Origin of the sequence: Halomonas salipaludis (assembly GCF_002286975.1) — a bacterium.
GTDB classification, from domain to species: domain Bacteria; phylum Pseudomonadota; class Gammaproteobacteria; order Pseudomonadales; family Halomonadaceae; genus Franzmannia; species Franzmannia salipaludis.
Genome location: NZ_NSKB01000002.1, coordinates 511,733 through 738,355, shown reverse-complemented (window position 1 = coordinate 738,355; position 226,623 = coordinate 511,733). Strand labels below are relative to the sequence as shown.

At 62.3% G+C, this 226,623-nt stretch carries 215 protein-coding genes, 3 pseudogenes and 1 riboswitch (1 of these 219 running past the window's edge); of the genes and pseudogenes, 109 read left to right on the top strand and 109 right to left on the bottom strand.

What is annotated here, in order from left to right:
- Positions 1–110: 110 nt before the first annotated feature.
- From CK498_RS07340 to CK498_RS26960, 11 genes and pseudogenes are all read right to left on the bottom strand, one after another.
- Positions 111–1,175, bottom strand: a complete 1,065-nt coding sequence (locus CK498_RS07340) for an ABC transporter permease (RefSeq protein WP_095620178.1) — start codon at positions 1,173–1,175, stop codon at positions 111–113.
- 11 nt (positions 1,176–1,186) lie between these two features.
- Entirely contained in the window at positions 1,187–2,749 is a 1,563-nt protein-coding gene (locus tag CK498_RS07335; RefSeq protein ID WP_095620177.1) for a sugar ABC transporter ATP-binding protein, read from the bottom strand.
- A 1-nt stretch (position 2,750) separates the two neighbouring features.
- Positions 2,751–3,401 carry a DUF2291 family protein gene (locus CK498_RS07330; RefSeq protein ID WP_176475742.1) on the bottom strand — a complete coding sequence of 217 codons (651 nt, stop codon included), beginning with the start codon at positions 3,399–3,401 and terminating at the stop codon, positions 2,751–2,753.
- Positions 3,402–3,468: 67 nt separating this feature from the next.
- On the bottom strand, positions 3,469–4,449 hold the full coding sequence (locus CK498_RS07325; protein WP_217987714.1) for a substrate-binding domain-containing protein: 981 nt from the start codon (positions 4,447–4,449) through the stop codon (positions 3,469–3,471).
- A gap of 67 nt (positions 4,450–4,516) precedes the next feature.
- Positions 4,517–5,314 (bottom strand): GolD/DthD family dehydrogenase, encoded by a 798-nt coding sequence (locus tag CK498_RS07320; RefSeq protein ID WP_095620175.1) that lies wholly within the window; start codon positions 5,312–5,314, stop codon positions 4,517–4,519.
- 56 nt (positions 5,315–5,370) lie between these two features.
- Positions 5,371–6,168 carry an SDR family NAD(P)-dependent oxidoreductase gene (locus tag CK498_RS07315; RefSeq protein ID WP_095620174.1) on the bottom strand — a complete coding sequence of 266 codons (798 nt, stop codon included), beginning with the start codon at positions 6,166–6,168 and terminating at the stop codon, positions 5,371–5,373.
- Between the two features lie 80 nt (positions 6,169–6,248).
- Positions 6,249–7,241 (bottom strand): sugar-binding transcriptional regulator, encoded by a 993-nt coding sequence (locus tag CK498_RS07310; RefSeq protein ID WP_141246926.1) that lies wholly within the window; start codon positions 7,239–7,241, stop codon positions 6,249–6,251.
- Positions 7,242–8,735, bottom strand: coding sequence for an FGGY family carbohydrate kinase (locus CK498_RS07305; RefSeq protein WP_095620172.1), 1,494 nt, complete (start codon positions 8,733–8,735; stop codon positions 7,242–7,244).
- A gap of 7 nt (positions 8,736–8,742) precedes the next feature.
- Positions 8,743–9,678 (bottom strand): transketolase family protein, encoded by a 936-nt coding sequence (locus CK498_RS07300; RefSeq protein WP_229358991.1) that lies wholly within the window; start codon positions 9,676–9,678, stop codon positions 8,743–8,745.
- A gap of 11 nt (positions 9,679–9,689) precedes the next feature.
- Positions 9,690–10,517, bottom strand: a complete 828-nt coding sequence (locus CK498_RS07295) for a transketolase (RefSeq protein WP_095620170.1) — start codon at positions 10,515–10,517, stop codon at positions 9,690–9,692.
- Between the two features lie 729 nt (positions 10,518–11,246).
- Positions 11,247–11,378: pseudogene (locus CK498_RS26960) on the bottom strand (hypothetical protein); the annotation flags it as partial.
- Between CK498_RS26960 and CK498_RS07285 the strand changes: the two are divergent.
- A complete protein-coding gene (locus tag CK498_RS07285) occupies positions 11,366–12,631 on the top strand; it encodes a DUF3541 domain-containing protein (protein WP_095620169.1) in 1,266 nt (421 codons plus the stop codon). The pseudogene CK498_RS26960 and the gene CK498_RS07285 overlap by 13 nt on opposite strands.
- Positions 12,632–16,039: 3,408 nt before the next feature.
- Positions 16,040–16,756 (top strand): DUF3581 family protein, encoded by a 717-nt coding sequence (locus CK498_RS07280; RefSeq protein WP_095620168.1) that lies wholly within the window; start codon positions 16,040–16,042, stop codon positions 16,754–16,756.
- Positions 16,757–16,759: 3 nt separating this feature from the next.
- On the opposite strand, the gene CK498_RS07275 is transcribed toward CK498_RS07280, so the two are convergent.
- Together CK498_RS07275 and CK498_RS07270 are read right to left on the bottom strand one after the other, a co-directional pair.
- Complete coding sequence (locus CK498_RS07275; protein ID WP_095620167.1) at positions 16,760–17,671, bottom strand: universal stress protein; 912 nt, start codon at positions 17,669–17,671, stop codon at positions 16,760–16,762.
- 74 nt (positions 17,672–17,745) lie between these two features.
- Positions 17,746–18,759 carry an acyltransferase family protein gene (locus CK498_RS07270; RefSeq protein ID WP_095620166.1) on the bottom strand — a complete coding sequence of 338 codons (1,014 nt, stop codon included), beginning with the start codon at positions 18,757–18,759 and terminating at the stop codon, positions 17,746–17,748.
- 169 nt (positions 18,760–18,928) lie between these two features.
- On the opposite strand from CK498_RS07270, the gene CK498_RS07265 reads away from it, so the two are divergent.
- From CK498_RS07265 to CK498_RS07245, 5 genes are all read left to right on the top strand, one after another.
- Positions 18,929–19,801 (top strand): alpha/beta hydrolase, encoded by an 873-nt coding sequence (locus tag CK498_RS07265; protein ID WP_095620165.1) that lies wholly within the window; start codon positions 18,929–18,931, stop codon positions 19,799–19,801.
- A gap of 168 nt (positions 19,802–19,969) precedes the next feature.
- Positions 19,970–21,127 carry an ABC transporter substrate-binding protein gene (locus CK498_RS07260; RefSeq protein WP_095620164.1) on the top strand — a complete coding sequence of 386 codons (1,158 nt, stop codon included), beginning with the start codon at positions 19,970–19,972 and terminating at the stop codon, positions 21,125–21,127.
- Between the two features lie 48 nt (positions 21,128–21,175).
- On the top strand, positions 21,176–23,293 hold the full coding sequence (locus tag CK498_RS07255; protein WP_095620163.1) for a methyl-accepting chemotaxis protein: 2,118 nt from the start codon (positions 21,176–21,178) through the stop codon (positions 23,291–23,293).
- A gap of 148 nt (positions 23,294–23,441) precedes the next feature.
- A complete protein-coding gene (locus CK498_RS07250; protein ID WP_095620162.1) occupies positions 23,442–24,413 on the top strand; it encodes a magnesium transporter CorA family protein in 972 nt (323 codons plus the stop codon).
- A gap of 69 nt (positions 24,414–24,482) precedes the next feature.
- Positions 24,483–25,439 carry a sensor domain-containing diguanylate cyclase gene (locus tag CK498_RS07245; protein ID WP_095620161.1) on the top strand — a complete coding sequence of 319 codons (957 nt, stop codon included), beginning with the start codon at positions 24,483–24,485 and terminating at the stop codon, positions 25,437–25,439.
- Here CK498_RS07245 and CK498_RS07240 read toward each other — a convergent pair.
- Positions 25,436–26,611 carry an MFS transporter gene (locus CK498_RS07240; RefSeq protein WP_095620160.1) on the bottom strand — a complete coding sequence of 392 codons (1,176 nt, stop codon included), beginning with the start codon at positions 26,609–26,611 and terminating at the stop codon, positions 25,436–25,438. The genes CK498_RS07245 and CK498_RS07240 overlap by 4 nt on opposite strands.
- Positions 26,612–26,780: 169 nt before the next feature.
- Between CK498_RS07240 and CK498_RS07235 the strand changes: the two genes are divergently transcribed.
- Both CK498_RS07235 and CK498_RS07230 read left to right on the top strand, forming a co-directional pair.
- On the top strand, positions 26,781–27,359 hold the full coding sequence (locus tag CK498_RS07235; protein WP_095620159.1) for an NnrU family protein: 579 nt from the start codon (positions 26,781–26,783) through the stop codon (positions 27,357–27,359).
- A 10-nt stretch (positions 27,360–27,369) separates the two neighbouring features.
- Positions 27,370–28,116, top strand: coding sequence for an SDR family oxidoreductase (locus CK498_RS07230; protein ID WP_095620158.1), 747 nt, complete (start codon positions 27,370–27,372; stop codon positions 28,114–28,116).
- Between the two features lie 75 nt (positions 28,117–28,191).
- Here CK498_RS07230 and CK498_RS07225 read toward each other — a convergent pair whose 3' ends face one another.
- The 8 genes from CK498_RS07225 to CK498_RS07190 all read right to left on the bottom strand — a co-directional run bounded on the left by CK498_RS07225 (position 28,192) and on the right by CK498_RS07190 (position 38,246).
- Positions 28,192–29,613: an AMP-binding protein gene (locus CK498_RS07225; RefSeq protein WP_095620157.1), complete on the bottom strand. Its 1,422-nt coding sequence runs from the start codon at positions 29,611–29,613 to the stop codon at positions 28,192–28,194.
- Positions 29,610–30,458 carry a GNAT family N-acetyltransferase gene (locus CK498_RS07220; RefSeq protein WP_095620156.1) on the bottom strand — a complete coding sequence of 283 codons (849 nt, stop codon included), beginning with the start codon at positions 30,456–30,458 and terminating at the stop codon, positions 29,610–29,612. The genes CK498_RS07225 and CK498_RS07220 overlap by 4 nt, the downstream gene beginning before the upstream one ends.
- Complete coding sequence (locus CK498_RS07215) at positions 30,455–31,756, bottom strand: diacylglycerol/polyprenol kinase family protein (protein ID WP_095620155.1); 1,302 nt, start codon at positions 31,754–31,756, stop codon at positions 30,455–30,457. Before CK498_RS07215 ends, CK498_RS07220 begins: the two co-directional genes overlap by 4 nt.
- A complete protein-coding gene (locus CK498_RS07210; protein ID WP_095620154.1) occupies positions 31,753–32,862 on the bottom strand; it encodes a DUF3419 family protein in 1,110 nt (369 codons plus the stop codon). The genes CK498_RS07215 and CK498_RS07210 overlap by 4 nt, the downstream gene beginning before the upstream one ends.
- Positions 32,855–35,311 (bottom strand): PEP/pyruvate-binding domain-containing protein, encoded by a 2,457-nt coding sequence (locus tag CK498_RS07205; protein WP_141246925.1) that lies wholly within the window; start codon positions 35,309–35,311, stop codon positions 32,855–32,857. The genes CK498_RS07210 and CK498_RS07205 overlap by 8 nt, the downstream gene beginning before the upstream one ends.
- Positions 35,308–36,243 (bottom strand): UbiA family prenyltransferase, encoded by a 936-nt coding sequence (locus CK498_RS07200; RefSeq protein WP_095620152.1) that lies wholly within the window; start codon positions 36,241–36,243, stop codon positions 35,308–35,310. The genes CK498_RS07205 and CK498_RS07200 overlap by 4 nt, the downstream gene beginning before the upstream one ends.
- A 1-nt stretch (position 36,244) precedes the next feature.
- On the bottom strand, positions 36,245–37,525 hold the full coding sequence (locus CK498_RS07195; protein ID WP_095620151.1) for a hydroxymethylglutaryl-CoA reductase: 1,281 nt from the start codon (positions 37,523–37,525) through the stop codon (positions 36,245–36,247).
- A 217-nt stretch (positions 37,526–37,742) separates the two neighbouring features.
- A complete protein-coding gene (locus CK498_RS07190) occupies positions 37,743–38,246 on the bottom strand; it encodes a YbaK/EbsC family protein (RefSeq protein ID WP_095620150.1) in 504 nt (167 codons plus the stop codon).
- A gap of 212 nt (positions 38,247–38,458) precedes the next feature.
- On the opposite strand from CK498_RS07190, the gene CK498_RS07185 reads away from it, so the two are divergent.
- Together CK498_RS07185 and CK498_RS07180 are read left to right on the top strand one after the other, a co-directional pair.
- Complete coding sequence (locus CK498_RS07185; RefSeq protein ID WP_095620149.1) at positions 38,459–39,634, top strand: alcohol dehydrogenase catalytic domain-containing protein; 1,176 nt, start codon at positions 38,459–38,461, stop codon at positions 39,632–39,634.
- Positions 39,631–40,677, top strand: a complete 1,047-nt coding sequence (locus CK498_RS07180) for a proline racemase family protein (RefSeq protein WP_095620148.1) — start codon at positions 39,631–39,633, stop codon at positions 40,675–40,677. Before CK498_RS07185 ends, CK498_RS07180 begins: the two co-directional genes overlap by 4 nt.
- 27 nt (positions 40,678–40,704) lie before the next feature.
- Here the strand turns inward: CK498_RS07180 and arfB are convergent, their stop codons facing one another.
- Positions 40,705–41,118, bottom strand: coding sequence for an alternative ribosome rescue aminoacyl-tRNA hydrolase ArfB (arfB, locus tag CK498_RS07175; protein ID WP_076749105.1), 414 nt, complete (start codon positions 41,116–41,118; stop codon positions 40,705–40,707).
- A 209-nt stretch (positions 41,119–41,327) separates the two neighbouring features.
- Between arfB and CK498_RS07170 the strand changes: the two genes are divergently transcribed.
- From CK498_RS07170 to CK498_RS07150, 5 genes are all read left to right on the top strand, one after another.
- On the top strand, positions 41,328–42,875 hold the full coding sequence (locus CK498_RS07170; RefSeq protein ID WP_095620147.1) for a BCCT family transporter: 1,548 nt from the start codon (positions 41,328–41,330) through the stop codon (positions 42,873–42,875).
- 3 nt (positions 42,876–42,878) lie between these two features.
- On the top strand, positions 42,879–44,903 hold the full coding sequence (locus CK498_RS07165; RefSeq protein ID WP_095620146.1) for a CocE/NonD family hydrolase: 2,025 nt from the start codon (positions 42,879–42,881) through the stop codon (positions 44,901–44,903).
- A gap of 47 nt (positions 44,904–44,950) precedes the next feature.
- The gene (locus tag CK498_RS07160; RefSeq protein WP_095620145.1) at positions 44,951–45,865 is read left to right on the top strand and encodes a LysR substrate-binding domain-containing protein; all 915 of its coding nucleotides are present in this window, start codon (positions 44,951–44,953) and stop codon (positions 45,863–45,865) included.
- Positions 45,866–45,947: 82 nt separating this feature from the next.
- Positions 45,948–47,216 carry a M20/M25/M40 family metallo-hydrolase gene (locus tag CK498_RS07155; RefSeq protein ID WP_095620144.1) on the top strand — a complete coding sequence of 423 codons (1,269 nt, stop codon included), beginning with the start codon at positions 45,948–45,950 and terminating at the stop codon, positions 47,214–47,216.
- Complete coding sequence (locus CK498_RS07150; RefSeq protein WP_141246924.1) at positions 47,213–47,848, top strand: hypothetical protein; 636 nt, start codon at positions 47,213–47,215, stop codon at positions 47,846–47,848. Before CK498_RS07155 ends, CK498_RS07150 begins: the two co-directional genes overlap by 4 nt.
- Here the strand turns inward: CK498_RS07150 and CK498_RS07145 are convergent.
- The 11 genes from CK498_RS07145 to CK498_RS07095 form a co-directional block, all read right to left on the bottom strand.
- Entirely contained in the window at positions 47,845–48,450 is a 606-nt protein-coding gene (locus CK498_RS07145) for a C39 family peptidase (RefSeq protein ID WP_095620142.1), read from the bottom strand. The two genes, CK498_RS07150 and CK498_RS07145, sit on opposite strands and share 4 nt — an antisense overlap.
- Positions 48,451–48,486: 36 nt before the next feature.
- Positions 48,487–49,254 (bottom strand): DUF1499 domain-containing protein, encoded by a 768-nt coding sequence (locus CK498_RS07140; RefSeq protein ID WP_095620141.1) that lies wholly within the window; start codon positions 49,252–49,254, stop codon positions 48,487–48,489.
- 91 nt (positions 49,255–49,345) lie between these two features.
- Positions 49,346–50,512: an NADH:flavin oxidoreductase/NADH oxidase gene (locus CK498_RS07135; RefSeq protein ID WP_095620140.1), complete on the bottom strand. Its 1,167-nt coding sequence runs from the start codon at positions 50,510–50,512 to the stop codon at positions 49,346–49,348.
- A 17-nt stretch (positions 50,513–50,529) separates the two neighbouring features.
- Positions 50,530–51,333 carry a hypothetical protein gene (locus tag CK498_RS07130; RefSeq protein ID WP_076749101.1) on the bottom strand — a complete coding sequence of 268 codons (804 nt, stop codon included), beginning with the start codon at positions 51,331–51,333 and terminating at the stop codon, positions 50,530–50,532.
- On the bottom strand, positions 51,327–52,700 hold the full coding sequence (locus tag CK498_RS07125) for an amidase (RefSeq protein ID WP_095620139.1): 1,374 nt from the start codon (positions 52,698–52,700) through the stop codon (positions 51,327–51,329). Before CK498_RS07125 ends, CK498_RS07130 begins: the two co-directional genes overlap by 7 nt.
- On the bottom strand, positions 52,697–53,374 hold the full coding sequence (locus tag CK498_RS07120) for a DUF2848 domain-containing protein (protein WP_095620138.1): 678 nt from the start codon (positions 53,372–53,374) through the stop codon (positions 52,697–52,699). The genes CK498_RS07125 and CK498_RS07120 overlap by 4 nt, the downstream gene beginning before the upstream one ends.
- A 33-nt stretch (positions 53,375–53,407) precedes the next feature.
- Entirely contained in the window at positions 53,408–54,694 is a 1,287-nt protein-coding gene (locus tag CK498_RS07115) for a TRAP transporter large permease (RefSeq protein ID WP_095620137.1), read from the bottom strand.
- Complete coding sequence (locus CK498_RS07110) at positions 54,691–55,287, bottom strand: TRAP transporter small permease subunit (protein WP_095620136.1); 597 nt, start codon at positions 55,285–55,287, stop codon at positions 54,691–54,693. Before CK498_RS07110 ends, CK498_RS07115 begins: the two co-directional genes overlap by 4 nt.
- Before the next feature lie 63 nt (positions 55,288–55,350).
- Positions 55,351–56,415: a TRAP transporter substrate-binding protein gene (locus CK498_RS07105; protein WP_095620135.1), complete on the bottom strand. Its 1,065-nt coding sequence runs from the start codon at positions 56,413–56,415 to the stop codon at positions 55,351–55,353.
- A 34-nt stretch (positions 56,416–56,449) separates the two neighbouring features.
- Positions 56,450–57,253, bottom strand: a complete 804-nt coding sequence (locus CK498_RS07100; protein WP_095620134.1) for a putative hydro-lyase — start codon at positions 57,251–57,253, stop codon at positions 56,450–56,452.
- Positions 57,254–57,384: 131 nt separating this feature from the next.
- Positions 57,385–58,275 carry a LysR family transcriptional regulator gene (locus CK498_RS07095; protein WP_095620133.1) on the bottom strand — a complete coding sequence of 297 codons (891 nt, stop codon included), beginning with the start codon at positions 58,273–58,275 and terminating at the stop codon, positions 57,385–57,387.
- Positions 58,276–58,442: 167 nt separating this feature from the next.
- Between CK498_RS07095 and nfsA the strand changes: the two genes are divergently transcribed.
- Together nfsA and CK498_RS07085 are read left to right on the top strand one after the other, a co-directional pair.
- Positions 58,443–59,174, top strand: coding sequence for an oxygen-insensitive NADPH nitroreductase (gene nfsA / locus CK498_RS07090; RefSeq protein WP_095620132.1), 732 nt, complete (start codon positions 58,443–58,445; stop codon positions 59,172–59,174).
- A 217-nt stretch (positions 59,175–59,391) separates the two neighbouring features.
- Positions 59,392–60,237, top strand: coding sequence for an AraC family transcriptional regulator (locus tag CK498_RS07085; protein WP_229358989.1), 846 nt, complete (start codon positions 59,392–59,394; stop codon positions 60,235–60,237).
- Between the two features lie 22 nt (positions 60,238–60,259).
- Here CK498_RS07085 and CK498_RS07080 read toward each other — a convergent pair whose 3' ends face one another.
- Positions 60,260–61,123: a sirohydrochlorin chelatase gene (locus CK498_RS07080; RefSeq protein ID WP_095620130.1), complete on the bottom strand. Its 864-nt coding sequence runs from the start codon at positions 61,121–61,123 to the stop codon at positions 60,260–60,262.
- A gap of 233 nt (positions 61,124–61,356) precedes the next feature.
- Between CK498_RS07080 and CK498_RS07075 the strand changes: the two genes are divergently transcribed.
- A complete protein-coding gene (locus CK498_RS07075) occupies positions 61,357–61,926 on the top strand; it encodes a nucleoside deaminase (protein WP_095620129.1) in 570 nt (189 codons plus the stop codon).
- Between the two features lie 72 nt (positions 61,927–61,998).
- Here CK498_RS07075 and CK498_RS07070 read toward each other — a convergent pair whose 3' ends face one another.
- The gene (locus CK498_RS07070) at positions 61,999–62,223 is read right to left on the bottom strand and encodes a hypothetical protein (RefSeq protein WP_095620128.1); all 225 of its coding nucleotides are present in this window, start codon (positions 62,221–62,223) and stop codon (positions 61,999–62,001) included.
- Between the two features lie 384 nt (positions 62,224–62,607).
- On the opposite strand from CK498_RS07070, the gene CK498_RS07065 reads away from it, so the two are divergent.
- Positions 62,608–63,090: a metallophosphoesterase family protein gene (locus CK498_RS07065; protein WP_095620127.1), complete on the top strand. Its 483-nt coding sequence runs from the start codon at positions 62,608–62,610 to the stop codon at positions 63,088–63,090.
- A gap of 47 nt (positions 63,091–63,137) precedes the next feature.
- The gene (locus CK498_RS07060; protein WP_095620126.1) at positions 63,138–63,476 is read left to right on the top strand and encodes a hypothetical protein; all 339 of its coding nucleotides are present in this window, start codon (positions 63,138–63,140) and stop codon (positions 63,474–63,476) included.
- 27 nt (positions 63,477–63,503) lie between these two features.
- Here the strand turns inward: CK498_RS07060 and CK498_RS07055 are convergent, their stop codons facing one another.
- Entirely contained in the window at positions 63,504–64,397 is an 894-nt protein-coding gene (locus tag CK498_RS07055) for a LysR family transcriptional regulator (protein ID WP_095620125.1), read from the bottom strand.
- Between the two features lie 188 nt (positions 64,398–64,585).
- Here CK498_RS07055 and blaOXA point away from each other — a divergent pair, with 188 nt between their 5' ends.
- A complete protein-coding gene (gene blaOXA, locus CK498_RS07050) occupies positions 64,586–65,323 on the top strand; it encodes a class D beta-lactamase (RefSeq protein WP_267873744.1) in 738 nt (245 codons plus the stop codon).
- A 13-nt stretch (positions 65,324–65,336) separates the two neighbouring features.
- Here the strand turns inward: blaOXA and CK498_RS07045 are convergent, their stop codons facing one another.
- Positions 65,337–65,939, bottom strand: a complete 603-nt coding sequence (locus CK498_RS07045; RefSeq protein ID WP_095620123.1) for a glutathione S-transferase N-terminal domain-containing protein — start codon at positions 65,937–65,939, stop codon at positions 65,337–65,339.
- Complete coding sequence (locus CK498_RS07040; RefSeq protein WP_095620122.1) at positions 65,939–67,144, bottom strand: YbfB/YjiJ family MFS transporter; 1,206 nt, start codon at positions 67,142–67,144, stop codon at positions 65,939–65,941. The genes CK498_RS07045 and CK498_RS07040 overlap by 1 nt, the downstream gene beginning before the upstream one ends.
- Before the next feature lie 126 nt (positions 67,145–67,270).
- Between CK498_RS07040 and CK498_RS07035 the strand changes: the two genes are divergently transcribed.
- Positions 67,271–68,170, top strand: a complete 900-nt coding sequence (locus tag CK498_RS07035) for a LysR substrate-binding domain-containing protein (RefSeq protein WP_095620121.1) — start codon at positions 67,271–67,273, stop codon at positions 68,168–68,170.
- 26 nt (positions 68,171–68,196) lie between these two features.
- Here the strand turns inward: CK498_RS07035 and CK498_RS07030 are convergent, their stop codons facing one another.
- The 5 genes from CK498_RS07030 to CK498_RS07010 all read right to left on the bottom strand — a co-directional run bounded on the left by CK498_RS07030 (position 68,197) and on the right by CK498_RS07010 (position 73,492).
- Positions 68,197–69,504: a TRAP transporter large permease gene (locus tag CK498_RS07030; protein WP_095620120.1), complete on the bottom strand. Its 1,308-nt coding sequence runs from the start codon at positions 69,502–69,504 to the stop codon at positions 68,197–68,199.
- Positions 69,504–70,043, bottom strand: a complete 540-nt coding sequence (locus tag CK498_RS07025) for a TRAP transporter small permease subunit (RefSeq protein ID WP_095620119.1) — start codon at positions 70,041–70,043, stop codon at positions 69,504–69,506. Before CK498_RS07025 ends, CK498_RS07030 begins: the two co-directional genes overlap by 1 nt.
- A gap of 69 nt (positions 70,044–70,112) precedes the next feature.
- Positions 70,113–71,162, bottom strand: a complete 1,050-nt coding sequence (locus tag CK498_RS07020; RefSeq protein ID WP_095620118.1) for a TRAP transporter substrate-binding protein — start codon at positions 71,160–71,162, stop codon at positions 70,113–70,115.
- A gap of 12 nt (positions 71,163–71,174) precedes the next feature.
- Positions 71,175–72,713 carry a class I adenylate-forming enzyme family protein gene (locus tag CK498_RS07015; RefSeq protein WP_095620117.1) on the bottom strand — a complete coding sequence of 513 codons (1,539 nt, stop codon included), beginning with the start codon at positions 72,711–72,713 and terminating at the stop codon, positions 71,175–71,177.
- 17 nt (positions 72,714–72,730) lie between these two features.
- Positions 72,731–73,492 carry an enoyl-CoA hydratase/isomerase family protein gene (locus CK498_RS07010; RefSeq protein WP_095620116.1) on the bottom strand — a complete coding sequence of 254 codons (762 nt, stop codon included), beginning with the start codon at positions 73,490–73,492 and terminating at the stop codon, positions 72,731–72,733.
- Between the two features lie 156 nt (positions 73,493–73,648).
- Between CK498_RS07010 and CK498_RS07005 the strand changes: the two genes are divergently transcribed.
- Positions 73,649–74,419: an IclR family transcriptional regulator gene (locus CK498_RS07005; RefSeq protein ID WP_095620115.1), complete on the top strand. Its 771-nt coding sequence runs from the start codon at positions 73,649–73,651 to the stop codon at positions 74,417–74,419.
- A 997-nt stretch (positions 74,420–75,416) separates the two neighbouring features.
- Here CK498_RS07005 and bfr read toward each other — a convergent pair.
- Together bfr and CK498_RS06990 are read right to left on the bottom strand one after the other, a co-directional pair.
- A complete protein-coding gene (gene bfr, locus CK498_RS06995) occupies positions 75,417–75,884 on the bottom strand; it encodes a bacterioferritin (protein ID WP_095620113.1) in 468 nt (155 codons plus the stop codon).
- Positions 75,885–76,041: 157 nt separating this feature from the next.
- Positions 76,042–76,947, bottom strand: a complete 906-nt coding sequence (locus CK498_RS06990) for a LysR substrate-binding domain-containing protein (RefSeq protein WP_095620112.1) — start codon at positions 76,945–76,947, stop codon at positions 76,042–76,044.
- Positions 76,948–77,049: 102 nt separating this feature from the next.
- On the opposite strand from CK498_RS06990, the gene CK498_RS06985 reads away from it, so the two are divergent.
- A complete protein-coding gene (locus CK498_RS06985; RefSeq protein WP_095620111.1) occupies positions 77,050–78,216 on the top strand; it encodes a mandelate racemase/muconate lactonizing enzyme family protein in 1,167 nt (388 codons plus the stop codon).
- A 54-nt stretch (positions 78,217–78,270) separates the two neighbouring features.
- Here CK498_RS06985 and CK498_RS06980 read toward each other — a convergent pair whose 3' ends face one another.
- Complete coding sequence (locus tag CK498_RS06980; protein WP_095620110.1) at positions 78,271–78,684, bottom strand: VOC family protein; 414 nt, start codon at positions 78,682–78,684, stop codon at positions 78,271–78,273.
- Positions 78,685–79,115: 431 nt separating this feature from the next.
- Here CK498_RS06980 and CK498_RS06975 point away from each other — a divergent pair, with 431 nt between their 5' ends.
- The 6 genes from CK498_RS06975 (at position 79,116) to CK498_RS06955 (ending at position 82,993) form a co-directional block, all read left to right on the top strand.
- The gene (locus tag CK498_RS06975) at positions 79,116–79,418 is read left to right on the top strand and encodes a TM2 domain-containing protein (RefSeq protein WP_095620109.1); all 303 of its coding nucleotides are present in this window, start codon (positions 79,116–79,118) and stop codon (positions 79,416–79,418) included.
- Positions 79,396–79,746 carry a hypothetical protein gene (locus CK498_RS06970; RefSeq protein ID WP_229358988.1) on the top strand — a complete coding sequence of 117 codons (351 nt, stop codon included), beginning with the start codon at positions 79,396–79,398 and terminating at the stop codon, positions 79,744–79,746. The genes CK498_RS06975 and CK498_RS06970 overlap by 23 nt, the downstream gene beginning before the upstream one ends.
- A gap of 136 nt (positions 79,747–79,882) precedes the next feature.
- Positions 79,883–80,722 carry an AraC family transcriptional regulator gene (locus CK498_RS06965; RefSeq protein ID WP_095620107.1) on the top strand — a complete coding sequence of 280 codons (840 nt, stop codon included), beginning with the start codon at positions 79,883–79,885 and terminating at the stop codon, positions 80,720–80,722.
- 52 nt (positions 80,723–80,774) lie between these two features.
- The gene (locus CK498_RS06960) at positions 80,775–81,389 is read left to right on the top strand and encodes a LysE family translocator (protein ID WP_095620106.1); all 615 of its coding nucleotides are present in this window, start codon (positions 80,775–80,777) and stop codon (positions 81,387–81,389) included.
- 127 nt (positions 81,390–81,516) lie between these two features.
- Positions 81,517–81,657 (top strand): hypothetical protein, encoded by a 141-nt coding sequence (locus CK498_RS25700; protein ID WP_217987713.1) that lies wholly within the window; start codon positions 81,517–81,519, stop codon positions 81,655–81,657.
- Between the two features lie 169 nt (positions 81,658–81,826).
- A complete protein-coding gene (locus CK498_RS06955) occupies positions 81,827–82,993 on the top strand; it encodes a DUF1835 domain-containing protein (RefSeq protein WP_095620105.1) in 1,167 nt (388 codons plus the stop codon).
- Between the two features lie 65 nt (positions 82,994–83,058).
- On the opposite strand, the gene CK498_RS06950 is transcribed toward CK498_RS06955, so the two are convergent.
- Positions 83,059–83,886 carry an SDR family oxidoreductase gene (locus CK498_RS06950; protein WP_095620104.1) on the bottom strand — a complete coding sequence of 276 codons (828 nt, stop codon included), beginning with the start codon at positions 83,884–83,886 and terminating at the stop codon, positions 83,059–83,061.
- Positions 83,887–83,992: 106 nt separating this feature from the next.
- Here CK498_RS06950 and CK498_RS06945 point away from each other — a divergent pair, with 106 nt between their 5' ends.
- On the top strand, positions 83,993–84,925 hold the full coding sequence (locus CK498_RS06945) for a LysR family transcriptional regulator (protein ID WP_095620103.1): 933 nt from the start codon (positions 83,993–83,995) through the stop codon (positions 84,923–84,925).
- Positions 84,926–84,982: 57 nt separating this feature from the next.
- On the opposite strand, the gene CK498_RS06940 is transcribed toward CK498_RS06945, so the two are convergent.
- The 6 genes from CK498_RS06940 to CK498_RS06915 all read right to left on the bottom strand — a co-directional run bounded on the left by CK498_RS06940 (position 84,983) and on the right by CK498_RS06915 (position 91,728).
- Positions 84,983–86,629, bottom strand: coding sequence for a dipeptide ABC transporter ATP-binding protein (locus CK498_RS06940; protein ID WP_095620102.1), 1,647 nt, complete (start codon positions 86,627–86,629; stop codon positions 84,983–84,985).
- Positions 86,626–87,480, bottom strand: coding sequence for a metallophosphoesterase family protein (locus CK498_RS06935; RefSeq protein WP_095620101.1), 855 nt, complete (start codon positions 87,478–87,480; stop codon positions 86,626–86,628). Before CK498_RS06935 ends, CK498_RS06940 begins: the two co-directional genes overlap by 4 nt.
- 58 nt (positions 87,481–87,538) lie before the next feature.
- Positions 87,539–89,092, bottom strand: coding sequence for an ABC transporter substrate-binding protein (locus tag CK498_RS06930; RefSeq protein ID WP_095620100.1), 1,554 nt, complete (start codon positions 89,090–89,092; stop codon positions 87,539–87,541).
- A gap of 55 nt (positions 89,093–89,147) precedes the next feature.
- Positions 89,148–89,825, bottom strand: coding sequence for an ABC transporter permease (locus tag CK498_RS06925; RefSeq protein ID WP_217987712.1), 678 nt, complete (start codon positions 89,823–89,825; stop codon positions 89,148–89,150).
- 194 nt (positions 89,826–90,019) lie between these two features.
- Positions 90,020–90,952 (bottom strand): ABC transporter permease, encoded by a 933-nt coding sequence (locus tag CK498_RS06920; protein WP_217987711.1) that lies wholly within the window; start codon positions 90,950–90,952, stop codon positions 90,020–90,022.
- A complete protein-coding gene (locus CK498_RS06915; protein ID WP_095620098.1) occupies positions 90,946–91,728 on the bottom strand; it encodes an HAD-IIA family hydrolase in 783 nt (260 codons plus the stop codon). The genes CK498_RS06920 and CK498_RS06915 overlap by 7 nt, the downstream gene beginning before the upstream one ends.
- Positions 91,729–91,843: 115 nt before the next feature.
- Between CK498_RS06915 and CK498_RS06910 the strand changes: the two genes are divergently transcribed.
- Entirely contained in the window at positions 91,844–92,737 is an 894-nt protein-coding gene (locus CK498_RS06910; RefSeq protein WP_095620097.1) for a LysR family transcriptional regulator, read from the top strand.
- Positions 92,738–92,790: 53 nt separating this feature from the next.
- Here CK498_RS06910 and CK498_RS06905 read toward each other — a convergent pair whose 3' ends face one another.
- From CK498_RS06905 to CK498_RS06895, 3 genes are read right to left on the bottom strand one after another with little or no spacing between them, the layout of a single operon-like run.
- Positions 92,791–93,933, bottom strand: a complete 1,143-nt coding sequence (locus CK498_RS06905; protein WP_095620096.1) for a mandelate racemase/muconate lactonizing enzyme family protein — start codon at positions 93,931–93,933, stop codon at positions 92,791–92,793.
- The gene (locus CK498_RS06900; RefSeq protein ID WP_095620095.1) at positions 93,930–95,120 is read right to left on the bottom strand and encodes an iron-containing alcohol dehydrogenase; all 1,191 of its coding nucleotides are present in this window, start codon (positions 95,118–95,120) and stop codon (positions 93,930–93,932) included. The genes CK498_RS06905 and CK498_RS06900 overlap by 4 nt, the downstream gene beginning before the upstream one ends.
- A gap of 1 nt (position 95,121) precedes the next feature.
- Positions 95,122–96,648, bottom strand: a complete 1,527-nt coding sequence (locus tag CK498_RS06895; protein ID WP_095620094.1) for an aldehyde dehydrogenase — start codon at positions 96,646–96,648, stop codon at positions 95,122–95,124.
- 176 nt (positions 96,649–96,824) lie between these two features.
- Here CK498_RS06895 and CK498_RS06890 point away from each other — a divergent pair, with 176 nt between their 5' ends.
- Entirely contained in the window at positions 96,825–97,736 is a 912-nt protein-coding gene (locus CK498_RS06890) for a LysR substrate-binding domain-containing protein (protein WP_095620093.1), read from the top strand.
- Here CK498_RS06890 and CK498_RS06885 read toward each other — a convergent pair.
- On the bottom strand, positions 97,731–98,633 hold the full coding sequence (locus CK498_RS06885) for a LysR substrate-binding domain-containing protein (RefSeq protein WP_229358987.1): 903 nt from the start codon (positions 98,631–98,633) through the stop codon (positions 97,731–97,733). The two genes, CK498_RS06890 and CK498_RS06885, sit on opposite strands and share 6 nt — an antisense overlap.
- Before the next feature lie 82 nt (positions 98,634–98,715).
- Here CK498_RS06885 and CK498_RS06880 point away from each other — a divergent pair, with 82 nt between their 5' ends.
- The 3 genes from CK498_RS06880 to CK498_RS06870 all read left to right on the top strand — a co-directional run bounded on the left by CK498_RS06880 (position 98,716) and on the right by CK498_RS06870 (position 101,895).
- Entirely contained in the window at positions 98,716–99,609 is an 894-nt protein-coding gene (locus CK498_RS06880) for a HalD/BesD family halogenase (protein ID WP_095620091.1), read from the top strand.
- 44 nt (positions 99,610–99,653) lie between these two features.
- Positions 99,654–100,901, top strand: a complete 1,248-nt coding sequence (locus CK498_RS06875) for a M24 family metallopeptidase (protein ID WP_217987710.1) — start codon at positions 99,654–99,656, stop codon at positions 100,899–100,901.
- 124 nt (positions 100,902–101,025) lie between these two features.
- Positions 101,026–101,895, top strand: coding sequence for a glycine betaine ABC transporter substrate-binding protein (locus CK498_RS06870; protein ID WP_095620090.1), 870 nt, complete (start codon positions 101,026–101,028; stop codon positions 101,893–101,895).
- Positions 101,896–101,915: 20 nt separating this feature from the next.
- On the opposite strand, the gene CK498_RS06865 is transcribed toward CK498_RS06870, so the two are convergent.
- Positions 101,916–102,851 carry a DMT family transporter gene (locus CK498_RS06865; protein WP_095620089.1) on the bottom strand — a complete coding sequence of 312 codons (936 nt, stop codon included), beginning with the start codon at positions 102,849–102,851 and terminating at the stop codon, positions 101,916–101,918.
- Between the two features lie 223 nt (positions 102,852–103,074).
- Here CK498_RS06865 and CK498_RS06860 point away from each other — a divergent pair, with 223 nt between their 5' ends.
- The 5 genes from CK498_RS06860 (at position 103,075) to CK498_RS06840 (ending at position 107,753) form a co-directional block, all read left to right on the top strand.
- The gene (locus CK498_RS06860) at positions 103,075–104,010 is read left to right on the top strand and encodes a LysR family transcriptional regulator (protein ID WP_095620088.1); all 936 of its coding nucleotides are present in this window, start codon (positions 103,075–103,077) and stop codon (positions 104,008–104,010) included.
- Positions 104,011–104,103: 93 nt separating this feature from the next.
- Positions 104,104–105,141, top strand: coding sequence for a TRAP transporter substrate-binding protein DctP (dctP, locus tag CK498_RS06855; RefSeq protein WP_095620087.1), 1,038 nt, complete (start codon positions 104,104–104,106; stop codon positions 105,139–105,141).
- A 59-nt stretch (positions 105,142–105,200) separates the two neighbouring features.
- On the top strand, positions 105,201–105,695 hold the full coding sequence (locus CK498_RS06850) for a TRAP transporter small permease (RefSeq protein WP_095620086.1): 495 nt from the start codon (positions 105,201–105,203) through the stop codon (positions 105,693–105,695).
- Entirely contained in the window at positions 105,692–106,969 is a 1,278-nt protein-coding gene (locus CK498_RS06845) for a TRAP transporter large permease (protein ID WP_095620085.1), read from the top strand. The genes CK498_RS06850 and CK498_RS06845 overlap by 4 nt, the downstream gene beginning before the upstream one ends.
- A 4-nt stretch (positions 106,970–106,973) precedes the next feature.
- On the top strand, positions 106,974–107,753 hold the full coding sequence (locus CK498_RS06840) for a M15 family metallopeptidase (RefSeq protein WP_176475741.1): 780 nt from the start codon (positions 106,974–106,976) through the stop codon (positions 107,751–107,753).
- A 113-nt stretch (positions 107,754–107,866) separates the two neighbouring features.
- On the opposite strand, the gene CK498_RS06835 is transcribed toward CK498_RS06840, so the two are convergent.
- On the bottom strand, positions 107,867–108,421 hold the full coding sequence (locus CK498_RS06835) for a TetR/AcrR family transcriptional regulator (protein WP_217987709.1): 555 nt from the start codon (positions 108,419–108,421) through the stop codon (positions 107,867–107,869).
- A 167-nt stretch (positions 108,422–108,588) separates the two neighbouring features.
- Here CK498_RS06835 and CK498_RS06830 point away from each other — a divergent pair, with 167 nt between their 5' ends.
- Positions 108,589–109,422: a class I SAM-dependent methyltransferase gene (locus tag CK498_RS06830; protein WP_217987708.1), complete on the top strand. Its 834-nt coding sequence runs from the start codon at positions 108,589–108,591 to the stop codon at positions 109,420–109,422.
- Positions 109,423–109,460: 38 nt separating this feature from the next.
- Here CK498_RS06830 and CK498_RS06825 read toward each other — a convergent pair whose 3' ends face one another.
- The gene (locus CK498_RS06825) at positions 109,461–110,285 is read right to left on the bottom strand and encodes an alpha/beta fold hydrolase (RefSeq protein WP_095620083.1); all 825 of its coding nucleotides are present in this window, start codon (positions 110,283–110,285) and stop codon (positions 109,461–109,463) included.
- 137 nt (positions 110,286–110,422) lie between these two features.
- On the opposite strand from CK498_RS06825, the gene CK498_RS06820 reads away from it, so the two are divergent.
- From CK498_RS06820 to CK498_RS06810, 3 genes are all read left to right on the top strand, one after another.
- Positions 110,423–111,055 (top strand): TetR/AcrR family transcriptional regulator, encoded by a 633-nt coding sequence (locus CK498_RS06820; protein WP_176475740.1) that lies wholly within the window; start codon positions 110,423–110,425, stop codon positions 111,053–111,055.
- Positions 111,056–111,134: 79 nt separating this feature from the next.
- Entirely contained in the window at positions 111,135–111,449 is a 315-nt protein-coding gene (locus CK498_RS06815) for a HigA family addiction module antitoxin (RefSeq protein ID WP_095620081.1), read from the top strand.
- Positions 111,450–111,521: 72 nt separating this feature from the next.
- Entirely contained in the window at positions 111,522–112,118 is a 597-nt protein-coding gene (locus CK498_RS06810) for a hypothetical protein (protein ID WP_176475739.1), read from the top strand.
- A gap of 19 nt (positions 112,119–112,137) precedes the next feature.
- Here the strand turns inward: CK498_RS06810 and CK498_RS06805 are convergent, their stop codons facing one another.
- The 8 genes from CK498_RS06805 to CK498_RS06770 all read right to left on the bottom strand — a co-directional run bounded on the left by CK498_RS06805 (position 112,138) and on the right by CK498_RS06770 (position 121,031).
- Positions 112,138–113,037 carry a PhzF family phenazine biosynthesis protein gene (locus tag CK498_RS06805; RefSeq protein WP_095620080.1) on the bottom strand — a complete coding sequence of 300 codons (900 nt, stop codon included), beginning with the start codon at positions 113,035–113,037 and terminating at the stop codon, positions 112,138–112,140.
- 71 nt (positions 113,038–113,108) lie between these two features.
- Positions 113,109–113,441, bottom strand: coding sequence for an antibiotic biosynthesis monooxygenase family protein (locus tag CK498_RS06800; RefSeq protein WP_095620079.1), 333 nt, complete (start codon positions 113,439–113,441; stop codon positions 113,109–113,111).
- A gap of 431 nt (positions 113,442–113,872) precedes the next feature.
- On the bottom strand, positions 113,873–115,993 hold the full coding sequence (locus tag CK498_RS06795) for a TonB-dependent siderophore receptor (protein ID WP_095620078.1): 2,121 nt from the start codon (positions 115,991–115,993) through the stop codon (positions 113,873–113,875).
- 25 nt (positions 115,994–116,018) lie between these two features.
- Entirely contained in the window at positions 116,019–117,155 is a 1,137-nt protein-coding gene (locus CK498_RS06790; protein ID WP_095620077.1) for an ABC transporter substrate-binding protein, read from the bottom strand.
- A 15-nt stretch (positions 117,156–117,170) separates the two neighbouring features.
- The gene (locus CK498_RS06785) at positions 117,171–117,962 is read right to left on the bottom strand and encodes an ABC transporter ATP-binding protein (RefSeq protein WP_095620076.1); all 792 of its coding nucleotides are present in this window, start codon (positions 117,960–117,962) and stop codon (positions 117,171–117,173) included.
- On the bottom strand, positions 117,959–119,017 hold the full coding sequence (locus CK498_RS06780) for a FecCD family ABC transporter permease (protein ID WP_095620075.1): 1,059 nt from the start codon (positions 119,015–119,017) through the stop codon (positions 117,959–117,961). The genes CK498_RS06785 and CK498_RS06780 overlap by 4 nt, the downstream gene beginning before the upstream one ends.
- A gap of 143 nt (positions 119,018–119,160) precedes the next feature.
- Positions 119,161–120,468 (bottom strand): MFS transporter, encoded by a 1,308-nt coding sequence (locus CK498_RS06775; RefSeq protein ID WP_095620074.1) that lies wholly within the window; start codon positions 120,466–120,468, stop codon positions 119,161–119,163.
- Positions 120,465–121,031 carry a TetR/AcrR family transcriptional regulator gene (locus tag CK498_RS06770; RefSeq protein WP_095620073.1) on the bottom strand — a complete coding sequence of 189 codons (567 nt, stop codon included), beginning with the start codon at positions 121,029–121,031 and terminating at the stop codon, positions 120,465–120,467. Before CK498_RS06770 ends, CK498_RS06775 begins: the two co-directional genes overlap by 4 nt.
- Positions 121,032–121,229: 198 nt before the next feature.
- On the opposite strand from CK498_RS06770, the gene CK498_RS06765 reads away from it, so the two are divergent.
- Positions 121,230–122,474 (top strand): hypothetical protein, encoded by a 1,245-nt coding sequence (locus CK498_RS06765; protein WP_095620072.1) that lies wholly within the window; start codon positions 121,230–121,232, stop codon positions 122,472–122,474.
- Positions 122,475–122,548: 74 nt separating this feature from the next.
- Here CK498_RS06765 and CK498_RS06760 read toward each other — a convergent pair whose 3' ends face one another.
- From CK498_RS06760 to CK498_RS06750, 3 genes are all read right to left on the bottom strand, one after another.
- Positions 122,549–123,970, bottom strand: coding sequence for a coniferyl aldehyde dehydrogenase (locus CK498_RS06760; RefSeq protein WP_095620071.1), 1,422 nt, complete (start codon positions 123,968–123,970; stop codon positions 122,549–122,551).
- A 113-nt stretch (positions 123,971–124,083) separates the two neighbouring features.
- Positions 124,084–124,824: a dienelactone hydrolase family protein gene (locus tag CK498_RS06755; RefSeq protein WP_095620070.1), complete on the bottom strand. Its 741-nt coding sequence runs from the start codon at positions 124,822–124,824 to the stop codon at positions 124,084–124,086.
- Positions 124,825–124,941: 117 nt separating this feature from the next.
- Entirely contained in the window at positions 124,942–125,583 is a 642-nt protein-coding gene (locus CK498_RS06750; RefSeq protein WP_095620069.1) for a DsbA family oxidoreductase, read from the bottom strand.
- Between the two features lie 118 nt (positions 125,584–125,701).
- Between CK498_RS06750 and CK498_RS06745 the strand changes: the two genes are divergently transcribed.
- From CK498_RS06745 to CK498_RS06735, 3 genes are all read left to right on the top strand, one after another.
- Positions 125,702–126,241 carry a superoxide dismutase family protein gene (locus tag CK498_RS06745; RefSeq protein WP_176475738.1) on the top strand — a complete coding sequence of 180 codons (540 nt, stop codon included), beginning with the start codon at positions 125,702–125,704 and terminating at the stop codon, positions 126,239–126,241.
- Between the two features lie 135 nt (positions 126,242–126,376).
- Complete coding sequence (locus tag CK498_RS06740; RefSeq protein WP_095620068.1) at positions 126,377–126,937, top strand: flavin reductase family protein; 561 nt, start codon at positions 126,377–126,379, stop codon at positions 126,935–126,937.
- A gap of 234 nt (positions 126,938–127,171) precedes the next feature.
- Complete coding sequence (locus tag CK498_RS06735; RefSeq protein WP_095620067.1) at positions 127,172–128,014, top strand: AraC family transcriptional regulator; 843 nt, start codon at positions 127,172–127,174, stop codon at positions 128,012–128,014.
- Here CK498_RS06735 and CK498_RS06730 read toward each other — a convergent pair.
- From CK498_RS06730 to CK498_RS06720, 3 genes are all read right to left on the bottom strand, one after another.
- Complete coding sequence (locus CK498_RS06730) at positions 127,987–128,835, bottom strand: DMT family transporter (RefSeq protein WP_095620066.1); 849 nt, start codon at positions 128,833–128,835, stop codon at positions 127,987–127,989. The genes CK498_RS06735 and CK498_RS06730 overlap by 28 nt on opposite strands.
- A gap of 425 nt (positions 128,836–129,260) precedes the next feature.
- A complete protein-coding gene (locus tag CK498_RS06725) occupies positions 129,261–129,941 on the bottom strand; it encodes a 5'-methylthioadenosine/S-adenosylhomocysteine nucleosidase (RefSeq protein WP_095620065.1) in 681 nt (226 codons plus the stop codon).
- Between the two features lie 26 nt (positions 129,942–129,967).
- Positions 129,968–131,593: an ABC-F family ATP-binding cassette domain-containing protein gene (locus CK498_RS06720; RefSeq protein ID WP_095620064.1), complete on the bottom strand. Its 1,626-nt coding sequence runs from the start codon at positions 131,591–131,593 to the stop codon at positions 129,968–129,970.
- Between the two features lie 344 nt (positions 131,594–131,937).
- Between CK498_RS06720 and CK498_RS06715 the strand changes: the two genes are divergently transcribed.
- Both CK498_RS06715 and CK498_RS06710 read left to right on the top strand, forming a co-directional pair.
- On the top strand, positions 131,938–133,941 hold the full coding sequence (locus tag CK498_RS06715; protein WP_141246922.1) for a cache domain-containing protein: 2,004 nt from the start codon (positions 131,938–131,940) through the stop codon (positions 133,939–133,941).
- A gap of 213 nt (positions 133,942–134,154) precedes the next feature.
- The gene (locus tag CK498_RS06710) at positions 134,155–134,496 is read left to right on the top strand and encodes a cupin domain-containing protein (protein ID WP_217987707.1); all 342 of its coding nucleotides are present in this window, start codon (positions 134,155–134,157) and stop codon (positions 134,494–134,496) included.
- Positions 134,497–134,579: 83 nt separating this feature from the next.
- On the opposite strand, the gene CK498_RS06705 is transcribed toward CK498_RS06710, so the two are convergent.
- Complete coding sequence (locus tag CK498_RS06705) at positions 134,580–135,572, bottom strand: LysR family transcriptional regulator (protein WP_217987706.1); 993 nt, start codon at positions 135,570–135,572, stop codon at positions 134,580–134,582.
- 91 nt (positions 135,573–135,663) lie between these two features.
- Here CK498_RS06705 and CK498_RS06700 point away from each other — a divergent pair, with 91 nt between their 5' ends.
- On the top strand, positions 135,664–136,071 hold the full coding sequence (locus tag CK498_RS06700) for a hypothetical protein (protein WP_095620061.1): 408 nt from the start codon (positions 135,664–135,666) through the stop codon (positions 136,069–136,071).
- A 10-nt stretch (positions 136,072–136,081) separates the two neighbouring features.
- Here CK498_RS06700 and CK498_RS06695 read toward each other — a convergent pair whose 3' ends face one another.
- Both CK498_RS06695 and CK498_RS06690 read right to left on the bottom strand, forming a co-directional pair.
- The gene (locus CK498_RS06695; protein ID WP_095620060.1) at positions 136,082–137,335 is read right to left on the bottom strand and encodes a type II toxin-antitoxin system HipA family toxin; all 1,254 of its coding nucleotides are present in this window, start codon (positions 137,333–137,335) and stop codon (positions 136,082–136,084) included.
- Positions 137,325–137,663 carry a helix-turn-helix domain-containing protein gene (locus tag CK498_RS06690; RefSeq protein ID WP_095620059.1) on the bottom strand — a complete coding sequence of 113 codons (339 nt, stop codon included), beginning with the start codon at positions 137,661–137,663 and terminating at the stop codon, positions 137,325–137,327. Before CK498_RS06690 ends, CK498_RS06695 begins: the two co-directional genes overlap by 11 nt.
- A 236-nt stretch (positions 137,664–137,899) precedes the next feature.
- Between CK498_RS06690 and CK498_RS06685 the strand changes: the two genes are divergently transcribed.
- From CK498_RS06685 to CK498_RS25690, 6 genes are all read left to right on the top strand, one after another.
- Complete coding sequence (locus CK498_RS06685; RefSeq protein WP_217987705.1) at positions 137,900–139,138, top strand: Vgb family protein; 1,239 nt, start codon at positions 137,900–137,902, stop codon at positions 139,136–139,138.
- Positions 139,139–139,220: 82 nt separating this feature from the next.
- Positions 139,221–139,517, top strand: a complete 297-nt coding sequence (locus tag CK498_RS06680; protein ID WP_095620058.1) for a YciI family protein — start codon at positions 139,221–139,223, stop codon at positions 139,515–139,517.
- A 190-nt stretch (positions 139,518–139,707) separates the two neighbouring features.
- The gene (locus CK498_RS06675) at positions 139,708–140,040 is read left to right on the top strand and encodes a DUF427 domain-containing protein (protein WP_217987704.1); all 333 of its coding nucleotides are present in this window, start codon (positions 139,708–139,710) and stop codon (positions 140,038–140,040) included.
- Positions 140,041–140,312: 272 nt separating this feature from the next.
- The gene (locus CK498_RS06670) at positions 140,313–141,428 is read left to right on the top strand and encodes an SH3 domain-containing protein (protein ID WP_095620057.1); all 1,116 of its coding nucleotides are present in this window, start codon (positions 140,313–140,315) and stop codon (positions 141,426–141,428) included.
- A 750-nt stretch (positions 141,429–142,178) separates the two neighbouring features.
- Positions 142,179–143,210: a ParA family protein gene (locus tag CK498_RS06660; protein WP_095620055.1), complete on the top strand. Its 1,032-nt coding sequence runs from the start codon at positions 142,179–142,181 to the stop codon at positions 143,208–143,210.
- 120 nt (positions 143,211–143,330) lie between these two features.
- Positions 143,331–143,795 (top strand): hypothetical protein, encoded by a 465-nt coding sequence (locus CK498_RS25690; protein WP_141246920.1) that lies wholly within the window; start codon positions 143,331–143,333, stop codon positions 143,793–143,795.
- A gap of 114 nt (positions 143,796–143,909) precedes the next feature.
- Here the strand turns inward: CK498_RS25690 and CK498_RS06655 are convergent, their stop codons facing one another.
- The gene (locus CK498_RS06655) at positions 143,910–144,530 is read right to left on the bottom strand and encodes a tyrosine-type recombinase/integrase (protein ID WP_095620054.1); all 621 of its coding nucleotides are present in this window, start codon (positions 144,528–144,530) and stop codon (positions 143,910–143,912) included.
- Between the two features lie 184 nt (positions 144,531–144,714).
- On the opposite strand from CK498_RS06655, the gene CK498_RS06650 reads away from it, so the two are divergent.
- The 3 genes from CK498_RS06650 to CK498_RS06640 all read left to right on the top strand — a co-directional run bounded on the left by CK498_RS06650 (position 144,715) and on the right by CK498_RS06640 (position 148,074).
- Positions 144,715–145,545: an abortive infection family protein gene (locus CK498_RS06650; RefSeq protein WP_095620266.1), complete on the top strand. Its 831-nt coding sequence runs from the start codon at positions 144,715–144,717 to the stop codon at positions 145,543–145,545.
- A 330-nt stretch (positions 145,546–145,875) separates the two neighbouring features.
- Positions 145,876–146,595, top strand: a complete 720-nt coding sequence (locus CK498_RS06645) for a hypothetical protein (protein WP_141246919.1) — start codon at positions 145,876–145,878, stop codon at positions 146,593–146,595.
- A gap of 390 nt (positions 146,596–146,985) precedes the next feature.
- Positions 146,986–148,074, top strand: coding sequence for a DUF4062 domain-containing protein (locus tag CK498_RS06640; protein ID WP_095620052.1), 1,089 nt, complete (start codon positions 146,986–146,988; stop codon positions 148,072–148,074).
- Positions 148,075–148,692: 618 nt separating this feature from the next.
- Here the strand turns inward: CK498_RS06640 and CK498_RS06635 are convergent.
- The gene (locus CK498_RS06635) at positions 148,693–149,385 is read right to left on the bottom strand and encodes a GntR family transcriptional regulator (RefSeq protein WP_095620051.1); all 693 of its coding nucleotides are present in this window, start codon (positions 149,383–149,385) and stop codon (positions 148,693–148,695) included.
- A gap of 173 nt (positions 149,386–149,558) precedes the next feature.
- Between CK498_RS06635 and CK498_RS06630 the strand changes: the two genes are divergently transcribed.
- From CK498_RS06630 to CK498_RS06605, 6 genes are all read left to right on the top strand, one after another.
- Entirely contained in the window at positions 149,559–150,356 is a 798-nt protein-coding gene (locus CK498_RS06630) for a citryl-CoA lyase (protein ID WP_095620050.1), read from the top strand.
- A complete protein-coding gene (locus CK498_RS06625) occupies positions 150,356–151,666 on the top strand; it encodes a phenylacetate--CoA ligase family protein (protein WP_095620049.1) in 1,311 nt (436 codons plus the stop codon). The genes CK498_RS06630 and CK498_RS06625 overlap by 1 nt, the downstream gene beginning before the upstream one ends.
- Positions 151,667–151,725: 59 nt before the next feature.
- Positions 151,726–152,793, top strand: a complete 1,068-nt coding sequence (locus CK498_RS06620) for a C4-dicarboxylate TRAP transporter substrate-binding protein (protein ID WP_095620048.1) — start codon at positions 151,726–151,728, stop codon at positions 152,791–152,793.
- A 26-nt stretch (positions 152,794–152,819) separates the two neighbouring features.
- Complete coding sequence (locus CK498_RS06615) at positions 152,820–153,371, top strand: TRAP transporter small permease (RefSeq protein ID WP_095620047.1); 552 nt, start codon at positions 152,820–152,822, stop codon at positions 153,369–153,371.
- A 94-nt stretch (positions 153,372–153,465) separates the two neighbouring features.
- A complete protein-coding gene (locus tag CK498_RS06610; protein ID WP_095620046.1) occupies positions 153,466–154,779 on the top strand; it encodes a TRAP transporter large permease in 1,314 nt (437 codons plus the stop codon).
- 560 nt (positions 154,780–155,339) lie between these two features.
- On the top strand, positions 155,340–156,221 hold the full coding sequence (locus CK498_RS06605; RefSeq protein ID WP_095620045.1) for an alpha/beta hydrolase family protein: 882 nt from the start codon (positions 155,340–155,342) through the stop codon (positions 156,219–156,221).
- 1 nt (position 156,222) lies between these two features.
- Here CK498_RS06605 and CK498_RS06600 read toward each other — a convergent pair whose 3' ends face one another.
- The gene (locus CK498_RS06600) at positions 156,223–156,447 is read right to left on the bottom strand and encodes a hypothetical protein (RefSeq protein WP_095620044.1); all 225 of its coding nucleotides are present in this window, start codon (positions 156,445–156,447) and stop codon (positions 156,223–156,225) included.
- Positions 156,448–156,569: 122 nt separating this feature from the next.
- Positions 156,570–157,379, bottom strand: a complete 810-nt coding sequence (locus CK498_RS06595; protein WP_229358985.1) for an ion transporter — start codon at positions 157,377–157,379, stop codon at positions 156,570–156,572.
- 142 nt (positions 157,380–157,521) lie between these two features.
- On the opposite strand from CK498_RS06595, the gene CK498_RS06590 reads away from it, so the two are divergent.
- Both CK498_RS06590 and CK498_RS25685 read left to right on the top strand, forming a co-directional pair.
- Positions 157,522–157,854, top strand: coding sequence for a DUF427 domain-containing protein (locus CK498_RS06590; protein WP_095620043.1), 333 nt, complete (start codon positions 157,522–157,524; stop codon positions 157,852–157,854).
- Between the two features lie 86 nt (positions 157,855–157,940).
- Positions 157,941–158,696: a hypothetical protein gene (locus CK498_RS25685; RefSeq protein WP_217987702.1), complete on the top strand. Its 756-nt coding sequence runs from the start codon at positions 157,941–157,943 to the stop codon at positions 158,694–158,696.
- Between the two features lie 300 nt (positions 158,697–158,996).
- On the opposite strand, the pseudogene CK498_RS26850 reads toward CK498_RS25685, so the two are convergent.
- From CK498_RS26850 to recC, 6 genes and pseudogenes are all read right to left on the bottom strand, one after another.
- Positions 158,997–159,183: pseudogene (locus tag CK498_RS26850) on the bottom strand (ATP-binding domain-containing protein); the annotation flags it as partial.
- 9 nt (positions 159,184–159,192) lie between these two features.
- Positions 159,193–159,528 (bottom strand): type II toxin-antitoxin system HicB family antitoxin, encoded by a 336-nt coding sequence (locus tag CK498_RS06585; RefSeq protein WP_095620042.1) that lies wholly within the window; start codon positions 159,526–159,528, stop codon positions 159,193–159,195.
- The gene (locus CK498_RS06580; protein ID WP_066444310.1) at positions 159,525–159,779 is read right to left on the bottom strand and encodes a type II toxin-antitoxin system HicA family toxin; all 255 of its coding nucleotides are present in this window, start codon (positions 159,777–159,779) and stop codon (positions 159,525–159,527) included. The genes CK498_RS06585 and CK498_RS06580 overlap by 4 nt, the downstream gene beginning before the upstream one ends.
- Before the next feature lie 105 nt (positions 159,780–159,884).
- Positions 159,885–162,347, bottom strand: a complete 2,463-nt coding sequence (gene recD / locus CK498_RS06575) for an exodeoxyribonuclease V subunit alpha (RefSeq protein WP_229358984.1) — start codon at positions 162,345–162,347, stop codon at positions 159,885–159,887.
- Positions 162,344–166,132, bottom strand: coding sequence for an exodeoxyribonuclease V subunit beta (gene recB, locus CK498_RS06570; RefSeq protein ID WP_095620041.1), 3,789 nt, complete (start codon positions 166,130–166,132; stop codon positions 162,344–162,346). The genes recD and recB overlap by 4 nt, the downstream gene beginning before the upstream one ends.
- The gene (gene recC / locus CK498_RS06565; RefSeq protein WP_095620040.1) at positions 166,129–169,761 is read right to left on the bottom strand and encodes an exodeoxyribonuclease V subunit gamma; all 3,633 of its coding nucleotides are present in this window, start codon (positions 169,759–169,761) and stop codon (positions 166,129–166,131) included. The genes recB and recC overlap by 4 nt, the downstream gene beginning before the upstream one ends.
- Before the next feature lie 149 nt (positions 169,762–169,910).
- On the opposite strand from recC, the gene CK498_RS06560 reads away from it, so the two are divergent.
- Complete coding sequence (locus CK498_RS06560; RefSeq protein ID WP_095620039.1) at positions 169,911–170,312, top strand: MbcA/ParS/Xre antitoxin family protein; 402 nt, start codon at positions 169,911–169,913, stop codon at positions 170,310–170,312.
- The gene (locus CK498_RS06555; RefSeq protein ID WP_095620038.1) at positions 170,309–171,010 is read left to right on the top strand and encodes an RES family NAD+ phosphorylase; all 702 of its coding nucleotides are present in this window, start codon (positions 170,309–170,311) and stop codon (positions 171,008–171,010) included. The genes CK498_RS06560 and CK498_RS06555 overlap by 4 nt, the downstream gene beginning before the upstream one ends.
- Positions 171,011–171,030: 20 nt before the next feature.
- Here the strand turns inward: CK498_RS06555 and CK498_RS06550 are convergent, their stop codons facing one another.
- Positions 171,031–171,984: a LysR substrate-binding domain-containing protein gene (locus CK498_RS06550; protein ID WP_095620037.1), complete on the bottom strand. Its 954-nt coding sequence runs from the start codon at positions 171,982–171,984 to the stop codon at positions 171,031–171,033.
- Between the two features lie 97 nt (positions 171,985–172,081).
- Here CK498_RS06550 and CK498_RS06545 point away from each other — a divergent pair, with 97 nt between their 5' ends.
- Complete coding sequence (locus tag CK498_RS06545; protein ID WP_095620036.1) at positions 172,082–173,014, top strand: DMT family transporter; 933 nt, start codon at positions 172,082–172,084, stop codon at positions 173,012–173,014.
- 359 nt (positions 173,015–173,373) lie between these two features.
- Here CK498_RS06545 and CK498_RS06540 read toward each other — a convergent pair whose 3' ends face one another.
- Positions 173,374–173,886: a methylated-DNA--[protein]-cysteine S-methyltransferase gene (locus tag CK498_RS06540; protein WP_267873739.1), complete on the bottom strand. Its 513-nt coding sequence runs from the start codon at positions 173,884–173,886 to the stop codon at positions 173,374–173,376.
- A 212-nt stretch (positions 173,887–174,098) separates the two neighbouring features.
- Here CK498_RS06540 and CK498_RS06535 point away from each other — a divergent pair, with 212 nt between their 5' ends.
- The 3 genes from CK498_RS06535 to CK498_RS06525 all read left to right on the top strand — a co-directional run bounded on the left by CK498_RS06535 (position 174,099) and on the right by CK498_RS06525 (position 176,266).
- Complete coding sequence (locus CK498_RS06535; RefSeq protein WP_176475737.1) at positions 174,099–174,551, top strand: sigma-70 family RNA polymerase sigma factor; 453 nt, start codon at positions 174,099–174,101, stop codon at positions 174,549–174,551.
- 85 nt (positions 174,552–174,636) lie between these two features.
- A complete protein-coding gene (locus tag CK498_RS06530; protein WP_176475736.1) occupies positions 174,637–175,647 on the top strand; it encodes a FecR family protein in 1,011 nt (336 codons plus the stop codon).
- A 10-nt stretch (positions 175,648–175,657) separates the two neighbouring features.
- Positions 175,658–176,266, top strand: coding sequence for a biliverdin-producing heme oxygenase (locus CK498_RS06525; RefSeq protein WP_095620033.1), 609 nt, complete (start codon positions 175,658–175,660; stop codon positions 176,264–176,266).
- A 39-nt stretch (positions 176,267–176,305) separates the two neighbouring features.
- Here CK498_RS06525 and CK498_RS06520 read toward each other — a convergent pair whose 3' ends face one another.
- Positions 176,306–176,710, bottom strand: coding sequence for an NUDIX hydrolase (locus CK498_RS06520; protein WP_217987701.1), 405 nt, complete (start codon positions 176,708–176,710; stop codon positions 176,306–176,308).
- A 192-nt stretch (positions 176,711–176,902) separates the two neighbouring features.
- Here CK498_RS06520 and CK498_RS06515 point away from each other — a divergent pair, with 192 nt between their 5' ends.
- From CK498_RS06515 to CK498_RS06495, 5 genes are all read left to right on the top strand, one after another.
- Complete coding sequence (locus CK498_RS06515) at positions 176,903–179,596, top strand: TonB-dependent receptor (RefSeq protein WP_095620032.1); 2,694 nt, start codon at positions 176,903–176,905, stop codon at positions 179,594–179,596.
- A 100-nt stretch (positions 179,597–179,696) separates the two neighbouring features.
- Positions 179,697–180,317 carry a heme acquisition protein HasA gene (locus tag CK498_RS06510; protein ID WP_095620031.1) on the top strand — a complete coding sequence of 207 codons (621 nt, stop codon included), beginning with the start codon at positions 179,697–179,699 and terminating at the stop codon, positions 180,315–180,317.
- 222 nt (positions 180,318–180,539) lie between these two features.
- On the top strand, positions 180,540–182,288 hold the full coding sequence (locus CK498_RS06505) for a type I secretion system permease/ATPase (RefSeq protein WP_095620030.1): 1,749 nt from the start codon (positions 180,540–180,542) through the stop codon (positions 182,286–182,288).
- Entirely contained in the window at positions 182,285–183,646 is a 1,362-nt protein-coding gene (locus CK498_RS06500; RefSeq protein WP_095620029.1) for an HlyD family type I secretion periplasmic adaptor subunit, read from the top strand. Before CK498_RS06505 ends, CK498_RS06500 begins: the two co-directional genes overlap by 4 nt.
- Positions 183,646–184,995, top strand: coding sequence for a TolC family outer membrane protein (locus tag CK498_RS06495; protein WP_095620028.1), 1,350 nt, complete (start codon positions 183,646–183,648; stop codon positions 184,993–184,995). Before CK498_RS06500 ends, CK498_RS06495 begins: the two co-directional genes overlap by 1 nt.
- Positions 184,996–185,007: 12 nt before the next feature.
- Here CK498_RS06495 and CK498_RS06490 read toward each other — a convergent pair whose 3' ends face one another.
- Positions 185,008–185,589 (bottom strand): cytochrome b, encoded by a 582-nt coding sequence (locus tag CK498_RS06490; RefSeq protein WP_095620027.1) that lies wholly within the window; start codon positions 185,587–185,589, stop codon positions 185,008–185,010.
- A gap of 22 nt (positions 185,590–185,611) precedes the next feature.
- Positions 185,612–186,542: pseudogene (locus CK498_RS06485) on the bottom strand (siderophore-interacting protein).
- 142 nt (positions 186,543–186,684) lie between these two features.
- On the opposite strand from CK498_RS06485, the gene CK498_RS06480 reads away from it, so the two are divergent.
- Both CK498_RS06480 and CK498_RS06475 read left to right on the top strand, forming a co-directional pair.
- Positions 186,685–187,056, top strand: coding sequence for a YbaN family protein (locus CK498_RS06480; protein ID WP_229358983.1), 372 nt, complete (start codon positions 186,685–186,687; stop codon positions 187,054–187,056).
- Positions 187,057–187,175: 119 nt separating this feature from the next.
- A complete protein-coding gene (locus CK498_RS06475; RefSeq protein ID WP_095620025.1) occupies positions 187,176–188,123 on the top strand; it encodes a 5'-nucleotidase in 948 nt (315 codons plus the stop codon).
- A gap of 3 nt (positions 188,124–188,126) precedes the next feature.
- Here CK498_RS06475 and CK498_RS06470 read toward each other — a convergent pair whose 3' ends face one another.
- From CK498_RS06470 to CK498_RS06460, 3 genes are all read right to left on the bottom strand, one after another.
- A complete protein-coding gene (locus tag CK498_RS06470) occupies positions 188,127–188,366 on the bottom strand; it encodes an Atu4866 domain-containing protein (protein WP_095620024.1) in 240 nt (79 codons plus the stop codon).
- Between the two features lie 110 nt (positions 188,367–188,476).
- Positions 188,477–188,965: a carboxymuconolactone decarboxylase family protein gene (locus tag CK498_RS06465; RefSeq protein ID WP_095620023.1), complete on the bottom strand. Its 489-nt coding sequence runs from the start codon at positions 188,963–188,965 to the stop codon at positions 188,477–188,479.
- Positions 188,966–188,989: 24 nt separating this feature from the next.
- Positions 188,990–189,712, bottom strand: a complete 723-nt coding sequence (locus CK498_RS06460; protein ID WP_095620022.1) for an SDR family oxidoreductase — start codon at positions 189,710–189,712, stop codon at positions 188,990–188,992.
- 264 nt (positions 189,713–189,976) lie between these two features.
- Between CK498_RS06460 and CK498_RS26130 the strand changes: the two genes are divergently transcribed.
- The gene (locus CK498_RS26130; protein ID WP_176475735.1) at positions 189,977–190,150 is read left to right on the top strand and encodes a hypothetical protein; all 174 of its coding nucleotides are present in this window, start codon (positions 189,977–189,979) and stop codon (positions 190,148–190,150) included.
- A 61-nt stretch (positions 190,151–190,211) separates the two neighbouring features.
- On the opposite strand, the gene CK498_RS06455 is transcribed toward CK498_RS26130, so the two are convergent.
- The gene (locus CK498_RS06455; RefSeq protein ID WP_095620021.1) at positions 190,212–190,778 is read right to left on the bottom strand and encodes a TetR/AcrR family transcriptional regulator; all 567 of its coding nucleotides are present in this window, start codon (positions 190,776–190,778) and stop codon (positions 190,212–190,214) included.
- 123 nt (positions 190,779–190,901) lie between these two features.
- On the opposite strand from CK498_RS06455, the gene CK498_RS06450 reads away from it, so the two are divergent.
- The 3 genes from CK498_RS06450 to CK498_RS06440 all read left to right on the top strand — a co-directional run bounded on the left by CK498_RS06450 (position 190,902) and on the right by CK498_RS06440 (position 194,239).
- Positions 190,902–191,906, top strand: coding sequence for an NADP-dependent oxidoreductase (locus tag CK498_RS06450; protein ID WP_095620020.1), 1,005 nt, complete (start codon positions 190,902–190,904; stop codon positions 191,904–191,906).
- A 106-nt stretch (positions 191,907–192,012) separates the two neighbouring features.
- Positions 192,013–193,131, top strand: a complete 1,119-nt coding sequence (locus CK498_RS06445) for an alpha/beta fold hydrolase (RefSeq protein ID WP_217987699.1) — start codon at positions 192,013–192,015, stop codon at positions 193,129–193,131.
- Between the two features lie 100 nt (positions 193,132–193,231).
- Positions 193,232–194,239 (top strand): saccharopine dehydrogenase family protein, encoded by a 1,008-nt coding sequence (locus CK498_RS06440; RefSeq protein ID WP_217987698.1) that lies wholly within the window; start codon positions 193,232–193,234, stop codon positions 194,237–194,239.
- A 200-nt stretch (positions 194,240–194,439) separates the two neighbouring features.
- Here CK498_RS06440 and CK498_RS06435 read toward each other — a convergent pair whose 3' ends face one another.
- Positions 194,440–195,384, bottom strand: coding sequence for an alpha/beta hydrolase family protein (locus tag CK498_RS06435; protein ID WP_095620019.1), 945 nt, complete (start codon positions 195,382–195,384; stop codon positions 194,440–194,442).
- A gap of 53 nt (positions 195,385–195,437) precedes the next feature.
- Complete coding sequence (locus tag CK498_RS06430; protein WP_095620018.1) at positions 195,438–195,653, bottom strand: SDR family NAD(P)-dependent oxidoreductase; 216 nt, start codon at positions 195,651–195,653, stop codon at positions 195,438–195,440.
- 98 nt (positions 195,654–195,751) lie between these two features.
- Between CK498_RS06430 and CK498_RS06425 the strand changes: the two genes are divergently transcribed.
- Positions 195,752–196,663: an AraC family transcriptional regulator gene (locus CK498_RS06425; protein WP_095620017.1), complete on the top strand. Its 912-nt coding sequence runs from the start codon at positions 195,752–195,754 to the stop codon at positions 196,661–196,663.
- 368 nt (positions 196,664–197,031) lie between these two features.
- Here the strand turns inward: CK498_RS06425 and CK498_RS06420 are convergent, their stop codons facing one another.
- Positions 197,032–197,643: a TetR/AcrR family transcriptional regulator gene (locus tag CK498_RS06420; RefSeq protein ID WP_095620016.1), complete on the bottom strand. Its 612-nt coding sequence runs from the start codon at positions 197,641–197,643 to the stop codon at positions 197,032–197,034.
- Between the two features lie 144 nt (positions 197,644–197,787).
- Between CK498_RS06420 and CK498_RS06415 the strand changes: the two genes are divergently transcribed.
- The 3 genes from CK498_RS06415 (at position 197,788) to CK498_RS06405 (ending at position 200,695) form a co-directional block, all read left to right on the top strand.
- Positions 197,788–198,543, top strand: a complete 756-nt coding sequence (locus tag CK498_RS06415) for an SDR family NAD(P)-dependent oxidoreductase (RefSeq protein WP_095620015.1) — start codon at positions 197,788–197,790, stop codon at positions 198,541–198,543.
- 53 nt (positions 198,544–198,596) lie between these two features.
- Positions 198,597–199,562, top strand: a complete 966-nt coding sequence (locus CK498_RS06410) for an SDR family NAD(P)-dependent oxidoreductase (RefSeq protein ID WP_095620014.1) — start codon at positions 198,597–198,599, stop codon at positions 199,560–199,562.
- Between the two features lie 224 nt (positions 199,563–199,786).
- Positions 199,787–200,695 carry an AraC family transcriptional regulator gene (locus tag CK498_RS06405; RefSeq protein ID WP_095620013.1) on the top strand — a complete coding sequence of 303 codons (909 nt, stop codon included), beginning with the start codon at positions 199,787–199,789 and terminating at the stop codon, positions 200,693–200,695.
- A gap of 24 nt (positions 200,696–200,719) precedes the next feature.
- On the opposite strand, the gene CK498_RS06400 is transcribed toward CK498_RS06405, so the two are convergent.
- The 3 genes from CK498_RS06400 to CK498_RS06390 all read right to left on the bottom strand — a co-directional run bounded on the left by CK498_RS06400 (position 200,720) and on the right by CK498_RS06390 (position 202,940).
- Positions 200,720–201,316: a 2-hydroxychromene-2-carboxylate isomerase gene (locus CK498_RS06400; RefSeq protein WP_229358982.1), complete on the bottom strand. Its 597-nt coding sequence runs from the start codon at positions 201,314–201,316 to the stop codon at positions 200,720–200,722.
- 138 nt (positions 201,317–201,454) lie between these two features.
- Positions 201,455–201,826, bottom strand: a complete 372-nt coding sequence (locus CK498_RS06395) for a hypothetical protein (protein ID WP_095620012.1) — start codon at positions 201,824–201,826, stop codon at positions 201,455–201,457.
- 274 nt (positions 201,827–202,100) lie between these two features.
- Complete coding sequence (locus tag CK498_RS06390; protein WP_095620011.1) at positions 202,101–202,940, bottom strand: AlkA N-terminal domain-containing protein; 840 nt, start codon at positions 202,938–202,940, stop codon at positions 202,101–202,103.
- Positions 202,941–203,096: 156 nt separating this feature from the next.
- On the opposite strand from CK498_RS06390, the gene CK498_RS06385 reads away from it, so the two are divergent.
- The 13 genes from CK498_RS06385 to CK498_RS06325 all read left to right on the top strand — a co-directional run bounded on the left by CK498_RS06385 (position 203,097) and on the right by CK498_RS06325 (position 215,999).
- On the top strand, positions 203,097–204,083 hold the full coding sequence (locus tag CK498_RS06385; RefSeq protein ID WP_095620010.1) for a TRAP transporter substrate-binding protein: 987 nt from the start codon (positions 203,097–203,099) through the stop codon (positions 204,081–204,083).
- A gap of 11 nt (positions 204,084–204,094) precedes the next feature.
- Positions 204,095–204,646, top strand: coding sequence for a TRAP transporter small permease (locus CK498_RS06380; RefSeq protein ID WP_095620009.1), 552 nt, complete (start codon positions 204,095–204,097; stop codon positions 204,644–204,646).
- Positions 204,643–205,908: a TRAP transporter large permease gene (locus CK498_RS06375; RefSeq protein WP_095620008.1), complete on the top strand. Its 1,266-nt coding sequence runs from the start codon at positions 204,643–204,645 to the stop codon at positions 205,906–205,908. Before CK498_RS06380 ends, CK498_RS06375 begins: the two co-directional genes overlap by 4 nt.
- Positions 205,909–205,941: 33 nt before the next feature.
- The gene (gene mntA / locus CK498_RS06370; RefSeq protein ID WP_095620007.1) at positions 205,942–206,358 is read left to right on the top strand and encodes a type VII toxin-antitoxin system MntA family adenylyltransferase antitoxin; all 417 of its coding nucleotides are present in this window, start codon (positions 205,942–205,944) and stop codon (positions 206,356–206,358) included.
- The gene (gene hepT / locus CK498_RS06365; RefSeq protein ID WP_229358981.1) at positions 206,343–206,579 is read left to right on the top strand and encodes a type VII toxin-antitoxin system HepT family RNase toxin; all 237 of its coding nucleotides are present in this window, start codon (positions 206,343–206,345) and stop codon (positions 206,577–206,579) included. The genes mntA and hepT overlap by 16 nt, the downstream gene beginning before the upstream one ends.
- A gap of 529 nt (positions 206,580–207,108) precedes the next feature.
- Positions 207,109–208,260, top strand: coding sequence for a mandelate racemase/muconate lactonizing enzyme family protein (locus tag CK498_RS06360; RefSeq protein ID WP_229358980.1), 1,152 nt, complete (start codon positions 207,109–207,111; stop codon positions 208,258–208,260).
- Positions 208,261–208,271: 11 nt separating this feature from the next.
- A complete protein-coding gene (locus CK498_RS06355) occupies positions 208,272–209,039 on the top strand; it encodes an SDR family oxidoreductase (RefSeq protein ID WP_095620005.1) in 768 nt (255 codons plus the stop codon).
- 17 nt (positions 209,040–209,056) lie between these two features.
- On the top strand, positions 209,057–210,100 hold the full coding sequence (locus tag CK498_RS06350; protein ID WP_095620004.1) for an L-idonate 5-dehydrogenase: 1,044 nt from the start codon (positions 209,057–209,059) through the stop codon (positions 210,098–210,100).
- 129 nt (positions 210,101–210,229) lie between these two features.
- Positions 210,230–211,216 carry a DctP family TRAP transporter solute-binding subunit gene (locus CK498_RS06345; protein WP_095620003.1) on the top strand — a complete coding sequence of 329 codons (987 nt, stop codon included), beginning with the start codon at positions 210,230–210,232 and terminating at the stop codon, positions 211,214–211,216.
- Positions 211,217–211,441: 225 nt separating this feature from the next.
- A complete protein-coding gene (locus CK498_RS06340) occupies positions 211,442–211,936 on the top strand; it encodes a TRAP transporter small permease (RefSeq protein ID WP_095620002.1) in 495 nt (164 codons plus the stop codon).
- Position 211,937: 1 nt separating this feature from the next.
- On the top strand, positions 211,938–213,218 hold the full coding sequence (locus tag CK498_RS06335; protein ID WP_095620001.1) for a TRAP transporter large permease: 1,281 nt from the start codon (positions 211,938–211,940) through the stop codon (positions 213,216–213,218).
- A 280-nt stretch (positions 213,219–213,498) separates the two neighbouring features.
- The gene (locus CK498_RS06330) at positions 213,499–214,260 is read left to right on the top strand and encodes a GntR family transcriptional regulator (protein ID WP_095620258.1); all 762 of its coding nucleotides are present in this window, start codon (positions 213,499–213,501) and stop codon (positions 214,258–214,260) included.
- A gap of 245 nt (positions 214,261–214,505) precedes the next feature.
- The gene (locus CK498_RS06325) at positions 214,506–215,999 is read left to right on the top strand and encodes a protein adenylyltransferase SelO (protein WP_095620000.1); all 1,494 of its coding nucleotides are present in this window, start codon (positions 214,506–214,508) and stop codon (positions 215,997–215,999) included.
- Here the strand turns inward: CK498_RS06325 and CK498_RS06320 are convergent.
- Entirely contained in the window at positions 215,996–216,697 is a 702-nt protein-coding gene (locus CK498_RS06320) for a hypothetical protein (protein ID WP_095620257.1), read from the bottom strand. The genes CK498_RS06325 and CK498_RS06320 overlap by 4 nt on opposite strands.
- Before the next feature lie 191 nt (positions 216,698–216,888).
- Positions 216,889–216,999, top strand: a riboswitch (TPP riboswitch).
- Between CK498_RS06320 and CK498_RS06315 the strand changes: the two genes are divergently transcribed.
- The 3 genes from CK498_RS06315 (at position 216,989) to ilvD (ending at position 220,861) form a co-directional block, all read left to right on the top strand.
- Positions 216,989–218,389, top strand: a complete 1,401-nt coding sequence (locus CK498_RS06315; RefSeq protein WP_095619999.1) for an SLC5/6 family protein — start codon at positions 216,989–216,991, stop codon at positions 218,387–218,389. It overlaps the preceding riboswitch by 11 nt.
- Positions 218,386–219,078 (top strand): TenA family protein, encoded by a 693-nt coding sequence (locus CK498_RS06310; RefSeq protein ID WP_095619998.1) that lies wholly within the window; start codon positions 218,386–218,388, stop codon positions 219,076–219,078. Before CK498_RS06315 ends, CK498_RS06310 begins: the two co-directional genes overlap by 4 nt.
- An 85-nt stretch (positions 219,079–219,163) precedes the next feature.
- Positions 219,164–220,861 carry a dihydroxy-acid dehydratase gene (gene ilvD / locus CK498_RS06305; protein WP_095619997.1) on the top strand — a complete coding sequence of 566 codons (1,698 nt, stop codon included), beginning with the start codon at positions 219,164–219,166 and terminating at the stop codon, positions 220,859–220,861.
- Here ilvD and CK498_RS06300 read toward each other — a convergent pair.
- The 5 genes from CK498_RS06300 to CK498_RS06280 form a co-directional block, all read right to left on the bottom strand.
- The gene (locus CK498_RS06300) at positions 220,858–222,339 is read right to left on the bottom strand and encodes a PhnE/PtxC family ABC transporter permease (RefSeq protein ID WP_229358979.1); all 1,482 of its coding nucleotides are present in this window, start codon (positions 222,337–222,339) and stop codon (positions 220,858–220,860) included. The genes ilvD and CK498_RS06300 overlap by 4 nt on opposite strands.
- Positions 222,340–222,348: 9 nt before the next feature.
- Positions 222,349–223,002 carry a phosphonate ABC transporter ATP-binding protein gene (locus tag CK498_RS06295; RefSeq protein WP_095619996.1) on the bottom strand — a complete coding sequence of 218 codons (654 nt, stop codon included), beginning with the start codon at positions 223,000–223,002 and terminating at the stop codon, positions 222,349–222,351.
- Positions 223,002–223,871, bottom strand: coding sequence for a putative selenate ABC transporter substrate-binding protein (locus tag CK498_RS06290; RefSeq protein ID WP_095619995.1), 870 nt, complete (start codon positions 223,869–223,871; stop codon positions 223,002–223,004). Before CK498_RS06290 ends, CK498_RS06295 begins: the two co-directional genes overlap by 1 nt.
- A 95-nt stretch (positions 223,872–223,966) precedes the next feature.
- Complete coding sequence (locus tag CK498_RS06285; RefSeq protein ID WP_095619994.1) at positions 223,967–225,115, bottom strand: FAD-dependent oxidoreductase; 1,149 nt, start codon at positions 225,113–225,115, stop codon at positions 223,967–223,969.
- Complete coding sequence (locus CK498_RS06280; RefSeq protein ID WP_095619993.1) at positions 225,116–225,385, bottom strand: XRE family transcriptional regulator; 270 nt, start codon at positions 225,383–225,385, stop codon at positions 225,116–225,118. It lies immediately after the preceding gene.
- Between the two features lie 164 nt (positions 225,386–225,549).
- On the opposite strand from CK498_RS06280, the gene CK498_RS06275 reads away from it, so the two are divergent.
- Complete coding sequence (locus CK498_RS06275; protein WP_095619992.1) at positions 225,550–226,089, top strand: YaeQ family protein; 540 nt, start codon at positions 225,550–225,552, stop codon at positions 226,087–226,089.
- 157 nt (positions 226,090–226,246) lie between these two features.
- A protein-coding gene (locus CK498_RS06270) for a TAXI family TRAP transporter solute-binding subunit (protein ID WP_095619991.1) crosses the window boundary here: on the top strand, positions 226,247–226,623 show its start. It continues 583 nt past the right edge of the window; only the first 377 of its 960 coding nucleotides appear in the window; it begins with the start codon at positions 226,247–226,249; its stop codon lies beyond the right edge, outside the window.

Genomic DNA, 226,623 nt, shown 5'->3' with positions numbered 1-226,623 from the left:
CGTCGCGGCCCGATACCTCTGATAGTGTGACGGTGGCAGGGTGAAAGTGGGGACCTTCACCCTGATTGAGCGTATCGGGCAAGGAATGAGTCTCGACGCAGCCTAAGATGTCAGGTGGTCACCATCACCTTCTTCTGCAGGCGCTGCTGGAGTTGGTCGATGACGACGGCGACGATGATCACCAGGCCCATGATCACCATTTGCCAGAAGTTGCTGACACCGGACATGACCATGCCATCGTTGAGGATGCTGATGACACAGGCACCGATAACCGAGCCGATGACCGAGCCACGCCCGCCAGCGAGTGCGGTGCCTCCCAACACCACGGCGGCGATGGCACGCAGCTCGTAAGTATCACCGGTCATGGGGTGGCCCGTCTGGAGCTGGGAGGTGACCACCAGCCCCACCAACGCGGCACAGAAGCCCGAGAATACATACACCCATAGCTTGATCTTGCGAACCCTGAGACCTGAGAACACTGCCGCATGCTCATTGCCGCCAATGGCATAGACGTAGCGCCCAAAAGGTGTCCTGAGACTGACCAGCCATGTGATGAGGGCCAGGATGGCCAGTATCCAGACGGGGATACCGATTCCCAGAAAGGAACCGTTGCCCAAGAGGGAAAAGCCAGTATTACCGAGTGCTTCATGACCCCGGAGCTGAGAGTAAGTTCCACCATCGTTCATCAATAAGGCGGCACCACGAACGACATAGAGCATACCGAGTGTGGCGATAAAGGGTGCCACGTTGAGGTAGGTGATCAGCGAACCGTTGATGTAACCGATCAAAGCGCCGATCAAACAGGTCAATAAAATGACCTCAGGGACGTTGAAAAATATAGTGTAATCTCCAATGGAGATTCCCTGCATCAGGAGGAAGCCCGCAACCATGCCGCTGAGCCCTACAGTCGATCCTACCGAGAGGTCGATGCCTCCCGTCAAGATAACGAGTGTCATCCCGACCGCCAGAATGCCGATAACGGTGATATGCTGGGCCATTATCAACATGTTGGAGGTGGTTAGGAAGTTGTTCACTGTCAATGAGAAGTAAGCAATTACAACGAATAAGGCGACAAATATTCTAAGCTTGAGAACCAGAAGGAGCGCTTTTGATAGCCGAAGGCTGGCTTTATGTTCGACATTATCTGGTACGCCAACATCGCTAACTGAGGACATTTTATAACTCCTTAATGAATGGTCGCAGGCGTAGTGGGAGAAGCCATTCTCGTAATCAGATCACGCTCTGCGTCATCTCGAGTCAGTGAAGCAGTGATTTTTCCTCCGGCCATTACGAGAACACGGTCAGAAACCGCCAACACTTCATCCAGTTCGGACGAAGTGTAAATGACAGAGACACCTTGAGCCGCGATATCACTCATCGCGCGATAGATATCAGCCTTGGCGCCAACATCGACCCCCCGAGTCGGCTCATCGAAAAGCAGCACCTTGGGTTGAGTTAGCAATGCCTTGCCGATGATGACCTTTTGCATGTTCCCGCCACTCAGGGTAGTGATTGCGTGGTCCGCATGCGGTGCTTTGATGCCTAGCCTTTGGATGATTTCATCACAGTTCTCCGTCTCTAAACGCCGCCTGATAAGGCGCAGGCCTAATAGTTTTGAACAATAACGGCCGATGCTCGACAGGGTCATGTTGTCCTTGACGGACATAGGCTGAATCATACCAAAGCTCTGTCGGTCCTCTGGCACAAGTGCAATACCTGCCTTAATGCGGTTGGCGGGCTTCCCTTTCTTCAGCACCTGGCCATCGAATACGATTTCGCCGCTGGCATTGCGATGAAGCCCCAGCAAGACTTCCATCAACTCGGTACGCCCAGCGCCCATGAGTCCATAGATACCTATAACCTCACCACGTTTTACGTCGAAGTTGACGTGATCAAGAGCCATGGTGCCGTTGATGCGTTTAAGCACAAGATCGCGCACTGATAGGATGGATTCACCAAGATCACGCGGTTGGTAATCAAACTGTTTCTTTTCGCTCCCCACCATTTTCTGAACGATCCAGGGAATATCGATATTATTCACCTCATCGATACCCACAATACGTCCATTGCGTAGCACTGTGATATGATCACCAATCCTCATGATCTCCTCGAGACGATGAGAGATATAGATAATCGCCACTCCCTGGCTGCGCAGGGTGTCGATGATACCGAACAGGACCTGTACCTCCTTTTGGCTCAGTGCAGAGGTCGGCTCATCCATGATCAGTACGCTTACATCACGGCTGAGCACACGCGCTATCTCGACCAGCTGCTGCTGCCCTACATAGAGATCACCTATACGGGTCGTGGGATCAATATCAAGCCCAACCCGCTCGAGAAGTTTCTTGGCTACATGGTGCTGGGCGTCGGTATCTATAAGGCCTGACTTCAACATTTCTTTGCCAATGAATAGATTCTCGGCAATGGACATGTCTTGAAAGAGGTTGAGCTCCTGAAAGATGATGCCAATACCAGCTCGCTCCGCAGCTCGAATACTATGAAAGTTTACCGGCTTGTCCCCGACCAAGAGCTTGCCACTGGAAGGTCGCTCCACGCCCGCAAGAATTTTCATCAGCGTCGATTTTCCAGCGCCATTCTCCCCAATAAGCACATTAACACTGGCGGGAAAAACCTCATAATTGACGTTATCTAATGCCAAGGTTCCTGGGTAGAGTTTGCTCACCTCTCTCACCTTGACCAAAGGAGTCTTCTCGGCGTGGTGCTTATCAATGACTGGGGGAACTGTCATGTCATTCGCCTCCCACTCTTTCAAGGGATACTGGGACAACCTGGATTGTTGAGTCCATTCCAGTCCAGGTGGCATAGGCTCCCACGACGCTAATCCGATCACCCGGTGTGACCTCACCAAAGTTTTCAATGATCGAGATCACTTCATTGTTTAGGTCATCCGAAAAAGAGGCAAAAGCATCTTGGTTGCTGAAGTCGTTGTAGACAATGTCGGGATAGCCATCACGCAGGGCTGTTCCGGGAATGACGGGACCTGACAGGATCACCACTTCACTTCCACTACCAGTGTCAGAGAGAGTAATCTTTCCGACACGGGAAGAAGTGTCGATGTTGTCTATCACGCCAGAAGTCTGGATCCAGAAAGTACAGGGGAAGGCTTGCCCCTTCTGAATACCATATTCTTCACAGGTCGTTTCGAAACCTTGATTCTCGATGGCCGATAATACTTCGCCAACATTTCTAGTGGAGGATGAGGCCCAAGGAATGATGTCGTCATAGAGCAACGACGATGCATCTATGGAGGGGGGAGTGCCTCCGGTTTTTATCTCGATGAGCTCTTCGGATGAGACAATCGTGAAACCACTCAGGATCAGAGTGGTGGACGTCAATATTGCCAAGCCGAAGGTGCGTGCTATACAGGATGTATTGTTCATATCGGCACCGCGTATCACTCCGATGATGTAGTGGAAGTGGTGGAATCCACCACTCCCACCGCTCAGCTTAGTTACTCTGATATTCGAAGTCGTTGACGTAATCGGCATTGTCTTCCGTGATCAGAACTCCGCGAAAGAGCTGACGCTCTTCCGACTCTCCGGTCTCTCCGGTCTCGAGGTACTGGTGCAGCTGATTGACACCCTGACGGGCAAGCTCCTGAGCCTGGAGCATGGCAGTTGCATAGAGTCTTCCATCCAGCACCGCATCTCGCTCATCATTACTGCCGTCGATGCCGACTACAGTGACATCTGTTATGCCAGCAGCTTCCAGTGACGCGATGGCTCCAAGCGCAACCGGGCCGTTACCTGCAATGACACCAGTGATGTCTGAGTGCTCTTGAAGAATGGAATCCATTGCTTGCTTAGCCCTCAGTAGCTCACCTCCGGCATCCTGGCGCGCGACCATTTCCAGATCAGGGTACTGATCGAGTACGCGATGGTAAGCGGTGGAGCGTGTGACGCAGTTGTTATCTGCCAAGTTACAGGTCAGCTCGACATACTTCCCTGATTCACCAACCTTCTCGATAAAAGCCTCTGCGACCTGAGAGGCTGCTTGCACGTTATTGTGGGTTAGCTGTGCGATGGCAATACCATCCTCAGGAATCTCACGGTTGATCAACACAACAGGCACATTGTGCTCCGTGGCGTAACGCACTGCTGCGACGCTGGCTGATGAGTCAGCATTGTCCAGTACAATACCATTTGCTCCTTGGGCTACTATGGAGTTGATAAGTTCACGCTGGCGATTCACATCTTCGCTATGGGAAAAGACCCTCGCTTCATAACCCAACTCTTCGGCTTGGGCCTTGGCGGCATTGGCTTCCGCAGCATAGTAAGGGTTATCCAGTGAATTGACGAGAATGGCGATGTTGCCTTGTACACTGTTGTCCTGAGCATGCAACGTGCTGACGCCAGTGAGGAAAACCATGGCCGACATTGAGGCCAGCGCTGTGGACTGTTTGATAAGCTGGAGTGTTTTTCTCTTCATTGTTGTGATCCTTTTTCTGTACAAAGATTTGTTTATTTTGCCGTTCTTCTACATAAAAATTTTTCTATTACCAAATTGTGTACCCTCCATCGATCATCAAGTCGGCGCCATTTATCATATCGCTACCGTTAGACGCCAGGAAAAGAATGCTGGCAGCGATCTCATCGGTATAAGCAAACCTTCCCATGGGAATCATCGACTTCATCCGTTCTCCCTTTTCCCCTTCCCAGGCGGCAGCACCCATGGGTGTAAGCACCACGGTAGGCGAAATACTGTTCACATTGATGCCACGCGGCCCCCACTCCTTGGCTAGGCTCTTGGTCATACCGAGAAGCCCCGCTTTGGCAGATGTATAGGCACAATGCTGGTCAATAGCGACGGTAGCTGCCTGGGAGGCAATATTGATAATCTTGCCACCCTTGCCACGGGTCAGCATATGGCGGCCGACTGCCTTTGAGCATAGGAAGGGGGCGGTGAAATTAACATCCACCTGGCGTTGCCATTCGATAAGGGAGATCTCTTCTGCAGGAGTTAAAGTGATGGTGCCTGCGGCGTTGACGAGTACATCGATGGTACCGAAGTGCTGTATTACCTCATCGATGCAGGCATCTACCTGATCTTCTTTGGTGACATCACAGCACCAGGCACGGACGCGATCGCTGGGATATCTTCCCATCGCTTCGTCGACACGGTCTTTTTCGAAGTCTGGATAGAAGATGGCGATCTTGGCGCCTTTGCTTAGCAAGGCCTCATTGGCGGCTGTGGCAATACCACCGAGCCCCCCAGTAACCACGACGACTTTCCCTTCAATGGTAAAGTTAAAGTCGACGCCGTATTTAAGGGACATATCGTAAGATGTGCTCATAGTAAATGCCTCGGTTTATATATTTTCTATTGCAAGCTGGGTCTAGAGTTTAAAAGTCAAGACATGATCAGGCCACCATCGACATTGATGGCTTGTCCCGTGATATAGCGGGCATCTTCGGAGGCAAGAAAGGCTGCCGTTCCAGCAACTTCTTCTGGCTGTGCTGTTCGTCTCATTGGAATGTTTTGCACCCATTCCTTCATCAGTTCACCGGGTTGGTACTTGCCTAGAAGATTACCCCATTCCCGGTCATTGTAGACCCACATGTCTGTCTCGATGATGCCGGGACAAATGGCGTTTATTGTTATGCCCGCGGATGCGAATTCACGGGCGAGACTCTGCGTTATACCAAGCACTCCAAATTTGCTGGCTGCATAGTGCGGCGTGTAGATAAAACCTTGGCGAGCCTGGCCAGACGCCATGTTGATCAAGGTGCCGTGACCGGCTTTTTCCATATGCTTGAGCGCCGCCTTGCAGCACAGAAAGACGCCCTTGGTATTGACATCCATGACCTTGTCCCAGTCTTCTTCAGGAAGCTCCTGCAAACGGGCGATAGTGATGATACCGGCATTCTGTACGGAGATGTCGAGGCGTGAAAACTGATCGACAACACTGGCGTAACAGGCTTCAACCTGCGCGCTATTGGTCACGTCCATTTGCCTGCCGATGACCTTACCGGTAAGTCCTGCAGCTTCGACCTGATGCTGCAGCTCTTTGGCGACGTCGGTGACCTCGGCACGATTCGATGCCAGAACAACATTCGCCCCTTCCATGGCGAAGCGCTTTGCAATGGCAAGACCAATGCCCCTATCAGCTCCGACAGCGACCGCTACCTGACCTTCAAAGCGTTTCATTATCTCGATCCTCCTTTACGACATGTGCCACGTCTGTAGTGCCTAGTGAATCGCCTGTCGCTGCACCATTCACTGTGGTGTTATAAGCTGGCCTTCTCGGCCAGTGCCTCGGCGGTGAAACAGTCGGTAATCAGTACCTGGATCCAGCCTCCGAGGGCGGCGGCTCGGATCGACGCCACCTTTTGATGGCCACCCGCTACACCAACGACACGGGGCACCTTCTTCAGGCTTGGGGCGCTGATCGCCACCACCCTCTCATCGAGGGCATGGCTCACTGCCTGGCCATTAGCGTCGAAGAACCTCAGACAGACATCACCCACGGCGCCACAGCCGGCCAATTCAGCGAGCTCCTCGTCAGAGAAAGCGTTGCCACTTCGGGCGAGAAACTGAGAGGGGGCGAGCGTACCGATACCGACCAGCGCTACGGTGAGGTCATCGAAGAGCGCCATGGTCTCTCGTACATAAGGTTCCTCGCAGAACACCTTGCGAGCATCAGAGGTGCTAGCGATTCCGGCGACGTGCATGAAGGCAGGGCGTGCAGCGAGCCGATTGGCAAGCTGAAGGGTCAGGTTTTCCGCCAAGTGCTCGGCACGATCGTGAGACATCCCACCCATCAGCTGCACTACGCGTTCGGCCTTTATCTGTCCTTTGGCCGGCAAGTGCTCGGACAGGGCCACCAGAGCCGAACTCCAGCTCGAGATGCCAACTCTGTCGCTTTCGCGCAGTGTGGATGCCAGATACTGCGCTGCCGCTTCGCCAATGCTCGACACGATGGCGTTGTCGCTGTTGTCTGGGCAGGAGGTCACCACCACTTCGTCCAGACCGAGCTTGCTGGCCAGTTCCTCCTCGAGCAGGTGGTAGGTGCCCTCCGGTGGCTTGATGCTGATCGAAACGATGCCCTCTTTTTGTGCCCGTCTCAGCAGGCGCGATACGCCTGCCTGGGACAGGCTTAACCTGGCGGCAATATCGACTTGCCGCACCTGCTCTACCCAGTAGAGGTGGGCTGCCTTGGTCACTAGTCGGAGCTCATATTCCGGTTTCATCGCGCCACCTTTTGTATGCGTAACGTCCACTTAACGTTTGAGGTGAGAAAGGGTTCGCTCGACGGAGGACAGCCAGTTTGCATGGCGTGCCTCCAGCTCGGTGGCAGCAACGTACTCGAAGGTGTCGAAATCGGATGCCACCGATGCCAGGGCTTCGGGTGTCGGCCACGTGCCGAGCGCTTTCCCGGCCAGCAAGGCTGCACCCAAGGCGGACAGCTCCGCTTGCTTGGCGCGCTGGACGGGGACCCTTAACGTATCGGCTTGGAGTTGCATCAGCCAGCCGTTGGCGCTTGCCCCTCCGTCGGCCTTGAGCGCCGACAGCGGCGTGAGGCCGTGACGCTCGAAAGCCGCTCGCACGACATCGACCACATCTTTGATCTGGAAAGTGATCGACTCGAAGGCTGCCCGTGCAACGTCTTCGCGCGCTGTATTGAAGGTCAGGCCGTCCAGTAGTCCGCGGACATCGCCGACCCAGCGTGGCGCGCCCAGCCCCACCATGGCGGGTACCAGCACTTCGCTCCCCTCGGTGCCGGCGGATTCGGCCAACTCGGCAAGGCGCTCGACCGAACCGTCCAGCCCCAGCAGCTTGGCTACCCAGGGCAGTACGGCGGCACTCACCGTAATGTTGCCTTCCAGGGCGTAAGTCCTGCCTTCGGCCGTTTCCCAGGCCACCGTCGTGGCCAGGCCTTCGGCCCGAATCAGACGGTTCTCGGTGGCGGTCATGACCGAGGAGCCCGTGCCGTAGGTCGCTTTGACGATGCCCGGACGGAATCCACCCTGGGCGAATAGGGCTGCGTGAGAATCACCAATCATTGACAGAATGGGGATGCCAGCCTTGAGCGAGCCGAACTGACTCGTAGTGCCGAAGGCGTAGCTCGATGGGCGAATCGTCGGCAGCATGTCGTGTGGGATGCCGAAGATATCAAGCAGTTCCGGAGACCACTGTCCCGTACTGATATCACACAGTTGCGTTCTGGAAGCGTTCGACGTATCCGTCAGATGCGCCACTCCGCCGGTGAGATTCCACAGCAGCCAGCTGTCGATGTTGCCTAAGCGCACATTGCCCCGGCTCTGCCCGGTTTCCAGGGAATCGAGTAGCCAGCGAAACTTCGATCCGGAGAAGAGGGGATCGATGGGGAGTCCGGACAGTTCCTGCACCCGGGCATTCAGTCCCAGGCGCTTGAGTTCGTCGCAGAAGGGCTGGCTGCGGCGGCACTGCCAACTGGCACAGGGTGCCAGGGGCTTGCCTGTGTCAGAGTCCCAGGCGATAGCGGATTCGCGCTGCGAGGAAATGCCAATGGCAGCGACGACGACGTCCGGTTGAGAGGCGAGACACTTGTCGATCGCGCCCATGACGCTTCGCACGATCTCTTCGCCCGACTGCTCGACCCATCCCGGCTGCGGGTAGTAGCAGGGCACGGGCATGTGAGCTCTGGCGATGATATTGCCGCTTAGATCCACCAACACCGCCTTGGAGTTGGTCGTACCTTGATCGATGGCCAGAATGGCAGACGTCGTCATCATGGGGTCCTCATCCAAGCAGTGTTTTGGCTGAAGCCACGATGCCGTCTACCGACATGCCGGTGTTATCAAGCAGCCACTCGGCAGAGCCGGTGGGGGCAAATTCAGGGAAGCCCAGCAGCGACATTTTGCAAGGCGCCTCGCTGACCACGACCTCCGCAATGGCGCTACCCATGCCGCCACGTACGCTGTGCTCTTCGACAGTCAATAGATGGCCGGTTTCTCGAGCACACTTGACGATGGTGTCTCTGTCGAGGGGTGAGATGCTCGAGAAGTTGATGACACGTGCCTGGATCCCGTCACTTGCCAGGCGCTCGGCCGCGTCGAGCACACGGCAGACGGTCACGCCGCAACCGATCAGGGTGATGTCGTTGCCTTCCCGTAGGGGCACGGCCCTACCGGGAACGAATTCGTAATCCTTGGGCAGCACGGTGGGAACGCCCATGCGGCTCAGACGCACGAAGCACGGATGGTCGCTCTGTGCCACATAGCGAATCACGGCCGCGGTCTCGATGTCGTCTGCCGGTACGAAAATGTCCAGGCCCGCCAGGGGGCGCGTCCATGCCAGGTCCTCGATGGAGTGGTGGGTTGGTCCCAGCTCGCCATAGGCAACGCCGCTGCTCATGCCACACATCTTGACGTTGGCATTGGAGTAGGCGATGTCGGCCTTGATCTGTTCCAGCGCACGTCCCGTTAGGAAACACGATGCTGCGCAGACGAACGGCACCAGGCCGGCGTTCGCCAGGCCAGCACCCGACCCCACCAAGGTCTGCTCGGCAATGCCGACATTGATCAAGCGCTCTGGCCACTTCTTCCGGAAGCCGTTGAGCTTGCTAGAGCCAATAGAATCGTTGACGACAGTAACGATGTTCTCGTTCTGCTCGGCAAGCGCTTCCAGTGTTGCTGCAAAAGCGTCACGGCAGTCGTGTAGCTGTGATTTATCCATGGTTGCCATCGTTATGCGCCTCGCTCCAGCTCGTTCAGTGCTTCTTTGACTTGTTCCGGGCTCGGTACCTTGTGGTGCCACTCGACACGATCCTCGATGAAGGACACGCCCTTGCCCTTGAGGGTATTGGCCACGATGCAGCGTGGCTTACCGGCACGAGGACCCTTCAGTGCCTCGATGAGGGCACCGTAGTCATGGCCGTCGACTTCGAGTGCTTCCCAGCCGAAAGCGGTGAAGCGTTCGGCCAGGGGATCTAGAGAGGTCACGTCATGAGTGCGATCCCCCTGCTGGAGGCGATTGCGGTCGACGATCAGTGTCAGGTTGTCCAGTTCCTTGTGGGCCGCAGTCATGGCCGCTTCCCAGTTACTACCTTCCTGGATCTCACCGTCACCGACGACGACGAAGACCTGCCAGGCTTTCTTTTGAATCTTGGCGCCGATGGCAGCGCCGACACCGACAGGCAGCCCGTGCCCCAGGGGACCGGTACTGGTTTCCACGCCGGGTAGCTTCTCGTTGCAGGGGTGGCCATTGAGCCGCGACTTGGGCTGGATGAAGGTGGCGAGCTCCGCCACTGGGAAGTAGCCGGCGTGGGCCATGGTTGTGTAAAGAGCGACCGCACAGTGTCCCTTACTCAAGATGAAGCGGTCACGGTTTGGGGCGGTCGGTTCCGCCGGGTTCACGTTCAGTACGTTGAAGTACAGCGTGCCAAGAATGTCGATGACAGATAGATCACCGCCAATGTGGCCCATGTTGGCGTCGCCGATGGTCTTGATGATCGTCGTTCTCATATCACGGCACTTCCGTGCCAGTTCGTCTGGAGCTAATACCGTTATAGACATGAAGCATTGCCTCGCTATGAATATTTATTCATTAACTGAATATAAATTTATAGAGGGAATACTTGGCCATATGTTTAGCTTCGTCAAGGATATTCAAGATGAGGAGGGCTATCCATTGGTATAATGAAGAGCAACGATATCTGGCATGTCGGATTAAGTTATTCTTTTTAAAACAGCATATTAACTATTTTCCTGACGGTTTCTTCTTCTTGAGTCTTTTTGGTTGAAGGTTAATTCGCTTGCTGAATAATTATTCATATGTCGTAAGGAGAAAATATATTCGGCGCGGTGTCGTGGAGATATGCTAAGGAGAGGAAGAGGTCTCTGACTTTTCGATTATCACCTTCCCTTGCCGCGGATCAGCCTCTTCTCTTAATGCTCGCGCAGCAGTATGAAAGTACGGAGTAATTGTCTGTGCGGGTGAATCGAGAAGGCTTGGCGAGCAAGACCATCATCCCATTAATACGACACTGCCCGGCCAGAGACCGGGCAGTGTCGTTGAGATAAACGGGGGAATGCGTCAGTCGGCCAGCCAGTGGGTCTGGTGGAGATTCCTCAATGTCACGACGCAAGCCTCAGCGGCCTCGCGCCCCTTGGTCACGAAGTGATCGTGGAAGAACGACGTGTGGGTGGCGTGCTCGTGGAAGTGGTGCGGGGTGAGCACCACGACAGCACCGGTACTTCGGTATCGAGTTGGACCCGCATCATGCCATCGATCACCGACTGAGCGACGAAGTCGTGGCGATAGATGCCACCATCGATCACCAAACCGTGTGCTATCAGCCCAGTATCAGAGCCGGCGTTAGCAGTGGCTATACTGGTTAGGTGCCAACAAGGAGGTGCCCGAGATGCGTCATGCATTCCCACGTGGATGGCTGGTGGCCTGGCTGGCGCTGCTGTGGCTGGCGGGCTGTGCCGCTCAGAGCCCCGCGCCGGCGACCGAGGCGAGCGTCGCCGAGGCGATCCAGGCTCGCTACGAAGCCGAGCTGTTCACGCTGCCGCTGGACAAGCAGCGCCACTACGCCCAGCGGCTCTATCGCATCAGCGGCGACGCGCGCTATGTACCGTTGACCGAGGGCCACGCCAAGCGGCTGATGCTGCGTATCAATGAGGAGCTCGATGGCTTGGCTGCGCCTGACTACGCCGCGCGGCGCAGCCAGGCGCTGCTCGACGCCTATCCCACGCGTACCGCCAAGCAGCGTGCCCGGCACCAGATGTTCGCCGACTGGGGCGAGGTGATCTACGCCCGTCGCCTGCTGTTCTCGCTGGTGCAGCTCGACTACTACGGGCTGCTCGGCACGCCGCGCCTGGCCGGCCACGAGCGTGCCCTCGACTATCTGGCCGAGGTCGATTTCGCCGCCTTCTTGAGCGACCCGCAGGTGCTGTCGGTGTACGCTGCCCAGGTGGCCAATATCGTTCACTACCTGCATCAGCTGGGGATCGTCGACCTGCGCGACGAGGTGGTCGGCGCCTTCCGCGAGCACTATTCGCCGGCGCGGGTCGCGACGCTGGATGTCGACGAATACCGCAACCGCATCTACGGCATGACCCATTTCGTGATCGCCGACAGCCGCTACTACCAGCGCGACGTCAGCGCTAGCGAACATGCCTGGATTCTCGACGCCTTCGCCGCCGAGCTGCCGCGTATCCTGCGCGATACCACCGAGGACATCATGGCCGAGGTGGGGATCAGTTTCCTGCTCGCCGGCCAGGGCGACCATCCGGCGGTGACGCGGCTGCGCGAGGCGATCGTCGCCGCCTTCGACCCGCAGGCGAGGATGATCCCCGCCACCGATGGCAGTACCGATCTCGAACGCGGCGAGCATCGCAACGTGCTGGCGATCATGCTGCTGCGCTGGCCGGTGCAGCTGCATCCTGGCCCCGACCTGAGCGATGCGCTGGGCGAGGCGCCGCTGGCCGGCCGTTGGCCGTCACGGTGGGTCGATCTCCAGCGATTCCAGCCAGTGGCTGTCGGAGGCGAACGCATCGCTGAACACCGGCTGGCGCTCGAACCAGCTGCGCGCCCCGGGCCACTGCCAGCGGCGCCGGCCGTCGCCCAGCGCCACGCCCAGCGCGACGGGGCCGTAGCGGGCGTAGAACACGCCGCGCGGTGAAGCCTCGCCGAGACGCAGGTTGGCGCGCAACTCGCGGCCCTGGCCGTTGAGCTCGAGATCACGGATATCCAGGCGTTGCTGGCGCATGTCGAGCCGCGCCGAGCCGCGGATGTCGCGCACGGTAAGCAGGTTGCGCAGCCAGCGCCGCTGATTGGCGGCGCTGACGAACAGATCCACCAGCGGGCCACTGTCGCGCATTGCTAGGCGCAGCTCGCTGTCGAGTATCAGCGGCTGCTGCCAGGTCAGGCGCCCTTTGGCAAGCTCCAGGTCGGCCCACCAGCCCGCGGAGCGGGCGTCGTCGTCGGCCAGCTGAAGGTTGCTTAGCGAAACCCGCGAGCCGCTGCTGTCGAAGGTCATATCACGCAGGTCGCCATCATTGAGTCGTGCATCGATCATCAGGCTGCCGCTGAGCTGACGCTCGCGGAAGGCCAGCTGTGCGTCGGGGGCGTCGAGGCGCAGCATGCCGTGGGCCTGGTAGCCGTCGAGGCGCAGGTCGCTGGCCAGGGTGGCGCGCCCACCCAGCAGCGTCAGCGGCGAGTCGTCCGGCAGGTAGGCGTTGAACACGGTGAGGTCCGGCGCCTTGATATGCGGCAGGGCGATATGCGTATCCAGGGCCTGCAATCCGGCGTCGAGGTCGAGCCGGCGGGCTTCGGCGGTGAGCTGCATATGACGGCCCTCGATCAGCGCTGCGTCGGCGTCGCCGCGGCGCAGGGCGAGCTGCGGCATGCGCAGGGTCAGCGCCGCGCTGAGCGCTTCACGGCTGCCGGTGGCGGTGGCCACCAGCTGGCCGTCGCCGCGGGCGCTGAGGTCGAGAAAGCCCAGTGAGAACGGCGTGGCGTCGAGGCGCAGCTCGCTGCCCGGCACCAGCCGGCCGGCGTCGAGTTCGATATCGGCGCGCAGCTGTGCGGCGCCATCCACCGTCAGACCGTGCTCGCTGGCCAGCAGCGCGTTGAACAGCGCCATATTGGCGAGCAGGCCATCGAGGCGTAGCCGGCCGCTGGGAGTGCGCGCGCCGCCCTGCTGCCAGCCGCTGCCGCCGGTGAGCACTGCGTCGCGGGCCACCACCACGCTGCGTGTTTCGGCGTCCGCGGCGCTGGCCTGCAGCGCCAGCCGCGAGCCGCTGACATCGAGTCGCCCGCTATCGAAGTGCGCCTGGTTGATGATCAGCTCGAGGTCGGCGGCGCCGCTCAGCGCCTGGCCCAGCAGTTGGCCACGAATGGCTGAGCCGTCGAGCGTGATTCGCCCGCGGGCGCTGTCGCGGTCGACCACCAGCACGCCGCTGGTGGTGGCGGTGCCGCCGTCCAGCTGCCAGGCCGGCGACTCGGGCAGATAGAGGTTTAGCGCGGCGACATCGGGCACCTCGGCGGCCTGCCACGCCAGTTGCGCCTCGGGGTTGCCCAGCTGGCGACCGCTGTCAGGCAGTTCGCCAGTGGCGCTGAGCGAGAGGTGCGGTGCGTCGAACAGCTGGCGGCCGTCGCTCAGGCGGCTTACGCCGACTTCGCGCAGGTCCAGGGTCAGCAGGCCGCGCTGCGGTGTGTCGTCGACCACGCTGGCGGTGAGGGTGCCCTGGCCGAAGGTGTCGAGGCCCAGGAAGCGTCCGCCGATCGCCTGCGAGTCGATCTGCAGCCGGCTGCCGGGCAGCGGCCGGCCCTGGTGGATATCGAGCTCGGCACTCAGGCGGCCGCCGCCGCGCAGGCCCAGCGACTGGTCGACGAACAGCTCGCCGAGCAGACCGTCGAGCACACTGAGATTGTCGATCTCGCCCGAGACGCTCAGGGCGGCGTCGAACGGCGTGGTGGCGAGCAGTGGGGCGGCGACCACCGGGGCGTCGCGGTGAGTGTCGCCGGCGGCGACAAACGGCTCCAGCGGCAGCAGTGGCCAGGCGCTGGCCAGCTCGGCGCGGGGGAACACCAGCGAGGTGGTCAGTGGTTCGTCGGTGTCGTCGCCGGTGGCTGCCAGCCTGAGATGAGTGCCGGAGAGGTCGAGCTGGCCGCTGCGCGGATCGAGCAGCGGCAAGGCCAGGGTCAGGCCCAGGCGCCCGCGCATGGGGGTGTCGCCGAGGCGCAGGCCGACCTCGTCGCCGTCGAGGCGGAAGGTGCCGGAGAGGGTATCGTCGCGATAGTCGAGAAACCCGCGCAGGCGCGCACGGCCGCCTTCCAATTGGAGCGGAATGGCGGCAGGCAGGTAGGGCGCCAGCGCGGCGATATCGCTCAGCTCGGTGTCCTCCCAGCGCAGCCCGGCGCGGTGCAGGCGCTCGGGGGGCTGGTCGAGGCGCAGCCGGTCGCCGGCCAGGGCGATGCGAAAGCCGTCGCCGCGCATCACCTCGCTGCCGCCCTGCTGCCACATGCGCATGTCGTCCAACGCCAGGTCCAGTCGCGTTTCCGGCTCACCGCGGTCGTCGCTGATGGTGGCGCGGATGCGGCCGTCACCGAGCAGTTGGTAGCGCTGGCCGCCGGGGGTCAGGCGGGTGCTGTCGAGGGATACGCCGAGGTCGGGGGAGTCGAGCTGCAGCTCGCTGCCGGGCAGCAGCTCGCCGCCCTCGAGCAGCAGGCGCCCGGTGAGGTCGCCATGGCCGCTGACCTCGAGCCACTCGAGCCCCAGCAGGTAGTCGCTGAACACCGCATAGGCGTCGCTGGCACCGGCCAGCTCGATCTCGCCGTCGACGGCAGTGACGATATCGCCGCCGCGCTGGTCGGCAAAGTCGAAGGGCGCAAGCGCCAGGCGTGTGTCGAGCTGGATGTCCTCGACCAGGGTCACCGCATCGCGGGTGACCCGGCCGTCGTCGAGGTGCAGCGCCAGGCCCTGGATGGAGAGTTCGCGCTGCTGCCAGGCCAGTTCGCTGAGACTCAGCCTGCCGCTACCGGCGATGCGCAGCCGGCCCACGGCGACCTCATGGATGCGCCGGGCGTCGAGCCGCTCGATCTCAATGCGCCCGTCGAGCAGCGGGCGCAGCGCCACCTGGAGGCTGACCTGCTCGACGTCGAGGCCTAGCCAGCGCGGCGCCTGCTGAACCAGTTCCAGGCGGGCGGCACTGAGCTGGCCGGGGTACCAGCTCCAGGCGCGCTCCCAGCGCAGGTCGAGTTCGGCACGCGCCAGCGGTTCCTCGAGCAGGGCGGCGCGCAGCCGCTCGCTGTTGAGCAGGGTGTTGGCCAGCGCCAGATACACCAGCCACAGGCAGAGCAGTGCCAGCAGCAGGGCCTTGGCGACGCGCCGCACCGGCGTAGACGAACGCCATACCATCAGCGCTGCCGCAGCGCTTGGAGAGTGGCAGAAAAGGCGTCAGCGACGTGCCGAAACGCGCTCGCCGCTAGACAACGTATGACACTATGGGTCAACCTGCCGCCTCCTTTGCCGTATGGAATATGGCATCATCCCTTGATACACCACTTATGCGCAGGCACATAACGCATGTTTCTCGATGATTTTCATTCGGTCAGGGATGGCCGCATCGGTATCTCCGCGGATCAGGCCAGTCACTTCGCCAAACGCGTGGCGGGGGATTACAACCCGATCCATAATCCCGATGCGCGGCGCTTCTGCGTGCCCGGCGACCTGCTGTTCTCGCTGGTGCTGATGCGTTTCGGTCTGTCGCAGCACATGAACTTCCGCTTCCTGAGCATGGTCGGGGCCGACGTGGCGCTGGATTTCCTGGAGCACGACGATGGCCGTATTCGCGTCACCGACGATGCCGGCAAGGTCTATCTCGAGGTCGAACGGCGCGGTGAGTCGACCCGCGACGAGTCGGTGGTCGAGGCCTTTGCGCGGCGCTATGTGGCGTTTTCCGGCAAGAACTTCCCGCACTACCTGAAGCCGCTGATGGAGGCCCAGGGGGTGATGTTCAATCCCCAGCGTCCGCTGGTGATCTACGACAGCATGGGCTTCTCGCTGACTCGCCTGGATGCCGTGGAACCTGGCCTGGAGCTGGCCGGCTCGTCGTTCGAGGTGACCGGCAAGCGCGGCGATGTGCTGCTCGAATTCGACATGACCAGCGCCAGGGAGACCATCGGCCACGGCTCCAAGAAGCTGGTGGTCAGCGGCCTGCGCGACTACGACGCCAGCGCCATGGATGCCATCGTCGACGAGTTCTACCGCCTCAAGCACGCCTACGAAGCCTCGACCGCCTAGTACTCAGCGGGTGACCACGATGATTGGGCACGGCGAGCGGTCGATCACCTTGTGACTGACCCCGCCGAGCAGCTGCTCGCGCCACTGGCTCATGCCGCGTCGGCCCATGATCAGCAGCGGCTTGCCGTCGGCCTGGCGAGCGTGGTCGAGAATCGCTTCCGCCGGCGCGCGGCCGATCAGGCACTGCTCGATGATCGGCGACTCGACCCCGGCCAGATGCTTCTTGGCATGTGAGAAGATCCAGTCGCACTCGCGGCGCTCGGTGTCGCGCTGGCGCGTCGGCGTGGCCGGGTCATCGGGGTCGCGCGGCACGCAGTACATCAGCTCCACCGGCAGCTTGCCGGAGATCGCCAGGCCGGCGGCCAGCTCGGCGGCGGCGGCGCTGTGCGATGAGCCGTCCACCGGCAGCAGGATACGGTCGATATGCTCGGCGTCGTCGATCGACATCTGGTCGTGCACCACGCACACCGGGCAGCGCGCCTTGTGAATCACCGCATTGCTGAGGTTGCCGCGCAGCAGCTTGCCGAGCCGATCGAGCCCCTGGGCGCCCATCACCAGCATGCTGTCGGGAATCTCGCTGGTGTGGTCGATGATCTCCCGGGCCAGGTGGCGTACGAAGTCGTGTTCGCGCAGGGTCACTTCTTCCACTTCCACGCCCAGGTCACTGCCCAGCGCCTGGCGCGCCTGGGCGAAGGCGCGGGTCACCGAGCCCTGAATTACCTCATGGTCGTAGTCGACCTCGTCGAGCCGGTTGGCGGGAATATCGCTGAGCTCGGCGGGGTACAGCGGCTGCACGTGCAGCAGCTGCAGCGGCGCCTGCCACAGCCGTGCCAGCTGGGCGGCGTGGCGTACCGCCGCCAGGGTGGCCCGTGAACCGTCCACCGGCACCACGATCTGTGAGATTGGCCTGCTCATCTATCTAGGGCTCCTGTTATTATCGAAACTGCTTAACTGCCAATAGCCTAGCGCAGAGTGGCGGGTCTTGTCGGCTAGCGGATCGCCAGGCGCTTGCCAAACATCATACCGCCCCAGCTGAGGCGATTGACCAGCGCGTTGAGCCAGATCGACCCGGCCATGCCGATGACCAGCAGCAGTGCCGCATAGAGTGGCAGCGAGAAGTGCACGTAGCGGTCGACGAAGTCGACCACGGCGAAAAACAGCGGGTGGGCCAGATAGATGCCGAATGAGTACTCATTGACCTTCTTGACCAGCACCGGCGCCGGGCGGTCCTTGAGATAGCGCATCAGCCACAGCGTGAACAGGATGAAGAAGGGGATCACCCAGCTCTCCTTGGAGGAGTACTCGAGCTGGCCGGCGAAGGTCAACGCCACGATCACCGCCACCCAGCCGGCCAGCCACCACGGATTGGCCAGTTGGCGCAGTGCGCTGACGCGTTCCAGATAGGGATAGTGGCGGACCAGCACCAGTGCCAGGAAGAACAGGTAGACCCAGCCCACCGGGACGATCCAGTGCAAGTAGCCCGGGGGGGATACCTCGAACCAGCGGGTCACGCCCCAGTAGCCGGCGCTGATCAGGCTGCCCAGCACCAGCCAGGGGGCGGCGGGCAGGTAGCGGCCCAGGTCGTAGCGGGTATAGACCCAGTAGAAGACGTAGAACTGCATGGCGATGATCAGGAAGTAGCCGTGCCAGCCGGCGTAGACCATGTACTCGACGAAGTTGTCGACGAAGCCCAGCTCGCCGCCGTCGGCGGTCACGCTCAGGTAGTTGGTGGTGGAGTAGATCAGCCCGTAGACCACATAGGGCACCATCACGTACTTGATGCGGTTGGCCAGGAAACCTTCGGGAACACGACTGCCGTAGCGCGCCGAGAACAGGAAGATGGAGATGAAGATGAACACCGGCGTGCCGAGTACGGTGGGGATGCGCGCCAGGTCGATGTAGAGGTTGTCGTAGCGCTGGTTGAGGCGATCGAGGAAATGAAAGCAGAAAACGGCCAGGCACCCATAGAAGCGTAGCCAGTAGATTTCCTCGATGCGTTTCATGGCGCCCCAACCCCTTCGATGATAATCGTTAGCCGTTGAACGACCTCGCGTGGCGTGATGTCCGACCGCAGCGAGGCCAAGTAATTCCTTGGCAGACAATTATCCTTTTCATTTCATGGCTCTTTTGTTTCAAGGCTGGTTGCTTGTGTGGATAGGGAGACGTCTGGATATGGAGCTAACGCTGCGTGGGATGCTGCTTGGAATGATGGCGCTGTTGATCGCTACCCCGGCACTGGCGGGACAGGTGAGCCACCAGCGCTTTGCTTCGGAGACCCTGGGGCGCGACTATCCCTACACCATCTACCTGCCCGACGGCTATGCGGTGTCCAACCAGCGCTATCCGGTGATCTATCTGCTGCACGGCTCGTTCGGCAGCGACCGCGACTGGACCGCCAGCGGCAACCTGCGCGCGGTGGCCGACTACCTGATCCAACAGGGCCGCATTCCGCCGGCGGTGATCGTCATGCCCGGCAGCCTCAGCTGGTGGGTGGATGGCCATAACGAGGCGGCTCGCACGGCCTTCTTCGAGGACCTGATGCCGCATATCGAGGCCACCTGGCACGTGCACGAGCATCGCCAGGGGCGCGCCATCGGTGGTCTGTCGGCGGGAGGCTACGGCACGCTGAACTTCATCATGGAGCGCCCCGATCTGTTTGCCGCCGCCGCTGCACTGAGCCCGGCCAGCTACAGCCCGATGCCGCCGGGCAACTCCTCGGCGCGTCGCCATCCGGCCTTCCTCGACGACGAGGGGCGCTTCGATCCGGTGCTGTGGTCTCAGCTCAACTATACCGCCCACCTCGACGACTACCTGGCGCAGCCGCAGGTCGTGCCGCTCTACCTCAGTGCGGGTAATCGAGACCCCCTGGACGCCGAGCAACATGCACGGCGTATCTACCGCGAGCTGGTCGATCACCAGCCCGAGCAGCTGCTGCTCGAGATCCTGCGCGGCGGCCACACCTGGCGGGTATGGCGCACCAGCTTGCCCAGCGCCTTGATGTTCATTGGCGACTACCTCGACCCGCCGCGGGCGCTGGAGGAGTAAGCGTCGCGTACGGCCATTATGTCCTCCAGCACTAAGCTTGGGTGAAAACGCTCCCGATGCATTGCAGCATTCGCTAAACTTTGTCGCATGGCGGCCGATATTCGTTGTAGATGGCCACCGCCAAGTCCGGTGGCTGCACCCTGTCGAACGATATCCGGGAGTCGGTCCATGCGACGTCGAATTGCATTGCTGCTGGGAGCCCTGTGGCTGCTGGCTCCACACGCCCAGGCTGAGCTCAAGTTCGGTCTGGTGGCGCCGCTCAGCGGCCCCGCCGCCTCGCTCGGCAACGGCATGCGCCAGGGCATCGAGGCGCACTTTGCCGAGGTCAACGCCGCGGGTGGCGTGCACGGCGCCGAACTCACCCTGTTGGCCCGCGACGACCGCTACGAGCCACTGCGTGCCGCACCCGAGACCCGCCGGCTGATCGAGGAGGACGAGGTACTAGCGGCGATCGGCAACGTCGGCACGCCCACCGCCATCGTCACCATTCCGTTGCATAACGAGTACCAGACGCTGCTCTATGGCGCCTTCACTGGCGCTGGTGTGCTACGCCGCGATCCGCCCGACCGCCACGTCATCAACTACCGCGCCAGCTATGTGCAGGAGACCGCGGCAATGGTTGACGGCTTGCTCGAGGCGGGCATCGCCCCGCAAGAGATCGCCTTCTTCACCCAGAACGACGGCTTCGGCGACGCTGGCTATATCGGTGGCGTGCGCGCCCTGGAGTCCCATGGCTTCGAGGCCGCGCGAGAGCTCGCGCACGGCCGTTTCACGCGCAATACTCGTAACGTTCACCAGGCGCTGGCGACCATTCTGCAGGCGCCGGTGACGCCCCGCGCGATCATCATGGTGGGCACCTACGGGCCGGTCGCCGACTTCATTCGCGAAGCGCGCCAGGACCTCCCCGAGGCACTGTTCCTCAACGTCTCCTTCGTCGGCAGCCAGGCGCTGGTCGATGAGCTCGGCGAGCTGGCCGAAGACGTGATCATCACCCAGGTGGTGCCGCCGCTGGATGCCGACCTGCCCGGCGTGGCGGCCTACCGCGAGGCGCTCGAGACCCATGCCAACGGTGCCAGCCCCGACTTCATCTCGCTGGAGGGGTATCTGGCCGCGGCCCTGTTCGTCAAAGGATTGGAGGCGGCCGGCCCCGAGCCGGACCGCGAGGCGCTGGTCGATGCGCTGCTGGGGCTCGGCGAGGTCGACCTCGGCCTCGGCGAGCCGCTGCGCCTGGGGCGCGGCGACCACCAGGCCAGCGATGCGGTATGGCCGACCATCATCCGCAATGGCGGCTTCGAGGCGGTGGACTGGTCCACCCTCGCACGCTGACCCCCTGCCGCACGGGCGGGGCCGTTACCAATTTCCAAGGGGCACGACATGAAACGTACTCTCAGTCTGCGCGCGATGCTGATCGGACTGTTCCTGGCCGCGGTCCTCGGTGCGGTGGTGCTGGCCGCTACCGGCTTGATGTCGAACCAGCGGCTGGTCGACTCGCAGCGCTTCATTCTCGGCGAGGTGCTGCCCCAGCAGGAGGCGAGCCGTGGCATGGTCGACAGCATGGCAGCCTTCGGTGCGCGCCATGCCGACCTGCTGGCCGCCGCCGACGAGGCGACGCTGGCCGAGGTCATCCCCCAGGCGACGCTCGACGAGCGCTTCCTGGCGGCGCGTGAGGGGCTGAGCGAGCGTGACGATGCCGCCCAGCGCGAGCGCTTGGCCAGGCTCGATGCCGGCTATGCGGCGCTACTCGAGGCGGACAACGCCCTCGACGAGGTGCGCCGCGAGGACCTGGCCCTGGCGGCCACCATGGACGAGCGCATCGCCGCGATGCAGCAGCGTATCGTCGAGGTCATGATCAGCGCCGAGGACATGGCCGGCCGCGCCACCCTGGCCGACGTTCGCGCGCGGCGTGACCAGCGCGCGCGGGTCGAGGCCTGGCTCGAGGAGGGCATGACCACGCTGCCCACCTCCCTGGTCGAGGGCCTGCTCGACGATGGCGGCAATATCGCCGAAACCAGCAGTACCGTACGCACCGCGGTGGCGCTGCTGGCTGACCTCGGCCGCCAGCTGATGCAGGTCGAGAGCAGCGACCGGCTGGTCAACCTGCGCTACAACGAGATCGCCCAGCAGCTCAACCTGGCGCGCCAGTCGTTGGGCGCCATCGCCGGGTCGACGCGTGCCAGCACCGAGCAGAGCGAGCGCGCCGCGGCGCTGACCGAGATCATCGACGAGCTGGATGGCCTGATGGTGAGTGGCAACCAGTCGGTCTATGCGCTGCGCCATGAGCAGCTCGATCTGCGCCAGGGCCAGGCACAGGCCCTGGAGGACGTGGCCACGGCCATGGGCGACATGCGCGCCACGCTCGGCGAGCTCGAGGCCGACGGCGTGGCCCAGGCCGACCTGGCCGCCGGCCAGGCCGAAGAGCTGGCCAACGCCGGGCGCGTGCTGCAGATCGGCGTGACCCTGGCAGTCATCCTGGTGCTGGCGATCTTCGGCTGGCGCACCCTGGTACGCGTGCTGGGCCCGCTCGGGCAGATGCGCCGCCAGATGGAGAGCATCAGTGGCGCCGCCGGCGAGAACGCCGACCTGTCGCTGCGCCTGGCGCTGCAGCGCGACGACGAGATCGGCCGCACCGCCCAGGCCTTCAACCGCATGATGGATACCTTCGAGGGCATCGTGGCGCAGATCCGCGACGGTGCCGGAGCGATCGCCGCCAGCAGCCGTGAGATCGCCTCGGGCAACGACGACCTGTCGCAGCGCACCGAGGAGCAGTCCTCGTCGCTGGCCGAGACCGCCTCGAGCCTCGAGCAGATCACCGCCACCGTCAAGCAGACCGCCGACTACGCCAACCAGGCGCGGGACGCCAGCCAGGAGGTCGACCGGCGTGCCCACTCCGCCGGCGACGTGGCCGGCCGCACCAACGACGCGATGCAGGCGATCCGCCACTCCAGCGAGAAGATCACCAGCATCATCACCGCCATTGACGACATCGCCTTCCAGACCAACCTGCTGGCGCTCAACGCCTCGGTGGAGGCGGCGCGGGCCGGCGAGCAGGGCCGCGGCTTCGCGGTGGTGGCCCAGGAGGTGCGCAAGCTGGCCAGCCGCAGCGCCGAGGAGGCGTCACAGATCCGTCGCCTGGTCGACGACAGCGTCAACAAGGTTGGCGAGGGCGCCAGCCTGGTGCGCGCCACCAGTGAGCACCTGCAGGAGATCATCGACAGCCTCAAGCATGTCAGCGGCTATGTGACCGAGATCGCCAGTGCCACCCACGAGCAGTCGGCGGGCATCGAGCAGATCAACCAGGCCATCGCCCAGCTCGATCAGGTCACCCATCAGAACGCCCAACTGGTTCAGGAGGCCTCGAGCGCCAGCCACGTGCTCGACCAGCAGGCTGCCGACATGCACGCCCTGGTGGGGCGCTTCCGGGTCGCCGCCGCTGGCGACAGCCGAGCGGCCCTTCCTGAGCCGTCGGTCGACGAGGCCGAAACCTGGCGCTGAGCGATGCAGACAAGCAGTGCCTGCCGCTAACCGTTATGCTGTAGTAAGTCATGGCATAGCAGTAGACGGCAGCCAACTGCCAGTTCGTAGTGCTGCTCGAGCGCGCCGGCAAGGCGCAGGTACACCTGGCAGAGGATGCCGACGACTCATGATCCGTACGCTGATGGTCGATGACACGGGCCGCTGGCAGCAGGGCGGTGAGGAGCTGATTGCCGCCTGGCGGGCCAGTGGCGAGGCGCATATCTGGATCGATATGCAGGGCGAATCTCAGGACTGTGAGCGCGAGATGCTCGAGGCCTTCGATTGCCATCCGCTGGCGATCAACGATGCCCACCGCGACCGGCATCCGCCCAAGATCGAGGAGTTCGAGCACCACACGCTGATCATCTACCGTGGTATCGCCGCCTTCGACGCCGAGCTCAACTACCGGCCCCAGCCGCTGTGTTTCTTCATCGGCGAGCGCTTCCTGATCAGCCTGCATCCCAGCGAGGCGCGCAGCATCGAGCGGCTGTTCGACGAGCACGGCACGCCACTGCTGCAGGCCTCACCGCAGCAGGTTGCGCTCAAGGTGATGTACATCTCGGCGGGTTACTACCTCGACAGCCTGCTGGAGTTCGAGGGCGTGCTCAGCGACCTCGAGGACGAACTCCTCGAGGCCGGCAACGACCAGCTGATGCGGCGCATCACCGCCTACCGCTCGCGGCTGGTGAAGATGCGCCGCATCTTCAACTACCACAAGGGCATTACCCAGGAACTGATCGCCTACGACTACCGCCACCTGCCGCGTGACGACAGCGACACCCTGCACGCCATCAACGACGTCTACGAGCGCTTCGAGCGGCTGCACAGCCTGACCCAGATGTACTACGACATCTGCGGCGACCTGGTGAACGGTTATATCTCGATCTCCTCCCACCAGCTCAACATCACCATGCGCGTGCTGACGGTGATCTCGGCGATCTTCATCCCACTGACCTTCATCGCCGGTGTCTACGGCATGAACTTCGAGCATATGCCGGAGCTCGGCTGGCGCTATGCTTACTTCGTGGTGCTGGGCGTCATGCTCGGCATCGGGGTAACGCTGGTATGGTTTTTTCAACGCAGGGGCTGGTTTCGTTAACGACGACGGCTGCTATCTTAGCGAGACCGTCTGGGCCAAAAAATATCATAGCGTCACGGAGTAACCACCATGAATCAGCTGCCCCCCGAGGGCGAGCTGTCGTCGGTCGATAAGCTCGATCACAGCGTCTACAAGACCCTGCTGGAGTCGACCAAGGCGATCCCCTGGAAGATCGACTGGAAGACCCTGCAGTTTGCCTATATCGGCCCGCAGATCGAGGCGCTGCTTGGCTGGACGCCGGAGAGCTGGGTCAGCGTCGATGACTGGGCGACGCGCATGCATCCCGAGGACCGCGACTGGGTGGTCAATTTCTGCGTTTCGCAATCCCGCCAGGGTAGCGACCACGAGGCCGACTACCGCGCCCTGACCCGCGACGGCGACTATGTGTGGATTCGCGATGTGGTTCATGTAGTGCGCGACGCTGAAGGCGACGTGGAGGCGCTGGTCGGGTTCATGTTCGACATCAGCGAGCGCAAGGCCAATGAAGAGCAATTGGTGCGGCTGCAGCGCGAGCTCGAGGCCTACTCCTATCAGGACGGCCTGACCGGTGTCGCCAACCGCCGTCGTCTCGACGACTACCTCACCCAGGCCTGGGAGGAAACGCGCCGCAACACTCAGCCGCTATCGCTGATCATGATCGATATCGATCATTTCAAGGAGTACAACGATCACTACGGCCATCTGGCCGGCGACGAGGCACTCAAGCGTATCGCCTATGCACTGAGCTGCGTGGCCACCCGGCCCCGCGATGGCTTTGCGCGCTTCGGTGGCGAGGAGTTCATGTGGGTGCTGCCGGAAACCCCGGGCCCCGCCGCCCTACAGTTGGCCGAACGCTGCCGACGCGAGATATTCAAGTTGCAGCTGCCGCATGCCGCCTCACCCCTGGGCTGCCTCACCATCAGCCAGGGCGTGGCGACGCGGATTCCCGCCCACGACGATTCGCTGGCAAGCCTGCTCGATCAGGTCGACGTCCAGCTCTACCTCGCCAAGCGGGCCGGGCGCAACCGGTGCAGTGCCTCGGATTAGGCAGAGGTCCGGTGGCTCAGGCGCGTTAGCCGCAGGTGCAGCGCTGCCAGCCCCAGCCCGAGCAGTATCAGCATGCCGCCGAGCAGTGGCGGGAAGGCCTCGGCGCCGGCCAGGTCTAGCAGCGGGCCGGTCAGCGATGGCACCAGCAGCGCGCCGCTGCCGGCGGCGGTGAAGATCAGCCCAGTGGTGCGCCCGCTCATCTCCATCACCTGGTTGCCGAGACTGAACAGTGTGGGGAAGATCGCCGAGGCTGCCAGACCGAACAGCAGTGAGCCCAGCCACAGCGGCAGCCACACCGCATGCAGCGCCAGCGCCGTGCCCCCGCCGAGCAGCAGGCAGCCGATCAGGATCGCCCACGGCGAGCGCCAGCGCAGCAGCGGGATCGCCAGCAGGCGCCCGGCGGAGAGTGCCAGCCAGAACAGCGTGACCAGCAGCGCGGCGCGCTCGGCGGTGAGGCCAGTGAGCACACCGTAGGCGGTGATCCAGCCGGCGAAGGTGATTTCGGCCCCAACGTAGAGCGCGAACAGCAGCATAAACAGCGCCAGCAGCAGCGGGTCGTGATGCTTGGGGGTACGCGGCGTGGTGTCCTCATCGCCGGCCAGCTTGCTGGGACTCTTCAGTCGCGACAGCGGCCACAGCATCGCCAGCAGATAGGCGGCCACCACCCAGAAGGCCCACTGGAACAGTCCCGTCATGGCCAGCGCCGCGACCATGACCAGCGGCACCAGCATATTGCCCAGCCCGAAGCAGAAATGCAGGGCGCTGACGTGGGGCCCGGCGGCGTCGCGGTGGCGCCACAGCAGCAGGGTGTTGCCGCCGGCGTTGAGCGACACCTCGGAGAAGCCCAGCAGCAGGAACAGCGCGGTCAGCAGCCACAGCGACGGGCTCAGCGGCGCCACGGCGAGGCCGGCCACGGTCAGCAGCAGCATGCCGACCAGCAGCCGATGGCCGTTGAGCCGATCCATCAGCAGGCCGGTGATGAAGGCACCGCTCATATTGCCCAACGCACGGGCGGTGAACAGCATCGCGATCTGGCTCATGCTCGAGTCGGTCATCGCTGCCAGGTGCGGCAGCGCCGGGCCGAGCAGGCCGCCGGTCATGCCGATGCCGATGAACAGCAGGAAATAGCTGAGGGTCACTTGGCGGTGGTGACGGCTGGGGAAGTACAGCATGACCGGTCCTTGGCGAGCGCATGGGGCACAGGCTGCCCGGCGCTGAAGGCGGCTATGTTGAACGATTCAGATGGCGATCTTCAAGCCCGCGATCACGCTTGTCATGCCCCGGCCGGCGGGTTGTGGCATGCTTGGCGCACCTGACATTCTCTGCTGGAGCATTTCCTACATGTTTATCATGATTCTCGGCCTGCTGATCTTTTTGGGCAGCCACTCCGTGCGTATCTTCGCCGACGACTGGCGTCAGGCGCAGTGTGAGCGCCTCGGCGAGACGACCTGGAAGCTCGCCTACTCGGCGGTCTCGGTGCTCGGCCTGGCCATCGCCATCTGGGGCTATGGCCAGATGCGCCTCGATCCGATCTTCGTGTGGTTCCCGCCCACCGGGCTGCGCCATCTGGTGCTGCTGCTGATGGTCCCGGCGTTCATCATGCTGGTGGCCGCCTACGTGCCGCACAACGCCATCAAGGCCAAGCTCGGTCACCCGATGATGCTGGCGGTGAAGATCTGGGCGCTGGCGCACCTGCTGGCCAACGGTCGGCTTGGCGATATCGTGTTCTTCGGCGCCTTCCTGGTGTGGGCGATCCTCGCCTTCCGCGCCGCCAAGCAGCGCGACCGCGCCAATCCGCCGGCTGCACGTGAGAGCCGCACCGTTGCCACCGTGTTGACGGTGGTGATCGGCCTGGTGGCCTACTACCTGTTTGCCTTCCACCTTCACGTGCTGGTCACCGGCATGCCGGTGATGGGCTGAGGAACGCACCATGGGCAAGGTAATGATCGTCACCGGTGGCAGCCGCGGGATCGGCGCGGCCACCGCGCGTCTGGCCGCGGCGGCCGGCTATCGGGTGTGCCTGAGCTACCGCGACAATCGCGAGGCGGCGGATGAAGTGGCCGCCGCGATTGCCCGGGATGGCGGCGAAGCGATAGCGGTGGCTGCGGACGTCAGCGTCGAGCGCGACGTGATGCGGCTGTTCGACACCGTCGACCACGCCCTGGGCCGCGTCGAGGTGCTGGTCAACAACGCCGGCATCCTGGCACCGCAGTGCCGGGTCGAGGCGATGGACGCCGAACGCCTGGCGCGGGTGCTGGCGGTCAACGTCACCGGTAGTTTCCTGTGTGCCCGCGAGGCGATTCGGCGCATGTCGACCCGGCACGGCGGCCCGGGCGGGGGCATCGTCAACCTCTCGTCGATGGCCGCGCGGTTGGGGGCGCCCGACGAGTACGTCGACTACGCCGCTGCCAAGGGCGCCATCGACAGCTTCACCGTCGGCCTGGCCAAGGAGGTGGCGACCCAGGGAATCCGCGTCAACGCCGTGCGCCCGGGGCTGATCGCCACCGATATCCACGCCAGCGGCGGTGAGCCGGGGCGCGTCGCGCGCCTAGCGCCGGGGGTGCCGATGCAGCGCGGCGGCGAGGCCGAGGAGGTCGCCCGGGCGATCCTGTGGCTGGCCTCCGACGCGGCCTCCTATACCACCGGCAGCTTCATCGACGTCTCCGGCGGGCGCTGAGCCTCATGCCGCAGACGGCATGGGGGCGACGCCAGGCACGCTGCAAGACCGCACCGGCCCAGGGAGCGGAGCCGATCAGATGCGGCGGAGCGCCGCCTTGAGTGCGGGATAATCGACCTTGGAGCCGTGCCGCCGATCCAGTGGTACTCGCGGCAGCACGATGACCCGGATGTCCCCGATCCGATCGGCTTGCGCCTGCCACTCCGCCTGCCGCGCGCCATCCCCGGCGATGGCGAGCACCGGCCGGTCATCGACGGAGACCAGCGCCGCCTGCTCCACTCCCTTCCAGAAGCGCGCCGCTGACTCCACGCCGAAGGGGGGCAGGTCGCCGACGGTGCCGTCGCAGCGACCCAGCAACCAGAGGCGCTGGCGTTCGTCCAGCCGGCCGGCATCACCGGTGCGGTGCCAGATGGCGCCATCCAGGGAAAGCTTGCTGGTCTGGTCGTGACGCGTGTCCAGGTAGCCCTTGTTGACGTGGGCACCGGTGACGACGATCTCGCGGTCGAGGATCTTTACCGCAATCTCCGGGATCGGTCTGCCGGCGAGTAGCCCTGCGCCCTCGCGCATGGCCCGCCAGTCGTCTTGCGTCACTTCCGCGAGGCGCTGATGGGCGATGGGTTCGGCCTCGCTGGAGCCGTAGACCGAGACGATATCGGCGTCCGGCAGGCGTGTGGCCAGGCGGGCCAGAAGATCGGGGAAGACTGGCCCGCCGCCAGTGAAAATGGCGTCGAGCGGCGATATGGGATGGTCGGCAAGCCCGGCACAGATCGAAGGCGGTATCAGGGCCCGGCTGACGCCGTGGGCTGCGATATGCCGAGCAATGCGCCCCGTATCGGTGTTTTCCTGGCGTTGCAGACGCCAGTTCGGGAGTACTGAGGTGACGCCGAGGCCGAGATTGGCCAGCACGAAAACCGGGAAGCCGACCAGATCGACACAGTCATCGCGCTGCGGCGCCAGCAGTTCGGCGACGCGGGCGTTCTGCGTGGCCAGGAAGCCGTGGCTGCGTACGATGGCCTTGGGTTGCCCGGTGGAGCCGCTGGTGAACGAGATCAGCGCCGGGTGATCGATGTCGACCGTTTCCAGGGCATCCGCTGCTGTTGCCGCTGAGGTATTCGCGCCGAGCACCAGCCGCACGCGCCAGAGTTCGGGAAGCCAGTAACGCAACAGGCGAAACCAGCCGGCGGCGAGAAAGGCCCTGGGCCGGGTGACCCTGAGCGCATGGCGCAGGCCCGCCAGGCCCAGGGCGGGCTCCGGGAAGACCACGACCGCACCCAATCGCCACAGCGCCACGAGGCTCGCATAGAGTGGAATGCCCACCGGCATGGCCACCAACACGCGGTCGCCGGCCCGCAACCCCTGGCGCTGCCATGCGGCGGCCAGCCGCTCCGAGCGCCCGAGGAGATCGGCATAGCTGGCGTGCTCTCCGTCTGCGGCGATGATCGCGGTACGGCTGCCGTGCGCCGTCAGTTTTGCGAGGATGGGTGCGAGCAGGTTCATTCTGCCAACCGTCTGCCCATCAGGGCATAGCGCCGGAAGACCTCCGCGCCATAGCGGCGGCTGCTGTTCAGGGACTGATTGTTCTCGTGCATCAGCGCGTGGATTACGTCGGTGAAGCCCAGGTCGCCGGCGCTATGGTGGAACGTGTCCAGCAACTGCCGTCCCACCCCACGTCGCCGACTGGCGTAGGTCTTCACGATCGCCGTGCGCGGTTTGTCGCCTTCGGCGAGATCGGGTATGCCGAACAGGAATCCGGCAAGACCGTCCGCATCGTGGGCAAACAGCAATAGGCGGGGATCGATGGCGGGCAGGATCGGCCGGTATAGTGCCAGGAACGCCTGCCGCGAGATCGGCTTGTAGAACGGATTGGCAGCGAAGCTGGAGAGCGACATGTCGAACAGAGCTTCCAGCAGTCGCTCTGCGTCGTCGCCATCCCAGGCCCTGACGGTGATGCCGTCGAGCCGCCCGGGCTTGATGGACACGGTCTCGTCGAGTCTTGCCCGCGTGGAGACATAGGTGGAGATGGGCGCAAAGCCGCTGGCCACGAAGGCCTGCTGGTCATGCGGCGCGCTCACCGGCTCGAGCAGGAAGGGTGGCGAGCCGTCGCTGTCGGTGACTAGCCGATAACGGTGCCAGGTGTCGCCGTCCATCGGGCCGATGAGCGCCTCGAACCCTTCCCGACTAAGCACCTCACCGGCACGCGAGAGCAGCGCCGCGCCTGCCGCAGGATCGGCGCAACGGAACTCCCCAATCGCCGCCGTGCGTTGGCCGCCCCAGGACGGCGCCTCACGGTACAGGCGACAGCAGGCGTCGCCGATCTCCAGGTAGTCGGGGGTATCGCTCATGATAAGAACACCTTTGTCAGGAACGCGGCCAGCGGCACCGAGAGCGCCAGCGTCACTACCCGCGGTCCGCGGTAACGATCCAGAAAATCCGGCTTCAGCAGCGGGACCGCCAGACACAGCATGAAACTCATGGCAATCCACGGCCAGAGCGGACCGTGCCAGTGCGCGGCTTCTGGATTGCGGTAGGTGGTGGTGGCAACCGCGGCTGCCAGCGCGCAGGCCGCGGCGACCGCGATCCAGCGCCTGGGGCCAGCGGCAAGCGTGATGAACACCAGTGCACTGCCGGCGAAGCTCAGGTCGTACATGTTGAGTGCGTTGTGGCCGGCATAGCGGCCCAGGAACAGCCAGAATACGGAGATCAACACGACCATGGCCAGCACGTCCAGGTCGGGATAGCGGCTTCTACAGGGGCGCATGTGGCGAGCAGCCAGGTGAGCCAGAATGGCTGCGACCGGCAGCACCGCGTTATGGACGTCAGTCACCACATAGATGCCGAACACGGCAATGGTATAGACACGCGCGGTGTGGCCGGAAAGCCCCAGGCGTGGCGCAAGCACCAGCACGCCAGCGAGCACGGCGAGGAATAGCAGCGTCAGTTCCAGCAGCAGTACTAGGGCGGTTTCCAGGTGGCTGGCGAGGAAAAGATGCAGCGCCACGGGCAGGAACAGGTTGTCGAAGCCGTGCCAGGAATCGGCCTCGACCAGGGTGCCGAACGCGGCCACCACCAGCGACAGCAGCACGACATTCTGGCGTTCGACCTCCGTCATCATCAGCAGCAGGATCATGGCGACGATCCAGGTCACCATGAAGAACATCGCTGAGCCCTCGAAGCTCTTTCTGCCCGTCTCGGTATTGAAGAAGCTGCGCCCGTAGCGCACGCCGGTCAGCGCCGCCGCCGCATCGGATAGGGTGACTACGGCGATGGGCAGTACGTAGAGCACCGGGTTGCCGTAGGAAAAGAAAAACACCACACCCACTGAAACGGCCAGCAGCAGGTCGCCATAGGAGTGGCGCTCGACGCTGTGCAGCGTGGCACCGAGGCCGCTTTTCGCCAGGGCGGGCGTGCGCATGAGCAGCAGCACCAGCACTGCCATGCCGGTGATCACCAGCACCGGCCAGCGCTCGGAGAAGATCCAGGGCAGCATCAGCGCATAGGCCCCTGTCGCCAGATGCACGCCCTTACGCTGAAGCTCCGCTGACCAACCGTAACGCTGCCCGACACGGCGCACCACTACCATGACGGCGGCCAGCAGTGCCACCGACAGCAGGATCATGGCGATCTGCGGCGCGCTGCTCACAGCAGCTCCTCTACCACGAAGTCCGAGTAGAAAAAGGCCTTGTCCATGGCGCGGCCACGCGCCTCCAGACCCTCCATGGTGCGCAGACGACTGCTGAAGGCCTGCGGCATGCGCCGTGGCACCATCATGTTCCAGTAAACCAGGCGGGCTCCGGGGTTGGCGGCGTCAACCAGGCGGCCATAGACGCTGCTGAAGGTTTCCGGCCCCATGTATTCGAAGATATCGGACAGGTTGAAGCCGTCAGCCTTCTCGCCGGTGGCGACGAAGGCTTCGAGCGAGCCGTGGCGAATGTCGATCCGGTCAAGCCGCTCGCGAATGGTGTCGAAATGCTCGGGCCGCAGCGCCAGTGGTAGGGCTTCGCCGTGGGTGCCGCGCAATACCCAGTGCAGATAAGGATTTTCGGTGGGATCGGTATCGACGATGGCATGCACCACGCGCCGGGCCACATGGTCGGCCACGCTGCCCTCCACGTGATCGAAAAAGGCCGGGTCGCGGCCAAGCCGCCCCATGCTAAAACGCGAGAAGAAACACTTGAGCAGGACACGCCAGCGCCAGGTGTTCCAGCGCTGGTCCAGAAACCGTTGGCGCTGCTCTTGGCTGCGCGGCTCGAACAGCGCCTGCACCGTGGCGTGGCCGTGCACCAGCGGGAGCACGCGGCGGTGGAAAAGACGGAAGTAGCGCTCGAAGCGACCGATGCCGCCAAGGCCATAGATCTCCACGTCGCGCTTCAACGGCGCCCAGAACGCCTGTGAACTTTCCGGCAGGCTTGCCGCAACCTGATCGAGCAGTGCGGCGCGACGCGTGGAAGGACGTGAGCCCATCAGCTCCAGCAGCGCCTTATGGTCGAGTACACGCCAGGCAGCGATGCGGATCTTCAGGCATTCGAGCTGTGCCGCGGAGAGGTCGACAGCCACCACGCGGTCTGGATCGAGCGTGAGCATGGCCAGCGCGTTGTCACCGGCCGCGCAGATGGAAACGAGCGTGGCGCCGGACAGGGGCTTGCGTTCCCCGGCCAGCCCCAGCAGCAGGCAGTCCGCATCCTCCCAGAGCTGGGCGTAACGGATCGTCTCGAAGCTGGCCTTGGCGGCGATCTCCGTGTCAGTCATCGGTTTTCCTTACCGTTCCAGCGGCACCGTCCACCTCGATGGTTGCGCCGTTGGCGATCCACTGCGTGGCGCCCTTGATGCCCACTACGCAGGGCAGGCCCAGTTCACGGGCGACGATGGCGGAGTGTGACAGCAGGCTGCCGCGTTCCACGACGATGGCCGAGGCGTTGGTGAACAGCGCGATCCAGCCGGGGTCGGTAAATCGAGCCACCAGCACCTCGCCGGGCTTCAGCGATTCGGTACGCGGGTCGCGCACGACACGTGCCGGCGCCCGTACCTTCCCGGCACAGCAGGCGGTACCGCTGCGCACTCGCTCATTACCGCCGGTGCTTGGCGCGGACGGCGCCAGCGCGAGATTGACCACCGCACCGTTCACCTCGATGCGCTCGGGCGGGTCGGGCCGCGCTTCCGCTGCTGCCATCTCCGCCTTCCTGCTGACGGCAAGCGCCGCCAGGTCGTCGCCGATGCTGAAACCCTCGATTGCCCCCAGCACCTCCGGCACGCTCAGGAAAAAGATGTCGCGCGGATCGTCGAGTACGCCATGGGCGTGGAACCGCTGGCCCATGGCCAGGAAGATGCGCCGCGCATGACCGAACACCCGGGTACGCTGGAAACGCAGGTTCTCCCGGTCGCGCACCCTTGCCTTGGCAATGGCGAGCACGCGGCGGGCAATGAAACGCCTGAACGGCCGGCCGGAAAACAGCGTGGCAAGCGCATCGCCGCTGTCCGCATATGTCGCGACGCTGCGCCGCATGCGCGCCGCCGCGGCAATCGCTGCCAGCAGTGGTCGCGGGTCCTGGTCGAGGGTAATGCTTTCCAGCTTGAGCTCCTGCGTACAGCGGTCGCCGAAGCGGGCGATGTACGCTTCCACCTCGCGGCGTAGTGCCTCGTGGTCGGACAGCGCGCTGCCTTCCCCCTGCTCGAGCGCCGTGATCAGTGCCTCGTCCCCGGCGGCCAGCGCCCCCATGCGGGTGATCCGCTGTGCCGGCTCAGCGGAAATGATATCGCCCTGGCCGATCATCACCTCGTTGTGGAGCGCGAGCCCGGCGTCTCCGCCCCAGCGCTGTAGCAGCTTGCGCGAGGCACCGAAGGCCATCATGCACAGGAAATCGTTGACCAGCGGCGCATCCCAGCGGTCGAGCAGTTCCGCCTCGACGCGACGATACTCCGCCGCCAGCGCCGTCAGCGGCATGGCGGCAATCTCCACGGCGCCGGTGTCCAGCGCCTTGTCGAGCCGGCCGTAGAAGGCCCGGATGGTGCGCGGCAGGCGGATTGCCTCGCGGAGCAGGCCGGCAGCGGCCCGACCCATGCGCAGGTACTCGCGACACGCTGCCCAGCCGCGGGCCCTTTGTGGAGCGAGCGCATTGGCGATTTCGGCTGGTAGCGGCTCGCTGACGCCCATCATGGTTTCCATATGGCTGCGATTCATGGAGAAACCCGGCAGCAGCGCGATCAGCCGATACCAGTTGATCAGGTTGTAATAGACGCGGCCGTCGATGCGGCCGAGCAGATTGTCGAAGGTGGCCCGGTGGGTGCGGATCGCCTTCTCGCCGACACCGAGCAGCGCCAGGAAGATTGGGTAGACCCGCGCGTAGACGTATTGCGCAAAGCTGTAGGTGAGCGGCGAGACCAAGCCTGGATAGCTCTCGATGATATTGGAGTTGTCGAAGAGAGTGAGCGTGGTGTCCTCGACGGGCACCTCGCGCAGCGGAGTGGTGATCGGCCGCGCCTGCAGCAGAAACAGGTGTTCGCCTTCGAAGGCCCACTCGAGGTCCTGCGGACCGCCGCGCGCCTCCTCGACACGCATCACCAAGTCGGCCAGTGCGGCCAGATCGTCCTCCGACAGCACGCCATCGTCCGGCGCGCTTAGCACCCTGCCGGTGCGGTGGTCGAGCACATAGTCGTCGCCGCTTTCCTCGCCACCGACGAGACGGTCGCCGAGCCCGGCAATGGCGGAGATCACAATGCGGTCGCGGCGCCCGCTGACTGGATCGGCGGAGAAGACCACGCCTGCTGCCCGCGCCCTGACCAGCCGCTGGACCAGCACGGCCGGTCGGTGGTCACCGGCGCTGAGGCCGTGGGAGGCGCGATAGGCGTGCAGCGTCTCGGCGGCGCCGGACTGCCAGACCTGTAAAGCGGCCGCCGGTACTGCCGCCGCCTCGATCTCCAGCAGCGACAGAAACTGGCCGGCATGAGAATGGTCCGCGCCGTCTTCCTCGCGGCCTGAGGAGCGCACGGCGAACGGGCCGGGGCCGATCTCCTCCAGGTGAGCACTAAGCGTTGCGCTCACCTCGGCTCGGAGTCCCCGGTCGGTAAAGGCTTCCGGCGTAATGCAGAAAAACGGCGGCACGTCGAAGCCGAGCCGGACGAGCGTGGCCAGGGTGGCGGCCTTGCCACCGATGCGTGCAGCATCGGCGTCGGCGGATCCGTTGACGATCAGTTCGCTCATGGGCTGCCCCAGGCGGCCAGCGGTGCGAAGCCCGCCGCGCCATAGCAGGTGAGCACCCACAGCCCCGCCATGCTGTCGATGCGGCGCTGGGCGCCCTCGGTGGGCGCGCGCAGGTAGCGCGCGGCGCAAGCGAGGCAGGCCGCTAGCCCGGCGAGGCCCACCAGCCCGATGAGGTAAAAGGCACCCACCGCGCTGCCCACCGCCAGCAAAAAGCCGAAGGCGACGATAGTCAGGGCGCACCACAGCAGGGTTGCCCGGCCAGGACCCAGCAGCGCGGAGTAGGTATCGACGCCCTCGCGTTCCTGCTCCGGGGCCCGGATCTTGCGCCCCACTTCGAGCACGCAGCCGTTGACAAAACTCAGGACCAGGAAAAGCCACAGCCATTGCGGCGGTCCACCACCGGCCACAAGCCATTCACAGCCGGTCACGAACAGATCGAGCAGCGGCATGATCATCATGTGCGAGACGACGTAGAAGAAGGGGCGCGCCTTCAGCCAGTGCGGCACGAAGAACTCCATCGTCATCAGGCCCAGCCACAGCCAGACCAGCGCCAGCAGCCAGAGCAGACGGGGGTCGAGCACCGCCGCCGCCACGGCCGCCAGTGGCACGCCAGCAAGGCCGAAGCCCACGATCACTGCGAGGGATACCAGGCCGCGAGGTACCGGCAGGGCGGGCCGGAAGCGGCGATCGATGTCCCTGTCCTTAACTTCGTCACACACGCGCAGCTGCATGAACACGAGGAAGGCCACGACAAAGGCGACGAGGTAGGCCGCGAAGGCGGGCAACGGGCGGTCGGCCAGGAAGGCGGAGACATTGACGCTCGCCGCGGAGAACGCCGCCACCAGCACCGCCGTGCGCACCACGGGGAAGCGCTCGCGCTGATAGATCCACAGTCGCTGCGCCAGCGGCAGGGTCATTTCCTGTGCAGACATCTCAGCGCTCCCGGGCCAGCTTGCGGTGAGCCTGGGTGAACTCGCCTGCCGCCAGCGCACCGATGATGGAGATCTCGCCGCACAAGCACAGGGCAGCCACCACCTCGGCCAGCGCCGCTGCCTTGCCGGGGCCCTGAAGGCCAAGCAGATGCAGTGCCGCCGCCTGGCTGGGCAATCCCGTGCCGCCACCGACCGAGCCCACCAGGATGTTGGGCAGGGTCACCGAGATGAAGAGGTCGCCGTCCCGGTCTTCCACCCGCGTGAAGCCGATAGCGGACTCCGACACGCAGGCCGCATCCTGGCCGGTGGCGATGTAGAAGGCGGCAAGCCCGTTCGCGAAGTGCCCCTGTGCGCCGATCTGGCCGCTCAGCATGGCACCGAGACTGGCCATGCGCGAGTAGTCGAGGAAGCGCTCGACGCTGACATGCAGGTACTTTTCCACCAGCGCCCGCGGCAGGGTCACCGAGGCTGTCACCTTGCGCCCGCGGCCGGAGGTCAGTGCCAGATAGGTGCTTTTCTTGTCCCCAGAATAATTGGCCTCGATGAACCAGTGGCGAGGCCGGACCGGACAGTGGGTCTCGATGTGTCGGCACAGCGCCTCGGTGGCGATGGTCACCATGTTCTGGCCCGAAGCATCACCGGTGGTATAGCGGCAGAGCAGGAACACCACCTCGTTGTCCATCATCGGCTCGATGGCGCAGAGCTTGCCGTGCCGGGTGGTGGCCTCGGCGGCGACTTTCAGCTCGGCGCTGGCGTCGATCACCCATTCCAGGAACAGCCCCGCCTCCATCACATTGGCGAACTTGAAACCCGGGCTGCGCAGCACACCCTCGGTCAACAGCACCGCGGCAATGCCGCCGGCACGGGAGGCGATGTCGGCGCCCCGCGCATAGGACGCCACCAGGGCAGCCTCGCTAGTCGCCAGCGGAATGACGAAGTCCCCGGCCGCATTGAGGCCGTTGATACGTACGGGCCCCGCCACGCCTACTGGCACCTTCACGGTACCGATCATGTTCTCGATATTGGCGCCGTAGCACTCGGCACTCGCCAGGGTGTCAGGATCGGCCAGCAGGCGCTGCTGCTCGTCGCCTGCCGGTGCCACGGCGCGAATCTTCTGCCACAGGGCCTCGATGGAGGCGGCGGTAACTCGTCGCGGGCTGCGCAAGGCCGGGCGATTCGGCTCGCCCGAGCCTTCGGTGAGACGCTGCCGGACCCGCGGCTCGTCGAGCGTCGCCCTCAGCTCTTTCAACCGCTCGACGATGCGCTGTGGGATGATCGACATGTCCCCCTCCTTTTTCGTTTTATCTTCAGTCCATTGGGGCTCAGGAAACGCGCCACCGCCGTGCATTCTGATACCACGCTTTCCCACCTGGGCGGCGGAACGCGTGGTGGTGAAGAGGATAGCGCAGAAAGCGCTCATCTAATGTAAGCCTGAGTGGACATGTGGAGTCAGCTAGAAAATCTAGGCAAAGTCGTGCCTGTGCGAGGTCAGCCTCTACTCACGGTGACACTGATGAGCATGGATTTTCATGCCGTGGTTCAGGCAGCTTGCAGACATCGACCCAGGTGGCGCCGACCAGCGTGGCGAGTCGCTCGGGAGCGATGCGTACGGCGCTATTGGGCGAGCCGGCGGCGGGCAAGACCTCATCGTAGGCCTTTAGCGAGGCGTCGCAGTAGACCGGCAACGGGGTGCTCAGGCCAAACGGACTGACGCCGCCGACCGGGTGACCGGTCAGCGCCAGCACCGTCTCGGCATCGAGCATCTTGGCCTTGCCACCGAAGGCATCGCGCAGCTTGCGGTTGTCGAAGCGAGCATCGCCGCCGGCTACCACCAGCAGTTGCCGCTCGCCGACCCGGAACGCCAGGGTCTTGGCGATCTGCCCGGGCTCGACCCCATGCGCCTCGGCGGCCAGCGCTACGGTCGCGGTGCTGGCGTCGAGTTCGAGGATCTCGATATCCGCTGCCTGTTCGGCAAGAAAGGTGCGTACGCTCTCCTGGCTCATGGGGTTCTCCTGATGTGGTGGCAGTGGAATAGCTTACCCGCTGGCGGTGAAGGATGCAGCGGTGGTGCTGGGGCCCATAGCGTAGGTGCCTGGATGCAGACAAAAATTTCTCGTGTGCCAGGGGCGCAATTCGAAAATTTCTGCACTAGGCAGGACGCCTGAGTTTGATATCGTCGCGGCCTGAATGCTCCGCCACAGCGAGGAGGCAGCCTATGGCATCCGTAGCATCGTCAGATTCGATTCCCGCCACCATGTCGGCCATGCTGCTGACCGGCCATGGCGACGTCGACAAGCTCGAGTATCGCCAGGACGTGGCGACCCCGCGTCCTGGCCCCGGCGAGGTGCTGGTGCGGGTCACCGCCACCGCCAAGAACAACACCGACCGCAAGGCGCGTGAGGGGCTCTACCCGACCAAGGACAAGGGCGAGGTGACCTCGTTCGCCATGGGCGGCGAGGCGACCCTGACCTTTCCGCGCATCCAGGGCGCCGATATCGCCGGGCGCGTGGCGGCGGTGGGCGACGGCGTCGATCCGGCGCGCATCGGCGAGCGCGGCCTGCTCGACTTCAACCTCTACGCCGACGGTCGGCGCAATATCAATCTGACGCCGGACTACTACGGCCACGGCGCCGACGGTGGCTACGCCGAGTACGTCGCAGTGCCGGCGGATCAGTTCCACCACGTGCCCAACCCCGAGCTGGCCGATGCCGAGCTCGCCGCCATGGGCATGTGCTCCTACCAGACCGCCTACCACATGATGACCTCGGCGCGGGTCAAGGCCGGCGAGCACGTATTGGTCACCGGCGCCAGCGGCGGCGTGGGCACGGCGCTGATCCAGCTGTGCCGCATTGTCGGTGCCATCCCCTATGCGCTGAGCCAGGCCGACAAGGCCGAAGCGCTCGAGGCGCTGGGCGCCGAGGCGGTATTCGACCGTACCCGGATGGATGACTTCACCGGTCAGGTGCTGGCCGCCACCGGCGGGGCGCCCATCGATGCGGTGATGGACCTGGTTGGCGGCGAGTTCACCGACCGCTTCATCGACACCATGATCGTCGACATGAAGCGCCGCGCCGACTATCCGCGGTTGTCGATCGCTGGCGCCAGCGGCGGCAACCTCAGCGAGATCATGTGGACGCGCATCTACCTCTACCAGGTGCAGATCTTCGGCGTTTCCCACGGCACGCGGGAAGAGGCCGAGCAGCTGGTGGAGTGGATTCGCGCCGGCCAGCTCAAGCCGGTGCTGCACGCTGCCTTCAAACTCTCCGAGCTGCACGCCGCGGAGCGCTACTTCGTCAATCGTGGCAGCAACTACCTGGGCAAGATCGTGATCGTGCCCGACGCCGAGTGGGACGAGCACGGCGCCCCCTTTGCCCTGGAGCAACGCCCATGAGTGAACTGACCCTGCAGCTGATGGACACCCACGCCGGCGGCGACGTCAGCCGCATCGTCACCGGCGGCATCGACCCGCTGCCCGGCGCCACGGTGCGCGAGCAGATGCACTACCTGCGCGATGACGCCGACGGCCTGCGCCGATTGCTGCTGGAAGAGCCCTACGGCATACCCGAGATGTCGGTGGACCTGATCGTGCCGGCCACCGACCCGGCGGCCGCCGCCGGCTATATCATCATGGAGGTGATGGGCTACCCGATCTACTCCGGCTCCAACACCATCTGCACCGCCACCGCGGTACTCGAGGCGGGCATCGTGCCCAAGCAGGAGGGCACCCAGCACTTCGTGCTCGAGTCGCCGGCCGGGCTGGTCAATATCGAGGCGCGGGTCGAGAACGGTGTGGTCGAGGCGATCACCTGCGGTGGACTGCCCAGCTACATCGATACCTACCGCGCCAAGATCCATGTCCCGGACCTCGGCGACGTGACCTATAGCGTGGCCTACAGCGGCGGTTTCTATGCGCTGGTCGATGCCGCCGAGCTGGGCTTCTCGCTCAACCGTGCCGAAGAGCGCCAGCTGGCCGAGTGCGCCCACAAGATCGTCGAAGCGATCCAGGCCGAGCGTGGCTTCTCCCACTACACCCTGGGCGACGTCGGTCCGCTACCGTTCCTGCACTTCATGGGGCCGGTGGAGCAGGTCGCCGACGACTTCTACCGCTCGCGCTCGACCACCTATGTGCATCCCGGGGTGATCTGCCGCAGCACCACCGGCACCGGTACCTCGGCACGGCTGGCGCTGATGCACTACGAGGGCACTATCAAGCCGGGCGACAAGCTGGAGACCGTGTCGCTGCGCGAGACCGGTTTCATCGGCCAGTTCACCGCGGTGCGCGAGGAGGGCAAGGGCCATGTGGTGGAGAACACCATCACCGGCAAGAGCTACGTACTGGCGCGCTCGGAGATCGTCGTCAACTGCGACGATGCCATGGTCGAGTGCGGCGGCTTGCACCATATCCTGACCAGCGCTCACCCCGAACGGTCGTGAGTCTCCAGGCCGCGCCGCGCGGCGTGCTCATACGTCGACCTTGCCGCGCAGCGACTTGGTCTTGCCCTTGCGGGTCTTGCTGTCGACCCGGCGGCGCTGCGAGCCCTTGGTCGGCTTGGTGGGCTTGCGCACCTTTTGCTGCTTGACCGCTTCGCGGATCAGCGTGCGCAGGCGTGCCAGGGCATCTTCCTTGTTGAGTTCCAGGGTGCGGTGGCTCTGGGCCTTGATGACCACCACCCCCTCCTTGCTGATGCGCTGGTCGGAGAGCGCCATCAGCCGCTCCTTGTAGAAGGGCGGCAGGCTGGAGTTGGGGATATCGAAGCGCAGATGCACCGCCGAGGCGACCTTGTTGACGTTCTGTCCACCGGCGCCCTGGGCGCGGATCTGGCTGATCTCGATTTCCCAGTCGCCCAGCTCCACGCTGTTGGAGATGCGTAACATGCCTAGCCTCTTGCCAGTTCTAATGTCGTTAGCCTAACCCATCTCGCCATCGCCTACGCCACCGGACTTGTCCTCTCCGGATTGGCCATGCGTTGGACGCATACCCCCATGCCCATTTAACGCTTGTCCAGGCGGGCTGCCATGCCGCTAAGGTAGAGGGCCTCGACACCGGCCAGATGCCGGACATAACGATAAAGGGAGCTAAGGGTATGCGAACGTCGATCCGGCCAGGGGTTTTCTGGCCGACCTTTCTGGTATTGATGGCGGCGGTAGTCGCCAGTTATGTCGATCTCGACGCCTTCCTGGCGGGCACTAGTGCCCTCAACAGTGCGATTCTCGACCACTTTTCCTGGCTATTCAGCCTCGCTAGCCTCTATTTGCTGCTGCTGGCGGTGGTGGTCTATGTCTCGCCGCTGGGGCGTATACGTATCGGTGGTGAACAGGCCACGCGGCTGCTGTCGCCGTTGCGATGGTTCTCGATCACACTGTGCACCACCCTCGCCGTGGGCGTGCTGTTCTGGACCACCGCCGAGCCGCTCTACCACCTGATGGGGCCCCCGGCTTCCAGCGGACTCGAGGCTGGCTCAGCCGATGCCGCGCTGTTCTCCATGTCGACCATGTTTCTGCACTGGGCGTTCACGCCCTATGCGATCTATGCGGTACCGGCGTTGATCTTTGCCCTGGCGTTCTATAATCGTCGCCAGCGTTTCTCGATCTCGAGCATGCTCGAGCCGCTACTCGGCGAGGGGGTCAAGCGCTATGCCGGGGCAATCGATGCGCTGGCACTCTATGCGCTAGTGGCGGGTATGGCCTCGACCCTGGGCACCGGTGCGCTGACCATCGCCGGAGGCGTCGGGCAGTATGTCGAGGGTGATACCAACCCGCTGCGCCTCGGGGTGATCATCGCCATCATCGTGGTGACCTTCGTGATTTCCGCTGCCAGCGGTCTGCAGCGCGGTATCGCGCGGCTGTCGTCGCTCAATGCCTGGTTGTTGCTGGCGCTCGGGCTCTTCGTGTTCGTGTTTGGGCCAACGCTGTTCATGCTGCAGCTCGGGGTGGAGTCGTTTGGCGTCTACCTGGACAACTTCTTTACCCGCAGCCTGTTCACCGGTGCTGCCGGCGATGACCAGTGGCCCTACTGGTGGTCGATCTTCTACTGGGCGGTGTGGTTCGCCTGGGCACCGGTGGCGGCGTTATTCCTGGGCAAGATCTCTCGGGGCTATACCGTACGCGAGTTCCTGCGCGTCAACCTGCTCTACCCTGCGCTGTTCGCGGTCGTGTGGATCACCATCTTTTCCAGCGCAGCGATCTACTATCAGCTGCATGCCGGGGTGGATCTCAATGCCGTGCTCGAGGATCGCGGCATCGAGCACCTGCTCTACACCCTATTCCGCGAGTTGCCCCTCGCCGGGCTGTGGATTCCGCTGCTGCTGTTCATCGCCTTCATCTCCTACGTCACCGTGGCCGACTCCAATACCGATGCCATCGGCAACCTCTGCACCCGTGGCCTGACTGCCGACTCCGACCTCAATACCGGCCTGCCGATGAAGGTGCTGTGGGGCGTGATCGTCGGGGTGGTCTCGTGGGTGATGGTCAGCTTCGTTGGCATCGATGGCGTCAAGATGCTCTCCAACCTGGGCGGGCTACCGGCGATGCTGATCATCCTCGCCGCCAGCAGTGCGCTGTGGATATGGCTCAAGCATCCCGAGCGCCTGACACCTACCGACATCCACCATTCGGATCAGGATTCCCGCTGAACCATGCGAATCAAGCACGACTTTCCCCATGCCGTCCGTGAGATCGAACATCTCGAGATTCCACTGGCCGACGGCACGCGACTGGCGGCCCGACTCTGGTTGCCGGAGGGGGCCGAGCAGGCGCCGGTGCCGGCAATCCTCGAGTACCTGCCGTATCGTAAGCGCGACGGTACGGCCGTCCGCGATGAGTTGACCCACCCTTACTTCGCCGGCCACGGCTACGCCTGCGTGCGGGTCGATATGCGCGGCAACGGCGAGTCCGACGGGCTGATGGCCGATGAGTATCTGCCCCAGGAGCAGGCCGATGCCCTGGAAGTGATCGAGTGGATCGCCAGCCAACCCTGGTGCAGCGGCGAATTGGGCATGATGGGCATCTCCTGGGGTGGCTTCAACTCGCTGCAGCTTGCCGCACGGCGTCCTGCGCCGCTGAAGGCGGTGATCACGCTGTGTTCCACTGACGATCGCTTTGCCGACGACATCCACTACAAGGGTGGCAACCTGCTGCTCGAGAATCTCGGCTGGGCGGCGACCATGCTCAGCTTCTCGGCGGCGGCGCCGGATCCGCTGCTGGTCGGCGAGCGTTGGCGCGAACTGTGGCAGCAGCGCCTCGATAACATGCCGCTGCTGGCCGAGACCTGGCTCTCCCACCAGACACGCGATGGCTACTGGCAGCACGGCTCGGTGGCGCAGAACTATGCGGATATCGAGGCCGCGGTCTACTGCGTCGGCGGCTGGGGGGACGCCTACAAGAACAGCATCCCGCGTTTGATGGAACACCTCGAGTGTCCCAAGAAGGCGCTGATCGGGCCGTGGATCCACAAGTATCCGCACTTCGCGATACCCGATCCGGCGATCGGGTTTCTGCAGGAGGCGCTGCGCTGGTGGGACTACTGGCTCAAGGGCATCGAGACAGGGGTGATGGATGAGCCGGCGGGTACCTTCTATCTGCAGGATGCGGTAGCACCGCAGCCGATGTATCAGCAGCGTCCCGGCCAGTGGGTGCGCACCGAGGGCTGGCCGAGCCGCGAGGTGAGTCCACGCCGTTATTCGTTGGCCGACACCGGGCTGGTCGAGGGCGACACCGCTCTCGAGATGCCGCAGCGGATCGACTCGCCGCTCACCGCTGGGCGCTATCAGGGCGAATACTGCGCGATCTGGTTCGGTCCCGACCTGCCCGCCGACCAGCGTCGTGACGATGCCGATGCGCTGTGTTTCGACAGCCAGCCGTTCGGAGAGGGCCTGGCGATTCTTGGCCAGCCGCGGGTGCGGCTGCGTCTGGCCAGCGCCACCGACAGCGGCCAGTTGACGGTGCGCCTGCAGGATGTACGCCCCGATGGCCGGGTGGCGCAGATCAGCTACGGCGTGCTCAATCTCAACCTGCATCGCGACCTGGGGGAATATACGCCGCCACGTCCCGATGAGCCCCTCGATATCGATCTGCAGCTCGACATGACGGGTTATCGGCTGCCTGCCGGTCATCGTCTGCGGGTCTCCATCGCTTCGGCCAACTTCCCGCTGCTGTGGCCGAGTCGTGTGCGCAGTGCGCTGACCCTGGTACCCGGCGTGCAGGCTATCGAGTTGCCACTGTTCCATGGCGAGGCGCTCACGGAGAGCCCCTTCGAGCCTCCCGAGGCGGCGCCGCCGGCACGCCTCGAGTCGCTGCGCGACGCTCAGCCGCGGCGTACCGTCCAGGAGGATATCGCCAGCGGTGAGGTGACCACCATCGTCGAGGACGATCTCGGCCATGTGCGCTTTCTCGACCACGGCCTGTGGGTCGACCAGCACTGCCGGGAGGTCTACACCGCGCACCCCGACGACCCGGATGCTACCTGCGCCGAGATCGCCTGGGTCTATCGCGCAGGTCGTGACGAGGGAGCGGGACGCTTCTCGGTGGAGGTCGACAGCCGCTACTGGATGACCTGCGACGCCGAACACTTCTACCTAGAGGCGCAGCAGGTGGCCCGCGACGACGGCCGGGAGGTGCATCGTCGCCACTGGAAGAGGCAAGTGCCACGCACCGCGTCGTGAGCGCGACACATGCTATCCTCGAGGCGCCCACTGCCTCGAGGAGTGTTATGTCGCGACGCGATGCCTTGCCGCCACTGGCTTGCCTGCGGGCCTTCGAGGCTGCCGCGCGACACGCCAGCTTCACCCAGGCCGGCAGCGAGCTGAATCTGACCCAGAGCGCGGTCAGCCGGCAGGTCAAACGCCTGGAAACCGATCTCGGTCGTCCGCTGTTCGAGCGTAGCCATGACGGCCTGCGCCTGACCCCCGCCGGTGAGCAGTATTACCGCGTGGTATGCCGCGTGCTGCGTGAACTCGCCGACGAAAGCGCGCGGCTCAGGCGCCATGGTAACGATCACCAGCTGACCCTGGCCTCGAGCCCGACCATCGCCTCGCTGTGGTTGGCGCGGCAGCTACCCGATTTCCAGCACGCTCATCCGCAGATCGAAATCCGGATTCTTACCGTGGAGGATCCCTATCGGCTCGATCTTGCCGAGTTCGACCTGGGGCTCTACTACTACCTCGAGAATGCCGTCGACCCGCCAGGCGTACTCGCCGAGCCGATCTTCGACAGTGAGGATGTGATCGCCGTATGCAGTCCCGCCTACCTGTCGCGCCACGCTGACGTTCGCGATGCCGACGACCTGCTCGATCACCACACGCTGCTGGTGGTGGAGGATCACTTCAACGATTGGCTCACTTGGCAGGCCTGGTACCAGGGCCTGGGGCTCGAATGGCGGCCTCCGGCACATTGCCTGCGGGTCAACAGCTACCAGCTGCTGATGCATGCCACCCTGGCAGGGCAGGGGGTGACCCTCGGCTGGTCGCGTCTGCTGGAGGCGGACCTGCGCCAGGGCAATCTGGTGCGGGCCTTGCCCCATGCCTTGCCCAGCCGGGGCAGGTTGTCACTGCTGACCCCGCAGCATCGCCACCTGACGCCGGCGGCACGCACTTTCAGGCGTTGGTTGCTGAACGAGGAGGCATGAGCGTAGCCGTTACAGTGGCAAGCCGTCGGGCGCGGATTCTGGCAGACTGGGGAGATACTTCCTCAATCAGCGAGAGACCTAGATGAGCGACGCGACCAAGCCCTGGACTCAACCCATGCCGGACGAGCAGTTCACCCTGATGCGCCGCATCCTCGATGCGCCGAGTCCGATAGGCCTGGAGGGCGCCATGACCTACGGCGTGCTCAAGCCCTACTTTGATGGCTTTGCGCCCAACAGCTGGCATCTGCACCAGTACAAGGGGCATGCCGGGGTGGTGCTGGATACCCATCCCGGCCGCGACGACATGTTCAAGGTGATGATCATCGGCCATGCCGACAAGATCCGCATGCAGGTGCGCAGCATCGGCGACGACGGCAAGATCTGGATCAACACCGACTCCTTCCTGCCCGGGGTGCTGATCGGCCACGAGGTCAAGCTGTTCAGCGAGGATCCGGAGCAGCCCGGCAGTTACCGGGTGATTCGTGGCGGCACTGTCGAGGCACTGGGGGCGATCCACTTCTCCGACCCGGCCCAGCGCGACGGTAGCAAGGGCATCAAGAAGGAGCAGATCTACCTCGACCTGCAGATTCACGGCGAGAACAAGAAGCAGCAGGTGCTCAACCTCGGCGTGCGCCCCGGCGACTCGATCCTGTTCGACCGCCCGATCCGTCCCGGCTTCAGCCCCAACACCTTCTATGGCGCCTACCTGGATAACGGCCTGGGCTGCTTCGTCACCGCCGAGGTGGCGCGGCTGATCGCCGAGGCCGGGGGTACCCAGCAGGTGCGGGTGATGTTCGCCATCGCCAGCTACGAGGAGATCGGTCGCTTCGGCAGCCGCGTGCTGGCTGGCGAGCTCGAGCCTGATGCGCTGATCGGCGTCGACGTCAATCACGACTACGTGGCCGCACCGGGCATCGGCGACCGGCGCATGCAACCGCTGGAGATGGGCAAGGGCTTCACCATGTCGGTGGGCGCCATTGCCAGCGAACAGCTCAACCGCCTTATCGAAACCACTGCCAAGGAGCAGGGCATCCCGCTGCAGCGCGATATCGTCGGCGCCGACACCGGCACCGACGGCATGGCCGGCGTACTTGCCGCGGTGGACTGTGCGGCGACCTCGATCGGCTTCCCGATCCGCAACATGCACACCATCTCCGAGACCGGCAATACCCAGGACGTGCTGGCCGCCATCCATGCCCTGACCCACACCTTGAAGGCGCTGGATGCGCTGCCCGATATCCACCGCGAGTTTCTCGACAACCACCCGCGTCTGGACGAGGCCGGTGCGTTGACCCACCAGGGGCATGCCAAGCCCGAGGAAGACAAGAAGGAGCAGAAGGAGGACGCGTGAGAATAGTGTCTCGTGGCGCCGCACCGGGGCTGGTGCTGGCGTTCGCTGCCGGATGCACCGAGTCGCCGCCAGATGAGTCTGCCACTGCCAGCCTGACACCGCTGGCAGTGACGGATGATGCGATTCGAGGAGCGGATGACCAACGCCTGCTGGATATCGGTGAGGTGCCCAGCAATATTCCCATTGATGACGACGCGGAGTTCGGCGCCGCACAGCGCTTTGTTGCCGCCGAACTGTCTCCCTACGAGTCCCGGCTGGCGGTGACCACTCAGGGTGCCGCCCACGCCGCCGGATGGTTGCTGGCCGTCGAGGATGGCGCGCTGCATCCGGCCGCCTTTCAGTACGGCGGGGAGGTCGAACCGGGTCCGTGGCGCGACGACGGAGACTATGTCGTGTTCGCCATGCAGGGGCCAGCGCCGAGCCGCAGCCTGGTTGTCGTCGCGGGTGATGCCTCCGGCGAGGCGGTGGAGGCCAATGCCCGTCCGGTGCGCATCCCGGCGCACGCCGATGGCGTCCCTCCCGGAAGCGACTATCGCGCTCTCGAGTGGCAGGACGACAGCCTGCTGTTCGAGGTGGACGGCGAGGGCTACCGGCTCGACCCGACGAGTGGCGAGGTGGCGCAGCGCCGCTAGTCCGGTGTCAGCCGTATCCCGCGGCCGGCAAAGAAGCGTGCGAACACCGCGGGGGGCAAGATTGCGTCCTGCTGTGTGGCAGGCTCCACGCCGGAGGGGTTATGGAAGCGCAGGGCGTTTTGGCTGGCCTGGGTGATCAGTACCAGGTGGCCACCGCGCGCTGGCGGCTCGGCCTCGGGCCTGCGAATGCCGGGGTGTACCGAGGCCACGAACAGCGAATCGCCATCGAGATGCTTTGCCAGCTCATGCACCTCGACGCCGGTATGTACCGTGGCCTGCAGGCCGAACTCCTCGCGCAGCAGCTGCGTGGCCGGGGCATAGATCATCCCTTGGATCTCGCCGTCTCGCTCGAGATAGGCGCCATGTTGGATGGCTCTCTCGAGAAGGCGAAAGATCGGGTAGGCGGTGCCGGTGAAGTGGGCAATGGCCATCTTGAGGCAGGCCATGCCGCAAACATGCCTGGCCCATCTCTCATACTCCTCGGCAGATCGCGCGCCGGAGTCCTGCCAGCGCGGGTCGTCCCGAGGCCGACGCCGGCCTGACAGGAAGTCGTCGATCAGCTCTGGGCTCTCCCACTGAGCGTAATAGGGCACGTTGGTCACGCGGCTCTCCTCCCTGTGTAGTGAGCGGCGTTGCGCCTACTCAACCCGGGCACGCAGTGCATCAAGGTAGTCGCGAATGCGCTGGGCGTTGGTACCCATATCGCTACGTCCGAGCCGCGACGCCGAGCGCACGTCCACTCGGGTGCCGCCCTCGACCTCGCTGAGGCGAATCACCACGTCGTCCTTGAAGCCGAACCAGCGGGTGGTGGCGGTGGCTTCGATACGCTCGCTACCGACCTCCGCCAGTTCCCAGCCTTGGTCCAGGGCCGCCGCCTCGGCGGCGCTAAGGGCGTCGTCGAGGGTGAGTGAGAGGACGATCGGCTGGATATCCGGGTAGGCGTCGCGCTGCTGGCGAGCGGTGCGTTCGCCGGGGTGCTCAACGGCATTGGGCGCGGCTTCCCGGGCATCGGCCAACGCCAGGAAGGTCGGTGGGTCGTCCAGGTCGGTGCTGATATCATGGATCGGGGGCACATGCTGGGCGCGCTGCTGTAGGTGGTAGGGTGTCCACATCATGCCCGCCACCGCGATGATTACCAGCCCGCCTACCAGCGCCGGCTGGGCCCGCTTGCACAGGCTTGCCACTATTAGCGTCAACAGCCCCATGGCCGCGGCGGCCAAGGCCACGTAGGCTCCCTGGCGCAGCCAGCCGAAGGCGCTCCCCAGATCCACTAGCCCCATACGATGGGCCGGCCCTGCACTGCCCATCATCAGTGCTGCGCCAGCCAGCAGCAGCAGGCTCAACCAGGCCAGGGCGACCGGCCAGCGTCCACCGCGTGGGCGAGGTCGTAGCGTTAGCTTAGACATGATGACTCCTGGTCATTTCGAGTTGTTTTGTCTAAGCATACTCGTGTCACCCTGCAAATGCCGAGTCCCTAATGCAGGTTTAGGGCAGCGTTCAGAAGATATTCGAGCGTTCGTACTGCTTGGGCCACTCGACGTTTTCCGCCTTGAGGGTGGCCGCTGCCCTCAGCGGCCAGGCGGGGTCGGCCAGCAGCGCGCGGCCCAGAATCACCAGGTCGGCCTGGCCGTTAGCGATCACCGATTCGGCCAGGTCGGGGCTGTGAATCAGGCCCACTGCCCCGGTGGCGATCTTCGCCTGGGTGCGGACTTCCTGGGCCAGGGGGATCTGGTAGCCGGGATGAATGGGAATCTGCTGGCGCGGGTCGTTACCGCCGGACGAGCAGTCGATCAGGTCGACTTGGCCACCATCCTTGAGCAGCCTGGCCAGGCGCACGGTCTCCTCGAGCGTCCAGCCGCCCTCGACCCAGTCGGTACAGGAGAGGCGCAGGAACAGCGGCAGCGTATCGGGCCACTCCGCTCTGACCGCGCTGATCGATTGCAGCAGGAAGCGAATCCGATTGTCGAACGAGCCGCCGTAGTCGTCATTACGCCGGTTGCTCAATGGCGACAGGAACTGATGGATGAGATAACCGTGGGCGCCGTGCAACTCGAGTGCCTTGAAGCCGGCTTCCCGGGCGCGGCGGGTGCTCTCCCTGAGGCTGGCCATGGAGTCGTTGATCTGGCTGGGTGTCATGGCGGCGGGGACGCCCCACTGCTGGGCGTAGGGCAGTGCGGAGGCCGATACCAGATCGTCCCAACCACCTTGTGCTGCGCTCAGGGGGTGCGAGCCTTCCCAAGGGCGGCCCACCGAGGCCTTGCGGCCTGCGTGTCCCAGCTGTATTCCCGGCACGGCGCCCTGGGCATCGACGAAGGCGGCAATGCGGGCGAGCCGATCGCGCTGCTCATCGTTCCACAGCCCCAGGCAGTTGGGAGTGATGCGGCCCCGCGGCTCGATATGCACCGCCTCGGTGAACACCCAGCCGGCGCCGCCGGTGGCCCGGGCACCCAGGTGCACGAAGTGCCAATCGTTGGAGAGTCCGTCGTGGCCGGAGTACTGGCACATGGGCGACATCATGATGCGGTTGCGGCCCTCCACCGAGCGGAACCTGGCCGGGCGAAACAGCTGTGGATTGGGGTCGCGCTTGAGGATGCGGCGGGCGTTCTCGCCGCCGGAACGGGAGTCGATCACCGCGCTGGCGTTGTCGGGAGCAGGCGTCGTCATATCATCGGCTTCCTCTGCTATAGGGCGGGGGGATTGGCACACGCTCGTCTGGTGCGCCACTGACTGAGCATGAACAGGCCGGCGCTCACCCCCATCGAAGCAAGCAGTGCCGACAGGAAGGTGATCAGCGGGGGCAGCGTGCCCGCCAGGACGGCCGTCACCAGGCCGAAGGCCACCAGGCTCAGCATGCCCTGCTGCGCCATGCTCACGGTGGCGCGGGCCACCTCGACGCCATAGCGCTGGTGAAGGGTCCAGCCGATGGTGAGCAGGCCGATGGGAAAACCCACCAAGAGGCCGGAGAGCAGCGGGCCGGCATTGGCCGCCAGGGTGGTGGCGACGCTCACCAGCACACCGGCCAGCACGCCGCGCAAGATCAGGTCGAACCAGCCCGAGACGGCGACCACCCGCGGCGGACTCAGCCTGAGGTAGCGCTTCACGCCCTCGGCCAGCAGCAGCACCACGGCGTACATCAGCACGGCCATGGCCGCTCCGCCCGGTAGCTGCGAGAAGAGTAGTGCCGCAGGGACCCAGCACAGGGTCGCCAGCGCCAGGCTGGCCCTGGCGCCCAGCCGCCTGGCCGAGACCACGAAGCAGATACTGAATACCAGCGTGGCGACCAGGGCATGCAGCGTCGAGAGTGCCGCCTCGCGAATGAACGCCGGCGACTGCTCCTGGAGCATGAAAAAGTAGCCGGGTCCCAGCACGATCGGCATGCCGGCAATGATGCCGCCGAGCCGGGGCCCCAGTTTGCCTACCGCAATGGACACGCCGATGACCACCACGGCGGTGGCCACCAGCTTGATTGCCAGAACGATCAGCATCGCTGTTCCATGGCCGCTTCGATCGCCAGCGCCTGGCGCAACAGGGTGGCATCCTCGCCGTTGCGCCCGATCAGCATCAGCCCGCTGGGCAGTTCTCCCGGCGCGTGATTGGGCAGTGTGATCGCGCACAGGTCGAGCAGGTTGGCCACCGTCGGGTTGCGCAGCACTAGCAGGTTGAGGCGGGCATAGTCATCGTCACTGGCGACCTCTGCATGGCGCGGCGGGACCACCGGCACGGTGGGGGCCAACAGGCCATCGAAGTCGGCGAGCCAGGCATCGGCCTGACGCTGGCGTTCGCGCCTGCGCTGCAGCAGCTCGAGGTAGTCCGCCGCGCTCAGGTTGGCGCCCTTCTCGATCCGCGTGCGAACCCGCGGGTCGTAGCGCTCGCCATGCTCTTGCAGCCACTGACGGTGCAGGTGGTAGCTCTCGGCGGCGGTAAAGCCGCCGCCTTCGAGCAGCTCAGGCAGGCTGGCCAGGACCGGCGCCGGGGCCTCGATGAGCGTGGCACCGGCGTCGCGCAGCAGCGTCAGGCTGCGGGTAAAGGCCGCTTCCACCGCTGCATCCATGCCGTCGAGCATGTAGTCACTCGGTACCACGAAACGCCGGCCCGTCAGGGACAGTGCAGTAGGCGGACGCCACGGCTGGCCGGCGAGCACTGCATCGAGTCGAGCGCAGCAGGCCACGCTGCGGGCGATCGGACCGATCGAGTCGAGGCTGTCCGAGAGCGGGAAGGTACCCTGCCGGGGAATGCGGGACTGAGAGGGCTTGAAACCCACCAGCCCGCAGAACGCGGCGGGGATGCGCACCGAGCCGCCGGTGTCGGTACCGATGCCCGCCGCGGCCATGCCCTGGGCCACCGCCACGGCAGACCCCGACGAGGAGCCGCCGGGGATGCGCCCCGGGGCGAGTGGGTTGTCGGGGGTACCGTAGTGGGGGTTGAGCCCCAGCCCGGAGTAGGCGAACTCGGTCATGTTGGTATGCCCGGTCAATACCGCCCCTTCACGGCGCAGGCGGTCGACGATAACGGCATCCCGCTGCGCCGCCGGCTGCCACCCCTGGGAGCCGGCATGGGTCACTTCCCCGGCTACGTCAAACAGCGCCTTGAGGGCAATCGGTAGCCCGGCCAGCCGGCCCGTCGGCACGCCGTCGGCACGCAGTCGGTCGGCCGATGCCGCCTCGGCGCGGGCCGTGCGCTCGAAGCGGCGGGTGTAGACCCGCGCCCGGGGATCGTCCCGAGCGTCGGCGTTCTTGAAGCTGGCGTCGAGCAGGTCACTGGCCTGCCATCGCCCCTGTTGCATGCCGTCGAGCAGGGCGTCGAGGGTGGCAGAGCGTCCATCCGGCTGACTCAAGGGTGTGGTGTTGCTCATGCCACCACCTCAAGCGACTCAACCGCATAGCGGTGCTCCAGCTTATGCCCGGTGACGGGATCTTCGAGCACCATGCGAAACGCCTCTGCGGCGCGCACCCCACCGATCACTGGCAGGGTGCCGCACAGCATCGCTTGGCCGGGGGCCAGTTGCGGCTGCTCGAGGCCGAAACGCTGCAGCAGCTCGGCGGGATGCAGCAGCCCCGTCACCGCCCCTTGCTGGTACAGCACTTCCTTGCCGTCGAAGGTGGCGTAGGCGCTCATCTGCAGCTCATCCCAATGCTCGATCACGCTGTCCAGGCGCCACAGCTGCTGACTGACGGGCTTGGCGCAGACCTGCTTGGAGTGCGCCACCGACCAGGCTTCGGCCTCGCGGTCGGTATGATCTGAACCGATGCCCATCAGGGTGCCCTGGGACGTGCCGATCAGCACGATTTCCACTTCTCCGCTCGAGGCCTCGCCGAGTACCTGAATGGCAGCATCGGTGGTCAGCTGGTTGGCCGCTACGCGGTAGAACAGTGGCGTGGTGGAGGGCGGTGTGACGCCAATCTCCTTGAGTTCCTCGATATGTTCGTCGATGGCGGCCTGCTCACGGCCGGCCCAGCCGGCAATGATCAGTTCCTTGATCTCAACGTCGATGGGCTGCGCTGTCTCGGATAGATAAAACCTTGTCATTGGAGTCTCCTTGGTTGTCGGTGGTGTGCGGTGCTATCCGCGCAGCAGGTTGGGCAGGTACATGGCGACCGACGGGAACAGAATCAGTACGATGGCCATCAGGAACATGAAGCCGACGTAGGGCAGGGCGCCCAGCATTACGTCGTTGAAGGGACCGCCTTGGCGAACCCCCTGCACCACGTAGAGGTTGAGGCCTACCGGCGGGGTGATCAGCGCCATCTCGATCAGTAGGATCAGCAGGATGCCGAACCACACCGGATCGAAGCCCAGAGCGATCACGATCGGTGCGACGATGGGGATGGTGATCACCATCAGCGACAGCGTCTCGATGAAGAAGCCCAGCACGATATAGAGCACGATCACCAGCATCAGCGTCGAGTAGGGGCCCAGGCCTGCCGACTCCAGAAAGCCGGCCAACTCCCGGGTCACGCCGGTGGAGGCCAGCACGAAATTGAGGAAATACGAGGCGATGATGATCAGCATGATCATGCCGGTGGTGCGCATGGTGCCGTCCAGCGCCTCGACGATGATGCCAAGCGACAGCTTGCGCATGAACAGCGCGATCAGCAGCGCGCCGATCACCCCCAGGGAGGCCGCCTCGGTGGGCGTTGCCCAGCCGGCATAGATCGAGCCCACCACGATGCCGAACAGGGTCAGCACCGGCACCAGATGCTTGAGCCCCGAGAAGCGCTCGCTCCAGCTGTGGTGCGTGCTGGGGCCGCCGAGGCTGGGGCGCCACAGGCAGAGCAGCGCGGTACCGGCCATGAACAGCACCGCCAGTAGCAGCCCGGGCAGCAGTCCCGCGGCGAACAGTTGCGGAATGGAAGTCTCGGTCAGGAAACCGTAGACGATCAGGTTGATGGAGGGCGGAATCATGATCCCCAACGTGCCCCCGGCGGCAATCGAGCCGGTGAACAGCTTGGGATCGTATTTCATCTCCTTGCCTTGGGGGATCGCCACGGTGCCGATGGTGGCGGCGGTGGCCACGCTGGAGCCCGAGGTGGCGGAAAACAGCGTGGCGGTGCCGATATTGGCATGCAGCAAGCCGCCCGGCAGCCACGACAGCCAGCTCTCGAGGGCGCGATAGGTGCCCTTGGCGATGCCGGTACGCACCAGGATCTCGCCGAGCAGAATGAACAGCGGAATGGCGATCAGCAGGAAGCTGTCCGAGGCCGACCACAGCACGTCGCCCATGGCTCTGACCAGCGGAAAGGGGGAAAAGAACTCATCCAGGAACAGCCCCAGTGCAATGAGCGTTGCCGCGACCGGTACGCTGATCAGCAAGAGGACAAGGAGAACCAGCAGTGCGAGCAGGATCATGACAGGGGTTCCTTGTTTTCTTCACTCAACTGCTCATCGAGCGTCGGGCTACCGGCGATCCGTTGAACACCGTCGATGTCTCCTCCCAGCAGGCCAAACAGCACGCGCAGGGTGACCAGGCCCACCGCAACGCTGAACCAGGTCAGGCCGAGCAGCCATAGCGCTTGAGGCATCCAGATGGGGGTGCCGAGGGGCGTGTTGGCGGTGGCGCCGCCGGTATAGGAGTCGCTGGTGATCTCGAAGGCCGCACCCACCACCAGGATGCAGAACAGTGCCATGGCCAGCAGCGCGACCAGGTCCAGCAGGCCGCGTACCTTGGCGGGGAAATTCAGGTACAAGGCATCGATGCGGATATGTGCCTTGCGCATCAGGGTGTAGGCGAAGGACCAGCTGGCGCTGATCGCCATGATATAGCCCGTGAGCTCGGTGGCATGCACGGCAGAGCGTCCCATGAAGCGCCGCGACAGGACTTCTATGGTCACCATGGCGACGGTCACGAGGATCAGCACGCCACCGGCGCGCGCCAACCACAGCGAGCCGATCTGTACCACATCCAGCAGCTTGTCGAGGGTAGTGTTGACCCGTGCGAACATGTCTCTCTCCAGAACGAAACCGGGCTGGCTGGCAGCCCGGTCGTCGACAATGATCCAGTGCGATTACTTGGCCGCTGTCAGGCCGGTCACTGAACCAATAGTCTCGTTCCAGCGATCGACCCACTCCTGGTCAACGCGGTTCGCCCAGTTCGGCAGCAGGGTTTCCTCGAGGTGACGAGTGGCCTCGGCGTAGTCCTCATCCGTTGCCTCGACCAGGACCATGCTGCCGGCATCGCCTCGCGTGCACTCGCCTTCGCCGGTCAGGCAGGCAATCCCCTCGCGGGTCTCCTCGATGGCAGACTCCCACACCGGGTTCTCGTAGTTGTCGCGGATCTCGCTCATCAGCCACTCCTGGGTCGCGCTGGAGAGCGACGCCCACTTGTTGCCGTTCATGGCCGTGACGACGTGATCCCAGCCGCCCACCGGCAGTGGATAGAGGTGCGTAGAAACCTCGTGCCAGCCAGAGCTGAAGCCCGACAGTGAGCCGGTCACGGCGCAGTCGACGACGCCGCGCTGAAGGGCGCCAGGCACTTCGCTGAAGTTGAGCGTGATGCCTTCGGCACCCAGCGCTTCGAGGAACTCGGCGGTGGTGCGCCCGCTGGCGCGTACCTTCTTGCCCGCCAGGTCAGAGAGGCCATCGATCTCGACGTTGCAGAACACCATCTGCGAGGGGTAGGGCACCACCGCCAGCAGTTGCGCATCCTCATAACGCTTGGCGAAAGCATCGGCCAGTACTGGGCGGAAAGCGTCCGCGACTTCCCTGGCGGTTGCCACATCCGGCGCCAGCATCGGCATGTCCAGGCCTTCCAGCTCCGGGGCATCCTGCACGGCGTAGTTGATCACGGTAGAGGCGATCTCCACCACGTCGCGCCCCATCAGGCGATAGACCTCGCCACCACTAAGGCCCATCTGGTCGAAGGTGGTAACGTCCGTCGAGATACGCTCACCGGAGGCTTCCGGTATATGGTTCTCCCAGAAGGGGCGCTCGAAGTTCTGATACAGCGACAGGCTGCTCCAGCTGCCGACATAGGAAAGGCTGGTTTCGTCGATCTCCTGGGCCACGGCATGGGAGCCTGCGACTGCCAGGGTGACGGCAGCAGCGGAGACGAGGGAGTTTCTTGTAATCATCGAATTTTCCTCACTTTCTTGGGTTTGTGTAACGCTACAACAGGGACAGGTGGCTATCAGGAATATCGGTGAGCAGCATATGCCCTGGGCTATGGGTGATAGCGAACGCGATACCCGCATCGATTAACACCTGCTGCGGGGTCACGCCGCAGGCCCAGAAGAGCGGCAGCTCGTCATCAGCCACTGACACGCTATCCCCGTAGTCGGGGGAATCGATGTCGGTGATGCCTATCAGGGTGGGATCGCCAAGGTGTACCGGTGCACCGTGGGCCTGGGGGTAGCGGGTGGTGATCTGGATGGCACGAATGGCCTCTGCCGCCGAATAGGGGCGCATCGACACCACCAGGTTGCCGCCGAATCCTCCCGCGGTGGTCAGGGGTAGCGTGGTGTTGAACATCGGCACGTTGCGGCCTTGCTCGATATGCCGCACCCCGAGCCCGTCGAGCTGCAAGGCATGCTCGAAGGTAAACGAGCAGCCCAGTGCAATGGTCACCAGGTCATCGCGCCACACGTCGGCCACCTCAGCGACACTGTCGCTGGCCTGGCCGTTGCGATAAATCCGATAGGCCGGCACATCTCGGGCAATATCGATGTCATCGCCGAGCGCCTCACAGCCTCTCGCTCCTGGCTCACTGACTGCGAGTACCGGACACGGCTTGGGATTGGCCTGGCAAAAGCGCAGAAAGCCGTTGGCCTGGGCCTCGGGGAGGATCACCAGATTGACCTGCACGAAGCCATTGGCCAGGCCTGCGGTAGGCCCTGTCAGTGCCCCCTCTCTGGCGGAGAGGCGAACGGCCAGTGGGGTCGAATAAGCATCTAGTGAGCTAGCGGACGACATGGAGATCTGCCTCTGAATGCACGTCATTACAGTTAAGGCAGAAACAATGATTTATACAATTCGAAAATTAATATCAGTATTGATCAATAATTTGGATCAGTAGCTTGGATCAGTGGGCACGCCTGGCGGCGTCAGGTATCGACGTTGCATTCGGATACGGTGTGAAAAGAGAGCTCGGCCACGGCGTGCACGACATTGCCGCCTGGTGCCGCGCCGTAGGCCGCATTGAAGACCAGGTCTGGAATCGACACCTCCACGTCGAACTGCTTGAGTCGCCCCGACGCCAGTTCCTGCTGAATGATCTCGCGGGGCAGGGCGCTGATGCCGATGCCGTCGACCGTCATGCGGATGATGGTGGAGAGTGACGAGCTCGAATGGATCTGGGTCGAGTGATTCATGGGATCCACCAATGAGCGAATGTTGGTATAGGGTTCGCTCTTGCGCGGATAGGTGATGATCGGCCACTTGGCCAGATCGGCCGGTGACAAGGGCGTGTCGGGGATCGCCAGGCGCGGGCTCGCCACCCATACCAGCGAGTAGCGGCACAGGCGTCGGTTGATCATGCCGGGCTGATTGACCTTGCCCATCAGGAAGGCGATATCGATATCGTGATTCGCCACCTTGTCGGCCAGATTGACGGAGATGTCGACATCAAGCTCCAGGTTGATCGCCGGGTAGGCCTCGCTGACGCGCTCTATCATCTGCGGTAGCCAGGTATGCGCGATGGTTTCCGAGACACCCAGGCGAATGGTGCCGTGGATGGCCGTTGGCGTGGCCACCACCTGGAGCATTTCGCTGTGCAGGTTCAGCATCTTCTCGGCATATACCAGCAGCTCGCGGCCCTTGGCTGTCAATCTCACATGCCTGCCTATGCGGTCGAACAGCGCTACGCCCAACTGATCCTCGAGCCCCGCAATGCGTGCCGATACCGACGGCTGGGAAGCATACAAGCGCTTGGCTGCCGCCCGGAAACTGCCCAGCCGGGCAATCCAGACAAAGGTTTCCAGCGTGCGAATATTCATCGGCATCCAGCTCCTGAAACGGGTTGCATTGCCAGCACATGACGACACCGCAGCGAGGCGTGCCTGGCGCCGAGGCCGGCACTGGGAGCATGCCAGAGTGTGGGTGTGGGTGGTATCTTGGTGGCTATCGGCTTGATCCTTAGCAATGCAACATTTAGCGAGGCCCCATGAACCCGACCATCGAACTGTTGAAATCCCACCGCTCGATTCGCAAGTTCACTGACCAGAAGATTCCCCGCGAGCTGCTGCTGGAGCTGGTCCGTGCCGGTCAGGCAGCGGCGACGTCGAGCCATATCCAGGCCTACAGCGTCATCCATGTCACCGATCCGGCCAAGCGCGAGATGATCGCCGAGCTGGCCGGTGGCCAGGGCTATATCGCCAGCTGCTCCGATTTCCTGGTGTTCTGCGCTGACATGAAGCGTCCCACCGAGGCTTCCGAGCGCACCGGCGCCAAGGTCGTGCGCGGCATGACCGAGCAGCTGCTGGTGGCCAGCGTGGATGCCGCCCTCATGGCCCAGAACGTGGTGGTGGCTGCCGAGTCCGAGGGGCTGGGTATCTGCTATATCGGCGGTATTCGCAACAACCCCCAGCAGATCAGCGACCTGCTCGCGCTGCCGGATCACGTCTATCCGGTGTTCGGGCTGTGCCTCGGCTACCCGGCCCACGACCCGGACGTCAAGCCGCGCCTGCCGGTGGAGGCGGTGCTGATGGAGAACACCTACCGCGAGGATCTTGCCCCAGTCGCCGATTTCGATGCCACCATGCACCGCTATTACAGCGAGCGCAGCGGGGGCAACAAGGACACCGACTGGTCGCGCAACCTGCAGCCGCTGTTCGATACCAAGCTGCGCCCGCATATGCGCGACTTCCTGGTCAAGCGCGGCTTCGAGATGAAGTGACGCCTCGGCTGTGAAGATTCTCCGCGATCCTTGCACGATCCTCTCAATATGCAGGGCGGGAGATTGTGCGAGGCACTGCCTGGGGGTAGCTTGATACCCCTATGGATACAGGAGCACGGCGATGGCAATGGACACACCACCCTTTGCAGAAGTCAGTCGTCTGATAGAACGGTTCTGCCCGCATAGTGATGGGTGCGATACGACGCCGATACCCGGGATGATGCTGTATCGTACGGATGCGCCGACCGCGGCCATGCCGGCGATCTTCGAGCCGATGCTGTGCTTTATCGTGCAGGGCCGCAAACGCACCATGCTCGGTGATCGCTGCTTCGAGTATGGCGCAGGGGACTATCTGATTGCCTCGGTGGATCTGACCATCAGTGGCGAAGTCATCGAGGCGAGTCCCGAGCAGCCCTACCTGGCCTGTGCCCTGCGGCTCGATACGACGAAACTGGCCGAACTGTTGCTCGCCATGCCGGAGCAGCCCGTCTCGAATCGCCCCTGCTCGGGCATGGCGATGTGCCAACTATCGCCGCAACTGCTGGATGCCCTGACCCGGCTGCTACGCCTGCTCGAGCGTCCGCAGGATATTGCCATCCTGGCGCCGCTGATCGAGCGCGAAATTCTCTATCTGCTGCTGCGCAGCGAGCAGGGCGAGGCACTGCGTCAGATCGCCCTGGGTGAGAGTCATCTGACCCAGGTCAGCAAGGCGATCACCTGGATTCGTGGCCACTACACCGACCCGTTGCGTATCGATGCCGTGGCCAAGGTGGCCAATATGAGCCCGTCATCGCTTCACCGTCATTTCAAGTCGGTCACGGCGATGAGTCCGCTGCAGTACCAGAAGCAGATTCGTCTACAGGAAGCGCGGCGCTTACTGCTGACCCAGCAGGCTGATGCGGCAAGCGTCGGCTTCACGGTGGGCTACCAGAGCCCATCGCAGTTCAGCCGCGAGTACTCGCGGATGTTCGGGGCGCCGCCGCGCAAGGATATTGCCTCTATCCGGCGCAGCGTGCCGGCAGCAGCTGGCGTCGCCAATGCCGGCTCGCTCGGCGCCGCCTGACACGGCGCTCGTCAGTTAGGGCTCAGGTAGGAGCGCCTGATGCTGGCATTTCCAACAGCAGCGGCTCGCCTGCCAGGCCCTGCTGCAGACGGGTAGCGAGGATCTCCATGATGCCGTCGTGCTCACCCACCAAGCGCGTGGTGGTGACATTGAGGCCGGAGGTTTTGGCCATCGCCCGCTCGCAGATCTCGGCAATATCCCCGCCCTCGCCGGCGTGTCGCCCTGGTGAGAGAAACAGCATGGCCAGGATCACATCGCCCTGGGTCATGGTGGGAGCGGCCAGCAGGTCTTCCAGGAGCGGCTCGTTGAAGCGGTAGGCGTCGCCGTCGCGGCGCTCCATGGAGGCAAAGGTGACGCAGTCGACCTCCCCGGCGAGCAGCACGCTGAGCTGACCGGCGAGGTAGTTGCGCACCGCCGTGACCTCGGGGATCGGGCTGCCGTGATCGACCAGTACCACCTTGGGTCGCGCCAGGCCCGGCATGCGCTCGCGCACGTTGTCGGCCAGCAGCTGGGCCAGCCGTAGGTCCAGCGGCGCCAGGGTGTCGACCAGCGGCAGCGCCACCTTGATGCTCAGTTGGGGGTGGCTGGCCTGTACCTCGGCCAGGCGCTCTGGCAGGTAGCGGGTCAATGCCTGGCTGGGGCCGAAGAAGAACGGCACGATCACCAGTTCGGTGATGCCCTGGGCGGCGGCCTGCTCGGCCAGCGGGCCCAGCGATACCGCCTTGCGGCCGTCAAGCTGCTCGGGGGGGATCTTGTAGGAGTGCAGCAGCGAGGCGGCCTCGACGGCCTCGCCGCGGGCCTGACTGAGTGCATCGGCCAGGCGACGCAGGTTGAGTGTGGCCTGGGGACGCAGTGAGCCGTTGTCGACGAGCAGAATCTTGCGCATGGAGGTCTCTTGGCTGGGGCAGGCGGAGTGGCGCTGCGTTGGGCGGTTCGTGCAATCACACGATCAACGATGATTTTCCCAATAGGGACATATTGCAAGGAAAGCGCGATGGGACGACATGTTTTTCCCTTCAGGGAGAAATGGCTGCCGCATGCCGCGTCTCCGCGCATGTAGTAGCCTGATAGGCACCCAGGCCCGCGGGCGGGGTGGCTATTCGATTATTGGGAGATGTGATGGAAACGCTACTCAACGCAAACGCGGAGGTCTCGGAAGCCGCACTCAGCGCCATGGCGCATATGCCAACGGCCAGCCTGCCGGCGTTGATGGATGACTCTTTCGCCAAGCGGCTGAGCGATGCCGACATGATGCGTATCGCGGTGCTGCTGGCGCAGAAGAGCTACGACGAGGGCGGCTGCCCCATCGGTGCCGTGATCATCGACAACGCCACGCGGCGGATTCTCGGCAAGGGCCATAACACCCTGGTGCAGGAGAACCACCCCTACCACCACGGCGAGACCTCGGCGATCCGCGATGCCGGCCGCATCGACTTCAGCTGCACCACGCTATTCACGTCGCTTAGCCCCTGCGAGATCTGCGCAACCCTGGTGCATATGCGAGGCTTTGCCCGGGTGGTGGTGGGCGATGTCACCAATGCCTCGGGCACCGAAGCCTTGCTGCGCAGCAAGGGCGTAGAGGTGGAGGTGCTGGAAGACGCTCGTGGTATCGAGCTGTATGCGCGCTTCCGCGCCGAGAAACCCGAGTTGGATTTTGAAGACTGGCAGGGGCTGGGCGGCAGGAAGTGACGGTGGAGATAGCAAAAAGCCCCCTCCCAGGAGGGGGCAGACTGATGCTAAGAGAGACTCGGTAAGGGAGTGTCAGTCGTCGCTGGCTGCCAGTAGTGGGGCCTCGCCGGTGCGGACTTCATCCCAGGCCTGGTCGAGGGTGTAGCCCTGGCAGGCGTCGATGGTGTCGAGCACCTCGACGGCATGCTGCAGGGACTCGCCGTTGCCCTTCAGGGCAACCACCAGCTTGGCAAGGTCCAGCTTGCTGAAGGTGTTGGCAATGGCGTCGGCTTGCTGGGTCAGTTGGGTGCAGTTCATGGTTAAATCCTCGTGTAAGGTCATCATCCCCCGGGAGCATCCCGTCTTGGGGTTGCCATCGACGATGGCGTTCTGGTGCCTTAGCTACTCATGCCGGGCCGGGTAAGCGCCCAATGCTGCAACTGCGACAGGGTCACAAGCGTTCCAAGACCTTCGCTCTGGCGCCTGGATCAAATAAGGCATGGCGCTCAGTTGGTAGCTGGGGTCAGGTCAGTGGATCGAGGTAGCGATACCCTGTCCTGAACCGTGATTTCACTATGGGCCAGGATCATGCACTGCACAAAGCGCCATTAGACGCACGCCTCGTTGTAGTAAAACGACATATTGTGCATTGCACCACTGGACAGGTAGCGGGGCTACCGGAAGGGTATGAAGGAGGCGGCCATGCAGGCCATCAGCAGCGCACGGCCCATCGGGGTGATCAGCGACACCCACGGCTTGTTACGCCCCGAGGCACTTGCGATGCTCGATGACTGCGGCGTGATTCTGCACCTCGGCGACGTGGGAAACCGGGAGCAAGATGCCACCATCCTCGAACGACTGCGGGAGCTCGCCCCGCTGGCCACGGTGCGCGGCAATATCGACACCGCACCCTGGGCCGAGGCCTTGCCGATGACCTGCGACCTCAGCGTCAACGGCTGGCGCCTGCATCTGGTGCATATCCTCGAGGCGTTCGACCCCGCCACGCCCTGCGACGCCGTGCTCCATGGCCACTCCCATAAACCGCGCAACCAGTGGCAGGATGGCCGGCTGCTGTTCAACCCCGGTGCCGCCGGCAAGCGCCGCTTCCGCCTGCCCATCACCCTGGGCAAACTATGGGCCGATGAGCGCGGCCTGCGCGGCGCTATCCTGCATCTGCCGCTGTGAGACAAGCGGCGGTGACCACTCTGTCGTGACCTGGAGCCGAGACAATCATGTCTACCGAGGAAGCCACGCTGGCGCCGCGCCTGCGCGAGCTGCTTACCCAGCTGCCGAGCGAGGCCGTGCCGATCACCTACCAGCAGGCCGCCGAGGCCCTGGGATTGACGCCGCCGGGTACCATCCAGCGTGTTGCTCTGGCGCTGGAGGCCCTGATGCGCGAGGACGTGGCAGCCGGTCGCCCGCTGATCGCGGCACTGGTGGTCAGCCGCCGAGGCGATTTGCCGCGGCAGGGGTTCTTCGAGCTGGCGGTAGCGCTTGGCCGTTTTCCCACCGACCCGGCCCAGCACGCAGCCGCCTATCGGCACGAGCTGGCGCAGGTGTTGGCGGGCTAGGTATTACGAAAAGTCGGCGAGCGAAGATCAGGCCGCCTCACCATAAGCCTGATGCACGACATCCTGAAGCCAGTCTCGGAAGGTCGCCATTGCCGCGCTGGGGGCGCGGGATATCTGACGTGTCAGCCAGTAGCGGCCCAGTGAAGTGGTGGTCGCAAATGGCTGAACGATGTTGCCCGTTGCCAGTTGGCGCTCGAACATCCGCGGCGGTGCCAGTGCCACACCCGCGCCTTGGGTGGCCGCCTCCATCATCGCCAGGGAGGAGTCGAAGGTGATGCCTCTCACCAGCGGTGGTGGGTGGGGGATGCCCGCGGCGGCAAACCAGCTGGGCCACTCGTTCTCGCGGTAGGAGCGCAGCAGCGTATGCTGCATCAGGTCCGCAGGGGTGCTCAGCGTTGCCGCGACTCTCGGTGTGCAGAGGGGCGATAGCGGCGCCTCGAATAGCGGCTCGGCCTCGCAGCCATACCAGGCGCCGTCGCCGAAACGAATGGCGAAATCCAACCCCTCGGCGGCCATGTCGACCCGATTGTTGTGGGTCGAGAGGCGGATGTCGATAAGCGGGTGGCGCGCCTGGAACTCGGCCAGCCGCGGCAGCAGCCAGCCCACCGCAAAGGTACCCACTGCGCCAACCATCATGATCTCCCTGACCTGGCCGCCCTCCAGGCGCCCCAGCATCTCGGCCATGCGGTCGAAGGCATCGCCCAGTACCGGCAGCAGCGCCTCGCCTTCGGCGGTGATCATCAGGCCTCGCGGTAGGCGTTTGAACAGCACCACGCCTAGCCGCTGTTCCAGTAGCTTGACCTGATGGCTGACGGCAGCCTGGGTCACGTTCAGCTCGTCACCCGCGCGGGTGAAGCTTCGCAGGCGGGCGGAAGCCTCGAAGGCGCGCAGGGCATTGAGCGGCAGGTAAGGTCTCGTCATAGCCCAAATCCAGTTTATGGCTGATGCAAGTTAACATAGTTTGTGGGCGCGTTTCGTGATCGACTAATCTGCTTTTCGGCAGCGCACTGCCTGCTCTTGGATCGAAACCACGACAACGAGAGGGAACCATGACCCTAAAATTTTTACTGGCCGGTGCCCTGGCGCTGGGCCTGGCCCCACTAGGCGCGATGGCCGACACCTGGCAGGAACGGGACGACTGGGCGGTGCTGTTTCAGGAACATGATGCCGAAGGCACCCTGCTGGTGGTGGATCAGCGCCGGGATGCCCAAGTCACCTGGGTACATGACGCCGAGCGTGCCCGCCAGCGCTTCGTGCCCGCCTCCACCTTCAAGGTGCCCCACACCCTGTTTGCGCTGGATGCCGGCGTGGTGGACGACGAGTTCCAGGTGTTTGACTGGGATGGTATTGAGCGCGGATTCCCCGCATGGAATGCCGATCAGGACCTGCGCTCGGGGATGCGTAACTCGACGGTGTGGCTCTTCCAATATTTCGCCCGGGAGCTGGGCGAGGAGAGTGAGCGCCGCTACCTGGAGGCGATCGACTATGGCAACGCCGAGATAGGCGACGACCTCGAGAACTTCTGGCTGGCCCCTGGCCACCTGGAGATCTCCGCCGAGGAGCAGGTCGGCTTCCTGCAGCAGCTCTATCGCAATGAGCTGCCGTTCGACGAGGCCGACCAGCGGCTGGTCAAGGACCTGATGATCGGTGAAGCCGGTCGCGACTGGATCCTGCGCGCCAAGACCGGCTGGTCCGGCGAGTACGGCTGGTGGACGGGCTGGGTCGAGTGGCCCAGCGGGCCGGTGTTCTTCGCCCTCAACATCGATACCCCCAACCGGATGGAGGATATTCCCAAGCGCGAAGCCATCGTGCGCGAGGCCCTGCGTGGCCTGGAGGCGCTACCTTAAAGGCTATCCGGTGTCACCCAAACGCCGTCTGGCTGAAGCTCTCGCGACGCACGATCTGGCGGTGCCAGGCCGCGAGCCTGGGACGGCCCTCGGCCCAGGCCACTTCGGGCAGCCGGAACGTCAGGTAGTCCAGCGCGACGCCGACGGCGATATCGGCCAAGGTCATGGGCGACGCCACCTGGGCCTCGTCGAGCTCCTGCTCCAACTGGTCCAGGATGCGCTGAAAGGCCCGCTGGCGGCGCTGCCCCAGCACGCTGTCGTCGGCCTCGCTGCCCTGATGCTTGCGCGCGATCACCGTCGCGAAAGCGGCATCCATCAGCCCTTGGCCGAGGCCGACAAGATGCAGCACCTCGCTCGAGCGTGCTGGCGGAATCAGCCGCTCTCCGGGGCCTTGTGCCTCGAGGTAGAAGGCGATCAGTAGCGACTCGCTCAGCGCGGTGCCGTCCGCCGTTATCAGCGCCGGAATGCGCCCGGTGGGGTTGGCCTCCAGCAGCGCGGCATCGTCGGCCCAGGGATCGCACCAGCGCAGCGTCACCGCTTCGGCCAGGCCTTTCTCCATCACTGTGATACGCACCATGCGGGCATAGGGTGAGGTCGCGTTGAGAAAGAGTTCCATCAGTGTCTCCTGGGTGGGGTGGAAAGAGCGCCATGGCGTGCCTGCAGGCCACGGCTGAGGAGTACCAGAGCGAAGCCGCCGGCCAGCATTACGCTGCCGATGGCGAAGAGTGGCGTATAGCTGCCCCACCCATCGTAGAGGGCGGACATGCCGTAACCCGAAGCCGCCTGTGCCGCGGCGAACGCCGCGGTGGCGCGCCCCCAGAGTCGCTTGTGAGCCGCCGGGCCGGCCAGCTCGGCGAGCCGGCCGGAAGTCAGCGCCACGATGCCGGGGATCATGGCACCGACCACGAAGGAGGAGGCCGAGCGGCTGAGCAGATCCAGCGACAGCAGCGGCAGGGCAATCGCGGCGGCCTTTGCCAGGAACGCCAGGGCCAGCCCAAGGTGCCAGCCTAGCCGCCGGGCAACGGCGCCGGCCAGCAGCGGGCCGCACACCGCCCCGACCCCGAATAGGCCCCACTGTAGGGCGGCGGGGGAGTGGCCGAGGGCGTTTTCCCTGGCCAGGTAGTCGACCCAGAACACCGTGTGCGGCACGAAACCCGCGCCATCCAGGGCATAGGCGCCTATCACCAGCAGCACGGCGATGGCCACCCCGGGGTGTGCCCGGCGCATGCCTGCTTGCTCGGGCGAAGCGGGCGCGGGTATAGCCAGGCGCGCCAGGCCGCGGTCACCGAGTAACCCCGCGACAAGGGTTAGCACACCGAGGGCCATCCAGGTCGCCATCAGGCTGGTCTCGAGCAGCAGCGGCACTACCCAGGCCGAGAGCAGCACCCCCAGGCCGATGCCGGTAAACACCAGGCCACCGACATGGGCGCGCCGGTCTGTCGGTGTGGCCGTCAGTGCCAGGGACGGGCCGACCACCATCAGGATCGCCCCGGCGATGCCTGAGACCAGCCGCCAGACGAAGAACCAGGCGAAGCTGGCAGGCCATGCACACAGCACAAAACTCAGGGCGATGGCCGCAAAACAGACGCCGAGCAGCGCCCGCGGTGGGTAGCGTTCGGACAGGACGTGACCGGAGAGTGCGCCGATCAGGTAGCCGAGCAGGTTGGCTGCCCCGAGATAGGCCGCAGCGCTGGCGCTGAACCACTGCGCCTCGACCAGCGCCGGCAGGAGCGGCGTGTAGGCAAAGCGAGCGAGGCCGATCCCGACGAGGGTGGCCATGATGCCCGTGAGCAGGGCGGAAATATCTCGCTTATCGACCATGCAGGGCGGTCCTGAATCAGCGGCAGTACCCCAAGAGTACGTGGCGGCGAATGTTCATGGATAATGATTTGTCGTGATGTAAGCTATCTTGTTATGTGATCAAGGGGTGTCGGCAGGAGGTGCCGCATGCAGCTCAAGTCTCTGCGCCTGTTAATGGGCGTGGCGGAAACCGGTAGTTTCGTTGCGACCGCTCAGCGGCTGCATACGGTGCAGTCCAACGTCACGGCGCATATCAAGAAGCTCGAAGATGAACTGGGCGTGCAGCTGGTGAACCGTAGCGGGCACGTCCGGCTGACCACGGCCGGGATGGCACTGGCTGAGTATGCCGAGCGCATGCTGAGCGCCCACGATGAAGCGGTATCGCTGTTCAAGGGCGACAAGGTGGCCGGCAGCCGGCTACGCATCGGCGCCATGGAAACCACCACGGCGCTGCGTCTGCCGCCCATCCTGGCCGCCTTCCATGGCGCCTATCCGGAGGTCGATCTGCAGCTGCAGACCGGCCCAACGGCGTCGCTGGTCGAGCGGCTCACGGAAGGCTTGGTCGACTGCGTATTCGTGGCGGGGCGTCTCGATCACCCTCACTACCACCTCGAGAAGGTATTCAGCGAAGAGCTGGTGCTGGTGAGCTCCACCCCCATGCTGGCCATGCCCAGCACCGAAGAGTTGTTGACCGCGACCTTTCTCGCTTTCCGTCAGGGCTGCAGCTATCGCCAGCGTATCGAGCTGCTGCTGGCTTACTGCGGCGTCAGCGCGGCGAGGATCTTCGACCTTGGCTCGCTGGACGCCATGCTCGGGTGCGTCGCTGCCGGCATGGGCTACACCGTGCTGCCAAGGACCACGGTGGAGGCCCATCAACACCGCTTCGGGATTCACTGCCTGGTACTGCCAGCTCCCATTGCGCAGGTCGACACCTACTTCGCCGCCGCTCAGCCGGCCACCTGGACTCCGGCGCTGGCGCGCTTCGTCGACACCCTGCGCCAAGTGGCGGCTAGTGATACCTGCCGTTCAGAGTCGGGTGGCGGGTAGCGTGACGCTAACAGCCATGAGTGAGGTCACATCCTGGCCTCATTCATATAGCTTGGCAGGAAGGTGACCAAGCCTGGGAAGGCAATCAGCAATAGCGCCATGAAAGCCATGATCAGGAAGAGTGGCGCCGCCGCTTTGGCAATAAAGCCAAGGCTATGATTGGTCAGCCCTTTCATGACGAAGAGGTTAAAGCCTACGGGGGGCGTTATCTGCGCCATCTCCACCATGACAAGCACGAAAATGCCGAACCAGATAAGATCGATACCCGCTTGATTGAGCATTGGTGTGACGACAGCCATGGTGAGTACCACCGCCGAGATGCCATCCAGAAAACAGCCTAGCACGATATAGACGAACATCAGCGCTATCAGCAGCATGATGGGGGACAGGTCGAAGGAGCCTACCCATTCAGCAAGGCCGCGTGGCAGCCCGGTGAACCCCATCGCCAGCGTCAGAAACGAGGCGCCTGCGAGTATCAGGGCGATCATGCAGGATGTCTTTGCTGCTCCCAACAGGCTTTCCACCAACGAAGGGAAGGTCAGGCTACGCTGAATTGCGGCGAGCAGTAGGGCACCAACGACGCCGAGGGCGGCGGCTTCGGTCGCGGTTGCGAGGCCGGAGTACATCGAGCCAATTACGGTGAGTATCAACAACGCAACAGGAATCAGTAGGCGCGATTCATACAGGCGTTGCTTCATTGTCATGGCCGGCTCTTTGTCGATTTTAGGCTTTTTCAGTATGCCCCAGGCAACGACATAACCCATGAAAAGTGCGGCTAATATCAGCCCAGGGAGTATCCCTGCGATAAAAAGTTGGGGTATGGACTGATTGGTGATCACGCCATAGACGATCATGGTCAGCGAGGGAGGAATCATCAGGCCAAGTGTCGAGGCGCCGGCCAAGGTGCCCACGCTCATGAAATCGGAATAGCCGCGCTTCTTGAGTTCAGGCATGGACATCTTGCCCACGGTGGTCAGCGTGGCAGCCGAAGAGCCGGAGACTGCGGCGAACAAGGTGCAGCCGATGACGTTGGTGTGCATCAGCCGCCCCGGCAGCCAGCTGAGCCAAGGGCTCAACCCCCGGAAGAGACTTTCGGAGAGCCGCGTGCGATAGAGGATTTCCCCCATCCAGATGAACAGAGGAAGTGCCGTGAGCGTCCAGCTCGTCGACGATGTCCACAGCGTGCTGTACATCGACGCGCCGATGGGCCGTCCAGTGAAGAGGGCGATGCACACCATTGCTACCCCGACCAGGGACAGTGCCACCCAGACACCGGAGCCCAGCAGCAGAAAGAGGATGAGCAGCAGCGCAATGGCCAGTTCGGTGAAATCCATCAGAGACTCCTCACGGGATGGCTTTCGTGGTGATTGGCACGAGCAGAACGAAACAGTGCTGCCAGGGTGCGCACGAAATGGTCTACGATCGAAAGCGTGAAGGTTGTAGAGCCGAGCGCGAGAAGCGACTGTGGTATCCAGAGCGCCGTGGCATCCTGCCCGGATGAAACGTCGCCAAACCGATAGGACCAATAGGCTGCATCATAAGCGTGCCACGTGATGAAACCGGCAATTCCGCTGGCGATGAGTAGGCACCATAGCTCACCGATGGGGCGAAAGCGTCCGAGCCGTTCCACCAGGAGGCCAACCCGTATATGTCCGCCTTCATGAAAGGTGTAGGCTGCAGCAAGGAAGGTGCTGGCGCCCATCAGGTAGCCGGCGTAGTTGGTGGCACCAGGCAGGGTTGTGCCGCTCCAGCGCAGCACCACCTGGGCGACGATCACTACCAGCATAATGAAAATGCATAGCGCGGCTAGATATCCGAAGATGCGATAGAGCGTTTCCAGGCATCTGGCTGCACGAGAAGAGAAGGTGTTCATTGAGTGACCCCGAGTTCAACCAGTTAAGCAGTGTCCCCATTCCGAGGAATGGGGACGTGAATCTTGCCGTCACTGCATGGTGCGATATTCTTCGACCAGCTGCTGGCCTTGTGGGCCGGCCTTCTCTAGCCACTCCGCTTGCATTGCTTCACCGATACGCTTGAACTCTGCTTGGAGTTCCTCGTTGGGCTGGTTGATTGCAACGCCTTTTTCGCTCAGGCGGTTCTTGAGTTCATCGGTAAGCTCCCTGGCCTGTTCCTCGCCGCGCTGCTCGGCTTCTGCGGCAATGGCCATGACCTCCTGCCGCGTTTCTTCGTCGAGTGCTTCCCAGCGCTCCTTGTTGACGAAGACGTGACTGAGGACCAGCCATGCCTTGGCATCGTAGAAGTAGGGGAGGTAATCCCATAGCTGGTGATTGTAGACGGGGTCGCCGGAGGAGATCAGCGACTGCACCATGCCGGTGGCTGCCGCCTGGGAAAGCTCTGCCTCCTCGATCAGGGTTGGCGTCATGCCCATCAGTTCGGCAAAGCGAGCCGTTGCCGTATTATAGGCCCGGAACTTGAGTCCCTCGGCATCCTCGGCTGATGTGATCTCGCGATCGAAGAAGACGCCTTGCGGAGGCCAGGGAATGTGGTAGAGCAGTTGCAGGTTCTGCTCGGCCATCAGTTCATCCAGTGCTGGTTTGGTTACTTCCCAGAGCTGTGCAGACTCTTCGAAGGAGTCCGCCAGAAAAGGCACTGAGTCGATCCCATAGAGGACGCTCTCGTTCTGATGGGCGGAAAGGACATGAACTCCAATCTGTGCCTGGTCACGCTGTACGGCACGTTTGATCTGATCGCCAGGGAACAGCGATCCGCTTGGGTGAACGCGTATGTCCAACTCACCATTGGTGGCATCTCGAACCTGCTCGGCGAACCAGCTCACATTCTCGGTGATGTAGTTGTCTGATGGTTGGGGGGAGGGGAAGTCCCATACATCAGCATAGGCAATGCTGTTTGTTGCCAGGATAGCCGCCGTAATGGCGACACTTTGTTTCAGTAGATTGACCATTGTATGGGTCTCCTTTTTTCTAATTGTTGCAGCGATGGTTGAGTTGTTGGTCTTGTCGTTATTATTCATGTTGCCTCTGTCTTACGTTATGTTGAGTTGTTGGCTATCCCATGCTTCGTCTAGGGTCTTGGGAAGGCAGTGCTTGACGATGCGGTGGCTGGGTGTTCGCTCGAACTCCTTCACCACGGCGATATAGCGTGGGCACTGGTAGGAGGCGAGGCGTTCCTTAAGCCAATGGTAAAGCTCACGAGGCTCGATGCTGCGACCAGCCTTCGGTTTCAGGAAAAGCTTGATCTCTTGCTCGCCTATGTCGGCGGCGACACCGATCATGGCGCACTCCTCGACATCGGGGTGCTGCTGGGTGACCGACTCCACCTCCCAGGCTGAGACGTTCTCACCCCGGCAGCGCACGCTGTCGGTGATGCGCCCGAGGAAGTAGAGAAAGCCATCCGCATCTAGCCAGCCGCGGTCTCCGGTATGCAGTACGCCGTTCGTCAGTGTCTTCTGCGTGGCCTCGGCGTTGCGGAAATACCCATCGAACAGCACGCCGGGCTGTGCTTCGCGGACTACCACCTGCCCCGGTTCGCCTGCGGCGACGGGGCAACCTTGGTCGTCCTCAATGGCAACATCCAGCCAGGGTACGGGACGGCCCACCGATCCAGGTTTTCCTTGGGCATTGAAGGTGGTCAAGCTCGAGGCTTCCGTCATTCCGTAGCACTCGCGGATCTCGAAGCCGAAGCGATCCTGCAGGGTCGTCCAGATGTCGCTCGGACAGCCCCCACCCCAGGCAATGCGTACGTTGTGCGCGGTTTCCAGTTTGCTGGGTTGCTGCTTAAGGAGGATCTGCAGGACGCCGCCCAGGTAGTGGATGTGAGTTGCACCGCTAGCATGGACTTGCTCCCAGAAACGACTGGCGCTGAAGCGCTCGGTCAGGCTGAGACGCACATCGAAGAACAGCGGCAACAGCAGCATCTGGGCGCCACCAATGTGATAGAAGGGCTCCCACTGGAAGAATATGTCGCCTGGCTTGATCGAGCAGAGTAGTTCGACGCTCTTCAGGGCATACGCCATCATTGCATGCGTGACGCGCACCCCCTTTGGCTTGCCCGTTGTACCGGAGGTGTACATCAAGGCATACAGCTCCGACATGGACGGCGCCGGTGCGTCCAGCCTTTCCCGGCCCTCCAGATGTTCGGAGATCGTATCTTCTGAGCCTCCCAGCACCAGCGTCTTGCCCGTGAAGACCGCTCCACTGGCGGCGATGACCGTCAACAGGTCGTCATCGGTGAACAGAACCGTGGGGTCGCAATGCTTCAGAATGTACTTCAAACCATTGCCACGCTGGCGAGCATTGACCGGGACCCAGACGATACCCGCCTTGGCCAGGGCGAATAGGATGGCGATAGCCTCGGGGCCATTCTTCATCATGACCGCGGCACGCTCACCCGGTCGCATGCCCAATTCACGGCATAGATAAGTGGCCAGTGCCTCAGCCTGACGGTCGAGCTCGCCGAACGTCAGGGGGCGTTGATCGAAATTCCCAAATAAGCGTTCCGGCTCGCGCGTGGCGATATCGCGCAGCCCGAGAATGAAACTGGGATCGTTGAGGTTGAAAGTCATAGTCGTCAGATCTCGATTCAACCGTTTCGGCGCTCGAGGAAGAGCTCCATCATGCGTGCCGGTTCACCCGAGGCGTAGGCCTCACCCTGGATGCGAACCCCCGCCTCGAGGCAGTCACGGAAGCCGGGTTCGGTGATTTCTTTGAAGCGCTGACGATCCAGGCGCATTGCCACGGGCGGTTTGTCGGCGAGCGCTTCGCCCAGTGCCAAGGCTTCCGGCATAACCTGGTCGGCTGCAACCAGGCGGTTGATCAAGCCAAGGGCGTGTGACTCTTCGGCATTCATCAGACGGCCACTCAGGGTCAGGTCGATGGTACGAGCGAGTCCCAGATGTTCGCGCATGATCCAAGGGCCTGTCGTGCTGGCGATCCCCGAGTTGATTTCGGGCTGGCCCATGCGGACGTCGGCATGGGCGATGCGAAAATCACACAGTAGTGCTACCTGGAAGGCCGACCCAGCCGCGACGCCGTTCAGGGCGGCAATGATGGGCCTGGGGCTGCTGCGCAGCTTGTCGTAGAGCGTCTCCCACTCGCCCACCCAGCGTTTGGCTCGCTCGGCGTCGAAGGACCGGGTCTCGTTGAGATCCTGACCGGCACTGAAGGCTCGTTCGCCGGCACCGGTTAGCACGATGGCGCCGAGCGAATCGTCGTTGGAGAACTCCTCGAGCGCGGCGATGAGCTGCTGACGCATCTCGCTGTGCCAAGCGTTGAGCACTTCGGGGCGGTTCAGGGTGATGACGCCTACACGGCCTTGCTTGTTGGTGAGGATGTGTTCGGACATGATGGCTTCTCGGTTGTTTGTGTCTTTGTGATTGCAATGCGATCACTGATGATCTACATTTAATCAATGTAGTTGAATAGCGCGCATTGTGAAACCCAAAATCGACACAAGAAGGGTTTTTACTTCGAAAAGATCAGGCTAGGGAGGGGTAAGGTTTTGAGCGAAAAAGAAAAAGTGGACCGCTTGATGGTCAAGAGCGTGGTGAAGGCGTTTCGGATCCTCGAGGTCTTCGATGCCGAGCACCCGGCGATGAGCGTCAAGCAGCTGGCGGAACGCTGTGACATGGACCGGAGCGCGGCGCAGCGCTTCGTACACACCCTGACGCAGCTAGGCTACCTGCAGCGCAACGAGGAGACGCAGTTGATCGAGCCCAGCGTGCGCACGCTGGATATCGCCGCGCACTACCTCCATGCGCACCCACTGGTCGACAAGGTACGCCCCTACCTGCTGAACCTGAGCAAGGAAACGGAAGGGTCGGTCAGCCTGACGATTCTGGACGGGCAAGACGTGGTGTATCTCTCACGCTTGCTCAGCCGCAATATGCTCGATACCGACATCACCATCGGATCGCGCCTTCCGGCATTCTGTACGGCGCCTGGGCTGGCGATGTTGTCTCAGCTGCCAGAGCAAGAGGCAGTGGAGATTCTGGAACGCACACAACGCAAGGCCTACACACCGAATACCGTGTATGAAGTGCCTTCGATTATGGAGCGCTTGGCTCGATTCCGGCGCCAGGGATACGCACTGTCGGTCGAGGAATATTTTCTCTCCGACATCTCCATTGCGGTACCGGTACTTGATAGGCATAACCGACCGCGAGCGGCTGTCAGCATCTCGATGTCCCGGGTGCGGAGCATGCCCGAGGAAGTGGAGCAGAACCTCTCGGATTTGCTGATCGCTACGTCAAGACAACTGTCGAGGTTATAGTATCCAATAAGCTCCAAGCTTTCCTCTGTCACCAGGTTTACGCCATAGGCTTGGGCAAGGTGCATAACGTGTCGTATGTGCTAGGCTTTTGCAGTGGTCTTGTCATGTGACTATGCAACCTAAAAGCGTTGATCATCGGCTACGAGCACTGGTAGTTGCGGCTGACATCGGCCGGAGCTATCCCAAGAGGGTTAATAAATGAGCCTGGAAATCACCCTGGTCGTCTTACTGGCTGCGCTGTTCAATGCAAGTTGGAGTGTGATCGTCAGAGTGGGTGGCGACAGGGTTGCCGTCTGGCGGTGGTCACGCTATTCGGCAGTCTCATCTCGGTGTTCGCGCTGCCCTTCGTACCGCTCCCGGATCCCGCTAGTTGGCCACTTCTCACTTTGGCCATCTTGATACACATGGCCTATCACTTTACCCATGGCCTATCAGCATGGTGATTTTGGCCAGGTCTATCCCATCGCCCGCGGATCGGCACCCTTGCTCGTGACTCTCGGTGCCGCGGTGTTTGCGGGAGAGCTCCTGGGCTTTCTGCCAATGCTTGGGGTGCTCTTCCTGACGGTCGGTGTGATGTCCTTGTCACTTGATACTCGAACGGGCCTCACCAAGAATCCCCGAGCGATTCTGTTAGTCCTTGGCACGGGCGCATTAATCGCGTCCTACACACTGGTAGGCGGCCTTGGCGCACGGCAGGCGGGCGCGCGTACGAGCCATTGCCCTATCTGGGCGACTTGATGTTCTGGTGGTTGCTGCAGCCGTTGATTGCCGAGCCGCGGCCGCTACTCGAGGTTGGCGATACCCATGAAAAGTGGCGGCACCGCCAGCTTGCGCTCACGGGATTGGGGCAGGCCGTGCTCTAGGGGTAGCGCCACTGGTTGGACCATGCAAGCGGCGAGCGGTGGGTAGGCGGGATGCGTATTCGCCCACAAGGGGGTGATGGCTGAGCCCTGGGGCTCGCCAATATGTTGCGAGGGCGCCCGCCGGGCGCCCTGGCTTACATCTGTGCCTGGAGATAATTCTCTCTGCCCAGCATCTTGATCAGCCTAAGCTGCTGCTCCAGCCAGTAGGCGTGGTCCTCTTCGGTGTCGGCCAGCAGCCCTAGCAGCACGCTGCGGGTCTGGAAGTCACTCTCTTTCTCGCACAGCGCGATGGCGTCCTTGAGGGCGTCGCCCACCTCGTACTCGAGCTGCAGGTCGTTGCCGAGCATCTCCTCCACATCCTGACCCACACGCACCGGGGTGCGGGTGTGCATGTCGGGCTTGCCCTCGAGGAACAGGATTCGCTCGATCAACTGCTTGGCGTGGCCTTTTTCATCGTCGAACTCATGGGCGATGCGCTCGTAGAGCTTGGTGAAGCCCCAGTCGGCATACATTTCGGAATGGATGAAATACTGGTCCATGGCGGCGAGCTCTGCCGCCAGCAGGCCGTTCAAGGCGTCGATAATGTTCTGCTTGCCTTTCATGGGGTTACCTTTATTAGTGCGATGTATAGGTAAGGTATCCTAGAAGGAAACACGGTAGTGGTCAATTTTTCCTTTAAATTCAGTGTCTTGATATTAATTTCGCGTGCGATTTGCATTCGGTTTCCAGCGTGCCAGCGCTCTTCTTGAGCGAATGGAGTCAATCTATCGCCCTGGCTTCCTGCATCGTCACGGCTTGCCAGAGCGCCTCCGCAGCCCTGCCGCTGAGCTCCCGCTCGCGGTAGAGCTTGATGGCAACGGGCAGGCTCCACTCCTCGCCGCCGGCCGCAACCAAGCTGCCGGCGTCGAGGTCCTCCACCACCAGGGTGTGCGGCAGCCAGGCGACGCCGCGGCCATCGAGGGCCATGGTACGCAGCACCGAGGCGGCATGGGCGGTGAAGACGGTATTCGCAGCCGCCAGGCGTCGGTCGAATACCGAGCGAATGATGCGTCCCAGGCCCGACTCCTCGCTGTAGTGCAACAGCGGCACGCCCGCTCCGGTGCCCAGTAGGTGGCGGGCTTCGCCTTGCTCGTTGGGTGAACAGACGGGGATCAGCTCGTCGTCGCCGACCTGAATGGCGAGGTAGGCATCCGCATCCAGCGCCCCCGGCGCCTGCGCGTGGGCATGGCTCAGCACGAACTGGGCCTTGCCCTCCCGCATCAGCGCCTCGCAGCGCTGCAGCACATCCGACATCAGCTGTACCGACTCGAGCGCGGCCGTGGCTTCCAGGCCGCGCAGCCAGCGTGGCAGAAAGGTGAAGGAGAGTGCGTGGGTAGAGGCCAGGCGCAGTGTCACCGAGCTGGCCTCGGCCACTCGCTGGGCATCCCCCGGTACCCGTGAGACCCGTGCCAGTAGATCCTGTGCCACGCCGAGAAACCACTTACCAACGTCCGTCAGCCTGGCGGGCTGGGTGCTGCGGTCGAACAGTTCGGCACCGACCCACGCCTCCAGCGCACGAATGCGACGGCTGAACGCGGGCTGGGAGCTGTGCCGTTCCTCGGCCGCGCGGGAAAAGTTGCCGGTTGGCGCCAGGGCCAGAAAATCTTCGAGCCAAATGAGGTTCACTACCGATTCGTCCCGTGCATGACATCAGTGAAATTGAGCATTGGCCGCCAGCCCCTGGATGAGTCGATCATGGCCTGACATCGTTACCCATGGAGACCCAGTATGAAGATCGTCGAGATTCGCGAGAAGACCCTGCCCATCAGCTCCTCCATCCGTAATGCCTACATCGACTTCAGCAAGATGACGTTGAGCCTAGTGGCCGTTATCACCGATGTAGTGCGCGACGGCAAGCCGGTGGTGGGCTACGGCTTCAACTCCAACGGGCGCTACGGCCAGGGTACCCTGATGCGCGAGCGCTTCATCCCCCGGGTGATGGACGCGAACCCGGATGACCTGCTCGACGCCAGCGGGCGCAATCTCGATCCGCACAAGATCTGGGACGCCATGTTCATCAACGAGAAGCCCGGCGGGCACGGCGAGCGCTCGGTTGCCATGGGCACCATCGACATGGCGGTGTGGGACGCCGTGGCCAAGATCGAGGAGAAACCGCTGTTCCAGCTGCTGGCCGAGCGCTATGGCGACGGCCAGCCCAACCGCGATGTCTTCGTCTACGCGGCCGGCGGCTATTACTACCCCGGCCAGGATTATCGCAAGCTGCAGGATGAGATGCGCAGCTATCTCGATCGCGGCTATAACGTGGTCAAGAAGAAGATCGGTGGCGCCTCCCTGGAGGAGGACCTGCGCCGCATCGACGCCATCATGGAGGTGCTGCAGGATGGCCAGAAGCTGTGCGTGGATGCCAACGGCCGCTTCGACCTGGAGACCGCAATCGCCTACGCCAAGGCGCTCTCGCAGTACGACCTGTTCTGGTACGAAGAGCCCGGCGACCCGCTCGACTTCGAGCTGCAGGCGACCCTGCGCAGCTTCTACACCAACCCCATGGCCACCGGCGAGAACCTTTTCTCGATGCAGGACGCACGCAACCTGATCCGCTACGGCGGCATGCGCCCCGATCGCGACTGGCTGCAGTTCGACTGCGCGCTGAGCTACGGCCTGGTCGAGTACCTGCGCACCCTCGACATGCTCAAGGAGCACGGCTGGTCGGCGAGCCGCTGCATTCCCCACGGCGGCCACCAGATGTCGCTCAACATCGCCGCCGGCCTGGGCCTCGGCGGCAACGAGTCCTACCCTGACCTGTTCCAGCCCTTCGGCGGCTTCCCCGATGGCGTACGCGTGGAGAACGGCTTCGTGACCATGCCCGACCTTCCGGGTATCGGCTTCGAGGGCAAGGCTGACCTCTATCGCGTCATGCAGGATCTATCGGCCTGACCGCAGCTCTAGCCTCACCGCCAGCTCGCCCTGAGGGCGAGCTGCACTGCCACATCAGTCCGCGTCCGACGGTATGGCTGCCGGGTCCATCCAGAATGGCTCCCATACATGGCCGTCGGGGTCTGCCAATGCGCGGCTATACATGAAACCATGCTCCTGCGCGGCGTTAATATCCGCGATGCCGCCGTTGGCGGCGGCAGCCTCGCATATGGCATCGACTGCTGTACGGCTCTCGCACGAGACGGCCAGCATGACCTCGCTGGCATCGCTCGTCGGGATCGGCCGGTCGGTGAAGACGCGCCACTTGGCATGAGTGAGCAGCATGATCTTTATCGACTCGCTCAATTCCATGCAGGCCGCCGTCTGGTCGGTGAAGTGCGGGTTGTTGGTAAAGCCGAGTGCTTGATAGAACGCCATGGACGTCTCCAGATCGGCAACAGGCAGGTTGATGAATATCTTGTGCGACATGATGGGGCTCCTTCCGGGTGATGTAACAGGATCCGTCGCTTACCCCTACTAGTCGGTTGGCCCTCCGCGATTTCGACAGGGCCCGCCATGCCGAACACACCTGTGACTATCGATAAGAGGCGTAGACTCAATGGCAGGCGCCAGCGTGCCTGAGGGCCCAGCACATGGGCTGCGATTGACGCCTATGTCGCTTTATCTCCATCGGCTAACAGCATATGCGGTTACCACGCTTGGTAAGTAGTCCTTAAGAGTTCGTCTTTCCTGGAAAGTGGACTCATGACACCTGTGATGTAGGCTGATATACTAATGTCCTTGCATGGATGCAATAGGGCTGTCCACTCTCCCCTTAGCACTCAGTTAGCAACCCTGAGAACGCCCTTGGCGCGTGAAAGCAGCCGGACGTTCTCGTTTTTATTAGACAAGGATGTTGGATGAACAAGCCAAAACGAAAGAACCGACTCATCGCCCTGACGCTCGCCATGTTTCTCGGCTTTTTTGGCATTGATCGGTTCTACCTGGGTAAGTGGAAAACGGGAATTCTAAAAGGGGTAACGTTTGGAGGACTGCTGTTCTGGTGGTTCATCGACGGCGCGCTTCTGCTCTTGGATGCTTTTTTTCATTCTCTGGGGAAAGAGAAGGGCATTATCAAAGATGCATCAGGAAATGAGCTGAAGTATGGGCTCTCAATGTATAAATTCAAGAACGGTCGCTTTGAGCGCGACTGGTTCAAGTGAAGTAACCCGGCGGACGCACGCCGAAGTGGCTGACAAGGTGATGAGCCAGGAGATGATGCAGATATCCTTCGGCATGCTTTTCCTGGCCTTTCTTCTGGTCGTAACATTGCGTAGTCATGGGTTGCTCTGGCCTTATGTTGCCTTTCTTTTGTTCGAGATTGTTGGAGTGTTCGATTTTGTTGTTCTCGACGATGAAAAATTTGGCTTGGCGATAAATGAAGTTGGGTCTTCTTATAAATATTCTACCTACGATTATCTTGCGTCACTGATGTTTTTCCTGTCATCTACATTTTATTTTGTTGCAAGGCATAGAACTCCTCGGCAGTAAAGATCTAGCCATGGCTTCCTTGCGCCTTACACGCGGAGCCTCTCGAAGGCAGAGCCACCACTTTCCGCAATAATGTCCAAGCCACGCGACCGAGCCGGGCCTATGCTGTGCCGTAGTGGTGTCAGGGAGGTGTGACATGGCGAAACAATCCAGCCAGTTCGACTACTACAAGAGTCAGCATATTCCCGAGCTTACGGTGCTACGGGCGGCGCTAAGCGATTTCAGCTACGACCGCCATGCCCACGAGGAGTACGCTTTAGGTGTGACCCTCGCCGGGCAGCAGGATTTCTTCAGCAACGGGGAGTTCCACCGCAGTACGCCTGGCAATGTCGTTCTACTCAATCCCGAGGAAGTCCATGATGGACACCCGGGCGACGACAGTATGCTGGGCTATGTCATGGCTTATGTGGCTCCTCGTCAGATGGAATCAATGTTTGCCGAGGCAGTGGGGCGAGAAGACGCCGGGCGATTCATGAGCAGGGAAACGCTGATCTCGGATCCCGTACTGCGCCGTTCCATCCTGGACCTCTCCCACCTGGTCACGCAGCAAGCGGGCACGTGCATCGAGCAGGAGCACGCCCTTTATCGGATCGCCACTCGCCTGGTGCAGCGTAGCGGCACGTTCCAGGTAGACGGCAAGGTGAGTCGGCCCGATGCGCTGCTTATCCGCGCCAAAGAGTACATCCTGGCGCATCTCGAAGACGACGTCTCGCTGGACGACATCAGCCAGGCTGCCCATCTTTCGAAGTACCACTTCCTGCGCCTGTTCCGGCAGCAGTTCGGCATTACGCCGCACCAGTACGTGCTCAGCTGCCGGGTCAATGCCGCGCGCAATGACTTGTCGGCAGGCGCACCACCCAACGATGTGGCCTTCCGCTACGGCTTTACCGACCTAAGCCACTTCAACCGGCGCTTCAAGCGCATCTATGGCAAGACACCCCATCAGTACCAGCGCAGTGTCACTGCGCCCCACTGAGCGCAAGCCACTCGGCGAGTCGTAACGCGCTACCCCAACGGGAGTTAACCCAATGATCGAGATCGTCGCCTATGCCCTGGGCGTCATGTACACGCCTGGGCCCGTGAATCTGCTCGGCCTCAATGCGGGCCTCAACGGCCAGGTCAGAACATCCCTCGGTTTCTTCGTCGGGGTGGGGCTGGCCATGCTGATTCTCTTGCTGGTGTTCGGCTGGGCCGGCGCGGCCTGGCTACGCGGCGATATGCTTGCCTTGGTGGGGGCGCTGGGCTGTGGCTATATCCTCTATCTGGCCATCAAGGTGGCTCGCTCCAGCATCAACCTGAGTGCCGTGCGTCAGGCCTCTCGCGTGCTGAGCTTTCGCGATGGCCTGATCATGCAGCTGTGTAATCCCAAGGCCATGATCGTGACCTTGCCGATTGCCACCATCCAGTTCCCCGCGGCCGGCATCCATGACATGAGTCTGGTGCTCTGGTCGCTTGGCCTGGCGGCGATGGCCTTCGGTGCCCCCAGTAGTTACGCGCTGGTGGGCGCCGTGGTCGGGCAGCGCATCGAGAACCCCACTATCTTCAAGGGCTTCAGCCTCGCCATGGCGGCCCTACTGGTGTGGGTCGCGATCACCATCGGCTACGAGCACGTGTGGTTGCCGCTGGTGTCGGGTGGACTTTGATGCTCTTTTATCTGCAGAAGCTGGAAAATGTATATTGCGCTACGCTTAATCGCGATGAATGGCGTCGCCGAAGAGAGGTTGGGCCAATAGACGCGAAGCCTCTCTCCAATTCCTAGAGAGTTAACGAATGAGCCTGGAAATCACCCTGGTCGTCTTACTGGCTGCGCTGATCTCCACCTTTATCTTGAAGGAGGGCTTTGGCGTTTGGCGGTTCATTTCCTCCGGGCTGATCGCCTGCGGTATCGCGCTGACACGCTATAAGCCATAGCGGCCTTTCAAACCAGGCTGGATTGACGCTCCTGTGTTTTTCGGAGAGGCTAAGGGCAGCGCCGCAAGGCGTCCCCGTCCGCGGAAAGGGCTGCGCCCATCGCTTCACATCACGGATTCCATACGACTCCCGGCCTGTCCGGCGGACACAGGCGCATGGAGGGAATCGTATGTCCACGCTCCCCCGGCGTGATGCCACGTCACACGGTCGTTTCAATCTCGAACAGCAGCGCAAGCGTGCCAAGGAGCTGCTCAAGGCGGCACGTGCCGACGAGCCTGCCGCCCTGGCACGCTTGCTTCAGCATATCCCCCCGCGCGAAACGCCGCTGAAGCTTGCGGATGCTCAGTTTGTCATTGCCCGTGAATGCGGCTTCCCTAGCTGGCCGATGCTCAAGGCGCATATCGAATCGCTCGACGTCTCGCGGCGGTTATTGAATGAATGCGGCGACCGCGACATGGCCACGCTACACATTCGCTGCGGCTCGGATATCGAGCACACCCTGCGCACCGCCGGCTTCGAGGGTGACTTCCTCGAGTTTTCCGATCCGTTCTGCATCGGCCCGCTGCAGGATCTTTCGCCCGAGGCGCTGATGCGCTTGCGTGCCAGCTTTTTGGCGGAGGTTTCCGGCATGGCTGAGCGTGATGCACTGGCCCGGCTGCGCAAAGGCTACGAGGCATTGGACCAACTCAGGCGCTATGAGCGGTTGGTGCTGTGGTTCGAGCACGATAGCTACGACCAGTTGATCCTCGCCTACCTGCTGCACCGGCTGCATGCGGACCCACCGAAGGCCAGAATCGAGCTGGTGGCGGTGGAGTCAGTGCCCGGCGTGGAACGCTTTATCGGCATCGGCCAGCTCGCCCCGGATCTGCTCGCCTGGCTGTGGCGGCAGCGCCGCCCCGTTGAGACGCCATTGCTCGAGTTGGGCACTCGGGCGTGGCAGGCACTCACTGCCGAAAGCCCCGAAGCGCTACAGGCACTGGTCGCCACCGGCACGCCGGCCCTACCGATGATGGGCCGCGCGCTGGCCCGGCACCTGCAGGAGCGGCCCGCCGCAGACACTGGCCTAGGCCTGACGGAACGACTGACGCTCGAGATCGTACGCGACCACGGCCCGCTGCCGGTGGGCAGGGCGTTCTCCTATCTGATGCGCGAGTACGAGCCGCTGCCCTACCTAGGCGACCTGATGTTCTGGTGGCTGCTGCAACCGCTGATCGATGCACCAGAGCCGCTGCTTGCCATCAGCGCCACCCATCAGGAGTGGCCCCACCGCCAGCTCGCGCTGACGGCGCGGGGCTGGGCCGTACTCGGGGGGCTCCAGGATGGCTCTCAAACATGACTCTGCTAGTGCCAGCATCGCTGTTGAGCCTGGCAGCCGGTCCGTTGGCTCCAGCGACGCCGGATTCAATCGGTGTCAGCCGAAAACGCCACTGCACGTTGGGCCTCAAGCGCCTGGAGCCGTTCTTCCAGCGCCTGCTTGATGCCGGTATACGCCGAGCTGCCTAGCGCCAGCCGCAAGGGTGGATTCGGCTCGTCGGCGGCGGCGATCATGGCGTCTACCGTCCTGGCGGCATCACCCTTTATCTCGAAGCTGCCATCCGCCACGGCACGCCTGACGTCGCCCGCCGGCGTTGCCTCATAGGCCTCCATCGGCGTTCCGTGCACAAGCCCGGTGGCGAAGTCGGTCGCGGTGGGGCCAGGTTCGACAATCAGGAAATCGATCCCGAGCGGCGCCACGTCTTGGGCCGTCGATTCGACGAAACCCTCGATGCCCCACTTGGTGGCGTGGTAGAGCGAGAAGTTGGGATAGGCTTTCTGGCCGCCTTCCGAGGAGACCTGTACGATGCGCCCGCCGCCCTGGGCGCGCAGGTGGGGTAGTACCGCCCGGATCAATTGGATCGAGCCGGTGAGATTGGTGGTGATCTGGTGGTCTATCTGCTCGTCGCTGAGCTCTTCGGCGGCGCCGAAGAGGCCATAGCCGGCGTTGGATACCACCACATCGATCCTGCCCATACGCTCGAAGGCTTGGTGGGTAACCTCGCGGATCCGTGGTACATCGGTCAGGTCGAGTGTCAGCACCAACAGGCGTTCGCCATGTGCCTGCTGCAGCGCGTCGAGCACGCCCTCCCGGCGCAGCGTGGCGACCACGCGATCGCCGCGTGCCAGTAGCCGTTCGGTCATCAGTCGGCCGAGACCTGATGAGGCTCCGGTAATCAACCATGTTTTGCTCATCGTTCTGTTCCTTCCTAACGGGTGGGTTGGCCAGTTCATGGTGGTACTCCCGATTGGAAAGCAGAAGTCGTCTAGTATGGGATGATATCGTGAGAGGAATTCACCAATGACCAAGCCGACACTGGCCGACCTCGATGCCTTTGCGGTGGTAGCCGCCGAGCGGAGCTTTCGCCGCGCGGCCGATCTCATCGGTGTCTCGCGCTCGGCATTGAGCCACCGAATGAGACATCTGGAAGAGCAGCTGGGCGTCAGGTTGTTACACCGCACCACCCGGAGTGTCACCCTGACCGATGCCGGCAGTCGGTTTCTGGCGCGCATAACGCCGACCTTGAGGGAGCTGGATGCCACGCTGGATACGCTCGCCGACGACCGCGGCGAACCCAGCGGTCAGCTGCGCATCAATGCCGGCAAGGAGGCGGTCCGGCTGCTGCTAGCCCATGTCGTTCCCGCCTACCTGCGCCAATACCCCGCGGTAGAGCTCGACCTCGTCAGCGAAGGGCGGCTCGTCGATATCGTCGAGCAGGGGTTCGATGCCGGGGTCCGGCTGGGGGAGGCGGTGCCCCAGGACATGATTGCGGTGAAGCTGGGCGATGACTTGCGATTCCTCGCCGTGGCCTCGCCGGACTACCTGCACCGCTTCGGCACGCCCAAGGTGCCCGACGATCTACACAAGCATCACTGCATCCGCCAACGGCTGCCCAGCGGCAAGCGATACCGCTGGGAGTTCGAACGCCGAGGGCAGGAGGTCGCCATCGATGTGCCCGGCACCCTGACGCTCGACGATATCGGCCTCATGGTCGATGCGGCGGCCGATGGCCTGGGTATCGCCTTCGTTCCTGAGGTTGCGGCCCGCGACCGGCTCGCCACGGGCCAGCTCGTTGCGGTGTTGGAAGCATGGAGCCCGCCGTACCCCGGCTTGATGCTCTACTATCCTGGGCATCGCCACGTGCCCGCGGCGCTGCGCGCCTTCATCGACCTGATGAAGGCGCCGGACACCCAGGCCAGCATGCGTAGGGCTCAGCTCTCCGATGGCCGTTAGCCATTTCCGCAACAACCTCCAAGCTCCCGGCAGGGCAGCGAGAGTAGGATGCGCTGGTCACAAGGCCGAGAGCATTGGGCTACGAGGAGCCTGTCGGCGAGGCTCAACATGAGGAACTGCCTCGATCAGTTGCCGGGTATAGTCGTGTTGCGGGGACGCCAGCACTTGACTCGTTGAGCCAGTCTCGACGATACGGCCGCCAAGCATCACGGCGAGGCGGTGGCTTACTCGTTCAACGACCGCCACGTCATGTGTGATGAAGAGCAGCGATAACCCCAGGCGCTGCTGAAGCTCCTGCAGAAGCTCGGTGACCTGCTTGGCAATCGATACATCCAGCGCTGACACCGGCTCATCGGCAATGATCAACCGTGGCCGGACGGAGAGTGCTCGGGCAATGCATAGACGCTGGCGCTGCCCCCCTGAAAATTGATGCGGGTAGCGTTCGAGGTGTTCGCTACCCAGCGCCACCTCTTCCAGCAGTGTCACTGCCAGGTCTCGGCGTTCGCGCTCTTTCACCAGGCCATGGATCAGCGCGGGTTCGGTCACCAGGTTCCAGGCCGGTAAGCGGGGATTGAGGGCAGCAAAAGGGTCCTGGAAGATCATCTGCACTGCCCGACGCATCGGCAGCAGATGGCGCCCCTTCAGAAGCGAGACATCGCGACCATCGAGTCGAATGGCACCTGCATGTATCGGCGTAAGACGCAGGATCGAGCGCGCCAAGCTGGACTTTCCGCACCCCGACTCACCTACCAAGCCCAAGGTCTCAGCGTGGCCGATATGCAGGCTGACGCCATCGACGGCACGCACCTCTTGACGTGGCGCGAAAGGGTGGGGACGTCGGCCCGGATAGATCGTCACCAAATCACTAACGTCCAGTACCGGCGCTGACGCTTTCGGTGGGGCTGGCGACCCGGCGCCAAGGCGTGGCGCGGCTTCCATCAGCAGGCGTGTGTAAGGCTCGCGCGGCGTGTCGAATAGCGCAGAAACCGAGGCCTCCTCGATTTTGTGGCCATCCTTGAGCACCACCACACGGTCTGCTATCTCCGACACAACGCCCATATCATGGGTGATGAAAAGCACACTCATGCCGGTCTCCTCCTGGAGCTGGCGCAGCAGCGCAAGAATCTCGGCTTGGGTGGTAACGTCCAGGGCGGTGGAGGGCTCGTCGGCGATCAGTAAGTTCGGCTTGGCGGCGAGTGCCATGGCAATCAGTACGCGTTGACGCTGCCCGCCCGAGAGCTCATGGGGGTACTGGCGAAGCCGATGGGCGGCGTGGGGCACCTTTACGCGCTCAAGTGACTCGATGGCAAGGCGCTGCAATGCCCTGTGGGTAATCGCTTGTTCTTTTCCTAGTGCCTCGAATAGCTGCTGGCCGATGGTCATGACCGGGTTGAGCGCAGTCATTGGCTCCTGGAAGACCATGGACACCAGTCGCCCGCGGATAGCTTGCATCTGCTTGTCGGTGAGTGCAGTGAGATCATGTGTCTCATCGCCGAACAATCTGATGCGTCCCTGGGTAATGCTGCCGCCCTCATGCTCGATCAGCCGCAGGATCGCCAGAGCAGTGGCCGACTTCCCCGACCCCGACTCGCCGACCAATGCCAGGGTCTCATGGCGATGCAGGGTGAAATCGAGCCCTTTTACCGCTTTATGTTCACCGAAGCAGACATGCAGGTTCGAGACGTCAAGTAGCGGGGCTTTCATGATACCGCCTGCGCTGAAGACCAATGGGATTCGGGCTGTAGCGGCTTGAACCAGCGACTTGCAGGTGGCGTGAACGTCACGCTCAACGGGTCTTCGCCATATACCTGCCAGCTCACGCTGTCGCCAAGCTCAAGGCACCCCCAGGCGCCAGCAGGCTTGCCCAGGGTCGTAAAGCTTTCAGTAAGCGACTGCTGGGCGAGATAGAAGACACCCCCCGCCTGAGTGACGGCATTCCAGTGCACGTGACCCGAGAGGTGCACGATGGGTACCTGGGCACAGGCCATAATGTCACGCACTTGGGCTGACTCCGGGTAGGCGCTCAGGTGAGGTGCGCGTTCGAAATAGTAGTTTCCTACCGGCGGGTTTGGTGCAATGGGGATATGGCTGACGACAAGCTGCGGCCGTTGAGCTCGCTGCAACGTCTCGGCTAGCCACTCGATATCCCCATCGGGCAGGGCCAGATGTCTCTTCCCACCCGAATGTAGACGCGGATCGGCACGCCATAGCACCAAGTCCCACTCGCCCAGTGCGACGACTTGATGGTCCAGTGCCTGGCCGAGAATCTCGGCATTGTCAGCAACCGATAGGTTCTCCAGATCGTGATTACCGTTGACATGGAAACGTGGGCAGCGAATCTCCGTCAGTACCTCGGCAATTTCATTGGCCAGGCGGCGGTCGGTTTCGGGATCGACATCCGAGATACGGTCGCCGAGTTCGACGACGGCATCCGGCTGCAGGGCGTTGACTGCCTCGACGAAGTCGCGTGTGAGGCCAAGCGCCGCATTTCCGCACTTGGTACGCGTGTCGGGACCATGATGAATATCGGTGACGACGGCCAGTCGCAGAGCCATGATGGGTCTCCTATGAGGCGCGCCGCCTTCAGGACGGCGCGCCATTCAACTTGGGGGTTCAGTTCGAGGCCGGGGTGATTCGGCCAGCCCGGAAGTCCAGCACGTAGGGGATATGGCTCGGCAGTGGCTGCCAATCGATGCCCTCACGCATGCCCCATGCCTCATAGGGCCGATAGAGCGGCAGCACCGGCGGATCCTGCTCGATACGCTCCATCAGCTCGGCATAGGCGCTGCGGCGCTCTTCCACGGAGTCTGAAAAACGGAAGCGTTCCCAGGTCTCCTGGTAAGCCTCATCGGTATTGAAGCGATCACAGCTCTCCGAAGGCCCATCCGGCCCCCACATCACGCCGAAGGAGCCAAACGGGTCGGCAAAGTACATGGGGTTTGACCAGTTACGGGTCATCAACTCCGGCGTGCAACCCGTCCACGATTCGATCACGTTGATCTCGCCATTGACGCCCACGGCATCCCACATCTCCATGATCGCCTGAGCGGCCATCAGGCCATTGGTGTAGTAGGCGGAGTGAGTGTCGTAGGTGATGGTGGTACCGTCGTAGCCAGCTTCGTCGAGCAGGCGGCGTGCCTCCTCGGGGTCATGTCGGAAGGTCTCGAGTTCCGGCATGTAGAGCTCGCCAAATTCCTGCATGGTGTGCGTCGAGGGCACGTCGGCCATGCCTCCCCATAGCGACTCATTGAGCAGGTCGCGGTCGATGGCCAGGCTTAGCGCTCGACGAATGCGCGGGTCTTCCAGCTCGGGGTGGTTGACGTTCATGATCATGACATGGAACAGCGGTGTCACTGAGCCAGCTGTCTTCAGGCTGGGGTCGTCGTCGACCAAGTCCAACTGGTCGGGTGCCAGGTTGGTGATCATGTCCACTTCACCCGAGCGCAGCGCGGTCACCCGGCTGACCGTTTCGGGAATACGCGAAGCGATCACCCGCTCATAGGGGGCCGGCTCGCCCCAGAAGTCGTCGAAGCGTTCGTAGACGATACGCTCTCCCGGTACGAATTCGGCGATCCGGTAGGGGCCGGTTCCCACCGGTGCGAGACCGAACGCCTCGTAGTCCGACACTTCATCGACCTCGGGGTGACCGGTGAGGCCCCTCAGGTAATCCTTGGGCACGATCATGGTCTGCTGCATCGACAGCAGCGTCTCGAAGATCGGCTCCGGCTTGGCCGTGTAGACACGTACCTTGCCCTCTTCGGTGGCCTCGGCGCGGGTAAAATTGCCAAGGCGGTCGCGCTTGCGTACCAGGTAAGGTGGATAGGTTGGTGAAAACATGCGGTTCAGGGAAAACACCACGTCCTCTGGCGTCATCTCCGAGCCGTCATGGAACTTGACCCCTTCACGCAGCGTGAACTCGATCATCTGTGGAGAGACGATTTCCCAGTCGGTAGCCAGGCCGGGGGCGAAGTCACCCGAACCGTCGTGGTCTCTGTCAATCAGGGTGTCGAAGCTGTTGTAGTAGTATTGCGAGCCGGCATTGGAGTGATCGCTGCCAGGATCGAGGTAGTTATTCATGTTTTGAACGCCGACGCGCAGCTCCTGCGCCAGGGCGGGCTGAGCCGCCAAGGTGGCGGCGGCGATGGTACCTATCAGTACTTTCTTCATGATGACCTCTTGGGACGACTTGAGCTGAATGTGTCAGACGGCACTTGCAGTTGATTCAGCGCTGGCGCAGCCGAATATCGGCGCGGTCACGCAGGAAATCGCCGATCAGCTGCACGACCAGGGTGACGAGCAGGATGAGCAGCGAAGGGACTATCACCAGCCAGGGAGCACTTGGCATGTAGTCGCGCCCCTGGCCTACCATGCTGCCGAGCGTGGCGGTGGGCGGACGAACTCCCAAACCGAGGAAGGAGAGCGTCGATTCGAGAAGCACGATCTGCGAAAAACTGAGTGCGAACATCACCACCAGTGGTGATACCAGGTTGGGCAGCAGGTGACGGGTGGCGATACGCCAGGGAGACGCGCCGGCGGCCAGGGCTGACTCGATGAACGGCTGGTTGCGTAGCTTGATGACTTCACCGCGCACCACCCTTGCGAAGGTTTCCCAACCGGCGATACCTAATACGATGATCAGCACCAGCAGATCGCCGCCGAAGATTGCCACTGCCAACAGGGCCAGCAGGGTGAAGGGCACGGCGATCTGGATATCGATGGCACCGGCAACAAGGTCGTCGATCAAGCCGCCCTTGAGGCCAGCAACCAATCCCAGTGCCAGCCCCAGCAGCATCCCGAGCGAAGCCCCACCCAAGCCGATGCCCAGGGTGATGCGCAGTGCGTGCAGTCCACGCGAGAAGATGTCGCGCCCTAACTCATCGGTGCCTAGCCAATGGCCCATTGCGGCACCCTCGAAGCCCACGGGGGGGCTTAACCTAGCGAGAAGCGTTTGCTGGTTCGGATCGAAGGGAGCCAGCCAGGGGGCCAAGGCCGTGGCCCCTAGCAACAGTAGGCCGACGACAATGGCCAGACGTACCAGCGGTGTGGCATCGGACCAAAAAGTTCGTGCGTGAAAAAAATACTTGGCGATTCGCTTCATGAGACTCGCGCTCCCAGGCGCACGCGGGGATCAACCAGCGCATAGGCGATATCGATGAGGGTGTTGATCACCACCACGGCGGCCGCCACCGCCAGCACACCGAACTGCAATACCGGGTAGTCACGACGGATCGCTGCGCGCACCAGGAGGTCGCCGATCCCTCGCCAGGAAAAGATGCTCTCGATGACCACAGCGCCGGAGGAGACCAGGGCGGTGACCATCAGGCCGAACACCGACAGCACCGTGATCAGGGTGTTGCGCAAGACATGGCGCACGATCACTTCACGCTCCGACATGCCCTTGGCGCGCGCCGTGCGCAGATAGTCCTGCCCCAGCACGTCCAGCGTGGCGTTGCGGGTATAGCGAATCAGTGCGGCGATATAGGTCAGCGACAGTGCCGTGACCGGCATCAAGTAGTGCGCCCAGGTGCTGTTGCCGGCACTGGGTAGGATCTGCAGCCAATAGGAGAAGACCAGCAACATCAGCGTGGCCAACACGAAATTCGGCGTGGCATAGCCGAGGAATGCCAGCGTCATCACGCTCTGGGCAGACGTGCTGCGGCGCCTCACGGCGGCAAAGACCCCGGCAGGAATGGCGACGACCAGGGTCATCAGAATGGCGCCGCCGATAAGTTGCAGCGTAGGGCCGACGCGTTCCCAGAACACCTGTGTAACCGGGCGTCGCTCAGTGAAGGAGAGTCCGAACTCTCCCTCGGTCATGCCCCTCAGGTAGCGCCAGTACTGTGTGAGAACATCCTCGCGCAGGCCATAGTAGGCGATCAGTTCCGAGCGGCTCTGGGCATCCAGCCCTTCGCCAGCGATAAAGTCGATGGCGTTGCCCGACAATCGAGTGGCAAAGAACACCACCGTCACGACCACGAACAGGGTGATGGCCATCTTTACGATGCGCAGGATCAAGAATCTCAGCACGATGCACCTCCCAATATTGGCCCGAGCCCGGCATTTGGCATGACCTCGAGAAAGGCGATATCGAGTGCCTGGGCGCCGGCTCCGTCGGTCATGACGTTGTCACCGACCATCATTGCCTGACCGGCATGCACGCCAGCGCGGGCAAGCGCTACGTCGAACAGGTGTCGCTCCGGCTTGCCGATCACTCGAAAGTCTTGCCGCGGCAGGACGCTGCAGATCGCAGACAGCAGCGCACCGGTCTCAGGGACAGGGGGGCCATCCAGGCTGGGATGGCTGACATCAGGATTGGCTACCAGTAGCTCGGCGCCCCCTTCGAGGTAGCCAATGATCCTTCTCAGGGCGGCATAGTCGAAGCCGGTGTCACGGCAGAGCAGCACCGTTTGCGGGCAGCATTGCGTAATCTTCAGCCCTTGGGACTCGGCATGGGCGACCAGGGCCTGGCTGGCAAACAGCGCGACGCGGGAGCCAGGTTTGTGCCGGGCAAGATCGTCGATGGCTGCCACACCGGCCAATATCAGTCTCTCATCAGCGATGGCCAGCCCCATACCGCGCAGTCTGGCCCCCAGGCTTGCGGCTGTATCAGTGGAGTTGTTGGAGACGATCCAGAGGCGGTCGCCCAGTCGCTGAAAGAGTGCCTGTGTCCCGGGCAGCGGCAGTTCGCCGCTGATAAGGCAGCCATCAAGGTCACAAAGAATCGCCTGCCAGCGCGGATCCGTGACATCAGGGTGTTGAGAAGGCCGCGTATCTGCTGCCGAGGGGGAAACATTCGCCTGCAAGAGTTGCGCTCCAGTCGTTGGGCTTACCCAGGCAGGTTGAAGTCAAGCTTTGACAATATTGTTGCAAACAAAAGCTGTTCTTGTGGTGAGCAGAACTTCTGTTAGGGGTACCCCCATGAAACTTTCCAGCTCTGCTCGTCGCGCCCTCCATGCCGTCTTGATCAGCGGCTCCTACGCTGCTGCTGCTCGCCATGCTGGTGTGAGCCAACCGGCGATAGCGCAGCAGATAAAGAGCCTGGAGCAGCATTGCGGCGCAGCGCTCTTCGAACGGAGGGACGGTTATCTGGCTCCCACCTCCTTCTGCGAGGAGCTCATTGTCCTCACCGAGAAAATCGATGCCCTGGAGGAGCAGGCCGCGCGACTGCTAGAGCGTCGCCACTCCATCCACACGGGACAGCTGCGGGTTGGCTTGGGCAACTCGATGCCGGGGATGGCATTGATCGCGGCGTTTCAGCGTGAATACCCACAGGTGAATCTATCAGTGACGCTCAGTGACTTCGCTCACATCATCCAAGGTGTGGTGGAGGGACAACTGGATATTGGTGTATTGCCGAACGTCCCACCGGATGAACGCTTCGTTCGCGAAACTCTGATTCATCAGGAAGTGGTGGCTATTGCCCACCCCGACGACCCGGTCTCGCGATTCTCCCGCCTTGATTGCGAGCAATTGATGCAGGTCCCATTGATCTTTCGCAGCCGTGGTTCATCGACACAAGCGCTCGTCGATACGGCTTTCCGCAAAGCCGGGCTCAAGCCGCGCGCCAGGCTAGTGCTGGATACACGTGATGGCGTCTACGAGGCAGTGGCCAACCGCTTGGGGGTTGGCTTTATGTGGCGCCATGGCACAGGGCGCACCGACGCCATTCACCGCATTGCCGTGACGGGCATGGGCCCACCGTGCCCGGAGTCGGTGTTTCGGCTGGTCGAGTCTCAGGATCCTGTCATCAGGGCCTTCTTTGTCGCGGCAAAGAACTTTCGTCGCCATGCCGAAGTACTCAGGCCAAGATGATACTTTCCCCGTCAGTCGCGTTACGACCGCCAAGACCTCGACGATGCACAGCTTCAGGTATAGGTGGCCTGGTCGGCGCGAGTGTCGCGCAGGCGCTGCTCGTCGAGGGCAATGCCCAAGCCCGGGGCCTCGGAAAGGGACAGCCAGCCGGCGTCGTCGGTGGTCAGCGGGGCGAGGAGCGGATAGTCGCGGGCTTCGGGCGTCCACTCCGGCGGGTCGAAGGGGAATTCCAGGTATGGGCAGCCCTTCGGGCCCACGCTGCCGGCGGTCAGGTGCAGGTTGGCGATCAGGCCGATGCCGTTGCCCCAGGTGTGCGGGGTGAACCACTTGCCGTGCGCGGTCACCTCCCGCGCCAATCGGGCCAGCCCCAGCATGCCGATCGAGCAGACGGCGTCGGGCTGGTAAACGTCCAGGCAGTCGCGCCGCAGCATCTCATGGAACTCGTAGGGCTCGCGGGTCATCTCGCCGCCGGCGATCTTCAGCCGGTCGCCGGTATGCGCGTTGAGCGCCGCCATGCCGGGATAGTCGCCCCGGTAGAGCGGCTCCTCCATCCACAGCACGTCGTGACGGATCAGCTCCTCGGCCACCTCGCTGGCCTTGGCCAGGTCCCAGGGAGCCTGCACGTCCCAGGGCATGCGCCAGCCCTGGTTGCAGTCCACCATCAGAGTGAATGTCTCGCCAAGCGCTCGGCGCACCGCCGCCAGGGCCGCCAGGTCGTCGTCGAGTCGGGGGCGGCCGAAGCGCAGCTTCATGGCCGCAAAGCCGGCGTCGCGCACCTGCTCGGCCAGGGCCACCAATTGCTCGAGCGGGCGGTGGGTGCCGCTTGAGGCATAGGCGCGCAGGCGATTTGATGTGCCGCCGAGCATGCGCCACACCGGCTCGCCGCGGATCTTGCCGGCGAGGTCCCAGAGCGCGACCTCCAGCGGCCAGCATCTCCCGGCATGAAAGCCGATGTTGTCGATCACTCCGCTGTGGCGTTCCAGGTCCAGTGGATCGCGGCCGATGAACAGCGAGCGAAAGTCCTCGAAGCCGTACATCGCATCGCCGGAGCCGACGCCTTCGCGCCCTTCGCTGTCGATCACGCGGACCAGGGTCGCCGGAAACAGCCGGCGCGGCTGGCTGTCCCAGGCCGCAGGGAAAGGCGGCTCGAGCAATTGCTGGTGATGGCTGATGTCGATGCGTTCGATGACGCTCATGCGGGCTGCTCCTGGGCGGCTTTCAGGAAGGTCAGGCGGCGCTCGAACAGCGATATCGTGGCTTCGGCGAGCGCACGCCAGTCGTCGGCGCCGGGCCGACGCGCGGCGTTGTCGGCCATGGGGGCATTCTCCGCGGCTTGCATGGCCGCGGCGAGCGCCTCGACATCCATCTCGAGGTCGGCGAAGGGCGCCAGCGCCTCGTTGAAGCAGGCGGCATCGACCAGGGCACTGAAGCGCGCGGGCAGGTCTCGCGCTGCCGTGCCACTGGCCAGCGCATTGGCCGCCGGGGCGAAGACGGCCTCGCGCCCTTTGATCGTCCAGGCCAGGGTGGCCTCTACACCGAGCGTCACGGCGACGCCATGCGGCAGGTGGTAGAGCGAGCCGAGGGCATGACCGATATTGTGCCCCAAGCCCGTGCCGCCGTTGTCGATCGCCTGGCCCGCAAGACAGGCGGCGACCTGCATCTTCTGGCGCGCCTCGAGGTCGTCGGGGGCGGCCACCGTACGCGGCAGTGCCTGCCCGATCAGGCGCATCGCCTGCAGCGCGCTGGCCTCGATAAAGACGTGGCGCCCCTGGCCGCTGGTCGCCTCGAGGGCGTGCACGAAGGCGTCCAGGCCAGTGGCGGCGGTCAACGGCGCCGGCAGAGTGCGCGTCAGCTCGGGATCGAGCAGGACCGCCTCGGGCAGCAGTTCGTCGCCCCAGGCCCACTGCTTGTGTCCTTGGGCGTCGGCAACGATCGAGGTGCGGGTGACCTCCGAGCCAGTTCCCGAGGTGGTGGGAATCATCACCAGGGGGGCGCGCCCTAACCAGGGCGTGCGGGCGAGCAGGTAATCGGCCATCGGGCCGGGACTCATCACCAGGGCGGCCACCAGCTTGGCGATGTCCAGCGAGGAGCCGCCGCCCACGCCGATCACCAGCGGCGCCTCGAGCTTGCGTGCGGCGTCGGCGCCGGCGTCGACCGTGGCCAGGGTCGGCTCACCGGCGGGCGCGATGAAACGCGCTACCTGCAGGTCGTCGTCCAGCAGTGAGGTCACCTGGTCGACCAGGCCGGTGGCGGCGATGCCGGCGTCGGCGACGATCAGCGCGCTGCTGGCCTTGTAGGTTCGACATAGTCCGGGCAGTTGCGATAGCGCGCCGGCGCCGACCATCAGGGGCACCTGTCGGCCGGTGGTGAAGTTCATCGGCATGTCAGGCATCCAGTTCGATCCAGGTGGTCTTGAGTTCGGTGTACTTGTCGAAGGCGTGCAGCGACTTGTCGCGGCCCTGGCCAGACTGCTTGAAGCCGCCGAAGGGCGCGTTGATGGAGGTGTGGTCGTAGCAGTTGACCCAGACGGTGCCGGCGCGCAGGGCACGGGCGGCGCGGTGGCCGTCGCTCAGGCGGTTGGTCCAGATCGCTGCGCCGAGGCCGTAGTCGGTATCGTTGGCGACTGCCAGGGCCTCGTCGAGGCCATCGACGCCGATCACCACCAGCACTGGCCCGAAGATCTCCTCGCGGGCGATGCGCATGTCGTTGGTGACCTCGTCGAAGATCGCCGGCGTGATGAAAACGCCACCGCTGTCCTGGCGCACGCGCTCGCCACCGAACAGCAGCCGAGCCCCTTCGTCGCGTCCCTGCTGGAGATAGCCCATGACCTTATCGGCGTGTTCGGGCTCGATCATCGCGCCCATCTGGGTGTCCGGATCGAGAGGGTCGCCGGGCTGGAGCTTGTCAGCCCATTGGCGCACCTTGTCCAGCAACGCATCCTTGATGGTGCGGTCGACGATCAGCCGGGTGCCTGCGTGGCAGGTTTCGCCCTGGTTGTACCAGACGCCGTAGGCGACATACATGGCGATGCGCTCGAGGTCGTCGACGTCGCGGGTGACGATGTGCGGGCTCTTGCCGCCACACTCCAGGCCGATGCGCTTCATGTTGGAGCGTGCCGAGTACTCCAGGAATTTCTTGCCGATCTCGGTGGAGCCGGTAAAGCCGATGGCGTCGACGTCATCGTGCAGACCCAATGCCTGGCCAGCCTCGTGGCCCAGGCCGGTGATCACCTGAAGCGCGCCGGTTGGGATGCCGGCGTCCCGCGCCAGTTCGGCAACGCGCAGGGTGCCCAGCGTCGACTGCTCGGCGGGCTTGAGGATCACCGAGTTGCCGGCGCCCAGCGCCGGGCCGAGCTTCCAGCCGGCGATGATCAACGGATAGTTCCAGGGCACTACCGCAGCGACCACACCGATCGGCTCGCGCTCGACCAGGCAGACGCTGGAGGCGCCGTTGGGCGCGGTCTCGCCGTATAGCTTGTCGAGCGCTTCGGCGTACCAGCGCAGCCCGCCAACCAGGCCGGGCACGTCCACGCTGGTGGTCTGGCCGATCGGCTTGCCGGTCTCCAGGGTTTCGAGCAGGGCGATTTCGTCGGCGTGGGCGACGATGGCATCGGCCCAGGCGAGCATGCGCGCCTTGCGCTCGGTGGGGGGCAGGTCGCGCCACTCGCCGTTCTCGAAGGTGCGGCGCGCGATCGCCACCGCCCTGTCGACATCAACGCTGTCGCAGGCGGCCACCTCGGCCAGGGGCTTGCCGGTGGCCGGGTTGCGGGCGGTGAAGGTGCGGCCCGAGGCAGCGTCGCGCCACTCTCCGTCGAGGTAGGCGCGGTTGGGCAGCGGCACCCGTGCGGCCAGCTCGCGCCAGCCTTCCAGGTCGCGCGTTCGGGGCGTCAGCGTCTCGCTATCGTCGGCCATGGTAATCGGTTTCCAGAGCTGAATGTTGAGGATCCGATGGTCAGTCTGGGCAGTGTCGGTTAGGGCGACAAACGAGGATTTGGTACCCTGGTCATGAGTAAAACGCATGGCGAGTCGAGGGAATTCGAGCTCTAGGACGTCATATCCCGATAAAAACGCATGAGGTGCCGCCGGCCATGAGTCGCTACCTGCCACCGCTCAATGCCCTCAAGGCCTTCGAGGCCGCCGCGCAGTGCCAGAACTTCACCCAGGCGGCGCAGCGCTTGCACGTAACGCAGAGCGCAATCAGCCGTCAGGTGCGTCATCTGGAGGAGCAGTTGGGGGTGGTGCTGTTCGAACGTCGGCCGGGACAGCTGCGTTTGACCGAGGCGGGGCGGCGCTTGCTGCCGGCCTTGAGTACCTCTTTCGATCGCATCGCCTTGACGGTGCGCGATCTCGCTTCGCCTACGGATCTCACCCGCTTACGCCTCAACGTGCCGCCGACGCTGGCCAGCCGCTGGTTGGTGCCGCGCCTGGACGATCTGCGGCGGCGCTATCCCACGCTTTCGCTGACCCTGACCACTCGCGAAAGCGACGATCTGGCTGCCGACAGCACTCTGGATGCTGCCATCCGCTTCGGCGACGGCGACTGGAATGACGTCGAGCCGCATTTCCTGATGCAGGAGAACCACATTGCGGTCTGTGCGCCGCGCCTGTTACGTGACGGTCGACCATTGGACCTCCGCGAGCAGACGCTACTGCATGTGATGCGCACCACCGAGGATCGCTTCCCGACCTGGCGCCACTGGCTGGATGCGGCGGGCATCGAGGGAGTCGATACCCAGGGTGGGCTGGAGTTCGACCTGCTGGACCTGGCGATTCGCGCCGCACTGGAAGGGTTGGGTATCACCATCGCCGACCGCGCCATGGTCGCTCGGGAACTGGCCAAGGGGGCGCTGGTGCAACCGCTGGCGGCGGCGATGCCGGGGCATCAATCCTACTGGTTCGTCACCCGCCCGGGGCAGGGCGACGAGCCGATGCTGACCCTGGTGTACGACTGGTTGCAGGGCGCCGTGGCCAGCGATGGCCCCTCGCAGCGCTCGTTATAGCGTCGTGGGCAACGCCTCCGTCATCACTTCGCGCAGCCGTTGCACGAAGGCCTCGAAGGCCGGATGCGTCAGGCTGGGCGAGCGATGGATCTCCAGTTCAGCGGCAGGCAGGGGCGGCAGACCCTCGGCCTCGCCGAGCACTCGCCATTGCCCGGGCACCATGCGCCGCTCGCAGAGCGTCAATGCGCGGCCCTGGTCGACGATGACGCGCAGGCCGCTGGGGCTCTGGCTGGTCGAGTCGACCTGCCAGGCCAGCCCCCGCTCGGTCAGCGCCTGCAGTGCGCGCCGTCGATAGACGCACTGCTCGGGGAACAGGGCCAGCGGCAGTGGACGTTCACGGTCTAGGCAGAAATCGCGATGGGCAGCCCACTCCACGGCCTCCTCGCCGACCACTTCGCCGCCGCTGTCGGCGGCGTGGCGCACCGCCAGCACCAGATCCAGCGAGCCGTCATCGAGCCGCTCGAGCAGCTCGGTGGACATGCGGCAGTGGATATGCACGCGCACCTCCGGATGAATCGTCGAGAAACGCTCGAGTAGGGCGGGCAGCCAGGTGCCGGCATAGTCCTCGGGCAGCCCGAAGCGCAGGGTGATCGGCTCGTTCGAGACGTTCAGCGCCCCCAACGCCTCACGCTGGAGCTGCAGCAGGCGCCGCGCGTAGACCAGGAAGGTCTGGCCATCCGGCGTCAGCGCCAGGTGGCGGCTGGTGCGGTTCAGCAGCCGGGTGCCGAGGCGGTCCTCCAGTGTGCTCACCCGCAGGCTGATGGTCGACTGCGTCCTGTGCAGGTAGCGCGCGGCCGCGGTGAAGCCGCCGCTATCGGCCACCGTGACGAAAGCCAGCAGCAGGTCGCTGTCCAGGGCGGGGTGGCGCGATCGATCGGAATCGCCGATTGAATCCATCGGAATGACTCGTTTTTCGAATGGCTGTGGAGCGTTCAGCATAAGCCCAGGCAAGAGCAACCGACACCCCAGGAGGCTACTGATGAGCGCCACCGACCATGGCCTGGCCAACGCCGAGGCTCGGGACCTTTCCGATATCGTCGACACCGCGCGGTATCCCCTGCACCGGCCCGACGACCCGGGACTGCTCGAGACCATCGAGACGGCCCGCGCCTACCTGGATCGCGAGGGCTGCGTCGTGCTGCGCGGCTTTCTGCGCGAAGACCGCCTCGAGCGTGTTCGTGAGGAGAGTGCGCGGATGGCCGAGAAGAGCTTCTACAACACCCGCGAGGTCAACGCCTACTTCACCGCCGACGACCCCAAGCTGCCCGAGGATGATCCCCGGCGGTTGTTCATGACCCGCACCAGCGGCTTCGTGACCCGCGACATGATCACCGCCGACACCCTGATCCACCGGCTCTATGTCTCCCGTGCCATGAAGTCGCTGGTGCAGCGCTGCCTGGGCGAGCCGCGCATCTACGAGTATGCCGACCCCTACGCCGGGCTAGTGCTCAACGTGCTGCCGGACGGCACTGAGCAGCCGTGGCATTACGACACCAACGAATTCATCGTCACCATGATGACCCAGCAGCCCGAGCGCGGCGGGGACTTCGAATACTGTCCCAGCATCCGCAATCCCCAGGACGAGAACTACGCCGAGGTCGCTGCGGTGATTCGCGGCGAGCGAACGGAGCGCGTCCAGCGGCTCGACCTGCGTCCGGGTGATCTGCAGCTGTTCAAGGGGCGCTTCAGTCTGCATCGGGTGACGCGCGTGGAGGGCGACACGCCGCGCCTGACGGCAATCTTCGCCTATTCGCAGGCGCCGGACGTGGTGGGGCGTCTGGAGCGCACCCGTCAGCTCTACGGCCGGGTTTCGGAGCAGCACATGCTGGCCGAGGAGCGCCGCGAGGCGCGCGCCGACGGCTTGATCGACTGAGCCGACCCAACGAGAACGACCGCCCCCAAGACGAGGAGACACCGATGAGAATGGACCTGGCGTCCATGGGCATCCTGCCGCCCACCCAGGTACCGGCGGAATGCGAGCCTTCCGCCGACGAGATTCCGCGCATCCAGCGGGGCCGACTCGGGCGGGTGCGAGCCGAGCTGGCCAAGCGCGACATTACCGCCGCGGTGCTGTTCGACCCCGCTCATGTGCGCTATGCCACCGGCTCGCGCAACATGCAGGTCTACAGCTCGCGCAACCCCGCGCGCTATGCCTTCGTGCCCGCCGAGGGCCCAGTGGTGCTGTTCGAGTTCTCCGGCTGCGAGCACCTGGCCAGCCACCTGCCCACGGTGGACGAGATCCGGCCGGCCAAGGCGATTTCCTACTACTTCAACGAGAACAACACCGAGGCGGTGACCCGTGCCTGGGCCGACGAGATCGTCGAGCTGGTGCGCCAGTGCGGTGGCGGCGAGCGCATCGCCATCGAGAGCGCCACGCCGGAAGCGGCCTTCGCGTTGCAGCGTCGCGGCTACCGGGTGCTGGACGCTCAGGAGCCGCTTGAACAGGCGCGTGCCTATAAGGTGCCAAACGAGATCAAGATGATCCGTTCATCGCTGCGTGCCGTGGAAGACGGCGTGCGCAAGCTGGAAGCCGCTATCGCGCCGGGCGTCAGCGAGAACGCCGTCTGGGCCAAGCTGCACGAGCACATCATCGCTACCGATGCCGACTTCGTCGAGACGCGGCTAATGAACTCGGGGCCGCGTACCAATCCCTGGTTCCAGGAGTGCTCGGATCGCCTCATCCGCGACGGCGAGCTGGTCGCCCTGGATACCGACGTCGTGGGGCGGTACGGCTACTACGCCGACTTCTCGCGCACCTTCCTGTGCGGCGAAGGCGAGGCGAGCCCGGCCCAGCGGGACCTCTACAAGCTGGCCTACGAACAGATCCGCACCAACATGGAAAACCTCAAGCCTGGGGTCAGTTTCAAGGAGTACGCCGAACGCGCCTGGCGCATTCCGCCCGCCTACCGGGCACGACGCTATTTCGCCCTGGCGCACGGGGTGGGCATGAACGGCGAATATCCCTACATCGTTCACCGCGAAGACATCGACGACAAGGGCTACGACGGCATCATCGCCCCGGGCATGACGCTGTGCGTGGAAAGCTTCATTGGCCACGAGGACGGCGGCGAGGGCGTCAAGCTCGAGGAACAGCTGTACGTCCGAGAGGACGGTCAGGTCGAGCTGCTGTCGGATTATCCCTTCGATCCAAGGCTGATCGGCTAGCACTAGCAGCGGCGCCATTCCCTTTTCTCATGGCAGGCATTCTCAATCCAAGGGAGGGGCGTGGCGAAGACCTTGCTACTATCAAGCACCAACAATACAACGCGATAACGGGGAGATTTTTCGAATGAAGAAACTGTCATCCGCACTACTGGCCCTTGCCCTCATTCCGGCGAGCCAGTCCCTCATAGCCCAGGACAAGCATCTGACAATTGGTACCAACAACTGGGCCGAGAATATCGCCGTCGCCAATATGTGGAAGATTCTGCTGGAGGAGGAGTACGGCTACGATATCGAGCTCTCCAATGTCAGCAAGAATGCGCTATATACGGCCATGGCCCAGGGCGATATCGACATCTCCATGGAGATCTGGTTGCCGATCACCGACCAGCCCTTCCTCGAGCCCTACGAGGACGATCTTGCGGTGCATGACGCCTGGTACCATGGCACTGGGCTGGGGCTCGTCGTTCCGAGTTATGTCGATATCGACACCATTCCGGAATTGACAGAACGTGCTGACGCGTTCGAATACCAGGGGCGCCCCGCCATCCTGGGCATCGACAGCGGTTCCGCGATCGCCGGTCTGACCGATGATGCCATCGAGCACTACGAGCTACCGCTATCGCAAGTCAACAGCTCCGAGGCTGCGATGATGGCTGCGTTCGACAGCGCCTATGTGAATGAGGAATTCATCGTCGTGACGCTGTGGAGTCCGCACTGGGCTTTCGCCGAATACGACCTCAAGTACCTTGAGGACCCTCAGGGTATTTACGGCGAAGATGAAACGATTTATTGGTTCTCACGCGGTGATTTCGCCAGCGACGACCCCTGGCTGACCGAGGTGCTCAACGGCTGGCATATGGACGATGATAGTCTTGGTGGGCTGATGGCAGTAATCGAGGAGCTGGGCGACCCTGTCGAGGGTGCTCGGCAGTGGATCGATAACCACCGGGACATGGTCGATGAATGGCTGGCGGTGGAAGTCGAGGCGCACTAGTCGAGGCGCCCAGCCACTGCTCAATCGGTGGGTGTTCGGTCGACCATGTCGAGAATTTGCTGCGGGTCTGGGGCACCGTCGGCTACCTTGCGGCGCTGACGCAGCAGGTCCAGCAAGCCACTGCCGAGCAGGGCGGCGAGGATCAGGCCACCGCCAACGAAGGCCAGCGGCGGTGGCACCTCGCCCACCCACCACCACACCAGCAGGGTTCCCACCAGGGTCTCCAGCAGCATCACCAGGCTGGCCTCGGCGCCGCTCAGGTAGCGTGGCCCGGTCTGGATCAGGTAGTAAGCCGCCGGCAGGAACACCAGCCCCATCAGCAGCAGGCGCAGCAGATCCTGCATGGGAGGTAGCTGCATGCCGCCCAGGGCCAGGGCCGGCAGCAGCATCACCAGGCAGCCCAGGGGCAGGATCACGGTGGTATCCACGCCGCGCTGGGCGCTGGCCACGGTCATGTTGACGGCAATCGTCAGCGGGATTGCCAGGGCCACCACCATCCCCAGCGGCGAGCCCTGTCCCATCTCGCCGGCGGCCATCAGTCCCGCCCCCAGCACGCAGAGCAGGATCACTAACCAGGTCTGTACTCTGAGGCGCTGACCAAACAGCAGCAGGCCCAGCAGCCCCGCCACCAGGGGCGCCAGGTTCTGGATCACCAGCACATTGCCGGCGGCGGTAAGGCGTACCGCGGCCACGAAGCCCCAGGCACTGCCGGCAAAGGCCAGCGGGCACCACACTGCCGCCGGGCCACAGGCGCGCACTGCGCCGGGCAGCCCGCGGCCATAGCGGGCCAGGGCTACCATGCCCAGCACTAGTCCCAACAGCAGTGCCCGCCAGAACACGAAGACCTCCACCTCGACCTGAGTGTCCTTGACGAAGAGGGCATCCGGGGAGAGCAACAGCACCCCGGCGCCGGTGATCAGGTAGCCACGGGCGCGCCTCGGGAGTCCTTGCCACATGGGGTATCTCCTTGAGCAGTGGTCCCGCTAGTCTCGGCGCTGGCCAAATAAGCGCAGGTCGGGAAACGTCCCCGGCCTGCGTGGTCACGACACGCCGAGGCTTTAACGGTGGCATGGCCGCCCTGGCGATGGTTGCCACAGCGCGAGGAACTTGGGATAGGGTAAGCGGCAGTCGAGCGCAACGGAGCGCTCAACCTCACACCGTTGCCAGGAAGCTCCTCGTATGCTGAATCCCCGTGCGCTTGCCTACCTGAACGAAGTGATTCGGCGCGGCTCGTTGCGACGTGCTGCCGCTCATCTGAACATCGATCCCTCGGCCATCAGTCGCCAGCTCAAGCAGCTCGAGGAAGAGCTGGGCGTGCGGGTATGCGAACGCTATGGCGGCGGCATGCGTACCACGGCAGCCGGCAAGCTGCTGGTGCAGCATTTTCATGCTCAGCGCTCCGCGGAGGAGGCGGTGTTATCGCAGTTGGTCGCGCTTCAGGGCGTGGCGCGTGGTGAGGTGCGGATTGCCGTTGGTGAAGGCTTTATTGCCGACCTGATCGACGCTCCGATGAATGCCTTCATGAACGCTTTTCCCGGTATCGAAGTGGAAATCCGCATGGCCGGCGTCAATGAGGCCATGTCGCTGCTCAAGGACAGCGAGGTGGACCTGGCCTTGCTTTATGCCCCGCCCGTCGATCCATCGCTGTACTGTCATATCGAGACGCGCCAGCCCCTGGACTTGATCGTTCCCCCCGACCACCCCCTCCTGGAGCTGATGCGCCCTCTAACGTTACGGGATTTGGCGAACTGGCCACTGGCCCTGATGGACAACCCCTTCGGGATGCGCCAGATGGTCAACATGGTGGCTCATCAGGAGCGTGTGCACCTCAAGGCCAGGTTGCATACCAATTCGGTGGCGGTGCTGAAGAACTTCGTGCGCTCCGGCATCGGAGTGACCTTCATGCCGGAACTGACGGTGGCGGATGAAATTCAGCGCGATGAGATTCGGCACCTGCCCTTGTCGTATCCCATCATGAGCGAGGCGCGCGCCCAGATCGTGAGCCTGGACGGACGCGAGCTGAGCGTGGCCGCCCAAACCTGCTTGACCCACCTTAGCCAGGGAATGCGCTTCTTCCGCGGCGATGCGCCAAGGCTGTTGGCCGAGCAGGCCTGATCGTTGCTTTTTTAACAACGCTTTGGGTATTGCATAGTCAACGGATCAATCCATACCCTGCTGAGGTCCTTACCAATAACAAGGAGATACCCAATGACCGTCTCGAAGCCTTTTCCGCTGACTGCCCTGGCGTCTGCCTGCCTGCTGGGCAGCGCGCTGCTCACCGGCCAGGCCATGGCCGCGACCACCATCAACCTGAGCTACAACGGCGCACCCGATCCCGACAAGAACGCCGTGCACGTCTTCGCCACCAACCTCAAGGAGCTGGTGGCAGACAAGACCGGTGGCGAAATCCAGCTGGAACTCTATCCCAACAGCATGCTGGGGGAAGAAGAGGACCGCATGGAGCAGACCATGAATACGCCCAAGCTGAACGTGGCGTCGTTCGCAGGCGTCTCACCGCTGGTCGATGAAATCTTCGTCAGTGCGATTCCGTTCCTGTTCGATGACTTCGACGACGCTCGTGCCTTCTTCGATGAGGGTGACTACTGGCGTGAGGTCGAGGCGACGCTCAAGGAGCGTGCCGGTATCGATATGCTGGCGGTGGTAGAGGAGGGGGGCTTCCTGGCCTTTACCAATAACGAGAGGCCGATTACCCATCCCGATGATTTCGAGGGGCTGCGCTTCCGCGCCATGGATCCCAGCCAGGTCGCCCTGTACGAATCCTTCGGGGCATCTGGCACTCCGATTCCCTGGACCGAAGTGTACATGTCGCTGCGCACCGGCATCGCCGACGGCCAGATGAACCCGCCGATGTACATCATCCTGGGCAGCCTTTACGAGGTGCAGGATTACCTGACGCTGGCCAATATTCAGTACTCCAACCAGTTCCTGGTCGGCAACAGCCAGATGATCGAAGGCTGGGACGACGACGTGCGTGATGCCTTCATGGAAGCCGTTGCCGAGGCTAACCATAACGCCCGCGTTCATAACGAGTCCCAGGTGGAAGAGCGTATCGCCTTCCTCGAAGAGCAGGGCATGGAGGTGATCCGCCCCTCCGAGGACGACCTGGCAGCCTTCCGTGACATTGGCCAGCCGGCCTACCTGGAGTGGTTGTCGGATCGTGGCATCGAGCAGCGCTGGATCGACATGGCGCTCGAGGACGCCGGCATGAGCGACCTGGTCGACTGATACCAGCAGGATTCCTTCGGGGCCGGGCACTCGGCCCCTTTTCACCACAGGACGTTTCCATGTCGTCACTGCGCCATCGCGTGCTGGCGGTCAGCCGACCTTTGTCGCTGACAATCGCTGCCAGCCTGCTGCTGATCAACCTGGGCGTCATCCTCTTTGGCGTCTTCATGCGCTACTTCGCCGGTGGCGCACCGATCTGGACCGATGAACTCGCCCGGTTTCTCATCATCGGCACTGTCATGCTCGCCGCCGGTGCTGTCTGGGTAGAGGGCGGTCATATGCGTGTCGCGCTGATCGAGCGACTGCTGCCGCCTGCGTTGACCCGCCTGCTGAATGTCTACCAGTGGCTGCTGACCCTTGGCATTGCCCTGGGGGGCGCCTGGGTCAGCTACCGCTACGCCCACTCTGTCAGCATGTTTACCACCTCGGGGCTGGGCGTCAGCCGCACGGTTCCACTTATGTCGCTGCCCATCGGCTTTGCCCTGCTGGCCTGGCATGTGCTCTGGTACGGTCCCGCTCCCCTGCGGGTCGCGACGGAGGACGCCGCATCATGATCCTGACCATGCTGGCGGTATTTCTGGGCCATGTGCTGCTCGGCCTGCCCTTGTTCATCGCACTGCTCACGACGGCGCTGGTCGGCTTCTTCTTCGTCGACCCGAGCATGATTCCGCGGATGATGCCTCAGCAGTTTTTTGGGGGCATCAATGTCTTCTCGCTGATGGCGATTCCACTCTTCATCCTGGCGGGTAACCTGATGAACGTCAGCGGGCTGACCGAGCGCCTGATGGGGTTGGCCCGCCTGCTGGTGGGGCACTTCCGCGGGGGCATGGGCCACGTCAACGTCGTCTCCAGCGTGTTCTTTGCCGGCGTCAATGGGTCCGCGGTGGCCGACACCTCGGCGCTGGGCTCGCTGCTGGTGCCGGCGATGGAGCGGGAAGGCTACTCGCGCGCCTTCGCGGCTGGTCTCACGGCGGGCAGCTCGCTGATCGGGCCGATCATTCCTCCCAGTATTTTCATGATTCTCTACGCGTCGCTGACCAACACCTCGGTGGGGGACCTGTTCCTGGCCGGGGTGATCCCGGGCCTGCTGCTGGGGGTGGCGTTCATGGCAATGAACGCCTGGTATGCGTGGCGCAAGGGCCTGCCGAAGCGCGGCCAGTTGCCAAAGGCCAAGGAACTGGGTCTGGCAGCGGTCGCCGCCCTGCCGGCGCTGGTGGCGCCATTCATCATCGTCGCGGGCATCGTCATGGGCTTTGTCACACCGACCGAGTCGGGTGCCTTGACCGCCCTGTATGTCGCGCTGTGTGGCATCGTGCTGGGAGGGCTCCGGCTGCCGCAGTTCTGGCAGGCGATCGTCGATACCTCGCGTCTTACCTCGGCGATCTTCCTGATCATGGCGGCATCGGCCACCATCAGCTGGCTACTCTCCTACGCCCAGGTGCCGGCGCAGTTCGTCACGCTGCTCTCGCCCTATATCGACAACGCCTTCTTGATCCTGCTGATGCTCAGCGGCATCACCTTCATCACCGGGATGTTCATGGAAGAGGTCTCGGCGCTGATGCTGCTCACGCCGATCTTTGCGCCGGTCGCCATGATGGCCGGGATCGACCCCGTGCATCTGGGCATCGTCATCACGCTCAACATTACCATCGCCCTGATCACGCCACCCATGGGGGCCTGCGTGTTCGTGGCAGCGGCAGTCAGCCGGCTGGAGATCGTCTCGCTGTTTCGGACCATCTGGCCATTCGTGCTGACGGCCATCGCGGTCCAACTGCTGCTGATCCTGTTCCCGCCGCTCACCTTGTGGCTGCCCCATGTCCTTGGATAAGACCATGCCGACCTCAAGTTCCCCAACCGCCGACGGCACCTCACTGCCCAGGGTCCCCAGCCTGGACGCTCCCGAGTGGGAGCGTGTGTCGGCGCTGCCGATCACCGAATGCGGTGAACGCCTCGTGCCGATGAGCCTCGCGCCCGAACCCATCAAGGTGTTCCCCGCCTATGCACGCTTGGGCATCCCCGGTGCCGTACCCGAGTGCTTCGTACGCGAAGGGGTCTATCGGGCGCTGCTTCAGGCTGCCCGGCGGCTACCCGAGGGGATCGGCATGGTGGTGCTCGATGGCTGGAGGCCATGGCGCGTGCAGCAGTATCTGTTCGATACGCTGCATGAAGCGATCCACCACCATCATCCGTCCCTCGACGAGGGCGAGCTCATGGTGCGTACGCGCGAGTTCGTGTCGCTGCCGAGCCGCGACCCGCTGGCACCGAGCCCGCATCTAACCGGGGGCGCGGTGGATGTCACCCTCTGCGATGCCGACGGCATGCCCCTCGACATGGGCACGCAATTCGACGAAGCCATTCCGGCATCGCATAGCGATCACTTCGAGACGCTGAAAGCACCGAGCGCGGCACAGCGCCAGGCGCGAAATAATCGGCGCCTGCTTTACCAGGTGATGCAGGATGCGGGGTTTACCAACCTGCCCAGTGAGTGGTGGCACTACGATTACGGTGATCAGCTCTGGGCACACTACAGCGGGCGCGGTGTCGCTCGTTACGGCCCGGCCGAGCTCGACACCATCGAAAGTCGCTGGCGCCGGCAGTTTGCAGATGGGTAGGGCTGCATGTGCAATACGGCATCGAATACCTCGCCCCCGCTGAGGCGAGGGTTCGACAAGCCCTAACACTCTAGCAGGCCAGGTTCGAACAGAGCATATTTGCAGGAACAGGGCTACTCCCTGGCCAGGGCCGTGGCGATCAGATCACTTACTTCTTCCCCCACCTCGGTGATGATGCTGCTGGCCTGTTGGCTGCGCGCCATGATCAGGGCCCCTTCCAGGCTGGCGACGATCATCCGGGCAAGGCGCTCGGCCCGCGCTGGCGCCAGACCCGCCGCCAGCAGGGCATCGTGGTACATCCGTGTCCAATCTTCCAGCGCGGCCCGGCAGACTGCGGCCAGTTCGCTGGACACCTCCGGCGCGTCCAGAATGATGGGGGCGACGGGGCAGCCAAAGTGGTATTCGGAATCTGTCATCTCCGCCGCGGCGGCCCGGAAGAACAGGCGCACACCCTCCGCCGGGGTCGTGGCTTGTGCCAGGCTCTCCCGCAGGGCCTGAGAGGCTTCGTCAATTCCTGCTCGCATGGCTTCCAGTACCAGCGTCTCCTTGCCGCCGGGAAAGTGGAAATACAGTGACCCACGGGGAGCCCCGCTTTCGCTGAGGATATCGTTGAGGCTGACGCCATGGAGCCCCCTCGCCTGGATCAGGCGCAGGGTCGTTTCAATCATTCGGGTTCTGGTGGTTTTGGCCATATCTGTTCTTTTAGCAGCATTGACGGAATATGACGACCGGTCTATATAATATGATACTCGGTCTAGTCCCGGCATCAAAAGGTCCGGCGGCACCGAGACAGCGCCATCTCACCGCTCGCACGAGACAAGACGAGGAGGCCACCATGAAACAGATGCATTCCTCAAACGAATACGCCGGGGTTGCGGTCCAGCCCCACCACGAGGCCGCTGCCCGTACCTGGGACCTTGGTGGACAGGACTATGACAACATCAGCTTCGGCGTGTCGGATGCCCTCACCCATGCGGCGCAGAGGCTCAACCCGCAACCCGGACAGCAGATTCTGGATGTCGCGACCGGCACGGGCTGGAGCGCACGCAACGCAGCCCGATACGGAGCGCATGTGACCGGGGTGGATATTGCCTCGGGGCTGCTGGACGCGGCCGAAGACTTATCCGCCCACATGCAGCCACCGATTCGCTTTCAGCAGGCGGATGCCGAGCAGCTGCCGTTCCCAGATGGCAGTTTCGACGGCGTGATCTCCACCTTCGGGGTGATGTTCGCCGCCGACCAGGCACAGGCAGCCCGCGAAATGGCCCGGGTCTGCCGCTCGGGCGGGCGCCTGTCACTGGCGGTATGGGCTTCCGAGGGTGCGGTGCTGGATTTCTTCGGAGTGATCGGCAAGCACAGTGGGGACCCGGCTCCCGAACCCTCGCCACTGGCCTGGGGCGACCCGGATCACGCCAGGGCCCTGTTGGGAGAGCATTTCGAGCTGTGGTTCGAGCCGGGTATCAACAACCACTATTTCGATAATGTGAAAGATGCCTGGGAGTGGTATGCCAGCGGTTTCGGGCCCATCCGCCAGGTGATGAATAACCTGTCCGCCAGCGAGCAGGAAGCCTTCCGGCAGGATATCGACGACTACCATGGGAAATACGCCACGGACGCCGGTCTCCATATCCGCAGGGAATACCTGCTGATCACCGGCCGGCGCAAGTAAACGAATGCCGGGTGGGTGGGTGGCAGGAAACAACGTAATCAAGCGATACCCTGGTGGACGAAGGCGGCAATCGCTTCGGCGTAGTCCTCCGGATGGCTTATGTGCGGAATGTGGCCAGCATCGGTAAAAGTGACGACTTCCGCACGGTGAGGTGCCTCAGAAAGCAGAGCTATCACGAGCGCGAAGATTGGCGGGCTTTGATCGCCAAGCGTGAGCAAGATCGGCTTCGAGAAGTTACGGATCCAATCTCGATCGAAGGCAAACGCATCTGGATCCCTCGCCTCGTCCAGGAAAGTTGGGGCATTCTCGATCATCACCTGCTGATAGTCAGGTGGCACCATTTCCCAACCGCCAGGACCCAAGGCGACAGTCTCGACGAAGTGCTCTGTCGCGCCTGCGTGGTCTCCGGCAGCAATGCGTTCAGCGACGGATCTGGTCTTTCTCTGGGCATCCGCAAGCATTGGCTCGAAGCTGGGGTCCCCGGCGAGCAACGAGAACAAAGGGGGTTCGTGCGCAACGATCCCCCGCAGCAGGCCAGGATGCTCTCCGGCCAGCCGTAGCGCGATCGACGCACCGAAGGAGTTCCCGACCACCCACACTGGAGCGAGCTCCAGGTACTCGATCAATGCCGCGAGATCGTCAACGTCTTCCCGAACGCTGCCCTGTCCGGTGGGGCGTTCGCTTTGGCTATGTCCCCGCCGATCATATCTCAGCACCTGAAATGCTTCCGCCAAGCCCGGCATGACCGGATCCCAGTCCCGATGTGAATCCCATGACCCATGCACCAGGACGAGAGGCACTGCATCGGGTACCCCATCAAGCTCGTAAAACAGCCGAACGCCATTCACCGTTGCCATTGCCATTTTTCTCGCCCTCCTCAGAACTCGAGTGTTGCTCTCAGTGCTGGGATCGCTGACGACGATATTTAAATAGCACGACCGTGTTATCTATATCCAATAGATAGAACGGGTGTGCTATCTTGTCAAGTATGACGACAAGTATGACGAATAGTAATCGCGACGATGGCCCGAACCGACGCTCGGACGGCGAGCAGACACACGCCCATATCCTCGATGCGGCCATGCGTCTGGCTTCCATCGAGGGACTGGGCAGCCTGACAATCGGGCGCCTCGCACGGGAACTCTGTATCAGCAAGAGCGGGGTGTTTGCGCATTTCCGGTCGAAGCAGCGGCTCCAGGAAGAAACACTGCGGGCAGCCGAAGAAGTTTTTCAGCGTGAAGTGCTCCGCCCGGGACTGGATGCCCCCGAGGGGCTAGCCCGCCTCAAGAGCTTGTGTGATGCCTACCTTTCGTATGTCGAGCGTGGCGTATTCCCTGGAGGCTGTTTCCTTGCGCAGGTGCTGGCAGAGTTCGACGCACAAACTGGCCCTCTCCACGACGCCGTCGCCAGTGGACATCAGACCTGGCTGGGGCTGATGGAGGACCAGGTCATCGCCGCCCAACGACGTAACGAGCTGGAGCCGGCATTGGACCCACGACAAGTCGCATTCGAACTCTGGGCGCCCCTGGAACTCGCCAACTTCCTGGCGACCCTGCATCGGGATCCAACGCTCACGAATTGGGGCCGAGCAGCGGTCCAGGCGATCATTACCAGGGCACTGCCCGGCACCTGAGCCAGCGTAAGCGTACGTACAGCGGCGGGCGGGTCAAGCGTGCTGGCTTGAATCTCGAACTGATCGTGAGGAGTGGAAGATGGCCATTCAAAATACGGGTGGCATGCAGCGCAGGCCCACGCATCCCGGTGAAATGTTGCGCGAGGATTTCCTGCCGGATTATGGCCTCACCGTTGCGGGGCTTGCCGAAGCGCTGGGCGTGTCGCGCCAGTCCATCAATGAACTGCTACGCGAGCGGCGAGCCGTTAGTCCAGAGATGGCATTGAGGCTCGGCCGCCTGTTCGGTAACGCGCCAGAATTTTGGCTGAACGCCCAGCGCGCTGTCGACCTCTGGGTGGCCGCCGCGGACATAAAGGACGAGGTGGCGCGGATCACACCGCTCGATGCTGCCTAGTGGCAATCGACATTGGCCTAGCAGCCACGTGTCCGCCGCACTGCGCGCCCATCACACTCTGAGGTGAACGCCATGACCCGACGCTTACTCGCTCCATTGCCCGCGCTGCTGCTTGTCGGTTCCGCGCTGGCGTCTGAGCAGCACCAACATCACTCATCCTATGCCGGCCTCGAGGATCGTGAGATCAAGACCCTGTCGCAGGACGATATCGAAGAGCTGCGCCGCGGAGACGGCTGGGGCCTGGCGCTGCCGGCCGAGTTGAATGGCGTGCCGGGGCCTGCGCATCTGCTCGAACTACGCGACGAGATTCCCCTCGAGGAGGAGCAGGTGGCGGAAGTCGAAGCGCTGTTCGAGCGCATGCGCGAGGCAGCGATTCCCGCCGGTGAGCGGCTGATAGAGGCCGAACGCGCCATCGAGGAGGGCTTTGCCGAACGCAGCCTGGACGAGGAAGGACTACGCCAGCGGCTCGCTGAAGCCGAGGAGGCACGGGCCGAGCTACGCTACGTGCATCTGGCCACCCACCTCGACACGCTGCCGATTCTCGATGATGACCAGGTGGCGCGATATAACGACCTGCGTGGCTACACCAACGCTCAGGACGATCCCTGCGACAGCGTGCCCGAGGGCCACGATCCCGAGCGCTACCGGCAGCACATGGGCTGCGACTGACGCTGGCCTCGCTTCAGCATTAGCGGGCATTGTCGCTCTTGCCTGGCGCGCTTTTCAGCATGCCGGTGCCAACGACCACCGCTTTGCCAGCAATCCGAATCACCCAGTCACTCCCATCGACGTCGGCGCTGGCGAAGATCTGGCTAGGCCGCCCCATCTCGACGCCCTGGTGAATCTCCCAGCGGTACACGCCGGTTGTTCCGCTGCTGCCGGCCAGGTGGCCGGCCAGGGCCGAGGCGGCACTGCCGGTGGCGGGGTCTTCACGCCCGCCGCCTTTGCTTGAGAACATCCGGGCTCGTATGACGTTGTCATCACTGTTGGTGCCGACCGTCACGTACAGGTAGATCTGATCGTAGCCACTAGGTGTTATCCACTCTGACCAGACATGGGCCGAGGGCTGCGCTCGCCTCAGCGCTTCGAGCGAACCGAGTTCGATCAGATGGTATGGCAGCCCGCAGGAAGCAAGCACCGGCTCGCCAACAACCTCCGACGTATCCAGGCCGAGCAGCTGTACAGCGGCGGGCGGGTCAAGCGTGCTGGCTCGAATCTCGACCGGTGTCGCGGTGGTAAATTCGGCGAGATCATCTTCATAACGGACCACCAAGGGGCCGATGCGAGCCTCCAGGGTAAGAGGACTATCACGCTTAACCATGCCCAGCTCTGCCAGAAGGTGGGCAGTACCTACCGTCGGATGGCCCGCAAAGGGCAACTCCCTGGCGGGCGTAAAAATGCGGATGGGGTAGCGCCCGGGAGCGATAGGCTCACCGACGAAGACGGTTTCGGAGAGATTCAGTTCGTTGGCGATTGCCTGCATCGTGTCGCTAGTCATGCCCTCCGCTCGAGGGAACACCGCGAGCGGATTGCCGGTGAAGGCGCGATCAGTGAAGACATCGAGCAGGTGATACTCATGGTTCCTCATAGATACCTCCGAGCTGTCGCCAACGGCTTGGGCAAGCGTATACGTTTAGCCATGCGGAGATGCAGGCCGGATTAAGCCTCGCCCGCTTCGCCGATCGTCTGGATGACCTCGAAACCCTCGAACTTCGGCGGGCCGAGGTAGAGCCCCTCGCGGCGGCTCTGGCCGGCGTTGGCGTGGGCGGCGCGGAACGCCTCGGAGTGGGTCCAGGCCTCGAAATCCTCGCGCGACTTCCAGATGGTGTGGGAGGCGTAGAGGACATGATCCTCCTCCTCAGGGCCACGCAGCATATGGAACTCGACGAAACCGGGCAGGCCCTGCAGATGGGTCTCCCGCTCCAGCCAGATCTGCTCGAACTCCTGCACTCTCTCGGGGTTGACCCGAAAACGGTTCATGGCGATAAACACGGTGCGGCTCCTTGTGGTGTGGTTCATATGATCGTTGAGTGACGATGCCAGCTTATGACCGCGCTGGAAACCACCAGCGGCCATGCACTGAACGAATCCTGCGAGCCCCACGTCGAGCCGGATGGGTTGTTGTTGGCACAGAACTGCTGCCGTGTGTGCCGTACCGGCAAGGCCGGCGGAAACTCCTGCATCAACCGCAACTACACCTGCCGACAGCCACCGGGCTGTGCGTGCCATGGGTAGCGCCGCTATCACGTACAAAACACCTACTCCTCATGGCGCGCCGTGTCGTCATGGTCGCGCTCGTTTAGCTACGAGCGCGTGTGGTTGCCGCTGGAGAAATCTCTTATCTAACTCCCCATAGAGCGATGACTTCGGGATAGGGTAAGCGGCAGTTGAGAACGCCAAGCTTATGGCCTCCTTTCCACCAACTAGAACCTGACCGATGCCTGCAGGCTGACCTCCAGAGGATCCCCCACGACCACCCGCGTGCTGCCACCGCTTGAAGGGTAGTACGTGGTATCGAACAGGTTTTTGGCGTTGAGCTGTAGGTGCAGGTTGTTGCCCAGCCAGGGGGTGTCCCAGCTGACAAAGGCATCGGCGACGGTGTAGGCGTCTAACTGGAAGCTGTTGTCTGCGTTACCTTCGCGCTCACCCACATAACGAACCCCGCCGCCCAGGCGCCAGTTGCCCAGCTCAGGCGCGGTGGTCAGGTCGTGCGCCAAGTAGAGACTGGCGGTATGGCGTGCGGCGTTAGTTAGCGCGTTGCCTTGGGTGCTTTCGGTATCTTTGAGCACTTCGGTATCGTTGTAGGCGTAAGCGCCTAGCAGTGAGAGCTGATCGGTCAACTGGCCGGAAACCGTTAGCTCCACACCCTGGGAGCCCGCTTCGCCTACCGTGCGGGTGACGCTGTTGTCGGAGACGGCGACATTCTCCTTACGGATATCAAACAGCGCAACGGCTAAGGAGAACTGGTCATTCCAGAGGTGTTTGACGCCGATTTCGCTGCCTTTGCTGTGCTCGGGATCCAGCGCTTTGCCGGTATCGCTGTCGGCCCCATTGGGCACAAAGGCTTCGCTGTAGCTGGCGTAAATCGATGTCTCCGGGCTCAGGCGGTGCAGCAGGCTGATGGATGGCAGGAAAATGTCATCGCTGATATCGGTTTCGGTAACGAAGTCCTTACCACGGCCTGCAAACTGATCATAGTGGGTGTAGCGGCCCCCCAGGCCGAGTATCCAGCGCTCGTTGAGATGCCAGCGGTCGTTGAGATAGAGCCCGGTGGTATTGGTCTCATCCATGCGGTTGCTGCGCGAGGTGTTAAGGCTGTCGCGATCCAGGTTCAGGCCGCCGTAGCTAATGTCGTATATATTCTGGTCGGTGACCGCCGTGCCGCGATACGCCTCCGCCAGAGAATTTCGCTGGCGTTCATGATCCACACCGATAGTAAGGTCGTGGCGCATACCTGCCAGGGTGGTAGTGCCGGTGGTGTCCCAGGCGGTGTACTGTACACGGCGGTCAATGCCGTGGTTGGCATCAGCCCGGCGGGTTAGTGCGCCGCTGGCATCGTTCACGCGCAGCACCCGCGGTTGGCCACCGCTGTACTGGCGGCGGTTCCAGCCGTAGGTCAAGCGTGTTGACCAGTCGTCGTTGATATCCTGCTCCCACCAAGCGGTGACCGCTTCGTCGTGGCCGAATGTCCGTGACCAGGGTTCGTCGAAACGGCGGTCGTTAGGCACCTTGGCGGGCTCGCCGTCGATAATCACCGTGCCACGATCCAGATCCAGGTCGTAGTCGCGATACTCATAAGAGATCTGGGCACGACTGTCGTTGCCTTCCCAGCGCAGCGAAGGGGCAACAATCGTGCGTCGGTCATTACCGAAAGTACGAAAGGAGTCCTCATCTTCATGGTGGACGATAAAGCGGAACGCCAGGCCGCTATCGGCAAGCGGGCCAGTGACATCAATACTTGCATTACCGCCACCCAAGGAGGTGTTTTCGGCGCTGATCTCGCGCCGCCACTGGTACTCAGGGCGTTTGGTCACCAGATTGATCACCCCACCCGGATCCTGCTGCCCTTGAAAGAGTGAGGCTGGCCCCTTGAGTACTTCGACATGATCCACTGTCGCCATGGAGAAGGTGCCGCGGGGTTGGCGAATGCCGTCGATTAGAATCGAACCATCGCTGTTGCTGCCGAAACCGCGTTTGATAAAGCCGTCTTCGGTGCCGCCCATCGTGTTGCCTTCGGTCACCCCCGCGACCATCGCCATCGCTTCAGTGAGGCTGTCTATATTATGATCGGCCATTACCTGGGCAGTGATGGTTTCCACCGTGCGGGCTTCTTCCAAAAACGACACCGGCTGTTTGCTGGCCAAACTAGAGCGCTGGGCCCGATAGCTCTGCGGGGCCACATCGGTTAGACGATCCGAGGTGACGATCATTGTTTCTGAAACCGTTTCTGAAGCGGTCTCGTTGGTTTGTTGCGCGTAGGCATAGGGCAGCGGATTCAGCAGTAGCAGCGGCGAGAACAGCGCAATGGTTCGGGAGCGGAGCATGGGGGGGTATAGATCCTTTTTGTCGTCAATGGGTTGAGGGAGGAAGCGAACCCCAGAAAGAGCCTTCGCGGCTTAGCGCTGGCGGGGTGGGCAGCAAAGCATCGAAGGTGGCGGCCGGGTCGAGATCATAGAAGCGTTCGGGGTAGAGCCATTGGGCAATGCGTTCCAGCGCGACAATGGCGAAGGGGCCTTGGTGAAAGCCGTGCCACAGGGCGTAGAGCTGCCCCTCCTTAACGGCGTTAAGATGCGTCCAGCCGGGCAGTGTTTGGCTGAGGAGACGTAAGTCCTGGTTAATGTCGCCGGCGCTAATACCCAGTCCGGCGCGTATGCCATCACCGGCTCTCCATTGCCCTGCGGTGTTGATGATGATGTCGGACGGGTGGCTCAGCACCCACTCGTTGCTTAGCGTTGCCGATGCGCCGGGGGGTAACGCAGCGGCAATATTATCGCCACCTGCCCGGGCCACTAGGTCGGCAAGCCCGTTGCTTAAACTGGTTCGGCAGCAGTCGATTTTTACCCCAGGGGCGACATTGATCAGGACGGTGGGGGCGTCGGTGGGCTGCTCTGCCAAACGCTGGTCAATACGTGCCAGATGCTGCTCGATAAGGGTGATCAGCTGATTGGCGCGTGGTGTGGCATCCAGGGCTTCACCCAGCAGGGCCAGGCTCTTGGGCGTGTTCTCCAGCGGATGACGGTTAAAGTTGATAAACAGATAGGCAATACCCAACTCATCCAGCAGCCGTGCCAACGGGGAGCCTTCTATGCTACCCACACGGGAGAGATCGAACAGCACCAGATCCGGAGCCAGATTCAGCAGCGCTTCGCTATTGAGCTGAGGTGTCGGCGCGCTGGAGAGGGTGGGTAGTTGGGCAAGTGCAGGCCACTGGTGAATAAAGCGCTGGGCCATCGTGGGATCAAAAACAGCCAGTGGATAAGCCCAGCCTGCTAAGCGCGGTGTCGGGTCATCCAGTAGCGTTGCCAAGGCATACAGCTGGCGCGGTTGAGTTAGAAACAGCCGAGTCGGTGGCGCTGAGAGGGTCACCTGGCGACCTGCTAAATCGGTGACTTGTTTGGGGAAACCCTCTGCAGGCTCACCGGCCAGGCATGCGGCAGCGCTTAACAAACTCATCCAGCACAGCAAATTAATAGCCAAGCGGCGCATGTCGGTATCCTGGGGTTAATGCGTAGAGAGAGCGCTGACGCGATCACTTAAGACTATTGGCCGACCCTGCGAGCAGTGTTCGACCCGTGACTCGACCCCATAGGCGGTGCGCAACACGTCAGGGGTAATCACATCGTGTGGGTCGCCTGCGGCCAGCAGTCCGCCGTTACCAAACAGCAGCACCTGATCGCAGAAACGCAGGGCCAGGTTGATATCGTGAATCGCCATCAGACAGACCGCCTGCCGCTCTGCTATTACGGCGTGCACGGTATCGATCAGCGCCAGCTGCCAACGCAAATCCAGCGCACTAGTGGGCTCGTCCAGCAGTAGCAGCGCGGGCCGGCGGGCAATCGCCTGGGCCAGGCCGATCATCTGGCGCTGGCCGCCGGAGAGTTCGCTCAACGGGCGCAGGGCGAGTGAACGAATGGCCAGGGCATCGAAAACGCGCTCGATTAATGTGTCTATTTCTGTACGGCTTAGGTCGGGGCGTACGGCACGGCAGGCGCTTAGCACTGCTTCGTAGGCCACTAACGTGGTGGCCTGAGGGAGCGTTTGCGGTAAATAGCCCACATGGCGCATGCGTGCCGCGCCACTGAGCGTCGCGAGGTCGATATCGTTGAGTTGCAGCCGTCCGCTGGCGGGTAGCAGCCCGGCGATGGCCTTGAGCAGGGTCGACTTCCCCACCGCATTGGGGCCGAGCACCGCGACCAGCGAACCGGGTGTCAGTGTGGGCAGGTTTAGCTGATCGAAGACGCGCTGTTTGCGATAGCCGGTGGTGAAATCGCTGAGCGTAAAGCCTGCACTCATCGTGCTCGCCCCTGTAGCATGATCAACGCCATAAAGAAGGGGATGCCCACCAGCGAGGTGACCAGCCCTACCGGCAACACCAACCCGTCGATCAGCGTTTTACTGGCGATAGAAGCAAGTGACAGCACCAGCGCCCCGGCCAGAGCGCTGCCCGGTAGGTAAAATCGGTGATCTTCACCCAGCGCCAGACGGGCCATATGCGGGCCAACCAGCCCAATAAAGCCAATGGTGCCCACAAACGCCACCGCGGCAGCGGCGAGCAGGCTGACTCTAAGCAGTGAGATAAGCCGCAAACGCTCAACCGCGATGCCGAAGCTGCGCGCGTGTTCATCCCCCGAGCGCAGGGCCGTCATCGCCCAAGCGTGGCGCAGCGAGAAGGGCAGGCAGGCGACGAACACCACCGCCACGATGGCCACGGTTTGCCAAGAGGCCCGCGACAGGCTGCCCATGGTCCAGAACACCAGCTGCTGCAGCGCATCGGGGCTGGCAACGAGTTGCAGCAGCGCGACCAGCGCGTTCAGTACGAACACCAGCGCAATACCAAACAGCACAATAATCTCGCGGCTGGCGCCGTAAAGGCGCGACAGTGCATTGATGGTCAAAATCGACGCCGCCGCAAACACAAATGCCATCAAGGCGGTGGCGTAGTGGGCGTTCAGACCAAACAAGGTGAGGTTAAAGACAATCACCAGCGAAGCGCCCAGGGTAGCCGCCGCGCCCACGCCCAGCGTGAAGGGACTGGCGAGCGGGTTGTTTAGTACCGTCTGCATCTCCGCCCCCGCGAGGCCCAGGCTGGCGCCTACCAGCACGGCCATCAGCGCTGCCGGCATACGGATCTCCCAGACGATGGCCTGGAGAATCGGCCCGTGGACCTGGGCATCCAGCAGCAGGGTGATCAAATCATGCAGCGGGATCTCCGCCGGGCCGCTGGCGATATCGGTCAGCAGCGAGAGCACCAAGGCGCCTGCCAACCCAGCGACGATCAGCAGTCGAGTGACGATGAAACGCCGATAGGTGGAGGCCAAGGGAGTAGCGGACGGCAAAGTCGAGAGCATCTAGCGGCGGTTCCAGAGGGCGGTGCTGCGAATTGTGAGCACAATAAATAATGAGAGTAAAAATCATTTGCCTTAATATTATGCTTTGGTCGCATGCCCGTCAACTGCATGCCAAGCCCTCCCAAGTGGCCGCCCCCTGGCCCCTAGAGTGTCTCGCCTTCTTCCACAGCCGGCTCCACCGGGTCGCCATTTTCATCCACCAGCTGTTGGTCATACGCCGCCTGCAGGCCGGTATCTTCCACCGCGGGTAGTTCCTCCTCTGCCGTTTCTGTCGTTTCCTCCGTCCAGTCTGCCCAGTAGTCGATATGACCCGGGTAGATCGGCGACAGCATCGATGCCAGGATGCCGACCATCGCGAAGAGGGCAAAGGCATCGGCATAGCCGAGCCTGTCGACCAGCGCCCCGATGACCGGAGAGCCAGCCGCCTGGCCGAGCGCCACCGCCATGAAGGGCAGCACCGGCCCCATCGAGAGCCGCCCCGGCAGCAGGCGGATGCCGGTCATCAGATACAGCCCGGTGAGGCTCATATAGGCCAGGCCGAAGACCAGCGCGGAGAAGATCGCCAACCCCAGCTGCCCCGGGCTCGCGGCGAGCAGCGCCAGGCTCGCGGCCAACATCATCAGCATCAGGGCTTGGGTAATCGGTGGATTATTGCGGTCGGCGAGATCGCTGATCATGGCTCCGCCGAGGCCGGCGACACCCACGGCGAACCAAAGCCAACCGGTGTGGCCAGGGGAGAGAGCGCCGAGGGTGACCGCCAGGTCCGGTGCAAACAGCCAGTAGGGCGCCGACACGAAACCCATGGCAAAGGCGAACAGTGTCAGGCGTATGAGGCGTGACCACTGCTGTCTGTTGATCGGCTCCGGCGGTGCGGCGTTGGCGGGCACGATCCGCGATACCGAGGGGATGAAGAACCACGCCGCTACGACCCCGATACCCGCCAGCACCGCGAACATGGCATAGGTGAAGCGCCAGGCATCGAAGAGGAACACCACGGTGGGTACCGCCACGATAATGCCGATGCTGGTGCCAGCGTTCATCACCGAACTGACGCGGCCGTGCATCGTGCGGCTCACCATGGCCTGCATGGCAGTGGTCAGCGCCGGCATCATCAAGCCGGTACAGATGCCGCAGATAAATACCCCGACGCCCAGCACAAACGCGTCTGGCGCCTGACTGATTAGCGCCAGACCGCCGGCACCGAAGCCGCTCGAGAGGACCGCCAGGTTGCGCGCCCCCATCCGGTTCGCGGCGAGCGGCGCGACCAGGGTGGCGAGCACGAAACTGATGAAGGGCAACGACCCAATGATGCCGATCCGGTGGGCCGTCAGCTCGAGCTCGTCGCTGATGGAGGGGACGAACAGGCCGAAAGCGAAGCGTGCGAGCCCGTAACTGATGGCGATGAGCCCGGCTCCAAACAGGGCAAACCCCATGTTCGACAGGGGCCTCATTGGTCATTGCTCCGGGCCGACGCCAGCAGGGTGTCGGCCATTGCGCGAGTGTCAGAAAGGGCCGTTTGCACGCCAAGCAGGGCCACCGCCATATTGCTGCCTTCCAGCATCATGAACAGATGCCGCGGCAGGCCGTTACGGTGAGCCAGGCCATCGTATGACACGGTGGCCTCGATCCTTGCCAGCAGGTCGCGCTTGGCAGCCGCCGCCAGGGCATGGATGCCGTCGCTGTGATTGGCGAACTCGCCCATTGCCTTGGCCTGGATGCAGCCATGCTGGCTGTAGCGTGCCAGCCAGTCGCCGTGCGCATCGACCAGTACCATGGTGGCTTGGCCTGGTGCGGCGCTGGCCGTTGCCGCATCGAGATGGGCAAGGAAGCGCTCATGGCGGGCCGCCAGCACCGCCATCACCAGCGCCTCCTTGGAGGCGAAGTGGTTGTAGAGCGTCATGCGCACTACGCCGGCCGCCGCCACGATGCGGTCGATGCCGGTGGCATGAAAGCCCTGTTCATAGAAGAGCTGCTCGGCGGTGGCGAGTAGCTGGTCGCGCTTGGAGGCTGGCATCGGCGGCTTTCCTATATAGACCGATCTATCTAAATTCGTGCCATCTAAGTACGCCACGCCCGGCGGTGTCAAGCGATGCGACAGGCAATACCGTTTACTTGAACGGGGAATCTCCCGCCGCCCAGCGCTAGGTTAATGGCAGATGCGCTGCCGAAGGGCAGGGCGCTGTCCGACCAACAAAAAATGGGAGTTTGCACGATGTCGCTTTCAGGCATTTCATCCATACGCAACCGGCGGGCAGCCAGCCTGATGGGGGCCGGCTTGCTGGTGGCCGCGACGGCGCCGGCAAGCGCCAGTGAGCTCGAGGAGCGAATGCCCCCGGGCATGCTGATCGAGATGGTGGACCCAACACTCTGTTCGCCGCCGCCAGAGGATATGTCCGATGCGGAAATCATCGCCATGCTCGACAGCGATGATCCGGACATGGCGCCGCTCATCGCCGGCGACTGGGAGCGAGAGGACGGAAGCTGGCGAGTCTACGGCCAGGGGTGGTTCAACGACAGCAGCAGTGGCCTGATCGTCGGCACGATGCTCATGCTGAGAAGCGACAGTGACGAGCTGCAGTACCTGTGCATGGTGCTGTCACCCCACACCGAGACGTCAATGCTGGAAGGCGAGGCCGCCGTGGTTGGCCCGGACGTCGAGACCATCGATGGCGACACCTTCATGGCGATGGGAATGCTGGGAGAGCGTCAGCAAGGGCTGGCCGAGGTACTTGCCGAGACTGGCAGCGTCCACATCGAACAGGCGACGGAGGATACCCTGGAATGGAACCTATCCTTCGATGGTCGCCTGGTGGGCATGGACGAGCAGCCGCTGGAGGATGCCGCGATATCCCTGACGCTCGAGGGCGAGCTGAGCAGGGACTCCTCGATGCGGGTCGTCGACTGGGGGCGTGACGACCTGGCGGATGCCTCCGCTCCCTCCGTCAGCGAGGAGGAAATCGCCGAGGTTGAGGCGCTGTTTCGTGATGACATTCGCCTGGAGGTCGAGCCGGTGCTTACGCCGGATAGCAGCGAGATTGTACAGCGCAGCGTCTATCGCTACGACTACGACACCTTTGCCTCACACTCCGACGACAGTGGCTGGCGCAGCACCCGTGAGCATTTCTTCTACCGGGACGGGGAGCAACTGGTGCCCTTCCAGCGGCCTTCCAGCGATACCGACTTGAGCCGCTTTTTCGGCGGGTTGCTCGACTCCGACTTCGTGCTCGACGAGGCTAACGCTGACGACTTCCGTGCGCTGTTGATCACGCTGACCGGCGAGGACTTCTTCGAAGAGGAGGACGTCCAGCTGGACAACATCGTCAACTTCCGCCCCGATGAGTGGATCTTCTTTACCGGCACCTTCTTCGACCACTACAAGGCCTTTGTGGTCTACACCGACGACGACGGCAGGCCGGAAAAAGTGCTCTACCGGCTCAAGCAGCAGGAGGTTTCCTGATCGTTGGATGAACCAATGCGCTGCTCACACGAGGTATCGCAATGACATCGGGGCAGCGCGGGTCTGCCTACTGTTCAGCGCAGCACGAAGCGCAGCAGTCGCTCGGCCATCCTGCCGAATGGCGGTCGCAGCAGCGTCGTGACGTTCCAGCGGCCCTGCACGTAGATTCCCTTGGCATGGCTCAGCCGGCGAAAACCTTCGATGCCGTGATAGGCGCCGATACCACTATTGCCGACGCCGCCAAACGGCAGGTCGTCCTGGGCGATGTGCAGCAGCGTGCCGTTGATGGTCACGTTGCCCGATGTCGTGCCGTCGAGCACCTGGCGCTGCGCCGCCTTGTCGTGTCCGAAGTAGTAGAGCGCCAGCGGCCGGGGGCGCGCAGCGACGAAATCGATGGCCTCCTCCAGCGTACGATAAGTGAACACCGTAAGGATCGGCCCGAAGATCTCCTCCTGGGCGATGGTCATGTCGTCGCTGACGTCGAGTACCAGCATTGGGCGCATCGCGCGTGGGTGGGCGCCTTGCCCCTCGCGACCGACCTCGCGCAGCGTCGCGCCCTTGGCACGGGCATCCTCCAATAGCCCATTCAGGCGCGCCAGGTGCCGGTCGTTGAACACCCAGGTGTAATCCTCGCTTGAGGTGCCGTCGGGGTAGGCGGCCACCACGGCGTCGTCGTAATGGGTGAGGAAGGCCTCAAGATCGTCCTCATGCACCAGGGCATAGTCAGGGGCGATGCAGGTCTGGCCGCCACTTACCAGCTTACCGAACACGATGCCGGCGCTGGCATGGTCGAGTGGGTGACCCGGCTCGACGATCACCGGCGACTTGCCGCCCAACTCGAGCGTTACCGGCACCAGGTGTTCGCTGGCCGCCTGCATGACCTTGCGGCCGACGGCGGTGCTGCCGGTGAAGATCAGATGATCGAACGGCAGGGCGGCGAAGGCGGCACCGACATCAGCATCGCCGTGCACCACCGCCACTTGTTCCGGCGGAAACAGCGCGCCAAGTATCTCCTCGAGCAGCGCGTTGATTGTCGGGGTGAATTCCGACGGCTTCAACAGCACCCGGTTGCCGGCCGCGAGCGCCGTCGCCAGCGGCATCACGGCGAGCACCAAGGGGTAGTTCCACGGCGCCATGACCCCGACGACACCCAGCGGCTGGTACTCCACGCGTGCCGAGCCGAACTGCATATGAACAGCCACGTGGCGCTTTTCCGGGCGCATCATGCGGCGCAGATGCTTGTGCAGGTAGTCGATCCCGCTGATGGTGCTGCCGAGCTCCATGATGCTGGTCTCGTGGCGTGAACGATGACCGAAATCGGCGCTGATGGCCTCCTCGAGCCGGGTGCGGTTGTCGATCAGCGCGGTGCGCAGCTTTGCAAGGTTGGCGCGCCGATCGGCAAGCGAAGGCGCACCGTCGCGGCGATAGGCCGCGCGCTGGACGGCGAGCAGCGCAGCCAGGTCGATGGCAGGCGAGGCGCTGGGGTCAGTGGTCACCGGATAGCTCCTGGGTTCTGATGACGAATGGTCAAGACTGGCTGCGTGTCGTCATCGAGTTTGATGAAGGTTGGTCTGGCCATACCGACCTCCTTAGTCAAAGGTAAGACCTGTTACAGCGTCTCCTCCAGAAGCATAGCGAGCCGCTTGTGGTGCAGGTCGTTGGCGGCTGCGTCAAAGGAGGGCGCGTCCTTGGCCGTGAAGCCGTGGGCGGCGCCCTTGTAGAGCTCGGTGGTGAAGTGCACGCCGGCGGCGGCCAGCGCCTCGTCCATGCGGGCAATCTGCTCGGGGGGCAGCAGCTCATCCTTGTCGGCGTGACCGAAATAGACGCGACCCTCGATGGTGCCAACCGCGTGGATTGGGCTATGGGGATCGTCGGCCTCCGCCAGCCGCGCCGAGTGAAAACCCGCAGCAGCGGCAACGCGCTCGGGGTGCTCGGCCGCCATGCGCAGCGCGAAGGCCCCGGTCATGCAGTAGCCGACCACGCCCAGCTTGCCGCCGGCGAACTCGGCTTGGGCATCAATGCACGCCAGCAGGGCGACGAAGTCACGGGATTGCGCCTCGGGCGTCAGATGGCCGGCATACTCGAGCAGCGTCGGCCGTATGTCCGGGTCACGGAACGACTTGCCCTGCGGCACGATGTGGCCGCTCGCATCGCGGTAGTAGACGTTGGGCATCAGCACGGCGTAGCCGTTGTCTGCGATGCGCTGGGCCTTCTCGTGGTAGCAGGGACGCAGGCCGCCGATATCGGTGAACAGCACCACTGCCGGAAGGGGGCCTTCGGCATTGCCGGGGGTGACGATATAAGCGTCGATGGTGCCGTCGGCAGCGGGGATTTCGATAACGCGAGACATAAAGGGACTCCGGTAGGTGGATGGTGGTCGAAGGTGGCCAGAGGCGAATGTACCAGGGACGCATCTACCCTGGGACAGGTTCGGTTGTTGGATGATTCGTCTCTTTTACCGTGGCCTTCAACGCCTGCCCGCCGCCTCGAGAATCGCCTGGCGCAGTGCCTCGGGCGGCTGGGCGCCCGATAGGCCGGTGGTGCCGTTAAATATAAAGGTGGGCACGCCGCTCACGCCCAGGCGCCGCGCCTCATCGAGGCCTGCCTTTACCTCTACCCGAGCCTGATCGCTGGCGAGAAAGGCGGGTATGTCGATATCCGCCAGTCCACCGTCTCGGGCGGCGTTGGCGAGTACCGTGCCGTCACCGATGTCCTCACCGTCGACGAAGTAGCATCGGAAGAGCGCGCCGACCACCGCCGATTGGACGCCATGTTCCCCGGCGAGCCAGATCAACCGGTGAGCGTCGAAGGTATTGGGCGTCCGCGTCATGCGCTGATGGTGAATCTCGATGCCGGCCTGTTCGGCGGCAGCCTCCACCTGGGCGTCGAGCGCCTGGGAGCGCTCCCAGGAGCCGAACTTGGCGGTGCGATAGTCACGCCGCGACAGGCCCTCGGCGGGCATGTCGGGGTTGAGCTCGAAGGGGTGCCAGGCCACCGATACGCTGATGTCCTCGGGCAGTTCCGCCAAGGCCAGGTCGAGGTGGCGTTTGCCGATGAAGCACCACGGGCAGATGGCATCGGAGATCACGGTGATGTCGACCTGGGGCATGGTAGTGGGGCCCTCGGCTAGGGTTCCCTCGCACCATACCATCCTCGGGTGTGATTCACGCCCCTAGCTACTATGCTGGGGGAGGCCAACAAAGGTCGTTCAGCTATATGGAGGCGTTATGAAAAAGGGACATGCAGTACTGATCGGTTTGACACTTGGGGCCTTCTCCCTGACGAGCATGGCCGAGGAGGGCAACGGCCCCACGGCCAGCGTCGAGTTCGTCGATAACCACGGCGAGGTGGTAGGCGAGGGTACGATCGATCAGGGCCCGGCCGGGGTGGTGCTCAACTTCAGCATCGATGGCCTGGATGAGGGCTGGAAGGCCATTCACATCCATGGCGTCGGCACCTGCGAGGATCACGAGGAGGGATTCCAGGCCTCGGGTGGCCACCTCAATCCCGATGACTCAGAGCACGGCTTCCTCAATCCAGACGGCCCGGATGCCGGCGACCTGCCCAACTTCTACGTCCACAGCGACGGCAGCGCGATGGTGGAGATGTTCAATGAACGGGCAAGCCTCGACGGTAGCGTCGGTGGCAACATGCTCGACGATGACGGCAGCGCGCTGGTCATCCACGAAAACCCCGATGACCACATGAGCCAGCCCATCGGCGGCGCCGGCGCCCGGGTCGCCTGCGGCGTCGTGCAGGGCGGCTGATCCCAGCACTCAGCGTGCCAACAATCCCTCGGCGAGCGCCTCGCCGAGGTGGCCAGCTTCTCATCGATGGCTTCGTCGATTCTATTGGCGTTGCCTGCTTTTAGTGCCAATACTTTGCCGACGGGATGTGCAGTCATGAGCGAACACGTCGATAAAGCTTCCATGCCGCTAGAGAGGGTGCGCCGCTACCTGGAGCCGGGGCCCATCGTGCTTGTCTCGTCGGCGTGGGAGGACCAACGCAATATCATGACCATGGGCTGGCACACGGTGATGGCGTTTGCGCCGTCGCTGGTGGGCTGCATTATCTCGTCCAGCAATCATAGCTACGAGATGATTCGCCGCAGCGGCGAGTGTGTCATCAACCTGCCGACGACGGCGCTGGCCGACCAGGTGGTGGACGTCGGCAACAGCAGTGGCGCCGAGGTCGACAAGTTCGAGCGCTGCGGGCTTACCGCACAGCCGGCGGAGAAGGTAAGCGCACCGCTGATCGACGAGTGTCATGCACACTTCGAATGCCGGTTGTTCGACGACAGCCTGGTGGAGCGCTATAACTTCTTCATCTGGGAAGTTATATCAGCCCGTGCGGCAGTGTTGCCCGAGTACCCGGAAACCCTTCACTACACCGGCGACGGCATCTTCATGGTGGCCGGCAAGATCATCGACCGGCGCGACCGGTTCCTTCCCCAGATGCTGTAGATTCCCCAGTATGTCGCCCTGACGCCATGCGGCCACCTGTATGAGTAAGATACCTGAGCTGCTGGGCCACCTCTGATCGGAGTGTGGTCAGCGCGTCAAGTAAGGGGCGCAAGCGAATTGGTGCTAATTGTCATTTCCATGCTGACCCCGCAATGTGCTGGCTTAATTTAGCGATACACTATATATTTTAATTCAGTAGGTGTCTGAAGTAAAAAATGCAATTGGAGACAAGAAATGTCGATTCTCAGACAATCGATACCTGCAGAGGCTAATATCATAAAAGACGACTCGTATATAACAGATGGTTATGTAGAAGGGTTCTCTTTACCAGTCTCTACGTTCAATATCTTATATGAGCAAGGAGCTACCGTTCCTACTCACCATCATGATAAAGCACAGCTCATTCGCTTTTTTGACGGCAACGCTATACTTGAAACAGATGAAAGGGCATGGGCTCTTTCTCCCAATAGCATATTTTGGCTTCCTCCATACGTTAATCATAAGATAATGTTGCAAAAAGCCAGTCTTGTTCAGGTTACCTATATTGATACTTGTTACCCATCTGACTATTGCCTCTCAGATGGCTTGACGGCACGGCTTGTTATATCTCAGCTCGTTGAAAGCTCATTGGATATTATTAGATGTGCGGGCAATGATTATAAGAGTATAGATTCTTTTCAAAGGTTGTCGCATGTTGTGGTTGATGAAATACTCGGGGAGTTTTCACGTTGCAATAGTTCAGAAAAAAGCAGGAGCAAAATGCTCACTTATGCCTATGATATAGTGGTGGAGAACTTAGAGAAACGGCAAACACTGGATAGTATAGCGTCCCGGTTAAATGTTAGCGCCAAGACACTGTCAAGAGCGATAAAAAAAGAAACTGGCTTTACATTTAAAGATTGGCACAGAAACATACTGATGGAGTTCGGGAAGATAAAGCTACAGAATGGTGTTCAAGTCACACTAACGGCGAGTCAGCTGGGCTATAAAAATGCAAGTCAGTTTATCTCTGCCTTTAAAGGAGTGATAGGTATGACTCCCAAGAAGTATCAGCAACGCTTCCTTTCTTCAGAGTAACGGCTCTCTAGAATTACGGCTGACATGACTCCAACTGCTCCGGTCACTGTAGCAAGGCCTATCGGCTCGGGGTAAAACATGGCCACCAGAAGCGGCGCCATAGGTACATCTGCAATACTCACAAGGCAAGCTGTTGAAGATTTTATATGACGGGCTCCTTCGATGAAAAAAATCAGTGCCAGTGCTTGAGTTAATCCAAAAAACACTATGGTGCTTAAATCTTGTGTCTCGACATTGAAAAGTGCCCCACTCAATATTCCAATGGCTAATAGCTGAACACCGGATATTCCGGTGGAAAATACCAGTGATACATGGTGATTATAGCGACAAAAGACGGCTGTAGCCGCCATTAACAATGTCATGGACAGCGCGAGAATGATTCCGTAATGAGAACTTCCGCCAGCTCCCCAGCCGACAGAAATGATAATGGATGATAATGCCAAAAATAAACTGGGCCATATGGATTTGTTTACATGTTCTTTTACTATAATAAAAGCGATTAAGGCAGCCAGCAATGGTGAGAAAGCGTGGATTATTGACACCACTGCCACTGTGGCGTTGTTCAGGGCGCCAATGTATGTCAGTGTGGCTAAAGTCAACATTACAGATAATGTAAAGTTGCCAGGGCGCCTTGTCAGTACTTGAATTTCTCTTGAGCTTCTAAAGATAGTCAATATTACTAAAATGCTCACCATGCCGCGCCAGCTGACTAATGTTAATGTGTCAAGTTGTAATAACCTTGTGAACAGCCCTGCGGAACTCCACAGTAATGTCGCTAGGAAAACCAGCGTAACCCCTTTTCCTTGGCTGCTCTCAATCATTTAATCGGCCTTGATGAACTTCAGGATATGTTACATTTTTGTACCGCATGATAAATGCCATTTTTCAGACATTAAATGTCGTTAAATGGACCCTGGGTCGAAATGTAATGGCCTGGAACCCCTTCCGGGCGTCTCGAGAGTCGTATGGCGCCGTTCCTAGAGGGGCTAAAGGTGGGTATGCCGATATATGCTAGCCTGCTGTCTCGGGGAGCGTTGTGTCAGCGTCGAGCCACGCCAATCTTGTGGATGGAAGAGTTCAGCCCTGAGATGACCAAAGAAGCCTTCACGAGCTGCGTTATCCGGAGTGCAGTCTTTGCGAGGCATCGACCGAATCAATCCTGCATCCTTGATACGCGATAGTCATTGTGGCCGACGATAGTGGGCCGCTCACAGAGTGGGCAATGGGGCGTGCCCGATGGCGGCATTCAGCGTGCCAACAACCCCTCGGCGAGCGCTTCGCCGAGGCGGTCGACGGCCAAGGCCAGCTTCTCGTCGATGACGTGGAGGTACTCCGTCCAGTCATCGACGTGGTGCAGTTCGGCCTTGCCGTCTGAAATGCCGCGCAGCACCACCAGCGGCACCTCGAAGCGCATGCAGGCGCGCAGGCAGGCGTAGCTCTCCATATCCACCATCTCGGCCGCAATCTCGTCGTAGGCCGCGCCCGAGACGATATTGGCGCCGGTGGAGAGCGTGGCCTCATGAATGCCGGGAATGCGCAGCGGCAGAGGGAGCGTTGCCGGCAGGTCGAGAAAGGGTGTGATGCCTTTGGCGAAACCCAGCGGCGTGGCGTCCATATCGCGGTAGGAGACGCTGGTCGCTTGATAGACCTCGGTCTGCTCCAGTCCCTGGCTGCCCGCCGAACCCAGCGACACCACCAGCTCCGGCAGGCGCCCGCGATGGGCGAGGTCGGCCAACGCAGCGCTGAGCTCGACCGCCGCTTCCACCGGGCCCACGCCGGTCATGAACGGGGTAAAACGCTGCCTGAGATGCGGGCCGTACTCGGCCTCGGCCGCCATCACGAAGAGCACGCTGCGGCCGCCCAGTTGCGTCAGCTTGGGCGCGCCGGGGGCATCGGCGCGGGAGTCGGAGGGTGAGTCATGGTGCATCGTTGTTGCCTTCCTTGCCATGGGCGTCAATCGGATGACTGGAGTGGCTCCAACCTCCAGCCTTGCTCATCAGCAAGCAAGCGATCCGTTAGTCCGAGGTTATCCAGAAAGGCGTCGTCATGCGATACCACGATCAGTGCGCCCTGATAGCTGCGCAGCATGGCTTCCAGGGCCTCTGCCGAGGGCAAGTCCAGGTGGTTGTTGGGCTCATCGAGCAAGAGCAGCTGCGGTGGCCTGTCGGCGTAGAGCAGGCAAGCGAGGGCTGCCTTCAACCGTTCACCCCCGCTCAGTGACCCACTGGGCGTCGCGATCTTCTGCGCATCGAGCCCCAGTTGCGCCAAGCGCATGCGCAGGTCCGCCTCGGTCGCCGTGCGATTGGCCGAGCGTAACTGCTCGAGCACCGTCTTTGCCGGATCCAGGTTCTCCAGCTGCTGATCCAGATAGGCGTGCTCGGGCGTCACCTTGCAAACACCGGCCAGGGGCGTAACCCTACCTGCCATCATGCGCAACAAGGTGGATTTTCCACAGCCGTTGGGGCCGACGATAGCGATGCGCTGCTGCCCACTCACGATCAGGCTGATAGCGCGGGTGGCTTGTGCGACGTAAGGCAGCTCCACGCCGTCCAGTTCGGCGACGCGACGCTTGGCTGCCTGTGCGACGGGGAGGTCATGCAGGGCGATGGGTGCCTCTTTTTCGACCTGCTGCGCGGCATCTTTCACGTCTTGGTTGAGCTGGTCCAAACGTGCCGACTGATGCCGGCGCAGTGCTCCCGAAGATGCTTCACTGCGCTCTTTCTGCCCATCCAGTAGCGATTTGGCTTGATTGGCCTCCTTGCCGTGCCGTTTACCGCGTGCCTGGCGCCGCTCCTGACGTTCCAGCTGCTTGCGCATCGCCCGTGCCTGGCGCTGGCGCTCGAGCTTGCGCTCAGCCAGCGTTTCCAGGGCGTTGTGTCGCTCGTGTGCCTTGGCCGCGGCATAGAACGAGTAGTTGCCCCCATAGCTGTGCAGTCCCAGAGAGGAGAGCTCCACGATGCGCTGCATGGATTCCAGCAACTGCCGGTCGTGGCTGACTACAATCAGCCCACGCGGCCAGCGTCGCAGCTGTTCGATCAGCGCCTGTCGGTTCGGCCGGTCGAGATGGTTGCTCGGTTCATCGAGGATCAGGAAGTCCGCCCCCGAAAGCATGGCGCCAATCAGCGAAACCCGCATCGCCTCACCGCCGCTAAGAGCACTTGCGGGCGTATCGGCGTCAAGGTGGCTCAGGCCATTGCGCTCAAGCTCCAGGCACAGCCGCGGCTGGATGTCCCAGTCATCGCCTACGGCATCGAAGTCCTCCGCTGCCGTGCTGCCTGACTCGATGCGCGCCAGCGCATCCAGCGTGTGCTGTATCCCCGCCAGCTCTGCCACCGTTGCATCATCGGGATGCACCACTTGCTGAGCGAGGTAATGCACGCTGCCGGAACGCTGACAGTGCCCGGTGGTGGGCTGAAGCAATCCAGCAAGGATGCGTGCCAGCAAGGTCTTGCCCACGCCATTGCGTCCAACGAGCCCCGTCGGGCACAGGTTGAACTGCTCGTGGAGGCCGGAGAAAAGCGCTCTACCGTCTGGCAGAACGAGGGACACGTCCTGAAGTACGAGATGGGGTTTCGTCATGCGCTATTCCTGCGATGCCTAGTCCTCCCCCTGCGATAGGGGCCGGTGGAGACTGGCCGTCATAACGACGGCGGCATCAATGGCGCATTGGACGAACACCTCATGATGAAGGGCGAAGGCAGGAGTGTAGCGCACCCCTCAGCTGTTAGAAAACCCGGCTCTCGATCACAGGGCCCGCGACATACTGTCGAGGCTCGCGGGAAGCGCTTAGCGGCCTGAGTGGGCAGCGTTGAAACGGTGGCGCTCAAGTTGTAGCGGCCTCAGCCGATAAATAAATGACTGAACAGCAGCCGATAGCTTGAGACGTTACCCCCTCTTCTCCCTGCCTGACAGGACACGTCATCATGTTGCTTTCCTCTTTTGGAACGTCTTGCTCAACCGATGATGTGCCGCCTCAGGTGAAAGCCTGCGGCGAGCAACTGCAACATCTCGATGGCTGGCTGGCCACGGTTACTCTGATCGGCAAGGTCTCCAGTCCCGATAGAGCCAGCTCCCTGTTCGATAGCGTCAATACCACGCGTGACCGCTTTCGCTCGCTGCGCGAGAAACTCGTGTCCGCGCTGGTGGAAGCCCACGCCGGAGAACTCGAGATGACGCTCGGTTCACTGGCGCAGGTGGCGGTGGATATCCTGATTCGCAACCTCTTCGAACGCACCGCCGACGTCGGTTTTCTCGCCACCGACCCCACATTGAGAGCCTTCTTCGCAGGCGGCGAGTCGACACCGAGCGACATGGCCCTGGCCGAACGCCTCGAAGAGTACGTTGCCAAGTATTCGGTCTACGACAATATCCTGCTGCTCTCGCCCGAGGGGGACCCGCGTTGGGCGCTGCATGCCTGCCCGGGAGCGCAGAAAGACGCCGCGCTGATGGCTGATATCACTCGCAGCAGGGCCGAGTATCTGGAGGTCTGTCGCCCTTCGCCGCTGTTGCCGACCCGGCCCGAGTCACACCTGTTCTTGGCACCGCTACTGGCCGATGACCAGCCTGGCAGCCGCCCCCTTGGCCTGCTGTGCCTGAGCTTCGACCTGCAGGATGAAATGGCACGGTTGTTCGCCCAGCTGTGCGATGCCCGGCATCATCTTGCGCTGCTGTCGCCGGATGGCCATGTCGTGGCCTCCAGCCTGGCAGCCCTGCCGGCCGGGATGGCACTGGGCAAACAGGGGCATGAACGAGTCGAGGCCATCACCCTTCAGGGACGGCGCTACCTTTGTCGTGCGGTGGGGGGCCACCCCTATCAGGGCTATGCCGGGCTGGGGTGGCGCTGCATGGCGTTGCTAGAACAGAAGGAGGCCTTTGCCCGGGGCGACGCCGGCGTGACGACGCTCATGGCCATCGGGGGCGAGGTGCCAGCACGCCATCGTCAGGGCATATTAGCGGAGATCTGCGACGAGGCGGCGGACGTGGCGCAACGGCTCAGTCTAACGGTGCTCAATGGGCGAATCACCTCCGCGCAATGCCGGCTGGCCGAATTGACCCCGGTGCTGCAACAGGTCCGCGAGATCGGCTACCAGACGCGCCAGGTATTCGACGAGTCCATCGCCTCGCTGCAGAACGCCATGACCCAGGTCACTCTGGCGGACGCCGCGATGCGCTCGATCAGCATGATCGACATCATGGATCGCAACCTCTACGAGCGGGCCAATGACGTACGCTGGTGGGCGCTGGATCACCGCATCCAGCACGGGTTGGAAGTGGGCGGTGCGCAAGCCAACCAGCACATCACCCCGGTGCTGCAGTACATTAACCGGCTCTACACCGTATATACCAACCTGCTGGTGTTCGATACGGAGGGCGTGATTCAGGCGGTGTCCTCGCCCGAATCGAGCGCACTGGTGGGGACCCGCCTGCCTGACCAACTGCCGCTGCAGGCCTGCCTGGCCCTCGGCTCGAGCCAGGCCTATACGGTATCGGCCTTCGCGGCCACGCCGCTCTACGATGGCCAGGCCACCTACATCTACATGGCCAATATCACCTCCGCCGACGGTGGTCGGGTACTGGGTGGCATGGCAACGGTGTTCGACGCTGAGCCGGAGCTGCGCAAGATCGTTACCGATAACCTACCCATGACGGCCGAGGGCGTCGCGAGCGCATTCGGCCTGCTGGTGCAGTCGGACTCGACCATCATCGCGTCAAGCGAGGTGTGCTGGACGGCAGGGGAGCGGTTGGATGCCTACCTCCCGGTGTCATTGGCGGGCCTGGCGCCGGGGCAGCGCCGCATCCAATGGCTCGAGCATGGTGGCCAAACCTACCTGGTCGGCCTGGCCGTCTCCGCCGGCTATCGGGAGTACAAGGTCTCCGATGGCTATCGCAATGACGTCATAGCGCTTGCCTGCCTGCCCGTGGCGTGAGGGGCGCTACGGAAGACGCTCTCGCCGGCATCGAGCGCATTCTGGCCAAGACCCGCTTCTGGCAGCGACCCGCCATCTTTCCGACTTGCTGGCCAAGGGCTGCCTGGAGAAACTGCCGGGGGGAGGGCGAAGCACTCGCTACCAAGTGGTGGAGGCTGGCCCGCCCCTACCCGGTGACAGGATAGGGGCCTTTAAACCTACTGGGGAGAGACCATGATGGAGCGCCTGATCCCATCGGCTGCATTGAAGACGCTGCAGGAAAATAGCGGAGTGCCCTTCGCCGAGGTATTCCGGCACGGCTCGCTGCAGGTCGAGGTCTACAAGCCGGAAGGCGTTGATCGTCAATTGCCGCATACCCGAGACGAGGTGTACGTCGTCATCTCCGGCTCGGGCCATTTCGTCAACGGCGACACCCGGCGGCCCTTCGAGGCCGGAGAGGTGCTGTTCGTGCCGGCGGGTGTCGATCACCGCTTCGAAGACTTCACCGATGACTTCGCCACCTGGGTGTTCTTCTACGGACCGGAAGGTGGCGAAGCCGCGTCGGATACTCCCTGACCCTGCAGCCCCTAGCATCAGCGCGCCAACAGCCTCTCGGCGAGCGCCTCACCGAGGCGGTCGACGGCAGGGAAGGCAGCGATTCAGCCGAGCACAGACAGGTCGTTACGTTGCCCCAGTGGTGTGAGTATCTCCTGCACCATGCCTCGCAGCCAGGTATGTGCCGGGTCTCTGCTCCGGCGTCGATGCCAGATCATGCTCAATTGCACGGGGGGAATGGCCATCGGAGGCGCATACAGCGCGATCCCGGCAGAGGGGCTCCGTCGTTCGGCAAGCCCACTGGGGAAGAGTGCAATCAGGTCGGTTGCCGCCACGACCTGCAGCACACCCTCGAAGACGGGAACCGACATCATCACCCGGCGGCTGCGCCCCGCCCGCGTCAGTGCATCATCGCCAAGCCCATGGAATCGGCCATCGGGTGAGCACAGGACATGGCCCAGTGAGCAGAACAGCTCCATCGGAATCATCTCGCCCGGCGCAAGACCCGCTGCGGTCAGCGCCGGATGGCCAGTGCGCGCGATCACGGTAAATTCAGCGCGAAACAGCCGCGCATGGGCGGTCCAGGCAGGAAAGTCGCGCTCCGGCAATAGCGCAAGATCCACATCCTGTCGCTCCAGTGCCTCGACATGGTGATCGGGCACCAAATCGACCAGTTGCAACCGCAATCCAGGCGCGGCGTGCTGGACGCGCGCGCCAAGCTCAGGCATCAGCATCGAGGCAAAGAAATCCGTGCCGGAAATGTGGAAGTCGAGCTGCGCCTCGGCGGGATCGAATTTTTCCGGGCCGGCAAGAACGCTTTCAAGCTCCTCCAGAGCCGCCCGGAGTGGTCCCTCCAGACTTGTTGCATAACTGGTCGGGACCAGCCCTTGCCCCTGACGGACAAATAGCGGATCGCCCAGCGCATGGCGCAACCGGCCGAGCGCCGCCGAAACAGCGGGTTGCGAAAGCGCCAGCCTGCGTCCGGCACCCACCGTCGAGCCTTCGCGCAGCAAGGCGTCCAGAACCCGAAGCAGGTTCAGATCCAAACTCGATATATTTGCCATGTAAATAACATATATACCATCAATCGATTTCACAAATTCGTAGTTCGTACACAAACTGTCTGGTAAGCACCGCACGCCACCCGCCCGTGGGTTTACGTCACTCATCGGAATGGAGGAGACACCGATGAAACATGTGTCTGTCACGCTTGCCGCCGCTGCTATTGCCGTTACCTCATCAGTGGCGGCAGATGGCCTGTCGCATCTGCCGCTGCTAGCCGACATCGTCCCGGATGCCGTTGCGATCAGTCCGCACGTGCCGCAGATGGGCACACACTGGGCCGAACCGGCGAATTTGCCGCTCGGACCGATCTATTGCGAGATCGAGGGCCGCATCGTCTGTGTCGAATACATGTTCCTGGCCAGTGAACTTGCAGACGGTGTTAACTGGAAGAAGATCCCCACCGGGATACAGACCCCGCCCCTGACCCACATCGACATGGATTACAAGCCCGATGGTGTCGGCCCGTTCCAGGAGCCGCTCTATCAGATCCATTTCTATTTCGCGGATACCGACGTGCTTGCCGCCCATTGAGGCGGCAGGGTCATGACTGCGTATATCCCTCCAGCGCGAAGGGGTTAAGAAACTGCCTGCCCCAGAGGAAGGCACGATCGACCGGGTTAAACTCGGCGTCATCGCACACGCTGTCCCAGTGGTCGCGGATCGTGGCGAGTTGATGATCGATGATCGCTTTGGCTTGCCTTTGGGTCAGGCCAAGTTGCTCTGCCGCTGCCAGGCAGTGGACAAGCTGGCTGCGCCTCTCCTGCCCGTGCAGCAACATCGCTTGCGAGGCTTCGCCGCCGGTTCGTGATTGCGGGCAAATGTCATAAGCCGGTGTCAGTCGATAGGTCTCGCCATCCCAGAAGGCGGCATGGTTGCGTGCGTGATCATCGGTATTGCCGCACAGCACGTTGAAGACGATGCGTCCGAATAACTCGCGTAGCGATTGGTCGGGCGCGTCGAACTCCGCGCGAATACGATGGGCGAGGTCCTCGTAGCTGGCATAGCGAGCCGCCATCTCATCCAGACCCAGCAGCGTGAGAGCCGAGAGCACGATCTTTCTGGACCATCCGCCAGCGACTCTCATCCTGTCGAAGCGCTCCACCAGCAGTACGTCCTTGCCCAGCGAGCGGGTCATTTCCACGGGGGCCACATCGAGCCCTATCAGCTTGGCAAGTCGCATGGCAACGAATTCCGCCTTCACCACGCTATAGAGGTCGGTACTGGATGAGAACTTGGCTACCAGCTTGCGGTTTCGGTCATTCAGCAGGGCCTTGGGTCGGGCACCGCCGATGCTGCTGCCGTGCTGGATAGCCTGCTCCAGAGCGGGGGGTAGAGGCTCTCCTGCATCGATATAGGCGGCGGCTTCCTGCAATTCCGCCAAGGTGGCGTCCTGATGCTCCCGTGGCTGGTATTCGGTGGGTGAGAGCTGGAAGTCGAGTGCGCCGATCCGATCCGACCCTGACTCAAGCAAGTACACCATCTCGTTGAAGTCGATCTTAGCGGCGCTATCGCCTGACTTGCCGGTCAGGCGGTTGATGATGACACGGCGCCCCCAGGCGTCTGGTGAGGTGTCGCGCAGGCAGGAAGGTAGCGTGCCGTCGGCCTGTTCCTGGCTACCTGGCCGCAGGGGAAGCTCGCGGGGGAAAAGGCCGATGGCGTCGTCGCGTGCGAGATAGCGTCGGCCATAGGCAAAGCGATAACGGTCCTGGTCGTCGCGCTCCACGAGACCGGCAGCGACTGGCATCGTCTGGCCGGGCAGCCAGACCCAGACATAGGCGCGTTGGCTAGAAGTCATCGTCGATGGGCTCTTGCTGCTGTCGGTTGACGCGCTTGGGCAGCAACGTCAGCCGCTCCAATTGGGTGGCGTGCTCGCGCCGTAGCGTGTCGACGCTGTCGGTGAAAAGCGAGACGCCGACCAGCGCCGCCGCTTCGAAGTAGGTACCGATAGCCACCCGGGGAGATCCTTTGGCCACTTGCCGGATCGTGACCACGCCGACGCCCACCCGCTCGGCGAGTTCGTCTCGGGTCCATCCCTTGCGTAGCCGCCCCTCCTCGATCAAGCCGGCGAACAGGCGCAACGAGAGGGAGGCTTGGGGGCAGAGAGTGACATGTCTGGTTTTCATTCCGACAGTATAGTATCGATTTGCGGCACTATCGATAATTTAATGTCACTACCGCTCACCCTGCACCAGCTGTGCCGCTTGCGCTATCAAGCTGCCCTGATTCCGCTAGCACTCAGCGCGCCAACGGGCCCTCGGCGAGCGCCTCGCCGAAGCGGCCGACGACTTGGCCTCGGCCGTTGGGAGAGCGGAGGTTATTGGCTACGCTCAGAGGACTCGCCACTACCGAGAACAACGACATGGCTCGCAGAACGCTTGGTTCCGTTTTTCTGGCAGCTGCGCTCTGCCACCCCTTCGTGGCCCTCGCGCTGCCGGACGGGGAAGGCCGGGAGACGGTCGAAGCCGTTTGTGCCGCCTGCCACGGCGTCAACCTGATTGAGCGTAGCTCAGGGTACTCCCATGCGGAGTGGGACTTTCTCGTCTCCACCATGATCGACCTGTCGGACGCTCCCGAGCAGCAGGAAGAAATCCTCGGCTACCTGGCCGAGCACTTCCCGCCCAGCGAGAACCGGGCTGCAACACCCGCCGATGGCCCGCTGAGCATCCAGTTCGAAGAGTGGAAGGTGCCCACGCTGGGGCAGCGCTCGCGCGATCCGGTCGAAGCGCCGGAAGGCAGCATCTGGTGGGTAGGGCAGTGGCTGGACATCCTCGGCCGGATCGACCCCGAGACGGGCGAGATGGAGGAATTCGAACTGCCCTCAGGCGCACGGCCCCACTCGGTCAACATCGGCCCCGACGGCGCAGCCTGGTACACCGGCAACCGCAACGCCACCATGGGCCGGTTCGACCCGCAGACGGGTGAAATCACCGAATATCCCATGCCCGATGAGTCCGCGCGCGATCCGCACACCGCCGAGTTCGCGGAAGACGGCATTCTCTGGTTCACCCTGCAGCAGAGCAACATGATCGGCCGGCTGGACCCGGAAGCCGGAGAAGTAGAGCTGGCTACCAGCCCGCGTGAAGGCTCGCGCCCTTATGGCCTGAAGATCGCTGCGGATGGCACGATATGGGTCTCATGCAACGGGGCGAACTGCCTGCTGCGCGTCGACCCCGAATCGATGAAAGTGAGCGAGATCGCCTTGCCCGAGGCCGGCACCACGGTGCGCCGGCTCGATATCGACGCAGACGGCATCATCTGGTGGGTCAATTCCGGGCTGGGCAGGCTGGGGCGTTACGACCCCGACAGCGGCAATATTCAGGAGTGGGACTCGCCCAGCGGCCCGGACTCCCACCCCTACGCCATCGCCATGTTCGACGGGGCGGTCTGGTATAACGAAAGCGGCGTGCGGCCGGACATGCTGGTGCGTTTCGAGCCTGAGGCGGAAACCTTTCAGAGCTGGCCGATTCCCTCAGGCCCGGTGCATGCCGGCATCTTGCGCCACATGCGCACCACCCTCGACGGCGAAGCCCTGCTGATCCACCAGAGCGGCACCAACCACATTGGCAGAGTGACCGTGGAGGGTAGCGATCCGAAGTAGGCGGGCCTTCAACAACGTCGCAGGAAGTGCTGTTACGCTGCTTCATCCAATTCAGATGAACATGAGCAAAAAAGGATGCTACATGAAGCAGTATGCCGTTATCGCCTACGACTACACCGACCCAGAAGCGCTGGATCGTCGCATGGCAAATCGCGAAGCGCATTTGGACGGGATTTGCCAGCTCACCGAGAGGGGGAGTTTCCTCAGCGGCGGAGCGATCCTCAATGAACAAGGCAAGATGATCGGCTCGAATGCCCACTTTCAGTTCGCCGACCGTCAGGCCTTCGATGCCTGGCTCGCCACCGAGCCTTACATGACCGGCCGCGTATGGGAGCACGTCGATATCCAAGAGGTGCGGCTGTTCGACCCGCATGTGTGATCATCTCGACACAACCCTCACTCCACCAATCGCAGCTCGAGGACATGGCGGATGCGCTTACTGTCCTATTCATAGCCGAGGTGGCGGCTTTGCCAGTCCGTTGATCCAGCGCATGGGACAAACCAGCTTTGGGTGCTAGGCTGAATTTCATAACAGTATAACGACAACGCCATACGCAAGGGATACCAAGATGGCGATGGATTCCACCGAACCCCGTATCACCCTGCACCCGCACTCCCGCCGGGTGAGCGTGGTGATCGACGGCACCGTGCTGGCCGACACCACCCGCGCCATCGAACTCCGCGAGCGCGGCTACCCGCCGCGACAGTACCTTCCCCGCGACGATGTGCGGGTGGAGCTGCTGACCAACTCCGATACCGAGACACACTGCCCTTTCAAAGGCGATGCCGCGTATTTCTCGTTTGGTGAACACCAGGACGTGGCGTGGAGTTACGAGCAGCCGGCAAAGGGGATGGAGGAAGTAGCAGGTAGGTTGGCGTTTTATGAGGAAATAGTGGAGTGACAGCTGACGACCCAAAGCGGCCTAAAGGTTCCAGTACGGTGTGGGCAATGTATGATTAGCGTGCGGGTATGTTTCTTCAGTTTCAGAGTGTTAGGCCTTATATCTGTTGGCTGTTGGCTGTTGGCTGTTGGTTGGATGCCCGTTGACTCGCCACAGGCGTTCAAGTTTAGATTAACGACGAGGGTGGTGTTATTAGCAAGAGACTTGATCTGGAAGACCAGCCTGATGTCCTAAATGGTCTAGACAGGGAATTGAATAGTCTGGGCACTCGCATGGCTCGGGAGATCCTAGATTCGCCTGCTGTTCAGATGGCGCGTGACTTTCAAGAGTCGCCGTTGATGCGCATGGCTCGGGGTTTTCAGGACTCGCCCGCTGTTCAGATGGCGCGTGACTTTCAAGAGTTGCCGTTGATGCGCATGGCTCGGGAGTTTCAAGACTCGCCCGCTGTTCAGATGGCGCGTGACTTTCAAGAGTCGCCGTTGATGCGCATGGCTCGGGAATTTCAAGACTCGCCCACTGTTCAGATGGCGCGTGATCTTCAAGAGTCGCCGTTGATGCGCATGGCTCGGGAGTATCAAGATTCGCCCGCTGTTCAGATGGCGCGTGACTTTCAAGAGTCGCCGTTGATGCGTATGGCTCGGGAGTTTCAAGGCTCGCCCGCTGTTCAGATGGCGCGTGACCTTCAAGAATCGCCGTTGATGCGCATGGCTCGGGAGTTTCATGGCTCGCCCGCTGTTCAGATGGCGCGTGACTTTCAAGACTCTCCTGTCACACGGGCGTTGAGTGGGCTGGAATTCTCCTCACTTATGGATGCACTTCCGCGGCTTACAGGGACGCCCTTCGATCCTGAACTCATCCACCAAGCTGTGGCTATCGCTCAACAGGCGGGCTACCGACAGCAGACTGGACAACAGAAAGTACCAGAAGAGCTTGCAGCCGTAGAGGCGGAGCTGAACCATTTATGCCAAGGTGGTCTTGATTTCTCCTCTCTTTCCGAAAACGGGCGCCGCGCTCTAGTTTGGCTTTTTTATTGGATAGTTTTGCCGTTCCTGATGAACATTGCGGCAACGATGGCTCTAGAACAGTACAGTGAAAGAGCGGTCGTCAGTGAAGGTGTTACTACTCCTCATGGAGCCAAGAGGCTTGCACGGTGTAAAAGTCAATTGGAGAGGGGGATATTCGCCGGGTGTCGGATAGTGACGGGTGAAGGATTGCGGCTTAGAACCGGGCCGAGCATGAAATCGCAAGTCATGACTAACCTACCACTGGGAAAAATCATAGTGGTGCTGGATTCCTCCGAGCGGGCATGGCTTCTTGTAGAAGTCGAAATTGAGGGGGATCGAGTTGAGGGGTGGGTTTCTCGTAGGTACACTACGAAATTCAGATAGTTGCTTGGCGAGCTTGGCCTTCTGGCTACTTTTGCCGGTCTACCTGAAGCTTTCCTTGATGCCATTATGTCAGTGCTCGCTGAAGGTCAGCTCCTGGCCGGCTGGAGAACTTTAGGCTATGCTGATTTTGGATGAGGTAAACTGACGACCCAAAGCCGACATGGTGGCAAAGACGGCAGGCACGTATATTCGATCATAGATTGGCAGTCTAATACCTGTAGAGGGACGAGATATGACTTCCATAGTGGGGTGGATTCTTCTTGTTTTGGGTCTTGTCGGAACGCTGATCAACGGTCCGGGATACATACGGATAAAATGGGCCGCGCGACATATGCGCCGCGAATCCAACAATGATAGCGACACTTTTACGCAGGCGATGACCCTGTAAGCGAGTATTTCGGAGGGCTACTGGCCCTGTCACTAGTGTTTGTGTCATTGGGCGCGCTCTTGGTACTTCGATAGCAAGGAGAGAACATGACAATAGTGGGCGTGATCCTAATAATTATAGGCGCAAGTTCGCTGATCCAGTCATTCCGGCAGTCCGACTCGATGAACGAGATCTTAAAGGCGGGGCGGGATCCAGCATCGCTACAATCGACAATCTGGTCGCTTAGGCTGATTGGAATCGCGGCTCTAGGTGGTGGAATATACCTTGTCGTGTAGAGCCTCTATCAAATCGCTGACGGCGACTGGGTTACGCTTCGCTCCACCCAGCACCTTGACCCTGCATTATTCGGATGGAGTAATAGAATGAAGATGATATCACTTTTTAATCACAAAGGCGGTGTAAGTAAAACAACTACTGCCTTTAATCTTGGATGGGTTCTCGCGGAACAAGGGTATAAGACACTAATTGTTGACGCCGATCCACAATGCAACTTGACGGCCTTGGTTCTCGATTATAACTCTGTAGAAGATATTGAGGAATTCTATACGGCGAACCCCGGTTGCGACCTTTCAGAAGGACTTCAACCGGTCATGTCTGGAAAATTAACCGGCCTTAAGTCAGGGAATCCAGCTCCGACACGGAATGAAAATCTATTTATTTATTGTGGCAATTTGGCTCTTTCGGAGATTGAGACACAAGTAAGTGTTGCATTAACCACCAGTGCCGCCATTCCTGCAATCAGGAATTTGCCTGGAAGTATCGGTGAGTTGCTTCGCATAACAGGGGAAGAGCATGATTTTGAATATGTAATAATCGATATGAGCCCTAGTGTTGGTGCACTTAACGAATGCCTTCTAATGTCTAGCGATTATTTCATTGTGCCAACGTCTCCCGACTTTTTCTGTGCACAAGCGATTAGATCTCTTTCCAGCGTTGTTCCTAGGTGGAACGCAGATGTGGCTCCGTTTCGGGATGGAGAGGTCGACTATAGACTTCCGGACACCCCACCTAAGTTCGTAGGCTTCATTTCTCAGAGGTATAGACCAAGAAGTGGCGCTCCGGCCAAATCTTTTCAGCGTTGGATTGACGTTATAAAAGAGACTGTGTCTCAAAAACTAATTCCAGCACTTGAGCCAATTGGCATGGCCATCAGCGAGGATGAGTTTAGGAGATATTCGGCAACGGACGAGCCATATAATCTTGCGAATGTTGCCGATTTCAACTCGCTGATCGCCCAGTCACAAAAGTATAACGTGCCTATTTTCGCACTAAGCGACGACCAGCTGGAGCAAGGCGGTGTGATTCTAGAGAACATGAAGGAAAGTCGAGATAAATTTAGGGCAGTGTTTGAGCAGATGGCCAACGAATTGCATGAAATGACAGAAAATGTATAACAAGGCCATAAACTCGGACCCCGAAAGGCTCCGCTCCTTCGTCGCTTTGCTTTTCGGGGCCGGTTATGGCTGACGTTAACCGGCACTAAACTAATCCGCTTCATGTGGCGAGGATCGACAATGCTCGAAAACTTACCAGTAGCACTCTCAAGCCTTCAGACAGCTCTTAGTCTTGGCCGCGCTATGGTCGATGTTCGCGATTCAGCCAAAGCACAAGATCAGCTGATTAAGTTCAACGAGGCAATTATCTCAGCCCAACAGAATTTAATTGAAGCGCAGCAGGAGCATCAAAAGCTGATAGATGAACTTAGGCGCGCCAGGGAAGAATGCGAAGAGCTCCGGCGGTGGGATGAGGAACGAGAGAAATATGTACTACGAGGAATTGCTCAAGGGGTCTTCGCCTATATACCGACAGCTTATTCTGGTGAACTAGTGAACGCTCAGAAATTATGCACCAATTGCTTTGATCAGTATAGAAAATCTACGCTCCAACAATTCCGCGTAGAAAAGGGCCGCCAACTCGGCCTTAGATGTCCAAACGGCTGTCCGGACTTGGTTTTCTACGACTATGAAGACGTGAAATGAGATCTTATTGGAAACAGGTGTCGTCTAAGACGTTATATCAGTCTCCACTGAACTTCCGCTCCTGGCCGTGGCCGTATAGCGACGGCCTTAAGGCAAAGCCGTCGCTGGGAGTCGCTAGACCTCTGTCTGCTCAGCCATGACCAATGCGTCATCCACCTCAATACCTAGGTATCTGACGGTACTTTCAAGCTTGGTATGACCTAAGAGAAGTTGAACGGCTCTCAGATTTTTTGTTCGCCGATAAATTAACGATGCCTTAGTGCGACGCAACGTGTGAGTTCCATAGGCCGAAGACTCCAGGCCAATAGAGGCTACCCATGACTTAACGATGCGTGCGTATTGCCGCGTGGATAAGTGCCCCGAGCTGCTCAGGCGACTTGGAAACAAGTAGTCATCGTTGCGGAGATGTGCGAGCTGCATCCACTCTTCCAAGACAGTGCGAGTTTGCTCGGCTATCTCAAATTGTACTGGTCTCATCGTTTTCTGCTGCGTGACGATGGCTCTTGAAGAGACACGATCGCCATGGGCCACATCTCGGACACGTAATTTGACCAGGTCACAGGCTCGCAGTTTGCTATCGATCGCCACCTCGAATAGCGCGAGCTCTCGTGTCTTTTCAGCAAGCTGCAGCCTGACACGAATGGCCCAAATGTCTTTGAGACGAAGTGGTTTTTTCTGACCAACCAGCTTACCTTTGTTCCAGGCCTGGTGGGTAGCGGTTGTTGATGTGTTCATGGTATGGACCTCCTCGGGTGGAATGTATAGGATGGTCCAGAACATACTCGACGTGTGCTGGATCTTGGAGTTAGCCGAAAACCCACCAAAGCGGCCAGTCCGGCATAGGCTGCATGTGCGTTCGTTCTCGTTATGCGGCACGCGCGATGATGTTAAGCATTCTAAGAGACATGCGAGTAAGCCTATGAGAAAGGAAATCCCGGCCCCAGTCATAGCCGTGCTGTCAGAGAACATGCCCGCAATCGAAACACACGCCAGCTTGGACAATCTTTTCTCGTATGCTGAAGCCCCTGGCGAGCCACCCGATGGCTCAAAGCCCGTCAAAGTGCAGGCATGGCTTCGGCGAGTCAATAAAGACTCTAAGCATCCTTTGGTTGTTTTAGGGCGGATTATTGAGGGCTACATGGAGTTGCCAGATTTGGAGGATGATACATTTTCTTGGCTTGGCACCCCTGCTGTGGATGTAAAGAAAGAGTTAAAAACCAAGCTAGAAACAATTCTTTCTCGGTGCAACCTTACGTATCTTTCGGGCGGAATAATTTCCGATGGTAGTTCTGCACCCAGTCGATCGCTGGCCGAACTGATTAAAGGGCGCGATATTCCCTCAATTGATGCAGAGTTTAATAGAGCCCTTGCCAACGTAAACTCTGAACCTAGAGAGGCCGTATCAGCCGCATGTAACATTCTTGAATCCATTTTCAAGACATATATAGCAGATGAACAGTTGGAAATGCCTCAAAAGCAGGATCTCCAAAATGTGTGGAAGATTGTACGTTCTGATCTAGGCTTTGACCCAGGAGTGCTGGAAGATCACGATCTAAAAAAGATTCTTTCTGGCTTATTGTCTGTAGTTGACGGCATTGGAGCGTTTAGGACGCATGCAAGCTCCGCTCATGGCCAAGGGCGAAAAATATATAATCTAAAGCCAAGGCACGCGCGGCTAGCTATTCACTCAGCCCATACCATAGCGTTATTTATCTTGGAGACTTGGGATGAGAGAAAAGCCAAAAAGTAATGCTAGCAATTGCTGGCATACGGGAAAAATTCAGCAGCGCTTCAATTTACCCCGTGCTGTGGGCATTAGGCCTTTAAGGAAGCTATATGAATAAATGGCATGTTGATTTTCATGGTGCCAGTTCTGGGGAGAAGATTTGTCCGGTTGCTTTGACAGAAATGATATTGGATACCGCGCTTTCTGACGGTGGCGTGCAGAGCTCCCCCGATCCCGTATCAGCCTGCTGAAGCTGACTGAACCATATGCGTAATCAGGAAATCTATTGTGAGCGCATTTGAAAGACACCAGCTGCTCTATGAGGAAATGATCTAAAACTTGTTAGAGGCCTTCATGATTATCGACGATTTTTTGAAGTTCTTGGGTCATGTGCTCGCTTATGGCGGCGGCTCTGCTGTGGTGGCCTACCTATTGTTCCAATACTTAGGGAAGACATGGATAGAAAACAAATTTGCACAGCGTTTGGACCAACTTAGACATCAACAAGCGCTTGAGCTACAAAAACTCAGGGTTGAAATCGACGCATTACTGAGTGGCGCGCTAAAGCTACAAGAAAAAGAATTCTTGGTTCTTCCAGAAGCTTGGGGAAAGCTGGACGAAGCTCATGGCCTCGTTGCATGGCTGGTTTCACCAATGCAGCAGTACGCGGACGTGGATCGCATGAATCCGGTACAGTTAGATGAATTTCTCGCGGGTACCGAATTCACAGAATCCCAAAAGGATGAAGTCCGGAACTCTCACGATAAGGGGAACACGTACCGAGGCATAATTTTCTGGCATCGCCTTCACAAAGTGAAGCAAGCCTTCGGCAACCTACAGTGCTACGTGGCAAAGAATGGAATATTTTTACCTCCGGAACTCGAAGAAAAATTCTCAAAAGTGTCAGATAAGCTGTGGTCTGCTGTTGTTTCAAAGGAGGTTGGCCACGAGGCTAAAGACTGGAAAATGCAAAACGAAGGCTGGAAAAAGATCAAAGAAGAAACCGAACCTCTCTATAAATCCATAAAAAAAGACATTCAGGCGAGGCTCCAGTTCCATGGCCGCAAACTATAGGCGTCTAACCACTGGCTTGAGCGGACGCCGGGGACAGCGCACTATGTATTCTGATGCTTCATTGGCGGGGACCGCACAGCCAGGTTGTTATATCAGAATACGCTGAAAGTCAGCTGCTGGCCGAATGGTGAATCTTAGGCTATGCTGATGCGGGTGTTGAGGCTGCTGGCGACACAAAGCGTGCATGGGGACAATTGCAGTAATCATGTTCAATGGGGTGGTATGTAACATGTACTATGATCGATTTTATGTGGCCGATTTATATGTAATTTATTCATATTTGAGTGCTTTTAGGGGAACTGCGTGCGAGCGGCATAACATTCTTGAACGCGCGTGCTTGTTAAAGTCAATAAGCGAACGCACTGTCTAATACCTGTTCGACATCAAAAAATGAAAAATTACCGCCCGACAATATTTTTAAGTTCTACCTTTAGTGATTTGGAGAATCACAGAAAAATTCTCCTGGATACTTTTCGTAAATTCCAATTGCCTTGCATTGCGATGGAAGATTTTGGTGCAAGGCCTGGTAATTCCCTTGAAGAATGTATCAAAGCGGTACAACAGGCTGATCTATTTGTTCTAATAGTAGGTACTAAATATGGGTCTTGTCCTGATGGTGATGTTTCTATCACAGAGCTTGAATATCAAGCTGCTATCATCAAAAAATTGGATGTTTATGTATACATAATTAATGAGAAAGAGCACTCGATTAAAGCTATCCACGTTGAGAACGACGAGAAAAGAGAAAAGCTAAGAAAGTTTATAGGTAAACTCTCTGATAATCATATTTATGCAAAGTTCGACTCACCTGAGGATCTTGTTGTTACTTTAAGCTCTGATATGGTCAGAGTTGTCACCGCTTATGAAGTTGAAAAAAGCATTGCAGATATGCTTGAAAAACAAAAATATACTCAACAGTCCTATGTGGCGGCAGAGTTCTCTTATGATTTGGAACAAAGCCAGTTAAAAATTGATAATGAATTCATGTCAAAAATTAGAAGTAGGAAAAAATTTTCTGAGCATATGATTGGTCTATATTTAGCAACACACATTTCAGAAGATAATTTTGAGGTTCTGAAAGGATTTGTATCATTTGAAGCCGCGACTTGGCGTTCTCTTATTTTTTTTCTTACGGATAGCGGTATTAATGAGGAGAAAATATCTCAGGAAATAATTTGCACTTTTGATTTAGACTATTTGCGCCTTTTGATTAAGCTATCTGGGGACCTTAGCCTGCAAGGTACTTTAGACTCTATCTGTATTGCAGCTCGTTCAGTTAACGGCAGCTGTCTCATGGAGATTGTCAACAAATACAGGTATATAGCTACACCGTTCTTCCAGGTTGTTTCTGATTCATTATCTAATATGAAAAATATAGATATTTTTCTATTAGAAATTCATATGGAGGAGTCCAAGAAATCAAATCATTATCAAGCATATAATGCATTTAAAAATGCAAAAAAGAAATTAAAGGTCTAATAAAGTGTTTGAAACGGATTCGCTGGAGCTCGCCGCTCAACTCTACGTTATATGAGGGCGGTCTGAATGTCAGCTTCTGGCCCAGGCTGTGTAAAAACACTAGAGCTGTCCTGAAGATGGTGCTCGTACGCAAAATCTGGAGAAACTTTGCCATGCAACCGCCTCAGAATGTGCAAGAGAGCGCCATTTCCGATCATTTTTTGACCGCCTCGAGATGCTCCAAACGTTTTCACACAGCCTGGGCCGATAGCTGCTGTGAACGACTATTTTCCCCACACGCCATTGCCGCGAGTCTCGATTGGGGGCTCTCTCTACGCCGCAATGTGTTATTACCGCAGGCTCTTCCTGAAGCTCAATTCATGGTGTCTCTAGCAATTAGGGAAGACTCGCTGAAGGCGCCAGGGAGGGGATTACTGAAAAATCTGCGACTCCAGGCAGCTGCCCACCTGTCCCAACTCTGCGTGAGCTGTTTCGCAAGCGAAACAGTTGAGAAGGCGAAAAAGCTCTCTATACCATTCCCCTCGACCCCGCACCTTCTACGATCGGTGCAACATCCTAAGCTGGCCAACAGCCCTGTTCGGCATAGTTCTATATCGGCCCCGCACGCTCAGCAGAGTCTCAGGTTCGAAAGAAGGCAGCGGGCATTTTCCGAATCAGGTCCTCGGCACGAGACAAATGCCGACGAATGGCCGCATCGGCATCACGCGAGTTCCCCGCCAGGATTTGCTCGGCAATCTCGCGATGCTCGATGACGGATTGGTTGAGGCTGTCCAGCGTCAAAGCTTGGCTCGTTTGCGACAGGATCAGCGGCAGCTGAAGCTGACGGCTGACGATGTCAAGTTGGGTATTGCCGCTCAACTCAATGATCGCCCGGTGAAACCGGGCGTTCTCATCGATATAGGCCGCCGAGGACAAACGCGGCTCGTCGCTCCAGATAGGGGCTATGGCATCTTCGAACGCCTTACGCAGGCCGGCATCGCTAATTTTTCTGGCGGCCAGGCGGGCCGCCAGCCCCTCAAGCTCCGTGCGGATCTCGAACAGCTCGATGGTCTCACGAAAGGACAACCGCCTCACCAGCGCCCCCCGGTTGGGCACGATCTCGATCAAGCCTTCCGCCGACAGCCGTCGGAAGGCTTCCCGTAGCGAACCGCGGCTAACGCCCAGCTCCCGCGTGAGATCCACTTCCACCAGCCGTTGTCCGGATGCAAAGCGACTCGTCAGGATCCCCTCCCGCAAGACATTGAAAACGCGGTCGACGGCAGTCCCCGACGACTGGGTTGAACCAGTGGGTGTTTCAGAGAGCGAAGTCATGTTCGACAAAGTAGCTGCCTCAATATGGATTGACAAGAATCAATTGATGCACGACATTGTCCTACAAACGCGTAAAACAAAAAAGAGATTCTCGACCTACCCGAGAATCGTTACCACCTGCCCTGATCGCCAATAGCGCTGATTGGCGAGCCAGGAATGAGGAGAACGCCAACGTGCTTATCGGCAAGCCCGGCACCCCGACAACCGCTATCGCCACGGCCGATGCGGACTCCATTGAAATCCGCGGACGCGATCTGTGTACGGATCTGATGGGGCGCCTTTCCTATACCGAATTCTTCTTCCTACTCGTCACCGGCTACGAGCCAACGGAAGACCAACGCTATTTCTTGGATGTGCTGCTTCTATCCATCGCCGAGCACGGACTGACGCCGACGGTTCAGGCCGCCCGCATGACTCAGGACGCTGCCCCTGATTCTCTGCAATCTGCCCTCGCCGCCGGCATTCTGGGCTGCGGTACGGTGGTTCTCGGCACCTCGGAGCAGTGTGCCGAATTGCTGAACCGGGCCGCCGCCGAGGTCGCCGGAGGCCAGGATCCGGAGAAGGTGGTGGAGACCCACGTCCGCGCCCTGTTCGACGCCGGCGCCAAGCTGCCCGGTTTCGGCCACCCGCTGCACCGGCCGCTGGACCCGCGCACCCAACGGATTCTGAGTCTGGTGGAAGAGCGTGGCGTCGGCCAGATACATGTCGACCTGGCACAGCGCTTTCCGGCAGCCGTGGAGCGAGTGTACGGCAAGCCACTGCCGATGAACGTCTCCATGGCTATTGCCGCGGTCATGCTCGACCTCGGCTTCCCCGCGAGTATGGTCAAAGCCATCCCCCTATTGGCACGCACCGGAGGCATCCTGGCGCATCTTGCGGAAGAACAAACTAACCCGATCGGCTTCTTGATGGCCTCCCACGGTGAGGCCGCAATCAGCTATCAACACGATACACAGGAGAAGGGCGCGTGATGCATGAACCAGACATCGAGTCACGGCCCTGGGCGCAGCAGCAGCGGCTGGATGACGCCGCCTATCGGCGCCAGATCCAATACCTGCTGGACAACTCCACCTTCTACCGAGAGAAGCTCGGCAATGCCGGATTTTCCAGCGCAACCCAGATCGGCGGCCTGGACGCCATCAGCCGTCTGCCGTTCACCGAGAAGGACGAACTGCGGGCAACCCGCACCGCCGAGCAGCCGGTGGGAGCGCACTTGGCATGCGACCGGGACAAGATCGCCCGCATGTTCTCCACCAGCGGCACCACCGGCACACCGAGCTACATCCCGCTGACTGCTGAAGACCTGGCCCGCTGGGTGACCATCTCCTCGCGCAGCTACGCCGCCTCCGGTATCCAGCCAGGAGAGGGCATCATCACCACCTATAACGCAGGCCCCTTCGCGGCTGGCGCGGCTCTGGGTGCGTTCGACAAGCTCGGCATGTGCCACATCCCCATCGGCACCGGCAATACCGAACGGCTGCTGGCCGCCATCCAGCTGCTGCATCCGCAAACGGTGGTAGCGACGCCCTCCTACGCCCTGCATCTGATCGAGAAAGCCCGTGAGCGTGGTATGGATCTCGCCGACAGCAGCATCAACCGCGTGCTGGTCGCCGGCGAACCCGGTGGCGGGGAGCCCGGGCTTCGGGCACAGCTCCAGCAAGGTTGGGGCGCGCAGGTTACCGAGGCGATGGGTATTGGCGACATCGCAGTATCGCTGTGGGGCGAGTGCGATCAGCAGAGCGGTATGCACTTCGGGGGGCAAGGTATAGTGCATTTCGAACTCATCGATCCCGCCACCGGTGAGCAGGTGCCGATGACCAACGGCGCCCGCGGTGAATTGGTCTACACCCATCTCGCACATCAGGCGGCGCCATTGCTGCGTTTTCGCAGCCGGGATCATGTCGAACTGTGGACTTCCCCTTGTCCCTGCGGGCGCAGCGCGCCGCGGGTTCGCTGTATCGGTCGCACTGACGACATGCTAATCGTGCGCGGGGTTAACGTCTTCCCCACTGCGCTGCGCGAGGTCGTGAATGACTTCTCGCCGGCGGTGAGCGGCATGCTGCTGGTACGCCCCCAAGCCCCCGGAGTCAAGCAACAGCCGCCCCTCGCTGTCGATGTCGAGCTCGCGGACGGCGGCACCCCGGATCAGGATCTCGCCGCCCGCATTCAAGCCCGGATTCGAGAAACACTGGTGGTCTCTACGACCATCAACCTGGTTCCCTGGGGAACCCTTCCACGCAGCGAGTACAAGTCAAAACTCGTGAAATTTCCCGACACATGAAAACAACGCATTAATCTCGACAAGCAACAAGACAAGAATAAGCACGCCAGGAGAGAAACATGTCAATAGCACGTTCTGCAAAAGCCGGCGCCTTGATCAGCGCCTTGGGCATGGTCGCCGTCACCGCTAACAGCGCTGAAGCCACCAACATCCGCTACGCCGAGTATGGCCCCGATCGGGGCGTACGCGCTGAGGCGATCAAATGGTTTGCCAACGAGATCGAATCCCGCTCGAACGGCGAACTGACCATGAGCATCCACTGGGGCGGTGCTCTGGTCAGCGGCCGTGAGGCCATGGGTGCGGTGGAATCCGGCTTCATCGACGCCGGCACCTTCGTGCCCTCCTGGGAGCCCGAACTACTGCACCTATACGAGATCGGCGACCTGCCCATCGGCTCCGCCGACGCCTGGGTAGCAATGCGCTCGATCTTTGATCTCGCCACCACTCACGACGCGCTGGAGGATGAGTTTGCCAGCCATGACGCAACCTACCTCATGCAGTTCAACACCGGACCGGTGCAGCTGATCTGCCGCGACCCGATCACCTCCCTGGATGATTTCGACGGCCTGCGGATTCGGGCAGTCGGTCCGTACATCGACGCTTTCCAGGGGCTGGGCGCCGAGATCGTCTCCTTTCCCCAAGTGGAAGTGTACCAGGCCCTGGACAGCGGCCTGGTGGATTGCAACCAGGTTTACTGGAGCAATGTCACCGCCTACCGCCTGCATGAGGTTGCCGGTCACCTGATCGAGCTCGACTACGGCCAGATGCTCGGCCTGGTGGGGGTGATCAACAAGCGGCTCTGGGACTCGCTCAGCGATGAGCACCAGGCGCTGATGCGGGAAGTGGGCCAAGACACCACCGACTTCCTGGCCCAGCAGCTGCTGGAGCTTGGCGACAAGGTCAAGAGCGACCTGCGAAGCGGTCTCGATGGACACCAGGTGGAGATCAGTCAGGTTCCCGACTCCGTCATGGAGGCCATCCTGGCCGAAGGGGACGGTCTTGCCGACGACTGGCTTAACGCCGTCAATAGCAAGGGCCTACCGGGCGATAGTGTCATGCAGCATTTCATGGACGCGCAGGAACGCTATGCGGAGCAGCTTGACGCCGAAGGCTATCCCTGGGACTGATTCGCCCGCGCAAGAGGAAGGCAACCATGGACCAGAGTCCTGAGTACTACACACCGCCCCCAGGGGCGGGACTGCTGGAGCGACTGGTTCACCGGGTCGAGACCGCCGCCCTGGCGGTCTCGATGCTGGCGGTGATGCTGACCAGCGCAATCATCGGCCTGTCGGTGTTCGGCCGCTTCTTCCTGGGCCGCTCGATTCCCGACTCAGTGGTCATGGTGGAAAACCTGATGCCGGTCATCGTTGCTCTGCCGCTTGCCTATGTGGCTGCGCGACGCGGCCACATAGAGGTAGAGGTCTTCACCAACTGGCTGCCGCCACGCGGCCTGGCCGCGGTCAACCTGCTGGCAGATCTGGTGGGGCTGATCATCTTCGGCCTCATCGCCTGGGGCGCCTGGTCACTGCTGGAGCGGGACTTCATTTCCGGGCGCTTCCATGAAGGCGTGCTGCGCTTACCGTCCTGGCCCGCCAAGGCGATGTTCTTCCTTGGTATGGCACTGTTCAGTCTGCGGCTGTTCCTGAGCTTCATCGGCGATATTCGCCAACTGATCTTTGGTCGCAAGGCGACTGACCGGGACTGACCGGGGTTCCTCCCATGCAGCCCAGCCTGAATAAGTCCAACCCATTTCATCCGGGGAACTAACTGTGGATCCAGTACTGCTCGGCACCTCTGGTATGACAGCCGCGCTCCTGATGCTCATGCTTCGGGTACCTATCGCTTTTGCCTTGGGCGCATCAGCCGTGATCGGGGTGTTCCTGTTCTTTGCGTGGCCTGCCGGCGGGGCATTCAACCCTGACCGTGCCTGGCAGCCGCTGTTTTCGTTCCTGGCCACCAACCCTTATACCTTCCTGCACAGCTACCCGCTGGCCATGGCGCCGCTGTTCATCGCCATGGGACACATTGCCCACCGTGCGGGCTTCACCACGGATCTGTTCCACGCCATTCGCATCTGGATGCCGAAGATCCCCGGCAACCTGGCTATGGCCTCGGTAATGGGCTGCGGTGGCTTCTCGGCCATCACCGGCACCAGCGTGGCGTGTGCGGCGGCGATGGGCAAGATCGCCGTACCGGAGATGCGCAAGTACGGCTACAGCCCGGCGCTGGCATCGTCCTGTGTTGCCGCCGGCGGCACCCTGGGGGCGCTGATCCCACCGTCCCTGCTGCTGGTGCTGTACGGCATCTTTACCGAACAATCGGTCAGCCGTCTGTTCCTTGCCGGCCTGCTGCCGGGCATCGCCACGCTGGTGGCATACCTACTGGTGGTCGTGATCTGGGTGAAACTCAACCCGGCCTCCGCCCCTGCCGACGACCAGCGGCCAAGCTACGCCGACAAGGTCAAGGCGCTGCAGCGGGCATGGCCGTTCATGACCCTGTTCACGCTCATCGTCGGCGGACTGTACTTCGGCTTCTTCACGCCCACGGAAGCCGCCGCAGTAGCCATGTTCGTGGCCGTGATACTGGGCGTGATTACAGGCCGGCTGTCCATGGCCGGGTTCCTGGACGGCATCCGCGAGGCCGCTTACCAGACCGCCGTGGTGTTCGCCATCGCCATCGCCGCCAACATGCTGCTGTCATTCGTGGCACTCACCGGCGTCACCCAGGCGGCACTGATCTGGATCGAGGCGGCGGACATGTCGGTGTTCATGATCATGGCAGCCATCGTCCTGCTCTACATCATCCTGGGCACTTTCCTCGACCCCATCGGCATCGTGCTGCTGACCATCCCCTTGACCGTACCGCTGGTGGACGGCATGGGCATGAATCTCATCTGGTTCGGCATCGTCATCATCAAGCTGCTGGAAATCGGTCTGATCACGCCACCCATCGGACTGAACGTGTTCGTGATCAAGAGCGTGGTCGGGAAGGACATCCCGCTGATGCAGATATTCAAGGGCGTGACGTTTTTCTTGCTGGCCGACCTGGTGATCCTGGCTCTGCTGTTTGCCTGGCCGGGCCTGGCCCTGATCGTGCCGAACTCGATGTTCTGAGACCGATACCGGCAGAGCCGCTTAGAAAGGATGGGCCCCACTGACACAGCAGAACAGTGGCCGTATCAGACGCCTCTGAGGAGGCGTTATTGAGCAGAGCATAGTCCAGGGGCGAAGCCGATACATGGGGGTAACGCCCCAGATGCCTTTGCTTAGTGCCCACACCAGCTGCAGTGGTCGTGGGCGCCGAGCACGTCGTGTTCCTTCTCTCAAAATTTTCTCTTGAGGTGTTCCTGGCTTCGTTCTATAAAAGGAACAACTCCTTTATAAGGAACGGTTCATGCTCTCGACCACTTCGGCATTCGTTGGCGATCCTCCACGGCTGAACCGGCAGGAAAGAGAAGCCCTCGCCGGATGCCCGCTCGACGCTTTCTGGAGATGGTGTGTCTCAATGGCTTCGAGTTGTTGTAGCACCGGCGTGTCTTCGCCACTTCGGGGGCGGATGACTGGCAGGGTGGCACCCATTATGTGTTCGCTTTTCGTAAGCCCAGAGGACGGCTATGAGTGCATTGCCCAGCGGATTGGCAGGGGGGGTAGAAGGTGAGGGAGACCGATAGATTATGGGCGAATCGATAGACTTCAAGACCGTGCGCTTTCTAGCCGCTGATGGGTACCAGCTGTCAGGAAGCTATTTTCCTGCTGCTGACCCTCCTGAGGGCATGCCTGTGCTTATCTGCCCTGCCACCGGGGTTCGACAATCATTTTATTACGCATTTTCCCGTTGGTTAAGTAAGGAAGGCTATAGTGTATTGGTTTTCGACTATAGAGGTGTGGGTTCGTCACTTGCTGAATCACATGTGAAGAAATCCAAGGTTCGAAAACAGGATTGGGGCGAGTTGGACATGCCGGCTGCCCTGGAGTGGCTCTTGAAAAAGACAGGTGCCAGCCAGGCTGTTCTGATCGGCCACAGTGCTGGCGCTCAGTTGGTGGGGTTGATGCCGAACCATGAGTCGATAAGTCATTTGATTGCGGTGTCTGCTTCTTCTGGATATGTTGGAAATATAAAGTATCCTACTAGACTGGCGGCGATGTTTTTTACCTATTTCTATATTCCATTGGCAGTTAGAGTGCTGGGTTACGCACCCGCTAAGTGGATTGGTTGGGGGGAGGATCTACCTCCCATGGTGGCGCTGCAGTGGGCGAGATGGTGTCGTACCCCAGGCTATCTTGAAAGTGATTTCGGTGTGGAGGTGGAGCATGATTTTTATAAAGAACTGACTTGTCCTGTTACATTGTTTTCTGCTGATGATGACCCTCTTGCTACCAAAAATAATGTAAATGACTGGCTGAGGTTAATGCCCTTAGCCTCCAAGGAGATCGTTCATTTGAGGCCGCACGCATTGGGCTGTGACCCTATAGGTCATGTCAATATGTTCAGGTCTTCTCGCGGCAAGGTATGGCCGCTGCTCCTCAGCGCTATTAAAAGAAGGAAGGAAAAGTAAATCAGAATTGACCAGTGAAGTGAAGAAGATCGAAGCCCACATCCGTTTCCCTTGGCCACGGGATCTCCCCCAGGTGTTCCTCCAGGACATTGGTCATGGCATCAAGGCTCGTGAGCACTAGCTCGGTCTCTTGCTCGCGCCGCTGCTGTTCCTGCTCGTTGAAAGCTCGCGGCGCCGCCTCCCATTCGCTGAAGGCGCGTGTATCGCGTGCATATTGTTCAGCCAACCGCTCGTTCTGTTCTTGTAGCCGTCGCCCAGCAGGGGGCCAGATACGACTCCACAGCGTTTGCTGGAGGCTAGGCTTGAGCTGAGGCTCAGGCTTGGTAAATACTCGAGCCTAAATACTGACTACTCGCTATTATCTTCTGCAGCCTGGTCCCGGCGTCTCTGCATGGCATCGCTGAAGGCAGCCGCCAGGATGCCGGTAGGCATGGCGATCATGCCGATGCCAACGATAGCGGTCAGGCCCGCAAACAGCTGCCCAGCCGCGGTCACCGGTGTCACGTCCCCATAGCCCACCGTGGTGAGTGTGGCCACGCTCCACCACAGCGCCCTGGGAATGCTCCCGAAGGCCTCGGGCTGATGGCTGGCTTCCAGAACATAGATCACGCTGCTGGTGACGATCAGCAGTGCCACCGCCACCATCAGGCTGACCGTAAGTTCGTAGCGGCGTCCGCGCACTGCCGAATAGAGATCGCCGATCGCGTTGGAGAAGCGCCCCAAGCGAGCAAGTCTGAGCAAACGGATCAGCTTGAGCAGACGCAAGGCGAAGGCGTTGACGGCTCCCATGGTGAGGAAGAAAGGCAGGATTGCCAGCAGGTCGATGATTGCCCATGGGCTGACCATAAAGCGTAAACGTCCAGCCAGCCCTCGATAGCGGGGATCTTCGCCGGCCGCGATCACACGTGCGACGTACTCGACCAGGAAAGCCAAGGCCAGCACTGTCTCGGCGGTGGCGAAGATACTTGGAGCTAGCGCTCGAACGACCGGCTCCGTCTCCAAAACGGTCAGTGCTGTTGCGAGGATTATCAGACCGGCGATCAAGCGATTGGTGATCGATAGTCCAGGGGAGTCACGAGCGGTGGGCTCGAGCATCAGGTAAAGGCGACGGCGCCAACCCGCATAGAGGCCGAGGTCCTTGATAACCGGTGGCTGCATGCATTTCCCCTATACCGTCGCCAGCCCGAAGAACGGATACCTAGGCGCCCGTTGATGGCCAGAATGGGACAAACTAGCTTTGGGTGCTAGGCTGAATCTCATAACAGTATAACGATAACGCCAATACGTAAGGGATGGCTCTATGCCAACGGCTTCCAACGAGCCCCGCATCACCTTGCACTCGCATGACCGACGCGTGCGAGTCATCATTGATGGCACCCTGCTTGCCGACTCCACCCGCGCCATTGAACTCCGCGAACGCGGCTACCCGCCGCGGCAGTACATCCCCCGCGATGATGTAAGGATGGACCTGCTGATTCGCTCCGATACCGAAACCCACTGCCCCTTCAAGGGCGATGCCGCGTATTTCTCGTTTGGTGATCGGGCTGATGTGGCGTGGAGTTATGAGCGGCCGGCAGCGGATATGAAGGAGATTGCGGGTAGGTTGGCGTTTTATGAGGAAATAGTGGAATGACTGCTGACCTGACTCTCCGATGCTGATGCCTTAACATGTATCAAATTAATGTCTCTGGCCGGTTACTATCAGTATTAGGTGAAAAAATGGAACCAGAAGAATTTGTAATAGTGGTTCTCAGGTCTTTGGGTATTGAAGTGGAACAGATTGAAACGGGGGAGGGTAAGACCCCAGATTTCTTGGCGCATGCTGGTGATTCTGCATACCTGATTGAGCTGAAGACAAAATATAGTGATCCTGCGATATTAGAAGAGCGTGAGTCAGTTCTTGCAAGAGGAGAAGTGTTTAAAGAAGAAACGCCGGTAGCTAGAAGAAACAGGGTTTCGGGAGTAATTGCTAGTGCAGCAAAGCAGCTAAATAGTTATGCGTCAGTGAATCATGATTTTCAATTGGTCTTCCTTCTGGCTAGTGGGCATCATCCAGATGTGCAAATGTCGATTTTTGAAAATTGCTTATATGGGACAAAAGATACGGTTGATTTCATTGGTGAAGGTGGGGTCTTGCCAGCATATTTTGCTGATAATAGTGATTTCTTTAATCTTCAAGAATCCTTGGATGGTGCAATTGTCTCCACCTCACATGAAGCGAAATTATGCCTGAACCCATATTCTCCACGATATGAAGCGCTCAGTGATAGTGAATTAACCCGATTGTTTAAAGAAGGTGTTTGTGACCCTCTGCAGAAAGAGCGGGAGGGTATGGCTTTTGTAGTAGATGGTGATGTGAACCGAAGAAATGAAAATGAAGTGTTGGAGTTCCTAAAGCAGAAGTATGGGCGAGAAAAACTCATGTTTATTCAAATGAATCACTACTCTGGCACAATCTCGTTGCCGCATGAGTAAATTTCGCATAATGATTATGTGGAACGCATCTCTACTATGCGGATAAGGCCAAAAAATTCAAATGCTAATATGTAATGACGTTCTAAACGTCCGCGCCTGGCCGAGGCTGTGTGAAAACGTTTGAAGTGCCTAGAATAGGTTAAAAATCGATCAAAGCTGGTGCTCTCTCGCAAATTCTGAGGAGTTGCATGGCAAAATCACTCCAGATTTCGCGTACAAGTGTCTTCTTCAGAAAGGTCCAGGAGTTTTCACACTGCCTCGGCCGAAAGCCGACATCACCAGCACTGGCGGTGTCGGTCTCTAATATAGCTTCCCCAACCCACTCACCCTCATCAATGCCTCATCCAGCCCTCCACGCCCAGTCTCCACCAGCGTCAGCCAGTGCTTGGCGCGGGTAATGCCGGTGTAGACCAGCTCGCGGATGAGGATGAGCTGGGGCGTCGGTGAGTAGCGGGGCGGGGTGGGTGAATTCCGACCCCCGGCTCTGGGAGTAAAGTTACGTCGAAAGCTCGTGCTCGATGGCGGTGGCCACGAACTGATTGAGGCTCTGCCCCTTGGCGGTGGCGGCATCGACGGCGTTCCTGTGCAGCTCTTCAGGTAGGCGCACCTGGAACTTACCGGAGTAGGACTTAGTGGGCTCGATGCCTCGCTCCCGACACTCATCAAGGAAAACACGCAGCGAAACACGGCCTTCCTCGCGCAGCTTGGCCACGCTGTCGGCGTAGAAGTCGGCACCGCCGTTAAGGCCGGTAAACTCACCGCGGAACATCTCGATATCCGGGTCGTACTGGATGACGGCGCGATAGCCGTCGATGATCATGATGTTGTTCACGGGGTCTCTCCGTTCTCTTCCAACCACTTGCGGATGCTGGCCACTGCGCCCTTGTCGGTATCCGGTGAGGGGTGGGGCCGATGGAACACGCGCACCTCGCCAAACAGCACAACGGCGATACGCGAGCCCTCCCGTTCCTGGATGTCGGCGCCCAGCGCCCTAAAAAGCGACTCGATGTCGCTCCAGGGGATCGATCCTGGCGTAGGTCGGCTGAAGATGGCGGCCAGCGTCTTGGCGTGTTTTCGTTTCATGCTCCAATGGTACTGAATTTTAGTACCAAAAGCCAAGGCGCGCCACAACAGCTGGCCTGCGATAGGATGAGGGTGAGCTTTGCAGCACATTCAAGATTGCGGCGCTTAATCTTGGCCTGACGTTATCCCCAACCCACTCACCCTGACCACCTCCCGCGTCACTGCCTCATCCAGCATCCCACGCCCCGTCTCCACCAGCGTCAGCCAGTCCCGCGCGCGGGTGATACCGGTGTAGACCAGTTCCCGGGTGAGGATGGGGTTGGGCGCGTCGGGGAGCAGCAGGGTGGTGTGGGTGAATTCTGAGCCCTGGGATTTGTGCACCGTCATGGCGAATACGGTTTCCACCGCCTGCAGGCGGCTGGGTAGTACCCACTTGATGTCGCCGCTGCCATCACTGGCCGGAAAGGCGACGCGCAGGAGGGTGCGGCCGGGCGATTCGCTGGCGCTGCGGGCCTCGGGCACGGCGAGGGTGATGCCGATATCGCCGTTCATCAGCCCCAGGCCGTAGTCGTTGCGGGTGACGAGCACTGGGCGGCCTTCAAACCAGCCCTGTTCCAGCTCCAGGTCGCTGGCCTTGAGCCAGCCGGCGCGGCGCAGCGAGCGGCCGATTCTCGGGTTCAGCCCCTCGATGCCCCAGGTGCCTTTCCTCAGCGCACACAGCAGCTGGAAGTGCCCGTGGGCAGTGAGTACCTGGCGCGCCCAGTTGTCATAGGGTTGGCGCGCTTCGCCTTCGCCGAAGAAGGGCTGTGCGGGGCGCGCTGATTTCATTACTTCAAGGTAGTGGCCGTAGCCGACCGGTGGCGCGATGGTTTCACCGCGGCGGTCGTGGCGACCCTCACCGCTGTTGGTGAAGCCGGCCGGGTTGCCGTTAACCACCAGGCGGTCCAGCGCCGGGTCGTCGGCGTCCACCAGGGCGAGGCGGGCGATATCGGCGTAGCATGACTTTCCATCAGTGCCGAAGATCTCGCGTACGGCGCGTTTCTTCTCCTTCTGTGCTTCCTTGTCATTCTGGTCGGAACCAAGAGGGCGGTTGACGGCTTCGGCGAGCTGGCCGATGCCGCTTTTTGCATCGAAGCGGTGGCTTACCCGTAGCATGGCGATGGCCTGATCCAGCGGCTGGCCTGCCTCATCCTTGTACTCTTCGGGGATTGGCATGCCGCTTACCCGTTCCAGCCAGTCGCAGGTTGCTGGAGTGTAGTGGCCGCCTTCGGCGCGCTGGCACAGGTCGCCGAGCACGGCGCCGGCCTCCACCGAGGCGAGCTGGTCCTTGTCGCCGAGCAGGATCAGCCGCGCCCTGGTCGGCAGGGCGGTGAGTACGGCGGCCATCATCTCGATATCCACCATCGAGGCTTCGTCGATCACCAGCACATCCAGCGCCAGCGGGTTGCCGGCGTGGTGGCGGAAGTGGCGGGTGTCCGGCCGAGAGCCCAGTAGCCTATGGAGCGTGGTCACTTCGGTGGGGATGCTATCGCGCAGGGTTGAGATATCCACACCCTGTTGGCCCACGGCGGTGGCCAGTTCCACCAGCGAAAGCCCCTGCACCTGCTTGGCGATGGATTCGTTGAGGCGTGCGGCGGCCTTGCCGGTGGGGGCGGCCAGGCGAATGCGTAGCGGGCGCGGGCCCTGGTTTGTGGCGGGCTCGCCGAGGGCCAGCGCCTGCAGCAGGGCAAGCAGTTTGACCACGGTGGTGGTCTTGCCAGTGCCGGGGCCGCCGGTGATTACGGCGAAGTGGGCCTGGGCGGCGAGGGCGCAGGCGGTTTTTTGCCAGTCCAGCTGATGTTGCTCTGGGAAGAGGGCGGAGAGGGCGTTGGCCAAGGTGGCTGTATCGGGGCGCCTGTCGGCGCCATCGCGACTGAAGTCGCTCCCACGTTGGTTGGCGGGGGCATCATCGCGACTGAAGTCGCTCCCACGTTGGTTGGCGGGGGCATCATCGCGACTGAAGTCGCTCCCACATTGGTTGGCGTCGCTCCTACATTGGTTGGTGGAGAGACTTGGGAGGCGGGCGCCGATCAGTCCGCGGATGTCTTGCTCGTACTGCCAGTAGCGGCGCAGGTAGAGGCGCACGTTGGTGTCTCGCTCGCTGCGCACCAGCGGCGTATTGCCCGGGCCCTTGCTGTCCGCTACCAGGGTGGGGTGGTGCAGGGCGTCGCGCCAGGTGGCGAGTTCCAGCCCTGCCAACAGGTCGCTGGGCAGCGGCGGCGGGTCGCTGAGGTCGTCGCCTTCCGGCGGCAGCGAGAGTGCCAGGTCGGGGGCGGCGAGGGTCTGGGCGAGGTCGAGGCAGACGTGGCCGCGGCCGAGCTGATGGCTGGCGAGTGCGGCGGCGAGCAGCAACAGGGGCGACGCGTCGCTCACCTCGCGCTGGAAGAAGCTGGCCAGTGCTCGGTCCAGCGCGCGCAGCCAGCCGCGCTCCACCCAGCGGTCGAGCAGGGCGAATAGCGCCTGGGTGTCGTGGAGTGCGGCCTGCACGTTGTCCTGCGCGGTTTGGGGTGCTTCGGCAGCGTCGGGCTCGTTCAGGTCGGCGAACAGGTCCGGGGTGCCATCGTCGTGGTGCTTGCTGCGCTGGCTCATGCCTGGGCCTCCGGCTCGTTGAGGGCGGCGCCTGCCGCTTGGGTGTCGCCCTGGAACAGCGCGTCCATCGCTTCGATCAGCTCTCGCGGGGGGCGCTCGGCGTGCACGCCGCGGCTCTCCGCATTGGCGCCCCTGAGAAAGACCGTAAGCGAGCCGCCGATGTGCCGGTCGTAGTCGTAGCCCGGCAGGCGGGCCTTGAGCAGCCGGTGCAGGGCCAGCAGATAGAGCGCGTACTGCAGGTCGTAGCGCTTCTCGGCGATGGCCTGCTGCATGGCCTGGGGGGCATAGGCGGCGTCGTCCGGCCCCAGGTGGTTGGATTTCCAGTCGGCCACGTAGTAGTGCCCATCAAGTTCGAACACCAGGTCGATAAAGCCCTTGAGCATGCCGTTGAGGGTGTCGGCATCCAGCGCGGGGCGCGGCAGGCGGGTATTTGCGCTGTCATAAGGGCTAGGCAGTGTGTAAGCACTTACGAGGGCGTCCAGCCGGCGGGTGTCGACCTTGCTGGCGGCGAACCAGAACTCCATCTCCACCTGGTAGCTCGTCAGCGTTTCGAGGGTGAGGCTGCCCGCGCCGTTGGGTAGCGGCAGCGGGGCGGCGAGCAGGGTGCCGAACCAGCCGTGCAGGGTATTCAGCCACGGCTGCCAGCCGCGCACCTGGCAGCGCCTGGCCAGGGTCTCCTCGCGGAGGGCCGGGTCGCGGGCCGCGCGGGCAAAGCCCAGCTCGCCGGCCCATTCGAGAATGCCGTGAAGGAAGGTGCCGGGGCCGGGGCCACGTGGGAACCTGTGCAAGGAGGGCAGTGGTTCGCTCTGGCCGCTGTCATGCGGCTCTTCAATCACTTCCAGCGCGGTGGCTTCCAGGGCGGTGGCCGGCTCGGCGAGCGGGGCGCCGGTTGTTGCAGCAAGCGAGGCAGTCTGAGGGCTCGACGGTAAGTCAGTGCTTACTGGGGCGGTCGTAGTTTCAATAGAAAGCATGTCTCCCGAGAGGCGCAGCGCCGAGTAGCTGGCGATCCACCAGTGCTCGCGGGCGGGGCGCGTGGGGGTGCGTGCTTCGCCGAGCAGTTCGTCGCGCTCGCTCTGGGTGACGATCTGGGCGTGGGCCGGCGGTGCCGGGGCGATCTCGATAGCGGCGCAGTCGCCCTTGAGCCTCTTCAGTACTTCTTCAAAAACGCTGGGCCCGATCGGCTCGCCGTTGGCCAGCAGCTGGCCGATGGCGCTGCCTTCGCCGCCCTTGAGCGGGGCCATGCCGAGCCAGGTGGCGTGGCGGGCGCGGGTCAGCGCCACGTAGAGCTTGCGCAGGTCCTCGCCCAGACGCTCGCGGTCGACGGTGGCCAGGGTCTCCTCGTCGGCCTCCAGGCTGATGCGCAGGCGGCCTTCGGCGTCGTGCCAGCGCAGCGGCGAGTCGTCCTTCTTGGTCGGGCGGTGGCTGCAGATAAAGGGCAGGAACACCAGCGGGTACTCCAGCCCCTTGGACTTGTGAATGGTGATGACCTGCACCAGGTCGGCGTCGCTCTCCAGGCGCAGCTTATGGGTGTCGCCCTGGCCTTCGGGATGGGCGATGGATTCGGCGAGAAAGCGGATCAGCGCGTGTTCGCCGTCGAGCTCCTGGCTGGCGTGCTGCAGCAATTCCCCTAGATGGAGCAGGTCGGTAAGTGCTCTCTCACCGTCGCTGGCAGGCCCCCAGGCGAGCAGCCGCGTCGCCACGTCGAAGTCGTGGATGATCTTGCGCACCAGCGGCAGCACGCCCTGGCGCTGCCAGAGCCGGTGGTAGTCGCGGAACTGCAGCACGCGGCTTTCCCAGGCCAGCTCATCCTCGTTCAATCTATCGAGCGTGGCGATATCGAGCCCCAGCACCGGGGTGGCCAGGGCGGTGCGCAGCAGCCTGTCATCCTCGGGTTCGGCGCAGGCGCGCAGCCAGGCGTCGAGCTGGGTAGCGACCGGCGAGGCGAACACCTTGTCCTTATCGGAGAGGTAGACGCTCTTCACCCCGCGCCGGGCCAGCGCCTGGCGGATCGCCCGCGCCTCGCCCAGGCCGTTGACCAGCACCGCCATGTCAGAGGGCTTGAGCGGCTTGAACGCTTCGCCTTGCTGGAAGCCTGTGAGGCCGCCTTGTCCCTCGTTGAGCAGCTCTACCATATACGAGGCGCAGCGCTCGGCCATCACGCCGTGGTAGGCGGTCTTGGAGAGCGGCTCGTCGCTCTCTAGCTGCCACAGGGTCATGGCCGGTAGCGTCTGGCCCTGGCGGGTAAGTGAGTCCTTGCGTCCCTTGGCGCCAACCGCATTGAAAGGAACGGGGTTCCCCTCGGGGGAATTGAACAGGAAGGCACCGGGCGGGTGCGCCTCGGCGAATTCGAAGCAGCGGTTCACGGCTTCGACCATCTCGCTGCTGGAGCGGAAGTTGGTGCCCAGGGTGACGTGGCGGCCTTGGGTGTCGCGGCGGGCGCGCAGGTAGGTATGGATGTCGGCGCCGCGGAAGGCGTAGATCGCCTGCTTGGGATCGCCGATCAGGAACACGCCGGTCTCAGGCGAGTTCTCGCGGATGCGGTAGACGCAGTCGAAGATGCGGTACTGCACCGGGTCGGTGTCCTGGAACTCGTCGACCAGGGCGACCGGGAACTGGCGACGGATCTGCGCGCCCAGCGCCTCGCAGTTGGGGCCGGCGAGGGCGCGGTCGAGATGGACGAGCAGCTCGTTGGGGCCCATCTCGGCGCGGCGCTCCTGCTCGCGGTCGAGCCGCGCCCGGCACCAGTGCACGGCGTGGGTGAGCAGGTCGGCGTAGGGGGCGGGCAGGGTGTTGAGCTCGTCCTGCAGCGTTTCCAGCGCGGCCAGCGCCGGGTGGTTCGGCGGCTCGCCCTTGAGCCAGATATCGGCCATGCCCTGGGGCGTGAGGCGCTTCCAGGCGGCGTCGGTCAGGCCGGGCCAGGTGGCATCGCCCTGGGACCAGTCGTGTAGCGCGCCTAGCCAGTTGGCGCGGCTCTTGGCGTTGAAGCTCTGGCCCTTGAAGGCCTTCTGCCGGGTGGCCTCTTCGAACACATCGCGCAACTGCTCGACCCACGTGGCCCACGGCGCCTTGAGCTCTGCCAGGCGCTCGGCGGTTTCGCGCTGGGCGTTGGCCACGGTGTCGGCCGGGGGCGGGGCGCCCTTGTTGAGCGCATCACATTCGGGCATCAGCCCGCGCACGGCAGCGTGCAGTTGCTCGGGCGTACTCCAGTGGCGCACCACGCTGGCCAGTTCGTCGGTGTTGAGCGGGTAGTAGAAGCTGCGCCAGTAGTCGCGCACCACTTCGAGTTCCAGCTCGGTCTGGTCGTTTTCCAGGTCGAGGGAGAACAGGCTGCCGCTGTCGAAGGCGTGCTCGCGCAGCATGCGGTAGCACCAGCTGTGGATGGTGGAGACGGCGGCCTCGTCCATCCATTCGGCGGCGAGCTGCAGGCGCCGGGCGCAGGCTGGCCAGGTGGCGGGATCGTAGTGGTCACGTAATTGAAGAAGTAGCTCGTCGCCCTCGGCATCTTCCGCCGGTTGCAGAAAAACATTCGCCGCCTCTACGAGCCTGGCGCGAATCCGCTCGCGCAGCTCCTGGGTAGCGGCATTGGTGAAGGTGACGACGAGGATTTCGGGCGGCGTGAGCGGGCGCTCGAAGGCGGCGTCGTCCTCGACTGAGCGGGCGCCGAGTACCAGGCGCACGTAGAGCAGGGCGATGGTGAAGGTCTTGCCCGTGCCGGCGCTGGCTTCGATCAGGCGGCTGCCGTGCAGAGAAAAGTCGAGCGGATTTAGCTGCGTGACGTCGCTCATGGCGTCTTCCCTTTTCCTTCTTCACCCTTCCCTCTTCGCTCTTCCTTCTTCTTGTCCCCTTTCACGGCAAGATGCACCGGGGCGAGTAGCCGGTCGGTGAGTTCGGCAAAACCGAGAGTGTCCTGGCGGGCTTCGTAGAGCCGGGTGAAGGTTGGCCAGCGGTGGGCGAGGTAGGCGTTGCGGCCCACTTCGCCGGCGTTGTAGTCGTCACCCTCGTAGGTCTTGCGGGCGGCGTGCCAGGCGTCGCTGTCGCGCTCACTCTCCGGCGTGCCCAGTTTGCTGAGCCAGACGAAGGCGGTGTCGCAGGCCAGCGGCAGCGGCTCGCGCATGCCGGCCTGCCAGGCTTTGACGATCTCGCGCAGGTGGCCGCGGGCGAGTTCCGGGTCAAGCGGCGGCAGTGTCACGTGGCCCGCCTTGGAGAGCAGTCTCGTCGTCATGGCTTGGCCTTCCAGATGACCGGCCAGGTGCGCCACCCAGTGGCGCAGGATGTGTTGCCAGTGGTACTTGCCCTTCTTGATCAAGCTGCTGCTGACCAGCACCAGGCGGCAGCGGTTGCCGCTTGCGTCGCTGCGCAGTTCGTCGAGCCAGTCTTCCAGGGGCGGTGCGCCGGGCACGTTGAGCTGCACCGGCTCGGGCTCTTCGATGGCGTGGGGCCACTCGTCCAGCGCGGCCTCGTAGGCTTCGAACAGTTCCGGCATCGGTTCGGTGAGCTGCTCGCGCATGCGCTCGCCGAAGGCGCCCATGGCCAGCACGCCTTGGCCCTGCAGGCGGTCGAGGGTGGCGAGCATGGCGGGCTCGCGGGGTTGGTGCTCGTCCACGGCGCGGCGCTGCTCGCGGATCAGCAGGTCCTGTAGCTGCCAGTTGGCGAGGCCGTCCAGGGCGAAGGGCTCGTGGTCGAGGCTGACGATGTCTTCGCGCTCCAGGGAGACCTTGAGCCGGGTGGTAAAGAAGGCCTTCGCCGGGTCGCGCAAAAAATTACCCAGTTGGTGCAGTGTCAGCGGGTTCTCATGCTTGAATTCACCCAGGTCGAGGGGCGCGGCTTCCGACGTCGCTTCTCCGTGTGCTTGTCCGTGAATGTCGCGCCACTCGTGGGCATAGGTAAACAGCCGCCGGGCCGAGACGTCGCGCTCGCCCTGCTGTGCCTCGCTGGGGAAGTAGCTGCGGCTGAAGGGCTGCAGCGGGTGCGCGGTGGTGAGCGAATCGAGCAGATCAGCGCCGTCCGTCGTGTGCCAGCCGGCCTGGAGGTGGTCGCGCAGCTGGCCGACCAGCACCGAGGGCGGTTTTTCGTTGTTGTCGACGATGCTGCGGCCCACCCAACTGACGTAGAGCTGCTCGCGGGCGGAGAGCAGCGCTTCCAGGAACAGGTAGCGGTCGTCCTCGCGGCGCGAGCGGTCGCCGGGGCGGTAGTCGCCGTTCATCAGGTCGAAGTCCATCGGCGGCTGGCTGCGCGGGTAGTCACCGTCGTTCATGCCCAGCAGACAGACGCGCTTGAAGGGGATGGCGCGCATCGGCATCAGGGTGGCGAAATTGACGGCCCCGGCCATGAAGCGCTGCGACAGGCTCGACTCGTCGATCTGCCCCAGCCAGTGCTCGCGCACCACGGAGAGCGGAAGGTTGCGAGTCAGCCCGGCCTCATCGGCGCTCTCCTGCCACTCCTGCAGCGTCTGCTCGAGCTGGGCCAGCATCAGGCTGTCCTCGGGCGTGTCGGCGAGAAAGCTCGCTTCCAGCAGGGCACGCAGACGCTGCACCCAGCCGCTCACGTCGGTGGGCTCGCGCAGGCTGCGCCACTGCTGTTCCAGGGTTTCCAGCAGCGCGGCGAGGGGGCCGGCCAGCGCCGCATCCAGGCCGCCGATGTCGTCGAAGGGCTCGATGCCCTGCCACGGGCCGCTGGCGGCCTCGCCCACGGCGTAGCCCAGCAATAGCCGGCGCAGGCCGAAGGCCCAGGTGTTCTGCTCCATGCCCTGTGGCAGGTCGAGGCTGCCGCGCTGGCCGGCATTGAGTCCCCAGCGGATGCCGGCGCCCTCGATCCAGCGGCGCAGGGTGGGTACGTCGTCTTCCTCGATGCCGAAGCGTGCGCGCAGGGCGGGCACGTCAATCATGTCGAGCAGGTCGCTCACCGAGAGGCGTAGCTCCGGCAGGCGCAGCAGTTTCTCCAGCGCGATCAGCAGCGGCAGGCGGTGGCGGCTGCCCTGGTCGGAGAGCGTGAAGGGGATGTAGCGCGGGTCGTCGCGCTCGATCTGACCCCTCGCATATTGACCGAAGACCGCCTGCACATGGGGCGCGTAGTGGTCGATGTCCGGCACCATCACGATCACGTCGCGGGGCTTGAGGCTGGGGTCGGCGCTGAAGGCGGCGAGCAGCTGGTCGTGGAGGATCTCCACCTCACGCTGGGGGCTGTGGGCGGCGTGGAAGACGATGGAGTCGTCGCGGCTGGGGTCCACCGCCGGCCAGGTGTCGCGGGTCTCGTGCAGCGGGCGCAGCTCGCGGATGTCGTCCTGCAATTGCTGCAGCAGCCGGCCGTCGCCCTCGCCCACGAAGGGCTCGAACAGGTCGATGCGTAGCGAGTCGGCGGCGAACAGGCGCTGGTACTGCTGGGCGTCGTCGTGCTCGTCGAGCAGACGCAGGTAGTCGCGGCCCTGCTTGCCCCAGGCAGCCAGCAGCGGCTGGGCGTGCAGGTGCAGGCTCTCCTCACCGTCACCATCGCCGAGCACGTCGAGCTGTGCCGGCATGCCGGCCTTGCGCTGCTGCCGGTAGCGCTGGGCGCGGAGCAGGTCCTTGTGCTCGATGATGTCGGCCCAGTAGTGCTGGCAGGGGTTGTGCACGCACAGCACCACCTGGCTGCAGCGGGCGATGGCAGCCAGTGCTTCCAGCGACTGCTGCGGCAGCGACGAGATGCCGAACACCATCACCCGCCTTGGAAGATCAACGGGGCGGTTGTCGCCGTCGAGCTGGCGCGCCGCCTCGAGGAAGCGCCGGTGCACCATGGCGCGGCTGGAGGCCACGCCGTTGTCGCCCACGTCTTCGATCAGCGCACGCCACAGGGCGGGCTGCCAGCGCTGGGTGTCGGGAAGCGCCTGGGCCTGGCCGCGGGCGGAGATCAGCACGTCCTCGCCGCGGCCCCAGGCGTCGAGCCAGTCGGCGCGGTACACCTGGTACTGATCGAACAGGTCGGCCAGGCGCTCGGCGAGCTGGTGGTGCTTGCGCAGGTCGTTGTCGCCTTCGAGGAAGCGGCGCAGCGGGGCGAATTCGTCGCGTGGCATCAGCTCGGGCAGCAGGCGCAGCAGCCGCCATATCAGGTGCGACTTGTCGAAGGGCGAGGTGGCCGGCACCGCGTTGGGGTCGCCTTCCACATGGTTGAGCACCGCGCGGTAGGCCTGCCACAGGAAGCGCGCCGGCAGGGTGACGTCCAGCGCGGCGGCGATGCCGCTGCCGCCGTCGGCCTCGTCGGCGGCCAGCGCCAGCTTCATCCACTGGCCGATGCCGTTGCTCTGCACCAGGATCGTCTCGTACTCGAGGGGGCTGAGCGGGTGGCGCTTCATCCACTCCACCGCCAGGCCGCGCAGATCCTCCAGGCGATTGCCGTGAACGACCATGAAGCCGGGCGGTAGGGCGGTGGTGGCGAACGGCATGGCGGGTCCTTGCTCGGGAGGTGAGGCAAGGCCTCATGGTGCCGTAAAAGCGTAGGCGGATAAACGCGGTTGATGCATGAAAGTTCGCATGCGAAGTTGATTTTTACTATAGTTCATATGCGGACTGTCATTCCCGCAGGAGCAAGTCCATGAACGCTGAACAGCAGGTCGAACGCCCCGATACGGCCACCCCCGAAGCCGGTCGCGTCGCATTGACGTTCTTCTTCAACGTCATGGGGTTATGGGGCTGCACGCCGGCCCAGCAACGCATCCTGCTGGGCAGTATCGGCAATACCACCTACCACAAGTACAAGAAGCTGCCTCAAGTCCGTCTGCCACATGACACCCTGGAGCGAATCTCCTACCTCATGGGGATCCACAAGGCGCTGCGCATCCTCTTCAGCAGCAGCCCCGACAAGGCCTATGAATGGGTGCACAAGGCGAATGCCGCCGCGCCGTTCAATGGGCAGTCGGCCCTCGAGTACATGCTGCATGGCCGCGTGGTGGACCTGGCGGATACCCGGCGCTACCTGGACAGTGTCCTGGGATGAGCGGGGTGGAGACCTGCCTACCGGCGTGGCGAAATGCTTACCGCATCATCAACAGCGCCTATCCTCCCATCGCCGTGTTCGAGGACACCCTGGATCCGGAAGACCTGGAGCTGGCTTTTGCCATCGAGGCGATGACCAACGACAGGTTGCTCGAGGAGGCCGGACAACTGAACCGAGTGCCACCGCATGATCGTGTCGCGGGCTCCGGCTCTTCTCCCATCATGGCGGCCTTTACCCATATCGGGCGGCCATCGCGTTTTACCGACGGCAGCTACGGGGTCTACTTCTGCGCCAGCACGCTGGATGCGGCGATTGCCGAGACCCGCTACCACATGGCCGAGTTCCTGGCGGCGACCCGCGAGGCCAGCGTCGAAATCACCATGCGAAGCTATATCAACACCGTTACCCGGGCGCTGCACGATGTGCGAGTGGGTTACCCCGAGCTGCACGACCCGGACTCGGCCACCTATCCGAGGGGCCAAGCATTTGCCTCGCGTCTCAGGGCGGAAGGGGCGTGGGGCATTCTCTACAATAGCGTCAGGCAACCGGGGCACGAATGTGCGGCGGTATTTCGACCGCCGGCGCTGAGCATACCCGTCCAGGGTCCGCATCTTCGCTATGTGTGGGATGGCAGGGCGCAGGCCGTGACCCACGTCTTGGAAGTCGCCGAGCACCGCTGGGATGACCATGGCCCATGACATTAGCGACCTCTAGAACATCAGCGCCGGGCGTTGCCATGCGTGTCCCGGTCGAACGCAGCGGCCTCGTCCAGCAGCCAGTCGATAAAGCGTGCCACCGCAGGCGGTGCCTCGCCGCGAGGTGGCGTCAGCAGGTCGTAGGTCAGCGGTGAGGCGAGCACATGGCGCTCGCCGAAGGGGCGCACGAGCACGCCACTATCGAGCCGATCCATCGCGATAGGGTGGTTGGCCAGCATGATGCCCCGCCCGGCGATAGCCTGGTCCAGGGCCATGCTGAACAGTGAGTGGCGGTGTTGCGGTGGCGCTACCTTGTCGCCGACGCCAGCGGCATCGAGCCATGCCCGCCAGCCGGGGAAGCTGATTCCCTGCTGCGACTCCCAGGCGACTTCGAGCAACCGGTGGTTGGCCAGATCCGCTGGCTGCATGGAGCGCTCGTAATGCGCCAGCAGAGACGGAGCGCAGACCGGAAACAGCTCATCGTCGAACATCCGGTGGCTTTGCGCCTCTGGCCAGGGGCCGCGGCCGTAGCGAATCGCCAAGCGAGCGCCATCGCCTTGCCAAGCGGGTGTGGTGAGCGACTGGCTGGCATCCAGGGAGATGTCGAGGCCACCCAACGTGGCGTCGAACTCCGCCAAACGGGGAAGTAACCACAGCTGCATAAAGGATGGCGGTGCGCTTAACGTCAGTAGCGGCGCTTGATGGGCATGCCGGCGTGCGGCCATGACCCCGGCGGCAATCCTTTCCAGGCCGCTGTCGATATCTTTCGCCAGTTGCCGCCCGGCCTCATTCAGTTGCACACCATTTGCGTGGCGCGCGAAGAGGCTAATGCCGAGGCGCTCTTCGAGCTGCTTGATCTGCCGGCTGACCGCACCGGGGGTCACGCCTAGGCGACTGGCGGCACTCTTGAAGCTCTCGGTACGCGCCGCCTCGGCGAAGGCTCGCAAGGCGTTCAGGGGCAGGCGTTCGATCTTCATAGGGTGACTTTTCCTGATCCTAGGCTGTCACATTAATCGGTTGGTGCCTCCCATGGCAAATGCTCAACTGAGCATTAACTGTCATCGAGGGGGTGCTATGCAAGATACCAAGCGGTTGAGTAATACTGCGGCTATTGAGGGCTGCGCGCCGATGCGCTGCCACCTGGATTTGCAGGCCAGTATGCTGATGGTGCTGTTCTGTTTGGCGCTGGGCTTTCAGCAGGTGGCGATCAAGATAGTTGCCACGGATATCTCGCCGCTGGCGCAGGTTGCCCTGCGTTCTGCTTTTGCGGCATTGCTGGTGGCGGCCCTGGTGCATTGGCAAGGGATCCGAGTTGCCGATATGCGCGCCCACTTGGGGCCTGGCATCCTGGTGGGGCTGGGGTTTAGCGCAGAGTTCGTGTTCGTGGCATGGGGGCTGACCTACACCCTGGCATCGCATATGTCGGTGTTTCTCTATACGGCACCGGTGTTCGCAGCCCTGGGGCTGCACCTGCTGGTGCCGGGGGAGCAGCTCAAACGGCGCCAATGGTGGGGCGTTGGGCTGGCCTTTGGCGGGATGGTCTTTGCCATGGCACCCGACACCGAGATCGAGCATGCCGCCGATATCCTGCGCGGCGATCTCCTCGGCTTGCTGGCCGGCCTTTCCTGGGCCGCCACCACGCTGGTGATACGTCGCTCCTCCCTCTCCGAAGCGCCGCCGGTGCAAACGTTGTACTACCAGCTTGCCATCGCCGCGCTACTGCTGTTGCCGCTGAGTGCGATGCTGGGCGACCTGGGCCGCATTCAGCTGAGTGGGGCGGCGGTCGCCAGCCTGGCTTTCCAGACCCTGGCCATATCGTTTGCCGCACTGCTGCTCTGGTTCGCACTGCTACGGCGTTACTTGGCTTCGCAACTGGGCGTCTTCTCGCTGCTGTCGCCGGTATTCGGCGTGCTATTCGGTGCCCTGCTGCTCGGCGAGCCGTTAACGATCAACTTCGTGGTGGGTGGCGTGGCGCTACTGGCGGGGCTGTTGATCGTGACCCGCTGAGAGGGTGTCTACAAAAGGGCTGCACTCGATAATACGTCGTTAAAAATTAACTCAATATATCCACCCATCGCGGCTAAAGCCGCTCCTACACTGGCTTTGCCACTATTCCCTTGTGGGAGCGACTTCAGTCGCGATGCGGTGCGCAGCGCTGCCGGGCACCCCGTAAACTCCGCTATTGGACTCACGACATCCCTGTCGTTCGCTTTTCGAGCAGCAGAGCTGTCCAAATCGTCAATCCTGACGATTTGTCGTCAATTTTTGCTTTGCGACCCACATGGATGTGGGAAGTGCGTTGGCCCGTCGGGAACGGGCCTAGCCCTTGCCCTCGTTCGCCTGTTTTGTAAACACCCTCTGATGGGTCAGAGCAGGCCGAGAGGCACCTCGCCCGCCTCGTGGGCCAGCAGCCACTGTTTGCGGCCAAGTCCGCCGGCGTAGCCGGTCAGCCGCCCGTCACTGCCGATCACCCGGTGGCAGGGCACCACGATGGCAATCGGGTTCTTGCCGTTGGCCGCGCCTACGGCACGCTGGCCGCCTTTGCAGCGCAGCTGTTCGGCGATCTCGGCGTAGCAGCGGGTTTCGCCGAAGGGGATGCCGGCAAGCGCCTCCCAGACCCGACGCTGGAAGTCGGTGCCCCGCGGCGCCAGCGGTAGGTCGAAGGCCCGGCGGGTACCGGCGAAGTACTCCTCGAGCTGCTCCTTGGCCTGTGCCGTCAGTGTGCTTGGCTGGGGCGCATCGTCTTGGTTGGCAACGAACGCCACCTCGGTGAGCCCAGCGTCGTTGGCGCGGAGTCGGATCAGGCCCAGGGCATCGGCACAAGGGGGGCAGTAGTAATCCACCATGAAACCGGTCAGGGAAGTATCGGCAAGCGGCATGGGCATCCTCTGCGAAATGCGGGCAGTTACCCATGGATGTTGCATGAGCAACGCCAGCAGGTCCACGGTGGCGTAACGACTCTTTTTTGATAATGCGTCTCGTTTGTTTCATGATGTAGCGCTACTGATGTCATCGCTACGCGACGCTTGCCTGCCCTATGCCCACCTCACCACGCTCACTGTTGAAGATGTTTCTCGGGGAACGCCCGCGGTTGGTCCAGAGGATCAGCCGTATCGTCGACAACGAGGCCGAAGCCGAAGACCTGGCCCAGGATACCTTCGTCAAGCTGTGGCATCGCCAGCCAAGGGAAGATGATTCCGTGGGGCTGCTCTACCGTACCGCGCACAATCTGGCGCTCGACCATCTGCGCGCCCAGAAGGTACGCCAGCGTCACCAGGAGGGGGCTCAGGCAGAAGAGCAGGATGACGCGCATCCCAGTCCCGAGGCGATCGCTGCCACGTTGGAGCGCTGGGGTTACCTGATGGCGGAGCTGGACGCACTGCCGGCGCGCACGCGGCGCATTTTTCTGCTCAACCGCGTCGAGGGCGAGACCTATGCCGCCATTGCCGAGCGGTTGGGGGTTTCGGTGAGCACCGTGGAGAAGGAGATGATGCGGGCGATGCGGGCATGTCGCCAGTGGCAACGTCGGCATGATCAAGAATGAGGGAATCCGCTAGCTGGCACGTTACTAGAAAGACAACCACAAGTGCCGAAACAGTGATGATGGTGTGATGAGGAGATGTTCCAAGGTGGCGTTACCTTCACAGGAGACGCTCGACGATGAAGCCATGGCCTGGTTTCTGCGCCTGAGAGACCCCTCTGCCAACGAGGCGGATCGGCGTGCTTTCGAGGCGTGGCTGGCGCGGAGCGAGCGACATGCCGAGGCCTACGCAGAGGCGGAGCGACTATGGCAAGCAGTGGAAGCGCCGGCCAGGTTACTCGCCGAGCGCGAAGCGAGTGCCCGCCCGGCCTCGTCGCATCAATCCTGGCCCTGGGCGGCGGCAGCGTGCCTGCTGCTGACGCTACTGCTCGGCTTCGGCGCGTGGCGCGATCCCGGACTGTTCGACAGATGGATGGCGGACTTGGCCACGGCTCCGGGGCATAGCCAGCAGGTGACGCTGGAAGATGGCACTCGGCTGTTTCTCGATGCCGATAGCGCCGTGGATATCGAGATGACGGATGGCGGACGGCAGCTGACGCTGCGCCGAGGCCGGCTGTGGGTGGATGTGACCCATGAGCCGACGCGATCCTTCTCGGTATTGGCCGGTGAGGCGAGAACCCAGGTCTTGGGCACGCGCTTTGCCGTAGAGCGTCGCGCCGGTGATGTCCGTGTCACCGTGGAGGAGGGGCGTGTCGCCGTCTCCCATGGCCAGGGTGCCGAGAACGCCGAACAGGTGGTACTGGGTGCCAATCAGACGATCGAGCTTCACGCTGGCTCAGCGCTTGGGATGCCCAGCGAGATCGATGCCTGGGGCCGGCTGGCCTGGACCCGCGGCCAGCTGCTGTTCGATCAGACCGCGCTCGGCGAGGTGGCCGTGCAGCTCGAGCGCATGCTGCCGGGGCGGGTGGTGGTCAGTGGCGATGAGGCGGGGGCGTATCGGCTTTCCGGCAGTTTTCCCGCCAATGATCCCGACGCCATTCTCGACGCCCTGGAAACCAGCCTGGGGATAACCGTCAGGCGGCTGCCAGGGGTTACCTGGCTGGCGTCTCCGACGCATCCCTCTAATCATCCCTCCCACCAAGAGGTCCCTTCCCTATGACGAGGCTTCCATGGAAACAGTGACTCCGCCGGAGCAGACCACCGTTCAGTCGCTCAGCAAGCGTCTCAAGCATGCCACCCGAGAGCAGCATGAGCGGGTCGATCACGCGATCATGGCGTTGCGTCCTTTCGACGACCTGGAAGGCTATGCCCGCTTCTTGAGGGTCCAATATGGCTTTCAGCAGCGTGGCTTGCCCTGCTACCGCGATCCACGCTTAGCCGACTGGATCTCTGACCTGACCCTACGTTGCCGATACGCTGCAGTGGTCCGCGACTGTCAGGACTTGGGCGTCGAGGTTGAACAGCAGGCAGAGACCAAGCCGACCGGGGCGCTGCTTAGTGAGGCGGCGTCCCATCTGCTGGGCTGGCTGTATGTTAACGAGGGCTCCAATCTGGGGGCGGCCTTTCTGTTCAAGCGCGCCGCCGAGCTGGGGCTATCTGCCAGCTACGGGGCGCGCCACCTGGCGCCCAGCGACGACGGCCGCGGCCTGCACTGGCGACACTTCACCCAGCAGCTGGATGCGATAGCGCTAAGCGAGGCAGACATCGCCCAGGCGGTCGCTGGGGCCAAGGAGGCTTTCGCCTATGTCGAAGCGCAGGCGCGTTCGCTGGTTCGTTGAGGTGTCAATTGCCAAGGGCGAATCGAGGTAACGATGTGCCTAGCGCCGGGGAGCCAACCCCGCAGCGCGTAGGTGCTCGAGCAGTGCTGCGACCAGCGGCATGCTGCTTATCTGATCGGCAGGCACCCAGCGCACCTCGGCGGCGTCATCACCGGCTTGCAGCACACCGCCGATGGGGCTAGCGGCGAAGTCATGCAGTTCGTAAACGATGTCATCATCCCAGGCCAGCTGTGCCGTCCACAGCCGCTGGCCAACCTCGACGCGCAAGCCCGTCTCCTCGAACGCCTCGCGGGCGGCGGCGTCAGGCAAGCTTTCCCCAGGCTCGACCTTGCCGCCGGGTACGGACCATAAGCCCGCTTCGGGCGGATTAAGGCGCTTGACCATCAGGATGGCGCCATCCTCGCGCTGAATGACCGCGCAAGCGGCTTGTATCGTTCTCGGCACACTGCCCTCCGTTGATGCTCGAGCCACCCCGAGCCCTAATCCTGCCACCCTAGCGTAACGCTGACACGATCTCTGCTGCGCTGCTATTTCAACCATTCTTGCTCGAATCATTGAGGAACTCCTCTGTCTCGAACGTTATTTGAATGAGAAGCACAATCATTCAATGAATTACAGTGCGGAGGGGGAATTCACATGCAGCATGAACAGCGAGGGAGGCTGCCCGGTGTGGGGAAGGGGGTCTATCGCAAGATCGCCGAGGCGGTCGGCATCGTCGCGATGCTGGCGATTTTCGTGGCACTCGTCGGGTTGCGCGAGGCCCATGGGCAAGCGGATCAAAACGTCATGCCCGCGGGGCAAGTGGACAACCAGCCGCTCGCCCAGCAGCGCTACCGCTTCGACTTGCCCGAGCAGTCGTTGCTCTACTCACTCGGCGAGTTCACTGCCATCACCAATATCTCGGTGCTGCGTCCGGATGCCCGCGCCATCGATGCCACGGCGCCGGCCATCAGCGGCGAGATGACCGCCGATGAGGCGCTAAGACACCTGCTGAGTGGCACCGGGCTGGACATCGAGTACCGCAACCAGCGTACCGCGGAAATCGTCGAGCCGCAGCCGGCGACGATGACCAGCACCAGCGACCAAGTGGCGTTCAGTACCTTGACGGTTGAGGCCGACCGCCTTGGCGACGACTGGGTCTATCAGGAACCGCGCTCGGTAAGCGTGATCAGCCGCGAACAGATCGACAGACACCCTCCCCGGCATATCGCGGAAATCCTCCAGGAGACGCCGGGGGTCAATGCTTCGATGAATTATCAGACGCCGGGCCTGGCGCTCAATATTCGCGGCATGCAGGACTTTGGCCGGGTCAATATGATGGTCGACGGTGCGAGGCAGAACTATGCGATCAGTGGTCACCAACAGCGCAACGGTGAAGCCTTTATCGATCCCGAGTTTATCAGCGATGTCATCATCGAAAAGGGGCCATCTGCGTCCTTGGGCAGTGGCGGCACGATCGGTGGCAGTGCCAATTTCCGTACCGTGGGCGTCGATGACATTATCGCCGAGGGTGAAGAGCGAGGGGTGAGGCTGCGCGGTTCCACCGGGCTAGGCAAGTACAGCCAGGGCAACGACTATGATGGCAGTGTGGTCGCCGCGCTCAGGACGGGAAATGACGTCGAGTTACTGGCCGGCTACAGCCAGATGCGCAAGGGGGAATTCAGGGCAGGTAGCCGCGGGCAGTATGGACGAACGAATTACAGCTATAGCAACCCTACCAACATAGGCTACGAAAACGAAGGGGATCTCGTGGCTATCACACGCCAAGAACGGCGCAGTGGCTTGCTCAAGGGGGGCTTCCGTCTTACCGACACCCAGCACCTAAGTTTAAGCGCGCTGCGTAGCGAATTTGAGTTCGATACGGCGTCGTCTAGCCTCGGCTATAGCCACCCAGATGCTGACATTTTCCCTACCAGCAATAAGGTCGAGACCAGCACCTTCTCCATCGGTCATGAGTGGCGCCCCGATAGTGATTGGCTAGCACTGGATACCAGATTTTACTATGTCGATACCCGTAACGATCAGGAGATTCCTGACCGTTACGAAGACGAAGATGTGCCGGATGCCGCACTTCCGCACTTGCCCGGAGGTTTCAACTCGCGTACCCGCACCGAAACCTATGGGCTGACTGCGGAGAACAACGCCCGCTTTACCATCCCCGGCTTCGACGTGGCCTGGAATTACGGTTTTGATATTAGCAAAGATGAGACCTCGCCCAGTGCCAGCGGGACGCGAGAGACCAATAGAGATTATACCGGGGGCTTGGAACGCATGAACCCCGATGGGGAGCGCTGGCTCGGCAGCGCATTTAGTGCCCTGCAGTTCGACCATAACGACTGGCTCACCCTGCAGGCCGGGGTGCGCTACGACCAATACCGCCTGAAGGGCGAGACGGAATATTATACCCCTTACGGCAGTGGAAGGGGCTATTACACGATTGAAGCCGACCACAAGGATGAAGCTGTCTCCCCCAACCTAGGCGTAGCGGTCAAGCCCTTCCAGTCATGGCAGCTGTATGCCAATTGGGGCAAGGGCTGGCGGCCACCGACGATCACCCAGACCCTAGTGGGTGGCGACCATCGCTATGTCAATGACCCGACCCTGATCTTTCCCAATCCCTATCTCGAGCCGGAGCGCTCGGAGACCTGGGAGGTGGGTAGCAACCTGACCTTCGACGATTTTCTGTTTGACGGTGACCGCTTCCGCGCCAAGCTTAGCTACTTCACTGCCTATACCAAGAACTGGATGGGTATGGCGCAGGTACGCGCCCCTGGAGCGGGGGCTCTTTTGCCACTGCAAACCCAGGGCTTCGTCAATACCTCTCCGGTCACCAGCGAAGGATTCGAGATCGACCTCTCTTACGATACTGGCACGGTTTATGGTCGAGCCAGCTATACCGATACCGATATGAGGTCCAATTTAAGGTATCAGACAGACATTCTCGGTGGGGTCACTTACTGTGAAACCCGAAACTGTTCAAATGTGGGGCTATGGTATTACCCCAAACCTCCGCGGCAGGTCTATACACTGCAGTTGGGTACTCGAGCTCTTGATCAGCGTCTGGATGTCGGCCTGCGCCATCGCTACTCGTCGGGACACAAGCAGCTGCAATCGGAAGAAGGAGTCTATCGCTCTACCCGTGACGGGACCATTCAGCCTTATAACGTCACCGACTTCTATGCCGTTTATACCCCGACGGAGAATCTACGACTCAATCTGACCGTGGATAACCTGCGTGACGAAGCCTACGGCATTCCCATGGGGGATGTTCAAGTCATGAGTGCCTCGCCGGGACGTACGGTGATAGCAGGGGCCGAGTACCGCTTCTGATGGAGATAAATACCAGAATTCCGACCGCCGGCTCGCCGGTGGTCAGAATAGCGGAGCACGTTGCTGCTCCATTCAACTAGGCAATATAGGAGATGTAAGCATGTCCTTCTTTGTAGAGTATGGCGGTAACCTTACTGCTTCCAGCACGCTGGCGGATTTCTTCAACGACTTTAGCGACTTCTATGCTCAGGACGGTCACGAGTATAACAGTAGCTTCAATAGCACTCAGGGGTTCCCAGGACCGTTATTCGGCACCGAGTACGCTGTTACCTCCGAGCTTGGCGATATCGAGGATTTCTCGTTTATTGCCGGCGCGGCGGATGGTAACGACCTCACTTATACGCTGTTTGATGGCTGGCCCTCGAATTGGCACATCTTGTATGGCTCGCTGGACTCGCTGGCGTTTGGCGCCGACTTGGAGGATTGGCAGTCAACCGGTGATGGCAACTTCGCACTGGATGAAACCTACCTCGACCTCAGCGGTCTCGACCTGTTCGGCGAGCAGAGCGAAGGCCAAGACAACATCGTCCATGAAGTGGTATGGGGCCTGATGGGAGGTGACACCACGGCTCTTGAGGGGGTCATCAACGACATCCTCGATGACTACAGCCTGTCGGTGAACTCTACCTTCGCCGATCTTGAGCTGGCTGGCCTGGCAGGAGATGTCTCTACTACCGGCGTAGCCAGCACCAGCGACCTCGACGTCGCCCTGGCTGCCTGAGTATCGCCACATAATAAAAAAGGCAAGGGGATTCCCCTTGCCGCAACCTTTGATCACCGCGCCACGGGCCTTGTGCCCGGGGCGCCTTGGCATTGTCGCCGGCGGCGGTGCGATGTCAAGCCTGGTTACCGTGACCCTGTGATGAGTGATACCGAATGCACGCGCGAGTCCCCGGAGGGATTCGCCGGATTTTCACGACTCATCCGATAGGGGCAGCCCATCATGAAACCTTCGCGCGGCGAGCCGCGTAACGAGATACGCCAGGCGCTGGGTGCCTATCGCGGCGGCTTTCGTAGCGTTGGCATCTATAGCGCAGTGATCAATCTGCTGATGCTGGTGCCGCCGCTCTACATGCTGCAGGTCTACGACCGGGTGCTGGCCTCGGGCAATACCACCACGCTGCTGCTTTTGACGTTGATGGCGCTGGGCTTGCTGGCGCTGATGGGGGCGCTGGAGTACGTGCGCAGCCTGGTGGTGATCCAGATCGGCGAGCGCATGGACGAGCGGCTCGGCGAGCGGGCCTATACGGCGGCCTTCGAGCGCGGCCTGGCCGGCCAGGGTGCCCAGGCGGGCCAGGCCACGCGGGATCTCGACTCGCTGCGCCAGTTCATCACCGGCAACGCCATCTTCGCCTTCTTCGATGCCCCCTGGTTTCCGCTCTATTTATTGGTGATGTTCCTGTTCCACCCCTGGATCGGCTGCCTGGCACTGGCGGGCGCGGTGCTGCTGGTCGCCCTGGCGTGGCTCAACGAGCGGCTCTCCCAGCCACCGCTACGTGAAGCGGGCGGCCTGTCGGTGCAGGCCGCCAGCACCGCCGAGGCCCAGCTGCGCCATGCCGAGGCCATCGAAGCCATGGGCATGCTGGGTGCGTTGTCGCGGGGTTGGGCGCGGCTGCACGGCGGTTTCGTTGCCCTGCAGGGGCTGGCCAGCGAGCGCACGGCGCTGATCACCGCGGCATCTAAGAGCCTGCGCGTGGCGCTGCAGTCGCTGGTGCTGGGCTTGGGCGCCTGGTTGGCGGTGGGCGGCGCCATCAGCCCGGGCACCATGATCGCGGGATCGATCCTGATGGGACGTGTGCTGGGGCCCATCGACCAGGTGATCAACGCCTGGCGGCAGTGGAGCACCACGCGCCTGGCGCATCAGCGTCTGGCGGCGCTGCTGGAGGCGCATCCTGCCCGCGAAACGGGCATGGCGCTACCCGCGCCGCGGGGCGAGGTGGCGGTAGAAGCCGTCAGCGCAATGCCGCCGGGAGGGCGCAAACCGACCCTGGTGCAGATCGACGTTCGCCTGGCGCCGGGCGACGCGCTGGGAGTGGTGGGCCCCTCGGGTTCCGGCAAGTCGACCCTGGCGCGGCTGCTGGTGGGCGTATGGCGGCCCCAGGTGGGTACGGTGCGGCTGGATGGCGCCGCCATCCAGCACTGGGACAAGGCCCAGTTAGGGCCGCACATCGGCTACCTGCCCCAGGACGTGGAGCTGTTTGCCGGCAGCGTGGCGGAGAATATTGCGCGCTTTGCCGAGCCGGATTCGGCCCAGGTCATTACCGCCGCCAAGGCGGCTGGGGTGCATGAGCTGATCCTGTCGCTGCCCCAGGGCTACGACACGCCGTTGGGCGACGGCGGCGTGGGGCTCTCCGGTGGTCAGCGGCAACGCATTGGCCTGGCCCGAGCGCTCTACGGTCCGCCATCGCTGGTGGTGCTCGACGAGCCCAATGCCAACCTCGACGACGCCGGCGAGCAGGCGCTGCTGGCGGCCCTGCAGTGGTTGCGTGAGCGCAAGGCGACGGTGGTGCTGATCACCCATCGGCCTCAGGTGCTCAAGGCCACCACGCATCTGCTGGCATTGAAGGGCGGCCGGCAGGCGCGGTTCGGCCCGACCCAGGAGGTACTGCAGGCGGGGGCGTCACGTCAGGCCGCTGCCCGCAGTGCAACCCTGATGGCGCACAGTCCCTACCAGATGGAGAACAGCGCATGAGGCTATCTCCCGATACGGCGCATGGCACCGAGACCGGCACTGCCATCGCGTCGGCCACGCCGGACTGGCAAGCGATGGCGCAGCGGCGGCGGCGTCCGCGTCGCTTGGGCGGCTGGCTGCTGCTGACGGGCTTCGTGGGCTTCGTGGTGTGGGCGGCCCTGGCACCGTTGGACAACGGCGTGGCGGTCCCCGCCACCGTGGTGGTGTCGGGCAACCGCCAGGCGGTGGAGCACCCCAGCGGCGGCATCGTAGAGCGCCTGTGGGTGCGCGAGGGCGACCGCGTCACCCAGGGCCAGGTGCTGGTCAGCCTGGATGCGACCCGCCATAGCAGCGAGGTAGACGTATTGCGTGGCCAGTACAGCACCGTCCTGGCGGAGATCGCCCGCCTCGAGGCGGAGCGCGATGGCCTTGCCAGCATCGACTACCCCGCCGAGCTGATCGAGCAGGCAGACCCGGAACGGCTGACTGTGCTGGCACTGCATCGCCAGCTGTTCGAGAGCCGCCAGGCCTCGCTCGCCTCGGAACTGGCGGGGCTGGACGCCAGTTTGGCAGGCCAGCGCGCCCAGGCTAGCGGGCTCGAAGCATCGCTGACGCAGAAGCGCCGACGGCTGGCGCTGCTGGGCGAACAGCGCGACAACCTGCGCGGCCTGGCGGAAGAGGGCTACATTCCGCGCAACCGCCTGCTGGAGGTCGAGAGCCAGTACGCCCAACTGCAGGGCGAGCTGGTCGCCGACCGCGGCACCCTGGAGCAGACCCAGCGCCAGATCGATGAACTCCAGCTGCGCATGACCCAGCGCCGCGAGGAGTATCAGCGCGACGTACGAGACGCCTTGACCCAGGCACGCTGGCGCATGAGTGAGCTGGCCGGCCGCCTGGCCACGGCGGAGTTCGAGCTGGCGCATACCCAGCTACGCGCGCCGGCCGCAGGCATCGTGGTGGGCTTGGCCCAGCACACAGAGGGCGGCGTGGTGGCGCCGGGCGGCCGCCTGATGGAGATCGTGCCCGAGCATGAGCCACTGCTGGTGGAGGGCCAGCTGCCGGTGGAGCATATCGACCGGGTGCACGCTGGGCTGCCGGTGGAGCTGGCCTTTACCGCCTTCGAGCGCAGCACCACGCCGCGGGTGCCTGGCGAAGTGGCCCAGGTCTCCGCCGACCGCCTGGTCGATGAGCGCAGCGGCGAGCCCTACTACCGCCTGCGGGTGGAGGTGGCAGCGCAGGACCTGGAGGGGCTGGGCAGTGACGCCCTGCGTGCCGGCATGCCGGTGGAGGCTTTCGTGCGCAGCGGTGAGCGTACGCTGCTCAACTACCTGTTCAAGCCGCTGCTGGATCGCGCCCGCACCGCCTGGGGGGATGCCTGATGGATAAGTTGGTTTGCCGCGTGCTCGCTGCCTGGCTGCTGGTGACCGGGAGCGCATTGCTGGCCCTGCCCGCCATGGCGCTGGATTTCCGCCAGGCCTATGAGCTGGCGCTGCAGCACGACCCGACCTGGCAGGCGGCTCGCAGCGAGAGCGCCGCGGGCAGCCACGAACAGGCGCTGGGGCGTGCGGCGCTGCTGCCCAATCTAAGCTACCGCTATAGCCGCATGCGCAACGACGCGGAGATTCGCCAGGACACCGTCGCGGGAGCGACCCGTCAGGACCTGGCGTACTCCAGCTACTCCTCCGGCTTCACCCTGACCCAGCCGCTGTTCGATGCGGCGGCATTCGCTCAGTACCGCGAGGGCAAGGCACGCGCCGAGGCCGCCGGCTTGACCCTGGAGCGGGCGCGACAGGCGCTGGCGGTGCGCGTGCTGCAGGCGTATACCGACGCCCTCTATGCCGAGGAGGAGGTGGTGCTGATGCGCGCCCATGGCCGGGCCCTGGAAGAGGAGGCCGAGCGCAGCCGGCGCTTCGTGGCAGGCGGCGAGGGCACCCGTACCGACCAGATGGAGATCGAGGCCCAGCGGCGGCTGGTGGAGGCGCAGTTGATCGAGGCCGAGGACCGCCGCCAGGATGCCCGCAATTCCCTGGCGGTGTTGATCGGCCACTCGCCCGGCGCTGCGCTGGCGCCGCTACGCGATGATGCACGGTTGCAAACGCCGGCCCTGCCGCCGCTGGACGAGTGGCGCGAGCGCGCCGTGGCGCATAACCCCGAGCTTGCCGCCCAGCGTAGCCTGCTGGAAGCCACCCGGCAGCACCGAAACCAACAGCGTGCCGGCCACTTGCCCAGTGTACGGCTGGCGGCGCGCAGCCAGATCACCGACTCCAACGCCGAGAACCAGGTGGGTCAGCGCTACGATACCGACAGCATCGGCGTGGAAGTGCAGGTGCCGCTCTACGCTGGCGGGCGCGTGCGCGCCGCCAGCCGTCAGGCCAGCGACAGCCTGGAGCAGGCCCGCTTCGAGCTCGACGGCGCCATGGCCGAACTGCTCAACGACGTCGAGCGCCAGTACCGCATGACCCTGAGCAGCCAGCGGCGCATCGAGGCCTACCGCGATGCCGTGGCCGCCGCCGAAGCGCGGCTCGATGCCACCCGGCGCAGCATCCTCGGCGGCGAGCGCACCAACCTCGATGCCCTCAACGCCGAACAGCAGCACGTCGAAGCCCAGCGCGACCTGGCCCGCGCCCGCTACGACTACCTGCTCGCCTGGCTGTCGCTGCGCTGGCAGGCGGGCGTGCTCGACGCTGGCGATATCGAGCGGGTGGTGGGGGCTTTCGGTGCAGGTTAGCGCGCGGTTTGGTTAGGTGTCCTGTTGGGGGCTGGGATTGCCCAGCATGCGCGCCAGGATGCCATCCTTGAGCCACAGGCGATGGGCCAGTGCCATCGCCACATGGCCGACGATCAGTGCCAGCAGCAGCCAGGCCAGGGTGCTGTGCAACAGGTCGGCAGGCGCCATCATCCAGGCAATCTCGCGCTCCGCCTCCGGCATCAGCTCCTTGCCATAGAAGATCAGCGGGCCGCCCCGGCCATACTGGCGCAGGATGGCCATCGCCGGTATCAGGATCAACAGCGCATAGAAGGCCAGGTGCATGCAGCGCGCCAGCAATCCCCCCAAACCTGGTGGGCGGGGTGGTCGGTGATGGCGCTGGCGGTAGGCCCAGATGGCGCGCAGCAGTGTCGTCACCAGCAACATGGCGCCCAGTGAGCCGTGGGGGCCGATCCTTGCCAGCAGCAGGGTGACGGGGTGCTCACCGAATCCCTTCCAGGCCAGCAGTACGCCGAATAGCAGTATCACTTGCGCTGCCGTCAGCCAGTGGAGGAGACGGCTGACGAGACCATAGCGATTAGGGGTGTCCCGCCAGCGATTGGCCGGTGTTGTCATGCCTCGAGGTTCCACGCGATGTTCAGTCGTCGGTCTTGCCCAGGCGCCAATAGCCCATGCTGGTGACGCACTGCTTGGGCAAGCCGCACGCATTGACCAGATAGCGGCGAATATCCCGGGTGACCTTGGTTTCTGCCGCAATCCAGGCATAGAAGGGGGCATGGTCGTCGAGACTCGCGGGCTCCCACAGGGCGGCGTCGTCTTCATCGAGCCCCTCGGTGGAGCCACCATGCGGTTGGCCGCCCAGGGCACGGACCTCCTGATGCAGGTCAATATCGCGGATGGCCCGCATCAGCAGGTCGCCGTGGTGGCAATCCGGCTCGCTATCGCGGGTCAACCAGCGCAGCTTGGCGGGGGGAGAGAGGGGCTGGATATCATCGCTACGCGGCACTTCGATCAAGGCCTCTACCCGTGGGGCGAGGGGCAGGTCGTCGAGTGTTTCGAAGATGCCGGCCGCCGCCGGCAGGGCGGTCTCGTCGGCGACGATGAGAATGCGCCGTACGCCCCGCGGTGGCTTCCACTCATAGCCGAGCTTTTCGCCCCCGGCATTGGCCAGCGGGGCGGTCATCGCCAGGCGGTCGCCGGGGCGGGCGCGCATCGCCCAGCGTGAGGCGGGGCCGTTGTCGCCGTGCAGCACGAACTCGACATCGACTTCGCCGCGTGCCGGGCGCAGCGCACGAATGGTGTAGGTGCGCATGGGCGGGCGCTGGGCGTCGGGCAGGGCACGATAGGCGCCGAACCAGTCGTGCTCTTCCAGCTTGGCGATCTCGAACAGCGCGTCTAGGCCGCTGGCGTCCTTGGGAAAGAACAGTTTGACGCGTTGGTCCGGCGCGGGGGGTGGCCATCTGGCCCACCTGGGGCCCGGTGAAGGTGAACCTGACCAGCGATGGGCTGACCTGGGTACGGCGTGCCAGGGTGATATCGAAAAGGCGATAGCTCGTGCGTCCAGCCATAGTGGATGACTCCCATGGTGAGCTGGGAATGCTATCACTGATAGTAATGATTCTCAATAATATTGGATATGATGAATTACCCCGCCTGGAACGTTAACTCTCATGGGCATTGGATGAACCGTAGGTTAACGAGGCGATGGTAATGGTGCGATTGTTATGGGTGGCATTGGCGGCATTGAGCTTCGCTGTGGGCTTTCTGGGCCTGTTTCTGCCGCTATTGCCGACCACGGAGTTCATGCTGGCGGCGGTCTACTGTGCCTCTCGCGGCTCGCCGCGCTTTGAGGCCTGGATCCGCTCGCGGCGCTATGTCGGGCCACTGCTCGAGAACTGGGAAAGGGAGCGGGCGATCCCACGGCGAGCCAAGTTCGTCGCCGTGGGAATGATCGTCGCCAGCATGGTGATGATCCTGCTGCACCTAGGCCAGGGCTGGCTGCGTTGGGCGATCGTGGCGCTACTGGTAGCGGTGGCGGTCTGGCTGATTACGCGACCGGAGCCTTCGGCGCCTTCGCGCTGAACCTGAGCGATTTGAGTGCGGTATCCCGTAGCCGTTCGAGAGTGGAGCCACTTGATCGACCATCGCCGCTGGGGCATGGTCACCCAAGCTTCTCCTATCATCGGCGATGAGTAACGCGCATGCCCTACGACCTCAGTGAACGCTTGGTTATTGGACTGGCGTCCAGCGCCCTCTTCGACCTGTCGCAGTCCGACCAGGTATTTCGCGAACAGGGCGAGGCGGCCTATCGTATTTACCAGCGCGATCACGAGGATATTCCCCTCGTCACAGGCGTTGCCTTCCCCTTTATCAAGCGTCTACTGTCACTGAACGAATTGAGCCCGGAGGATCCACCCATCGAAGTGGTGCTGCTGTCGCGCAACGATCCGGAAACCGGGCTGCGTGTCATGAAGTCGATAGAGCACCATGAGTTGGGTATTACGCGGGCGATCTTCCTGCAAGGGCGCTACCCCCACCGTTTTATCCCGGCACTCAATATCAGCCTATTTCTGTCAGCCAATCGCCAGGATGTCGACCAGGCGATCCTCGCGGGGCATCCGGCGGGTCAGGTATTGTCCTCAGGCGACCTCGACCTGACTGATGAGGAGGAACTGCGTATCGCTTTCGACTTCGACGGTGTGCTGGTCACCGACGAGTCCGAAACCATCTACCAGCAGCAGGGGATCGATGCATTTCACGAGTATGAACGGGCCAATGCCCAGGTACCGCCCGAGGCGGGCTTGCTGGCCGTGTTCCTGCGCAAGCTGGCCCACATCCAGATGCTGGAGAAGCAGCGTGAAGAAGAAACTCAGGGCGCCTATCGACCCAAGGTCAGGGTATCTATCGTGACGGCCCGTAATGCGCCGGCCCATGAGCGAGTCATTCATACCATGCGTAGCTGGGGGGTGACCGTCAACGAGGCCTATTTCCTCGGCGGCATCGCCAAGGAGCATGTGCTCGGTATTATCAAGCCGCACATCTTCTTCGACGACCAAGCGTCTCACCTATCGGCCACCAGCGATATCCTGCCGTCGGTGCATGTGCCTTTCGGGCAGCTCAATCAGGGGCTTGGCATCATTAAGACGTGAGTGTCACTGCCGACGCCGCAGCACCATCCCGGCGTGATAGAGCACACCGTCGATGAATTCTCCATCGGCGGTGAAGCCGGTGTCATCCCAGTACTCGATATATTGGCCGGTCACGCGATAGCGCCCTTGATAGGCGCTCTCGCGCTCGCCGCGGGCTTCGTCGTAGCGATTGTTGGGCAGTAGTTCGTGGCGGATGTAACCGTCGTCGGTGACCCACATGCCGACATAGGGGTGGTCTGCCATGGTGACGTCTCCAGATGCATTCTCAGCAAGCACGCTGCTGTTGCTCGTTGAGAGCGTGATGAGTGCAGCGTAAAGCAGCACCCTGAGGTGGGATAAGCGACGGCCGGTGGTCACTGCGAGCTTTCCATCCGGGAGGTGGATCGGTGCTCAGCGAATACTTCTGAAAGCGCCTGTGAGGCGGTAATGGCACGCGTAAACCCGGCGGGGACGGTGATCATGTAAATGACCTCCTTCAACTCCTCTTCCGAGACACCGACATTGAGCGCATAGCCGGCATGGACGCGCATGATGCCGGTTTCGCCCATGGCTGCCATGGCGGCGACAGCTGCGAGCTGTCGTGTGCGATCGTCGAGTACATCCCGCCCCCAGACATCGCCCAGGGCATAGGCCTCCGTCGCTTCGGCGAGAAAGGGAAACTCCTCACGCATGGCTTCGAGGTTTGGCTGTGCTTCGCCATTGTTGAGATGGCGGATCATCTCTGCACCTCGTTCGCTGCGCGCTTCGGTCGTCGTCGCCTGAGCCGTGAAGGGCAGGGCTGCCGTGGCGGCTAAGGCAAGGCTGGCGAGTGAGGCCTTGCCTGGTGTGGTAATTGAGAGCATTGGTTTTTCCTCGTGCGTCGGGGCTCATGCCGGGCTTGCGGTGGGGCGAACCACGATATCGCTGGTGTCCACCTCGTCGGGCTGGCCGATGACATGGGCAATGGCCGTGGCGATGGCGCCGGGCTTGAGGGCGATCTGGCGGAAACTCTTCATCGCTTCGGCGGCGCCGGCATCGGTGATGGTGTCGGCTAGCTCCGACTCGACCACGCCGGGATAGACGCAGGTGACGCGGAGGTTGTCGTGCTCTTGGCGCAGCCCGTCGGAAATCGCCCGCACGGCGTACTTGGTGGCGCAGTAGACGGCGCCGGTAGGCACCACGTAGAGGCCGCCGATGGAGGAGATGTTGATCACCTGCCCGCTGCCTTGGGCCTGCATGGTCGGTAGTACGGCGGCGATGCCGTGGAGCACGCCGCGGATGTTGACGTCGATCATGCGGTCCCACTCGTCGACCTTGAGCGAGGCCAAGGGCGAGAGCGGCATGATGCCGGCATTGTTGATGATCACGTCGATGCGACCATGGAGCTTCAGTGCGGCATCGGCAAAGGCCTGCACGTCGTCGCGTCGAGTCACGTCCAACGCGCGATACTCTACGTTGCCGCCTTCGGAACGAAGGGCCTGAGCCAACGCTTCCAGGCGCTCGGTACGGCGTGCGCCGATGACCAAACGATGACCCTGTTTGGCCAACAACCGGGCGGTGGCCTCGCCAATGCCGCTGCTGGCGCCGGTGAGAAGAATGACTTTACTCATGAGAATGACTCCGTATGGGGGCTTGGGACGACCCTGTTGCGGGGCTCGAATAATCGATCCACGAGCAAGAGCGTCGTTGTGATAAGCCTACGGCGGTGCACTGCACGCCGACAGAGCCATTCCTATTGCAGCATTGCCGGATTCTATTGGTGAGGCGTATTTAAGGTTTTTTTATCCCGAAAATTTGCCTAAACCTTTATTGGCGCGAATGGTGGGGAGGGCGATTAAGTGCCTATAGGACCTGGTTTTAAATCCCAAGAGCGAATGATTGCGCTGCTGTATCGGCTAGCGCCGCATGAGGGGGTTACCCAGTCGCAACTCAGCGAGGTGCGCTTCATGCGCTCGGACCGGCCGCCCGGCGAGGAAGTGCGTGAAATGAAAGCCTCTCTGGCGCTATTGTCACCTGAACGGTTGGCAGACCTGGCAGTGTCGCATTGAGAGTTTAGGGCGAGAAGGCTGGCGCCGCTGACTCACCATCAGCGGGCCAAACGCCTGATGCTCAAAACCAGCTTACGATCAGCGCGGCGAGATCGTTCGCCGCCTGCTCTTTCGTGCAGCCACCACGGACCATCTCGTCTGACAATGCTTCAGCGGCCCCGATCAGGCCAACGCAGCGACGGTGGACAGCCTCGGGCGAAAGACGAGACAAGGGCGTCAATACATCTACATAGAAAGCGATATGGCCCCGTAGCATCTCCTGCTGGTAGGCATCCATCTGTGCGTCGCCCCGAAGTGCAGCGGCAATGGCATGCCATTCCGGGCCCACAGCGGTGGTGCACTCCATGTAGGCTTGCGCGCCGACCTGAGCGACATCCTCCAATCGCGCAGGGGTCTGTGACAGCGCCGTTGCTAGCGCCGCTACCTGCTGCTCCATGATGCCCTTGTAGAGGGCGATCATCAGCCCAGATCGGCTATCAAAATGGCTGTAGGTGATCGGCTTGCTCACTCCTGCACGCTCGGCGAGTACACCGAGCGTCAGTGCATCCGTCCCTTCCTCGCGCACTATCGTGCGAGCGGTTTCAAGGAGCTGAGCCCTTCTGGCTGCTCTCGGAAGTTTTTTCGCCAATTGCCACTCCTCTGCTTGACAGCTTGAGCCTTCCTCATATACTACCAAGAGTAAGTTACTATTAGTAGCTTACTTTTGGTAGCATCCACTTGCCTGGGCGGCCCGCCCAACCACGGAGGTTCCATGACCATTCTCTCCCGCCGGTTTCACCTTGTCGACCGCCCAGACGGGCTGCCCCAAGCCGATGATTTCAAACTTGTCGAGAGCGCTCTCGATGCACCTGCTAGCGGCCAACTGCTTGTCCGCAACGAGTGGCTATCGGTCGACCCCTACATGCGTGGCCGGATGAACGACCGCAAGACTTACATACCGGCCTTTGAATTGAACCAGCCTCTGGATGGGGCCGCGATCGGAGTTGTCGTCGAAAGTGGCGACGCTAATTTCTCGCCCGGCGACACAGTCAGCCATTTCGCCGGATGGCGCGATCTTGCACTGATCGCTGCGGATTCTGCCACGCGCATCGATACGGACATAGCGGTGCAGGCTTATCTAGGGCCACTCGGCTTTCCCGGTCTGGCCGCCTATGCTGGCCTTCTACGCATCGGCAATCCCAAGCCAGGAGAGACGGTATTCGTCTCGGCGGCGGCGGGCGCGGTGGGATCATTGGTTGCGCAAATAGCCAAGATCAAGGGGTGCCGGGTGATCGGCTCGGCCGGCTCGGAAGAAAAACTCCGCTGGTTGCGCGAAGAGGCTGGTGTCGATGTCGCGATCAACTACAAGGAAGTGCCTGATCTGACTGAGGCCCTGAGCGCAGCGGCCCCCGACGGCGTCGATATCTATTTCGACAATGTCGGCGGGGCACATCTAGAGGCGGCACTGGCCGTCGCCAACGATTTCGCCCGTTTTCCCCTCTGCGGGATGATCGAGCAGTACAACGACACCCCCACCGGACCCCGCAACATCTATTCGGTCATCGAGAAAAGCATCCGACTCGAGGGCTTGATCTGTACCAACTATCTCGACCTCTGGGAGGAGTTCCAGCGCGATGTCGGGCAATGGATTCTGGATGGGAAGATTAAATGGCAAGAGACGGTCGTCAATGGTCTCGAGAATACGCCTACCGCGTTCCTCGACCTCTTCGCCGGAAAAAATACCGGGAAAATGCTCGTAAAACTTTCCCATCACTGAAATCACCGACGCGGCTACCTCTCTCCAGGCACATCTGTCATCTAGTCTCCCTGCGCCGGTGCTTGCCTGGAAACGGGAGTAAAAATCAGCGTCTCAGGAGAAGAGAATGATTAACCTTACGCGTAGAGCTGTTCTCGCAGGCATGGCCGCCGCCATGCTTTCTGCGGGCATGCCTTCACTTTCGTGGGCCACTGAGCCCACGGTCATGCCACCGGTTCGCATGGTCGAAACCAATGGAATCAACTTGGCGGTGTATGAAGCTGGGGCCGGGCCGGCCATTGTCCTGCTTCACGGCTTTCCCGGATTGGCGTTCACCTGGCGCCACCAGATCCCCGCGCTCGTGGACGCCGGCTACCGCGTGATCGTTCCCGACCTGCGAGGCTACGGTCTCAGTGACACCCCCACTGCAATCGAAGATTACGACATCGCCCAGCTGACGGGAGATGTCGCCGGCCTGATGGACGCGCTCGATGTGGAGAAGGCTGTCGTCATGGGCCATGACTGGGGCGGCCTCCTCGCATGGCAGATGGCGCTTTTCCATGAAGAGCGCATTGCCGGGGTGATCTCGCTTAATACACCGCACATCCCTCACTGGATGCTTTGGCTTCACCCGGATCTCGTCAACCCCGTATTGCCGGAAGGGCAGGACTTCATGGCAGATCCGCACGTCGACCCGGTTGCCCAGATGCAGGAGGTCTACAGCCCGCAGATGTACGTACTGATGTTCCAGGATGGGCGAGCGGCCGATGACATCATGAACCGGGACGTAAGAGGCACCTTGAGAGGCGCAATGCGCAAGGATCTCGGCACGCCGGAAGGCTGGGATAGCCTGCCTCAGGCGGTCCTGAATATGGAGTATTACGGCCAGCCCGCATCGGCGGAACTCCCTGGAAACGACGTCCTGACCTCAGCCGAGCTGGACTACTACGTCAGGCATTTCGAGCGCACCGGTTTCACTCCCGCCATCCACTGGTACCGCAACATCACACGCAACTGGGAGGCGGGGCTTGATATCGATCAGACCGTCCGTGTGCCGTCGCTGATGGTAGCGGCAGCCAACGATGTGGTGCTCAGGCCGAGCATGATGGATGGGATGGACGCCCATGTGCCGGATCTCGAAACGCATGTCCTTGCCGACACCTGGCATTGGACACCAGAGGAAAAGCCAGAAGAGTTGAACCGGCTGGTCATTGCTTGGCTCGAGCAACGCTACGCACCGCATTGAGCGCATGTAGAGCGGCCACCGATAACCGGCGTGCCCCGAATTGAGAACGCCTGAGATGCAGAGCATCCAAGCAAACCACTTTTATAGAAGGGTGAAGATGATGAAAGAGATGACAGAAAAAGTCCTGTTCGTGGGAGGCTCGGGCGTCGTCGGGTCATGCACGGTGAAGCTGTTTCGCGAACGGCATGCGGACATTCCAATCCTGATCGGCGGTCGCAATCTGGAAAAGGCCCGGGCTGTCGCACGTGAGCTAAGCTCCGCCGAGGCGGTCGACGTCGATGTCGACAAGCCCGGCCTAGGTCTTGCGAAGGACGTGGCCCTGGCCGCTGTCGTGATGCTGGTGCCCGACGAGGGGCTCAAAGGCCTTGCTCTGGCGCAGGAAAAGGGAGTGCCTTACCTTAGCATCGGAAACTGGCTCGTCGAAGTGGGCGCCGAGATGGCCCATTTTATGCGACGTCCCCAGGCATCCCCGATCGTGCTTGCGAGCCATTGGCATGGCGGAACCGCGGTGTTCCTCACGCAGGCCAGCGTAACGTCCCTGGATACGGTTCGATCCGTGAAGGTTGGGGCAGTGGTGGATGAGCTGGATGCGACCGGCCCGGCCGCCATTGCCGACATGAAACGGGGTAGCGAAGGTGGGATAGGCATCCTTGCCTTCAAGAACGGACACCGTGTTTGGCTGTCCGGCGCCGCAACAACGCGAACGATCAACGCTGTCGACGGCCGGGAGCTCGAGGCAATGGCTTTCGCTCCCTATGATGTGGTCAGTCTCCACGCCATGACCGGCGCGGACGACGTTCGCTTCGATATTGCCAGCAGCGTTTCTTCGAGCCGGCTGCGCGGAGGCAGCATCGCGACTGAACTCGTCGTGGAAATTGAGGGCGAGGTTGGCGGTAAAACTCAAACGCGTCGTGCGAGCCTCGAGTTTACGCGAGGCCAAGCCACGCTGACGGGCGTCAGTGTTGTACTGACGCTTTCGACGGTTCTCGGACTGGAAGGCCAGCCTCCCGTTTCGCCAGGTCTCTACTTTCCGGAACATCTTATTAATGCGGAGTGGTTCCTGAATGAGCTAATCAGCGCAGGAGCTACAGTGCTCAAGGAGGATTAAGAATGGAATGTAGCATTGTATGAGCGGAGGACACTTGTTATGCCATTATTGGATAACTTGCAATAGGGAACTGACTGCAGTTGTGAACTCGCACGGTAAGCAGCGAGACTCCGGCCGTTCGAAGCCTCACCGGCGAATTTTCGGTGAGCGGGGTAAAGCCACTGCCCAAATATGACGGCGAGCTGACATGAGACCTCGACTCAGCTTTCTCTCACGGTAATCTTCGCGACGGGGGCCGCGCTATCTCGGAGCGCAGCCTGGCTCTGTTTCCAGGTGTCTTGCTCTATGCAGAATATGCTCCTTAGCCACGCCAGTGTCAGACGCCGGGTCGCCTCCAGTGCCTCGGGATCTTCTACCTCGGTCTCGCGCGCGTCGAGCCCCGCGATTCCGCCTAGCCCGTGGCCCACGTTGCTGATCGTCAGCAGGGCCTCGGCCCCCGGCGCGTCATAGAAGGAATCCGCGTGCCACTCTGGGCCGCGCGGCGTGAAATGGGGATCATCCAACGCGCCGCAGATCACAAGTATCGGCAATTCGATGCCGCTGAAATCCACATCGAAGAAGGGAAAGCGAGTGGCATGCTCTGGTGTCAGATCGGCGCCGCCGCGACCCGGGGCCGCCAGCAGGATACCACCGCGGATGCGTGGATCGGAGAACACCTCCCCCTGCAAACGTCCGCCAAGCAGCAGGCTGCAGGTATGTCCGCCGAAGGAGTGGCCCGCCACGGCGATCCGATCGTGATCCAGCCGTCCTGCGATGGCGGGGGCCTGTCGCTCGATCTCGGCCAACTGATCGACGATCGCACGTAACTCGACCACGCGCTCGCGCCAGAAGAAGGGGCCTTCAGGTTGGTCGGGGGCAAGCCCGCCGACCCGTGAGCTGGCGTGCGTCGGCTGGATGACGACGATCCCCCGTTCGGCCCAAAACTGGGCGAGCGGGGCGTAGCCGTCCTTCGAGGGGATATAGTTCGACGGACCGAAGCCGTGCGACAGGATCACGATCGGAAGAGTGTCCCCGGTTGCAGGCGCGGTGAGGCGCAGCTCCAGGGATTGGCGGTCAGGCATCGCCAGGCGGATCGGGGTATAGGCGACGGTCAGGGCGGGTTCCGGCGTCGGCAGGACGCGGGACAAGTTGATCAGTCGGTTCATCTGTTCGCCTCGTTTTGAAGCTGCGAGCACAGCGCCTCTGCTGCGCCCGTGGATCAGGCGGCGGAGAGGCCTGCTTCCGCAACGGCGGCGGCAATGCTATCCGCGTCGGTGACGTCGAGGGGCATCAGCCGCAGGTTGTCCGAAACGGGCAGGCCCTCGGCGGAAGGATTGCGCATCGTGGCGATGACCTCCCAGCCCCGGTCGAGGAATTGCGCGACGATGGCCCGGCCGAAGCCCGAAGAGGTGCCGGTGATGAGTATACGGGGCATATCTGGTCTCCTCGTCTGATGTGCAGGAGAGGATAGACAGCAGCGGCCGTTCATTCTATACACGAATGTCCATAATTATTCATCAAGAGTCCAGAAGTATGCACGATGGTATCGAAGACCCCCTGTCCAGCGTCGTCATGCTGCTCAAACCGGCGGTGTCCATCTCGAAGATGGTTGAGGCGGGAGGCCAGTGGCAGGTCGAGCGGCATGACATGGCCAGCCCCTTCTACTGCGCGATGGTCGAGGGGGGCTGCCAGGTTGAGGTAACCGGTCAGGCGCCGGTCACGCTGTCGGCCGGAGACTTCATCCTGATCCCCGATCTGCATGGTTTTCGCATGACCAGTGAGGTGCCTCCGGAACCGAAGGGGCCGGGCCGGCCGCTTGAAGTCGGCCCCGGGCGGGTTCGCCTCGGCCCCGCTGACGCCCCCGTGGAGATGCGCGCGCTGGTCGGGCACTGCCGCTTCGAAGCACCCCCAAGCGACCTGCTGGTGTCACTGTTGCCCGAGATGATCCATGTCTCCGGCCACGCCCGCCTGATGGCTCTGGTGCCGGTGATCCACGAGGAGACCCGCGCAGAGCGGCCGGGGCGTAAGCTGATCCTCGAGCGGCTGCTGGAGGTACTACTTATCGAGGCGCTCCGCTCGGGGCCTGCCGTGGACATGCCCGCGGGGTTACTGCGTGGGCTGTCCGATCCGAAACTGGCCGTCGCCTTGCAGCGCATCCACTCGGATGTGGGGGGCGAGATTTCCGTCGCTAGGCTGGCGAAGGACGCGGGCATGTCCCGCTCCGGCTTCTTCGAGAAGTTCCGGAAGGAAATCGGACGCGCGCCGATGGAATATGTGACGGACTGGCGCATGGCCATCGCCAAGACCCTACTACGACATGGCAAACTTACCAACACGGAGATCGCCCTGAGGGTCGGTTATGGATCCGCCAGCGCCTTCGGGATGGCATTTGTCCGGCACGAGGGCCTTTCTCCCGGTGCGTATGCAGGTAAGCAAGAGCGTTAGGGATAGAGCTTCAAAGGGTGGATGCAAAGCTGGATGGACGGCCGGCAAGGAACGCTTATCCGCTGTTGGCCTACCTAGCGCACAACCTTGCTGGGGTCGCTGTCGGGGTCGATATGAATAATAGCCACTTACTCAGCACGATATGCTGAGTAAGTGGCATGTGCAATCAGTCGGCTATGAGCAGCGTCACGTCGATGTTTCCGCGCGTCGCATGGGAGTACGGGCAATCGCCGCGGCAGTGGAAAAACAGTCATTCATAGCGACCAGCATCTTTGGCGTGTTCAACCACCAAACCCCTTAACCGCTGGTAGCTGCCGGTCTGCATCCGGCCTGGCTCCCGTCGTTCTCGGTACGGCCTGAAGCCAGGCTCAGGGTGGATTGCCGGTAGACAGGGAACTGTTATCCGGCCAAGTGGAAAGCGCGTGCTCTGTGATGGCCACCAGCATGTCGTGGCTGAAGCCGGCCTTGGCCTGTACCGCCATGCCGTGCAGCACGGTCATGACATAGGCGGCCAGCACGGCGCTGTTGGCCGACGGTGGTAGATCCCCCTCCTGCTTGGCCCGTTCGAATCGCTCGCGCAGCATGACCTCGCCTTTTGCACGGGCTTCGACCAGTGCCTGACGAATGGGCTCGGCGTCGTCCGAGCCCGCCAGGGCGCCATGAATGCCGAGGCACCCCGGGCGGTCGAGGTGGCGGGTATGCAGCTCTGCCGCGCCGCGAAAGATCTCTTCCACCACCTCTCGTGAGGTTGGCCGCTCCAGCGCAACCGGGAAATAGTCCAGGTAGTGCGTGAAGTAGCGCTCGATCGCTCGACGGAACAGCGCCTCCTTATTGCCGAAGGCCGAGTAGAGCCCGGGGCGCTCGACACCCGTGGCCTGCGTCAGGTCGGTGTACGACGTGCCTTCGTAGCCCTTGCGCCAGAACATACAGAGAGCCGCGTCCAGCGCCTGCTCCACATCGAATTCGCGCTGACGTCCCATCGGATCACCTCCTCTTTTCATACCGATCGATACTAAATTCCTTGACGCCCTCAGTCCAATTCAATAACGTTAGTTATAGTAACGATCGTTACTTTTTCGATTCCCTTCTAGCGGAATCGTTCCTCCACGTTGAGAGAGGTGGTTATGCAGAAGACATTGAGTGGCAAGGTCGCACTCGTTACCGGCGGGTCGCGCGGGCTTGGAGCGGCCATTGCGGAAGCGCTTGCCGAACAGGGGGCGGACGTGGCCATCAGCTACGTGGCCTCTGCCGAGAAGGCCGAGGCTGTGGTCGAGAAGCTAAAGACAAAAGGGGCTCGGGCCATCGCGATCAGGAGCGACCAGGCCGATACCTCTTCTGCCGCCGCCTTGATCGATGACGTCGTCTCTCATTTCGGCAGACTCGACATCCTCGTCAACAACGCCGCCATCGCGGTTCAGGGCAAGCTGGTCGACGATCCTGAACTCGATGCCGAGGCGCTCGACCGCCAGTGGCAAATCAACGTGCTCGGTGCGGTGGCAACCACGCGGGCCGCCGCACGCCAGCTCTCGGACGGTGGACGCATTATCTTCATCGGCTCGGCCATCGCCAGCCGTGTGGCCTTCCCCGGTGTGGCGGATTACGCGGGCACCAAGGCCGCCATCGTGGGTTACGCGAAAGGTGTTGGGCGCGATCTTGGCCCGCGCAACATCACTGTCAATGTCGTGCAGCCGGGCATCATGCCGACGGATATGGCGGCGGAAGTCGCGCACAACGTGCCGGAAACGCTGATGGATCTTCATCCCATCCGCCGCATTGCCACCCTCGAGGAGGTCGCGGCGACGGTTTGCTTCCTGGCAGGACCCGACGCGGGCTACATCAGTGGCGCCGTACTGGACGTGGCTGGCGGATTCCAAATCTGAGCATCAAGAATGGGGCGAAGACGCTCCCCTATGACTGGGTAGAGGAAAAAGAAATGACTGAGAAACTGGGTGCAAAGACGACCGCCGTGGAGGTGCTTGCCGGCATCGAGCTCACCGGAAAGCGATTCCTCGTGACGGGGATTTCAGCGGGCATCGGGCTCGAAACGGCCCGTGCGCTCGTGGCCAAGGGCGCCAGTGTCATCGGTGCGGTGAGGGACCTCGCCAGAGCCGAGGCGGCCACGGCAGCGGTGCGTGACGCCGCGTCGCAGGGCGGGGGCGATCTGGCACTGGTGGAGCTGGATCTGGCTTCCCTGCAGAGTGTTCGCGCCTGTGCGGACACACTGCTGGATGATGGGACGCCGTTCGACGCCATCATCGCCAACGCCGGGGTAATGGCCACGCCGTTCGAAAAAACGGTGGACGGCTTCGAGCTTCAGTTTGCCGCCAACTATCTCGGCCATTTTGCCTTGATTAACCGGATCGAACGGCTGCTCGCCGACAATGGCCGCGTGGTGATGCTCTCGTCCCAGGCACACCGCGTTGCCGATGTCGACCTGGATGATCCTGGTTTCGAACGACAGGAGTACGAGCCCTTTGTCGCCTATGGCAAGTCGAAGACGGCCACGTCTCTCTTCGCCGTGGAATTCGACCGGCGGCATCGGGATCGCGGGATCCGCGCGGCATCGGTGATGCCGGGGAACAGCATGACGGACCTCGGCCGTCACTTCTCTCCGGAAGCGGTGCAGGAACTTTTCGAGACGGTGGGCAAAGCACGCGCCGATGCGGGTCTTCCCCCACTCGAGTTGAAAGAGATTCCCCAGGCGGCCGCCACCTCGGTCTGGGCTGCCGTCGTGGCCGACCAGGACGAGATTGGCGGGCGCTACCTCGAAGACTGCGCGGTCGCTCCGATCGACGATACCCCCAACCCCTTTGCCGACGGTGTGAAGTCCTACGCGCTCGACGCCGACAGGGCTAGGCAGCTCTGGTTCCTCAGTGAGAAATGGATAAACGTGGTGTAACGACGTCAGGTACGAGTCATCCAAAAGAGCCAACAGCCAGCGCATGCGCTGGCTGTTGGTGCTCCTCTTACGTAACAACCATTCCTATTGCAGTGTTGCCTGATTATATTTTTTACATGCTTTTTAGGTGTCATCGACGAGAAAAGTCTGCCTAAAATGCTAAGTGTAGCGAAAGGAGGGACTACCGCTTGGCGACGCGACCTACCTTGGATTCCCAAGAGCGAATGATCGAACTGCTGTATCTGCTTGCCCCGAATGAAGGCTACACCGAGTCGCTGTTGAACGAAGTGCGCTTCATGCGCTCGGACCGCCCGCTGAAACTCACCCCGGTGCTGTATGAGCCGGGCATCGTGATCGTCTGCCAAGGGCGCAAGTGGGGGTACCTGGGCGATGACGTGTATCTCTACGATGCCCTACACTATCTCGTGCTGTCGGTGCCGCTGCCCTTTGCCTCGGATACCGAGGCCAGCCCTGAGGAGCCGCTGCTGGCCATATCGATTCGGCTGGATATGGCCGCGGTGGCTGAGCTGGCCTTCATGCTGGACCAGGCGGACGCACGTTCAGAGTCGACACCACGGGGTATGCTCTCGACGCCGCTTGGGGAGTCCATGGCGGATGCCACGCTAAGGCTCCTCGAGGCACTCTCTTCGCCCACCGAGGCGCAGGTGCTGGCGCCGGGGATCGTACGGGAGATCTACTACCGGGTGTTGGTCGGTGAGCAGGGCAGCAGTGCGCGAGCGGCGCTGGCCCAGCAAGGCCAGTTCGGCCGTATTGCCAAGGCCCTACAGCGCATCCACGCGGATTATGCCGACACCCTCGAGGTGGGCCGTCTGGCAAGCGATGTCGGCATGAGCCCAGCGGCCTTTCATGTGCACTTCAAGGCGGTGACGCAAACCTCGCCTCTGCAGTACATCAAGTCGACCCGACTGCATCAGGCCCGGTTGATGATGATCCGCGATGGCCTGACGGCGGCGGGGGCCGCGGCTAGGGTGGGATACGAGAGCGCGTCGCAGTTCAGCCGTGAGTTCAAGCGCCTGTTCGGGCGGCCGCCGGGCGAGGAAGTGCGTGAAATGAAGGCCTCGCTGGCGCTGCTACCCCCACCGCAGGCTGCTGGCATGGCACTGGCGCATTGAGGGGCTCAGTCGTGTCGGCGCAGGCTATAGCTCGCCGGCCAGCTTCTTCTCCACCAGCTCGAGGCGGTCCTGGCCCCAGAAGGGTTCACCATCGACATCGTACCAGGGAGCGCCGAAGCAGCCGGCGGTAATTGCCTGCTCGCAGGCGTCATCGAGACGCTTCTGCCCCGTTTCGGCTTCCGACGCCTCGAGCAGGGCCGGTCCATCCAGGCCAAACGCCGTGGCGATCTCACCCAGGGTGGCAAGATCGCCGACGTCGCGTTCTTCATGCCAGCAGGCCCGCAGGATAGCCAGCGATAGCTGGGCGATATCGTGCCCCTGCGCCTTGGCGGTCAATACCAGGCGGGCGGCCGGGCGATCGTCGGTGGGAAAGTGTCGCGGTTCCACGTTGAGCGGCACGCCGCGCAGCTGTGGCCAGCGCTTCAACTCCGCCATGCGATAGGCCTGACGCTCGGGTGCCCGCTTGGGGAGTGGCAGCCCACCGGTGCGGGGGAAGACAGCGCTCAGGGTAACCGGCACATAGTCGATTGTGGCGTCGTATCGTGAGGCGATCTCGCCGATCTTGGCGTGCCCCAGGTAGGACCAGGGAGAGACCTGGCTGAAGTAGTAGGTGATGTGCATGCTGATTCCCTGTATTCCGCGTGCTGATATCAGCGAGCGGTCGGGTAAGTGTAGCTGCATGCAGGGGGCAATACGCAAACGGGCCACCCAAGTGGGTGGCCCGCGGTGCTTGCGTCGCGCTAGTTGTCTCGGCGGTGCTTAGCCGCGAGTGCCTTGAGTTGGGCTGTCGACGCTAGGGCCGGCACGCTCGGACTGGGCAACATCGCGATCAGCGGCCTGAAGACTCTCGACCTCGACGCGCTGACGGTGGACGCCTTCCCGTGTGCCACCGAGTCCTGGGCTGCCGACCTCGAAGGTGGTGCGGTAGTGTCCGGCGCCGTAGTTCTCGCTGGACTGATTATCCTCGGCAGCGACGCGGTACTCGTGGATGCCTTCCTGTGTGCCGCCGAGGGCTGGACTACCGACCTCGAAGCGCACCTGAGTGGCGTTGGAGGCAGTGGCTTGGGCGGCCAGGCCCATGACCAGGGCACCGGCGGTGATGGTTTGCATGATGATGGTGGTGTATTTCATGGTGATAACCCTCTCGTTGAATGACATTCCGTCTTGCCGGGCTTGCCTGTCGCGGTGACCTGATGGACGTTGCCCGTGGATGCCCGGTGGACAGCATGTCGGTCGTGACGACCGTGAGAGAGATGATAGGGGGGATGGCCATCACCAGTAGGCGCATTTGTCGCGGAAGATTGCCCGATCCTGCTAATTTTCATTGAGTGCGGTTCTGGCCGAGATATATCGCCATGTTTAATAAGTTTTATGGATGATCGTAATTGTCACATTCTATGTTGGATCAACGACTCCAGAGTTGAAAGGTGAGGTAGCTGCGCCAGGGAGTGGCGCGCTGCGGGTCGGCGTCGTGCAGGGCTGGTAGCGCCTTGCGGATTCCCAGGTCGCCGGCTAGCCAGATATCCGGGTGCGAGGTGCCGCGCAACGCGGCGTAGTCGGCGCTCCACGGGCCGATGCCTTTGAGAGTGGTCCAGGCGCGCGGATCCTCGCCGGCCTCTCCGCAGGCATGCCAGGCGGCGAAGCGGCGCAGGGTCTGGCGGCGGGCATCCGGCATGCCGAGAAAGGCCAGCTCACTGGCGGCGATCTGTTCGGCGCTGGGGAAGTGGCGCTGGCCGTCGGCCTCGGCGTCGCCCAGCTCGCTGACCAGGATGGTAACCAGGCGCCGGGCCGCCGCCACCGAGACCTGCTGGCCGAGGATCGCCCGTACCCCGGCCTCGAATGCCGTCCAGGTGCCGGGCAGGCGCAGCCCCTCCACCAGGGCCAAGCTAGGCAGCGCCTTGGCCAGGTGCGACTCGATCAGTGCCGTATCGGCGTCGAGGTCGAGCACTCGGCGGATATTACCTATTACCGGGTCGAGCATAGAGGGAGCATCGAGCTGCAGATGCACCTCGAAGGCATGGCGATCTGGGTGGTGAACAGCGCTGAAGCGGCCGCGTGCCTGTCCCCAGCGTATGGTCCGGCCATAGCGGTCGTCATCGACCCACTCCAGGCCATGAATGGCGCGCTTGGCATGGAAGTCGCGCAGGGCTTGCCAGGCATAGGGCGGGCGATAGGCGAGTTCGAGGCATAGCGGGGCAGCTGGGGCAGCGCCGATGTCGGGTCGGAGGTTGTCGGAATCCAGCATTGAGGGTTCCTGAATAGATAGGTGTCAGTATGCGCCAGTGTAGCCGGAACGGCAGGGATGGCTGCCGCAATCGGTAGCTAAAGCCGGGTGCCATCAACGCGGGCGCTGAGGTAACCTTGTCGAGCTCCATACTATTCCGATAACGACGAGGCTCTCATGCGCCCCCTCAAGACGCTGACACTGGCCGTTGCGGCCACCACCTTCGCTACTGCTTCGCTCTCCGCCCAGGCGCGGGAGTTTCGCCTGGGATTGATCACCCCACCCCAGCACATGTGGTCCCAGGAGGCCGAGGCCTTCGCCGAGACCCTCGCCGAGCGTTCCGGCGGCGAGCACAGCGTCAGCGTCTACCCGGCCCAGCAGCTCGGCAACGAGGCGCAGATGGTTCAGCAGCTGCAGACCGGCGCACTGGACATGGCCTTTCTGACCATCGCCGAGATCTCCAACCGGGTGCCGGACTTCGGTGCGCTCTATGCGCCCTACCTGGTGGATGGCGTCGATCACGCCGCGCGCTTGCTGCAGTCCGACGCCGCCAATGCGCTGCTCGACCAGCTGCCCGGCGGGGTGGGCCTGGTCGGCATGGGCTACGGCATGGTGGGCATGCGCCAGGTGCTGTCGCGTTCGCCCATCGAGAGCGTCGACGACATGCGCGGCCAGCGCCTGCGCATTACCCCGTTCGATCCGATCCGCGACTTCTACACCGCCACCGGTGCGGCGCCGGCGCCGCTGCCGCTGCTCGAGGTCTACGATGCGCTGGCCAACGGCCAGGTCGACGCCATCGACATGGATTTCGACTCGATCCTGATTCTTAAATTCCACGAGCAGGCCGATAACCTACTGATCTCCAACCATATGATGTTCCCCATGGTGGGCGTGGTCTCGGGTCGGGTATGGAACGAGTTGGAGGAGGACGACCAGGACATGATCCGCACCGCCATGGCCGAGCACCTCGACAACGTGATCACCGGCTTCCAGCAGCAGGACGCCGAGCAGGAAGCCGAGATCCGCGAGCTCGACCTCAATATCGTCGAGGCCGACGCCGAGTTCTTCAGCGACGCCATCGCCGAGTGGGAAGGTATCTGGGCCGACAAGGCGCCGTCCCTCGAGGCGCTGCGCGAGGAAGCTGAGCGCCTGCGCGAGGAGTGAACGAACGCGCCATGCTGTCACGCCTCTCCCTGCGGTTGGCCCGACTCGAAGAGATCGTCGCGGCGGCACTGGCCGCCGCGGTGACCCTGCTGATCCTGGTCAATATCGCCTTTCGCGCTGCGGGTAGCCCGCTCTACTGGATCAGCGAGCTGGCCATCTATGCGATGATCTGGATGACCTTCCTGATCGCCTCGGCGGTGCTCAAGCGCCGCCAGGGCATCGCCGTGACGCTGCTCAGCGATGCGCTGCCGGGTCGCCCGCGGCGCTGGCTGTCGCTGTTCGTCGACCTCACCGTGCTGACCTTCGCGCTACTCATGCTGTGGCTGTGCTGGCGCTGGTATCAGCCGCTGGCGCTGTGGCGCGCCGGTTTCGATGTCCAGGCCTTCCAAGGCCAGACCTTCAACTTCATCTACGCCGAGAACACCTCGACCCTGGGCATCAGGAAGTTCTGGGTGTGGCTGATCATGCCGCTGTTCGCCGTGTCGCTGACGCTGCACGGCGTCAGTAACCTGTGCCAGGCGCTGCGCGACCTGCGAGCACCGGCCGAGGAGCCCAGCCGATGACCGTGGTGGTGTTTGCCATCCTGCTGCTCGCCGCGGTGCCCATCGCCCTGGTGCTGGCGCTCACCGCGGCGTGGTATATCGCCGATTCGGGCAATACGGTGCTGTTCGAGTCCTACCCGCAGCAGCTGTTTGGTGCCATCGAGAGCTACGGGCTGCTGGCGATTCCGCTGTTTATGCTGGCCGGCGAGCTGATGAACGAGGGCGGGGTCACTCGCCGCCTGATCGATCTGGCGCGGCTGCTGGTGGGCGGCTTCCGCGGCGGCCTGGCCTATATCAACCTGGTCGCCAACATGATGATGGCGGCGATCATCGGCTCGGCGGCATCGCAGATCGCGATCATGTCGCGGGCCATGGTGCCGGCCATGGAGCGCGAAGGCTACGACAAGCCCTACAGCGCGGCGATCACCGCCGCTGGCGGCCTGCTGTCGCCGATCATTCCGCCGTCGATGCTGTTCGTGCTGTTCGGGGTGATCGCCCAGGTACCGATCGCCGAGATGTTCATCGCCGGCATCCTGCCCGGGCTGCTGCTGGGCTTCAGCTTTTTCCTGGCGATTGCCGTGGTCGGGCTGCGCCAGCAGTACCCCAAGGGCAACTGGCCGACCCGCGACGAGGCGCGCCGGGCGCTGATCATGGGCGTGCCGGCGCTGTCGATCCCGCTGATCATCATCGGCGGGATTCTGCTCGGGGTGGCGACGCCCACCGAATCCGCGGCGCTGGCCTCGCTGGCGGCGCTGTTGCTGGGGCGCCTGCTCTACGGCGAGCTGACGCTGGGCCAACTGCCGCGGGTGCTGACGCGTACCGCGGTCAACGCCGGGCTGGTGATCATGCTGATCGCCGCCGCCGGGGTGTTCGGCTGGGTGGTGACCTACGAGCGTCTGCCGCAGATGGCGGCGGCGGCGATCTCGGCGCTGACCACCGACCCCTTCCTGTTCCTGCTGTTGGTGATCGGCTCGCTGCTGCTGGTGGGCATGGTCATCGACGGCATCGCCGCGCTGATCCTGGTGGTGCCGATCCTGCTGCCCATCGCCACCCAGCAGTTTGGCATCAGCCCCTACCAGTTCGGCGTGGTGGTGTGCCTGACCCTGGTGCTCGGCCTGCTCACGCCACCGGTGGGGGCGGGGCTGTTCATTGCCTCATCGATGACCGGCGCCTCGACGCTGCGCATCTTCCGCGCGCTGATCCCGTTCCTGCTCGCGACCCTGGCGACCCTGGTGCTGCTGGCCTGGCAGCCGTGGCTGACCACCGGGCTGATCGGGCGCTGAGCGGCATGTCGCTACCCACGTTAGGTCATTGCGATGAGCATCCCAATTGACGCCCAATTTTCGGCCACCTGCCAGGCTGTCCTCCATGCGCTGGAGGGTGTCGAAGGTATTGAACAGATCGTGCTGTTCGGCTCGATGGCACATGGGAGCGAGCGACTCGAGAGTGATATCGACGTGGCGGTAGAAGCGTCGCAGCCACTCTCCGCCGAGCAAGAAGTCGCCATGATCGAGGCGTTGGCGCTGGCCTTTGGGCGTTCGGTGGATCTGATCGACCTCAGGACGGCGGGCCAGCCACTGCTGACCCAGATCGTGACCAGTGGAGTGCGGTTGAAGGGCAGTGATACCGCCTGGGCCAAGCTGGTCTATCGCAATATCATTGATAATGAAGACTTCGTGCCGCTGCAGCAGCGGATTTTGAGGGCAAGGCAGAAGGCATGGATCAAGCGCTGATCAGCCCTCGCCAATTACCATGGTCCAGATTCGAGGTGCTTGCCGAGCGAGGCGTCATCAGCCGTGAGCTAGCGGAGGATATGCGTAAATCGGTGGGCTTTCGCAATATCGTGGTGCAGAACTCCGAGGTGGTTGACTGGCAAGTGGTATTTGCGATCTGTCGCCATCATCTGGATCAGTTCCGCCAGTTTGCTGAGGTGTTCATGGATCCACTTGGCTAAAGATCGGCTTGTCTACCTCCCCCATGCTCCGCGTGGCAGCGGAATCCATAGGTATCCCCTGCCTTCGGAAAGTAAGACTTCGCTCACTTCGAGACACCACTTGCAGTGTTCCTTCGGTAACGTGATGTGCGTTGCGGTCGCGACACCTGCACCCTGCCAGCACGGCCTGCTAGCGGATATTACGCACCCTTTAAACTAAAGTATAAAGTGCCGAAGAAGCTCTCAATATACTCCTGAAATCAATCGGTTGAAGGGCGTCTGTGGGTGTTAGGAGAAGGCGAATGGTGTGTGGCAAAAGGATTTATTTGACCCGATGCTAGCGCATTGCTATTTGTGATATATCACAGTATATCAAAGAGCCTTGCTCGGCATTCCACGCTCCTGATTGAGAGCTGGCAACGCAATTGCCACCGGCCGTAGAACCATGCTGGGTGTCGCTAAGCTGGCTGGGTATTCCTACACGATCACCGAGATCACGCTTGTGAAAATTACCGAAATAAAGACATACCGTTTGGATGAGTTCGCTAATGTGCTCTGGGTACATGTAGTTACTGATGCTGGAATAGTGGGGCTGGGGGAGACCTTCTATGGTGCTGGGGCTGTGGAAGCGCATATCCATGACACCTTGGCCCAGCGCCTGCTGGGACAAAACCCGCTCAACATTGAGGCGCTGCATAAGGAAATGGTGTCGCTGCCCATGGCGCAGTCCTCGACCGGCGCCGAATATCGCGCCGCCTCCGCCATCGACATCGCCCTGTGGGACATCTTCGGCAAGGTATGTGACCTGCCCGTGCATCAGATGCTTGGTGGTCTGTGCTGGGACAAGATCCGCGTCTACAACACCTGCGCCGGATACCGCTACGTCAGGACGAACAACATCAAACCGGTGGCGAACTGGAACGCGGGGGCGTCGGAGGGGCCCTACGAAGATCTCGATGGTTTTATGAACCGTCCGGCGCAACTGGCTGAGAACCTGCTCGAGTCCGGTATCGATGCCATGAAGATCTGGCCCTTCGATCCCATTGCCGCCGAGACGCGTGGCCAGTACATCACGTCACGTCAGCTCAAGCAGGCGCTCAAGCCCTTCGAGGATATCCGCCGCGCCGTTGGCGACGAGATGGACATCATGGTGGAGTTTCATTCCCAGTGGAACCTGCCCACCGCCAAGATGATCGCCCAGGCACTGGAGCCATATGCGCCGCTGTGGTTCGAGGATCCGATCCGCATGAACTCGCCCCAGGCGCTTGCCGAGTATGCGGCTTCCACCAAGGTGTGGACCTGCGCCAGCGAGACCCTGGGCTCGCGGTGGCCCTACAAGGACATGCTGGAGCGCGACGCTGCTCACGTGGTCATGGTCGACCTGTGCTGGACCGGTGGGCTGACCGAGGGGCGCAAGATTGCCGCACTGGCCGAGACCTGGCATCGCCCCTTTGCGCCCCATGACTGCATCGGCCCGGTGGGCTTCGCTGCGGCCATTCACATGTCCTTCAGCCAGCCCAATACGCTGATCCAGGAGAGCGTGCGGGCCTTTTACAAGGGCTGGTACAACGAGCTGGTCACTGCGGTGCCACGTATCGAGAAGGGTTACGTCTATCCCATGGAGGGTCCAGGCCTCGGCGTTGAACTGCTCCCGAGCGTCTTCACCCGCAGCGATCTCTCCACGCGCCAATCCACCCTGTAAGGAGACACGAAATGTCCATCGAACTGTTCGACTTGACCGGCAAGACCGCCCTGATTACCGGGTCTTCCCGCGGCCTGGGACGCGCCTTCGCCGAAGGGCTCGCCGCGGCTGGGGCGCGGGTGATTCTCAACGGTGTCAACGAGGAGCGGTTGGCTGTCGCTGCCCAGGAAATGACCGAGGCCGGCTATCGGGTCGATGTCGCGGCCTTCGATGTTACCGATGATGCAGGGGTACGAGAGGCCTTCGAACATTTCGACCGCGATGGGGTGGCAATCGACATCCTGATCAATAACGCGGGCATCCAGTTCAGAAAGGCGATGCTTGAACTCGAGACCGCCGACTGGCAGCGCGTGCTGGACGTCAACCTCACCTCGGCCTTCGTGGTCGGGCGCGAGGCCGCTAAACGCATGGTGCCACGTGGCAAGGGCAAGATCGTCAATATCGGCTCACTGACCAGTGAACTCGCGCGGGCCACTGTGGCGCCTTATACGGTCGCCAAGGGCGGTATCAAAATGTTGACCAAGGCCATGGCAGCGGAGTGGGGGCAGCATGGGATTCAAGCGAATGCGATCGGCCCAGGCTATATGCTAACGGACATGAATGAAGCGTTAACCTCTAACCCCGAATTCGATGGCTGGGTAAAAGGGCGTACGCCGGCAGGGCGCTGGGGGAACCCTGAGGAACTGGCCGGCACTGCCATTTATCTATCGTCCGCTGCTTCAGACTATGTCAATGGCCATATCGTTTATGTCGATGGCGGCATGATCTCGGTGCTTTGAACTCAAAGAGACAGGCTATGTTTTCTATCAAGATACATGCAGCAAACGATCTTCGAGTGACGGGCGAAACTGGCGCCCCGGAGCCGCAATGGGGTGAGGTGAAGGTCAACATAAGTAAAGGAGGAATTTGCGGCTCTGACCTTCACTATTATCATAATGGGGGCTTTGGTGCGGTGAGGCTTCGTGAACCGATGATCTTGGGGCATGAAGTGTCAGGCGTCGTCGCTGCAGTGGGTGAAGGCGTCGATCGCCTATCACCTGGTGACAGAGTTGCCGTGAACCCCTCAATGCCCTGCGATACCTGCGCATATTGCCGAAAAGGGTTGCGTAATCACTGCGACGACATGCGATTCTTCGGCAGCGCCATGAGGTTTCCGCATCAGCAAGGGCTGTTTCGCCAAGAAATAACGATCCCCGAACGGCAGCTTGTCCTGCTAAACAGAGACACTGATTTGTCCCAGGCCGCCTGTGCAGAGCCGCTGGCAGTTTGTCTGCACGCTGTCAGCCAGGCGGGCGACCTGAAGGGAAAAAAAGTACTTGTCTCAGGTTGTGGCCCGATTGGGTGCTTGACCGTGATGTCGTGTGTTATTGCCGGTGCTCAAGAGATCGTAGCAACCGATATGTATGAGGCACCCTTGAGAATAGCCAAGGAAATGGGGGCGACAACCACCATTAATGTCGCAAACGATGAGAGCGCCCTGGCTATGCTAACCGCTGGAAAGGGGACTCAAGATGTGGTGTTTGAGTGTTCAGGTAGTCCTGAGGCATTGGACTTTGCGTTAGCGGCTATCCGCCCAAGAGGCACGATCGTGACGGTCGGGCTTGGAGGAAAAATACCGGTGGAGGTAAACCTGATAGTCGCTAAGGAGATTGAGATTAAGGGAAGTTTTCGCTTCGATCAGGAATTTTATAAAGCCGTTGAGCTGATTGACAAGGGTGTTGTCGACTTGGCATCTTTCATCACATCCTCTGTTTCAATGTCATCTGCCCAAGAAGCCTTCGAACTTGCATCGCAACGTGAAAAGGCAATGAAGGTGCAAATTGATTTCGAGGCCTGTTGAGATGGTGCTCACTGAATAAAGTAGGAGGTTTATTGCCAAGATACTATTTCATGAATTTTCATATGATATGAAAGATAACAAAGTTAGTGAGTTTTTCCGAGCCAGCTATCACACATAAGGAAAACAAGTATGCCTATCCATTCCGGACTTAAAAAAGGGTTGACCGTTTTAGCTCTTGCCTTGGCACCAGCTATTGCCCAAGCCGATACAATGCGCTTGGCGAACGTGGTTGCAGACTCTGCTAAAGAAGCGGGTATTGAATTCAAGAGACTGGTCGAAGAAAAGACCGGAGGTTCACTGGAAATTAACCTATACCCAGATAACCAGTTGGGTGACGATCGCGTCGTGCTTGAGAGTACTATCTTTGGCGATATCGATATTGGTATTGCGTCTACCAGCCCATTGGCCAATTTGATACCAGACTTCTACTTGTTCGACGCACCTTTCCTTTTCTTGTCCTCAGAAGAAGCCTATGCAGCGCTCGATGGTGAAATTGGCCAAGAGATTCTCGCCTCCCTGGAAGGCAAAGGCTTGAAGGGCTTGGCTTTCTGGGAAAATGGCTTCCGCAACTACACCGGCAAGAGCAATGTGGTGGCTGAGCCTTCAGACCTGGAGGGCAAGAAAGTCAGGACCATGGAGAATAGGGTACACCTTGCCGCGTGGCGTGCGCTGGGTGCCAACCCTACACCGATGGCCTTCCCTGAACTCTTTACCGCTCTGCAGCAGGGGACCGTAGACGCCCAAGAGAACCCGTTATCGATCATCGATAGCAATCGCTTCCTCGAGGTGCAAGACCAAGTGTCTCTGACCCAGCATGTCTACACTCCATTTATCGTCTTTATGAACCTCGACCGGTATAACGCTCTGGATGAATCTGAGCGTCAGGCTATCAACGAGTCTATTGAGACGGCTACCGAGTTCCAGCGGCAGCGCTCGCAGGAACTTGAAGCGGAGGTAGTAGAAAAGTTTTCCAATCAGGAAGGGATCACCGTAACTGAGTTGACGCCTGAACAGAAAACGCTGTGGCAGCAAACGATGGTAGATGCCGACATCTACTCCCTGGTGAGTTCCATGATGGATAATCCTGAGTATCTTGAACAGTTGCTGAGCGATTAATCTGTTGTGCTGCGCCACCTTGGCTTTGCTAGGGTGGCGCATTTTGGATGGCCCGCGTCATGCGATCTCAACAGGTACTAATGTTTGTTCATATTACGATGCATGGGGGTAAGCAGATCAATGACCGTTCTGTACAGCGCGGCAGGAAGAGGACGGAGATAGCTCTGGCACCTACTTGGCCCCTGAGCGTGTTGTATCATTTTGCACCCATGCCGGAGAGAGCAAATGAAAGTCGTTAAGTGGATTGATGAGTACGCAGAAATCTCTGTATGCGTGGTGCTGATGTTGATGATGGCAGCGCTTCTCGCAGTGCAAGTGTTCATGCGTTATGTAATGGGCGCATCGCTCTCATGGTCCGAGGAAATTGCCCGTTATCTCTTTATTTGGTTGATCTATCTGGGGATTAGCTTTGGCGCGCGGGAAATGCGCCATATTAAAATCGATACTGCACTCCACTTATTTCCTAGCTTTCTCCGTCCCTGGGTAGTCGTGCTAGGTGATGTGCTGTTTTTGATATTTTCTCTCTATATTGTATGGACCAGTTGGTCAGTAATTGAGCGTCAGATAATGCTAGGACAGACGTCTCCTGCGGTTAACGTACCAATGTGGATCGTGTATGCAGCACCTTGCGTTGGTTTTGCTCTAACCGCGATACGGCAGTTGCAGACAATCTATTGGCGACTGAAACACCCTGAATTGTCACAGCAAGGGGAGCTGTAACATGACAGCAGCCGTTCTATTCATCAGCCTAGTCGTACTGTTAATCCTTAATGTTCCCGTGGGGATTGCGATTGGCTTGGCCTGCGTGGTAACGATATTGTCTTTTGGCACCCTTTCAGAACTATATGTGGCTCAGACACTGGTTACTGCCACCGATAGTTTTCCGATCATGGCGATTCCTCTGTTTATCCTCGCCGGTGACCTGATGGGCGCCGGGGGCGTCTCAAGACGCATCCTTGCTGTCGCCAATGCATTTTTTGGGCGTATCACCGGTGGGTTGGCGATAGTGACGGTTGTTGTCTGCATGTTCTTTGCTGCCGTTTCCGGCTCAGGTCCGGCGACCGTGGCGGCGGTGGGCTCAATGGTGGTGCCCACTATGCTTCAAGCCGGCTACTCCAAGTCGTTTACATTAGGATTGGTAGCGGCTGCCGGCAGCATTGGTGTCATTATTCCTCCATCTATTCCAATGGTATTGTATGGTGTTACCACTGGAACATCCATCACCAACATATTTCTAGGCGGTATCCTGCCGGGAATGCTGATTGGCCTGTTGCTTATTGCTTATGTATACTATTATTCGCGTAAAATGGGGTGGAGGGGTACGCAAGAGTCTTTTGATGGCGCCAAAACACTGCGTTTAATGTGGGATGCTAAGTGGGCGCTACTAAATCCTATTATTATCCTGGGGGGGATTTATGCAGGCGTGTTTACCCCCACTGAAGCAGCCGCGGTAGCGTCAGTATACGCATTCGTCTGTGGTGTGTTCATTCACCGCGAGCTGTTGCCGAGGGATATTTTCAGGACCGTTGCTCGCTCCTGTGCCACCACAGGCACTGTGATGGTGATTTTAGGCTGTGCATCAACCTTTGCACGGATACTGACCATTGAGCGTATTCCATCCTCTATCGCGGATCTCATACTACAGTTTTCATTGCACCCAATCGTATTGCTGCTCATCATCCTGCTGTTACTGCTCTTAGTGGGGTGCGTAATGGATACTACCCCAGCCATTCTTGTGCTGGCTCCAATCCTCTACCCCGTTGTGACGTCAGTGGGCGTGGATCCTGTGCACTTCGGTATCATCATGGTGGTTAGTCTCGCTATCGGTTTCATTACACCGCCTCTTGGCATCAATCTTTTTGTTGCCGCCAGGATTGGCAATAGCTCGCTGGGCCCAGTCATTCAGGGTGTAGTGCCGTTTGTTATAGTGATGATTTTGGCACTGGTCGTGATTGCTTATGTACCTCAGTTGTCGCTACTGCCACTGACGCTGTTCAACTGACTATCGCGATATTGCGCGTCACTAGCAGTTATGTAGTGACGCGCTGACGACCAGCGCCGAGACCGATGACTGGGCGAGCGTGTCTTGGCGGAGCCTTGGGTGAACCAGAGGAAGTGATCGTGATGGCAGTGTATCGTTGTTCGCGGGCGTTGGGTTACGCCTACGGCCAAAGCAATGACGCCGATGGCGGAATGCTGTCAGTGTTGATATCCGGCGCAGGAGTGCTCGATTGCTTGCTCCACCGGCAGCCTATTTCCGCCAATCGATTGGGAGCGACACCATGACATCCCCCAGAGATACCTCCGCGACACAGCAGAAAGGGGCGCCACCGGGTCGGGCAAAGCCGCGTGATGACCAGAGCCTGCTTGAACTGGCCTACCGGGATCTTGAGGAGCTTATCGTCACCTGCCGCCTCAAGCCCGGCAGCAACCTGAAAATTCAGGACTTGCAAGATATTACGGGCTACAGCCGTATGCCGGTGTACCAGGCAGTGACACGGCTGGCATCGGACACCCTGGTAACCGTCAGGCCTCGTCAGGGTATTCAAGTGGCGCCGGTGGACCTCGCAAGAGCGGCGACGCTGTTAAGGCTGAGGCGTGACATGGAGCGCTTCGTGATCACCCTGGCCTGCGATAAGGCCTCTGCCCTGCAGAGAACGACGCTGAGAAAGATCTCCGACGCTATGTGGGCGAAAAGGGCCCAGATGCCTCTGTCGGAGTTCAACCGCTTCGATCTGCAGATTGATGCCCAGATGCTCTCGATCTGTGATGAACCGTTTCTGGAGTACTCGCTTAGGCCGCTGCACACCATCTTTCGACGGGTGGGATGGATTTATCATACCCATGTCCCGCAAGGGAAAGACCTGTCGGGTACCATCGACGGACACCTTAGGGTGTTAGAGGCGATCCTGTCTGAGGATGCGTCCGCCGCCGCAGCAGCCTCCGACAGTCTGATGGACTTTGTACAGCGGGATCTCGACCTGATCGAGCGTGAGGTCGATCCTGCGGTGCTGGATATTGGACAAACACTGGACATCCAGTAAGTCCTGTCGCTGAGGCATGGCGCGTGGTCACTCGCTACCATCGCCCCTGCGGGGGCTCGTCTCGACGTCCGTTACGCCCAGCTCCTCAGTTCCCCCGCAGCCCACAGCATGCTGATACCCTGGCTGATTGCTGTTACGTCTCCCAGTCATCCACTATTTCCTGGCAATAGCGAGGCAGTTCGTCAGCTGCAAATCTGAGCGTTATACTAGGGTATTCGTTGATCGACCCCGCCGTGGAGCCACCCATGTTTCCCGAGTTCACCCTGCGCTACGCGAACTTTCCCGAGCGCTTCTATGCCCGCTTCGACCCGGTGCCGGTCAAGGCGCCGCGGCTGGTGGCCTTCAATCGGCCGCTGGCCGAGGCGCTGGGCTTCGACCTGAGCGCCTACGACGAGGCCGCGGCAACCGAGTGGCTGTCCGGCAATCGCGTGCCGGATGGGGCGGCACCGTTGGCCCAGGCCTATGCCGGGCACCAGTTCGGCAACTTCGTGCCGCGCCTGGGCGATGGCCGGGCGGTACTGCTCGGCGAGGTCACCGACCGCGATGGGCGGCTGCGCGATATCCAGCTCAAGGGCGCCGGCTGTACGCCGTTCTCCCGCGGTGGCGACGGCCGTGCACCGCTGGGGCCGGTGCTGCGCGAGTATCTAGTCAGCGAGGCGATGCAGGTGCTGGGCGTGCCCACCACCCGGGCACTGGCGGCGGTGACCACCGGCGAGCGGGTGGTACGCGATGTGCCGGTGCCTGGGGCGGTGTTGACCCGCGTGGCATCGAGCCATCTGCGCATCGGCACCTTCCAGTATTTCGCCGCTCGCGGCGACAGCGAGGCGATCCAGCAGCTTGCCGATCACGCCATCGAGCGTCACTATCCCGATCTCGCTGATATCACCTCGGCAGGGGAGCGCTATCTGGCGCTGTTCGAGGCGGTGCAGGTGCGCCAGGCGGCGCTGGTGGCCAAGTGGATGGGGCTCGGCTTCATTCACGGGGTGATGAACACCGATAACGCCTCGATCGCCGGCGAGACCATCGACTACGGCCCCTGTGCCTTCATGGAGCGCTACGACCCGGCAACGGTATTCAGCTCCATCGACCAGGGCGGCCGCTACGCCTACGCCAATCAGCCATGGATCGCGCAGTGGAACCTGGCGCGCTTTGCAGAAACCCTGCTGCCGCTGATAGATGACGACCAGCAACGGGGCATCGCCCGCGCCAGCGAGGTACTCGAGGCCTATCCGGGGCGTTACGAGGCCGAATGGCTAGCGGTAATGCGCGCCAAACTGGGCCTGAGCGAGGCGGCAGCCAGTAGCGAGGCGGCGGATCGTGAGCTCGCCGAGTCGCTGCTGGAGGCGATGCAGGCCGGGCGCGCCGACTTCACCCTGACGTTCCGGCGGTTATGCGCCGCCGCCGAGGGTGAGGCGCAAGAGAAGGATCTGGTAGAGCTGTTCGAGCGCGCCGAGCCGATCCAGGCCTGGCTCACCGAGTGGCGTCGACGCCTAGCGCGGGAGGATGTCGAAAGCAGTGAGATCGCGCGGCACATGCGGTTGGCCAATCCGGTCTATATCCCACGCAATCATCGCGTCGAGGAGGCGCTGGCCGCGGCCATCGACGAGGGTGACTTTGCCCCCTTCGAACGGCTGATGCAGGTGCTGGCAAGGCCCTTCGAGGAGCGCGCCGCAGATATCGACTACGCCCAGCCGGCACCGCCTACCGCGCGGGTATTTCGCACCTTCTGCGGCACCTAGCCGACCAGCCCCCACTTGCGTGCTGCGATCAGGCACTCCTCCATTAGCGCCAGCACCGGTGCCAGCTGGCTCTCATGGAGGATTACCAGGGTGTCGCCGTCCTCGGCATCGGTGGCCGGCGTGACGATGGCGAATTCACCCTCTTCGAGATGGAATTCGTGGATCTCGCGCATGCCTTGTGGCGTATCACAGCGGCTGACGCGGTAGGAGTCGTCTTCACCGTAGGTCAGCCGATGGTAGACCTTGAAGAAGGTGTATAGCGACAGGCCGTGAGGGAACATCGGCCAGTGAGCGGGGTTGTGACGCGTTTCGTCGTCGATGGTTTGCCCCTGGCGTTCGGCAGCGGCGATCGCCTCTGCCAGCGGGACGGCCAGCAGTGACCCGGCCGTATCGGGAAATTCACCACCTTGCTCGGTTGCCTGGCGGTAGCGGTCGGCCACTGCCGTTGCGTCTGCCATGGTGTCCACGCGATGCTCGCTGTGTGCCAGTGCCGCCGGTTCGGCACTGCCATTCTCCCAGCCATGAATCACCCGCAGCATCAGCCGGCCCTGGCGCAGCGGTGCCTCGAGCAACACCTTGAGCGCCACGACCAGGTGTAGTTGCCGCTCCATGGCCTGATTGTCGAAGGCGCTGTAGGGCTCGGCGAAAAGCGTATGCAAGCGACCTGGGGTGTGTTCCTGAGCTTCGGTGTAGGGCATGGTGCGATCTCGGTGGCGTGGGTCTTGTTGTCGGCGGCGCACGGCAAGGTGCGGCAGCATCGGTAGTCCATCACATTAGTATCGGCCGCTGGAAACGTCGACTTGAATCGGCTGGCAGCACTTTGACTTCCAAGGGGGCGCAACCGATGATGAGCGTCCCGGTCTAGCGCCGGGCACACAACCCAACGATTCACTGTCGCCAGGGGAGTCCCGCCGCAGCTGCGGGGGCTGAGAGGGCCATACGCCGACCCTGGAACCTGATCCGGTTAATACCGGCGGAGGAAGTGCGACATGCCCTATCTCACGTCTGCCGTGCTCGGCGCGGCGCTGCTGTGCTTTGCCTACCTTGGCCTGCGTGCGCGCCGCGCCGACGGCCCCCTCGACGACTACGTGACCGCGCGCAACTCTCAGGGAGCGCAAACCCTGGGGCTGTCGTTCCTGGCCTCGAGCATGGGCGCCTGGATCCTCTTCGCACCGCCGGAAATCGGCGCCTTCGTTGGGCCGCTGGCGCTGGCCGGCTATGCCATCGGTTCGTCGCTGCCGTTCATCGTGCTGGGGCTTTATGGTCCGGCGATCCGTCGCCGCCTGCCTCGCGGGCGCAGCATCGGCGAGTTCGCCGAGGCGTGCTACGGGGCCGGCGTGCGGCGCTGGGTGTCGCTGGTTTCGGTGGCTTACATGGCCTGCTTCCTGGCCGCTGAGCTCACGGCCATCGGTGCGATTGCTGCACTACTCTCGGACGTGCCGCCGGCGCTGGTGGTGATCGGCGTGGCGTTGGTTACCTTGCTCTATACCGCGCTTGGCGGGCTGCGCGCCAGCCTTGCCACCGACCGTTGGCAGGCCTGGCTGTTATTGGTCCTGTTGCTGCTGGTGGGCGGCGTGGCGCTATGGCGCCTGCCGGAGATGCCAGCCGGCGCGGTCCTGCCAACGGCGCCGCTGGGCAATTCGCTGTCGGTGGCGCTGACCCTGGTGATTGCGGTCACGGCCGCCAACCTCTTCCATCAGGGCTACTGGCAGCGGGTGTGGTCGGCTCGCGATGACCGCGCCCTGGGGCAGGGCGCCTGGTTGGGCGCCGGCATCTGCGTGGTGGTGGTGATGTTGATCGGTGGCTTGGGCATGCTGGCGGCGATGAGCGGCATCGCCCTGGGCGAGCCGCCAATTCCGTTCTTCGCCCTGCTGGCCGAGGCGCCGGCCTGGCTGGCGCTGCCGGCGCTGGTGCTGGCGGTGACCCTGGTGGCGTCTAGCGTCGATACCCTGCAGAACGGCATCGCCTCGCTGGTGGTGGCGGATGCCGGCAAACCGGGGCTGTCGATCGGTGGGGCCAGACTGGCCACGGTGGCGTTGATGGTGCCGGTGGTGGCGGTGGCGCTGCAGGGCTACTCGGTGCTACGCCTGTTTCTGATCGCCGACCTGCTGTGCGCCGCCATCGTGGTGCCGGTGCTGTTGGGGTTGTGGCAGCGCATGAGTCCGCTGGCCGCAGTGGCCGGCGGCGTCGCCGGCATGCTTGGCGCCGTGGTGCCGGGCTGGGTGGCCTCCGGCAGCCTGAGCGCCGGCCTGCTGGCGGCGAGCTTCCCCGACAGCATTCCGACCCTGGCGCCGTTCCTCGGTGCACTGCTGGCGTCGACCCTGGTCAGCCTGCTGATCGCCTGGCGGCGTCCCTCTCACTCATCCTCCATGACAAGGAGCGCATCATGAGCATGCTCGAGCAGTACCGCGACTGGGCCGCCTCGCGCAGCGCCCCGCGCATCAGCGACTGGCTGCGCGAGATCAGCGAGCCTGACTGGTCGGCCACGGTGAACCACCCGCTATTCGACGCCCTGGGCGAGGGGCGGCTGGCGGGAGACGACTTCGCCGCCTACATGGTGCAGGACTACGGCTTCGTCGATCCCTTCACGGCGCTGATCGGCCACGCCATCGGCCATGCCCCGGGCATGGACGATCGGGTGGTGCTGGGCCAGTTCATGGGCATGCTGACCAGCGACGAGAACAGCACCTTCCAGCGCACCTTCGAGACCTTCGGTGTGGCCGACCAGGCACCCGACTACCTGCCCGAGACCCAGGCCTTCCAGCGGCTGCTGCGCGATACGGGCCAGAGCGGCGGCTACGCCGAGCTGCTGGCGGCGCTGGTGGTGACCGAGTGGGTCTATCTCGAGTGGGCGCTGCGGGTGAGCCGCGTCGACGGGCTGCACCCCTTGATGGGGGAGTGGATCGATCTGCACGACAACCCGGCCTTTCAGGAATTCGTCGCCTGGCTGCGTCGTCGCCTGGAGGAGGAGGCGGAAACGCTCGATGACGCCACCTTCACCCGCATGGCCGAGTGCTTCCGCGACACGGTGGCCAAGGAGCGCGCGTTCCACGATGCGGTCTGGGCGCGATTCGAGTGACGCCGGCCTGGCCGGTTGCCAGATGCCCTCATGGGGGGCACTCTCTATGTTCTAAAGGATGCATCGAACCCGTCAGGAGCGCCCCATGAGCGATACGCCGAAGGATTCCCGCCGCCGTCACTCCGCCCCGGTGGTGGATGGCCCAGGCAAGGCGGCCAGCCGCGCCATGCTGCGTGCTGTGGGCTTCACCGACAGCGACTTCACCAAGCCCCAAGTGGGCATCGCCTCGACCTGGAGCAACCTCACGCCGTGCAACAGCCATATCGACGACCTGGCCTGGCGCGCCAGCGACGGTGCCGATGCGGCTGGCGGCAAGGGCGTGATCTTCAATACCATCACCATCTCCGATGGCATCGCCAATGGCACCGAGGGCATGAAGTACTCGCTGGTGTCGCGGGAGGTGATCGCCGACTCCATCGAGACGGTGGCCGGCTGCGAGGGTTTCGACGGCCTGGTGGCCATCGGCGGCTGCGACAAGAACATGCCGGGCTGCATGATGGGCCTGGCGCGGCTCGACCGGCCCAGCGTGTTCGTCTACGGCGGCACCATCATGCCCGGCGAGGGGCATACCGACATCGTCTCGGTGTTCGAGGCCATGGGCGCCCATTCGCGGGGTGATCTCGACCTCATCGAGCTCAAGCAGATCGAGGAAACGGCGATCCCCGGGCCGGGCTCCTGCGGTGGCATGTACACCGCCAACACCATGGCCTCGGCCATCGAGGCGCTGGGCATGAGCCTGCCGGGCAGCTCGGCGCAGAACGCCGTCTCGGAGGCCAAACGCGCCGACTGCGAGGCCGCAGGCGCCGCGGTGCTGGAGCTGCTGGCCCGCGATATCAAGCCCTCCGACATCATGACCCGCGAGGCCTTCGAGAACGCCATCACCGTGGTGATCGCGCTGGGTGGCTCCACCAACGCGGTGCTGCACCTGATCGCCATGGCCAGCACCATCGGCGTCGAGTTGTCGCTGAAGGATTTCACCGAACTGGGCCGCCGCGTGCCGGTGCTGGCCGACCTGCGCCCCAGCGGCCACTACATGATGAGCGAGCTGGTGGCGATCGGCGGTATCCAGCCGCTGATGAAGATGCTGCTGGGTGCCGGCCTGCTGCACGGCGACTGCCTGACGGTGACCGGCAAGACGCTGGCCGAGAACCTCGCCGAGGTGGCGCCTTATCCCGCCGATCAGCGGATCATCGCGCCGCTGGACGCGCCGCAGAAGCCCGAGAGCCACCTGCGCATTCTCTACGGCAACCTGGCGCCCCAGGGCGCGGTGGCCAAGATCACTGGCAAGGAGGGCACGCGCTTCTCGGGCAGCGCACGGGTGTTCGGCTCCGAGGAGGAGGCCCAGGCGCGCATCAACGACGGCAGCGTGGTGGCCGGTGATGTGGTGGTGATCCGCTATGAGGGCCCCCGCGGCGGCCCCGGCATGCGCGAGATGCTGACTCCTACCTCGGCGATCATGGGTCGTGGCCTGGGCAGCCAGGTGGCACTGATCACCGACGGACGCTTCTCCGGCGGCAGCCACGGCTTCGTGGTCGGGCATGTCGCCCCGGAAGCCTTCGAAGGTGGGCCCCTGGCGCTGGTCGAGGACGGCGACACCATCACCATCGACGCCGAGGCCGACATCATCGAGGTCGCTCTCTCCGATGAGGAGCTGGCGCGTCGGCGCAGCGCCTGGCAGCAGCCGGCACCGCGCTACACCCGCGGCGTGCTGGCCAAGTACGCCAGAACGGTGAGCTCGGCATCGCAGGGCGCGGTGACCGACCTGCCCGAGTCATCGGGCTAGCAGCTCTGGCGGTTGATGGTGTGCCTTAGGCGTAGCTTGGCGCGTAGCCGCCGGGCGAGGATATCGACGCCGATATTGAGCAGCGCGGTGATCAGGATCAACAGCATGGCGCGGTCGAAGCGGATCTCCTGGATGGCGCTGTCGACATAGAAGCCGAGGGTGGCGATCCCCAGGATGCCGAGGATCGCCGTCTCGCGCATGATGATCTCCCAGCGGTAGAACAGCAGTGCCATAAAGGGGCCGTAGACCCGCGGCGCCACCTCGTAGGCGTAGCGCTCGACGCCGCGCGGCGCGTCCTGGCGCAGCGCGATCTCGTTGCTGCGCCGCCCCAGCAGATGGCCGATGATGCCGCCGTTGTGCAGCGCCAGCGCCACCACTGCCGGCAGCATCGAGGGCCCCCACAGCTGCAGCAGGATGAAGGCCAGCAGGTACTCCGGCGTCGAGCGCATCACCACCAGCAGTACATGGCCGGCGCTGCCGCCCAGGCGCCCGGTGAAGTGGCGCGAAATCACCGGGAACAGCGCCATCGCCAACACCCCGGTAAGCACCAGCGCGATCTGGGTCAGCAGCAGGGTGTTCCAGATACCAGGCAGCGCCTGGTGCACGAGCAGGTCCCCCAGCCACGGCAGCAGCCCCTCGATGCCCTCTCCGTGGCGCAGCGGCGCGGGCACGATATCGTAGGTGAAGAAGCGGCTGACGTTGCTCCACACGATCGGCAGGCCGGTGCCAAGGCAGAAGGGGGCGGCGATCAGGTAGAGCGGCAGCAGCTGGGGGCGGACCCACAGCCGCAGGGTGCCGATCAGTACGTAGAACAGGATCAGCAGTGCGCCGACGGTGGCGTAGTGACCCTGGGCGAAAGCGCCGGCGAGGTGGAAGCCCAGCGTCGGCATGCCGACGAAGCCGATCACCGCGCTGGAACGCAGCCCGCACTCGAGGCGGTAGGCGGTATAGCTGACCAGGTGCGGCCAGGCCTGGCTGATGCGCGCATAGAGCAGCACCGAGAGGCGCCCGGCGCGGCGCGGCAGGGTGCGCGCCGGTTCCGGGTCGGTCTCGTCGAGGATCTCGGCGTAGACTTTGGCGAAGATCCCGGCATAGGGGATAGCAATCGCCAGCACGCCGGTGAGCGGGTGCAGCCCGAAGCTCTGCAGGAAGATCAGCGCCCAGAACAGCTCGTGGATGGCGCGAATGAAAGCGCAAAAGGTGCGCACCCAGAGGTGCTGGAAGAGTAGCGCTAACAGTAGCCCCGCGGCGGCCCCCAGGCCGACCCCGACGAAGGCGAAGGCCACGGTGCGCAGGATCGCCTCGCCGAGGAAGTCGACGCTGGAGAAGTTGGGCTGGATCAGCCCCATGGCCAGCCGGCCGAGCTCCTGCCAGGGGTCGTGGGCGCTGATCTCGAAGTCGCCGAAGGCTAGGCAGGCCAGCGCCACGACGATCAAGCCCAGGGTCACGCGAACGGTGGCGGAGATCGGCATCGACATGGGGCGGGCTCAGTAGAGCGGCTGGAGGTCGTGGACGCTGAGGCGCTGGCTGGGCTGGTCGATGGCGATCTCGCCGCCCTGGATGCCCACCACCCGGGTGCAGTAGCGCAGCGCCAGGTCGAGGTCGTGCATCGCCAGCACCGCCATCGGGTAGCCGTCGGCCAGGGCCTGCATCACGCTGGCGGCCTGGGGGCCGTCGAGGGCCGAGACCGGCTCGTCGGCGAGCAGCACCTGGGCGCGCTGGTAGAGCACGCGCGCCGCGGCGACGCGCTGACGCTGGCCGCCGGAGAGCTCGCCGCAGGGCGTCCAGCGCTTGTCGGCGATGCCAAGCCGTTCGAGCAGGACGTCGACCTTGGCGATGTCGTCGCGCCAGGGCCTGGCCAGGGTAACCAGGTTGCGCCACCAGGGGTGGCGGTCGAGGCGCCCCATATAGACGTTGTGGAACACCGAGAGGGTGTCGACCAGTCCCAGCGCCTGGGGCATCAGCGCCACCTCGCGCTGGCGCCACTGCTCGTACATCAGCGCCAGCAGCGTCGACTTGCCGGCGCCGCTCTTGCCGACCAGCGCGACCCGCTCGCCGGGGGCTAGCGTCAGGCTCAGCGGGCCGAGCACGCGGGTCGCGCCGTAGGCGGCCACGGCGTCGGTGAGCGCCAGTGGGGTCATCAGTCGATCAGCTCCAGCTGACGGGCGACGTCGAGGATCTCCTGGTAGTCGTCGTTGCTGGCGGGTATGAAGCCCGAGCGCGGGAAGCTGGCCAGCAGCTCTGGAGCGTCCATGTCGAGCAGGGCCTGCTGCAGGCGTTCGCTGAAGCCGTCGCCGAAGCGCTCGTCGATGTCGCCGCGCACCGTCCACTGGTAGTCCGGATAGGGTGGGCTTTGCCAGATCACTTGCACCCGCTCGAGGTCGATGTTGCCGGCCTCGAGCTCGTTCTCCCATGCCTTGTAGCTGACCACCCCGGCCTGATAGGCGCCGGATTGCACCACCGAGATGGTGCGGCTGTGGTTGCCGCTGAAACCGACCCGGGCGAATAACTCATCCGGTGAAGCGCCGAGGTGCTCGCGCAGGAAGTACTCCGGCAGCAGGCGTCCCGAGGTAGAGCTCTGCGAGCCGAAGCTGAAGGTCAGGTCGCGCAGCCCCTCGGGGGCAGTGTCACCCGTGTGCGGCTCGAGGCCGGTCTGGTGGTTGGCGATGAAGTAGCTCTTGTACTCGGGGTCTTCGACACCCTGGGCGATGGCGCGGGAACCGGGCACCAGCTCGCGGGCCTGCACGCCGGTGAAGCCGCCGAACCAGGCCAGCTGCACCTGGTTATTGCGAAACGCAGTTACCGAGGCGGCGTAGGAGGTCACTGGGATGAAGCGCACGTCTACTTCGAGCTCGTCGGCGAGATAGTCGGCTACTGCCTGGAAGCGCTGCTGCAGGCGCGTTTCGTCCTCATCGGGGATGGCGGTGAACACCAGGGTATCGGCGGCGACCAGCGGGGCGAGGAGTAGCACGAGTCCGGCGCTGCCGGCGAGTATCAGGCGACGTAGCATAGCGGGGTCTTCCATGTCGGCGCGTCTTGTGACGGGCGTTGTCATAACGGCTAGAGGACGTAGAACGCCGGCATGATAGCAGATCGGCGCAGCCTTTATGGTGTCGGCAGCGGTGGGCGGTAGCGGGCCATGAAGCGACGGTCGATGCGATCCTTCCAGCGCCACACCCAGTTGCCCGACCAGCTCCAGGGGCCACGAGAGGCCACCGCGTAGCGGTCGCCGGTGCTGATCAGTGCCAGGTGGCGGCGCTGGGGGCGGTAGCGGGTCAGGGGGCGGTCGTGAAGGCTGGCGCGCAGATTGCCGGCCAGCGCAGGGCCCTGGCGCACGGCGTGAACCCCGGCCTTGTCGCGTCGATAGTTGACCATCGAGGCGGTGTCGCCGGCGGCGAACACGTGAGGGTGGCTGACGCTGGCCAGATGGTCGTCGACGCGGATGAAGCCGGCACCATCCAGCGCCAGGCCGGTATCGGCCAGCCATGGCGCGGCGCCGGCCTGGGTCGCCCACAGCAGCTCATCGAAGGCCAGCGTGCGGCCGTCGGCGGTATGCACGCGCCCGGCGCCGACGCTGACCACCTCGGCCTCGCTGTGCAGCGCCACGCCGCGACGTGTCAGCAGGCGTGCGAAGCGCCGTTGAACCCGCGGGTTGTGGTTGGCCAGCAGCCGCGGGCCGCGGGTCACCAGGCAGAAGCGCAACAGCGATTCGGCCAGACCGCGCTCACGACACAGGCGCTGCAGCCGCTGCTGCATGGCCAGCAGCACCTCGACGCCGCTGGCACCGCCACCGACCACCATGATGGTCTTGCTGACGGGGTCGTGCTGCAGCCGCTCGAGCAGCGCCAGCCAGCGCGCATTGAGTCCGTCGATGGGCTTGAGCGGCGTGGCGTGGTCGGCGGCGCCGGGCACTGCTGCCAGGCGCGGTGCGGCACCGATATTCAGCGACAGGCGATCGTAGGTCAGCGGCGAGTGATCATGGGGAATCACCCGCTGGGCAGCGAGGTCGAGGCCGTCGACGCTGTCGCGCAGGAAGCGCGCGCCGGCGGCTTCGGCCAGCGGCGCCAGGTCGATATGTACATCGCCGAAGTCGTAGTGCCCGGCGAGGTAGCCGGGCAGCATGCCGGAGTAGGGCGTGAAGCGGTCGCGGCTGATCAGGGTCAGGCGTACGTCGGGGGCGGGGTCCAGCGCAAAGCGGCGCAGGACCTCGACATGACTGTGACCGCCACCGACGAGCAGCAGCTCACGGGCCATCTAGCCCTCGTCTTCGACGCTATGGCGCAGGGTTTCCAGTTCTTCGACGGAAAAATGCTCGATCTTGCCGGCCAGCAGGTCGCTGAGGCGCTGCGTGGGGATGCCGGCGCGCTGAGCGATCTCGCGGTTGGGCAGGTCGGATAGGGCGATGCGGCGAGTGACGACGCGCATCAGGCGGGAACGCTTCTCGAGTTCCCGGACGTCCAGGTCGGGTGTCGCTGGCGAAGGCTCGCGCAGGTCCCAACCGGTCGTTAATCGTGCCGTGCTCATGTGGCTCCGTTGGCTTGGCTTGCGACCTGCTCAGGATGCAAGGTTTTGCGGCAATCTTCCAGCGCTTCATGGAGATTTTTTTGCCGCACGCAGACCTGCTCACCGAGAGCGCGTAGACTGCATTCAATGGCCTGTTTTATTGCTTTGGACATCAGGATCTTGCAATGGCGCTTAGCGCAACCCCGTATAAAGTGAACCTATCGCTCACCGATCTGGATCGCGGCGTCTATGCCACCGAGCGCTTTACCGTGGCCCGCCACCCCTCGGAGACCGAGACGCGCATGACGGTGAGGCTGCTGGCGCATGCGCTGTGGTACGACGAGGCACTGGCCTTCGGCCGTGGGCTCTCGGACGTCGATGAGCCAGCACTATGGCAGAAGAGTCTCGACGGCCGGGTGCTGCACTGGATCGAGGTCGGCCTGCCCGATGCCGACCGCCTGACCTGGTGCTCGCGCCGCGCCGAGCGGGTCTCGCTGCTGGCCTATGGCAAGGTCGATGCCTGGGCCTCAAGGGTGCTGGGATCGGCCGAGGCGCTGGCCAACGTGCACGTGGCCAGCCTGCCCGAGGCGGCACTGGCGGAACTGGCCGAGGACCTGCCGCGCAGCATCGACTGGGCGGTGATGATCAGCGAGGGCACGCTCTACGTGACCGACGCTCGAGGCCAGCACGAGCTGACCCCGGTCTGGCTCAGCGGCGAGCGTTGAATGCACGGCATATTCAACCTCGCCCGGCAATGGTGAAATTGCCGTTGTAGTCACTTAGGCTACTGACGTGCTAGGTTTTTCAGGAGTGCGACCGCTAGTATTCGCGTGATCGCCAATAATCATAACGAACGTCAGGTTTCACGACCGGAGGAAGTCCATGCGCACTATCAAATATGCGGTTGCCGCTTCACTGCTGGCTACCGCCCCGCTGGCCGCGGCGCAGCAGCTGTCCATCGCCACCGGTGGCACCGGCGGGGTCTACTACCCGATCGGCGGAGGTTTCGCCGAAATGATCAACGACCATATCGAAGGCGCCGACGCCACTGCCGAAGTGACCGGCGCCTCGGTGGAGAACATGGGCCTGATCATGCGCGGCGATGCCGACCTGGCTCTGGCCCTGGCCGACACGGTCTACCAAGCCTATAACGGTACCGGCGATTTCGAACAGCGCCAGATCGAGAACATTCGCGCCCTGGCGTCGGTGTATCCCAATGCCGTGCAGCTGGTGACCCTGGCCGAGTCCGATATCGAGTC

Bases quoted from the DNA above. Each gene is read 5' to 3' on its own strand.
- CK498_RS07340 (WP_095620178.1), bottom strand. From the start codon at position 1,175: ATGTCCTCAGTTAGCGATGTTGGCGTACCAGATAATGTCGAACATAAA.
- CK498_RS07335 (WP_095620177.1), bottom strand. From the start codon at position 2,749: ATGACAGTTCCCCCAGTCATTGATAAGCACCACGCCGAGAAGACTCCT.
- CK498_RS07330 (WP_176475742.1), bottom strand. From the start codon at position 3,401: ATGAACAATACATCCTGTATAGCACGCACCTTCGGCTTGGCAATATTG.
- CK498_RS07325 (WP_217987714.1), bottom strand. From the start codon at position 4,449: ATGAAGAGAAAAACACTCCAGCTTATCAAACAGTCCACAGCGCTGGCC.
- CK498_RS07320 (WP_095620175.1), bottom strand. From the start codon at position 5,314: ATGAGCACATCTTACGATATGTCCCTTAAATACGGCGTCGACTTTAAC.
- CK498_RS07315 (WP_095620174.1), bottom strand. From the start codon at position 6,168: ATGAAACGCTTTGAAGGTCAGGTAGCGGTCGCTGTCGGAGCTGATAGG.
- CK498_RS07305 (WP_095620172.1), bottom strand. From the start codon at position 8,735: ATGATGACGACGTCTGCCATTCTGGCCATCGATCAAGGTACGACCAAC.
- CK498_RS07300 (WP_229358991.1), bottom strand. From the start codon at position 9,678: ATGGATAAATCACAGCTACACGACTGCCGTGACGCTTTTGCAGCAACA.
- CK498_RS07295 (WP_095620170.1), bottom strand. From the start codon at position 10,517: ATGTCTATAACGGTATTAGCTCCAGACGAACTGGCACGGAAGTGCCGT.
- CK498_RS07285 (WP_095620169.1), top strand. From the start codon at position 11,366: ATGCGTCATGCATTCCCACGTGGATGGCTGGTGGCCTGGCTGGCGCTG.
- CK498_RS07280 (WP_095620168.1), top strand. From the start codon at position 16,040: ATGTTTCTCGATGATTTTCATTCGGTCAGGGATGGCCGCATCGGTATC.
- CK498_RS07275 (WP_095620167.1), bottom strand. From the start codon at position 17,671: ATGAGCAGGCCAATCTCACAGATCGTGGTGCCGGTGGACGGTTCACGG.
- CK498_RS07270 (WP_095620166.1), bottom strand. From the start codon at position 18,759: ATGAAACGCATCGAGGAAATCTACTGGCTACGCTTCTATGGGTGCCTG.
- CK498_RS07265 (WP_095620165.1), top strand. From the start codon at position 18,929: ATGGAGCTAACGCTGCGTGGGATGCTGCTTGGAATGATGGCGCTGTTG.
- CK498_RS07260 (WP_095620164.1), top strand. From the start codon at position 19,970: ATGCGACGTCGAATTGCATTGCTGCTGGGAGCCCTGTGGCTGCTGGCT.
- CK498_RS07255 (WP_095620163.1), top strand. From the start codon at position 21,176: ATGAAACGTACTCTCAGTCTGCGCGCGATGCTGATCGGACTGTTCCTG.
- CK498_RS07250 (WP_095620162.1), top strand. From the start codon at position 23,442: ATGATCCGTACGCTGATGGTCGATGACACGGGCCGCTGGCAGCAGGGC.
- CK498_RS07245 (WP_095620161.1), top strand. From the start codon at position 24,483: ATGAATCAGCTGCCCCCCGAGGGCGAGCTGTCGTCGGTCGATAAGCTC.
- CK498_RS07240 (WP_095620160.1), bottom strand. From the start codon at position 26,611: ATGCTGTACTTCCCCAGCCGTCACCACCGCCAAGTGACCCTCAGCTAT.
- CK498_RS07235 (WP_095620159.1), top strand. From the start codon at position 26,781: ATGTTTATCATGATTCTCGGCCTGCTGATCTTTTTGGGCAGCCACTCC.
- CK498_RS07230 (WP_095620158.1), top strand. From the start codon at position 27,370: ATGGGCAAGGTAATGATCGTCACCGGTGGCAGCCGCGGGATCGGCGCG.
- CK498_RS07225 (WP_095620157.1), bottom strand. From the start codon at position 29,613: ATGAACCTGCTCGCACCCATCCTCGCAAAACTGACGGCGCACGGCAGC.
- CK498_RS07220 (WP_095620156.1), bottom strand. From the start codon at position 30,458: ATGAGCGATACCCCCGACTACCTGGAGATCGGCGACGCCTGCTGTCGC.
- CK498_RS07210 (WP_095620154.1), bottom strand. From the start codon at position 32,862: ATGACTGACACGGAGATCGCCGCCAAGGCCAGCTTCGAGACGATCCGT.
- CK498_RS07205 (WP_141246925.1), bottom strand. From the start codon at position 35,311: ATGAGCGAACTGATCGTCAACGGATCCGCCGACGCCGATGCTGCACGC.
- CK498_RS07200 (WP_095620152.1), bottom strand. From the start codon at position 36,243: ATGTCTGCACAGGAAATGACCCTGCCGCTGGCGCAGCGACTGTGGATC.
- CK498_RS07195 (WP_095620151.1), bottom strand. From the start codon at position 37,525: ATGTCGATCATCCCACAGCGCATCGTCGAGCGGTTGAAAGAGCTGAGG.
- CK498_RS07190 (WP_095620150.1), bottom strand. From the start codon at position 38,246: ATGAGCCAGGAGAGCGTACGCACCTTTCTTGCCGAACAGGCAGCGGAT.
- CK498_RS07185 (WP_095620149.1), top strand. From the start codon at position 38,459: ATGGCATCCGTAGCATCGTCAGATTCGATTCCCGCCACCATGTCGGCC.
- CK498_RS07180 (WP_095620148.1), top strand. From the start codon at position 39,631: ATGAGTGAACTGACCCTGCAGCTGATGGACACCCACGCCGGCGGCGAC.
- arfB (WP_076749105.1), bottom strand. From the start codon at position 41,118: ATGTTACGCATCTCCAACAGCGTGGAGCTGGGCGACTGGGAAATCGAG.
- CK498_RS07170 (WP_095620147.1), top strand. From the start codon at position 41,328: ATGCGAACGTCGATCCGGCCAGGGGTTTTCTGGCCGACCTTTCTGGTA.
- CK498_RS07165 (WP_095620146.1), top strand. From the start codon at position 42,879: ATGCGAATCAAGCACGACTTTCCCCATGCCGTCCGTGAGATCGAACAT.
- CK498_RS07160 (WP_095620145.1), top strand. From the start codon at position 44,951: ATGTCGCGACGCGATGCCTTGCCGCCACTGGCTTGCCTGCGGGCCTTC.
- CK498_RS07155 (WP_095620144.1), top strand. From the start codon at position 45,948: ATGAGCGACGCGACCAAGCCCTGGACTCAACCCATGCCGGACGAGCAG.
- CK498_RS07140 (WP_095620141.1), bottom strand. From the start codon at position 49,254: ATGTCTAAGCTAACGCTACGACCTCGCCCACGCGGTGGACGCTGGCCG.
- CK498_RS07135 (WP_095620140.1), bottom strand. From the start codon at position 50,512: ATGACGACGCCTGCTCCCGACAACGCCAGCGCGGTGATCGACTCCCGT.
- CK498_RS07130 (WP_076749101.1), bottom strand. From the start codon at position 51,333: ATGCTGATCGTTCTGGCAATCAAGCTGGTGGCCACCGCCGTGGTGGTC.
- CK498_RS07125 (WP_095620139.1), bottom strand. From the start codon at position 52,700: ATGAGCAACACCACACCCTTGAGTCAGCCGGATGGACGCTCTGCCACC.
- CK498_RS07120 (WP_095620138.1), bottom strand. From the start codon at position 53,374: ATGACAAGGTTTTATCTATCCGAGACAGCGCAGCCCATCGACGTTGAG.
- CK498_RS07115 (WP_095620137.1), bottom strand. From the start codon at position 54,694: ATGATCCTGCTCGCACTGCTGGTTCTCCTTGTCCTCTTGCTGATCAGC.
- CK498_RS07110 (WP_095620136.1), bottom strand. From the start codon at position 55,287: ATGTTCGCACGGGTCAACACTACCCTCGACAAGCTGCTGGATGTGGTA.
- CK498_RS07105 (WP_095620135.1), bottom strand. From the start codon at position 56,415: ATGATTACAAGAAACTCCCTCGTCTCCGCTGCTGCCGTCACCCTGGCA.
- CK498_RS07100 (WP_095620134.1), bottom strand. From the start codon at position 57,253: ATGTCGTCCGCTAGCTCACTAGATGCTTATTCGACCCCACTGGCCGTT.
- CK498_RS07095 (WP_095620133.1), bottom strand. From the start codon at position 58,275: ATGAATATTCGCACGCTGGAAACCTTTGTCTGGATTGCCCGGCTGGGC.
- nfsA (WP_095620132.1), top strand. From the start codon at position 58,443: ATGAACCCGACCATCGAACTGTTGAAATCCCACCGCTCGATTCGCAAG.
- CK498_RS07085 (WP_229358989.1), top strand. From the start codon at position 59,392: ATGATGCTGTATCGTACGGATGCGCCGACCGCGGCCATGCCGGCGATC.
- CK498_RS07080 (WP_095620130.1), bottom strand. From the start codon at position 61,123: ATGCGCAAGATTCTGCTCGTCGACAACGGCTCACTGCGTCCCCAGGCC.
- CK498_RS07075 (WP_095620129.1), top strand. From the start codon at position 61,357: ATGGAAACGCTACTCAACGCAAACGCGGAGGTCTCGGAAGCCGCACTC.
- CK498_RS07070 (WP_095620128.1), bottom strand. From the start codon at position 62,223: ATGAACTGCACCCAACTGACCCAGCAAGCCGACGCCATTGCCAACACC.
- CK498_RS07065 (WP_095620127.1), top strand. From the start codon at position 62,608: ATGCAGGCCATCAGCAGCGCACGGCCCATCGGGGTGATCAGCGACACC.
- CK498_RS07060 (WP_095620126.1), top strand. From the start codon at position 63,138: ATGTCTACCGAGGAAGCCACGCTGGCGCCGCGCCTGCGCGAGCTGCTT.
- CK498_RS07055 (WP_095620125.1), bottom strand. From the start codon at position 64,397: ATGACGAGACCTTACCTGCCGCTCAATGCCCTGCGCGCCTTCGAGGCT.
- blaOXA (WP_267873744.1), top strand. From the start codon at position 64,586: ATGGCCGACACCTGGCAGGAACGGGACGACTGGGCGGTGCTGTTTCAG.
- CK498_RS07045 (WP_095620123.1), bottom strand. From the start codon at position 65,939: ATGGAACTCTTTCTCAACGCGACCTCACCCTATGCCCGCATGGTGCGT.
- CK498_RS07040 (WP_095620122.1), bottom strand. From the start codon at position 67,144: ATGGTCGATAAGCGAGATATTTCCGCCCTGCTCACGGGCATCATGGCC.
- CK498_RS07035 (WP_095620121.1), top strand. From the start codon at position 67,271: ATGCAGCTCAAGTCTCTGCGCCTGTTAATGGGCGTGGCGGAAACCGGT.
- CK498_RS07030 (WP_095620120.1), bottom strand. From the start codon at position 69,504: ATGGATTTCACCGAACTGGCCATTGCGCTGCTGCTCATCCTCTTTCTG.
- CK498_RS07025 (WP_095620119.1), bottom strand. From the start codon at position 70,043: ATGAACACCTTCTCTTCTCGTGCAGCCAGATGCCTGGAAACGCTCTAT.
- CK498_RS07020 (WP_095620118.1), bottom strand. From the start codon at position 71,162: ATGAATAATAACGACAAGACCAACAACTCAACCATCGCTGCAACAATT.
- CK498_RS07015 (WP_095620117.1), bottom strand. From the start codon at position 72,713: ATGACTTTCAACCTCAACGATCCCAGTTTCATTCTCGGGCTGCGCGAT.
- CK498_RS07010 (WP_095620116.1), bottom strand. From the start codon at position 73,492: ATGTCCGAACACATCCTCACCAACAAGCAAGGCCGTGTAGGCGTCATC.
- bfr (WP_095620113.1), bottom strand. From the start codon at position 75,884: ATGAAAGGCAAGCAGAACATTATCGACGCCTTGAACGGCCTGCTGGCG.
- CK498_RS06985 (WP_095620111.1), top strand. From the start codon at position 77,050: ATGAAGATCGTCGAGATTCGCGAGAAGACCCTGCCCATCAGCTCCTCC.
- CK498_RS06980 (WP_095620110.1), bottom strand. From the start codon at position 78,684: ATGTCGCACAAGATATTCATCAACCTGCCTGTTGCCGATCTGGAGACG.
- CK498_RS06975 (WP_095620109.1), top strand. From the start codon at position 79,116: ATGAACAAGCCAAAACGAAAGAACCGACTCATCGCCCTGACGCTCGCC.
- CK498_RS06965 (WP_095620107.1), top strand. From the start codon at position 79,883: ATGGCGAAACAATCCAGCCAGTTCGACTACTACAAGAGTCAGCATATT.
- CK498_RS06960 (WP_095620106.1), top strand. From the start codon at position 80,775: ATGATCGAGATCGTCGCCTATGCCCTGGGCGTCATGTACACGCCTGGG.
- CK498_RS25700 (WP_217987713.1), top strand. From the start codon at position 81,517: ATGAGCCTGGAAATCACCCTGGTCGTCTTACTGGCTGCGCTGATCTCC.
- CK498_RS06955 (WP_095620105.1), top strand. From the start codon at position 81,827: ATGTCCACGCTCCCCCGGCGTGATGCCACGTCACACGGTCGTTTCAAT.
- CK498_RS06950 (WP_095620104.1), bottom strand. From the start codon at position 83,886: ATGAGCAAAACATGGTTGATTACCGGAGCCTCATCAGGTCTCGGCCGA.
- CK498_RS06945 (WP_095620103.1), top strand. From the start codon at position 83,993: ATGACCAAGCCGACACTGGCCGACCTCGATGCCTTTGCGGTGGTAGCC.
- CK498_RS06940 (WP_095620102.1), bottom strand. From the start codon at position 86,629: ATGAAAGCCCCGCTACTTGACGTCTCGAACCTGCATGTCTGCTTCGGT.
- CK498_RS06935 (WP_095620101.1), bottom strand. From the start codon at position 87,480: ATGGCTCTGCGACTGGCCGTCGTCACCGATATTCATCATGGTCCCGAC.
- CK498_RS06930 (WP_095620100.1), bottom strand. From the start codon at position 89,092: ATGAAGAAAGTACTGATAGGTACCATCGCCGCCGCCACCTTGGCGGCT.
- CK498_RS06925 (WP_217987712.1), bottom strand. From the start codon at position 89,825: ATGGGCCATTGGCTAGGCACCGATGAGTTAGGGCGCGACATCTTCTCG.
- CK498_RS06910 (WP_095620097.1), top strand. From the start codon at position 91,844: ATGAAACTTTCCAGCTCTGCTCGTCGCGCCCTCCATGCCGTCTTGATC.
- CK498_RS06905 (WP_095620096.1), bottom strand. From the start codon at position 93,933: ATGAGCGTCATCGAACGCATCGACATCAGCCATCACCAGCAATTGCTC.
- CK498_RS06900 (WP_095620095.1), bottom strand. From the start codon at position 95,120: ATGCCGATGAACTTCACCACCGGCCGACAGGTGCCCCTGATGGTCGGC.
- CK498_RS06895 (WP_095620094.1), bottom strand. From the start codon at position 96,648: ATGGCCGACGATAGCGAGACGCTGACGCCCCGAACGCGCGACCTGGAA.
- CK498_RS06890 (WP_095620093.1), top strand. From the start codon at position 96,825: ATGAGTCGCTACCTGCCACCGCTCAATGCCCTCAAGGCCTTCGAGGCC.
- CK498_RS06885 (WP_229358987.1), bottom strand. From the start codon at position 98,633: ATGGATTCAATCGGCGATTCCGATCGATCGCGCCACCCCGCCCTGGAC.
- CK498_RS06880 (WP_095620091.1), top strand. From the start codon at position 98,716: ATGAGCGCCACCGACCATGGCCTGGCCAACGCCGAGGCTCGGGACCTT.
- CK498_RS06875 (WP_217987710.1), top strand. From the start codon at position 99,654: ATGAGAATGGACCTGGCGTCCATGGGCATCCTGCCGCCCACCCAGGTA.
- CK498_RS06870 (WP_095620090.1), top strand. From the start codon at position 101,026: ATGAAGAAACTGTCATCCGCACTACTGGCCCTTGCCCTCATTCCGGCG.
- CK498_RS06865 (WP_095620089.1), bottom strand. From the start codon at position 102,851: ATGTGGCAAGGACTCCCGAGGCGCGCCCGTGGCTACCTGATCACCGGC.
- CK498_RS06860 (WP_095620088.1), top strand. From the start codon at position 103,075: ATGCTGAATCCCCGTGCGCTTGCCTACCTGAACGAAGTGATTCGGCGC.
- dctP (WP_095620087.1), top strand. From the start codon at position 104,104: ATGACCGTCTCGAAGCCTTTTCCGCTGACTGCCCTGGCGTCTGCCTGC.
- CK498_RS06850 (WP_095620086.1), top strand. From the start codon at position 105,201: ATGTCGTCACTGCGCCATCGCGTGCTGGCGGTCAGCCGACCTTTGTCG.
- CK498_RS06845 (WP_095620085.1), top strand. From the start codon at position 105,692: ATGATCCTGACCATGCTGGCGGTATTTCTGGGCCATGTGCTGCTCGGC.
- CK498_RS06840 (WP_176475741.1), top strand. From the start codon at position 106,974: ATGCCGACCTCAAGTTCCCCAACCGCCGACGGCACCTCACTGCCCAGG.
- CK498_RS06835 (WP_217987709.1), bottom strand. From the start codon at position 108,421: ATGATTGAAACGACCCTGCGCCTGATCCAGGCGAGGGGGCTCCATGGC.
- CK498_RS06830 (WP_217987708.1), top strand. From the start codon at position 108,589: ATGAAACAGATGCATTCCTCAAACGAATACGCCGGGGTTGCGGTCCAG.
- CK498_RS06825 (WP_095620083.1), bottom strand. From the start codon at position 110,285: ATGGCAATGGCAACGGTGAATGGCGTTCGGCTGTTTTACGAGCTTGAT.
- CK498_RS06820 (WP_176475740.1), top strand. From the start codon at position 110,423: ATGACGAATAGTAATCGCGACGATGGCCCGAACCGACGCTCGGACGGC.
- CK498_RS06815 (WP_095620081.1), top strand. From the start codon at position 111,135: ATGGCCATTCAAAATACGGGTGGCATGCAGCGCAGGCCCACGCATCCC.
- CK498_RS06810 (WP_176475739.1), top strand. From the start codon at position 111,522: ATGACCCGACGCTTACTCGCTCCATTGCCCGCGCTGCTGCTTGTCGGT.
- CK498_RS06805 (WP_095620080.1), bottom strand. From the start codon at position 113,037: ATGAGGAACCATGAGTATCACCTGCTCGATGTCTTCACTGATCGCGCC.
- CK498_RS06795 (WP_095620078.1), bottom strand. From the start codon at position 115,993: ATGCTCCGCTCCCGAACCATTGCGCTGTTCTCGCCGCTGCTACTGCTG.
- CK498_RS06790 (WP_095620077.1), bottom strand. From the start codon at position 117,155: ATGCGCCGCTTGGCTATTAATTTGCTGTGCTGGATGAGTTTGTTAAGC.
- CK498_RS06785 (WP_095620076.1), bottom strand. From the start codon at position 117,962: ATGAGTGCAGGCTTTACGCTCAGCGATTTCACCACCGGCTATCGCAAA.
- CK498_RS06780 (WP_095620075.1), bottom strand. From the start codon at position 119,017: ATGCTCTCGACTTTGCCGTCCGCTACTCCCTTGGCCTCCACCTATCGG.
- CK498_RS06775 (WP_095620074.1), bottom strand. From the start codon at position 120,468: ATGAGGCCCCTGTCGAACATGGGGTTTGCCCTGTTTGGAGCCGGGCTC.
- CK498_RS06770 (WP_095620073.1), bottom strand. From the start codon at position 121,031: ATGCCAGCCTCCAAGCGCGACCAGCTACTCGCCACCGCCGAGCAGCTC.
- CK498_RS06765 (WP_095620072.1), top strand. From the start codon at position 121,230: ATGTCGCTTTCAGGCATTTCATCCATACGCAACCGGCGGGCAGCCAGC.
- CK498_RS06755 (WP_095620070.1), bottom strand. From the start codon at position 124,824: ATGTCTCGCGTTATCGAAATCCCCGCTGCCGACGGCACCATCGACGCT.
- CK498_RS06750 (WP_095620069.1), bottom strand. From the start codon at position 125,583: ATGCCCCAGGTCGACATCACCGTGATCTCCGATGCCATCTGCCCGTGG.
- CK498_RS06745 (WP_176475738.1), top strand. From the start codon at position 125,702: ATGAAAAAGGGACATGCAGTACTGATCGGTTTGACACTTGGGGCCTTC.
- CK498_RS06740 (WP_095620068.1), top strand. From the start codon at position 126,377: ATGAGCGAACACGTCGATAAAGCTTCCATGCCGCTAGAGAGGGTGCGC.
- CK498_RS06735 (WP_095620067.1), top strand. From the start codon at position 127,172: ATGTCGATTCTCAGACAATCGATACCTGCAGAGGCTAATATCATAAAA.
- CK498_RS06730 (WP_095620066.1), bottom strand. From the start codon at position 128,835: ATGATTGAGAGCAGCCAAGGAAAAGGGGTTACGCTGGTTTTCCTAGCG.
- CK498_RS06725 (WP_095620065.1), bottom strand. From the start codon at position 129,941: ATGCACCATGACTCACCCTCCGACTCCCGCGCCGATGCCCCCGGCGCG.
- CK498_RS06720 (WP_095620064.1), bottom strand. From the start codon at position 131,593: ATGACGAAACCCCATCTCGTACTTCAGGACGTGTCCCTCGTTCTGCCA.
- CK498_RS06715 (WP_141246922.1), top strand. From the start codon at position 131,938: ATGTTGCTTTCCTCTTTTGGAACGTCTTGCTCAACCGATGATGTGCCG.
- CK498_RS06710 (WP_217987707.1), top strand. From the start codon at position 134,155: ATGATGGAGCGCCTGATCCCATCGGCTGCATTGAAGACGCTGCAGGAA.
- CK498_RS06700 (WP_095620061.1), top strand. From the start codon at position 135,664: ATGAAACATGTGTCTGTCACGCTTGCCGCCGCTGCTATTGCCGTTACC.
- CK498_RS06695 (WP_095620060.1), bottom strand. From the start codon at position 137,335: ATGACTTCTAGCCAACGCGCCTATGTCTGGGTCTGGCTGCCCGGCCAG.
- CK498_RS06690 (WP_095620059.1), bottom strand. From the start codon at position 137,663: ATGAAAACCAGACATGTCACTCTCTGCCCCCAAGCCTCCCTCTCGTTG.
- CK498_RS06685 (WP_217987705.1), top strand. From the start codon at position 137,900: ATGGCTCGCAGAACGCTTGGTTCCGTTTTTCTGGCAGCTGCGCTCTGC.
- CK498_RS06680 (WP_095620058.1), top strand. From the start codon at position 139,221: ATGAAGCAGTATGCCGTTATCGCCTACGACTACACCGACCCAGAAGCG.
- CK498_RS06675 (WP_217987704.1), top strand. From the start codon at position 139,708: ATGGCGATGGATTCCACCGAACCCCGTATCACCCTGCACCCGCACTCC.
- CK498_RS06670 (WP_095620057.1), top strand. From the start codon at position 140,313: ATGGCTCGGGAGATCCTAGATTCGCCTGCTGTTCAGATGGCGCGTGAC.
- CK498_RS06660 (WP_095620055.1), top strand. From the start codon at position 142,179: ATGAAGATGATATCACTTTTTAATCACAAAGGCGGTGTAAGTAAAACA.
- CK498_RS25690 (WP_141246920.1), top strand. From the start codon at position 143,331: ATGCTCGAAAACTTACCAGTAGCACTCTCAAGCCTTCAGACAGCTCTT.
- CK498_RS06655 (WP_095620054.1), bottom strand. From the start codon at position 144,530: ATGAACACATCAACAACCGCTACCCACCAGGCCTGGAACAAAGGTAAG.
- CK498_RS06650 (WP_095620266.1), top strand. From the start codon at position 144,715: ATGAGAAAGGAAATCCCGGCCCCAGTCATAGCCGTGCTGTCAGAGAAC.
- CK498_RS06645 (WP_141246919.1), top strand. From the start codon at position 145,876: ATGATTATCGACGATTTTTTGAAGTTCTTGGGTCATGTGCTCGCTTAT.
- CK498_RS06640 (WP_095620052.1), top strand. From the start codon at position 146,986: ATGAAAAATTACCGCCCGACAATATTTTTAAGTTCTACCTTTAGTGAT.
- CK498_RS06635 (WP_095620051.1), bottom strand. From the start codon at position 149,385: ATGACTTCGCTCTCTGAAACACCCACTGGTTCAACCCAGTCGTCGGGG.
- CK498_RS06625 (WP_095620049.1), top strand. From the start codon at position 150,356: ATGCATGAACCAGACATCGAGTCACGGCCCTGGGCGCAGCAGCAGCGG.
- CK498_RS06620 (WP_095620048.1), top strand. From the start codon at position 151,726: ATGTCAATAGCACGTTCTGCAAAAGCCGGCGCCTTGATCAGCGCCTTG.
- CK498_RS06615 (WP_095620047.1), top strand. From the start codon at position 152,820: ATGGACCAGAGTCCTGAGTACTACACACCGCCCCCAGGGGCGGGACTG.
- CK498_RS06610 (WP_095620046.1), top strand. From the start codon at position 153,466: ATGACAGCCGCGCTCCTGATGCTCATGCTTCGGGTACCTATCGCTTTT.
- CK498_RS06605 (WP_095620045.1), top strand. From the start codon at position 155,340: ATGGGCGAATCGATAGACTTCAAGACCGTGCGCTTTCTAGCCGCTGAT.
- CK498_RS06595 (WP_229358985.1), bottom strand. From the start codon at position 157,379: ATGCAGCCACCGGTTATCAAGGACCTCGGCCTCTATGCGGGTTGGCGC.
- CK498_RS06590 (WP_095620043.1), top strand. From the start codon at position 157,522: ATGCCAACGGCTTCCAACGAGCCCCGCATCACCTTGCACTCGCATGAC.
- CK498_RS25685 (WP_217987702.1), top strand. From the start codon at position 157,941: ATGGAACCAGAAGAATTTGTAATAGTGGTTCTCAGGTCTTTGGGTATT.
- CK498_RS06580 (WP_066444310.1), bottom strand. From the start codon at position 159,779: ATGAAACGAAAACACGCCAAGACGCTGGCCGCCATCTTCAGCCGACCT.
- recD (WP_229358984.1), bottom strand. From the start codon at position 162,347: ATGAGCCAGCGCAGCAAGCACCACGACGATGGCACCCCGGACCTGTTC.
- recB (WP_095620041.1), bottom strand. From the start codon at position 166,132: ATGAGCGACGTCACGCAGCTAAATCCGCTCGACTTTTCTCTGCACGGC.
- recC (WP_095620040.1), bottom strand. From the start codon at position 169,761: ATGCCGTTCGCCACCACCGCCCTACCGCCCGGCTTCATGGTCGTTCAC.
- CK498_RS06560 (WP_095620039.1), top strand. From the start codon at position 169,911: ATGAACGCTGAACAGCAGGTCGAACGCCCCGATACGGCCACCCCCGAA.
- CK498_RS06555 (WP_095620038.1), top strand. From the start codon at position 170,309: ATGAGCGGGGTGGAGACCTGCCTACCGGCGTGGCGAAATGCTTACCGC.
- CK498_RS06550 (WP_095620037.1), bottom strand. From the start codon at position 171,984: ATGAAGATCGAACGCCTGCCCCTGAACGCCTTGCGAGCCTTCGCCGAG.
- CK498_RS06545 (WP_095620036.1), top strand. From the start codon at position 172,082: ATGCAAGATACCAAGCGGTTGAGTAATACTGCGGCTATTGAGGGCTGC.
- CK498_RS06540 (WP_267873739.1), bottom strand. From the start codon at position 173,886: ATGCCGCTTGCCGATACTTCCCTGACCGGTTTCATGGTGGATTACTAC.
- CK498_RS06525 (WP_095620033.1), top strand. From the start codon at position 175,658: ATGGAAACAGTGACTCCGCCGGAGCAGACCACCGTTCAGTCGCTCAGC.
- CK498_RS06515 (WP_095620032.1), top strand. From the start codon at position 176,903: ATGCAGCATGAACAGCGAGGGAGGCTGCCCGGTGTGGGGAAGGGGGTC.
- CK498_RS06510 (WP_095620031.1), top strand. From the start codon at position 179,697: ATGTCCTTCTTTGTAGAGTATGGCGGTAACCTTACTGCTTCCAGCACG.
- CK498_RS06505 (WP_095620030.1), top strand. From the start codon at position 180,540: ATGAAACCTTCGCGCGGCGAGCCGCGTAACGAGATACGCCAGGCGCTG.
- CK498_RS06500 (WP_095620029.1), top strand. From the start codon at position 182,285: ATGAGGCTATCTCCCGATACGGCGCATGGCACCGAGACCGGCACTGCC.
- CK498_RS06495 (WP_095620028.1), top strand. From the start codon at position 183,646: ATGGATAAGTTGGTTTGCCGCGTGCTCGCTGCCTGGCTGCTGGTGACC.
- CK498_RS06490 (WP_095620027.1), bottom strand. From the start codon at position 185,589: ATGACAACACCGGCCAATCGCTGGCGGGACACCCCTAATCGCTATGGT.
- CK498_RS06480 (WP_229358983.1), top strand. From the start codon at position 186,685: ATGGTGCGATTGTTATGGGTGGCATTGGCGGCATTGAGCTTCGCTGTG.
- CK498_RS06475 (WP_095620025.1), top strand. From the start codon at position 187,176: ATGCCCTACGACCTCAGTGAACGCTTGGTTATTGGACTGGCGTCCAGC.
- CK498_RS06470 (WP_095620024.1), bottom strand. From the start codon at position 188,366: ATGGCAGACCACCCCTATGTCGGCATGTGGGTCACCGACGACGGTTAC.
- CK498_RS06465 (WP_095620023.1), bottom strand. From the start codon at position 188,965: ATGCTCTCAATTACCACACCAGGCAAGGCCTCACTCGCCAGCCTTGCC.
- CK498_RS06460 (WP_095620022.1), bottom strand. From the start codon at position 189,712: ATGAGTAAAGTCATTCTTCTCACCGGCGCCAGCAGCGGCATTGGCGAG.
- CK498_RS26130 (WP_176475735.1), top strand. From the start codon at position 189,977: ATGATTGCGCTGCTGTATCGGCTAGCGCCGCATGAGGGGGTTACCCAG.
- CK498_RS06450 (WP_095620020.1), top strand. From the start codon at position 190,902: ATGACCATTCTCTCCCGCCGGTTTCACCTTGTCGACCGCCCAGACGGG.
- CK498_RS06445 (WP_217987699.1), top strand. From the start codon at position 192,013: ATGATTAACCTTACGCGTAGAGCTGTTCTCGCAGGCATGGCCGCCGCC.
- CK498_RS06440 (WP_217987698.1), top strand. From the start codon at position 193,232: ATGAAAGAGATGACAGAAAAAGTCCTGTTCGTGGGAGGCTCGGGCGTC.
- CK498_RS06435 (WP_095620019.1), bottom strand. From the start codon at position 195,384: ATGAACCGACTGATCAACTTGTCCCGCGTCCTGCCGACGCCGGAACCC.
- CK498_RS06430 (WP_095620018.1), bottom strand. From the start codon at position 195,653: ATGCCCCGTATACTCATCACCGGCACCTCTTCGGGCTTCGGCCGGGCC.
- CK498_RS06425 (WP_095620017.1), top strand. From the start codon at position 195,752: ATGCACGATGGTATCGAAGACCCCCTGTCCAGCGTCGTCATGCTGCTC.
- CK498_RS06420 (WP_095620016.1), bottom strand. From the start codon at position 197,643: ATGGGACGTCAGCGCGAATTCGATGTGGAGCAGGCGCTGGACGCGGCT.
- CK498_RS06415 (WP_095620015.1), top strand. From the start codon at position 197,788: ATGCAGAAGACATTGAGTGGCAAGGTCGCACTCGTTACCGGCGGGTCG.
- CK498_RS06410 (WP_095620014.1), top strand. From the start codon at position 198,597: ATGACTGAGAAACTGGGTGCAAAGACGACCGCCGTGGAGGTGCTTGCC.
- CK498_RS06405 (WP_095620013.1), top strand. From the start codon at position 199,787: ATGATCGAACTGCTGTATCTGCTTGCCCCGAATGAAGGCTACACCGAG.
- CK498_RS06400 (WP_229358982.1), bottom strand. From the start codon at position 201,316: ATGCACATCACCTACTACTTCAGCCAGGTCTCTCCCTGGTCCTACCTG.
- CK498_RS06395 (WP_095620012.1), bottom strand. From the start codon at position 201,826: ATGAAATACACCACCATCATCATGCAAACCATCACCGCCGGTGCCCTG.
- CK498_RS06390 (WP_095620011.1), bottom strand. From the start codon at position 202,940: ATGCTGGATTCCGACAACCTCCGACCCGACATCGGCGCTGCCCCAGCT.
- CK498_RS06385 (WP_095620010.1), top strand. From the start codon at position 203,097: ATGCGCCCCCTCAAGACGCTGACACTGGCCGTTGCGGCCACCACCTTC.
- CK498_RS06380 (WP_095620009.1), top strand. From the start codon at position 204,095: ATGCTGTCACGCCTCTCCCTGCGGTTGGCCCGACTCGAAGAGATCGTC.
- CK498_RS06375 (WP_095620008.1), top strand. From the start codon at position 204,643: ATGACCGTGGTGGTGTTTGCCATCCTGCTGCTCGCCGCGGTGCCCATC.
- mntA (WP_095620007.1), top strand. From the start codon at position 205,942: ATGAGCATCCCAATTGACGCCCAATTTTCGGCCACCTGCCAGGCTGTC.
- hepT (WP_229358981.1), top strand. From the start codon at position 206,343: ATGGATCAAGCGCTGATCAGCCCTCGCCAATTACCATGGTCCAGATTC.
- CK498_RS06355 (WP_095620005.1), top strand. From the start codon at position 208,272: ATGTCCATCGAACTGTTCGACTTGACCGGCAAGACCGCCCTGATTACC.
- CK498_RS06350 (WP_095620004.1), top strand. From the start codon at position 209,057: ATGTTTTCTATCAAGATACATGCAGCAAACGATCTTCGAGTGACGGGC.
- CK498_RS06345 (WP_095620003.1), top strand. From the start codon at position 210,230: ATGCCTATCCATTCCGGACTTAAAAAAGGGTTGACCGTTTTAGCTCTT.
- CK498_RS06340 (WP_095620002.1), top strand. From the start codon at position 211,442: ATGAAAGTCGTTAAGTGGATTGATGAGTACGCAGAAATCTCTGTATGC.
- CK498_RS06335 (WP_095620001.1), top strand. From the start codon at position 211,938: ATGACAGCAGCCGTTCTATTCATCAGCCTAGTCGTACTGTTAATCCTT.
- CK498_RS06330 (WP_095620258.1), top strand. From the start codon at position 213,499: ATGACATCCCCCAGAGATACCTCCGCGACACAGCAGAAAGGGGCGCCA.
- CK498_RS06325 (WP_095620000.1), top strand. From the start codon at position 214,506: ATGTTTCCCGAGTTCACCCTGCGCTACGCGAACTTTCCCGAGCGCTTC.
- CK498_RS06320 (WP_095620257.1), bottom strand. From the start codon at position 216,697: ATGCCCTACACCGAAGCTCAGGAACACACCCCAGGTCGCTTGCATACG.
- CK498_RS06315 (WP_095619999.1), top strand. From the start codon at position 216,989: ATGCCCTATCTCACGTCTGCCGTGCTCGGCGCGGCGCTGCTGTGCTTT.
- CK498_RS06310 (WP_095619998.1), top strand. From the start codon at position 218,386: ATGAGCATGCTCGAGCAGTACCGCGACTGGGCCGCCTCGCGCAGCGCC.
- ilvD (WP_095619997.1), top strand. From the start codon at position 219,164: ATGAGCGATACGCCGAAGGATTCCCGCCGCCGTCACTCCGCCCCGGTG.
- CK498_RS06300 (WP_229358979.1), bottom strand. From the start codon at position 222,339: ATGTCGATGCCGATCTCCGCCACCGTTCGCGTGACCCTGGGCTTGATC.
- CK498_RS06295 (WP_095619996.1), bottom strand. From the start codon at position 223,002: ATGACCCCACTGGCGCTCACCGACGCCGTGGCCGCCTACGGCGCGACC.
- CK498_RS06290 (WP_095619995.1), bottom strand. From the start codon at position 223,871: ATGCTACGTCGCCTGATACTCGCCGGCAGCGCCGGACTCGTGCTACTC.
- CK498_RS06285 (WP_095619994.1), bottom strand. From the start codon at position 225,115: ATGGCCCGTGAGCTGCTGCTCGTCGGTGGCGGTCACAGTCATGTCGAG.
- CK498_RS06280 (WP_095619993.1), bottom strand. From the start codon at position 225,385: ATGAGCACGGCACGATTAACGACCGGTTGGGACCTGCGCGAGCCTTCG.
- CK498_RS06275 (WP_095619992.1), top strand. From the start codon at position 225,550: ATGGCGCTTAGCGCAACCCCGTATAAAGTGAACCTATCGCTCACCGAT.